General features: G+C 66.9%; 166 protein-coding genes and 4 pseudogenes (1 of these 170 only partly in view). 83 read left to right on the plus strand and 87 right to left on the minus strand.

Annotated features, from left to right (window positions below; translation table 11 throughout):
- Positions 1-1,069 (minus strand): chromosome segregation SMC family protein (locus GQ464_RS05600; RefSeq protein ID WP_228350641.1); only part of this gene is annotated, 1,069 nt, incomplete at its 3' end.
- A gap of 443 nt (positions 1,070-1,512) precedes the next feature.
- Positions 1,513-2,103, minus strand: a complete 591-nt coding sequence (locus GQ464_RS05605) for an NADPH-dependent FMN reductase (RefSeq protein ID WP_166975328.1) — start codon at positions 2,101-2,103, stop codon at positions 1,513-1,515.
- A gap of 286 nt (positions 2,104-2,389) precedes the next feature.
- Between GQ464_RS05605 and GQ464_RS05610 the strand changes: the two genes are divergently transcribed.
- Entirely contained in the window at positions 2,390-5,437 is a 3,048-nt protein-coding gene (locus tag GQ464_RS05610; protein WP_166975331.1) for a PAS domain S-box protein, read from the plus strand.
- 39 nt (positions 5,438-5,476) lie between these two features.
- The gene (locus GQ464_RS05615) at positions 5,477-5,851 is read left to right on the plus strand and encodes a response regulator (protein WP_166975335.1); all 375 of its coding nucleotides are present in this window, start codon (positions 5,477-5,479) and stop codon (positions 5,849-5,851) included.
- Between the two features lie 20 nt (positions 5,852-5,871).
- On the opposite strand, the gene fmt is transcribed toward GQ464_RS05615, so the two are convergent.
- The 18 genes and pseudogenes from fmt to GQ464_RS05705 all read right to left on the minus strand — a co-directional run bounded on the left by fmt (position 5,872) and on the right by GQ464_RS05705 (position 36,584).
- Complete coding sequence (gene fmt / locus GQ464_RS05620; protein WP_166975338.1) at positions 5,872-6,792, minus strand: methionyl-tRNA formyltransferase; 921 nt, start codon at positions 6,790-6,792, stop codon at positions 5,872-5,874.
- Positions 6,793-6,948: 156 nt separating this feature from the next.
- Positions 6,949-8,304 carry a GWxTD domain-containing protein gene (locus tag GQ464_RS05625; protein WP_166975341.1) on the minus strand — a complete coding sequence of 452 codons (1,356 nt, stop codon included), beginning with the start codon at positions 8,302-8,304 and terminating at the stop codon, positions 6,949-6,951.
- A gap of 192 nt (positions 8,305-8,496) precedes the next feature.
- The gene (gene ftsY / locus GQ464_RS05630; RefSeq protein ID WP_166975344.1) at positions 8,497-9,462 is read right to left on the minus strand and encodes a signal recognition particle-docking protein FtsY; all 966 of its coding nucleotides are present in this window, start codon (positions 9,460-9,462) and stop codon (positions 8,497-8,499) included.
- 67 nt (positions 9,463-9,529) lie between these two features.
- Entirely contained in the window at positions 9,530-10,735 is a 1,206-nt protein-coding gene (locus GQ464_RS05635; RefSeq protein WP_166975347.1) for an aspartate/ornithine carbamoyltransferase family protein, read from the minus strand.
- Between the two features lie 49 nt (positions 10,736-10,784).
- Complete coding sequence (locus GQ464_RS05640) at positions 10,785-11,429, minus strand: CDP-alcohol phosphatidyltransferase family protein (RefSeq protein WP_166975350.1); 645 nt, start codon at positions 11,427-11,429, stop codon at positions 10,785-10,787.
- A 250-nt stretch (positions 11,430-11,679) separates the two neighbouring features.
- Complete coding sequence (locus GQ464_RS05645; RefSeq protein ID WP_166975353.1) at positions 11,680-13,188, minus strand: alpha-amylase; 1,509 nt, start codon at positions 13,186-13,188, stop codon at positions 11,680-11,682.
- 61 nt (positions 13,189-13,249) lie between these two features.
- On the minus strand, positions 13,250-14,149 hold the full coding sequence (locus tag GQ464_RS05650; RefSeq protein ID WP_228350642.1) for an IS110 family RNA-guided transposase: 900 nt from the start codon (positions 14,147-14,149) through the stop codon (positions 13,250-13,252).
- 530 nt (positions 14,150-14,679) lie between these two features.
- Positions 14,680-16,218: an MFS transporter gene (locus GQ464_RS05655; RefSeq protein WP_228350643.1), complete on the minus strand. Its 1,539-nt coding sequence runs from the start codon at positions 16,216-16,218 to the stop codon at positions 14,680-14,682.
- 11 nt (positions 16,219-16,229) lie between these two features.
- Entirely contained in the window at positions 16,230-18,113 is a 1,884-nt protein-coding gene (locus GQ464_RS05660; protein WP_166981868.1) for a glycoside hydrolase family 13 protein, read from the minus strand.
- Between the two features lie 33 nt (positions 18,114-18,146).
- Positions 18,147-19,118, minus strand: a pseudogene (locus GQ464_RS05665) (IS110 family RNA-guided transposase).
- A 339-nt stretch (positions 19,119-19,457) separates the two neighbouring features.
- Positions 19,458-20,051 carry a Uma2 family endonuclease gene (locus tag GQ464_RS05670; RefSeq protein WP_166980353.1) on the minus strand — a complete coding sequence of 198 codons (594 nt, stop codon included), beginning with the start codon at positions 20,049-20,051 and terminating at the stop codon, positions 19,458-19,460.
- Between the two features lie 62 nt (positions 20,052-20,113).
- Complete coding sequence (locus GQ464_RS05675; RefSeq protein ID WP_166980351.1) at positions 20,114-23,143, minus strand: alpha-amylase family glycosyl hydrolase; 3,030 nt, start codon at positions 23,141-23,143, stop codon at positions 20,114-20,116.
- Positions 23,144-23,777: 634 nt separating this feature from the next.
- The gene (locus GQ464_RS05680; RefSeq protein WP_166980349.1) at positions 23,778-25,769 is read right to left on the minus strand and encodes a T9SS type A sorting domain-containing protein; all 1,992 of its coding nucleotides are present in this window, start codon (positions 25,767-25,769) and stop codon (positions 23,778-23,780) included.
- A gap of 225 nt (positions 25,770-25,994) precedes the next feature.
- Positions 25,995-27,047 (minus strand): PorV/PorQ family protein, encoded by a 1,053-nt coding sequence (locus GQ464_RS05685; protein ID WP_166980347.1) that lies wholly within the window; start codon positions 27,045-27,047, stop codon positions 25,995-25,997.
- Positions 27,048-27,096: 49 nt separating this feature from the next.
- A complete protein-coding gene (locus GQ464_RS05690; RefSeq protein ID WP_166980345.1) occupies positions 27,097-30,954 on the minus strand; it encodes a hypothetical protein in 3,858 nt (1,285 codons plus the stop codon).
- Between the two features lie 26 nt (positions 30,955-30,980).
- A complete protein-coding gene (locus GQ464_RS05695) occupies positions 30,981-33,839 on the minus strand; it encodes a TonB-dependent receptor (RefSeq protein ID WP_166980343.1) in 2,859 nt (952 codons plus the stop codon).
- Between the two features lie 15 nt (positions 33,840-33,854).
- A complete protein-coding gene (locus GQ464_RS05700; RefSeq protein ID WP_166980341.1) occupies positions 33,855-35,531 on the minus strand; it encodes a peptidylprolyl isomerase in 1,677 nt (558 codons plus the stop codon).
- Between the two features lie 15 nt (positions 35,532-35,546).
- Positions 35,547-36,584 (minus strand): LacI family DNA-binding transcriptional regulator, encoded by a 1,038-nt coding sequence (locus GQ464_RS05705; protein WP_166980339.1) that lies wholly within the window; start codon positions 36,582-36,584, stop codon positions 35,547-35,549.
- A gap of 208 nt (positions 36,585-36,792) precedes the next feature.
- Between GQ464_RS05705 and GQ464_RS05710 the strand changes: the two genes are divergently transcribed.
- Complete coding sequence (locus tag GQ464_RS05710) at positions 36,793-37,920, plus strand: glycosyltransferase family 4 protein (protein ID WP_166980337.1); 1,128 nt, start codon at positions 36,793-36,795, stop codon at positions 37,918-37,920.
- Here the strand turns inward: GQ464_RS05710 and GQ464_RS05715 are convergent.
- Genes GQ464_RS05715 through prmC form a run of 3 tightly spaced genes read right to left on the minus strand, consistent with a single transcriptional unit; the run spans position 37,896 to position 40,203 of the window.
- On the minus strand, positions 37,896-38,777 hold the full coding sequence (locus GQ464_RS05715; RefSeq protein WP_166980335.1) for a nitrilase-related carbon-nitrogen hydrolase: 882 nt from the start codon (positions 38,775-38,777) through the stop codon (positions 37,896-37,898). The two genes, GQ464_RS05710 and GQ464_RS05715, sit on opposite strands and share 25 nt — an antisense overlap.
- 19 nt (positions 38,778-38,796) lie before the next feature.
- Positions 38,797-39,300 (minus strand): type VII toxin-antitoxin system MntA family adenylyltransferase antitoxin, encoded by a 504-nt coding sequence (gene mntA, locus GQ464_RS05720; protein ID WP_166980333.1) that lies wholly within the window; start codon positions 39,298-39,300, stop codon positions 38,797-38,799.
- A 30-nt stretch (positions 39,301-39,330) separates the two neighbouring features.
- Positions 39,331-40,203: a peptide chain release factor N(5)-glutamine methyltransferase gene (gene prmC, locus GQ464_RS05725; protein WP_166980331.1), complete on the minus strand. Its 873-nt coding sequence runs from the start codon at positions 40,201-40,203 to the stop codon at positions 39,331-39,333.
- Between the two features lie 245 nt (positions 40,204-40,448).
- Between prmC and glgP the strand changes: the two genes are divergently transcribed.
- Positions 40,449-42,509, plus strand: coding sequence for an alpha-glucan family phosphorylase (glgP, locus tag GQ464_RS05730; protein WP_166980329.1), 2,061 nt, complete (start codon positions 40,449-40,451; stop codon positions 42,507-42,509).
- Positions 42,510-42,528: 19 nt separating this feature from the next.
- Here glgP and GQ464_RS05735 read toward each other — a convergent pair whose 3' ends face one another.
- A complete protein-coding gene (locus GQ464_RS05735) occupies positions 42,529-42,825 on the minus strand; it encodes an acylphosphatase (protein ID WP_166980327.1) in 297 nt (98 codons plus the stop codon).
- Between the two features lie 164 nt (positions 42,826-42,989).
- Positions 42,990-43,697 (minus strand): hypothetical protein, encoded by a 708-nt coding sequence (locus GQ464_RS05740; protein WP_166980325.1) that lies wholly within the window; start codon positions 43,695-43,697, stop codon positions 42,990-42,992.
- Positions 43,698-43,939: 242 nt separating this feature from the next.
- Here GQ464_RS05740 and GQ464_RS05745 point away from each other — a divergent pair, with 242 nt between their 5' ends.
- The 14 genes from GQ464_RS05745 (at position 43,940) to GQ464_RS05810 (ending at position 59,975) form a co-directional block, all read left to right on the plus strand.
- The gene (locus tag GQ464_RS05745; RefSeq protein WP_228350644.1) at positions 43,940-45,529 is read left to right on the plus strand and encodes an aldehyde dehydrogenase family protein; all 1,590 of its coding nucleotides are present in this window, start codon (positions 43,940-43,942) and stop codon (positions 45,527-45,529) included.
- A 149-nt stretch (positions 45,530-45,678) separates the two neighbouring features.
- Positions 45,679-46,248 carry an elongation factor P gene (gene efp / locus GQ464_RS05750; RefSeq protein WP_166980696.1) on the plus strand — a complete coding sequence of 190 codons (570 nt, stop codon included), beginning with the start codon at positions 45,679-45,681 and terminating at the stop codon, positions 46,246-46,248.
- A gap of 53 nt (positions 46,249-46,301) precedes the next feature.
- Positions 46,302-46,841, plus strand: coding sequence for an acetyl-CoA carboxylase biotin carboxyl carrier protein (accB, locus tag GQ464_RS05755; protein ID WP_166980694.1), 540 nt, complete (start codon positions 46,302-46,304; stop codon positions 46,839-46,841).
- 5 nt (positions 46,842-46,846) lie between these two features.
- Positions 46,847-48,196, plus strand: coding sequence for an acetyl-CoA carboxylase biotin carboxylase subunit (gene accC, locus GQ464_RS05760; protein WP_166980692.1), 1,350 nt, complete (start codon positions 46,847-46,849; stop codon positions 48,194-48,196).
- Between the two features lie 134 nt (positions 48,197-48,330).
- A complete protein-coding gene (gene gcvH, locus GQ464_RS05765) occupies positions 48,331-48,717 on the plus strand; it encodes a glycine cleavage system protein GcvH (protein WP_166980690.1) in 387 nt (128 codons plus the stop codon).
- Between the two features lie 199 nt (positions 48,718-48,916).
- Positions 48,917-50,485 (plus strand): glutamine-hydrolyzing GMP synthase, encoded by a 1,569-nt coding sequence (guaA, locus tag GQ464_RS05770; RefSeq protein WP_166980688.1) that lies wholly within the window; start codon positions 48,917-48,919, stop codon positions 50,483-50,485.
- A gap of 130 nt (positions 50,486-50,615) precedes the next feature.
- A complete protein-coding gene (locus tag GQ464_RS05775) occupies positions 50,616-52,061 on the plus strand; it encodes an ABC transporter substrate-binding protein (protein ID WP_166980686.1) in 1,446 nt (481 codons plus the stop codon).
- 164 nt (positions 52,062-52,225) lie between these two features.
- Entirely contained in the window at positions 52,226-53,038 is an 813-nt protein-coding gene (locus tag GQ464_RS05780; RefSeq protein ID WP_166980684.1) for an outer membrane protein assembly factor BamD, read from the plus strand.
- An 11-nt stretch (positions 53,039-53,049) separates the two neighbouring features.
- On the plus strand, positions 53,050-53,628 hold the full coding sequence (gene nadD, locus GQ464_RS05785) for a nicotinate (nicotinamide) nucleotide adenylyltransferase (RefSeq protein ID WP_166980682.1): 579 nt from the start codon (positions 53,050-53,052) through the stop codon (positions 53,626-53,628).
- A gap of 436 nt (positions 53,629-54,064) precedes the next feature.
- Entirely contained in the window at positions 54,065-55,627 is a 1,563-nt protein-coding gene (locus GQ464_RS05790) for a glycoside hydrolase family 3 protein (RefSeq protein WP_166980680.1), read from the plus strand.
- A gap of 203 nt (positions 55,628-55,830) precedes the next feature.
- The gene (locus tag GQ464_RS05795) at positions 55,831-56,430 is read left to right on the plus strand and encodes a thioredoxin family protein (RefSeq protein ID WP_166980678.1); all 600 of its coding nucleotides are present in this window, start codon (positions 55,831-55,833) and stop codon (positions 56,428-56,430) included.
- 76 nt (positions 56,431-56,506) lie between these two features.
- A complete protein-coding gene (locus tag GQ464_RS05800) occupies positions 56,507-57,928 on the plus strand; it encodes a Na+/H+ antiporter NhaC family protein (protein ID WP_166980676.1) in 1,422 nt (473 codons plus the stop codon).
- Between the two features lie 83 nt (positions 57,929-58,011).
- The gene (locus GQ464_RS05805) at positions 58,012-58,227 is read left to right on the plus strand and encodes a hypothetical protein (protein ID WP_166980674.1); all 216 of its coding nucleotides are present in this window, start codon (positions 58,012-58,014) and stop codon (positions 58,225-58,227) included.
- A gap of 422 nt (positions 58,228-58,649) precedes the next feature.
- Positions 58,650-59,975 carry an RAD55 family ATPase gene (locus tag GQ464_RS05810; protein WP_166980672.1) on the plus strand — a complete coding sequence of 442 codons (1,326 nt, stop codon included), beginning with the start codon at positions 58,650-58,652 and terminating at the stop codon, positions 59,973-59,975.
- 225 nt (positions 59,976-60,200) lie between these two features.
- Here the strand turns inward: GQ464_RS05810 and bshB1 are convergent, their stop codons facing one another.
- Positions 60,201-60,968 carry a bacillithiol biosynthesis deacetylase BshB1 gene (gene bshB1 / locus GQ464_RS05815; protein WP_228350645.1) on the minus strand — a complete coding sequence of 256 codons (768 nt, stop codon included), beginning with the start codon at positions 60,966-60,968 and terminating at the stop codon, positions 60,201-60,203.
- Positions 60,969-61,008: 40 nt separating this feature from the next.
- Positions 61,009-61,293, minus strand: a complete 285-nt coding sequence (locus GQ464_RS05820; protein WP_166980668.1) for a hypothetical protein — start codon at positions 61,291-61,293, stop codon at positions 61,009-61,011.
- A gap of 226 nt (positions 61,294-61,519) precedes the next feature.
- Here GQ464_RS05820 and GQ464_RS05825 point away from each other — a divergent pair, with 226 nt between their 5' ends.
- Complete coding sequence (locus GQ464_RS05825; protein ID WP_228350646.1) at positions 61,520-61,732, plus strand: hypothetical protein; 213 nt, start codon at positions 61,520-61,522, stop codon at positions 61,730-61,732.
- A 142-nt stretch (positions 61,733-61,874) separates the two neighbouring features.
- Here the strand turns inward: GQ464_RS05825 and leuS are convergent, their stop codons facing one another.
- On the minus strand, positions 61,875-64,625 hold the full coding sequence (gene leuS / locus GQ464_RS05830) for a leucine--tRNA ligase (protein ID WP_166980666.1): 2,751 nt from the start codon (positions 64,623-64,625) through the stop codon (positions 61,875-61,877).
- Between the two features lie 322 nt (positions 64,626-64,947).
- On the opposite strand from leuS, the gene GQ464_RS05835 reads away from it, so the two are divergent.
- The 6 genes and pseudogenes from GQ464_RS05835 to GQ464_RS05860 all read left to right on the plus strand — a co-directional run bounded on the left by GQ464_RS05835 (position 64,948) and on the right by GQ464_RS05860 (position 68,455).
- Entirely contained in the window at positions 64,948-65,367 is a 420-nt protein-coding gene (locus GQ464_RS05835) for a CoA-binding protein (RefSeq protein ID WP_166980664.1), read from the plus strand.
- A 248-nt stretch (positions 65,368-65,615) separates the two neighbouring features.
- Positions 65,616-65,909, plus strand: a pseudogene (locus GQ464_RS05840) (PLP-dependent transferase); the annotation flags it as partial.
- Positions 65,910-65,996: 87 nt separating this feature from the next.
- Positions 65,997-66,911 (plus strand): transposase, encoded by a 915-nt coding sequence (locus GQ464_RS05845; RefSeq protein ID WP_228350528.1) that lies wholly within the window; start codon positions 65,997-65,999, stop codon positions 66,909-66,911.
- Positions 66,907-67,749, plus strand: a pseudogene (locus GQ464_RS05850) (trans-sulfuration enzyme family protein); the annotation flags it as partial. The gene GQ464_RS05845 and the pseudogene GQ464_RS05850, both read left to right, overlap by 5 nt.
- 165 nt (positions 67,750-67,914) lie before the next feature.
- Positions 67,915-68,145, plus strand: coding sequence for an addiction module antitoxin (locus GQ464_RS05855; RefSeq protein ID WP_166977930.1), 231 nt, complete (start codon positions 67,915-67,917; stop codon positions 68,143-68,145).
- On the plus strand, positions 68,132-68,455 hold the full coding sequence (locus GQ464_RS05860) for a type II toxin-antitoxin system PemK/MazF family toxin (RefSeq protein WP_166977932.1): 324 nt from the start codon (positions 68,132-68,134) through the stop codon (positions 68,453-68,455). The genes GQ464_RS05855 and GQ464_RS05860 overlap by 14 nt, the downstream gene beginning before the upstream one ends.
- 106 nt (positions 68,456-68,561) lie before the next feature.
- On the opposite strand, the gene GQ464_RS05865 is transcribed toward GQ464_RS05860, so the two are convergent.
- Entirely contained in the window at positions 68,562-68,801 is a 240-nt protein-coding gene (locus GQ464_RS05865) for a phage integrase N-terminal SAM-like domain-containing protein (protein WP_166977934.1), read from the minus strand.
- Between the two features lie 202 nt (positions 68,802-69,003).
- On the opposite strand from GQ464_RS05865, the gene GQ464_RS05870 reads away from it, so the two are divergent.
- Complete coding sequence (locus tag GQ464_RS05870) at positions 69,004-69,609, plus strand: hypothetical protein (protein ID WP_166977936.1); 606 nt, start codon at positions 69,004-69,006, stop codon at positions 69,607-69,609.
- Between the two features lie 1,640 nt (positions 69,610-71,249).
- On the opposite strand, the gene GQ464_RS05875 is transcribed toward GQ464_RS05870, so the two are convergent.
- Positions 71,250-71,540 (minus strand): hypothetical protein, encoded by a 291-nt coding sequence (locus GQ464_RS05875; protein ID WP_228350648.1) that lies wholly within the window; start codon positions 71,538-71,540, stop codon positions 71,250-71,252.
- A gap of 21 nt (positions 71,541-71,561) precedes the next feature.
- On the opposite strand from GQ464_RS05875, the gene GQ464_RS05880 reads away from it, so the two are divergent.
- Both GQ464_RS05880 and GQ464_RS05885 read left to right on the plus strand, forming a co-directional pair.
- Positions 71,562-72,746 carry a T9SS type A sorting domain-containing protein gene (locus GQ464_RS05880; RefSeq protein ID WP_166977940.1) on the plus strand — a complete coding sequence of 395 codons (1,185 nt, stop codon included), beginning with the start codon at positions 71,562-71,564 and terminating at the stop codon, positions 72,744-72,746.
- A gap of 231 nt (positions 72,747-72,977) precedes the next feature.
- On the plus strand, positions 72,978-75,218 hold the full coding sequence (locus tag GQ464_RS05885; protein WP_166977942.1) for a S8 family peptidase: 2,241 nt from the start codon (positions 72,978-72,980) through the stop codon (positions 75,216-75,218).
- A gap of 608 nt (positions 75,219-75,826) precedes the next feature.
- On the opposite strand, the gene GQ464_RS05890 is transcribed toward GQ464_RS05885, so the two are convergent.
- The 4 genes from GQ464_RS05890 to GQ464_RS05905 all read right to left on the minus strand — a co-directional run bounded on the left by GQ464_RS05890 (position 75,827) and on the right by GQ464_RS05905 (position 81,818).
- Positions 75,827-76,885 carry an IS110 family RNA-guided transposase gene (locus tag GQ464_RS05890; RefSeq protein WP_166977944.1) on the minus strand — a complete coding sequence of 353 codons (1,059 nt, stop codon included), beginning with the start codon at positions 76,883-76,885 and terminating at the stop codon, positions 75,827-75,829.
- A 442-nt stretch (positions 76,886-77,327) separates the two neighbouring features.
- Positions 77,328-80,312, minus strand: coding sequence for a TonB-dependent receptor domain-containing protein (locus GQ464_RS05895; RefSeq protein ID WP_228350649.1), 2,985 nt, complete (start codon positions 80,310-80,312; stop codon positions 77,328-77,330).
- A 221-nt stretch (positions 80,313-80,533) separates the two neighbouring features.
- Entirely contained in the window at positions 80,534-81,451 is a 918-nt protein-coding gene (arsM, locus tag GQ464_RS05900; protein ID WP_166977946.1) for an arsenite methyltransferase, read from the minus strand.
- Positions 81,452-81,488: 37 nt separating this feature from the next.
- Positions 81,489-81,818, minus strand: a complete 330-nt coding sequence (locus GQ464_RS05905; RefSeq protein ID WP_166977948.1) for an ArsR/SmtB family transcription factor — start codon at positions 81,816-81,818, stop codon at positions 81,489-81,491.
- 148 nt (positions 81,819-81,966) lie between these two features.
- Between GQ464_RS05905 and GQ464_RS05910 the strand changes: the two genes are divergently transcribed.
- On the plus strand, positions 81,967-83,331 hold the full coding sequence (locus GQ464_RS05910) for an MATE family efflux transporter (RefSeq protein ID WP_228350650.1): 1,365 nt from the start codon (positions 81,967-81,969) through the stop codon (positions 83,329-83,331).
- On the opposite strand, the gene GQ464_RS05915 is transcribed toward GQ464_RS05910, so the two are convergent.
- The 8 genes from GQ464_RS05915 to GQ464_RS05950 all read right to left on the minus strand — a co-directional run bounded on the left by GQ464_RS05915 (position 83,298) and on the right by GQ464_RS05950 (position 93,750).
- Complete coding sequence (locus GQ464_RS05915; RefSeq protein WP_166977952.1) at positions 83,298-83,807, minus strand: HmuY family protein; 510 nt, start codon at positions 83,805-83,807, stop codon at positions 83,298-83,300. The genes GQ464_RS05910 and GQ464_RS05915 overlap by 34 nt on opposite strands.
- Positions 83,808-83,909: 102 nt before the next feature.
- Entirely contained in the window at positions 83,910-86,579 is a 2,670-nt protein-coding gene (locus tag GQ464_RS05920) for a PAS domain S-box protein (RefSeq protein WP_166977954.1), read from the minus strand.
- Between the two features lie 21 nt (positions 86,580-86,600).
- Complete coding sequence (locus tag GQ464_RS05925) at positions 86,601-88,352, minus strand: ABC transporter ATP-binding protein (RefSeq protein ID WP_166978007.1); 1,752 nt, start codon at positions 88,350-88,352, stop codon at positions 86,601-86,603.
- Positions 88,353-88,475: 123 nt separating this feature from the next.
- Positions 88,476-89,480 (minus strand): ribonuclease Z, encoded by a 1,005-nt coding sequence (locus GQ464_RS05930; RefSeq protein ID WP_166977956.1) that lies wholly within the window; start codon positions 89,478-89,480, stop codon positions 88,476-88,478.
- A gap of 270 nt (positions 89,481-89,750) precedes the next feature.
- Positions 89,751-91,553: an ABC transporter ATP-binding protein gene (locus GQ464_RS05935; RefSeq protein ID WP_166977958.1), complete on the minus strand. Its 1,803-nt coding sequence runs from the start codon at positions 91,551-91,553 to the stop codon at positions 89,751-89,753.
- A gap of 124 nt (positions 91,554-91,677) precedes the next feature.
- Positions 91,678-92,778 (minus strand): hypothetical protein, encoded by a 1,101-nt coding sequence (locus GQ464_RS05940; protein ID WP_166977960.1) that lies wholly within the window; start codon positions 92,776-92,778, stop codon positions 91,678-91,680.
- Positions 92,775-93,203: a hypothetical protein gene (locus GQ464_RS05945; RefSeq protein WP_166977962.1), complete on the minus strand. Its 429-nt coding sequence runs from the start codon at positions 93,201-93,203 to the stop codon at positions 92,775-92,777. Before GQ464_RS05945 ends, GQ464_RS05940 begins: the two co-directional genes overlap by 4 nt.
- Positions 93,204-93,252: 49 nt before the next feature.
- Positions 93,253-93,750 carry an NUDIX hydrolase gene (locus tag GQ464_RS05950; RefSeq protein WP_228350652.1) on the minus strand — a complete coding sequence of 166 codons (498 nt, stop codon included), beginning with the start codon at positions 93,748-93,750 and terminating at the stop codon, positions 93,253-93,255.
- 132 nt (positions 93,751-93,882) lie between these two features.
- On the opposite strand from GQ464_RS05950, the gene GQ464_RS05955 reads away from it, so the two are divergent.
- Positions 93,883-95,193 (plus strand): PP2C family protein-serine/threonine phosphatase, encoded by a 1,311-nt coding sequence (locus GQ464_RS05955; protein WP_166977966.1) that lies wholly within the window; start codon positions 93,883-93,885, stop codon positions 95,191-95,193.
- 99 nt (positions 95,194-95,292) lie between these two features.
- The gene (locus GQ464_RS05960; protein ID WP_166977968.1) at positions 95,293-95,661 is read left to right on the plus strand and encodes an STAS domain-containing protein; all 369 of its coding nucleotides are present in this window, start codon (positions 95,293-95,295) and stop codon (positions 95,659-95,661) included.
- Positions 95,662-95,666: 5 nt separating this feature from the next.
- On the opposite strand, the gene GQ464_RS05965 is transcribed toward GQ464_RS05960, so the two are convergent.
- Both GQ464_RS05965 and GQ464_RS05970 read right to left on the minus strand, forming a co-directional pair.
- Positions 95,667-96,284: a GNAT family N-acetyltransferase gene (locus GQ464_RS05965; protein WP_166977970.1), complete on the minus strand. Its 618-nt coding sequence runs from the start codon at positions 96,282-96,284 to the stop codon at positions 95,667-95,669.
- Between the two features lie 153 nt (positions 96,285-96,437).
- The gene (locus GQ464_RS05970; RefSeq protein ID WP_166977972.1) at positions 96,438-100,466 is read right to left on the minus strand and encodes a hybrid sensor histidine kinase/response regulator; all 4,029 of its coding nucleotides are present in this window, start codon (positions 100,464-100,466) and stop codon (positions 96,438-96,440) included.
- A 351-nt stretch (positions 100,467-100,817) separates the two neighbouring features.
- Between GQ464_RS05970 and GQ464_RS05975 the strand changes: the two genes are divergently transcribed.
- On the plus strand, positions 100,818-101,960 hold the full coding sequence (locus GQ464_RS05975; protein WP_166977974.1) for a serine hydrolase domain-containing protein: 1,143 nt from the start codon (positions 100,818-100,820) through the stop codon (positions 101,958-101,960).
- Positions 101,961-101,967: 7 nt separating this feature from the next.
- Here the strand turns inward: GQ464_RS05975 and GQ464_RS05980 are convergent, their stop codons facing one another.
- The 5 genes from GQ464_RS05980 to GQ464_RS06000 form a co-directional block, all read right to left on the minus strand.
- Positions 101,968-102,549, minus strand: a complete 582-nt coding sequence (locus GQ464_RS05980; protein WP_228350653.1) for a hypothetical protein — start codon at positions 102,547-102,549, stop codon at positions 101,968-101,970.
- A 56-nt stretch (positions 102,550-102,605) separates the two neighbouring features.
- Entirely contained in the window at positions 102,606-103,970 is a 1,365-nt protein-coding gene (locus GQ464_RS05985; RefSeq protein WP_166977978.1) for an AI-2E family transporter, read from the minus strand.
- 6 nt (positions 103,971-103,976) lie between these two features.
- Positions 103,977-105,044 carry an MlaD family protein gene (locus GQ464_RS05990; RefSeq protein ID WP_166977980.1) on the minus strand — a complete coding sequence of 356 codons (1,068 nt, stop codon included), beginning with the start codon at positions 105,042-105,044 and terminating at the stop codon, positions 103,977-103,979.
- Positions 105,045-105,247: 203 nt separating this feature from the next.
- Complete coding sequence (locus GQ464_RS05995; RefSeq protein ID WP_166977982.1) at positions 105,248-106,039, minus strand: ABC transporter ATP-binding protein; 792 nt, start codon at positions 106,037-106,039, stop codon at positions 105,248-105,250.
- Between the two features lie 5 nt (positions 106,040-106,044).
- Positions 106,045-106,839 carry an MlaE family ABC transporter permease gene (locus tag GQ464_RS06000; RefSeq protein ID WP_166977984.1) on the minus strand — a complete coding sequence of 265 codons (795 nt, stop codon included), beginning with the start codon at positions 106,837-106,839 and terminating at the stop codon, positions 106,045-106,047.
- 202 nt (positions 106,840-107,041) lie between these two features.
- Here GQ464_RS06000 and GQ464_RS06005 point away from each other — a divergent pair, with 202 nt between their 5' ends.
- Both GQ464_RS06005 and GQ464_RS06010 read left to right on the plus strand, forming a co-directional pair.
- Complete coding sequence (locus GQ464_RS06005) at positions 107,042-107,977, plus strand: calcium/sodium antiporter (RefSeq protein ID WP_228350654.1); 936 nt, start codon at positions 107,042-107,044, stop codon at positions 107,975-107,977.
- A 123-nt stretch (positions 107,978-108,100) separates the two neighbouring features.
- Complete coding sequence (locus GQ464_RS06010; RefSeq protein ID WP_228350655.1) at positions 108,101-108,586, plus strand: hypothetical protein; 486 nt, start codon at positions 108,101-108,103, stop codon at positions 108,584-108,586.
- A 66-nt stretch (positions 108,587-108,652) separates the two neighbouring features.
- Here the strand turns inward: GQ464_RS06010 and GQ464_RS06015 are convergent, their stop codons facing one another.
- Complete coding sequence (locus GQ464_RS06015) at positions 108,653-109,852, minus strand: PP2C family protein-serine/threonine phosphatase (RefSeq protein WP_228350656.1); 1,200 nt, start codon at positions 109,850-109,852, stop codon at positions 108,653-108,655.
- Between the two features lie 98 nt (positions 109,853-109,950).
- A complete protein-coding gene (locus GQ464_RS06020) occupies positions 109,951-115,164 on the minus strand; it encodes a translocation/assembly module TamB (RefSeq protein ID WP_166977988.1) in 5,214 nt (1,737 codons plus the stop codon).
- A 258-nt stretch (positions 115,165-115,422) separates the two neighbouring features.
- Here GQ464_RS06020 and GQ464_RS06025 point away from each other — a divergent pair, with 258 nt between their 5' ends.
- Positions 115,423-116,586, plus strand: a complete 1,164-nt coding sequence (locus GQ464_RS06025; protein ID WP_166977990.1) for a mechanosensitive ion channel family protein — start codon at positions 115,423-115,425, stop codon at positions 116,584-116,586.
- The gene (locus GQ464_RS06030) at positions 116,583-119,981 is read left to right on the plus strand and encodes a hypothetical protein (protein WP_166977992.1); all 3,399 of its coding nucleotides are present in this window, start codon (positions 116,583-116,585) and stop codon (positions 119,979-119,981) included. The genes GQ464_RS06025 and GQ464_RS06030 overlap by 4 nt, the downstream gene beginning before the upstream one ends.
- Before the next feature lie 102 nt (positions 119,982-120,083).
- On the opposite strand, the gene GQ464_RS06035 is transcribed toward GQ464_RS06030, so the two are convergent.
- Positions 120,084-120,923 (minus strand): sigma-70 family RNA polymerase sigma factor, encoded by an 840-nt coding sequence (locus GQ464_RS06035; protein WP_166977993.1) that lies wholly within the window; start codon positions 120,921-120,923, stop codon positions 120,084-120,086.
- Positions 120,924-121,102: 179 nt separating this feature from the next.
- Positions 121,103-122,665, minus strand: a complete 1,563-nt coding sequence (locus tag GQ464_RS06040) for a GH3 family acyl-acid amido synthetase (protein ID WP_166977995.1) — start codon at positions 122,663-122,665, stop codon at positions 121,103-121,105.
- A gap of 207 nt (positions 122,666-122,872) precedes the next feature.
- On the opposite strand from GQ464_RS06040, the gene folP reads away from it, so the two are divergent.
- The 4 genes from folP to GQ464_RS06060 all read left to right on the plus strand — a co-directional run bounded on the left by folP (position 122,873) and on the right by GQ464_RS06060 (position 126,020).
- Positions 122,873-123,829: a dihydropteroate synthase gene (gene folP / locus GQ464_RS06045; RefSeq protein WP_166977997.1), complete on the plus strand. Its 957-nt coding sequence runs from the start codon at positions 122,873-122,875 to the stop codon at positions 123,827-123,829.
- A gap of 126 nt (positions 123,830-123,955) precedes the next feature.
- Positions 123,956-124,750, plus strand: a complete 795-nt coding sequence (gene cdaA, locus GQ464_RS06050; protein ID WP_166978014.1) for a diadenylate cyclase CdaA — start codon at positions 123,956-123,958, stop codon at positions 124,748-124,750.
- Between the two features lie 37 nt (positions 124,751-124,787).
- Positions 124,788-125,462: a protein-L-isoaspartate(D-aspartate) O-methyltransferase gene (locus GQ464_RS06055; protein ID WP_166977999.1), complete on the plus strand. Its 675-nt coding sequence runs from the start codon at positions 124,788-124,790 to the stop codon at positions 125,460-125,462.
- A gap of 54 nt (positions 125,463-125,516) precedes the next feature.
- Positions 125,517-126,020: a DUF1852 domain-containing protein gene (locus GQ464_RS06060; RefSeq protein ID WP_166978001.1), complete on the plus strand. Its 504-nt coding sequence runs from the start codon at positions 125,517-125,519 to the stop codon at positions 126,018-126,020.
- Positions 126,021-126,038: 18 nt separating this feature from the next.
- Here the strand turns inward: GQ464_RS06060 and GQ464_RS06065 are convergent, their stop codons facing one another.
- A complete protein-coding gene (locus GQ464_RS06065; protein WP_166978003.1) occupies positions 126,039-127,400 on the minus strand; it encodes an amylo-alpha-1,6-glucosidase in 1,362 nt (453 codons plus the stop codon).
- 226 nt (positions 127,401-127,626) lie between these two features.
- Here GQ464_RS06065 and GQ464_RS06070 point away from each other — a divergent pair, with 226 nt between their 5' ends.
- The 3 genes from GQ464_RS06070 (at position 127,627) to GQ464_RS06080 (ending at position 132,184) form a co-directional block, all read left to right on the plus strand.
- Positions 127,627-128,745 carry an ISAs1 family transposase gene (locus tag GQ464_RS06070; protein WP_166982023.1) on the plus strand — a complete coding sequence of 373 codons (1,119 nt, stop codon included), beginning with the start codon at positions 127,627-127,629 and terminating at the stop codon, positions 128,743-128,745.
- Between the two features lie 184 nt (positions 128,746-128,929).
- Positions 128,930-130,783, plus strand: a complete 1,854-nt coding sequence (locus GQ464_RS06075; protein ID WP_166980865.1) for a fibronectin type III domain-containing protein — start codon at positions 128,930-128,932, stop codon at positions 130,781-130,783.
- A gap of 30 nt (positions 130,784-130,813) precedes the next feature.
- Positions 130,814-132,184 (plus strand): FG-GAP repeat domain-containing protein, encoded by a 1,371-nt coding sequence (locus tag GQ464_RS06080; protein WP_166980863.1) that lies wholly within the window; start codon positions 130,814-130,816, stop codon positions 132,182-132,184.
- 31 nt (positions 132,185-132,215) lie between these two features.
- Here GQ464_RS06080 and GQ464_RS06085 read toward each other — a convergent pair whose 3' ends face one another.
- The 3 genes from GQ464_RS06085 to GQ464_RS06095 all read right to left on the minus strand — a co-directional run bounded on the left by GQ464_RS06085 (position 132,216) and on the right by GQ464_RS06095 (position 136,590).
- Positions 132,216-133,106: a hypothetical protein gene (locus tag GQ464_RS06085; RefSeq protein ID WP_228350657.1), complete on the minus strand. Its 891-nt coding sequence runs from the start codon at positions 133,104-133,106 to the stop codon at positions 132,216-132,218.
- Entirely contained in the window at positions 133,106-135,385 is a 2,280-nt protein-coding gene (locus GQ464_RS06090; protein WP_166980859.1) for a TonB-dependent receptor, read from the minus strand. The genes GQ464_RS06085 and GQ464_RS06090 overlap by 1 nt, the downstream gene beginning before the upstream one ends.
- A 149-nt stretch (positions 135,386-135,534) precedes the next feature.
- A complete protein-coding gene (locus tag GQ464_RS06095) occupies positions 135,535-136,590 on the minus strand; it encodes a DMT family transporter (protein ID WP_166980856.1) in 1,056 nt (351 codons plus the stop codon).
- A gap of 319 nt (positions 136,591-136,909) precedes the next feature.
- Between GQ464_RS06095 and GQ464_RS06100 the strand changes: the two genes are divergently transcribed.
- From GQ464_RS06100 to GQ464_RS06110, 3 genes are all read left to right on the plus strand, one after another.
- Positions 136,910-137,335: a hypothetical protein gene (locus tag GQ464_RS06100; protein WP_166980854.1), complete on the plus strand. Its 426-nt coding sequence runs from the start codon at positions 136,910-136,912 to the stop codon at positions 137,333-137,335.
- A 117-nt stretch (positions 137,336-137,452) separates the two neighbouring features.
- A complete protein-coding gene (locus GQ464_RS06105) occupies positions 137,453-137,893 on the plus strand; it encodes a hypothetical protein (RefSeq protein WP_228350658.1) in 441 nt (146 codons plus the stop codon).
- A gap of 163 nt (positions 137,894-138,056) precedes the next feature.
- A complete protein-coding gene (locus GQ464_RS06110) occupies positions 138,057-139,187 on the plus strand; it encodes a hypothetical protein (protein WP_166980850.1) in 1,131 nt (376 codons plus the stop codon).
- 144 nt (positions 139,188-139,331) lie between these two features.
- Here GQ464_RS06110 and GQ464_RS06115 read toward each other — a convergent pair whose 3' ends face one another.
- The 3 genes from GQ464_RS06115 to GQ464_RS06125 form a co-directional block, all read right to left on the minus strand.
- Complete coding sequence (locus GQ464_RS06115) at positions 139,332-139,703, minus strand: copper-binding protein (RefSeq protein ID WP_166980848.1); 372 nt, start codon at positions 139,701-139,703, stop codon at positions 139,332-139,334.
- A gap of 149 nt (positions 139,704-139,852) precedes the next feature.
- Positions 139,853-140,788 carry an SH3 domain-containing protein gene (locus tag GQ464_RS06120; protein WP_166980846.1) on the minus strand — a complete coding sequence of 312 codons (936 nt, stop codon included), beginning with the start codon at positions 140,786-140,788 and terminating at the stop codon, positions 139,853-139,855.
- A 265-nt stretch (positions 140,789-141,053) separates the two neighbouring features.
- Positions 141,054-141,866: an SDR family oxidoreductase gene (locus tag GQ464_RS06125; protein WP_166980844.1), complete on the minus strand. Its 813-nt coding sequence runs from the start codon at positions 141,864-141,866 to the stop codon at positions 141,054-141,056.
- Positions 141,867-142,006: 140 nt separating this feature from the next.
- On the opposite strand from GQ464_RS06125, the gene GQ464_RS06130 reads away from it, so the two are divergent.
- Complete coding sequence (locus GQ464_RS06130) at positions 142,007-142,408, plus strand: RidA family protein (protein ID WP_166980842.1); 402 nt, start codon at positions 142,007-142,009, stop codon at positions 142,406-142,408.
- A 16-nt stretch (positions 142,409-142,424) separates the two neighbouring features.
- On the opposite strand, the gene GQ464_RS06135 is transcribed toward GQ464_RS06130, so the two are convergent.
- From GQ464_RS06135 to radA, 8 genes are all read right to left on the minus strand, one after another.
- Positions 142,425-143,000: a hypothetical protein gene (locus GQ464_RS06135; RefSeq protein WP_166980839.1), complete on the minus strand. Its 576-nt coding sequence runs from the start codon at positions 142,998-143,000 to the stop codon at positions 142,425-142,427.
- Positions 143,001-143,039: 39 nt separating this feature from the next.
- Positions 143,040-143,567 (minus strand): adenine phosphoribosyltransferase, encoded by a 528-nt coding sequence (locus GQ464_RS06140; protein ID WP_166980837.1) that lies wholly within the window; start codon positions 143,565-143,567, stop codon positions 143,040-143,042.
- 34 nt (positions 143,568-143,601) lie between these two features.
- Positions 143,602-144,720, minus strand: coding sequence for an N-acetylmuramoyl-L-alanine amidase family protein (locus tag GQ464_RS06145; protein WP_228350659.1), 1,119 nt, complete (start codon positions 144,718-144,720; stop codon positions 143,602-143,604).
- A gap of 316 nt (positions 144,721-145,036) precedes the next feature.
- Positions 145,037-145,804 carry a hypothetical protein gene (locus tag GQ464_RS06150; RefSeq protein ID WP_166980835.1) on the minus strand — a complete coding sequence of 256 codons (768 nt, stop codon included), beginning with the start codon at positions 145,802-145,804 and terminating at the stop codon, positions 145,037-145,039.
- Positions 145,805-145,846: 42 nt separating this feature from the next.
- Positions 145,847-146,716, minus strand: coding sequence for a hypothetical protein (locus GQ464_RS06155; protein WP_166980833.1), 870 nt, complete (start codon positions 146,714-146,716; stop codon positions 145,847-145,849).
- A 43-nt stretch (positions 146,717-146,759) separates the two neighbouring features.
- Positions 146,760-147,518 (minus strand): hypothetical protein, encoded by a 759-nt coding sequence (locus GQ464_RS06160; RefSeq protein WP_228350660.1) that lies wholly within the window; start codon positions 147,516-147,518, stop codon positions 146,760-146,762.
- 24 nt (positions 147,519-147,542) lie between these two features.
- Complete coding sequence (locus GQ464_RS06165) at positions 147,543-148,148, minus strand: RNA polymerase sigma factor (protein WP_166980228.1); 606 nt, start codon at positions 148,146-148,148, stop codon at positions 147,543-147,545.
- 147 nt (positions 148,149-148,295) lie between these two features.
- Positions 148,296-149,660 (minus strand): DNA repair protein RadA, encoded by a 1,365-nt coding sequence (radA, locus tag GQ464_RS06170; protein WP_166980233.1) that lies wholly within the window; start codon positions 149,658-149,660, stop codon positions 148,296-148,298.
- A 340-nt stretch (positions 149,661-150,000) separates the two neighbouring features.
- Between radA and GQ464_RS06175 the strand changes: the two genes are divergently transcribed.
- The 11 genes from GQ464_RS06175 to GQ464_RS06225 all read left to right on the plus strand — a co-directional run bounded on the left by GQ464_RS06175 (position 150,001) and on the right by GQ464_RS06225 (position 165,864).
- Complete coding sequence (locus GQ464_RS06175; protein ID WP_166980226.1) at positions 150,001-150,765, plus strand: MlaE family ABC transporter permease; 765 nt, start codon at positions 150,001-150,003, stop codon at positions 150,763-150,765.
- Between the two features lie 18 nt (positions 150,766-150,783).
- The gene (locus GQ464_RS06180; RefSeq protein WP_166980224.1) at positions 150,784-151,545 is read left to right on the plus strand and encodes an ABC transporter ATP-binding protein; all 762 of its coding nucleotides are present in this window, start codon (positions 150,784-150,786) and stop codon (positions 151,543-151,545) included.
- A gap of 54 nt (positions 151,546-151,599) precedes the next feature.
- On the plus strand, positions 151,600-152,532 hold the full coding sequence (locus GQ464_RS06185) for an MlaD family protein (protein WP_166980222.1): 933 nt from the start codon (positions 151,600-151,602) through the stop codon (positions 152,530-152,532).
- A gap of 54 nt (positions 152,533-152,586) precedes the next feature.
- On the plus strand, positions 152,587-153,141 hold the full coding sequence (locus GQ464_RS06190; protein WP_166980220.1) for an HDIG domain-containing metalloprotein: 555 nt from the start codon (positions 152,587-152,589) through the stop codon (positions 153,139-153,141).
- A 79-nt stretch (positions 153,142-153,220) separates the two neighbouring features.
- Positions 153,221-154,414, plus strand: coding sequence for a DUF445 domain-containing protein (locus GQ464_RS06195; protein WP_166980218.1), 1,194 nt, complete (start codon positions 153,221-153,223; stop codon positions 154,412-154,414).
- A 344-nt stretch (positions 154,415-154,758) separates the two neighbouring features.
- Positions 154,759-157,974 (plus strand): TonB-dependent receptor, encoded by a 3,216-nt coding sequence (locus tag GQ464_RS06200; protein WP_166980216.1) that lies wholly within the window; start codon positions 154,759-154,761, stop codon positions 157,972-157,974.
- 6 nt (positions 157,975-157,980) lie between these two features.
- Positions 157,981-160,122, plus strand: a complete 2,142-nt coding sequence (locus GQ464_RS06205; RefSeq protein WP_166980214.1) for a fibronectin type III domain-containing protein — start codon at positions 157,981-157,983, stop codon at positions 160,120-160,122.
- Positions 160,123-160,141: 19 nt separating this feature from the next.
- Entirely contained in the window at positions 160,142-161,215 is a 1,074-nt protein-coding gene (locus GQ464_RS06210) for a PorV/PorQ family protein (protein WP_228350661.1), read from the plus strand.
- Between the two features lie 5 nt (positions 161,216-161,220).
- Complete coding sequence (locus GQ464_RS06215) at positions 161,221-162,414, plus strand: IPT/TIG domain-containing protein (RefSeq protein ID WP_166980210.1); 1,194 nt, start codon at positions 161,221-161,223, stop codon at positions 162,412-162,414.
- Between the two features lie 66 nt (positions 162,415-162,480).
- On the plus strand, positions 162,481-163,905 hold the full coding sequence (locus tag GQ464_RS06220) for a T9SS type A sorting domain-containing protein (protein ID WP_166980208.1): 1,425 nt from the start codon (positions 162,481-162,483) through the stop codon (positions 163,903-163,905).
- Between the two features lie 87 nt (positions 163,906-163,992).
- Positions 163,993-165,864 (plus strand): glycoside hydrolase family 10-like protein, encoded by a 1,872-nt coding sequence (locus GQ464_RS06225; RefSeq protein ID WP_166980206.1) that lies wholly within the window; start codon positions 163,993-163,995, stop codon positions 165,862-165,864.
- A 63-nt stretch (positions 165,865-165,927) separates the two neighbouring features.
- Here GQ464_RS06225 and GQ464_RS06230 read toward each other — a convergent pair whose 3' ends face one another.
- Together GQ464_RS06230 and GQ464_RS06235 are read right to left on the minus strand one after the other, a co-directional pair.
- On the minus strand, positions 165,928-167,202 hold the full coding sequence (locus GQ464_RS06230; protein ID WP_166980205.1) for an MFS transporter: 1,275 nt from the start codon (positions 167,200-167,202) through the stop codon (positions 165,928-165,930).
- 48 nt (positions 167,203-167,250) lie between these two features.
- Positions 167,251-167,997, minus strand: a complete 747-nt coding sequence (locus GQ464_RS06235) for a sulfite exporter TauE/SafE family protein (protein WP_166980203.1) — start codon at positions 167,995-167,997, stop codon at positions 167,251-167,253.
- 409 nt (positions 167,998-168,406) lie between these two features.
- Here GQ464_RS06235 and GQ464_RS06240 point away from each other — a divergent pair, with 409 nt between their 5' ends.
- Positions 168,407-170,431 carry a bifunctional 3-deoxy-7-phosphoheptulonate synthase/chorismate mutase gene (locus GQ464_RS06240; RefSeq protein ID WP_228350662.1) on the plus strand — a complete coding sequence of 675 codons (2,025 nt, stop codon included), beginning with the start codon at positions 168,407-168,409 and terminating at the stop codon, positions 170,429-170,431.
- Positions 170,432-170,441: 10 nt separating this feature from the next.
- Here the strand turns inward: GQ464_RS06240 and dusB are convergent, their stop codons facing one another.
- A complete protein-coding gene (gene dusB / locus GQ464_RS06245) occupies positions 170,442-171,530 on the minus strand; it encodes a tRNA dihydrouridine synthase DusB (RefSeq protein WP_166980201.1) in 1,089 nt (362 codons plus the stop codon).
- Positions 171,531-171,825: 295 nt separating this feature from the next.
- Between dusB and GQ464_RS06250 the strand changes: the two genes are divergently transcribed.
- On the plus strand, positions 171,826-172,101 hold the full coding sequence (locus GQ464_RS06250; RefSeq protein WP_166980199.1) for a PLD nuclease N-terminal domain-containing protein: 276 nt from the start codon (positions 171,826-171,828) through the stop codon (positions 172,099-172,101).
- A 252-nt stretch (positions 172,102-172,353) separates the two neighbouring features.
- On the opposite strand, the gene GQ464_RS06255 is transcribed toward GQ464_RS06250, so the two are convergent.
- Positions 172,354-172,539 carry a PIN domain-containing protein gene (locus GQ464_RS06255; RefSeq protein WP_166980197.1) on the minus strand — a complete coding sequence of 62 codons (186 nt, stop codon included), beginning with the start codon at positions 172,537-172,539 and terminating at the stop codon, positions 172,354-172,356.
- 309 nt (positions 172,540-172,848) lie between these two features.
- Here GQ464_RS06255 and GQ464_RS06260 point away from each other — a divergent pair, with 309 nt between their 5' ends.
- The 7 genes and pseudogenes from GQ464_RS06260 to GQ464_RS06285 all read left to right on the plus strand — a co-directional run bounded on the left by GQ464_RS06260 (position 172,849) and on the right by GQ464_RS06285 (position 178,971).
- Entirely contained in the window at positions 172,849-174,087 is a 1,239-nt protein-coding gene (locus tag GQ464_RS06260) for an alkaline phosphatase family protein (protein WP_166980195.1), read from the plus strand.
- Positions 174,088-174,097: 10 nt separating this feature from the next.
- Entirely contained in the window at positions 174,098-175,102 is a 1,005-nt protein-coding gene (locus GQ464_RS06265; RefSeq protein WP_228350663.1) for a universal stress protein, read from the plus strand.
- A 113-nt stretch (positions 175,103-175,215) separates the two neighbouring features.
- Positions 175,216-175,287, plus strand: a pseudogene (locus GQ464_RS19165) (hypothetical protein); the annotation flags it as partial.
- Between the two features lie 98 nt (positions 175,288-175,385).
- The gene (locus GQ464_RS06270; RefSeq protein WP_228350664.1) at positions 175,386-176,741 is read left to right on the plus strand and encodes a calcineurin-like phosphoesterase C-terminal domain-containing protein; all 1,356 of its coding nucleotides are present in this window, start codon (positions 175,386-175,388) and stop codon (positions 176,739-176,741) included.
- 39 nt (positions 176,742-176,780) lie between these two features.
- Positions 176,781-177,335 carry a hypothetical protein gene (locus GQ464_RS06275; protein WP_166981613.1) on the plus strand — a complete coding sequence of 185 codons (555 nt, stop codon included), beginning with the start codon at positions 176,781-176,783 and terminating at the stop codon, positions 177,333-177,335.
- A gap of 74 nt (positions 177,336-177,409) precedes the next feature.
- A complete protein-coding gene (locus tag GQ464_RS06280; RefSeq protein WP_166981610.1) occupies positions 177,410-178,399 on the plus strand; it encodes a Vgb family protein in 990 nt (329 codons plus the stop codon).
- A complete protein-coding gene (locus tag GQ464_RS06285; protein WP_228350665.1) occupies positions 178,396-178,971 on the plus strand; it encodes a choice-of-anchor V domain-containing protein in 576 nt (191 codons plus the stop codon). Before GQ464_RS06280 ends, GQ464_RS06285 begins: the two co-directional genes overlap by 4 nt.
- Before the next feature lie 21 nt (positions 178,972-178,992).
- On the opposite strand, the gene pheA is transcribed toward GQ464_RS06285, so the two are convergent.
- The 5 genes from pheA to rodA all read right to left on the minus strand — a co-directional run bounded on the left by pheA (position 178,993) and on the right by rodA (position 186,064).
- Complete coding sequence (pheA, locus tag GQ464_RS06290) at positions 178,993-179,829, minus strand: prephenate dehydratase (RefSeq protein ID WP_166981607.1); 837 nt, start codon at positions 179,827-179,829, stop codon at positions 178,993-178,995.
- Between the two features lie 71 nt (positions 179,830-179,900).
- Positions 179,901-181,592: an arginine--tRNA ligase gene (gene argS / locus GQ464_RS06295; protein WP_166981604.1), complete on the minus strand. Its 1,692-nt coding sequence runs from the start codon at positions 181,590-181,592 to the stop codon at positions 179,901-179,903.
- A gap of 260 nt (positions 181,593-181,852) precedes the next feature.
- Entirely contained in the window at positions 181,853-183,067 is a 1,215-nt protein-coding gene (locus GQ464_RS06300; RefSeq protein WP_228350666.1) for an RNA-guided endonuclease InsQ/TnpB family protein, read from the minus strand.
- A 272-nt stretch (positions 183,068-183,339) separates the two neighbouring features.
- Positions 183,340-184,830 carry a TldD/PmbA family protein gene (locus tag GQ464_RS06305; RefSeq protein WP_228350667.1) on the minus strand — a complete coding sequence of 497 codons (1,491 nt, stop codon included), beginning with the start codon at positions 184,828-184,830 and terminating at the stop codon, positions 183,340-183,342.
- Complete coding sequence (gene rodA / locus GQ464_RS06310) at positions 184,805-186,064, minus strand: rod shape-determining protein RodA (RefSeq protein WP_228350668.1); 1,260 nt, start codon at positions 186,062-186,064, stop codon at positions 184,805-184,807. Before rodA ends, GQ464_RS06305 begins: the two co-directional genes overlap by 26 nt.
- A 364-nt stretch (positions 186,065-186,428) precedes the next feature.
- Between rodA and GQ464_RS06315 the strand changes: the two genes are divergently transcribed.
- Positions 186,429-187,838: a Gfo/Idh/MocA family protein gene (locus tag GQ464_RS06315; RefSeq protein ID WP_166981383.1), complete on the plus strand. Its 1,410-nt coding sequence runs from the start codon at positions 186,429-186,431 to the stop codon at positions 187,836-187,838.
- 63 nt (positions 187,839-187,901) lie between these two features.
- On the opposite strand, the gene GQ464_RS06320 is transcribed toward GQ464_RS06315, so the two are convergent.
- A complete protein-coding gene (locus GQ464_RS06320) occupies positions 187,902-190,037 on the minus strand; it encodes an outer membrane protein assembly factor BamB family protein (protein ID WP_228350669.1) in 2,136 nt (711 codons plus the stop codon).
- Positions 190,038-190,912: 875 nt separating this feature from the next.
- Here GQ464_RS06320 and GQ464_RS06325 point away from each other — a divergent pair.
- From GQ464_RS06325 to GQ464_RS06345, 5 genes are all read left to right on the plus strand, one after another.
- Positions 190,913-194,392 (plus strand): TonB-dependent receptor, encoded by a 3,480-nt coding sequence (locus GQ464_RS06325; protein WP_228350670.1) that lies wholly within the window; start codon positions 190,913-190,915, stop codon positions 194,390-194,392.
- An 87-nt stretch (positions 194,393-194,479) separates the two neighbouring features.
- Positions 194,480-195,034, plus strand: a complete 555-nt coding sequence (locus GQ464_RS06330; protein ID WP_166981377.1) for a hypothetical protein — start codon at positions 194,480-194,482, stop codon at positions 195,032-195,034.
- A gap of 67 nt (positions 195,035-195,101) precedes the next feature.
- A complete protein-coding gene (locus tag GQ464_RS06335) occupies positions 195,102-196,016 on the plus strand; it encodes a transposase (RefSeq protein WP_228350222.1) in 915 nt (304 codons plus the stop codon).
- A gap of 6 nt (positions 196,017-196,022) precedes the next feature.
- Positions 196,023-197,870, plus strand: a complete 1,848-nt coding sequence (locus GQ464_RS06340) for a hypothetical protein (RefSeq protein ID WP_166981541.1) — start codon at positions 196,023-196,025, stop codon at positions 197,868-197,870.
- 137 nt (positions 197,871-198,007) lie between these two features.
- Positions 198,008-199,090: a PorV/PorQ family protein gene (locus tag GQ464_RS06345; protein ID WP_166981544.1), complete on the plus strand. Its 1,083-nt coding sequence runs from the start codon at positions 198,008-198,010 to the stop codon at positions 199,088-199,090.
- Positions 199,091-199,235: 145 nt separating this feature from the next.
- Here the strand turns inward: GQ464_RS06345 and GQ464_RS06350 are convergent, their stop codons facing one another.
- Entirely contained in the window at positions 199,236-202,961 is a 3,726-nt protein-coding gene (locus tag GQ464_RS06350) for a CRTAC1 family protein (protein WP_228350671.1), read from the minus strand.
- Between the two features lie 329 nt (positions 202,962-203,290).
- On the opposite strand from GQ464_RS06350, the gene GQ464_RS06355 reads away from it, so the two are divergent.
- The 3 genes from GQ464_RS06355 (at position 203,291) to GQ464_RS06365 (ending at position 208,161) form a co-directional block, all read left to right on the plus strand.
- The gene (locus GQ464_RS06355) at positions 203,291-205,042 is read left to right on the plus strand and encodes a CRTAC1 family protein (protein WP_228350672.1); all 1,752 of its coding nucleotides are present in this window, start codon (positions 203,291-203,293) and stop codon (positions 205,040-205,042) included.
- A 64-nt stretch (positions 205,043-205,106) separates the two neighbouring features.
- Complete coding sequence (locus GQ464_RS06360) at positions 205,107-206,876, plus strand: CRTAC1 family protein (RefSeq protein ID WP_228350673.1); 1,770 nt, start codon at positions 205,107-205,109, stop codon at positions 206,874-206,876.
- 52 nt (positions 206,877-206,928) lie between these two features.
- Positions 206,929-208,161 carry a tetratricopeptide repeat protein gene (locus GQ464_RS06365; RefSeq protein ID WP_166980811.1) on the plus strand — a complete coding sequence of 411 codons (1,233 nt, stop codon included), beginning with the start codon at positions 206,929-206,931 and terminating at the stop codon, positions 208,159-208,161.
- Positions 208,162-208,209: 48 nt separating this feature from the next.
- Here GQ464_RS06365 and GQ464_RS06370 read toward each other — a convergent pair whose 3' ends face one another.
- Both GQ464_RS06370 and GQ464_RS06375 read right to left on the minus strand, forming a co-directional pair.
- On the minus strand, positions 208,210-209,088 hold the full coding sequence (locus tag GQ464_RS06370) for a DUF4249 family protein (protein ID WP_166980813.1): 879 nt from the start codon (positions 209,086-209,088) through the stop codon (positions 208,210-208,212).
- Between the two features lie 107 nt (positions 209,089-209,195).
- Positions 209,196-211,493: a TonB-dependent receptor gene (locus GQ464_RS06375; RefSeq protein WP_228350674.1), complete on the minus strand. Its 2,298-nt coding sequence runs from the start codon at positions 211,491-211,493 to the stop codon at positions 209,196-209,198.
- A gap of 87 nt (positions 211,494-211,580) precedes the next feature.
- On the opposite strand from GQ464_RS06375, the gene GQ464_RS06380 reads away from it, so the two are divergent.
- Positions 211,581-212,888 (plus strand): alpha/beta fold hydrolase, encoded by a 1,308-nt coding sequence (locus GQ464_RS06380; RefSeq protein WP_166980817.1) that lies wholly within the window; start codon positions 211,581-211,583, stop codon positions 212,886-212,888.
- Positions 212,889-212,949: 61 nt separating this feature from the next.
- On the opposite strand, the gene mrdA is transcribed toward GQ464_RS06380, so the two are convergent.
- A complete protein-coding gene (mrdA, locus tag GQ464_RS06385) occupies positions 212,950-214,767 on the minus strand; it encodes a penicillin-binding protein 2 (RefSeq protein ID WP_166980819.1) in 1,818 nt (605 codons plus the stop codon).
- 428 nt (positions 214,768-215,195) lie between these two features.
- Here mrdA and GQ464_RS06390 point away from each other — a divergent pair, with 428 nt between their 5' ends.
- The 4 genes from GQ464_RS06390 to GQ464_RS06405 all read left to right on the plus strand — a co-directional run bounded on the left by GQ464_RS06390 (position 215,196) and on the right by GQ464_RS06405 (position 222,105).
- Positions 215,196-218,309 (plus strand): BamA/TamA family outer membrane protein, encoded by a 3,114-nt coding sequence (locus GQ464_RS06390; protein WP_166980821.1) that lies wholly within the window; start codon positions 215,196-215,198, stop codon positions 218,307-218,309.
- 192 nt (positions 218,310-218,501) lie between these two features.
- Positions 218,502-219,587: a quinone-dependent dihydroorotate dehydrogenase gene (locus GQ464_RS06395; protein ID WP_166980831.1), complete on the plus strand. Its 1,086-nt coding sequence runs from the start codon at positions 218,502-218,504 to the stop codon at positions 219,585-219,587.
- 273 nt (positions 219,588-219,860) lie between these two features.
- Complete coding sequence (locus tag GQ464_RS06400; RefSeq protein WP_166980823.1) at positions 219,861-221,750, plus strand: AMP-dependent synthetase/ligase; 1,890 nt, start codon at positions 219,861-219,863, stop codon at positions 221,748-221,750.
- Between the two features lie 19 nt (positions 221,751-221,769).
- On the plus strand, positions 221,770-222,105 hold the full coding sequence (locus tag GQ464_RS06405; protein ID WP_166980825.1) for a gamma-butyrobetaine hydroxylase family protein: 336 nt from the start codon (positions 221,770-221,772) through the stop codon (positions 222,103-222,105).
- A gap of 193 nt (positions 222,106-222,298) precedes the next feature.
- On the opposite strand, the gene GQ464_RS06410 is transcribed toward GQ464_RS06405, so the two are convergent.
- Positions 222,299-224,248, minus strand: a complete 1,950-nt coding sequence (locus tag GQ464_RS06410; RefSeq protein ID WP_166980827.1) for a sensor histidine kinase — start codon at positions 224,246-224,248, stop codon at positions 222,299-222,301.
- 251 nt (positions 224,249-224,499) lie between these two features.
- On the opposite strand from GQ464_RS06410, the gene hpf reads away from it, so the two are divergent.
- Positions 224,500-224,874, plus strand: coding sequence for a ribosome hibernation-promoting factor, HPF/YfiA family (gene hpf, locus GQ464_RS06415; protein ID WP_166980829.1), 375 nt, complete (start codon positions 224,500-224,502; stop codon positions 224,872-224,874).
- A gap of 33 nt (positions 224,875-224,907) precedes the next feature.
- Here the strand turns inward: hpf and GQ464_RS06420 are convergent, their stop codons facing one another.
- From GQ464_RS06420 to GQ464_RS06435, 4 genes are all read right to left on the minus strand, one after another.
- On the minus strand, positions 224,908-226,122 hold the full coding sequence (locus tag GQ464_RS06420) for an RNA-guided endonuclease TnpB family protein (RefSeq protein WP_228350675.1): 1,215 nt from the start codon (positions 226,120-226,122) through the stop codon (positions 224,908-224,910).
- Positions 226,123-226,762: 640 nt separating this feature from the next.
- A complete protein-coding gene (locus GQ464_RS06425) occupies positions 226,763-228,202 on the minus strand; it encodes an RtcB family protein (protein WP_166981886.1) in 1,440 nt (479 codons plus the stop codon).
- Between the two features lie 66 nt (positions 228,203-228,268).
- Positions 228,269-228,700, minus strand: a complete 432-nt coding sequence (locus GQ464_RS06430) for an archease (RefSeq protein WP_166981889.1) — start codon at positions 228,698-228,700, stop codon at positions 228,269-228,271.
- Between the two features lie 126 nt (positions 228,701-228,826).
- Positions 228,827-229,744, minus strand: coding sequence for a LysR family transcriptional regulator (locus GQ464_RS06435; protein WP_228350676.1), 918 nt, complete (start codon positions 229,742-229,744; stop codon positions 228,827-228,829).
- Between the two features lie 110 nt (positions 229,745-229,854).
- Between GQ464_RS06435 and GQ464_RS06440 the strand changes: the two genes are divergently transcribed.
- Positions 229,855-230,686: the 5' portion of an EamA family transporter gene (locus GQ464_RS06440; RefSeq protein ID WP_228350677.1), read on the plus strand. It continues 32 nt past the right edge of the window; the window shows 832 of its 864 coding nt (coding positions 1-832); it begins with the start codon at positions 229,855-229,857; the stop codon falls past the right edge of the window.

Below are 230,686 nucleotides of genomic sequence, written 5' to 3' on the forward strand. Positions count from 1 at the left end.
CGGCCGCCTCCCGGGCCGGCCGGGCGGCGGCACAGGCCGCGGCCAGTTCGTCCGCGGTGCGGGTAAGCACGGTGCGCTGTCGTGCCGCCTCGTCCCGCTCCCGCGCGAGGCGGTCGAGGTCGCGCCGGGCGGTTTCCAGTTGCTGGGCCTCCAGGCGACGGTCGGCCTCCAGCCGGCGCACGGCGTCGACGTGCTCCTGTAGCGCCGCCTGCCGCTGCGTGAGCGCCTGCTCCTGCTCGATGTGACGGGTGCGGAGAACCTCCAGCTCGGCCTCGGCACGGGCCAGCCGGGCCTGATGCCCTTCCAGCCGGTCCCGGAGCCCTTGCAGGGCCTCGACCAGCGCCCGCTCCTGCCCGACGAGGCGGTCGTGCTCGGCCTGTGCCAGTGCCAGCTCCAGCGCCTGCAGCCGCGCCTCCAGGTCCCGGTAGCGTTCCGCCTTCGCGGCCTGGCGTTTCAGGCTCCGCACCCGCCGGTCGAGTTCCTCCACCAGATCGCGCAGCCGGGTCAGGTCCACCTGCGTGCCATCGAGCTTGCGGAGGGTCTGCGCACGACGCAGCTTGTACTTGGTGATGCCCGCCGCCTCCTCGAACAGGTGGCGCCGGTCCTGCGCCTGCTCCGAAAGGATCTCGTCGATCATCTTGAGCTCGATGACCGAATAGGCACCGGCCCCCATGCCGGTATCCATGAAGAGGTCGGTGATGTCCCGCAGGCGGCACGGCACGCCGTTGAGCAGGTACTCGGACTCCCCGGAGCGGTAGAGCCGCCGCCCGAGCGTCACCTCGGCGTATTCGGTGGGCAGCACGCCACGCGTGTTCTCGATCGTCAGGAGCACTTCGGCCATCCCCAGCGGCTTGCGCTTCGCCGTGCCGTTGAAGATGACGTTCTCCATCTTGGACGAGCGCAGCACCCGCGCCCGCTGCTCGCCGATCACCCAGCGCACCGCATCCACGATGTTCGACTTACCGCACCCGTTGGGACCGACCACGACCGTGATTCCGGGAGCAAAGTCGATGACCGTTCGCGTGGCGAAACTCTTGAACCCGTGCAGTTCGAGCCGGCTGAGGTACATGCGGAGAAGCGAGATCCTGCGGTGGGTGAAACGCCTCCCGGTTACGAATAAAGGGCGGGGCTGGCAAAAGCGAGCAAGCCCCCCCGGCGGAGGGGTAGACCGGGCGTGCGGTTGTAGCCGTTCTCCCCTCTCCCCGTTTGCCTGACGCGGCCGGGGATAGACCGGTGAGCAGGGCGTGTACGTCCCATTCGAAGGAGTGATGGATAACTGGAGGCGTCTCTAATTAACTCTTTTTAATGCCGTTTTGCAACCGGGCTTTTTTCTCATTTGGGCCCGGCGCCCACAACCCTTCATACGCCTTAAAAACAGGATTTTATTTCCCGAACATCCCGTACAACGACCCGGGGCACCCGTTATTGTCCAAGCGCGGAGCCCTCCCCGTTCCCGCCTTGACGGGTGACGTTCCCCGGCTTCGCCCGGGAGGACACGCAGGGACGGGGCCGTCATCCCCGGGCCATGGCCTCTGCCGGGCGCTGTACCCGCCGGACCCAGCCGGCGAAGGCTTCGAGGTACTGCCGCACGAACTTGCGCGTGGCCTCGTCGACCAGGTTGAGCTCGTCGTCGAACTTGTCGGCGGCCCGGGTGACGGCCACGCCCGGATGGGGAAAGACGTGGGCGATCATGCCGAGCAGGTTGAGCTTGAGCTGTTCCTGCCCGCGCATGGTGCCGCTTGCGCCCGCCGAAGCGCCCATGATGCCCGTCGGTTTGTATGCCATCGGCGAGCGGAAGCCGGGGCGCGAGGCCCAGTCGAGCGCGTTTTTCATCACGCCCGGCACGCCGTAGTTGTATTCGGGGCTGACCAGCAGCACGGCGTCGGCGGCCGTGATGGCTTCCTTGAGCCGGGTCACGGCTTCCGGGCGGCGCTCGTCGGTGTCCAGGTCTGCGTTGTAGAGCGGGATGGGTGCCAGGTCGAACGTCTCGATCTCGACGCCGTCGGGGGCCAGTTCCCGGGCGGCCCGCAGCAGCGCACGGTTGTAGGACCGCGCACGCAGGCTACCGGCGAGGCCCAGAATGTGCAACGATGATGCAGCCATAAACCATGCAAGGTTTCGTTGAACGAATGCTACGCCCCCTCACACGGGCGAGCGGGCCGGGCGTTCCGCCGCACACGCGCGCCGGCCCGGAACGACGTCGAGAAACCATGCGCCCGGCGATGAATTTAACCGAAGCCCAACATCCCCGACCGCAGATCTCACTTAAAAGCGTCACCCGCTGCGCCGATGCCATACCGGGTCCCGGTGCAGGCGTGCAGGGATTGCATGATCCGCCCGGACCTTGCCCCCTCCCTGCCGCACGACGTTTCGCGCAACGCACGTTTCGATGCCCGACACGATCCTCGTCGTTGACGACAACGCGTCGATGGTGCAGCTCCTGAACCGGGTGCTCACCGAAGCCGGCTACGAAGTCCTGGAAGCCCTCAGCGGCGAGGAGGCGCTTCGCATGGTCGCGGCGCACCGGCCCCGGCTGGTCCTGCTGGACGTGGTTCTGCCCGACCTCTCCGGCCACGAGGTGCTCCGGCGGATCAAGGCCGACCCGGCGCTGGGCGGCGTCTCGGTGGTCATGATGACGGCCCAGCACCGGGATGTGGCCCGGCAGGCCGAAGGGCTCGACGCCGGCGCCGAGGACTACCTCATCCGGCCCGTCTCCAACGACGAACTGCTGGCGCGCGTGCGCACCTACCTGCGGCACCGCGAGCTCCTGGACCGGCTGCATGCCAGCGAGACGCGCTTCCGCCGGCTGTTCCAGGACGCCGCCACGGGCATCGCCGTCACCACCCCGGAAGGCCGCTTCCTGGAAGCCAATGCCGCCTATTGCCGGATGATGGGCTACTCCCCGGAAGAGCTGCGCGAGAAAACCTTCGTCGAGCTCACCCATCCGGAGGACCGGGCACACAACCTGGAGCTGATCCGCGAACTGCTCGACGGGAAACGGGAGAGCGTCGTCATCGAGAAGCGTTACCTGACGAAAACCGGCGACACCGTCTGGGGCCGGGTCAGCGTGGCCGCACAGCGGGACGAGCGCGGCCGGCCGGCAACCCTCATCGCCGTGACGGAGGACATCACCCGGCAACGGACCACCGAAGAGGCCCTGCGCGAGAACCGGCGCATGCTCATGACGCTGATGGACAACCTGCCCGGCATGGTCTACCGGTGCCACAACGACCGGGACTGGACGATGACGTTCGTCAGCGAAGGAGCGCACCGGCTGACCGGCTACGCGCCGGCCGACTTCACACGCGGCAAGGTCTCCTTCGGCGCCCTGATCCACCCCGACGACCGCGAACGGGTCTGGGCGCAGGTGCAGGCCGCCCTCCGGAACGACCAACCGTTCGAGTTGATCTACCGGATTCACACCGCCGCCGGCGCGGTACGGTGGGTCCGTGAGCGGGGACAGGCCGTCCGGTCCCCGGACGGGGACGTGCGCGCCCTCGAAGGCTTCATCAGCGACATCACCGAGGAGAAAAAGGCCAACGAGGTGCTGCGCATCAGCGAGGAGCGCTTCCGCCTGCTGTCGAAGGCCACCAACGACGCCGTCTGGGACTGGAACCTGGTCACCGATGAGGTCTGGTGGAACGAAGGCTTCGAAACCCTCTTCGGCTATCGCCGGGACGAAGTCGAGCCGACGAGTGCATCCCGGACCCGCCGCATCCATCCCGAGGACCACGACCGCATCGTCCCGGCCGTCCGGCAGGCCATCGAGCAGGGAGAAACGTACTGGTCGGGCGAGTACCGCTTCCGGCGCAAGGACGGCACCTATGCCTATGTGCTCGACCGCGGCTACATCATGCGGGACCCGGAGGGCAGGCCCGTGCGCATGATCGGCGGGATGACGGACCTGACCGAACGCAGGCAGGCCGAGCAGCGCCTGGCCGAACAGGCCACCCTGATCGACCAGGCCAGCGACGCCATCCTGGTGTGTGACCTCGACTACCGGGTGCGCCTGTGGAACCACGGCGCCGAACGGATCTACGGCTGGCAGGCCGCCGAGGTCGAGGGCACCCCGCTGACCCGGCGGCTCTTCGAGGACCCGGACGAGTTGCACCAGGTGACGGCCATCGTGCTGGAGAAGGGCACCTGGTCCGGCGAGATGAAGCACCGCACCCGAAACGGCACCACCGTGACCGTCTTCGGGCGCTGGACGCTGGTCCGGGACGAGTTCGGCCGGCCCAAATCCATCCTTGCCATCAACACCGACATCACCGAGCGCAAGAAACTCGAACAGCAGGTCCTGCGAGCCCAGCGCATGGAAAGCATCGGCACGCTCGCCGGCGGCATCGCCCACGACCTGAACAACGTGCTCGCCCCGATCCTGCTTTCGATCGAACTGTTGAAGATGGACGAGCCCAGCGAGGAACGCCGGCTCATCCTGGAGGACATCGAGGCCAACGCCCGGCGCGGGGCCGACATGGTCCGGCAGGTGCTCACGTTCGCCCGCGGCGACGAGGGCCGGCGCATCCCCATCGACGTGGCCGGGCTCGTGCGCGACGTGCGCAAGATTGTGCAGGATACCTTTCCCAAGGACATCCGCTTCAACCTGGCGCTCCCGGAGGGGCTCTGGACCGTCCTGGGCGACCCCACCCAGCTGCACCAGGTGCTGATGAACCTGTGCGTCAACGCGCGGGACGCCATGCCCGAAGGCGGCACCCTCACGATCACCCTGGAAAACACCGTGCTGGACGAGGTCTATGCCGGCATCAACCCGCAGGCGCGGCCGGGGCCCTACGTGGTGATCGTCGTGGAGGATACCGGCGTGGGCATCCCATCGAAGCTGCAGGATCGCATCTTCGAGCCCTTTTTCACGACCAAGGAGGTCGGCAAGGGGACGGGCCTGGGCCTGTCCACCTCGCTCTCGATCGTCACGCGGCACGGCGGCTTCATCAACGTCTACAGCGAGCCGGGCCGGGGCAGCCGGTTCAAGGTGTACCTGCCGGCCCGGGTCGAGCCGGCCGTGGCCGACGCCGCCGCCGTCGAACAGTCGCGGCTGCCGCGCGGGCAGGGCGAGACGGTGCTGGTCGTGGACGACGAGGAGAGCATCCGCAGCGCGGTGAAGCGCACGCTGGAACGCTTCGGTTACCGTGTGCTGCTGGCCGGCCACGGTGCCGAGGCCGTCTCGCTCTACGCCCGGCACGGCGATACGATCGACGTGGTCCTGACGGACATGGCCATGCCGGTCATGGACGGCCCGGCGACGATCGTCGCGCTGAAGGCCCTCGACCCGAACGTCCGCATCATCGGGTCCAGCGGGCTCGGCGGCAACGGGCACGTCGCCAAGGCGGCCGAGGCGGGCGTCCGGCACTTCATCCCCAAGCCGTACACGGCCGACGCGCTCCTGACGACGCTTCACGCCGTGCTGTCGGAGACCTCCTGAACCCGCGGCATCCGTTGAACCAACTTTCCCCCTTTACGTATGGCAACCATCCTCGTAGTCGACGACGAACCTTCGATGCGGCTGGCCGTCAGCGAGCACCTGCGGCGCGGCGGGCACGAGGTCGCCAGCGCGGCAAACGGGCAAGAGGCGCTGAAGCTGATGGCCGAGACCTCCTATGACCTGCTCATCACGGACATCCTCATGCCGGAGAAGGAAGGGATCGAAACCATCCGGGACGTGCGCCGCCTGCATCCCGAGACGAAGATCATTGCCATCTCCGGCGGCGGGCGATACGACGCCGGCGACTACTACCTGTCCATCGCGTCACAGTTCGGCACCGATGCCACGCTGGCCAAGCCCTTTTCCGGCCGGGAACTGATGGAGACCGTCGCCCGCGTCCTGAACGCCCCCTGACCCGGCCGGCGGCGCCCCCGTCAGTGCAACCGGTCGCCTTCGCGGAGGGGATAGCCCCGAAGAAAGTCCGGCGCGGGCAGGCGGCGATGCCCTTCCCGCTGCAGTTCGACGACCTCGACGGCGCCCTCGCCGCAGGCCACCACGAGGCGATCCCCGGCTTCGAGCACCGTGCCCGGCGTGCCCGCACCTTCGGTGCGGCGAGACCGGTAGAGTTTCAGCAGCGTGTCGCCGTGCAGGGTCCAGGCACCGGGCTGCGGGGAAAGGCCGCGGATGTGGTTGTGCACCTCGGCGGCCGTCCGGTCCCACGGGATGCGGGCCTCCTCCTTGAAGATCTTCGGCGCGGGGGTGGCGAGGCGGTCGTCCTGGGGGGTGGCGTTCGCCCGCCCGGCTTCGATCAGGCGCACCGTTTCGAGGACCGCATCGGCCCCGAGTTCCATCATCCGGTCGTGCACCTCGCCGGCCGTCTCGTCCGGCCCGATGGACAGGCGCTTTTGCAGGATGATGTTGCCCGTATCGACCTTTTCCTGGAGAAAGAACGTGGTGACGCCCGTTTCGGTCTCCCCGGCCATGACGGCGCGGTGGATGGGCGCCGCCCCGCGATAACGGGGCAGGAGTGAACCGTGGAGGTTGAACGCCCCGAGGCGGGCCGTCTGGTAAACGGCCGGCGGCAGGATCCGGTAGGCCACCACCACGATCAGGTCGGGTTTCAGCGCGGCCACCGCCGCGGCGAAGGCCGGATCCTTCACCGACTCGGGCTGGAGGATCGTCTCGATACCGAGGCGCCGGGCCGCCTCCTTGACGGGCGTGGGCGTGTGCTTCTGCCCGCGCCCGCGCGGCCGGTCCGGCCCCGTCACCACGGCCACGGGCCGGTATCCGTGGGCGACCAGCCGCTCCAGCGAAGGTACGGCGAAGGCCGGCGTCCCCATGAAAACGATGCGCATCGTCGCTCCTGTGGTTACCTGATCAACGCGGAAGAAGGTACGTCACCGCCGCGCAGGCCGCGTTGCGTCCATACGAAATTCGCACGCAACGGGAGCAAAACAAAAGGGACGCCCGTTGCGGAAGCGTCCCGTCCGGCATGCCGGAAGCGGGTTCTCCTACCGGATGCGGGTACGTTCGTCCCAGACCGGCACGAGCAGCTTGTAGTCCCCCAGACCGGTTTCGTCGATGAAGATGAAGCGGCGGCCGATCCGGTAGTAGTACCATACCTCGTAGGGTTTGGCGTTGAAGCTGTAGGGGTGGCGGTCGATGGCGTCCGGCTCACCGAAGCGGATCATCACGTAGCCGCGGTCGGTCTTCCAGCCTTCGTTGATGAGGTGGCGGTAGCGCTCGTTGGCGTAGGCGACACGGTAATAGTATTCCTCCATGCGCTCGTTGCGCCGGGTGCCGGGGGTCGGGTCACGCTTTTCCCAGAACGCCATGAACCGGCGGTAGCGCTCGTCCTCGGTCGGGGCGCTCCGGATGTAGTCCAGCTCTTTCTTTTTGGCGATGTATTCGAGCTGGGCGATGGCCTCGTCCAGGTTACGGATGTGCTCGTGCAGGCCGGTCCACCGCACCGTAAAGACGCGCTCGGCCACGTCGAGCGGCCGGCCCTGCTCGTCCTCGACGCGCACGCGGAGGACGTAGGTGCCGACCTTGCCCTCCTCCATCGGAATGTCGACGATGAACTGGTTCGTGCGCCCGTCGAGCCGGGAGGCTTCGGCTTTCTGGTAGACGACCTCGCCTCCGGCCTCCGTTTCGGTAAAGAGCGCACGCACCGCCGGCAGGCCGCTGTCCTTCTCCAGGCGGGTCACTTCGTGGGCGATGCGGACGCTGCGCCCGGGTTGCTCGGTGTAGACTTCGTAGAAGACCTTGAACCGCATCTCGTCGCTGCCCACCCGGTTCGTGACACGCGGGGTCATGGTCTGCTCCCGGGTGTCGTAGGCATCGAGGAGGCTGATGTCGCTGACGGCGACCGGCCTGTTGAGATCCCGCACGACGAAGGGCACTTCCCGGACAAACACCTGGTTGGAGGCCCGGTCCTCGATCTGCATCTCGAAGACGTACCGTCCGGGGGGCAGGCTGAGCGTCTGCATCGTGAAGTCCGAGAGCTCCTCCTGCTGGGTCGCCGCATAGGTGGGCACGACGACCTTGCCCTCCCACCGGCGCGACAGCACCACGTTGCGCAGCCGCGCCCGCTCGTCCACCTCGACGACCCGCGCGGAGACCTCATACCGCGCCGTAAAGCCGTTCGGCGTGTTGAGAAAGGAGAGGCGGGTGTACGGGATCCGGGTGTAGACGTCCACCTGCATCTCGCGGGTGGGCGCCGGGCCACGCCGGCCGAGCATGTCCACGTCGAACTCGGGCACGGCCTCCTGCGCCTGCACACCCGGCACCAGCATCAGCCACAGCCCGAGGACCAGCCCGAGCCACCTCCTCCCACACCGGCAACGCACGTCGTCACAAGGTACCATAGCATCCTCTACCACGGGACAGGGTACACGCATACATAAAGAGCGCAACGGGCGAATGCAAGGGGGGTTACCGGGTAATATCGGCAAAGTCCTCGCGGCGTTCCAACCGGCCCATCCGCCGACGGTTGAATTCCCCCGGCGAACGGTGCCCTCTTTCCATCGAATGGCGGCCACCGGCCGGTGCGGGCCGGTCTAGCGAAACAGGGCCTCGACGAAGCGCTGCCGGTCGAACACCTGAAGGTCGTCGATGCGTTCACCCACACCGATGTATTTTACGGGAATCTGGAACTCGTTCGAAATGCCAATCACAATGCCCCCCTTGGCGGTGCCGTCGAGCTTGGTGAGCACCAGCCCGGTGACGTCGACGCTGCGGGTGAACTCCTCGGCCTGCCGGAGGGCGTTCTGCCCGGTGGAGGCGTCGAGCACGAGCAGCACCTCGTGCGGGGCGCCGGGGATCTGCCGGTCCATGACGCGCTTGATCTTGGCCAGCTCGTCCATGAGCCCGCCCTTGGTGTGCAGGCGGCCGGCCGTGTCGATGATGACCACGTCGACGCCGCGGCTCCTGGCGGCGGCCAGCGTGTCGAAGGCGACGGCGGCGGGATCGGCCCCCTGCCCCTGCTTGATGACGGGCACGCCGGCCCGTTCGGCCCAGACGTCGAGCTGCTCGACGGCGGCGGCGCGGAACGTGTCGGCCGCGCCGAGCAGCACCGACTTGCCGGCCTGCCGGTAGCGGTAGGCCATCTTGCCGATGGTCGTCGTCTTGCCCACGCCGTTGACGCCCACGACCATGATGACGTGCGGCTTGTGGGGCAACGGGGCCTCGAAGTCGGCCGGATGCCCGGGGGCGTGCGCCAGCATCAGCCGGGCGATCTCGTCCCGGATCAGCGCGTTGAGCTCGCCGGTGGAGACGTACTTGTCGCGCTGTACCCGCGCCTGCACCGCGTCGATGATGTCGAGCGTCGTCTTGACGCCCACGTCGCTCGTGACGAGGACCTCCTCCAGCCGGTCGAGCACCTCGTCGTCGACGGTGTCCTTGCCGCGCACGAGCCGGTTGAGCTTGCCGAAGAAGCTGGTGCGGGTCTTCTCCAGCCCGGCCTCCAGCCGCTCCTGATCGTGCGTCGTCGTTTCCTCTTTCTTGAACCGGTCGAAGATGCCCATCGATGCGTTGCTGAATGCGGAGATTGCAGGTTGCAGGTTGAAGATGGCAACGGGGAGGTTGGCGGGGTCAGGCCTTCAGCACGCCCTCGTTGTAGTCGTGGAAGCTGGAGAAGGTGCTGGTGTGGTAGCTCACGATGCGCCCGTCCATGTCGAACAGGTAGGCGATGAGGGCGGCGCGGACCCACATGCCGTTGCGGGCCTGCCGGAAGTACATCGCGCGCGGGTCCTGGTCGACGAAGGTCGGAATCTCCTGATTCCGGGGGAAGGGATGCAGGATGGCGGTGTATTCGCGCATCTTCTTGAGCATCTCCTCGCTGAGCTGGAAGCGGGTGTAGTCGAGCTGTTTGAAGAAGGCTTCTTCCTCGGGGGAGTTGTGCTCGTTCTGGATGCGGGTCATGTAGAGCAGGTCGAGCTCGCCGATGACCTCGGCCAGGTCGTGGCTCTCGAAGACACGCACGCCCTTGTTCTTGAGCTGGTTCAGGAATTCGGGGGAGGGCCGCAGCGTGGGGTGGTCGGGCGCGATGAAGTACATCGTCACGTTTTCGTAGCGCGTGAGCAGGTTGGCGAGCGAGCGCACGGTGCGCCCCCGGCCGATGTCGCCACAGAAGCCGTAGACCTTGCGGTCCGGTCCCCGTCCTTTCTCGTTCAGATCCGGGTATTTTTTGCGGAGGTCGTCGAACCGGTTCCAGACGGAGGAGTCGCGGGGCGACTTGAACTCGAAGACGCGCTGGATGGTGTAGATGTCGAGCAGGGCCTGCGTGGGGTGCTCGTCGGCGCCGGCCCCGCCGTTGATGACGGGCACGCTGCGCTGGTTGAACTGGTCGAGGTCGTTCATCAGGTAGGCGCAGCACTCGGCCAGGTTGGGCACCTTGCTCCGCATGATGATCAGGTCGAAGTAGCTGCTGAACATCCGCACCGAGTCGATGGGCGACTCGCCCTTGTACTCCGACGAGAGGCTGGGATCACGGATCTCGGCGACCTTCATGCCCAGGAGCTGGCAGGCCCGCATGAACGAGAGGAAGGTGCGCGTAGATGCCTGCGTGAAGTAGAGCATGGCCCCCTTGTGGGGCAACAGGCCCTGGAGAAACTTGTGACCGTCCTTGGAGCGGGCGATCTCCTTGATCATGGTGGCCACCCGGCCCAGGTGATCGAGCAACCCCCGGTCGAACTGTTCCGAAAAGATGACGTGCTTGAGCCGTTCGTTGCGCTCAAACTCGGGGATCTTCATCATGACGGGCCGGTTCAGGCGGGACTCGAACTCGTGCAGTTGCATCACGCATCACCCTGGTTCAAGGTCAAAAAAAAGGCCGGGCCGGCATGGCCTACCCGACCGACTCGGTTTCCTCCCGCGCCGAACCGGCACGGGCAATCTCGGCGTAGAGTTCCAGCTGGGGTCGCGGCATACGCAGCAGGCGTACGTAGTGCACTACGTAGCGGAAGAAGGAGTAGAGCAGCAGCACCGTGGTGGCCCAGATGCAGAACTGCAGGACGGGCGGGTCGGCCCGGAGCAGGGCTGCGAGCGCCGTCAGCGCAACGGCCGTCATGGCCACCTTGCCCCACCACATGCTCATCACCACGAAGCCCGTCCGGCGGCCGAGCACCACCCCGCCGAGCACGAGCAGCGCATCGCGCAGTAGCAGGAGTGCCACGAACCATGCGGGCAGGCTGCCCCGGATCGCCAGCGCCAGCACCACCAGCCCGCCTCCAACCTTGTCGGCGAGCGGGTCGAGCACCTTGCCCCAGTCGGAAACCGTACGCGACCAGCGGGCCACCCGTCCATCGAAATAGTCCGTCGCGATGGCCAGCAAAAACAGGCTGAAAACCCAGAGAAGCGGCCCGTCGACCATCACCAGGTAGGCGATGGGGAAGGTGAGGACCAGCCGAAGCAAGCTCAATACGTTCGGAAACGTCCAGAACTTTCCCAGCTCGGGCCACCCTGGCTGTCGTTTTGCGCTCACGTCGGGCATTGCGCTGCATCCAAACCTTCAAACGGACCACGGTTGACCGGGGCAAGATACGCTTTCGTGCCGCTTTGGTTTTTTCCCCTCGCCCCCCGGCCCGGCGTCTCGACAGGTTCTTCACCGGCACAGGGAAAGATTGCGTCGTGCGCAGGGGCATGCCCCTGCGCACGACGGGGCAGGTCCTCCCGATAAGCCGAACCCGCTTGACGGGAAAGGCGGAAAGAGACCGCGGGGTCCGTTCGGCAACCGGGGCGGCTCACCGCGCCGCTACCCGGGCCTCGGCGTGGAAGGCCAGGGCGGTGCCGGGCGGCAGGTCGAGCACCGCGGTGCCGTCCGCCCGCACGGTGACTTCCGGGCCGGTGCAGCCGGTGCCGTCGGGCAGGGGCTCGCCCGCGATCACGTTACAGTAGGTGCCGGGTGCCATGCCCGTCGGCAGCGTGGCCGCCAGCGGGGTCTCGCCGAGGTTCAGCGCAAAGAAGCCGCGGCCCCCGCGCCCGAAGGCGATCTGCCCGGGCGGGCCCGTCCAGACGTGGTTGAGCGTGCGCGCGCTGGCCGTGGCGTTGTAGAAACCCACCATCCCCGCGATGGCCGGGCGCCGGTGCTCGCACACCCACCGCCCGGCCCCGCAGTCGACCGTGCCGTCGGGCCGGTGCACCCGCAGGATGTTGAAGGCTTCGTCGTGGGGCGGGCCCTGGGCGTCGCCGGTGAAGGCATAGCTGGACATGACGCGCGGGCGACCGTACGGGTAGGCCAGCATGAAGGCCACGGCCAGTTCATAGAGCCGCCCGTCCCGGTGTGTGAGGACGTGCCCCCCGGCCCCGTGCCCGCGCTGGTTGTCGTGGTTGTCGATGAAGACGAGGGCCCGCTCATCCGGGATGAACGGCACCTCTTCCCAGACCGACGCCGTCCCGAAGAACCGATCGGGCCGGCCGGCACGGAACGCCTCGGAAAGCCGCATCCCGAAGCGGAACTCGGTCACGTCGCCGAGGGGAAAGTAGGGCGGGGCCCATCGCAGCGTACCGGCGTCTTCGATGACCTCCTGGTAGACGTAGAGCGGGCCGTCGAGCCGTTCGAGAACGGCATGGAGGTCTTCGGGAGGCATGTGCTTGGCCGCATCGATGCGGATGCCGGCCACGCCCAGGCCGATGAGGTCGTTCAGGTAGGCGGCCAGCCGGTCGCGCACCTCCTCCTTCTCGGTGGCCAGATCGGCCAGGTTGACCAGCTCACAGTTGCGCACCTGCTCCGGGTCGTTGAAGTCCCGGATGTCGTCGTTCTCGGTCAGCCCGCAGTGGTGGAAATCGTCGTAGTCGTAGAGTCCGGGGTAGTCGTACTCGGAGAACGTGGAGCCGGCGGTGCCGCGCCCGCTGTAGACGCCGGTCATGTGGTTGAGCACGGCATCCACGTAGAGGTCGACGCCGGCGGCCTTACAGCGGGCCACCATGCCGGCGAAGGCGGCACGGTCGCCGCTGCGGTTCTCGAGGCGGTAGCTGACGGGCTGATAGCGCTCCCACCAGGGGCGCGGCGGGTCCTCCACGACGGCGTTCTCGGTGGGCGGCGACACCTGCACGGCCCGGTAGCCCGCCGGCCCGAGGAACGTCTCGCACTCGGCGGCCACGTCGTCCCAGCGCCACTCGAACAGGTGGACGATCACCCCCTCGGCGTCGACGACCGTGGGCGGACGGCCCGGTTCGGCCGGCGCTTCCGGCGACGGCGCGTCACAGGCGGCCAGGAGCAGCAGAGCGAGCAAAGTCAGGAGCAGGCGCATGGAGGTTGGGGATTGCAGGTTACAGATTGGGGATTACAGATTACAGCAACGGTCTTGAGAGTCAAGGAGAGAGGGCGTGCAGCGCAGGATTCCACGGCTGGGCGTCCCGCATCATGGCGTTGAGCCACCGAAGCATCTTATGCATACAAGCCACCAGGGCTACCTTGGGTGTCTTACCCCGGCCCAGAAGCCGCTCGTAATGGGCACGCAAGACCGGATTGTGACGCACGCCCACCAGGGCGGCCATGTACAAGACGCACCGTACCGGTGCGCGTCCCCCCCAGATCCTGCGTCGCCCACGGCGTCGCCCGCTGTCGTTGTTCAGCGGGGCCACGCCCACGAGCGCCGCGATCTGCGGCGGGCTCAGGCGACCCAACTCCGGCAACTCGGCCAGCAGCGTGGCACTGACGACCGGGCCGATACCGGGCAGACTCTGCAGCAGGTCGTCGCCCGCCCGCCAGAGCGGGCTCTGCTCGATGGCCGTGCGCAGGGCCGCGTCCGTCTCGTCGAGGCGCTGCCGCAAGAAGGCCAGGTGCGCGGTGATGTCGGGCACGACCACGGCGTTGGCCCGGCGGAGGCGGTGCTGCTCGGCGGTGATCATCTCGGCGAGCTGGCGCCGGCGAGCCACCAGGGCGGCCAGCGTCTGTTGCTGCGCCGGCGAGAGCGGCCGCACCTCGGGACGAATGGCCTGGGCAAAGGCCGCCAGCACCTGGGCATCGATCCGATCGGTCTTGGCCAGGCGCCCGGTGGCGCGGGCGAAGTCGCGCACCTGGCGCGGGTTCACGACGGCGACCGGGAGGCCGGCCGTGCCGAGACGAGCCGCCACGTCGCGCTCGAGCCCTCCGGTGGCTTCGAGCACGATGAGCGTGGCCGGAGCCAGGCGCCGACACAGAGCGTGCAGCCCGTCCTCATCGTAGGCGAAGCGGGCCAGAACGAGTTGCCGAAACGCCCAGAATTCCATTACCGTCCTCATCGTAGGCGAAGCGGGCCAGGTAGCCTTCCGTGTCGGCGACGTCGAGGGCGTCTTTCGAGACGTCGATACCGAAGTAGGCCATGACGAATCAGCATGCAGGGTGAAGAGGGTAGGCGTGACGGACCCAGCCTTAGGGCATGCGAGCTCGGGGGGCAGCGCCCGGACCGGCTCAGTCAACGGTTCGGGTTCTGTCACAGAACGGGGTGCAGCGTTCCTGCTGCAATACGGCCTCGGAGACCTCGATTGACACGAACTGCTGCACCATAGGCAAGATATAAGATTGCACATTGCAGATTGCAGCTTGGAACATGGTGCGCTCGGGGATACCGTCTGGCTATACCCTTTGTGTCTTCGTGCCTTCGTGGCAAAAAAGGCCGTCCTCGAACCGCGCTCAAGCGTGGACTATGATGTAATTGCAGGTTGCAAATTGCAGATTTCGGATTGGGGAGCCGGTCCCGTTTGCATTCCTCCAGGGTTCAATTTGCCATCTTCAATCTTCAATTTGCCATCTTCAAATATCAGTGTCCTCCGGCGACGGGGGGCGGGGTGATGGCGTGCGCGTCGCCGTGCTCGCGGACGAGCGTCCAGGCCAGCGTGGAGACGGCCAGCGTGGCGGCGCAGATGACGAAGATGAGGCCCTTGTCGCCGGCCTGCCCGACGGCCTCGCCCACGCCCAGGCTCGCCACGAGCTGCGGCAGCACCACCGACAGGTTGAACAATCCCATGTAGAGCCCCATCCGGGCCTGGTCCACCTTCTGCGACATGATGGCGAAGGGCAGGCTGACGGTGGCCGCCCAGCCCACCCCGACGACGCCCATCAGCACGTAGATCGCTGCCGGCGTCACGTCGATGAAGGCAAAGCCCGCATAACCGAGCGTCATGACGGCCAGGCAGAGGGCGTGCGTCTTCACCCGGCCGATGCGCTCCGTGATCGGCTCCAGGACGAAAGCCGGAAGGATCGCCCCCACGGCGTTGAGCACCAGGAAGCTCATCGACACCACCCGGCCCATCTCGATGTCCGTCAGCGCCGGCAGCTTGTCCTGCACGTAGGCGAACATGTAGACGAACATCGTCTGCACGCCGATCCAGGTGAAGGCGTGCGCCGCCAGCACCTTCCTGAACCCGATCTGCCCGGCCTCCTCCCGCGTCTTGCCCCGCTCCGACGTCACCAGCGCCTCGACGATCAGCACCGCTGTCAGCGCCGCGCAGGCGTACTCGACGTAGTGGTGCCCTACGTCGATATGTCCCAGGCGCAACGTCATCGCATAGACGGCATAGATCAGGAAACCCCACAACGGCCGGATGCTCTGCAGGACCTCCCGGAGGGACGATGCCTTCGCGACCTCGGGATCGTCCGGCTCGTTGCGAAGCAGGCGCGGTTCCTCGATGAAGAACGTAGGCACGACCGAAAAGAGCAGCACCAGCGCCGCGCCGAAGTAGATGAGGACGTAGTTGTCCCAGAGCGCCCCGATGGCATAGGCCATCACGCCGAAGGAACCGGAGATGGTCTGCATCCACGTGTAGCCCTTGGTGCGGGGCACGCCTTCGGGCGTCACGTCGGCAATGACCGAGCGCGTCGGGTTGAAGCTGACGTTGATGGCCAGGTCCAGCGTCAGCGCCACGGCGATGGCGATGCCCAGGATGCCGTCGAGGCCCATGGCGGCGGAGATCACGTCGATGTTGGGCAGGGCCAGCAGCATCAGCGCCGCCAGCACGCCGCCGATGAGGATGAAGGGCCGCCGGCGCCCGTTCCAGAACCAGACGTTGTCGCTGATGACGCCGATGATGACCTGCCCCAGGATGCCGGCAATCGGCCCGGCCGCCCACACCAGCCCCACCTCTTCGATCTCCAGGCCGTATTTCGTGCTCAGGATCCAGCTCAGTGCCGAGATCTGCACGGACAGCGCGAACCCCATCGCCGTGGCCGGCAGGCTGAGCAACATGTAGAAGGAGTTGGTAAGCTTGCGCTGGATGTCGAGCATGGACGTGGCGCGGTGAGCGTTTCCGGGAAAGAGGCCTTCCTTCGGGGAGCGAGGGTTCAGGACGTCGTGCAGCACGCTCGACGCCGTTACCGATCGCTCCGGCGGAAGACGACGGCGGTGCGGGCGGGGATCTCGAAGCGGGCGACGACCCCGTCGCGGGTCAGGCTGACCTGGCCGGGCGGGCCGGTGGTGGCGAAGACCGGCGCCAGCGAGGCCGTCTCGCCGAGGCGCAGGACCGCTTCGGGCACGTCGATCGTCCCCGGCGCGTCGCTCCGGTTGAGCACCACCACCAGCATCTCGTCCTCCAGCGTCCGGGCGAAAGCCAGCATCTGCGCGGTGTCGTCGGTGGCGAGCACGCGGAAGTCGCCCCGGCGCAGGGAGGGGTGCGCGCGCCGCAGGTGGATGGCAGCGCGGTAGAAGTCGTACAGCCCCGCATCGAAGGCGACGGGGTCGGGCGTGCGCGGGCGGCCCCGCGGGTCGGCGGCCTGCGGCGCGTAGGCCAGCTCGGGCCAGACCATCGGCATGCGGTCGTCGGGGTCGTCGGCGCCCCACATGCCGGCCTCGGTGCCGTAGTAGACCATCGGGGCGCCCACGTAGGTCATCTGGAAGAGCGCGATGAGCCGCTGCAGGTCCCGCTCGCGGGCGTTCGGCTTGCGGACGAGGTAGCCGGCATCGCCGCGCGGCGAGGCCCGCTCGCCCCGGTCGTAGTCGAACCACTCGGGCTTGATGTAGTCGTCGTACCGCCCGGCGTTGACGATCATCGAGGCCACCCGCTCGGTGTCGTGCGAGTCGATCAGGTTCTGCACGGCGTACCGGCGGGCCGGGTCGAAGGCGGCGCGGCGGGCGTCGAGCAGGGCCGCGAACTCCGAGGCGGGCAGCGTCCCGTCGATCAGGAAGCCCTTGACCGGGATGGCGAAGGCGTGGTAGTTCATCGTGGAGGAGAAGCCGCCCTCCCGGAGGAAATCGCCGGCCTCCTCCCACACCTCGCTCACGGTGAAGGCCGCCGGGTTGAGGCGGCGGACGTAAGCGTTCCAGTCGGCCCAGAAGCCCACGGGCACCTCGTTCGCGACGTCGAGGCGCCACCCGTCGATGCCGTCGGACGGGTCGCCGTCGCCGTCGGGGTCCATCCACCGGGCCGTGGCGTCGAAGACGTACTGCTTCGGGCCGGGGGCCAGGTCGGTGCCCTCGGCGTTGTCGGCAAAGACGGGGAGCGTCTTCACCCCCCACCAGCCCTCATAGTCGAACTCATCCTCGGGCGTGGCCGGGTCGTCGAAGGCCTTCACGATGTACCAGTCCCGGTACGGCGAGTTTTGCTGGTTCTTGCGGAGGTCGGCGAAGGCGAAGAAGTCGCGGCCGGTATGGTTGAAGACGCCGTCGATGATGAGGCGCATGCCGCGGGCGTGGACCTCGCGGATGAGGCGGAGGAAGAGGCTGTCGGCGGCCGTCCAGTGCCAGGTGGCGGGGTCGCTCGTCTCCGTGGCGATCAGGGCCAGGTCACCTTCCGGGTCGGGGCCGAAGTAGGGGTCGATGTGGTGGTACGTGTTGCCGTCGTACTTGTGGAGGGAGCGAGCCCAGAAGACGGGATTGAAGTAGAGGGCCGTCACGCCGAGCGAGTCGAGGTAGTCGAGGCGGTCGAGCACGCCCTGCAGGTCGCCGCCGTAGCGCCGGTGGAAGACGCTGTCGTAGAAGTCGTCGCCCATCGCCCGCTCCCAGCCGGCGCGGGCGTACCAGTCGGCCGTCCACGGCATCACGTGCCAGTTCTCCGGCGCCCGCTCGGGGAACTCGATGGAGGCCCGGACCGGGTCGTTCGACGGGTCGCCGTTGGCGAAGCGCTCGGGGAAGATCTGGTACCACACGGCGTCGGCGGCCCAGTCCGGCACGGCGCCGTCGGCAGCCGGCGGCGGCGGCGCCTCCGTCCGGCACGCGGCCAGCCCGAGGATCAGGGCGAGAAGGAGCAGCGAGGGTTTCATCGGGATTGCAGATTGCAGCAACGGTCTTGAGAGTCAAGGAGAGAGGGCGTGCAGCGCAGGATTCCACGGCTGGGCGTCCCGCATCATGGCGTTGAGCCACCGAAGCATCTTATGCATACAAGCCACCAGGGCTACCTTGGGTGTCTTACCCCGGCCCAGAAGCCGCTCGTAATGGGCACGCAAGACCGGATTGTGACGCACGCCCACCAGGGCGGCCATGTACAAGACGCACCGTACCGGTGCGCGTCCCCCCCAGATCCTGCGTCGCCCACGGCGTCGCCCGCTGTCGTTGTTCAGCGGGGCCACGCCCACGAGCGCCGCGATCTGCGGCGGGCTCAGGCGACCCAACTCCGGCAACTCGGCCAGCAGCGTGGCACTGACGACCGGGCCGATACCGGGCAGACTCTGCAGCAGGTCGTCGCCCGCCCGCCAGAGCGGGCTCTGCTCGATGGCCGTGCGCAGGGCCGCGTCCGTCTCGTCGAGGCGCTGCCGCAAGAAGGCCAGGTGCGCGGTGATGTCGGGCACGACCACGGCGTTGGCCCGGCGGAGGCGGTGCTGCTCGGCGGTGATCATCTCGGCGAGCTGGCGCCGGCGAGCCACCAGGGCGGCCAGCGTCTGTTGCTGCGCCGGCGAGAGCGGCCGCACCTCGGGACGAATGGCCTGGGCAAAGGCCGCCAGCACCTGGGCATCGATCCGATCGGTCTTGGCCAGGCGCCCGGTGGCGCGGGCGAAGTCGCGCACCTGGCGCGGGTTCACGACGGCGACCGGGAGGCCGGCCGTGCCGAGACGAGCCGCCACGTCGCGCTCGAGCCCTCCGGTGGCTTCGAGCACGATGAGCGTGGCCGGAGCCAGGCGCCGACACAGAGCGTGCAGCCCGTCCTCATCGTAGGCGRWGAAGAGCMGYKRMYSSMGMCCGTCCTCATCGTAGGCGAAGCGGGCCAGGTAGCCTTCCGTGTCGGCGACGTCGAGGGCGTCTTTCGAGACGTCGATACCGAAGTAGGCCATGACGAATCAGCATGCAGGGTGAAGAGGGTAGGCGTGACGGACCCAGCCTTAGGGCATGCGAGCTCGGGGGGCAGCGCCCGGACCGGCTCAGTCAACGGTTCGGGTTCTGTCACAGAACGGGGTGCAGCGTTCCTGCTGCAATACGGCCTCGGAGACCTCGATTGACACGAACTGCTGCACCATAGGCAAGATATAAGATTGAAAATTGCAGATTGCGACGGCAGCGCCGGCCCCTCTCCCCCTGCCTTCTTTTTTTCGTGGCGAGAAACGAAAGCCCCACAGTGTCTCCGGCAACCCGGAACCCACAACGCGCCATGCGGCACACTTCAGAACGCGCACTTACCGGTCGGATGGCAGGACCTCGTCGACGAGCACCGTGAACCCGGGCAACAGGACGGAAGCCGCCTCCTCGCCCGGCCCGAACCGCTTTCCGGTACCATACCGGCCCTCATTCAGGGAAAACACATCGATGCACCGTTCCTGCGGATCGACGATCCAGTATTCACGCACTCCGATCTCCTCATACAGATCAAATTTCGTCACCCGGTCGTAGTCCACGCTGGAGGGGGAGACGACTTCCATGATAAGATCGGGGGCTCCGTCCACATAGGCATCGACGATGTGCATCCGTTCGGCGGTGATAAAAAACACGTCGGGCTGCACGACCCGCTCGGGCGACACCACCACGTCGGCCGGCGCAGTGAAAACCTCGCCGAGATTTCGAGCAGACACCCAGCTTTTCAACACGAACAGGAGATGCGTCACCACCTGCTGATGGCGACGCACATGCGCCGAAGGAGACATGTACAGTACGCCGTCGATGATTTCGTAGCGCTCCATCGTCTCACCCATGGCCTGGAGATCGGCATAGGTCCAGCGATGACGACTGAGCCTGAGGATCGGGCCTTCCGCCCCGGGAATGGTTTTGATCATACCCCCTCGCCTGAAACCTGTGAGGTTCGTTTCGTAGTGTACGCCCGGTAGCGGCCTGACGTTCAACGCACCAGCACCAGCGTGCGTGTGGCGACGCGGCCGCCGGCCTGGAGGCGGTAGAGGTAGGTCCCGCTGGGCAGGCCCCCGGCGTCGAAGCGGACGGCGTGGGTGCCGGCGGGACGGAAACCGTCGGCCAGGGTGGCCACGCGGCGGCCGAGCACGTCGTAGACCTCCAGGCGCACGGGCGCGGGCTCGGGCAGCGCGTACCGGATCGTCGTCGTGCGGGCAAACGGGTTGGGGTAGGCCGGCTCGAGGCGGAAGGCATCCGGCACCGGGCCGGCTTCCGCCTCGGTACCCACGTACACCGCGCCGAAGGGCAGCGGCGGCAAATCCGGCACCGTGAAGCCGGGGTCCTCCGAGGTGATATAGACGACCGTCTCGTAGGGCGGGATCGTCGCCGTGAAGGCGCCCGTGGTGGCGGCCATCGTGTCGGCAAAGATGTCGTAGTACGGCACCGGCCCGTCGTGGCTCATGCGGACGGCCTGCGAGGGGTCGAGCGTGATCGTGCGCGGCGTGCCGAAGAAGTTGATCGCCACGACGGCGTTGGCGTCCTCGTAGGGGCGGACGTAGGCGTAGACGCTGTTCGTCGTGTTAAGCGTGACGAGCTCCTGCGTGCCGAAGGCGGCAAACTGCCGGCGGGCGTGGATGAGCCGCTGGTAGTACCGCCCGAAGCGGCCGTTCTCGGGCGTCTCCCACGAGACCGGCGCACGCCGCTCGTCCCCGCTGACGTTGCCGAAGCCGACCTCCTGCCCGTGGTAGACCATCGGCACGCCGGTGGTGGTGAGCAGGAAGCCTGTCAGCGGGAGGATGCGATCGGGGGCGCCGGCGAACAGCTTGGCGATGCGCGGCTCGTCGTGGTTCTCCAGGAAGCGGAAGAAGCGGGCGTTGGGGCCCGGATAGAAGTCGCCGTTGTGGGCCAGGGCGTCGTAGGTCGAGAGCACGCCGTAGGTGCCCCGGATGCCGTTGAAGTAGAAGTTCCAGTCGTACCCGGCGTCGATGCCGCCCACGACGGGCGTGCCGTGGTCGTCGTCGGCGTAGTAGACCTCGGTGCCGAAGCCGGTGCCGGCGATCTCGCCCAGAAGCCAGGCGTCGGGGCGGAGGCGCTTCATCAGCTCGCGGATGGGCCGGCCGAAGCGCTCGGGGCCGTACCGCCGCCACGGCCCCCAGTAGACGTCGAAACGCCAGCCGTCGATGCCGAACGCCCGCACCCAGTAGGCGATGACGTCGAGCAGGGCGGCCTGCAGGTCGTCGTCGTCCCAGTTCAGGTTGGCCAGGTCACCGAAGCCGTCGTACTTGCGGTAGAGGTTGCGCCCGCCCTCCACGTGCCAGATCTCGGGCAGGTTGGGCCCGCGCCCGTCGAGGCCGCGGTCGTGGTTGCTCGGGGTGGTCTGGATGAAGCTGGAGAAGGCCCCGTTCTTCCGCAGGCTCTCCACCCAGGGATGGGCCGGCGAGACGTGGTTCGGCGTCAGGTCCAGGATGATGCGGATGCCCAGCTCGTGCGCCCGCTCGACGAGCGCCCGGAAGTCGTCGTTCGTGCCGAGCTTCGGATCGACGTTGTAGAAGTCGATGATGTTGTACCCGCCCGAGAGACCGTTCATGATCTGGTTGTGCATGATGGGCATGAACCAGATGGCGTTGAAGCCCATCGCGGCGATGTAGTCGAGTTCGTCGCGGATCTCGTTGAACTTGTTGCCCGGGTTCGTCACCGTCCCGGAGCCCTCCGGCCCGAACATCAGCGGGAAGATCTCGTAGACGACGGCATTTTTGATCCAGGCCGCATTCTCCTCGTAGCGCATGGCCCGCGCCGTGCCGTCGGCCTCGACGAGGACGGCCATGCGGAGCGCGTCCTCGCCCGCGTCGGGGTCGCTCAGCGCGACGTCCACGTACAGCTCGCCCGGCCCGGCGACGGTGCCGGTGGCGGTGAGGCCGTCACCGGAGACGTTCAGCGGGCCTTCGAGGCCGGTTGTGCTGAGTTGCTCGTCGACCTGCCACGTAGCCGTCAGGCCGGCCGAGGCGAGGGCCGTCGGCGTCAGGTCGATCTGGAAGGTACGGTCCGCGCCGGAGACGGTAGCCGTCGCCAGGGCGGCGTCGAGCGGGTGGATCCGCCGCGTGAGCACAAGCGGTGCGGATTCGTGCACCTGCCCGTCGATCTCCGCCCGGAGCACGAACACGTTCTCCCCCATCTCCAGATCGACCTCCACTTCAACCAGACCGTCCGTCACCTCCACGACGCCCCGCTCGACGCCGTCCACCAGGAGCGTCGCCTCGGTCAGGTTCGGATCGACCGTGCCGTCGAGGCGGGTGAGGAAGGCACGGACGGGAAAGCGCTCCTTCACGGTGGTGAACGGCTCCGTCTCCCACTCGATGGGGGAGAACAGCTCCCCGATCTCGGCCGAGACGGTCCGCCCCGCGATGTCGGTGGCGGTGATCTTGAACCGCGAGCCGGCCCGCACGGGCACGTCGAGCACGAAGCGGAAGACGCCGGTAGCCGGGTCGTAGAAGTCGAGGCCGTCGGTGCGCTCGACGCCGCCCGCGGCGAAGGTGATCTGCGCCAGCGCCTGCGAGCCGAACACCCCGGCGGAGACGGCGGCCATGAGGCCGTCGGCATTCACCTCCCCGGCGGGCTGAAACACCATCGGGTCGGCGATGACCACTTCGGAATCGTTGTTCGGTCCCACCGTCACCGGGTTGAGGGGGTCGGAGAGCCAGGTGCAACTGGTACCGGCCTCGTTGTGATGTACCTGGATCTTGTACTGGTAGGCCTGCCCCGCCTGCAGCGTGACCGTGTGGTACCAGAAGCCCCCGCCGGCGTCGTACGTCATGGCCGAGGCGTGCCCCGTGCCGATGCACGACGACGTGCCGGGCGTGTACGGCTGCCCCCAGCCGTTGAACGACCCGGGCACGAAGGCCCGGACGGCCGTCTTCCCGGGGTCCAGATAGCGGAACGTGACGTCAATCGATTGCCCGGCCGCCGGGCCGGCGAAAAGCAGGCCAAGCAGCAGAGCCACGAGACGAAGGGAAGGGCGGAACATGGGCAGATGGGATTGTGGATTTCAGATTGCAAATGGAAGATGGCAGACCGGGTTTCTGCTATGGCGTGAGGCCATGTTATTGAGGCGCCCGTGCCAAGAGCGATGTAGCCGCACCCTTCAGGGGTGCGCTCCGTGGCTTGCCGGTACGCCCGGGCTGAAGCCCGCGGCTACACGGTGAAAACAGGCCACATCCTTCTTACCAGCCCTGGCATCAACACCATGGCCTCTTCTATATGTTTTCTGGTTTTTGTACATGAAAAATTGATTGCCGAACTGATGCTATGCGGTAAACGGCGAAGCCGCCACGTTGCTCTCCTTACGCGTCGTAACACCCCCCGGCCAGGGAGCGGGCGACCCCCATCCCCCCTTCGGGGTACGTCCCCCTGTGCGGCTTTCGGCCAGGGGGAAGGGTTCGTGCCGGCACGACGCGGCCTATAAAGCCCCTCACCATGCGAAGGGGAGGTGTCGCGAAGCGACGGAGGGGTAGCCCCCGGCGCTGGCGGCTACGCGGCGGAGGGGGCATCCTGCTGCCGCACCGGTCTGCACGACGTAATTCCTGGTATCCAAACGCCGCGGGGCCGGCGGCCACGGAAAGAAGCCGCCGGCCCCGGGCGTCATCGGCGCGGGTGCCGCCTCACTTGAGCAGCACCATCCGGCGCGTGATCACCTGGTTCGGCGTCTCGAGCCGGTAGAGGTAGAGACCGCTGGCCAGGTCGCCCGCATCGAAGGTGACGCGGTACGTCGCCGCCGGCTGCACGCCGTCGACGAGCGTCGCCACCACGCGGCCGAGCACGTCATAGACCCGCACCTTCACGTCCATCGTCCGGTCGATCGTGTACTCGAACGTCGTCCGCGGGTTGAAGGGGTTCGGGAAGTTCTGGCCCAGGCTGATGCGCGTGGGCACCTCGCCCTCGACCGTCTCGATGCCGGTCACGAGCGCCGGGTTCCGCTCGAATGGCAGCGCCGTCTGCGCCGGCTCGAACGTCTCCTGCGGGAAGGCCCACGCCGAAGGCCAGGTGCCGTCGCCGTTGGGCACGATGAAGCGCGTGCGACGGCGCCCCGGCTCCGAACCCAGCCCCTGTCCAGGCTCGGTGAACAGCTCGTTCCCCTGACCGTAGGTGTACTGGTACTGGATGCCGCTGTAGGTCGGCCCGCTGATCGTGATCGTGCCGGTATAGATACCGTCACCGTCGGCGTCCGTCAGCAGCGTACGGCGGTCCGTATCCGCCAGATCCTGCGTGAAGCGCCAGATCGGGTCGCCGAAGGTGACGAAGACCGAGTCGCCGCCGGCCGGGTCGAACGGATCGGCATTGTTGCTCAGCGCCGGCGTCATGTCCACCGAGAAGGTGAGGGCGATGTCGTTGCCCTCCGGAATGATGTTGCCCTCGAAGATGTCGTTGAAGCGCTGGTCCCCGAGGAACTGGTCAGCGGTACCGGAAGCAAAGACAAAGACCCGGTCGGAGCCGGTCGTGGTGATGGGTTCTTCCCACCCGTCCGGCGGCTCTTTACCGAACTCCTGGATGAACGGCTCGTTGTTGAAGTCGATGAAGTACTTGTATGACACTTCGGTGCCCGGCACCAGCGTCAGCGGCATGATGCCTTCGAAGAAGTTTTCCTCGATGCGCTGGAGCAGGCACAGGTCAGGGTTGCTGCATCCCCAGCCGTTGAAGTCCCCGCGCACCTGGAGCGTATCCCCGCGGGCACGGCTGAAAATGCCGATCTCCTCGAGCGGCGTCAGGTCCACCGAGAAGATGACGTTGTGGGTCACCACCTCTCCGACTACCGGCTTCGAGTTGTCGAAGTAGACCCAGTGGAGCGTGGTGTCGCTGGTGGGTACGGTGAAGGTGCGGTTATCGATGCCGGACTCCCAGCCGTCGGCGCCGACGATGAATTTATAGGGCTGCGTCATGCCGGCGGCCGCCGTCGGGTAGTAGGCCACGCCCGAGAAGAGGTGATACCCCGGCTTCGTGTCGTCGGTGCTCTCCTGGGTCAGCACAACGTTGTTGGTGCCCCAGTCGAGCTGTGAGAGACCGCCCAGACCATCGCCCCGCACGGCGATCTCGGAGGTGGCGGGGTCGTAGCCGACCGCGATGGCGCTCTCGGTGTTCATGTAGACGCGGAACCAGACGGCGATGGAGTCCTCCTTCATCTCGTAGGGCCGCCAGTCATAGGGCTGCCGTTCACCCTTCACGAAGAAGTGCAATGGCAGTTCAACGTCGCCGGTGCCAGCTTCGATGATATGATTCCCGTCACTATCCGTGTTTGAACTCCCATCCTCCCAGCCGCCGATGAGGTGATCCTCGGCCAACTGGCTGTAGAATTTGAACTTCAGCTCCGAATTGTCCGGGATCTGGAACGAGATCTGCCAGTAGTCGCCGCCGATGTTGGCCGGCTTGAGCGTGGTGTTGTCGTTCCAGTCGATGACGTTGCCGTCGGGCAGGGTGACGCCGCCCGTGCCGTCGATGGCACCACGGACCTGGATCTCGTCCATGGCGTCGACGGTGTCCGGCAACGTGGCGGTGTTGAGTTGCAGCGTCACGGTGCGCTGCGCGAGGGCCGGTCCGGCAAAGACGGCGATGACGGCGAGCATCATCAGACCGTGCCGGAGTAGTGTAGCGGTTCGCATGGGTCCCCTCCTGTGGGTTGGTTCAGGTAATCGGTTGTTCCAGGTTACGGGCGCGGCGCAACGCCCCGCTCTCCCTCATGCGCCAGGTGTTCGGGATTGAAGATTGGAGGATTGAAGATTGGAAGATTGAAAATTGCACATTGGAGGAAGGCCAAAGGGGCTGGCTCCCCAATCTGAAATCTGCAATTTGCAACCTGCAATCCGCAATCCCCCTCCCGGGGCGTCTCAGAACCGCATCGCCAGGGTGAAGCGGTTGACGCCGTCGAAAAACTCCTGTTGTTCGTAGGCATAGTCGGCGGCAAAGTCGAGCGGGCCGAAGGCGTATCGCAGGCCGGCGCCGAGGGTGAAGGAGCGGACGTTCTCCGGCAGGAACAGCTCGCTGTAGCCGCCGCGCAGCAGGAGCAGGTCGCCGAGCAGCCCCAGTTCCGCGCCGAGGTTGACGTACTGCTCGCTGTTGTTCGGGTTGATGGCCTCCGCCGAGAGCGTCAACCGGGAGCCGGCGCCCTGAAAGACCTCCCCGGCCAGACCGATGCGCATGACCAGCGGCAGGTCGAAGGCGTCGGTCTTGAGCAGGGCACGGTTGCTCTCGTTGTTGCCGCGGTTGTTGGGGTCGATGTCCACGCGCACGAGCAGGTCGTCCCCGCCGATGCGCATCTTGGTGCCGAAGTTGGTGATGGCGGCGCCCAGGCGGATGCCCCGGAAGGGGGTGACGAAGGTCGTCCCCAGGTCGAAGGCCACGCCGCTAGCGCTCGACTCGGCGATCCGCTCAGTGACCACCTTCACCGAGCCGCCAAGGGCGAACCGGTCGGTGAGGGCCCGGCCATAGGCGAGGGCGAAGGCATACGAGGCAGCGTTGAACGTCTCGCCGGTGCCGTTCTGCGCCTCCACGGTGGTCACCTCCATCTCGGACGTACGCATGGACGTGACGCCCAGGCCGAACGTGCCGAAGGACGTCGGCATCGTGACGGCCACGAAGTTGAAGTCGATGCCGGCCAGCCACTCGGCGTACTCGACGACCAGGTGCCCCTTCTGCATCCCGCCCAGCCCCGCCGGGTTCCAGTAGACGGCCGTGGCGTCGTCGACCAGGGCGGTGACGGCGCTGCCCATGGCGGTGGCCCGCGCCCCCACCGGAATGTTGAGAAATTCGGCCGCCGCCGTGCCGCGCCGGGTCACCTCGCGCGTGACGTTGTCGAACTGGGCGCGTGCCGGCACCGCAGCCAGCAGCCACCCCAGGGCCAGACCTGCCACAATCCGATAGGGAAACGTCGTCGTATACATGATTCAGCTGCAATGAGCCCGGGTGCCGGTCGGCACCGGCCGTTTCTGGCTACTTGATGATGGCGAAGGTACCCGTCGTCTCACCGATCCCCGGTGCTTCGACGTGATAGAGGTAGACGCCGTAGGAAACCGTCAGGCCGTCCTCTGTCTCCAGATCCCATTCGAGGGTACCGTCGAGCAGGGCCGCCGGCGCCAGCGGATCGTTCACCCCTTCCTCCCGGCGCAACGTGCGCAGGTGCTTGCCGCTGACGGTGAAGATGCGCACGGTGGCCTGCGGCGGCAGGTTGATGAACTTGATCGCCCGCGGGCCGCGCCCCGTCGTGAACGGGTTGAGCCGCTCGAACCGGTTCGTGACCACGTACGGGTTGGGCACCACCCGCACGTTCCTGAGCTGCTCGCGGGCCTTCTCCGCATCCACCTTCGGCCCTGCCGTGGTGAACTCGAAGGCGTCGGTCGAGAGGAACGGCTTGCGTGTGACGATCCGCGCCTCGTCGCCCTGCTGCGGGTCGCGGCGGTCCCTGAAGACGAAGTTGAGCGAGATGGCCCACGTGATGACCTCCTGCCCGCTCGGGTCGCCCACCTTGGGTTCCATCAGGATGATGATGTCGCTCTCGCCGATGGAGGGGTCGGCGCTGAAGGTGGCCGGCTCGGTGGACTCGGCGCCGGTGAAATCCGGGCCGCTGCGGTCCCAGAAGGCGAACTTGACGGGCACCTCGGTGCCGTCCGGCTCCAGGCGCACCACCTCCACGTTCGTGGGCCGTGCCGGCAGCGAGGTGCGGCGCGTCACCTGCATCGGCTCGGACATCGTCGTGCCCGGCGCCACGATCCGCACCCGGTAGTCCGCCGGGTTGCGCAGCCCCTTGATCCCCAGCGCCGCCGACTGGAACGGGTCGAGCGCGATCGGATAGATCGACGGGTCGTTCCACCCGGACTCGGTCGTGTTCAGCGTGATGAACTTCTCCAGGAAGAACAGCAGGCGGAAGCCGATGGGGCGGCCCTGGTCGTCGAGCACGGGGAACTCCTCCGTATCCTTGAAGGCCGTCGAGCGGTTCAGGATGACCTCGCCCGTCTCGGCATCGGTGAGCGTGAAGTTCTTCGTCGTGAGCGTGTCCGGCGTGTTGCTCCGCCCGGCGATGAGGGTGTCCTCGAACGTGATGCGATAGCGCCGGCCGTCCTGGATCACCGTCGGGTCGATGATCTCGTAGCCGATGCGGCTGCTGGTGGAGCCCCGCACGCGCTGCAGGTCCACGATGTCGGCCCCCTGAAAACCGGCCACGGGCGCCGTCGGCCTGACACGCACCACGTTCGGGCCGGTACGGATGGAGCCGTCGGCCAGGCGCTGGATACGGATGGGCGACTCGGTCGGCGAGATGTTGGCGTTGGGCGCGCCGAAGTCGTAGGCCGTCACGGCATAGAAGTATTCGATGCCGTTCGTGACGGTCGTGTCCACGAAGACGTGGGTGAGGCCGTTGGCGTCCTCGCCGGGGTCGCGGCGGTTGTCGCCCAGGTAGAACTTGACGCCGTTGACGTCGACCGGGTGGAAGCCTGCGTGTTCGTTGATGAGATCGAACTGGGCGATGGGCTTGCGGAAGATCAGGTTGCCGCGCCCGTCGGTGATCTGGAGGGCGTCGAGGAAGGCCGGGTCGGTGGACCGGTAGACGCGGTAGCCCTCGAAGTCGCGGGCCTCCAGGCCGAGCCCGGCCAGGAACTGGTCGAAGGACTCCTCGGCGGCGCTGTCCCAGTAGAGCGTCACGCGGCCGTCGCCCGGCACAGCGCGGACCGTCGGCGTGATGGGGGCCTGGGCGAACTGGTAGTCCTCCAGGTAGGCGTTGAGGGCATTGTCCCGCACGGCCAGCACCGACTCCCGGTCCGAGTTGATCTGAATCGAAAGGGAGAAGCGTTCGGTCTGCCCGGCCCTCAGGGGAAAGAGGCCGCTGGAGACGGCCAGGTCGTTCTCACCGGGCGGAGGTCTCTGGGTGGTGATCGATCCCGGCACCATATAGGTGAAGAAGAGGAAACGGTCCGACCGGGTGTTGAAGTTGAGCGAGCCGGCGGGGAAGATCTGGGCGTTGGTGATGCCGATCTGGTCGGACTCGGCGACGTCGGTCACGTCGATGTTGCGCTCGCCGGGGAAGCCGGTGCCGGCGCCGCTGGTGGGCACCCCGTCCTGGTCGCCGGGGTCGCCGGTGAAGGGGACGCCGTCGAGGCCGCTGTCGTCCTGCAGCGGGTTCCAGTCGCCGTCGTTGTCGATGCCGTCGGCGCGGCTCTCGTCGATCATCTCGTCGATGCCCTCGTCGATGCCCTCGTCCACGGCGCCGTCCCCGTCGTTGTCGAGGCCGTCGGCGTAGCACTTGCCCAGGTCCTCGGGGCCGACGTCGTAGAGGACGATGTCCGTGCCGGGCACGCGGTAGCGGCGGTACGGGTCGGCGGCAGCCGCATCGACGATCTCCTGTGTGATGACGGGCGAGCCGGGTTCACTCAGGTAGGGATAGTTCGCCGTCGGGGTCACACACGAGTCGTCGTTATCGATCCCGTCCTTGAAAGGCAGGCCCAGGTCCTCCTCCCCCACCATGACCAGGTGTACGATGGGCGAGCCGTCGGCCCGCCGCGAGATCGCGTCGTTGCCGGGGTTCGGCGGCCAGCGGCGCCAGACGTCCGGCGTGGCCGCAGCGATCATCTCCTGCGTGACGACCGGCCCGCCCTGCTCGCCGTCGGCGTCGTTGTCGATGAAGTCCGCATAGCCGACGCCGGCGCTGGAGCCCAGTTCGCCCGAGAACGGGATGTGGCTGGCGTTCTCGTCGATGAGGCCGTTGCCGTTGTCATCGATGCCGTTGGTGGGATCCTCCCCGGCGAGCATGTCCTGCGAGATGACGGGGCTGTTGCACTCGCCCACGGCCGGCGTGCAATCGTCCGCCGTCGAGCCGTCGCCGTCGTTGTCGATGCGGTCGACGGCGTTGCCGGGCGTCTCCAGGAACGCGATGGCGGCCTCCCCGACGCGGTCGGAGCCGAAGGGCTCGGTGCCGATGCCGTCGGCGTCGGTCATGAAGGCCACGTCTTCGAGGACGTCGAAGAAGGGGATGTCGTCCTGGCTGTCCCCGCCGACGAGGTCGGCCAGCCACATCGTCATGCCCACCTTCTTCAGGTCCTCGGTGCCGTCGTTCTTGACGGCATAGAGCAGGAAGATGGCGTCGTCGATGAGGATCTGCGTCCAGGCCATCACGCGCGTCTCGACGATGAGGCCGAGGCCCTTGCGCGTCAGGTCGGTCGAGTCGGGGAAGTAATTCGGATAGCGGTTGTAGTTGTCATCGCCCGCCTTGTAGAAGAATTCCTGATCGGCGTTGAAGACATCCTTTCCAAAGAAGCCGTTCCAGGAGCCGCGCCAGCCGGGATCCTGCGTGTCGGAGAGCTTGTCGGGCCAGAAGTCGGGCCAGGAGGAGGGTTCGTCGGACTGGGCGATGCCGAGCTCGCGGCCGCCGGGCTGCACGTACCCCTTGATGGGCTCGAACGTCCAGGATTCGCTCGTGACGGGATCGGAGCGGAAGTCGGAGACGTCCACGATCCAGATCGTCTGGCCGTTGCGATCGGTCACCTCGGCGCCGACCCAGAGCTGGGAGAGGGCCACGTAGATGCGGTTGGTGTTCTTGGGCCACTCGTAGAAGACGTTGTCGGGCAGGTCGGGCCCGCCGCCCTCACACTGGGCCGTCTGGTTCCAGTTGGTGATGGCGGCGGCCAGGTTGTTGCCGTCGACGATGTCGCAGCGGCGCTCGTTCGGGTCGACGCGCTCCTTGCTGGGCACGTGGTTGCGGTCGATGACGCCCTGGGCATGGGCCGTGGCCGGCAGCGCCAGCAGCAGGAGCAGCGCCGGCCACCACCGGATCATCGTGGGTCGCGCGGATGGATACGTCATGGAAGTCTATCGCACTCGTCGGATGCTCAGAAGTCGAAGCCGATGCCGGCCTGGATGCGGCGCGGCTCGCGGTAGAAGTCGGGCCGGACGAAGTAGCCCGGGTCGAACGAACCCGTCTGGAACTGGGTGACGGTCACGTCCGGCTTGCCGGTGTCGGCGAAGACGGCCTGCACGTTGCGGGTGTCGAGCAGGTTGAAGACTTCGACGAAGAGCCGGGGCCGGACGACGCCCAGGTCGAACGTCTTCTGGAAGTTGAGATCGAGTTCGAACGTCCACGGCATGCGGCGCGAGTTGGTCGGAAACTCGGGCGGCACGTCGTTGCCGAAGAGGGCCGCCTCGGGGAAGAAGGGGGTGTAGGGGAAGCCCGACTCGAGCCGGAAGCGCAGCGCCCCGCCCCAGTTCTCCCGCCCGTAGTAGATGGCCCCGGCCACCTTGTGCCGCTGGTCCCAGTTCAGCGGCAGCAATTGCAGCGACGGCTCCTGGTTGTTGCGCAGCGCGATCAGCTCGTCAGCCGGGTTCGAGTTCGACCCTTCGACCACCTGAAACGTGTAGTTGATGTCGAAGCCGTAGTGATCCCGGAAGTGGCGCTTGAACGTCAGCGTCACGCCGCGCGTGTTGGCATAGTCGCGGTTGGTGAAGATGGTGTAGTTGACGCCGGGCCGGGCCGTCTGCAGGATGACCGATGTGGAGACCCAGTTGCGGATGTCGCGGTTGTAGGCCGTCACGTCCACGACGAAGTCGCCCAGGCCCTGCCGGAAGCCCAGCTCGTACATGGTCGTCTTCTGCGGCTCCAGGTCCGGGTTGCCGAACGGCCCGTACGTCCCCGTCGTGCCGCCGACCTTGTAGCCGAACTGGTCGAACAGGTTGACGAAAGAAGGGATCTGGAAGAAGATGCCGTAGGAGAAGTGCACCACGCCCTGCTCGGTGATCGGGTAGGCGATGCCCAGGCGCGGCGAGAGCTGCGTCTTGGGCGAGGTGCTCGTCCACCAGTACGCCTGTCGCTCTTCGAGGCTGACGCGGTTGTCGTCCCGCTCCTCGTCCTTGGTGATCTTGCCGTCGCCGTTGAGGTCGTGGAACCGGTTCTCCAGCTTGAGCGGGTTGAAGATGTTCGGGTCGGAGGGGTCGGCCGGGATGCGGGAGCGGGCATCGAAGTAGTCGAAGCGCAGGCCGGCGTTCACGATGAAGCTTTCCAGTTCGATCTTGTCCTGCACGTAGGCGCTGAGGGTGATCGGGCTGGCGCCTTCGAAGCTGTTGAACGCGGGGGAATCCTGTGGCGGGATGGCCGGTTCGAAGGGTTCTTTGCGGCTGCCGTCCTCGTTCGTGGCGGGGATCAGGCCGAAGCCCGTGGCCCGCATGTCGTCCACTTTGACCTGGAAGCCGGTCTTGACCAGGTGGTGGCTGCCGAGCTGGGTGGAGAGGTCGCCCTTGAGCAGGTAGGTGCGCGTGGCGCGCTCGAAGCGCCCCAGGTCGGTGCCGCCCCGGGCAAAGCGGTTGGCGCCGGTGACGACCGGCACGTAGTCGCCCGAGCCGGGGACGAGTTCCAGCGAGTCGGGCGGGCTGATGAGGAAGTCGTTGTAGCGCGGGTCGAAGGGATCTTCGAACGTCCAGCGCTGCACCTTGCGGTAGAAGGTGGCAACGTCGAGCGTGTAGAAGGCGGTGGCGCTGAGCAGGTGGGTCAGCTTCAGCTTGAGATCGTAGCCGCGGTCGGTGGTGGTGGCGCGGCCGTCGGGCGCCCAGCGCCAGAAGTGGCCCCCGTCGCGTCCCTCGGAGAAGGAACCCAGGCCGATGACGTTGAGGATCAGGCTGTTGGTCAGGCGCAGGCGCAGGTTCCCCTGCACGCTCGTCTTCTCGAAGGTGTTCAGCGGCACGAGGGCCGAGTCGCCGGCCGTGCCGTCCATGTTGAACAGGCGCGCCCCGTAGAGCCAGCCGTCGTTTTTGAAGTAGCGGCCGAGGAGGAACAGCGTGGCGCGGTCCGAGGCGATCGGCCCTTCGAGCGAGAGACGGGCGTTGTAGAAATGGGCCGGATCGACGGGCAGGTAGGAGTACGGATCGACGTCGCGGTACTGCACACCGGCCGACGTGAACCGTTCGATGTCGGTGCCGCGCAGGAACGCCTCACCGCCCTCGCCCGAGACCAGGTAACTGCCCGTGAAGACCTCGGCCGAACCGCCGAAACGGTCGCTGCGCCCTTCCTTCGTCACCACGTTGATGACGCCGGACATGGCGTTGCCGTACTCGGCGTTGAAGGTGCCGGAGATGACCTGCAGCTCCTGGATGCCGTCGTTCTCCACCTGGATGGCGGCCGAGCCGTCGTAGCTGTCGGTTACGGGCACACCATCGACCATGTACGTGATCTCGCTGGAACGGCCGCCGCGGATGTGGATGCCCTCGCGCATGGTGACGCCGGCCTGCACGTCGAGCAGCTGGCTCAGCTCGTTGACGGGCAACCGCTCGATCGTCTCACTCGTGACGCGGGCCTCGGAGCTGGTCACATCCTTCCGCACCGTCACCGCCTCGGCCGTCACGACGATCTCCTCACCCTGGATGATCTCCTGCGGCAGGGCAAAATCCACCGTTGTGGTCAGGTCCAGGTTGACCGTCACGCCGGTCTTGCGCTGGGTGGTATAGCCGATGAAGGAAGCCACGACGGTGTAGGTACCGGGCCGCACCCCGATGATGATGTACTCGCCGTCGATGTTGGTGGCCGTGCCCTGTGTGGTGCCCTCGATCACCACGTTCACCCCGGGCAACGGCTCGCCGGTGGTGGCGTCGGTGACGCGCCCGGCAATCTTGCCGGTCTGGGCGAAGGCGCCGGTGGCCGTCAGGCTCACGAGGCCCATCCACAACAGGGTCGGGAAGCTGCGCATGAAGGTGCCGGATTTCATCTTTCCAGGAGAAGGTCAGGAAGTCTTCTTTGCATCGAGCGCTGCCGCCAGCCGGGCCGCCGCCTCGCGATGCACCTGCACGTCGTACCGGGTCCGGAGGCGGTCGGCATGCTCCCGAAAGCGTTTCATCTCGAAATGCTCGCGGAGTTGCCGCTCGATCTCGGCGCGCGCTTCCTCGAACGGGGCGGGGCGAGCTGGCTGCCGGTCACCGATCTCCAGCAAAACGTACCGTCCTTTCACCTCGATCGGGCCGAGGACGGCACCGGGAGCGGCCTCGAACACCTTCGGGCCGAGCACGCCGAGCTGGTCCCGGGTCACATAGCCCAGGTCCCCCCCGGTGGCGTCGGCGCCGGGCCGGAGGGAATACCGCCGGGCCAGGTCCTCGAAGCGCGTCCTCCCGAGCCGGACCCGGAGCGACTCGGCCTCGGCCTTCGTCGCCACGAGGATCTCCCGGACCCGGACCCGCTCGGGAACCACGAAGGCGTCGCGGTAGGCTTCGTAATGTGCCCGGAGCGTGTCCTCGGGCACCACGGTGCCGGCCACGATGCGGGTGAAGGCCTGCTCCCAGATCCACTCGTCGAGGGCCCGGCGAAGCGCTTCCCTGAATTCGGGCAGGTCGTCGAGCCCGGCCGCCTCTGCCTGCTCGATCATCGCCTCCTGCACGGCCAGTCCCCGGACGAAGTCTTCCATCTCGGCCCGTGTGTCGATCGCGGCGCGGCGGGCCGCCCCGGTAAAGCGGGCCCGCTCGCGGAAGTCCGCCACGGTCCAGGTCCGGCGGCTGTCCAACGGGCCGAAGGAGACCAGAGGAGCCTCCAGGAAGGCCGCCGCGGTCTCGTCGTCGGTGATCCCGGCCCGGCCCGCCGCCTGATCCACGAGGTGCGAGAAAGCCGGTTCATGGAACGTGACCGCCAGCGCTGCGGCCGCATGGCGCACGTAGGCCGAGCGTGCCTGCGCCCGCTTCCGGCGGAGCACATAGGCCTCCAGCCGGTCCTTCTTCGCCGCGAACTCGGTCTCGGTCAGGATCGGCTTCGTGAAACGATCCTCCACCCGGATGATGGAATAGCCGTAGGCCGTCCGGACGGGTGCAGAGATTTCGCCGGGCCGGAGGGCGAAAGCGGCCTCCTCGAAGGCCGGATCCATCTCGTCGAAGGAGAAGTAGCCGAGGTCGCCGCCGCTTCGGGCCAGTGTGGTGTCGGCGAAGACCTCGCGGGCCAGCGTCTCGAACGATTCGCCGGCCTGCAGGCGGGCATAGAGGGCTTCGGCCGTTTCACGGGTCGGTGCATACAGATGCCGGGCCCGGAGCTGCGTGTTCATGCGGACGAACACCTCGGCCAGCTCCGCCTCCGTGACGCGGATCGTATCGAAGAGCACCCGGTCGGCAAAGGCTTCGACGAGCAGCTTGCGACGGGCTTTCTCACGGAAGAAGCGGAAGCCCTCCTCCTGCTCGATGCCCGCGTCGCGGGCCTCCCGTACGACGAGCTTCGTGGTGATGAGGCGCTGCAGAAACCCGTCGCGCAGGCGGGCATCGTCTTTCAGCCCGGTCTGGAGCAGGTAGTCGACGTATGCCGTCCGGAACGTTTCGGCGGACACCGGCTCGCCGGCCACGGTGAGCAGCGGCGTTTGCCGGGCTTCTCCACAGCCGGGCAGCCACGGAAAAAGCAGAACGAACAGCAACAGAGACGTGCGGTACATGACGGATCTCCGCATTCACCGGTCCGACATCCCGGATACCTCACGGACCGCCCGGCTACGGCAGGTGCGCCGTACCACCAGGCGGGGCGAAAACACGGTATGCGACACCGAGCGCTCGGGATGCTTCAGGCGGGAAAGCAGCTTCTCGATGGCAATACGGCCCATTTCGTACATGGGCTGGCGCAGCGTGGTCAGCCCCACGTATTTGCTGACCACGATATCGTCGAAACCGACGAGACCCATGTCCCTCGGAACCTGCAACCCGGCTTCCTGCAGGGCTTTCAGGGCACCGAGCGCCTGGATGTCGGAGGCCACGAAGACGGCATCCGGTCGTTCGTCTCGTTCCAGGAGTTGCCTCATCGCCTCGTAGCCGGCCTCTTCCACGAACCCGTAGGGCTTCCGGCCACTGGCCGCGATGAGGGCCGGATCGACGGACCGCCCCGCCTCTCGCAGGGCCTGTTCGTAGCCCTGGCGGCGTTGCACCGCCGGCGGGGGCTCCGGCGCGACGGTGATGTGGGCAATGCGTTCATAGCCCAGGTCGATCAGATACCGCGTGGCCATGTAGCCGCCCTTGACGTTGTCCACCGAGACCGAGTCGAAGTCCGGGTCGGCCGCGTCGACGAGGACGATGCTGCCCCGGGCGCTTTTGAGGCGGTTGCGGTACGCCTCCGTCAGCGGTGTCGAAAGCAGGAGCAGGCCATCGGCCCGGCCTTTCTGCAGGGCCCGCTCGAGCTGGCTGTCGATCTCCTGGGGCGAGGGAGCCGCATAGAGCAGCAGGTCGAAGTCACTCTCGGCCACGGCGTCCTGCATCCCCCGGATCACTTCCATGTAGAAGAAGTTCGACAGGACCGGGATGACGGCGGCAATGAGGTGGGTTTTGCGCCGGGCCAGGCTCTGTGCCGAGACGTGGGGCTGATAGCCCAGCTCCGCCGCCACACGAAGCACCCGGCGGCGGGTGGCCTCCGAAACCCGCGTGTGGTTGTTGAACACCCGCGACACCGTCGCAATGGAAACCCCGGCCTGCTCGGCGATATCGTAGATGGTGACGCCCAAATCGTCCCTCCGTATGTAAGCGCTTACCAAAATACTAAGAAAAGAACGGCTCCACGTCAAGCCTTTCTGGCAGGTAATAATTCGTTCTCCCGTTTTTTAGTCTCTCGCCGTGAAAGCGCTACAATTCCCTTTCAACCCGATGAGGAAAAAAAGTGCGACCCGGGCGTACTGGTACCCCCGTTCTCGCGCAACGAAGGCACGCATTCCGATGGCCCGGGACCTCCTTTTCGCCCTCACCGGCGACGTGCGGCGCAACAGCCGCGCCCTGAAACAACTGCGCCTGCTCGCCGGGCTCGGGGCGGTGGTCGAAGTCCTGTGCCTGGGTCCGGAAGACGAGACGACCCGCCTCGACGAAGGCATTCTGCTCCACACCTTTCGCCCGCCTCCGGGGAGCGGCCCCCGCTTCTTCCGGCACGTCCACCGGCGCCTGCGTGCGGCGGCGCTGGCCCGACCGGCAAAGATCTACCATGCCAGCGACCTCTACGTGCTGCCGGCGCTGGCGGTAGCGGCGCGGCGTCACGGCGGGCGCCTCGTCTACGACGCCCGCGAGTGCTACCCGCACGTGGCCGCCACGGCCGGCCGCCCGTGGGTACGGGCGTTCTGGCACCTCGTCGAAGGCCACTACGTCCGCCGCGCCGATGCCGTCTTCACCGTCAGTCCCGGCATCGCGGCCCACATGGCCCGAACCTATGGTATCCCGGCGCCGGACGTGCTGTACAATGCGCCCGTCACCCGGCCGGTATGCCCGGCCGGGCAACTGCGGCGGCTGGCCGGGCTCCCGCCGTCGATGCCGCTGCTCCTGCACCAGGGCCAGCTGCGGCCGGATCGCGGCTGCGACCGCCTCCTCGACGCCCTGCCGGACGTGCCCGGGATTGCCCTGGTCTTCCTGGGTGACGGCCCCCACCGCCCGGCGCTCCAGGCCCACACCGAACGCCTCGGCCTCTCCGACCGCGTGCGCTTCCTCGACCCGGTCCCACCCGACGCCCTGCTCCCCCTGACCGCCGACGCCGACGTCGGCGTGACGCTCCTCGAAGACACCTGCCTCAACCACCGCCTGGCCCTGCCCAACAAGCTCTTCGAATACCTCATGGCCGGGCTGCCCGTCCTCGCCAGCGACCTGCCGGAAATCCGCCGCGTCGTCGTCCCGCACGACGTCGGCTGCGTGGTCGACCCTACCGACCGGCCCGCGCTCGTCGCAACGCTTCGCCGGATGACCGCCGACGCGGACACCCGCGCCCGCTGGGCCGCCAACACCCGCCGCGTCTTCGAAACGTTCAGCTGGGAGAAAACGGCACAGCCTCTGATCGAACGCTACCGCGCCTGGCTATCCGCCTGACGGTACGGAACGTCTCCGCCCTGTCCCTCCGGTGCCGCCCGTACGGCCCCCCCGGTGTACCGGTCCGGGCGCCGGTGACGAAGAAAAAGTTGCCGCGCCGGGGACGCCGCACACTGCCGCAGGTCGACGTCGGCGTAGAGGATGGCTTCTTCGCCGAAGGGCGCACGGGCGAGGACCCGTCCCGCCGGATCGACGACGAACGAGCCGCCCGCGAACGTGAGGACGTCTTCGGCGCCGACGCGGTTGGCCAGCGCCATGAAAAAGCCGTTCTGGAAGGCCGCCACCTGCAGTTCGGCCTCATAGATGCCCTCCGGCCACTCGCCCACGGCTCCGGCCTGCGGCACCACCACCAGATCCGCTCCGCCCAGCGCCAGCGCCCGCAGGTATTCGGGATAGTGCCGGTCGTAGCAGATCGCCACGCCGATCCGCCCGGCGGCCGTTTCATAGACCGGTGCACCGGTGTCGCCGGGCGTGTAGTAGTCCTGTTCGTAGAACCCTTCGTACTGGGTGATGTGCATCATGCGCGTCCGCCCGAGCAGGCGGCCGTCCGCGTCGATGACGGGCGAGGTATCGTAGGCGTGGTCGCCGTCGCGCTCGTACAGGTTGAGCACCACCACGACGCCGAGCCGCCGGGCCGCCTCCTGAAACGCCCCGGTCGTCGGGCCCGGTACCGGCTCGGCCCACGCCCGCGCCGCCGGGCCGCCCCGGTGCTGCGGGAAGAACGGGGTGAAGGCCAGTTCGGGATAGACCACCAGGTCGGCGCCGGCCGCCGCGGCTTCTTCGAGCGCCGCCAGCCCGCGCCGCACGTTCGCCGCCCGGTCCGCGGTCGCCCGGTGCTGGATGAGTGCGATTTTCATGGTTTTATCGGTCCATCGTTCACGGGTCTTCAACGAATCGCATCATCGCCCCGGCAAAAGCCGCCAAATCGTCCAGGCGTTCGAGGGCGGCAAAGACGAGCGCATCGTCCACGTCGAGGTATTCATGCACGAGGAGATTACACAGGCCGACGGCCCGGATGCGCTCGTGGATCGGCTGAAAGTCGAGGTACTCGCGCATGACGCGGTACGTTTCCGCCTCCAGGAAGGAGGGGTCCCGGACGAGCACCGGCACGCCGGACGCCAGCACCTCATAATAGACCAGCGCCGGTTTGTCTTTCAGGTTCATCACGTCGACGCGGTGCCCGGAGAAGGCTTCCTCCAGCGCCACCACGACGTCCAGCAGTTCCTCCGGGCGGTCCGCATAGACGGCCACGTCGATATCGCTCACCGGCGTCGGCCTCCCGGCCGCATACGAGCCGTAGAGCAGGCCGAAGCGAACCGGGTGCCGTTCGAGCACGGACCGAAGGCGTTCCAGGACGGTATGTCGGTCGAGCGTTGGCATGGAACGCAAACGCGGAGACGGACGGAAAGATCAGGGGCGTCGGGCCGAGACGATGCGAGGCTGCCCGGCCAGGTCGGCCTGGAGGCGTGCCTGCTCGAACCCGCCGGCCTCGAGCAGGTCGCGTACGGCCGCGCCATACCCGGCGTGTGTCTCGAAGACGACGTGGCCGCCGGGCCGGACGAGCACCGGCGCGACCCGTACGAGCACGCGGTAGAATCCGAGTGGGTCGGGTCCGGTGAACAGGGCCCGGTGCGGCTCGTGGGCCGCCACCTCGGGCGCGAGCGACGGGGCCTCTTCCGGCGGTACGTACGGCGGGTTGGAAACGAGCAGGTCCAGGTTGCCCGGCACGCGTCCGGGAAAGTCCGGGGCGAGGAGGTCGGCTTCGAGCCAGGCCACCTCCAGGCCCAGGCGTGCGGCGTTCTCGCGGGCCACGGCGAGGGCGGCGCGGCTGACGTCACAAGCGGCGACCGAGGCATCCGGGCGGGTGTGCTTCAGGGCCAGCGCGATGCACCCGCTGCCGGTGCCCACGTCGAGGACCCGGGGGGCCGGGCGCCCGGCGAGCAGGGCCAGCGCCGCCTCGACGACCTGCTCCGTCTCGGGCCGGGGGATGAGCACCGCCGGCGTCACACGCAGGCGTAGCCCGAAAAAGTGCGCCTCTTCCAGGATGTACTGGAGCGGCTCGCGACGGGCCCGGCGGACGAGCATCTCATCGAAACGACGCACGGCCTCTGGCGGCACGGAGCGTTCGGGATAGGCATAGAGCCGGGCGCGGTCACAGCCGAGCACGGCCCCGAGCAGCCACTCCACGTTGCGCCGCGCCTCGGGCACCCCGGCTTCCGACAGCCCCGCGACGGCAGCCTTCATCAGCGCCTGCTGCGTCCAGGCCCGTTCGACGTCCAGCATACCGGTTTCCCAATTAAGGATTTTAGATGATAATCGGCCCGTCATCGGCATCGGATCTGGCGACTTGCACCGGAAATGGTCATATTTTTGCCGCAGGTTACCGGTCTCCCGTACGACGTGATCCGAGCGCCGGAACGTTTCTGCCTGCCGCCGACCCGTTTTGCCGACGGGTTTTTACATGGGGTGATGTGTAAGCGTTTACAACCGGGCACGCTTCGCCAACCTATCAAGCAAACGCTGAAACGATGACCACACGCGAGAAGCTGACGGAGATAGCCACCAACCTCTGGTGGAGCTGGAACCCCGAGGCCCTCGACCTCTTCCGCCGTCTCAACCCGGGTGCCTTCGACGCGTCCGACCACAATCCGGTTGCCGCCCTGCGGCACGCGGATCCGGCCGTGCTCGAAGACACGGATTTTCAGCAAGCCGTCGACGTGGTCTACGACACCTTCGCGCGGTACCTGAACGCCCCGCCACACGTCACCGACGCCCCCCGGGTCGCCTACTTTTGTATGGAGTACGGGCTCCACGAGAGCCTGCCTTTCTATTCCGGTGGCCTGGGCATCCTGGCCGGCGACCACACCAAAGCGGCCAGCGACCTGGGCCTGCCGCTGACGGCCGTCGGGCTCTTCCTGCGCGACGGCTACTTCAAGCAGTTCTTCGACGTGCAGGGCCGGCAGCGGGCCGAGTTCCCGGGCGTCGACACCACCGAGTTGCCGCTGCAGCTCGTCACCGACGCGCACGGCAACCCGGTCACGGTCACCGTGCCCACCGGCTGGCAGGTGCTGCACCTGCGGGCCTGGCGACTGGCGCTCGGGCGGATCAACCTGTACCTGCTCGACACCGACTTCAGCGCCAACCCCTTCACCCTGCGTTTCCTCACGCGGCGGCTCTACCAGGGCGACCGCACCACCCGCATCCAGCAGGAGATCATCCTCGGCATCGGCGGCATCCGGATGCTGCGCGCGCTCGGCGTGGAGGTCGACGTCTACCACCTCAACGAGGGACACTGTGCCTTCCTCACCCTCGAACTGCTGCGCGAGGCGCTCGCCGAGGGCCGGCCCCGCCACGACGCCGAGACCGCCGTCCGGGAACGCTGCGTCTTTACCACCCATACCCCCGTCAAAGCCGGGCACGATCGCTTCGACCCCGGCCTCTTCCTCGAACAGATGCGCGGCTTCCAGCAGCAGATCGGCCTCTCGGATCACGACCTGCTGGCCTACGGGCGCATCAACCCGAACGACACCACCGAAGCCTTCACCATGACCGTCCTGGGCCTGAAGCTCTCGCGCAAGGCCAACGGCGTCTCGAAGCTCAACGGGGAAGTGGCCCGCCGGCAATGGCATGCCCTCTACCCCGACCGGCCCGTCGACGAGGTCCCCATCAGCCACGTCACCAACGGCGTGCACCTGCCCACCTGGACGGCGCCCCATGCCCGGCCGTTTCTCCGCATCCACCTCGGCGACGACTGGCTCGAACGACGGGACGACCCGGCCGTCTGGAAAAAGATACAGGACATTCCGGACGAAGCGCTCTGGGCCTACCGGCGGATGCTCCGCGAGCGGCTCATCCATTACATCCAGGAACGCATCCGGTACCAGACGCTGCCCCAGACCGCCGTGCTGGATCCCGACGTGCTCACCATCGGCTTTGCCCGGCGCTTTGCCACGTACAAACGCGCCACGCTGTTCTTCCTCGACCGGGAACGCGCCCTCGATTTCTTCCGGAACACCGACCGCCCCATCCAGATGATCTATGCGGGCAAGGCCCACCCGGACGACGAGGGGGGCAAGGCCCTCATCCGGGAAATCTATGAGATGACGAAGCACCCGGAGGTCAGGGGCAAGCTGGTCTTCGTCGAGGGCTACGACATGGCCGTCGGGCGCATGCTGACCTCCGGCTGCGACGTCTGGCTCAACAACCCGCGCCGTCCCTACGAGGCCAGCGGCACGAGCGGCCAGAAGGTGGCCGTTCACGGCGGGCTCAACCTCTCCATCCTCGACGGCTGGTGGCCCGAAGGCTACGACGGCACGAACGGCTGGGCCATCGGCAGGGAAGCCTCCCACCTGTACAAGGACCCGCAGGTCCAGGACCCCGAGGACGCCCACTTCCTCTACCAGACGCTGGAACAGGAGGTGCTTCCCGCCTTCTATGAGCGCGACGAGCGGGGCCTGCCGCCCGCCTGGATCGCGCGCATGCGCCGTGCCATGGAACGCCTGCCCTATGCCTTCAGCGCCCACCGGATGGTCATCGACTACGTCGAACAGATTTACCGGACCCCGGCGACGCAGGACGTTCCACGCTGACAGACCGCGCGGCCCCGTCTCAGAGACGTACCTCGAACCGGTCGAAGCCGTTCTGGGCGGGCTCCCAGTCCGTCACGACCAGGTCGACCCGCGCCATGGGCGGCCCCTCACGCACCGCCTCGAGCAGGGCATCGAGCGCGGCATGATCCCCCTCGGCCACGAGCCGGACGGACCCGTCCCACTCGTTCTTCACCCAGCCGGTCAGGCCGAGCTGGCGGGCCCGCGTCGACACAAAGTAGCGAAAGCCGACGCCCTGCACCCGCCCCTCGATACGTGCCGACAAGCGCTCCCGCTGCGGGGCCTGTACATCCGCCATGGTCTCCTCTGTTTCGTTCCCTGAATCGACGTGCCACACCGGCACAACCCAAGGTTAAAAAACCGGCCGTGGCGCGTCAAGGGCCGCAGCCACGCAAAAAAAAAGCCTCCGTACCGGTGGGTAGTACGGAGGCTGGCGCCGGACGGGCCCAACGTGCACGTGGTCTACTCGGCCCGTACCGACCGAGACTGCAGAACAAACTCGACCATGCCCGAACTCATCATCAGGCGGTTCTCCACGTCGAAGACATCGACCCGAACGGCGTAGGGGTGGCCGGCTTTGAGGAGCGGTTGCAGGGCGCGGGCAACCGCATCGCCGGCCTCGATACGATGGGTTTCGACCCGGTGCCGGGCCACGGGGACGGCCTCCTCCAGATCCCAGACCACCAGGAGGTAATGATCCGCCCCGGGCACGGCCGGCCAGGAAAAAGCAAGTTCGTCGAGGGTGGCCGGCACGCTCAGGCGCAGGGCCTCGTCGGCCTCGCCGCGCAGCAGCGGACCGGCGTCGGGGGGCGCAGAGGGAATGAACGCCTGCCACACACCCAGCCCGAGCGCCACCACCACGACCGCGGCCGCCACGTAGCGCCCCAGGCGATAGAGGCGAGCCGGCCGCTTCCGTGCCGGCCGCTCCGGCACCACCACCCGCAGCGGGGACCCGGTCTCCGGCCCTGTAAGCGGCCGGACCGAGGCGGCCGGCAACGCTTCGGCCTGCCGGGCCGCCTCCAGGGCTTCACAAGCCATCTGCAACAGCTCTCGCAGCTCCGGATCCCTGGCCAGCTGCGCCACCACCTCCCGGCGCCGGTGAACCGGCAACGTACCGGCCATGAACGCGGCCAACGTCTGGTCGTCGATCGGCTGTTTTGCAGGATCCATGATGATAACACCCGAGAAAGGCAGGTTGACGGGACAAAGGCCCTCCCGCTACCCTGTGTATAACGAGAGAAAATGCGAAATTCGCGGGCGGGCCGAAAAAAAAAATTACCCGGCACCGGCTTCCCCGCGCGGTGTCTCTCTTTCCTGCTCTGTGCCCTCGCGTCGGTTGAATCCGTCGTCGTGAAGGTGCATATTGCACCGGCGGGGTGTCCGTCGCGCCCTGAAACAACCCGGACAACGCCATGGATCAAGACCTCCGTTCTATACAGCAGGCCCGCGACCTGATCCGCGCCGCCCGCGAGGCCCTGCACCGCTACCAGACGTTCACGCAGGAACAGGTGGACCGCATCGTGGCGGCGATGGCGGCCGCCGGCGAGCGCGAGGCCCAGCGCCTCGGCCAGATGGCCCATGAGGAAACGGGCTTCGGCCGGCCCGAGAGCAAGACGCTGAAGAACCTCTTTGCCACGAAGGTGCTGCACGAGCGCATGCGCGGCATGAAGACGTGCGGCATCATCCGCAAGCTGGAGAACGACACGATCTGGGAGATCGCCACGCCGATGGGGCTGGTGGCCGCCCTGATCCCGTCGACCAACCCCACCTCGACGGCCATGTACAAGGCCATCATTGCGGCGAAAGCCCGGTGTGCCCTCGTCATGAGCCCCCACCCGCGCGCCGTGCGCTGCACGGCCGAGGCCCTGCGCGTGGTGGCCGAGGCCGCCTACCAGGCCGGCGCACCGCCGGGGCTCTTCGGCTGCATGACCGAGGTCTCCCTGCCCGGCACCAACGCCCTGCTGGAAGACCCGGCCACCGACCTCATCCTGGCCACCGGCGGCACCGCCATGGTGCGCGCCGCCTACTCGAAGGGCAAACCCGCCTACGGCGTCGGCTCCGGCAACGTGCCGGTCTACGTGGACCGCTCGGCGAACCTCGCCAAGGCCGCCGCCGACATCGTCTACGGCGCCTCGTTCGACTGGGGCACCCTCTGCTCCACGGAGCGCAGCGTCATCGCCGATGCACCCATCCGCTCGAAACTGATCGAGGCCATGAAACAGCAGGGCGCCTACTTCCTGAGCGAGGCGGAAAAGGACGCCCTGCGCGGCATCCTCCTCCACAAGGGCCGGTTGAACGTGGAGCAGGTCGGCAAGAGCCCGGCCTACATCGCCCGCCTGGCCGGCTTCTCGGTGCCCGAAGGAACCCGCGCGCTCGTGGCCGAGGTGGAGAAGGTGGGGCGCGAGGAGCCCCTCTCGATGGAAACCCTCTCCCCCATCCTGGCCTTCTACACCGAGGACGGCTGGCAGACGGGCTGTGCCCGCTGCGTCGAGGTGCTCAACTTCGGCGGGATGGGCCACACGCTGGGCCTGCACGCCACGAACGAGCGCGTCATCGAAGCCTTCGCCCTGCAGAAACCCGCCATGCGCATCGTGGTCAACACCGTGGCGGCCCTCGGCTCGGTCGGCTACACGAACCGCCTCTTCCCGGCCATGACGCTCGGCCCCGGCACGCTCGGCGGCTCCATCACCAGCGACAACATCTCGCCGATGCACCTGCTCAACGTCAAGCGGCTGGCCTTCGAGACGGACCCGATCAACCCGGCCGGCGGCGCCGGCACCTCGCCGGTCGCCCACACTCCCGCCGGCCGGTCCGCCGCCGCACCGGCCGGCACCAGCTGGATCGACGCCATCGAGGCCCGGCTGCGGGCCCGCGCCGGCAACCCGGCCTCCGCCGAAACGGCCCCGCCCCCCCGCGAAACACCGAACCCGACCCCGACGCCGTCCCCCCTCCCGCTCCCGGACGAACAGATCGAAAACCTGATTCAACGGTTCAAAAAATAACCGCCCGCCGCCTCGGCGAAAATGATTCGAAATCACCGCCGGAGAAGCACCCACCCCCCGCAATCCCCCGCGGCGAAATTGACTCCGAAGAACGCCGGAAGGTATATTGGCTGGTCTTGTATTGCGTCAATCAAACGACTTGCCTGTACATGGCAGACACGACCGATTTTCGAAACGGCTTTACGATGATATGGAACGGCGACGTCTGGCAGATCGTCGAGTTCATGCACGTCAAGCCGGGCAAGGGCGGGGCTTTCGTCCGCACGAAGCTGAAGAACGTGCGCACCGGCAAGGTGGTGGACAACACCTTCCGCGCCGGGGAGCGGGTCGAGGAGGCGCGCGTCGAGCGGCGGACGTACCAGTTTCTCTATGAGGACGATCTCGGCCTGCACCTGATGGACACCGACACCTACGAGCAGACGACGGTGCCGGTCGACCTGGTGCCGGCCCGCAAGTTCCTGAAGGAAGGCGGCACGGTGGACGTGCTGGTGCACGCCGAGACGGAACAACCCCTGACGGCCGAGTTGCCCAACAGCGTCGAGTTGCAGGTGGTGCAGACCGACCCCGGCGTCCGGGGGGATACGGCCACCGGCGCCACGAAGCCGGCCACGCTCGAGAGCGGTGCCGTCGTCCAGGTACCGTTGTTCATCAACGAGGGCGACGTCATCCGGGTCAACACCGAGACGGGGGAATACGTCACGCGCGTCTCCACCGCCTGAGGCCGCATCCGGCCTGCGACGTCGCATTCCGTTCTCCGAACCGAGGGCCCAACATGGATCTGAAGCAAATACAGCAGGTGCTCAAGCTGGTCGCCGAGAGCGGCGTCACGGAGGTGGAGATCGAGGAAGGGGATTTCAAGCTGGTGGTGCGCAACCGGGTGCCGACCGTGACGGTGCAGGCCCCGCCGATGCCCTACCCCTACCCACCGCCCGCCTACGCGCCTCCGGCCTATGCACCGCCCCCGCCGGCGTCTCCTCCGCCCCCGCCTCCATCCGAAAACAAGGCGCCGCCCCCCCCGGAAGCTCCTCCGGCCGCTGAAGCCCCGGCCGCCGAGGCGAAACCGGCCGCCAACGAAGTCATCGTTCGCGCTCCGATCGTGGGCACCTTCTACCGGCGGCCGGGCCCCGACCAGGCCCCCTACGTCGAGGTCGGCGATCAGGTCAAACCCGGCGACGTGCTGTGCATCATCGAGGCGATGAAGCTCATGAACGAGATCGAGTGCGAGGTGGCCGGCACCATCCGCGAAATCCTCGTCGAAGATGCCCAGCCCGTCGAATATGACCAGCCCCTCTTCCGCATCGAAAAAGCCTGAGGAGCGTGTTCAAGAAAGTCCTCATTGCCAACCGGGGCGAAATCGCCCTGCGGGTCATCCGGACGTGCCACGAGATGGGCATTCAGACGGTGGCCGTCTATTCGACCGCCGACCGGGATTCGCTGCACGTGCGGTTCGCCAACGAGGCCGTCTGCATCGGGCCGCCGCCTTCGCGTGAGAGCTACCTGCGCTTCGACCGCATCATCGCCGCCGCCGAGGTCACCGGCGCCGACGCCATCCACCCGGGCTACGGCTTCCTGGCCGAGAACGCCGACTTCAGCGCCATCTGCGCCGACCACCGGATCAAGTTCATCGGGCCTTCCCCCGAGACGATCCGCCTCATGGGCGACAAGAGCCTGGCGAAAGACACGATGCGCAAGGCCGGCGTGCCGGTCATCCCCGGCTCCGACGGGGTCGTCGAGACCGCGGCCGAGGGCAAGCGCATCGCCGCCGAGATGGGCTATCCGGTCATCATCAAGGCCCGGGCCGGCGGCGGCGGCAAGGGCATGCGCCTGGTGACCGAAGAAAGCGCCTTCACGAAGCAGTTCGACATGGCCCGCAACGAGGCCGAGGCGGCCTTCGGCGACGGCGGCGTCTACATCGAGAAGTTCGTCACCAGCCCGCGTCACGTCGAGATCCAGGTGCTGGGCGACGGGCAGGGCACCGTCATCCACTTCGGCGAGCGCGAGTGCTCCATCCAGCGCCGCCACCAGAAGCTCGTCGAGGAATCTCCTTCGCCCATCGTGGACGAGGACCTGCGGCGGCGCATGGGCGAGGCCGCCGTCCGCGGCGCCGAGGCCGTCGGCTACGAGGGCGCCGGCACCATCGAGTTCCTCGTCGACGCCGAGCGCAACTTCTACTTCATGGAAATGAACACGCGCATCCAGGTGGAACACCCCGTCACCGAAGAGGTGGCCGACTGCGACCTGGTCGAATACCAGCTGCGCGTGGCCATGGGCGAGCGCGTGCGCCGGCGCGAGGTGACCCTCGAAGGACACGCCATCGAATGCCGTATCAACGCCGAAGACCCCTTCCGCAACTTCGCCCCCTCGCCCGGGCTCATCCGGACGTTCCACCCGCCCGGCGGCCACGGCGTCCGCGTCGACACGCACGCCTACGCGGGGTACGTCATCCCTCCCCACTACGACTCCATGATCGCCAAGCTCATCGTCCGCGCCCGCACGCGCGAGCTGGCCATCAACAAAATGCTCCGGGCCCTCGACGAGTTCGTCATCGAGGGCGTCAAGACCACCATCCCCTTCCACCGGCAGCTCCTGCGCAACGAGGCCTTCCGCGCCGGCCACTTCGACACCCGCTTCCTCGAAACCTTCCAGCTCCAGCCGGAAGACGTGTGATTTTGTCTTGAGGTTTGTGCCTTTCCGGCGGCCCGCATTCGGGTTTATGGCTGCTGGTTTTTATACTCCGGCAGTTCTCGGCGGCGGGTCCCGCCGCCCGGTCACGCCATCCCAACGAGCCAGCCGAAGCTGCCATGGATTTCCCGAGCGACCTCCGCTACTCCAAAGACCACGAATGGCTCCGCGTGAACGCCGACGGCAAGACGGCCCGCGTCGGCATCACCGACTTCGCCCAGCAAGAACTCGGGGACATCGTCTACGTCGAACTCCCCGCTCCCGGCGACACCTTCGAGGCCGGCGAGGAGTTCGGCACGGTGGAAGCGGTCAAGACGGTCTCCGAGCTGTACATGCCCGTCTCCGGCACCGTCGTCGCCGTGAACGAAGCGCTCGCCGATGCGCCCGAGCACGTCAACGAGGACCCCTACGGCAAAGGCTGGATGATCGAGATCGAACTGCGCGACCCGTCCGAGGCCGACGCCCTCATGAACGCCGACACCTACCGCGACATGGTCGGGGGATGAGGGTCCACGTTTCACGTTCCAGGTTTCACGTTCCAGGTTTTACGTTTCGGGTTGACCGTTTTGCGCCGGGGCCCTATCGGGGCTCCGCACCCTGCACGGTGCACCCAACGCCCGGGCTAAAGCCCGCGACGACGTCTTTGCCCACATACCAAACGTTGCACGGGCCACGTTGAACGTGCAACGCAGCGCATAACCGAGCATGCACGAGCGTATCGTTATCCTGGACTTCGGGTCGCAGTACACACAGCTCATCGCCCGGCGTATCCGCGAGGCGGGGGTGTACTCGGAAATCTACCCGTGCACCGTGGAGCCGGCGGAGGTGGTGGCGCTTTCCCCGAAGGGGTTGATCCTTTCCGGGGGTCCGTCCTCCGTTTACGACCCGGACGCCCCGCAGCTCTCGCCCAGCTGGCTGTCCCTGCGCCGGGACGACGGCAGCCCGATGCCGATCCTGGGCATCTGCTACGGGTTGCAGGCGATGGCGCACACGCTCGGCGGCGAGGTGGCCCGGGCCGACCGCCGCGAGTTCGGGCGCGCCCACCTGGTCGTGGACGACGACGCCGACCTGCTCGCGGGCGTGCCCTCCGGCTCGACGGTCTGGATGAGCCACGGCGATCACCTGACGCGTCTGCCCGAGGGCTACCGCGTCATCGCCCACACGGACAACGCCCCCATCGCCGCGGTCAAGGCCCTGCACCGCCCCCACTTCGGCGTGCAATTCCACCCCGAGGTGGTGCACACCGAGCACGGCCGCACCATCCTGCAGAACTTCGCCTACCGCGTCTGCGGCTGTGCGGGCGACTGGTCCGCCGCCTCGTTCATCGAGGAGAAGACCCGCGAGATCCGGGCGCAGGCCGGCGACGAGCACGTCATCCTGGGCCTCTCCGGCGGCGTCGACTCGTCCGTGGCAGCGGTGCTGCTGCACCGGGCCGTGGGCGACCGGCTCACCTGCATCTTCGTCAACAACGGCGTCCTCCGCAAGGGCGAGTGGGAGCAGGTGCAGGACACCTTCCGCGACCACTTCCGGATCCGCCTCAAGGCCGTCGACGCCGCCGGCCTGTTCCTCGACCGCCTCGCCGGCGTGGCCGACCCCGAGCGCAAGCGCAAGATCATCGGCAACACGTTCATCGAGGTCTTCGAACGCGCCACCGAGGAGATCGTGGCGGAGCTGGGGCGGAAGCCGAAGTACCTGGCGCAGGGCACCCTCTACCCGGACGTCATCGAGAGCGTCTCGTTCAAAGGCCCCTCGGCCACGATCAAGACGCACCACAACGTGGGCGGGCTGCCGGAGAAGATGGACTTCGAGATCCTCGAACCCTTCCGCGAGCTGTTCAAGGACGAAGTCCGCGAGATCGGGCGGCTGCTCGGCGTGCCCGAGACGATCATCGGGCGCCACCCCTTCCCCGGTCCGGGCCTGGCCATCCGGGTGCTCGGGCCCGTCACGCGCGAGGCGCTGGCCCTGCTACGCGAGGCCGACGCCATCTTCATCGACGAGCTCAAGAGCCACGGCCTCTACGACGACGTGTGGCAGGCCTTCGCCGTCTTGCTGCCCGTGCAGAGCGTGGGCGTCATGGGCGATGCCCGCACCTACGAGAACGTCTGCGCCCTGCGGGCCGTCACCAGCGTCGACGGCATGACGGCGGACTGGGCCCCGCTCCCCTACGACTTCCTGGCCCACGTCTCGAACCGCATCGTGAACGAGGTACGCGGGATCAACCGCGTCGTCTACGACATTAGCTCGAAACCCCCGGCCACCATCGAGTGGGAATGAGCCCACCGTGCCATGATCCGAAACCGTACGGACCTCCAGCCGGCCGGCAAGCTCCATGCCGCAAGCCGCCCCCCTGCTCCATAGACACGCCCGTGCGCCCGGTCGAACGCTGGAATAACCTGAACGCCGCATGGTTACGCACCCGACCGCTCCACACCCGATCCTGCACCGCCTCCTCGCCCTCCTGCTGATCGCCGGTGGGCTGGGCGGGGCGCACGTGCAGGCCCAGGACCTGCGCGCCCCGGTGCCCCGCATCGAGGCGGCCGAGGAGGTTTTCGCCGAGGGACTCGAAGCCTTCGAAGCCGGCGACTACGGGCTGGCCTTCCGGCGCTTCCAGATCGTCATCGACCAGTACCCGCTCAACCGCAAGACGACGGCGGCCTGGCTGATGTCCGGCAAGGCCCTCTACCGCAACGGGGCCCATGCGCGGGCGGCGGCCCTGCTCGAGACTTTCATCGCGTCGTATCCGTCCAGCCGCTACGTGGACGAGGCCCGGCGCACGCGGGAACTGGCGCTGGCGGCCGGGACGCGACGGGAACGCCCCATCCTCAACCTGGGCATCGCCCTGCCGATGGATGGGCCGGACCTGGCCCGCACCCAGTCGATGTTCAACGGCATCCGCATGGCCGTGGACGAGCACAACCGGACGGCGGGCGATCAGCCGCTCATCCGCATGATCTTCCGAAACACCCACAACAGCCGGCGCGAAGCGGCCGCGCAGGTTCGGGCGCTGGCCGAGGCCGGGGCCGACGTCATCCTCGGGCCGCTCTACAGCATCGAGGCCGAAGCCGCCGCCGAGGCCGCCGAGCAGGCCGGGGTGGTGCTGGTGGCTCCCCTGGCCACCGACGAATCCGTCTCGGCGGGACGGCGTTACGTCTTCCAGAGCAACCCGACCATCACGATGCGCGGGCGCCTCATGGCCCGGTTCGCCATCCGGGGCCTGCGCCTGCACCGGTTCGGTCTCATCGCCGAGCTCGGCGACAGCGTCGGCGAGCGCATGGCCGAAGGCTTTCAGGACGAGGCCCTCCACCTCGGCGCCGAAGTCCCGTATTTCGTCCTGCTGGAAAAGACCGGCGACTGGTACCGGCTGCCCGAAACCATCGGAGCCGACTCCCTGAAGGCCGTCGAGGCGCTCTACCTGCCCATCCCCGACGGTGGCACCGCCCTGGCCGAAGGCGTGCTCGGCAGCCTGGCGCGCAGCGGCACCACCGCCCGCCTCCTCGGCGGCAAAACCTGGCACAACCTTCCCATCGCCGCCCGTGCCAGCCCCTTCCAGCTCACCTATACGAACGATTTCTTCCCGGACCCGGCCAACCCGGAGGTGCAGCGCTTCGAAGAACGCTACCGGGAGCTGACCGGCACCTCCCCCGACCGCCTCGCCTACACCGGCTACGACGTGGCCCGCTACCTCATCGCCCACCGCACCGAGCGGCCGGACCGCCCCTTCGACGAGGTGCTGCGCGAAGCCCCCGCCTACGAAGGCCTGAGCATACGCATCCATTTCAACGGCGAAAACGTGAACCAGGCCCTTTTCTATCATCGCTACCGGGACGGCCGGCTCCAGCTGCTGCGTTGAGTCCCCGCCGTATCCCCGGACACCGCGGAACCGCCCGGCCCACGCCCTCGTACCAGAGGCCCGTTCCGCCGGCCGCCTCCCGAGGCCCGGCGTTTTCCATTTTCAGATTGCGAGTTCGAGTTCCTTCCCGGGCACCCCGCCCAACCCTTTCGCCTCGTCCCGTCATGTTCTTCCGTCTCAGGTTGCCCCTGCTCGTTCTGACGACGGCCGTCGTGCTGGCCGGCTGTTCCGGCACGGGACGGCTGCGCTACGAAACCCCGCAAGAAGCCCTGGAAAAGGGGATGGCGCTCTACGAGGAGGGCAAATACGACCGGGCCATCCTGTACCTGCAGGGGGTCTTCGACTTCGGGCGCACGCACGAATACGCCGCCGACGCCCAGCTCTACCTGGCACGTGCCTATTACGCCAACGAGGATTACCTGCTGGCCGCCAGCGAGTACAACCGGTTCGTCCAGATCTACCGGAGCGACCCGCGCGTGCCCGATGCCGAGTTCGAACTGGCGATGACCTACTACAAACGCTCCCCCCCCTACCCGCTCGACCAGACCGACACAGAGGCGGCCATCGAACGGTTCCAGCTTTTCCTCAACCGCTATCCCAACCACCCGAAGGTAGCGGAGGCCGAAGCCTACATCCGGGAACTGCGGGAAAAGCTGGCCCGCAAGCAGTACGAGGCCGGCCGGCTCTATGAACGACGGGAACTCTTCGAAGCCGCCGCCCGCTCCTACGAGGCCGCCTTCGACCGCTATCCAGACACCTCCTGGGCGGATGACGCCCTCGTCGGGGCGATGCGCGCCTACATCGCCTTCAGCGATCAGAGCATCCGGGCCCGCCAGCGGGAACGCCTCCAGCCCGCGCTCGAACACTACGAACGCCTGATCCAGCTTTTCCCCGAGAGCCCGCTGCTCAAGGAGGCCGAAGCCCTCTACGAAGAGATCACGGAACGGTTGAAACGCCTCGACGAGGAGACGTCCTGAGCCTGCCTTCCATGCACGTCGGTATCTTCGGCGGTTCGTTCAACCCGCCGCACACGGCCCACCTGATCGTTGCCGAGCACATACGGGAGGCGGGCGCCCTGGACCGGATCCTGTGGATCCCCGCGGCCCGTCCGCCGCACAAGCCGGCGACCGGCCTCGTCGCGCCGCACCACCGCCTGGCCATGACGCGCCTGGCCGTCGCCGGCAACCCGGCCTTCGACGTCTCCGACCTCGAACTGCATCGCGACGGCCCCTCCTACACCGTCGACACGGTGCGAATCCTCCAGGACGAACAGCCCGGCACCACCTTCACCCTGATCCTCGGCGGCGACAGCTTCCGCGACTTCGCCACGTGGCACCGGCCCGACGAAATCATCCGGCGGGTGCCGTTGCTCGTCTATGACCGGCCCGGCACCCGCTACGACGACGTCCCCGAACGCTTCCGAACACGTGCCTGCTTCGTAGACGCCCCCCTGCTCGAAATCTCCGGCTCGGACATCCGGACCCGCATCCGCGAAGGGCGTTCCATCCGCTACCTCGTCCCCGAGCCCGTGCGCCGCTACATCGAAACGCACGGGCTGTACCGCTGAGCGGCTTCAAAGCATCGAGAGGCCGGCCCTACGACCACCTGCGCCCCCTGCATGGTTAAACGACGGCAGCCTCTCGAACGCGCGACGCATCCCGGACCGGCCGGTCGACGCGACGGGCAGGGCCCGACGAACACAAGACCCTTTCACTGAAACGGCTGATGTTACGCAGTGGAGACCGGTGCGACGGCAGGACGACCCCTCCGTCGCTGCGCGACACCTCCCCTTCGCATGGGGAGGATCTGGTCGTAGCCTCCACGCCTGACACCAAGCCCTTCCCCCTGGCCGCACCATGCGGCCCTGCAGGGGGAAGGTCCCCGAAGGGGGGATGGGGGTCGCCCTTTCCCTGGTCGGGGGGCCTGTCACGAAGCGAAAGGAGAGCAACGTGGCGGCTTCAACGCTTATTGCGTAACATCACTGAAACGATATTCCTGCTCTGATGCCTACCCTGTTCGAAAAGGCGGCCCGGCTCGTGATGGTGCGGCTGGGGTCGAACCTGCCGCCGCCGGTGACGGTGGCCGAAGACGCGGAGCGGGTGGCGCGGCTCCTCGAACGGTGCCCCCTCGGCGGCCTTGTGCTCTTCAACGGGACATTGCGCGATACGCCCGGGGTCCTGGCCGGTCTTCAGGCCCGCAGCCGCACCCCGCTGCTGGTGGCGACCGACATGGAACGGGGCGTCGGGCAGCAGGTGCGGGGGGCCACGGTCTTCCCGCACGCGATGGCCTTCTCCCGCCTGGGCGAGGAGGCCGAGGAAGCCGTCGAGGAAACGGCCCGGGTGGCGGCGCGGGAGGCGCTGGCCTGCGGCATCCATATCACGTTCGCTCCGGTGGCCGACGTCAACCTCGACCCGCGCAACCCGATCATCGCCACGCGGGCTTTCGGGTCGGACCCCGAGACGGCCGCCCGTCTGGCGGCGGCCTACGTGCGGGGTGCCCGCGCCGAAGGACTGCTCACGACTGCCAAGCACTTCCCCGGCCACGGCAACACCGCCGCCGACTCCCACGCCGAACTGCCGGTGGTCCGCAGTGACCGCGCCACGTGGGCCCGCACCGACGCCGTCCCGTTTCGCGCCGTGCTGGCGGCAGGCGTCGACCTGGTGATGACGGCGCACGTTGCCTATCCGGCCCTGGATCCGAGCGGCGCCCCGGCCACCGCGTCGCCCCGCATCCTCTGTGACCTCCTCCGCCGCGAGATGGGCTTCACGGGCGTCGTCGTCACGGACAGCCTGCTCATGGGTGCCATCCGCGCCCGGCCGGACGCCGTGGGCGCGCAGGCCGCCGCCCTGGTCCGTGCCGGCGTCGACCTCCTGCTCGATGTGCCCGACGCCGAGGCCGCCGTTGCCGGGCTGGTGCGCGCCGTGGAGGAGAGCACGCTGCCCGAGGCCCGCCTCGACGAAGCCTGCGGCCGGGTGGAGCGGCTCCGCCAACAACTCGTGAACCGCTTCGGCCCGGACGTCTTCACCCACCCCCCCGCCGCCCCCGTCGGCTCTCCCGACCACCGCGCCCTGGCCGACGACGTGGCCCGCCGGGCCCTCACCGTCCTCAAGGCCTCCGGCCCGCTGCCTCCGGAAACCGGCGGGGACGGGTTGCTCGTCGTGCTCCTTCGTCCCCACACCTCGCACCTGGACCCGCCGGAAGCACCGCTCGGCACGATGGTACGCACCGCCCTGCCCCGCGCCGTCTACGCCGAGCTCGGTCCCGATGCCCGCCCGGCGGTCTTCGACCGGGTCATGACGGAGGCCCTCGCCGCCCGGCGCGTCGTGGCGGCGCTCGTCGTCAAGCCGGCCGCCTGGCATGCCTTCGGGCTGCGACCCGAGCAGCAACGCTTCGTCGAACGCCTGGTGGCCCGGCGGCCCGTCGACCTGGTCGCGCTCGGCAGTCCCCTCCCGCTCGAATCGTTCCCCACCGCTCCCGTGCACGCCTGCACCTACAGCGACGTCGAACCGTCGCAACGGGCTCTCGTCCACTTCCTCCGGGAAGGATTCTCGAGCGTTCCGCGTTAAACGTTACGCGTTGTGCGTTCAGGCCCGGCACGGTGATCCTTCTAAAAAATGTAGCCGCACCTTTCACGGGTGTGCTCGCTGCCGCTGGAGGACCCAGGCTAAAGCCCGCGGCTACAGGACGATCGCCCTCTTGTGCGTTGAACACCGGGACCGGACCCACGTGCAACGCCGAACGCGAAACCTGGAACAAACCGAAAGGAGCCATGGCTGTGACGTATTCACAGACGATAGACCTCGGGACGAAGGCACCGGCGTTCGATCTGCCGGCGGCCAACCCGCCGAAGGATGCGCCGAACCGCACGCGCTATCGCCTGAGCGACTTCGACGACGCCCGGGCGCTGGTGGTGGTGTTCATGTGCAATCACTGCCCGTACGTCCTCCACATCGAAGACGAGCTGCTGCGTGTGGCGCGGGCATACCAGCCGAAGGGTGTGGCGTTCGTCGGCATCAACGCGAACGATCCGGAGCAGTATCCGGACGATTCGTTCGAGAAGATGGCCGAGCGGGCCGCCGCGAAGGACTACCCCTTCCCCTACCTGTTCGATGCGACACAGGAGGTGGCGAAAGCCTACGGTGCCACCTGCACGCCGGACCTCTACGTCTTCGACCGCGAGCGGCGGCTCGTCTACCACGGCCGCTTCGATGCCACGCGCCCGCGTTCGGGCCAGAAACCCGACGGGCGTGACCTGCGCCGGGTCCTCGACGAGCTCCTCACCACCGGCAAGGTCACCACGGAGCAGTATCCCTCGATGGGGTGCAACATCAAGTGGAAACCCGGCAACGAACCGGCCTATTTCGGCTGACATTCTTCGCGGATTTCTCGTAGATTCGGGGCGCACCGCCGGGTGCGCCCTTTTTTTATCTCATCCGCACAGGCCTATGGACTGGATCATCCTGCTTCCCCCCATCGTCGCGATCGTGCTGGCCCTCTGGACGAAAGAGGTCTTTCTCTCCCTTTTCGCCGGGCTCTGGCTGGGCACGACCATCCTGGCGGGAGGCAACCCGATCCTGGGGCTGCGCGGCCTGGCGGACGAGATGGTGGCCGTCTTCACCGATGCGGGCAACACCCGGATCATCCTGTTCAGCCTGCTGGTGGGCGGGCTGATGGCGCTGGTACAGGCTTCCGGGGGCGTGGCCGGCTTCATCCGGTGGGCCCAGCGGCGGGGCTGGGGCACGACACGGCGCGGCGCCGAGGTGCTGGCGTGGGTCGTGGGCATGCTCATCTTCATCGAATCGAGCATCACCTGCCTGGTCGTCGGCGCCGTGAGCCGTCCGTTCTTCGACCGGCTGCGGCTGCCGCGCGAGAAACTGGCCTTTTACTGCGACACCACGAGCGCCCCGGTGTGCATGTCGATCCCGCTCAACGGATGGGGGGCCTACGTGCTGGGCCTGCTGGCGGCCCAGGGTATCACGGCCGGGGCGGTGAGCCTGCTGGCCACCTCGCTCCTGTTCAACTTCTACGCCCTCTTTGCCATCGCCTTCACGCTGGTGCTGGCGCTCACGGGCTGGAGCTTCGGACCAATGCGCCGTGCCGAGGAGCGGGCCGCCGCCACCGGGGCCCTCCTGCGGGAGGGCGCCATCCCCATGATCGCCGAGGAGGTGGTCGAGCTCAAGCCCGTACCCGGCTCCCGGGAACAGGCACGGGACCTGCTGATCCCGCTCGCCGTGATGATCGGCATGATCTTCTTCGGCCTGTACGTCACCGGCGAGGGGGATCCGATGCGGGGCAGCGGCTCCACGTCCGTGCTGTGGGCCGTCGGCGCGGCGACCGGGGTGGCCATGGTGCTGTATGCGCTGCCGCTGGGCCGCCCGCCGTTGCTGTCGCTGCGGGCCTCGATGGGGCTGGTCATCAAGGGCTCCTCGGGCATGGTGGGCGTGGTGCTGCTGGTCGTCCTCGCCTTTGCCCTGGGGCAGGTGTCCCGGGCGCTGGAGATGGGCCCCTACGTCGTCGGGCTCGTCGGCGCCCACACCCCGTCGTGGTGGCTGCCGGGGCTGGTGTTCCTGGTGGGCTGCTTCGTCTCCTTCACCCTCGGCTCGTCGTGGACGGCCTTCGCCATCCTCATGCCGATTGCCCTGCCCCTGGCCGAAGGGCTCGGGGTCCCGCAGCCCCTCATGCTCGGCGCGGTGCTCTCGGGCGGCGTCTTCGGAGACCACGCCTCGCCCTTGTCGGACACGTCCATCATCTCGTCGATGGCCGCCGCCAGCGACCACGTCGACCACATCAACACGCAGCTCCCCTATGCCCTGCTCGTGGCCGGCCTCGCCTTCATCGCCTTCGTCGTGGCCGGCGTGGTACTTTAACCCCCTTCGTGCGTTCAACCTCCGTCCCCCTCCGCCAGGGAACGATGCCCTGCCGTCCTTCCACCGCGCAACCCCCCCTGCCCATGTTTGACGACCGGGCGTTCCGAACCTGGCCCCGGGTGATCACCGTCGCGCTCACCTTCGCCTTCCTCTTCGGTCTGATCGCCGTGCTCTCGGACCTGCTCTTCGACGGTGTGCTTCGCCTGTCGCCGCGTGCTCTCGGCTTCGGCCTCCTGGCCTTCATCGGCTACCTGGGCGTGGCCGGCCTGATCCGCAGCCGGATGGAGGACACGGACTGAAACCCGGGGCGATGCTTCCGGTGTCAGGGGGAACAAAACAGGCCGCGTGATCGCAACAACGAGACATTTTTACATTCTGAAAGCAGGATCCCGGCGGGAAAGACGCCTATATTGCGTTATCCTTCGGGGCGTGTTTCCAACAGCGCCGGGATGAAGGCGGGGCCGGCCTCGCATCCCGGCCGGGGACGTGCCCGCCCCGACACGGTTCGAATCTCAAAAAGGGATCACCCGCCCGTCTCGATTTGAGCACGACAGGGCTGATTCCCGCGGTAACCGGCCGGGATTCCGCGGCCGTCGTCCCCGGTACCCTATCCGGATCAGCCGAGTAGCAAAGGCGGCATACTGTTTGTTCGAGCCGAACCCGCCTGCTGATTCGCCCCCGGTCCCCGTTTGTCCGTTTCTCCATGGAAAGTCCAACGTCCGTGTCCACCCTCGCCCCCAAGCTGCTATCCGGGATCGACGTCATCGACGAGCAGTGGGGCGGCCTCTACCGGGGCGGCTCCTACCTCGTCTACGGGAGTGCCGTCAGCGGGCGCACGCTCTTGCCCCTGATGTTCATCCAGACCGGCGTGCTGCTCGACGACTCCTGCCTGCTCATCTCGCCGGAGCGCCCGAAGGACCTGACCATCCAGGCCGCTTCGATCGGCTTCGACCTGCGGGCCGCGCACACGGCCGGCAAGGTGCGGTTGATGCGGATTCCGCCGCTGTTCAACCTGCAGAACGTCGGGGACGACGGGGTCGCCCGGGCCCTGCACGACCTGGTCGCCATCATCCGCCAGCACCAGCCCGACCGCCTGGCGATCACGGACTTCACGCCGTTCGTGCACTTCCGCTCGTTCGACCGGATGAAGAGCGAGTTCATTCACCTGCTCGAACAGATCGACCCGGTCGAAACCACGTTGATGCTGGCCCTGAACGAACCGGCCAGCCGGCAGGAGGAGGAGGCCGTCTCCTTCATCCAGAACCAGATGACGGGGTCGATCCACATCACCCTGGTCGAAGGCGACACCTCGACCCGTCGCCGCCTGACGCTGATCCCCCACATCGGGCACCTGCGCCGGGTGGTCATCGACGACTGGGACCTGACCGCGATGATCGCCACCGGCGAAGAGATCGCCGCGTCCGTGCGGATGCTGCCGGGCCAGCGAGCCGCGGAACGAAAGGCCGCCGAGACGACACTCCCGCCGCCCGAAGCCGCCCCTCCGCCCCTCGAGCCGCCGGCCTTCACCATCGAGCCGCCGAGCTTCATCCCGGTTCCCCCGCCCGAAGCACCCGCACCGGAGCCGCCGCCTTCGGAAGGCGAAACGACCGGGCCGGAAGCGTTCCCGCCCGCGGAGGAGATCACCTACGAGGACCGCGAAGCCTTCCGCGACCGGCTCCAGCAACACTTCGACCAGCGGGACCGGGACGCCACGCCGTTCCTGCTGCTGGCCCTCCGCATGGACCGCTCCCGGGGCAAGACACGCCCGTTCGACTTCGAGTTCATCCTGGACCTGGTGAGCGAATCCCTCCGGGAGCAGGACGCCATGCTGGCCGACACCGAGAAAGAGCGCCTCGTGGTGCTGCTGGGCGACAGCCGGCCCGAAGAGGCCCAGCGCTTCTTCTCCCGGCTCAAGGACCGCCTCCGCCAGGAAGCACCCCAGCAGGCCGACCACCTCCTGCACGCGGTCTCGGCCATCGTGGTACCGGACGGGCGCCCCTTCCAGAACGCCGACGAATTCCTCACCTATGCCCTAGACGAAGACTGACCGCCAAAAATCTTCCGCCACCTCTTATCAAATCCGGTGGCCGGCCGATACAGTCCCCAGGTGCGAGCATGCCTTCCCCGCGCACACCGCCATACGTGCCCATGCATAAATGATCCTGCCATCCGGGCGACGTCGCCCACAGGAAACACAGCCCGAGCAATCGGGTTGTGTGCGTCGGGGAAAGCGCCCTGCGGGCTTCGGCCTGCGGGGCGCTTATTTTTTTCCTTATCGAAACGGCTTCTCGCGCCGAAGCACCCCGACGAGGTCCGTCACGCCGACCGGCCCGCCGTGATACAGAAAGGGTTCCCCGTAGGTGGCACCGATCTGATAACCGTAGGTGCGTGCCCGTGCCTCGATCCACCGGAAGAACTCGGGATTGGAGACGAACGTCTCCGGCTCGTCCCCGGCCGGCTCATAGTCGGGGTTGAAGAACTGCGAGCGAAAGGCCTGCAGGGCGCGGGTGCGCTGCTCCCACACGTCGCTCACGTCCACGACGAACGTCGGCTCGAACGGGACGGCCTGCATGTAGTGCAGGATGTGATGCGGCCGCCAGGGTTCCTGCGCGGTGCCGTCGTCCTCACGGGTGACGATCTTGCGCAGCCCGGCGTAGAACGCTGCCTCGATGGCCAGGCGGGCAGCGGCCCCGTGATCGGGATGCCGGCAGACGGGCGGGTTGACCAGCAGGATGTGCGGGCGGTACCGGCGGAGGACGCGGATCACGCGCTCCCGGTTCTCCGGCGTCGGGGCGATGTTTCCGTCGGGCAGGCCCAGGTTCTCCCGGACGGCCAGTCCCAGAATCCCGGCGGCCGCACGCGCTTCCTCCAGCCGCCCCTCCGGCGTGCCGCGCGAGCCGAGCTCGCCCCGCGTGAAGTCGACGATGCCGACCCGGTATCCCTGGCGGGTCAGCCGGCAGATGGTGCCGCCCGCACACAGTTCGACGTCGTCCGGGTGGGCGGCCAGGGCCAGCACGTCGAGCCGTTGCGGATCAGGCATGGTCATGTAGCAGCCTCAACAGGGGCATGGAGGTCCGGCTTCACACCACGGCCGGCGTCTTCGTCGTCTCCCAGACGCCTTCGGCCACCAGCCGGGCCAGCTCGCGCTTGGGCCAGAACTTGTACCGGATCTCGGGCGGGTAGGTCACGGGCCGGCCGTCTTCCGCCAGCCATTCGAAATAGACGTTGACCGAATCCTCGAACAGGATGCCGAGCACACACCCCTTGCCGCAGGCGAAGTACTTGTAGGAGGCCGGGGTGCGCTCCCGGGTATGCAGGCAGAGGTGCACCGGGCAGGCTTTTCTGAATTCGTCGAACGTGTTCATCCGGGTCGCCGGGGGGCGCAGGCTATTTAGACCGGGTCCAGATTATCTCGCCCAACGCACAGCCGGCCCGAAGGTTTGTGAAGACCCGTTCAAATTTAGACCGGTTACAAATCTCCGCGCCGGCGAATCCTTCGGCGCCTTGCCCGGTAGGAAGTTCAGAGTGAAAGGCCGCAAAGGCCGTTTTTCCAGGACACCGGCTTCCTTTCATCATACAGGAGGTAGCACCATGAACATGTCCGTGCAACCCATGTGCCTGGCCTGCCAGCATCTGGACCGCATGCAGGCCGACAAGCGCGTGTGCAAGGCGTTTCCGGAGGGTATCCCGGAAGACATCTGGATGAACCGCCACGACCACCACCAGCCCTATCCCGGTGACCAGGGCATCCGGTTCATGCTGGCTCCGATCCCGGAGAAGGAACCCGCCCGGCAACACGCCTGACCCGTTTCGCCCCGCCGCACCCCGTTCCCGCGCGCCGGCCTCCGTCCCCGGAACCGGCGCGCTGCTTTTATGAGGGCGCCGGCGCAATGCCGTGCCGGCCGCTTTCGAAAGTCATCTCGGACACGGTACGCCTTTCGTCGCCCTAGCCGACGACGAAGTTGACGATCCGGCCGGGCACGTAGATCTCGCGGCGGATGGTTTTGCCGTCGAGGTGGCGGGCGACGTTCTGATGGGCCCGGGCGGTTGCGAGCACGGCGGCTTTGTCCGCGTCGGCCGGCACGGCGATGGTCGCCCGCACCTTGCCGTTGACCTGCACCGCGACCTCGACGGTCTCCTCGCGGAGGTAGCGTGCATCGGCCTCGGGCCAGGGCGCGTAGGCCAGCGTTTCGGTGTGACCCAGCCGCTGCCAGAGCTCCTCGGCCAGGTGGGGTGCCATGGGCGCCAGCAACAGCACGAACGGCTCGGCCACGGCCCGCGGCACGGCCTCCAGGGACACGAGCGCGTTGTTGAGCTCGATCAGCGCGGCGATGGCCGTGTTGAAGCTCATCCGCTCCATGTCGTCGGTGACGCGGGCGATGGTACGGTGCAGGGCCCGCAGGAGGTCCTCCGACGGCGCCGCGTCGGTGACGCGCAGCGCCCCGGTGCGCTCGTCGACGAAGTTGCGCCAGACGCGCTTGAGGAAGCGGTGCACCCCCACGATGTCGCGCGTGTTCCACGGCTTCGACGCCTCCAGCGGCCCCAGGTACATCTCATAGAGCCGGAGCGTATCGCACCCGTACTGCTCGTTGATCTCGTCCGGGCTGACGGCGTTCTTGAGGCTCTTGCCCATCTTGCCGTACTCCTGCGTGACGGGCTCGCCCTGGTAGAAGAACCGGCGGCCGGGCTGGTCCTGCACTTCGGTGGCCGGGCGGCCGTCCTGGTCGACGACCTCGTCGGCGGGCACGGCCACGCCCCGCGCATCGCGGTAGGCGTAGGCCTGGATGTAGCCCTGGTTGAAGAGCTTGCCGAAGGGCTCGGGGGTGGAGACATGCCCCAGATCGTAGAGCACCTTGTGCCAGAAACGGGCGTAGAGCAGGTGCAGCACGGCGTGCTCGGCCCCGCCCACGTAGAGGTCCACCCCCATCGGGTGCATCCAGTACCGCTCCAGCTCGGGATCGACGAAACGCTCGTCGTTCTTGTTGTCGATGAAGCGGAGGTAGTACCAGCACGAGCCCGCCCACTGCGGCATGGTGTTGTACTCGCGCTCGTAGCGGACGCCGTCGATCTCGACGAAGCGCCAGGATTCGGGCGCGCGGCTGAGCGGGGGGCGCGGCGGCGCGTCGGGGTCGTCGCTGGCGGCCGGGCGGAAGTCGTCCATCTCGGGGAGCGTCACCGGCAGGTCCTTCTCGTCGACGGGCACCACGCGGCCGTCCGGGGCATAGAGGATGGGGAACGGCTCGCCCCAGTAGCGCTGCCGGGAGAAGAGCCAGTCGCGCAGCTTGTAGGTGACGGTGGCCCGGCCGTAGCCCGTCTCTTCGAGCCACGCGATGATCTTCCGCTTGGCCTCGGCCACGGACAGGCCGTCGAGGAAGCCGCTGTTGACGGCCGGGCCGTCGCCCGTATAGGCTTTGCCTTCGAAGCCCTCGGGCGGCTGTACGGTGCGGATGATGGGCAGGTCGAAGACCTCGGCGAACTCCCAGTCGCGCTCGTCCTGGCCGGGCACGGCCATGATGGCGCCGGTGCCGTAGCCCATCAGCACGTAGTCGGCGATGAAGACGGGGATGCGCCGGCCCGTGGCCGGGTTGACGGCCCAGGCGCCGGTGAACACGCCCGTCTTCTCCCGCGACTCGATCTGGCGCTCCACGTCGGACTTGGCCTCGGCCTGGCGGCGGTACGCCTCCACGGCTTCCTTCGGCGTGGCGGCACCGCCCGTCCACGCCGGCTTCGTCCCCTCGGGCCAGGCCCCGGGCACCAGCGCATCGACGAGCGGGTGCTCGGGCGCCAGCACCATGTACGTGGCGCCGAAGATGGTGTCCGGGCGCGTGGTGAAGACGCGGATCCGCTCCTCCCGCCCGTCGACGGGGAAGTCGATCTCGGCCCCCTCGCTACGACCGATCCAGTTGCGCTGCATGAGCTTGATGGGCTCGGGCCAGTCGACCAGGTCGAGGTCCTTCTCCAGCCGGTCGGCGTAGGCGGTGATGCGCATCATCCACTGGCGCAGGGGGCGCTTGTAGACGGGGTAGTTGCCGCGCTCGCTCCGCCCCTCGTTCGTCACCTCCTCGTTGGCCAGCACCGTGCCGAGCGCCGGGCACCAGTTCACCGGCACCTCGGCGATGTAGGCCAGGCGATACTGTTGCAGGATGTCTTCCTGCTCCTTCGGCGTGCGCCGGTCCCATTCGGGATCCTCCTTGCGCAGCTTCTCGATCAGGTGGCTGATGGGCCGGGCCTTCTGCGCCTCCTCGTCGAAGTAGCTGTTGAAGATCTGGAGGAAGATCCACTGGGTCCACTTGTAGTAGCCGGGGTCGGTGGTGGCCAGCACGCGGTCCCAGTCGTAGCTCAGGCCGATGGACTTGAGCTGCCGCAGCATGTTGGCGATGTTGCGCTCGGTGGTGATGCGCGGGTGCACGCCGTGTTCGACGGCGTACTGCTCGGCAGGCAGCCCGAAGGCGTCGAAACCCATCGGGTGGAGGACGTTGAAGCCGCGCATCCGCCTGTAACGGGCCACGATGTCCGTGGCGATGTAGCCGAGCGGGTGCCCCACGTGCAGCCCCACCCCGCTCGGGTAGGGGAACATGTCGAGCACGTAGAACTTGCGCTTCGCGGGGTCCACCTCGCGCGGCGTGCGGAAGGTCCTGTTGTCCTCCCAGTACCGCTGCCACTTCTTCTCGATGGCGCGAAAATCGTATCCAGCCATGGCGGTCTTCTTTCCGGAACGGCGGGAACCGTCCCGCTTCCTCAACGGAACGTAACCCGTACTGCGTACGTCGCAGGGCGTATTTCGTGCCGCGTGCGGCTCAGGCCCCACGCCCTACGCACCCTGTCAACGCAAACGGTTGTACGAGCCGGTCAAGATAGGGATTTGCCCTGTTCTGCTCACACCCGGCGCCGTGCAGATTCTATAAAACGCACCGGGTTGCGTCCATACGCCGCCGCCGGTTTGCAGGTTCGCGCAACCCGAAAGGCCGGCGAGGGTTCAAGCCCCCGCCCCTTTCGCTTGCCTCTGGCCGGTCCTTCCCATGATCGATCTGCAACAGACGCTCGCCACGGCCCGCACCATCGCGGTCGTGGGCTGCTCCGCCGACCCGCGCCGCACCAGCCACCGCATCGCCCGCTACCTCCAGCGCGCCGGGTACCGCATCCTTCCCGTCAACCCGAATTACGAGGAAGTCCTCGGCGAGCCCTGCTACCCCGACCTCCAGCACATCCCGAAGGAGACGCAGCTCGACATCGTCAACATCTTCCGCCGTTCCGCCCACACGGCGGACATGGTGCGGCAGGTCGTACAATGGCAGGCCGAGACGGGCCAGACACCGGTGGTGTGGACCCAGCTCGGCGTCTCCAGCCCCGAGGCCGAGCGCCTGGCCGCCGGGGCCGGCCTGCCCTACGTCCGCAACCGCTGCATCGCCGTAGAGCACCGGCGCCTGGTGGACGGCTGAACGGCGATGCAGGCGCGGTCGTCCCCAGCAGAGGCCACCAGCCGCACCTCGGCCAGAAAACGCAGGTTTTTGCGCACGTTCACCGAGAAGCAAGTGCTTGACTGTACGATGTTTTGCCGATAGATTAGACCGGTGATACAAGGCCATGGGGCGCGTTGTAACATGGCTCCTGGCAGGTTAATAACAGATTAGCCTGTTATGTAAGTTCAATCACACCACCCGCACGTAGAGAGGGATGAAACAGCATAATGGAGAGGTCTTCATTTAGAATCAAAGTGGAATCGTGGCTTGTCTCAGCAGGTCGTTCGTCCGAATCCGGTGCTCCCCTGAACGTACCACTCATTCCTGCTTCTAACTTCATCCTGGGCAGCGGACGTGAATACGCCCGTGATGACGGCACGCCGACATGGGAAGCGTTGGAAGAAATCATCGGTGGGCTTGAAGGTGGCAAAGCCGTGGCCTTCGCCTCCGGCATGGCTGCGATTGCCGCCGTGTTTGATCAGCTTCCGGTCGGTGCTGTTGTGGTAATACCGGATGATTGTTAATGCGAATTAAGAGTTGACACCATGGTGTCCTGAGCGTTTAGAAGGAGATGACCCCTCACCTCCAACCAAACGCCCGAGGACCCCATGGACTGGCAATATACGCTCATTCATCTGTTCCTCCACGTCTGTGAGCAGTATCAGCGCCGCCTCTGCGTCGTTGCCCAGCGCCTGAGCAACAACCACGCGCCGGCCTTCTCCGATGAAGAAGTCCTCACCGTCTACCTCTTCGGGCTCATGCAGCAGCGCCGCACGCTGACCGACATCTACGCCTACACCCGCGACCACCTGATGGCCTTCTTCCCCAAACTGCCCTCCTACGTCGCCTTCGTGCAGCGCCTCAACCGGCTGGCCGATGCCTTCCCCCTGCTGGTCGAAGCAGCCCTGGAGGCATGTCCGCGCCAGTCCTCTGGTGAGCGACCTGCAGAGCGCTCTGGTGAACCAACCGATTACATCATCGACTCTTTTCCGGTCGTGATGGCCCAGCAGAAGCGCTCGGCCTGGGCCAGGGTCGCTCCGCACATCGCCGGCAAAGGCTTCTGCGCCTCGAAGAACCTGTATTTCTACGGCGTCAAGGTACATGTCGTCGCACGGCGGCGTCCCGGCACGATGCCGCTGCCGCTCTACATCGGACTGGCTCCCGGCCCGGCCAATGACCTGACCGTGGCCCGACAGATCCTACCGCGCCTGCACGAGGGGCGTCTCTTTGCCGATAAGATCTACGCCGACCGTGAGCTAGGCGAGCGCCTGGCAGCCGAGCAGAACCTGCACCTGTGCACGCCGGTGAAGAAGCGCAAGGGGCAGACCGATGTGCTGCTGACCGAGAAGGTGTACTCGCGGCGGGTCAGTCAGCGCCGGCAGCCGATCGAGTCGCTGTTCAATTGGATCGAGCAGAAGACGGGCATCGAGGTGGCCTCGAAGGTGCGTTCGTTCGAGGGCCTCTTGGTGCACGTCTTCGGGCGGCTAGCCGCGGCGATGTGGATCCTCGCGTTCTACCCTTAATTCGCATTGTTATCAAGGGGTTGCCGGTCTGGTGGCCAGGGGTGCAGAACGTGGGCGTTGGCATGTGCAGCGCGTGGCCGTGGACGACACAGCTGGATGGATACAGGCGTGTGCCGTTGCGGATCTGATCTGGCTCGAATCGCCCTCAAACCCCCTGTTAACCGTCGCAGATCTGGAAGCCATCTGCGCAGCACCGCGCAAGCGTGGGGCCATCGTGGCCGTTGACAATACCTTTGCCACGCCTTTGAATCAGCAGCCGCTCGACCTGGGTGCTACCCTGTCAGTCCAATCAGCGACCAAGTTTATAGGGGGGCACTCCGACCTATTGGCAGGGGTTGTCACGACGAGATCGGATGCGCTCTGGCACGCGCTTAGGAAGTCTCGCGAGTTGAACGGCGCAACGCCAGGAACCCTCGAGGCCTTTCTCGCCATTCGTGGGGCGAGGACACTTGCGCTTCGCTTACAGCGGGCTCAGGAAACAGCCATGATACTTGCGGAACGCCTAGAGAAACACGCCCTCGTCGCTCGTGTCCGCTATCCGGGCTTACCGTCCCATCCGACACATGCGATTGCCAGGCGTGTGCTCAAGGGCTTTGGGACCATCATTTCATTCGATTTGCGGGGAGGAGCAGAAATGGCGGATGCTGTCTGCAAGAACCTCAGGCTCATTCGCCACGCCACCAGTCTGGGAGCCGTGGAATCGACAATCGAACGAAGAGCGGCCATCCCGGGACAGGAACACTTGCCCCCTTCACTCTTGCGCCTCAGCGTTGGTATTGAAGACCCGGACGACCTGTGGACTGATCTCGACTCGGCCATACGCGCTGCTGCACGTTGACTCTGGCGACAGTTATACGGCGACAGTTATACAATATCTAGAAGGCGATGTTGGATCCGGCCTAACGTCGCGTGCGGCTGACACTTACCATTAGGCCTCCTGTGGAACGCTTCTACCGTGTGCACATACGAAGCACGTGTACACTACGTGTAGTGGAGGTGCGACATGCAGAAGAAGCTGACCATTACTATTGACGAGCAGGTTTACGAGGGACTCTACCGCGTCGTCGGCTCCGGGCGCATCAGCCAATTCATTGAGAAACTGGTTCGCCCCCATGTGCTTCCTCATGAACTTGAAAACGCCTATGCTCAAATGGCGCAGGATGGTGAGCGCGAAGCAGAGGCGCTTGACTGGTCGGAAGCCCTGATTTCGGATACGGACGATGAGACGCGGTGAGATCTGGTGGGTTAACTTCGATCCGTCGGTTGGCGGCGGGATTCGAAAGAAGCGGCCGGCCATCATTGTGAGCAATGATGCCGCAAACAAGTTCTTGAATCGCGTTCAGGTTGTGCCGCTGACGTCGAATACGGGGCGACTCTATCCAAGTGAGGCGTATGTGACGGTTGGAAGTCGAACCAGCAAAGCGATGGCGGACCAACTGACGACAGCAAGCAAGCAACGTCTGCTGAGCAAGGTGGGGGAGGTCGCGCCTTCAGAGCTTGAAGCGGTGGAGCGTGCTATACGGATCCAACTCGATCTACACTAGGCGCGTGCGGGAAGGAGTCCTAACAACGCGTTCCGTCGGACGTCATGCGGGGCGACGTTTTCGCTCGCGAACGCATCGCCTGCGGCCCGCATGCCGCCGCTGACCGTTATTCGGCCCGGTTCCGCTCAGCAGCGTCCCCCGCGGAGGCCAGCAGCCGCAGTTCAGTCAGAAAACTCAGGTATTCGCGCACATGTGAAGCCCCGAGCTGTGCCGGATGACGCTTGCCGTGAAAGTAGATAAACCGTTTGATCCACTGGATACAGGCTCGTTCCGTGCTTATACTGTAGTGCCGGGTCCGGCAGACGGACCGAACCTGATCGAGCAACCGGGGCGAAGACGGGTTCATGGTGCTTCATGGCAATATGTGTAATATATATTGGTATTATATAGCCCGTGGCGGTATATTGTCAAGCAGGACCGAGAGGTAAGTGCTTGATTGTAGGATGCTTTGTCGATAGATTAGACCGGTGATACAAGGCCACGGGGCGCGTTGTAACACGGCCCATGGCGGGTTAATAATAGGTTAAGCATCAATAGAGACTGTCTAAGTGCCTGAACTCATCAAAGATATTCTCGCGCTAATAGTGACGCCGGCGGTGCTAGTTGCCCTAGGAGCCTACATGCTGCGGCAATTCTTTGAGCAAGCACTCAAACGCGATATCGAATCATATAAAGCAAACTTGAGCAAAGAGAACGATCTTGCAAAGGCCCGGCTAGAGACTGAACTAAAGGCGCAACTCTTCGAGCATCAGTCTCGATTCAGTCATCTTTCTCAGAAACAAGCCGAAGTAATTGGAGAGACGTTTAGCCTATTGGTAGATGCCGAAGAAGCCCTGAAGGTAATTGCCGAGGAGGAGGTGTATTCGGAGGGTTATAATGAAGCTGTTGAACGAGTTAAGGCGTTCACCACTTTCTCTTGCAAAAACGAGATCTACTTTTCGGATCCCATTATCGAGGGCGTTAAAAACATCCGAAAAGCGTTTTTTGGTAGTGTCAACCGGATGAACATTGGGAAGCAGGCCGGGGGGGAATGGGAGTTAGAGTGCATGCAAAAAGCTTTAGAAATTGCGTTTATTGAAATCCCGAAACTAAAAGCTGAATTGAGAGGTCTTTTTAGAACATATATTTCCGCCTCGAGGCCAGGGGATGCTTAGCCCCAGTTTGCAAGCGACAAAGGGCGTTTCGACATTTTCTGCGGTATTGCCCCGCGCCCAGGTTTTGCTTACCCTTACTGGAGAGCCAAGCAGCCTTTGCGCTTGAAACCTGACCGTTGGGCGGCCTCGATTGTCGCAACGACGCGACGGTAGGAATTGACACCAACCATCAAGCAAGAAAGGGGACCCAGTATGGCTGTAGCGATTAGTGCAGATGTTCCGGGTCAGACCAAGGAAGGATATGAGGAAACAATCCGGCTTCTTGGGGATGCCCTTAAGGGGGCTCCGGGCTTCATTATGCACTTCGGCCACCCGATTGAAGGCGGTTGGCGTGTCGTAGAAGTCTGGGAGTCGTCGAAAGATGCCGCGGACTGGTTCGCGAAGCATGTTCGCCCCAACCTGCCTCCTGACGTCAAGCCACAGCGCCACACCCATGAGCTCCACACACTCATCCGTAGGTGATTGAGCGAAAGCGAATTGGCGTGCCATCATCACAACGCCATCTTGGAGTGACGTCCGCCCAACAACCGGTTGCAGCGGACGGCGCGAAGCGCGCCGCCGCTGAACCGAAGCGTTATGCGCCTTTAAAAATCCTGAAGGCCATGAGCGTAGTTTCAACAGACAGGGATAGGCCTATGCGAATCGTTGGGTATGAGCCCCATAATGTGCGTACCTCACAAAGGTTTTCACCTTTAGTGACCCGGTTCTTGGTTATATTTTTCCTGGGGTCACTTTGCCTGGTCCCTTGTGCGGCCTCTCAAATACAACCCCTCCGCGGCGCGGAGCAAAAAGTCTTCTCTACTACTTCAGGCTGGAGTGACCAGTTCGCGCTGCCCGGCCCGAACTTTGACGTTACCGCGCTTACTTCCAATGAAGATGCCGTCTTTGTCGCTGGGGCGTTCTCTCATATCGGGAAACATCCTGTCCAGAGCCTGGCCCGCTGGGATCGTGCAACCCAGACCTGGGAAGAAATGGGCGGAGGGCTCAGCCTGGCAAACGGCGAGGGGCTCATCCAGGCACTTGCTGTCGGAGAAGCCGGGGAACTCTATGTCGCCGGGACCTTTGCTGAACCTGGGGGAGATTTTTTCTCAAAAGTGGCTGTTTGGAACGGCGAGTCCTGGCACGTACTCGGGGGATCGCTGGATCCCGGCTCCGTGTCTGACTTGCTCTTCCACAACGGCGTTTTGTACGCCAGTGGGGCTATCCCGGGCGCAAACGGGACGTTCGAGGGGGTAGTACAGTGGGACGGCAATGCCTGGCTTCCCCTGGGCGAAGGAACGAGCGGTACGGCGGCAAGCCTAGCCGTCGACGCGGAAGGGAGCATCTATGCGGGAGGCGCTTTCTTACCCGAGGAAAATGTTGTCTATGGGGTGGGACGCTGGGATGGAAGCGCCTGGTCTTTTCTCGATAGCCGGATCGAGGGCGGCATCCAACCCGGTCCACTCGTTTCCTCTTTGTCCATCTGGGGTGATCAACTCTATGTCGCCGGCCACTTTGACACCATAGGAGGTATCAACAGTAATAGCGTAGCCCGGTGGGATGGACAGGAATGGCATGCGCTAGAGATGTCTCAGTTCGTCTTTCTCCCTGAGATTGCTGTGCTCTCTTCGGGGCAGATCTACCTCGGAAGCGGATTTACATTATATGCATGGGATGGGCAGGCCTGGTCTGATCCCGGTCTCTCTCTTCCGTTTGAGATCCAGCTTCTGGAGCAAGACGGCGATGAGCTTTTCATCGGGGGCGTGAGTGTCTTCGGTGACCTTGTTCCTCCTGCCTCCGTGCACCTCTACCGGTATGACGGTAGCGAACTTAATGTTTTTCATACGGAAGGAGCCTACGGCATCACCGGTCAGATCCATGTTCTGGCTGCGGATGACGAATATGTCTATGCAGGCGGGGAATTCAATTTTGCCGGTCTGGTGCCCGGTCAAAACATAGCCCGCTGGGATGGGATGCAGTGGACCGCGCTGGGCGCCGGGCTCGACGATGCGGTGCTTGCCCTGACTCTCGATGCCACAGGCTCCCTTTACGCAGGCGGGCGCTTTACACGGTCCGGCGCCACGGAGGTCCACCATGTAGCCGTCTGGGATGGGGCACAGTGGCAACCCCTGGGCGGCGGCGTAGACGGACCCGTCAATGCGTTGCTCGTCGCCGGCGATGACCTCTACGTCGGCGGGTATTTCGACACCGCCACCGATGCCAATGGAACCGTACCCGTCCAAAACCTGGCCCGCTGGGATGGCACGCAGTGGCACGAAGTCGGGGGCGGGGTGGAAGGCAAAGTCAACAGCCTTACGCTCGGCGATGACGGCATCCTCTACGCCGGCGGCAGCTTCGAAGAACAGGGAGGGCTCCTCACGCGACATGGCGTCCGGGCCTGGGATGGGGTGCAGTGGACCCCGCTGGGGAACGATTTTGGGGGACCGGTCTGGACCGTCGCCTGGCATGGAGGCACGCTTTACGCCGGCGGCAACTTCATCGAATCGCTGGGGGATCCGGGCAACGGCATCGTGCGCTGGGATGGCCAGCGCTGGCAGGGGATGGGAGCAGGCACACAAGGTCCCAACGTCGATGTCGAAGCCATCGCCTTCAGCGATCGCGGTGATCTCTACGCCACCGGCTGGTTCGCCGGGGCCGGCGAAAGCTCCGCCCCCCTTGTGGCCCGCTGGGATGGCACGCAGTGGCACCCGCTCGACGGTGGACTTTATGGCACCTACGGGCTGGCTCTGGCCATCGAAGGGCGGGAGGTGTACGTAGGGGGCGCCTTTCTCTCAGCCGCAGCCCCGCTCTTCTCCGGCGGCATTCCGGCGGGAAACTTCGCCCGGTGGACGATGCCCATCGACCTTCCCATCGAAGAAGAGGGGCAGCCTCCCACTTCACTCGAACTACACCAGAACTACCCCAACCCCTTTAGCGGACGAACAACGATTTCCTACGTCTTGTCCCGTCCGTCCCGCGTCGAGCTGGTGGTCTACGACGTGTTAGGACGGGGGGTGGCGACGCTGGTGGATGCATGGCAGGCGGCGGGTAAGCACACCGTGGTCTTCGACGTGCGGCAGTTGCCCGGTGGGGTGTACTTCTGCCGGCTCTCGACGGACCATGGGGTCGAGACGCGTAGCATGACGGTGCTTCGCTAGCCGATGCTGGCCGGCGGGAGACGCGTACGGCGATTTCACATCGCCGATCATTTCGCTAACGAAACCGAAATGGAGCCTATGTAGCATCACGAGACCATGAAGAAGCCTCTGCGGCGTAATTCTTCGCAGGCAAGACCTCCGGCCAAGAGTCTCTTGCCAGGGAAAGACTGCCGGCAGAGGCTTCAAATACCCCCAAGGCACGATTCCATCAAACACCCAGGAGGCCAAACTATGACGCTGCAACGATCTCAAATGTTCACCTGCGCGCTGGCGCTTTGCGCCGGCTTCACCCTGGCGAGCCCCGATTTCTTGCTGGCTCAACTTCGAAAACTGGAAGAACCCAACCGGGTAACCCAGGCGGCCATCTACGTGGATGAAGCTGGTATCGAACACGCCACCGTCATCAATGTCCGCTTCACCGATCAAGTCTTCTTTTCAGACCAGAAAGCCAGTTTAACCAGAGCAGAACTGAACCCGCTTCACACCTCAGTCATCAATGCATTGTTCGACAGATTGGAACAGCGCTATGGTTCATTCGGCATCGAAAAGTTGTACCCCTGGGCGCGTTGGGGGGACAACCAGCGCATCAATAAACGTACCGGCAAGGTCGTTACGATTCCGGACTTCTCGCAAGTATATGTTCTCCGCTTTGCATCGCCGGTCCCCATCGACGAGGTGGCCGAGACACTCTCCAGGCACGATCTTGTATCCTATGCGGAAGGTCCCGAAGTGGGATATATGCTCGACCAATCATCCCTTGAGATACCGGATCTTTTTCAAGAAGCAGCCTTCGAAGCCGCGATGATTCCCTTCGTGGTTTCGCCAAACGATTATCAATACAATCGATTCTTGCAAACGGGCCTTGCCTCTGAGGGCCAATGGGGTCTCAGTCAGGTGAACGCGGAGGCAGCATGGGATATCTCGAAAGGGGACGGGATTACTATCGCGGTCACAGAAGACTGGAAGACCTCAAACTGTTTCACGACACCCCATCCTGACCTGAGCGGACGGCTCGACAACAGCGCCGTCAATAATTGCTTTCAAAATAGCTCCTCGACCTGGCACGGGACAGCCAGTGCCGGTATCGCCGGAGCGATTACGAACAATACCAATTGGAACGCCAGTCTGGGATGGAATGTCAGCTTGAAGGGATATACGTGGGGGTCAACAGGCATAACTGCTGCTGCCAATGACCCATCAGTAGACATCATTAATGCCAGTTGGAGAAGTGGCAATACCTGTAATTTAAAGATAGCAGTCCACACAGCCCTCTCTTCAGGCAAGCTCATCGTAGCCGGGAATGGAAACGGCCCTTCCACCGGCTTTAATCCGCCAGTTGTTACCTATCCTTCCGGATTTGACTTCCGCTCAGACCAATATTGTGGATCCACATTCCTACCGAGCCTGGGTGATACACAGGTGATGGCTGTTGCTGCTTCTGATACGCTCGATCTCCACCTGGACTACTGCGTTAATAATTACCCTGACTCCTGCCCGTATAACTACAGCCCTGGCACGGATCCGGTAAATAATCCGACACAAGCCTTCATGGATGTGGCGGCACCGGGTATTCTAACCTGGGTGCTTTATGTTAATGCCGATGGTAGCCCCAACGGGGTTAGACGTACAGGCACCTCCTTCGCCGCACCGATGGTCAGTGCCCTCGCCGCACTCATCCTGGCTACCGACAACACGCTGACGCCCCAACAACTCTACGAGGTGATCATCCGGGCCACTGATAAAGTCGGCCAACATACCTACTCCTATATCGGATTACTCGAACAATCGTGGAACCAGTACTTCGGCTACGGGCGCATCGATGCCTATCACGCGCTCCTGGTGGCCACGCAGAACCCGCTCCCGCTGATCGCCGGACCGTCCACGCTCGGGGTCTGGGAATACGGCACGTGGACCGCCGACCCGCAGTACGGCATCACCCCCTTCCAGTACGACTGGTACTACCGCTACTGTGGCGAGACGCCGTATGGGCCCACGCAGGGACCCGAGCCGGACTGCGAACCCTGGGTCTATGCCGGCAGCGGGGCGTCCCTGACGCGCAGAGACCTCGTAGACTTCGAGTTGAAGGTCGTCGTAACCGATGACAAGGGCAAGACGGGCGAGTCCACCAAATATGTATATGTGGGGGGAAGCGCTCCGTCAAAGCAAGCCACAGCCGAGGCGGCACCCCGGACCGCAGCGGCGATGCCGGTGGCGTACGCGCTGTTGCCGAATTACCCGAACCCGTTCAATCCCCAGACCGAGATTCGCTTTGCCCTACCGGAGGAAAGCGCCGTGGAGCTGGTGGTCTACGATGTGATGGGGCGGGAGGTGGCCCGCCTGGTGGATGGGGTGATGCCATCGGGTTATCACCGTGTCGGCTTCGACGCCGGGGATCTGCCTTCGGGGTTGTACGTGTATCGTCTGCGAGCAGGGGGCTTTGCAGAGGCGCGGCATATGGTGCTGGTGCGGTGAAGCGGCACATAACGCCTTTATGGCCTCCCTTTGTCAAGGGCAAAATCGTCCGTAGCCGAAAAAGGCAGCTGCTTCGGTTACCCTCTGGCTCTCAGGCACCCATCTACTCGTCGCTGCGTGTGTCTTGTCTGTGTGGTTTCGCACCCGTCTGGGGCGCCGTACCCAACACCTTTCGAGGGTCAATGAAGCAAGGGCTGAGGAACTGCCGCAGCCTCGTCCAGCTCGGCTCCCGCCAAGCGCCGCTAGAAGACATCACGTTCGCTGATACGGTCGGCATCTTGTCGTGCGTGCTCACCGAGCGACCGGACGGCAAATCCCGGCCGGTCACCCCGTCTCCCGTTATTCGGCCCGTTTCCGCTCAGCAGCGTCGCCGCCGATGGCTGTCGGAGCAGCCACAGTCATACTCCCTGGGGGGAGTGAATAGGACGGGCCGGTCGTGCTGTCCAATCAAGCGCAGGAGGGTCAGCCCTGGCGAGCCGGATCGCTTGCCTAGCAGCACCGTGCGCTTCCCATGAGGCTTCAGATCCCTACGGCTCAGGTCCGCCACTCGTTATACGCCGAGCTCAGCACGCGGCCCGGTGGCTATCGGTCGTTCATGATGCTGTCTGTCAGGCCGTTTGTAGGAACGTCTGTTCGTCGAAGTACTGACCGCGCCGCAGCATGTAGTAGAGACTGCGGCCGAGCTTGTGACTGAGGATGCCCAGCGCCTTGCCCTTGCCGTGCTTCTGCGTCATGCGCTCGACGTAGCCCTTGACGGCCTTCGACTCGCGCATCAGGACGAGGGCCGCCTCGCTGAAAGCCCACTTCAGGTGGCCGTTACCGATCTGCTTGAACGAGGGCAAACCGGCCGCCTTCCCGGCCGAGGTCTTTGTCGGACGAATGAGCCGGGCATAGGAGCAGAACTGCTGATGCGAGTCGAAGCGCGTCACGTCGTCAATCTCGTAGAGGAAGATGAGCGCCAGCACCTGGCCGACGCCGGGAATCGAACGCAACAGGTCGTAGGTGCGGCGGTCGTCGATGCGGGCCTGCTGCTCGAGTTGGCGCTCCAGTTTCCGGATAAGCCGGTCATAGTGCGCGATCAGGTCGAGGTCGGCCTCGACCGAGGCGCGGACCTGCGGATCGTCGAAGGCGGCTACCACCTCGTCGCGGCAGGTTGTCACTGAGCGGTTGGCCAGGCGGCGCCCGAAGGATTCGAGGCGGTACTGCCAAGAGGTGTTCTGTACGTGCGCCAGCCGTTCGGCGCGTTTGCGGACGAAGTGGGTGCGACGGCGAAGCAGGTCCCGCGTAGCCCGCTTCTCTTTGGGATAGACGTGCGCCAGCGGGAAGGTGCCCCCGCGCAAGAGCCGGGCGATGGTGTGCGCATCCTGACGGTCGTTCTTGGTCTTACCGCCGTGGACAGCCTTCATGTAGAGGGCGTGCCCGAGGACAAAGGCGATGCCCTCGCGCTCGCAGAGATCGGCTAACCAATACCAGGTGAAGATGCACTCGCAGCCGACGACGAGTTCCTCACGGAAGGGCGTGATGGCCTTGAGGAAGCTCTTGGGGTTGGCCAGCGTGTTGCGCTCGAGGAGAACGGTGCCCGTGGCGTCGAGCACGCAGACGAACATGGTCTTGGTGTGTAGATCGACGCCGGCGTAGTGCGTATGTTGGCCGTCGTAGAATCTCATGGCAGATCCTCCTGGGGTCTGGTTTTGTGGAAGTGAAGCGCTACAAAGTAGGCTTCAGGAGGAGGCCATGATTAATATCCAGCGCATCAACGCGGTCGCAGGGGCGCTCGGCGTTTTCCGGTGCGTAGTTGCATCGCTTCACCGGCACCGATAGGCTTCACCGTTGAACCATGAGGCCCTTTGCCGCTGACCGGCGGGCCGTTATGCAGCAGAATTTCATTTAAAAAGTAATGATATATCGGTTCCTTGAAATTGCTGCTCTTGGAGCAACTGTATTGGCCGGGATATGGTTTTGGAAAGAACCAGGCTTTGAACCTGCGATTACCTTTCTCAGCGGCCTTGCTACATTTATTGGATTAAAGCCCGTAACCGCCGTCGCCGCCCCCTTGCCCGCGCAGCCATCGTGCAGGGATGAGACCGTTGTGCAGTCGCCGCCGATAGGCTAGAACACGTACCGCAGGCCGAACTGGAACTGGCGCGGGGGGCTGGCATTGCGGCGCACGAGCACGCCCGAGTCGGCCGGACCGACCTGGATCTGGTTGCTCTGCGTGGCATTGTTCGAGTACCCGCTCAGGTTCTCCGCGTTGAAGACATTGAACACGTCGGCGCGGAACTCGAGGTGACCGCCACGGACGGGCAGGCGGTACTGGAGGCCCACGTCGAACGTGTTCGACCACGGCAGGCGGTCGCTGTTACGGCCCTCGCCGGGCTGGCGGTCGCTGTTGCCCACGTAGGCATCGCCAAAGGAGCGGCCGTCGCCGTTGAGGTCGGTGGTGCCGAAGCGCGTGGCATCCGGGATGCGGTTGATGGGCTGGCCGCTCTGCAGCAGCGCCGCCACGCTGAGCCCCAGGTTGCGGACGGGGTAGTAGTAGAAGATGGCGTTGATGACGTGCGTCCGGTCGTTGATGGACGGCCCCCACTCGGCCTCGAAGTCGTTGGCGTCCATCGCCCGGAAGTTGATGTCCTCGGTGTTGTTGCGCAGGCGGGAGAGCGTGTACGAGAGGCGGTAGGCGTAGTCGTCGCCGCTCCGATCCTTGAGCAGGTTGAAGCTCGCCGCCCAGTAGCGGGCCTCGCCGGCCGTCTCGGTCATGACGATGTTGCGGGCGCCGCCGGGCACGGGGCCGACGGGCCGGGTGGCGTCGGCCTCGGCGGGCGTGCGCACGAGCGCCCGGAGTTCGTCCGGCGTCTTGCCCTCGATGTCGGCCCGGGTGAGGCGGTAGGGCGCCGGTGCATTCAGGTTACGCAGGCGAAACAGGTTGTACGACCGCGTGTGCATCAGGTCCACGTAAAAGAGGCGGTCCGGGCCGAGCTGGAGCTGGTAGCCCAGCGAGAACTGATGCGTGTACGGGTTGTCGTAGCCGTCCGGGTTGAGGATCCGGCGCTCGTTGCTGAAAACGTCCTCGCGACGGGCCCGCACCTCCTCCGGCGTCGGGCCGCCCAGGTAGGGCACGCCCTGGAAATCGGCCGTCAGGTTGCCCTCGAAGGTGACGCGGTCGAGGTCGGTGTGCGAAGGCAACAGACCCAGGTCGATGAGCCGGCGTAGCTGCTGCTTGAAACCCTCGGCCGTGGAGTTCTGCTGGAGCGCATCGCTGTAGATAGCATAGACGATCTTGTCATAGAAGATGCCGTAGCCGCCGCGCAGCGCGCTCCGCTCGTCGAGCTTGTAGTTGAAGCTGAAGCGCGGGGCCAGGTTGTTCCAGTCGCCGGTGGTGCCGCCGCCCTTCGAGAGGTTGTCGTAGTCGTAGCGCAGGCCGAAGGTCAGGTTGAGCCGGTCGCTGGCCGAGACGAGGTCCTCGACGTAGAAGCTCCAGATGTTCTGCCGCGCCCCGAACGCCTTCGGGCGTAGCTCGACGCTGTAGTTGAGCACCTCGGGGTTGAGCGGGGCCAGGTCCTCCGGACGCAGGCCCGCCCCCGGATTCATCGCCCGGAGCTGGTCGAGCTGGGCCTGCGTCAGCTTGACGGTGTAGTTGCCGTTCGGGTTGCCGCCGCCGGTGAGGGAAAAGTCGGACGAGACGAGCTCGGCGCCGAGTTTGAAGGTGTGGTTGCCGCGTGTGGCCGTGAGCTTCTGCTGGAGCTGGAACGTGTTCTCGAGGTCGTCGAACAGGAAGCCGGGATGTCCGAGGACGGCCACGGACAGTTCCTGCGGGTCGAGGACGGACACCTGCGGCCCGTCGCTCGCGCGGGCGTAGTTCCACCGAAAGCGGCTGTACTGGAGGTTCGTCTCGGCCACGAAGCCATCGCCCGTGTACGTGTTCATCAGCGCCACGAGGACGCTGTTGCGGTCCTGCGTGTTGGCGGCCGAGGGGAACGTGGTGCCACCTTCGAGGCCACCGCCCTGCCGCTCGATCTGCACCAGCCCCACGTTGGCCCGCACGGTCGAGCGAAGACGGTCGCTCCAGCGGTGATCGACCCGCGCCGACGCGTACGTGAAGTGGTTCTGTCCCTCGACCGTCTCGGTGAGGCCGAGCTGGGGCACCCGCAGCAGGTTGTCCTTGAAGTCGGTCGTGTGCTCGACGTTGACGAAGAAGAACGTCCGGTCGCGGCGGATCGGCCCCCCGAAGGCCACACCTCCCTGCTGGCGCATGAAGCCGTCCTTGACCGGGTTGCCCGAGAGGTCGCGCTGGGCGAAGCGGTAGGCCCCGTCGAGGGCCGGCCCCGGGCGCATCAGGTAGAAGGCTTCGCCGGAGAAGCGGTTGCTGCCCGACTTCGTGGTGATGTTGAACACCCCGTTGCCCGTCCGGCCGAACTCGGTCGAATAGTTGTTCGTGAGCACGGTGATGTCCTGCACGAACCCCGTCGGGACGGCGAATTTCTGCCCGCCGAGGAAGTTCTCGTTGTTGTCCATCCCGTCGACCATGTAGTTGACGTAGAGCGAGTTGGCGCCGTTGACGCTCACGTTGGGCGCCTCGGGGAAGAAACCGGTCGCCTGCGTCACGTTCGGGAGGCGGTAGAGCACGCGCGTCACGTCGCGCCCTTCGACGGGGAGCAGTTCCACCTCCTGCTCGCGCAGCGTGGCCCCCACCTCGGCGTTGACGGTGTTGATCTCGGCAAAGCTCGTCTGCGCCGTGACGGTCACCTCGCCGAGTTCGACGGTGCGCACGGGCACCAGTAGCAGGATGATGCTCCGCGTATAGTTGGCACGGAGGCGGAGGTCGTCGGCGCGGGCCTCGTGGTAGGCCTCCGTCTCGGGCACGAACACGTCGTACAGGCCGGCGGTGGTCACGGCGGGAAAGCGCACCTTGCCCTGGGCGTTCGTGACGGCCGTCTCGCCATACCCGATGACTTCGTTCTCCAGGTACACCGTCACGCCCGGCACCGGCGCCCGGGTGTCGAAATGGAGGACGGTCACTTCGAGCCCGGCCTGCGCATACGCACCGCCGGCCAGCATCAGACCCAGCAACAGGGAAAAGAAGCGTACGGAAAGCATCGTGCGAGATCGGGGGGACGGAGCAGCATACGAAGGCAGGCGGTGTCCGGTCGCGGGCACCGCCGCAGTCGGGGGTTGGTTGCGCCAGGCAAACCGGTGTTACGCCCCATCAAACTACCGAAGGCACCACCCCCGTGGCAACGTCTCCGACGATCTCGCCAAAAAAGAACGGGGGAAGGCGACCGGCACCCTCCCCCGTCGAAGCCGAAACCCGTACGGTCTCAGGGTTTCCTGCCGTAGACTGTCACGCTCACGATGGCCCCGCCCCGACGGCGATAGGCGGCCAGTTCGTCCGCGTCGACGTATTCGAGGATCACTTCGTCCGGCACAGGGATGACCTTCTCCTCCAGCACCCGCACCTCCTCGAAACCGGCCTCGCGCAGCCAGTCCAGGTAGGTCGTCTCCTCGACAGCGCCGGCGACGCAGCCGGCGTAGAGCTCGGCCGAGCGCCGGACGGCTCCGGGCAGCCCGCCCCGCACGACGATGTCCGAGACGGTGAAATGCCCGCCCGGGCGGAGCACGCGAAACATCTCGGCGAAGGCCCGGCGCTTGTCCGGCACCAGGTTGAGCACGCAGTTGCTGATGACCACGTCGACCCGCCCGTCCTCGAGCGGCAGCGCCTCGATGTCGCCTTCGACGAAGCGGACGTTCTCGTAGCCGAGCTTCGCGGCGTTCTGGCGGGCACGGGCCACCATTTCGGGCGTCATGTCCACACCGAGCACCTCGCCCCCGGCCCCGACGAGCGTGCGGGCGATGAAGGCGTCGAGGCCGGCGCCGGAGCCCAGGTCGAGGACGGTGTCGCCCGGACGGATGGCGGCCAGCTTCGTGGGCAGGCCGCAGCCCAGGCGCAGGTCGGCCTCGGCCACGTAGCCTTCCACGTCGTCATAGGCCTCGCCGACCATCGAGACCTCGTCGCCGCAACAGGCACTGCCGCAGCCACACCCCGCCTCGCCGGATGCGGCGAGCGCACCGTACTTCGCCCGCACCAGCGCCTTGACGGCCCCGGCCTCCTCCGGCGTCGTGGTCGTCTCCTCCGTCGTTCCGCCGCAGCAGTCGGTGTCGCAGCAGGGCTTCGTCTCGGCGGTGATGACGACTTCCCGCGTGTGCCCGGTCCGCCGGGCCTGTACGTCGATGGTCATGGTGCTCTCCGTTGATGATGAAAAAAAGGCCGGGTGGTCAGCAGCCATCCTCCGGCAGGGACAACGCCTCGAAAAACGCCTCGAAGGCGGCCCGGGCACGACGGAGTGCCCTCACGTCCAGGCAGTAACAGACACGCGGCCCCTCCACGTCCCCGAGGATGAGGCCCGCCTCCCGGAGCACTTTCAGGTGTTGCGAGACTGTGGCCTGTGCCAGCGGCAGGATCTCCACCAGATCGCCGCAGATGCACGTCTGCCGGGATGCCAGCGCCCGCAGGATGGCCAGCCGCGCCGGATGGGCCAGCGCCTTCGCCAATTCGGCCAGCTCGACATCCGTTTTCGCGAAGGCTTCCGTCTTGGTCGTTGCCATGGGAGCACCCGCCGTTTTATCGTTTATCGCAAATATACGATTAAACATTCCGGAGTTGCAACGGAGACGAAAAAAACTTCTCCGGCGGAACTTCCCCCGTCGATCCGGCAACAAGCAGCCGACCGTACGAACCCGGCCCCTGGAGCCCTTGAACACGCCGCCCCATCCGTTCACCCGCCGCCCCCACCGGACGCTCATCGGGCTCTCCGTGCCCGTGCTCTTTTCCCTGGTGGCCGAGCCGGTGACGGGGCTGGTGGACACGGCGTTCGTGGCCCGGCTGGGGGCGACCCCGCTGGCCGCCCTCGGCGTGGGCACGATGGTGCTCTCGAGCGTCTTCTGGATCTTCAACTTCCTCGGCGTCGGCACGCAGACCGAGGTGGCGCAGGCCCACGGACGGGGCGACGCCGCGCACGCCCGCCGGATGAACGGCCTGGCCCTGGCGATGGCCGCCGGCTTCGGGGTGCTACTCCTGCTCGCCGGCTACCCGCTCTCCGGCGCCGCCGCTACGGTCATGGGCGCCGCAGGCGATCTGCACGAAGCCGCCGCCACCTACATCCGCCTCCGCTGGTTCGGCGCGCCGGCCGTCCTCCTGACCCTGGCCGCCTTCGGGACGCTTCGCGGGCTGCAGGACATGCGGACGCCGCTCTACGTGGCCGTGACGGTCAACGCGCTGAACATCGCCCTGGACGCCCTGCTCATCTTCGGCGCCGGGCCGGTGCCTCCGCTGGGCATCGCCGGCGCGGCGGCGGCCAGCGTCGTGAGCCAGTGGATCGGCGCGGCGTGGGCCGTGGGCACCGTGCTGCGGCGCCTCGGCCGCCCGGCCCGCCTCCCCGTCGGCGAGGCCCTGCGCCTCCTCCGCGTCGGCGGCGACCTGTTCGTGCGGACGGGCCTGCTGACGCTCTTCCTCGTGCTGACGACGCGGACGGCCACGCGCATCGGGGCCGAGGGCGGCGCGGCCCATCAGGCCATCCGGCAGGTGTGGATGTTCACCGCCCTGTTCCTCGATGCCTTCGCCGTCACGGGGCAGAGCCTCGTCGGCTTTTTCATCGGCGCGGGCGACCGGGCGCAGGCGCGGCGCGTGGCCCGGGTGGTCTGCGGCTGGAGCCTGGGCACGGGCGTCGCGCTCGGCCTGGCGATGTGGCTCGCCGAGGGGCCGGTGATCCATCTGCTGGTGCCCGCCGGGGCTGCGGCGGTGTTCGTCCCCGCCTGGCATCTGGCGGCCCTCTCGCAGCCGCTCAACGCGCTCTCGTTCGCCACCGACGGCCTCCACTGGGGCACGGCCGATTTCCGCTACCTCCGCAACGCCATGATCGCGGCGACGACGCTCGGCACGGCCGGGCTGCTCCTCATCGACGTGCGGCACCCGCAGGCGCTGGCGCTCGTGTGGGCCGTCACCCTCGGCTGGATCGCCGTCCGGGCCGCTTTCGGCGTGGCGCGCATCTGGCCCGGCGTGGGCCGGAGCGTCTGGGCCGGCCCCGCTCAGCGCGTGAACGAGCGCGTGCCGTCCGGCTGAAACACGTAGCGGAACGTGTAGTAGCGCGGCGGGCCAGAAGGCGTGCCGTCCGGGCTGTCCCTGTAGAAGCTGAGGAACTGCACCTTGGCGTACTTGCCGTCGCGGGTGCGGAGGACGAGCACGCGGTCCGGGATCGGGATGACGGTGTGGGTATCGAACTGGTACAGGTACCACCCCTGGCCGCTGCCGGTGGGCAACTCGGCTTCGTACCCCCCGGCGGGTGCCTCGTCGAGGGCGTCGAAGGCCTCGTCGACGTACTGGCCCGTCCCGTTGACCCGGACCTCGACGCTGTTGAAGGCCAGATCCCAGTCATCGTCCGCCTCGTCTATGACCACGACGGGCCCGTTCTCGCGCAGGCTGAAATAGACCCAGCCGGCGGGGGTCGCGTCCAGGTTTTCGACCCGGTGTGCGACGGGCTGCGCCATCAGGGAGGGGAGGCCAAGGAGGAAGGTCGAAAGGCAGGCAAGCAGGCGCATGGTGTGTCCGTATCGATGGTGGATGCTCCGTTCCCTGCCTGATAACGCCCGCGCCTGCCGTGCGTGCCGCCCCGGGCATGAAGCCGGGATGAACACCCCGGCTCATGCCTTCAGATCGGCCCGCAGGGTGAAGAAAAAGGTGCTGCCCCGTCCGTCCCCCTCGGATTCGACCCAGGCCCGCCCGCCGTGGGCCTCGGCGATGCGCCGCACGAGCGCCAGCCCGACGCCGGTGCCGTCGATGCCGGTTTCCAGGCGTTCGAACAGTTCGAAAACCTTCTCATGATACGCCGGCGCGATACCGATTCCGTTGTCGCGCACCCAGCACCGTGCCATGCCATCCTCCAGCCGCCCGCCGATCTCGATCCGCGGATGCGGCTGATCCCCCATGAAGCGCACCGCGTTGTCGATCAGGTTCTGAAAAACCTCCCCGAGGCGGACGGGGTCACACGAGAGGACCGGCATGTCCGGCGCGATGATGAGTTCGACGTCTTCCTGTTGCCGGTTGCCGAGGACGGCTTCGGCCGCTTCGGCGGCAATCGCCGAGAGGGCAACGCCTTCCTCCGGCTTCACCATCCGCCCGGCCCGGGAGAGTTGCAACAGCTCGTCGAGCAGGCGGGCCATGCGTTCGGCGGCGCCGTCGATGAAGTCCACGTCCTGCCGCACCCGCCCGGCATCGCCGGCCGCGAGGTCTTCCTGCAGCAAGCCGATGAAGTTCTTGATGGTCACCAGCGGGGTACGCAGGTCGTGCGAGACGGTATAGGTGAAGCGTTCGAGTTCGGCGTTGCGGGCCTCGAGTTCGGTGATGAGGCGCTCGCGCTCGCGAGTGGCCCGGACCCGCTCGGTGACGTCGGTGGCAACCCCGATCAGGCCCACGATCTCGCCGCGTTCGTCGTACAGGGGCGTCGTGGTGGTCTCGAACACCAGATCGTCCAGATGCGCCATCCACACATGCGCCTCCCCGTCGAGGCTTCGCCGGAGGTGCGCCACGATATCCGGATAATCGCCGTACAGTTCGAAGGCGGACCGGCCGACGACCTCGCCCGGCGCCAGTCCCAGCGTGGCCAGGCCCTTCCCCTCCGAGAGGGTGAAACGTCCTTCCCGGTCCAGGGTGAAAAGCACGACGGGGACGTTCGTGACGAGGGTGCGGAGCCGGGCCTCGTGGGTCTTCAGGGCTTCTTCGGCCCGTTTCTGCTCCGTCACGTCCCGGGAGATGGCCACCAGGCAGGGTTCGCCTTCGAGTTCGAACACCTCCGCCGAGACGAGGAAGTCGCGTTCCTCACCCGAATGGATCTTGAAGCGAAACGGCATGTTGCGGAGGTGCCCGTCTCGCTGCAGGATCTCGACCATACGTTCCCGGTCGTCCGCCTCCCAGATGCCGAGTTCCGACGCCGTCTTCCCGATGGCCTCTTCACGCCGGTAGCCGTTGATCTGCTCGAATCCCTCGTTGACGTCGAGGAAAAGCCCATCGCGCAGCCGGCTGATGGTGATGGAGTCGGGGCTGGAACGAAAGGCACGGGCGAACTTTTCCTCCGAGAGACGCAGCGTCCGTTCGGCTTCCTTCTGCTCCGTCACGTCGCGCACCACGGTGATCAGCCCGGAGTCCTCTCCCAGTTCGATGCGTTCGGCCGAAACCAGGCAGGTGCGCCGGCGCCCGTCCCGGACGCGGAGGTCCACCTCCATGTCGCGGACGCGCCCGTGCCGCCGGACCGCATCGACGAAGCGGAGGCGGTCTTCCTCGCGCCAGAGCCCCAGTTCGAGCGATTTTCTGCCGACGGCTTCGGCACGGCTGTAGCCGGTCAGGCGTTCGAAGCCGGCGTTCACGTCGAAGAGGTAGCCGTCGCGGAGGCGGGAGATGATCACGGCGTCCGGGCTGACGAGAAAGGCCTTGGCAAACTTGATTTCCGACTCCCGCAGGGCGCGTTCGGCCATCTCCCGCAGCGTCACGTCCCGGAAGCTCCAGACACGCCCCACGACATCCTGCCCGAGGCGTTGCGGGCGTGAATAGCGTTCGACGATGCGCCCGTCCCGGAAGTGCAGCACATCGAAGCTCTCCCGTTCGGGCCGCGCATAGATGGCCTCCGTTTCGCGGGCGAAGACGCCCGGATCGTTGACCTGATCCCGCACGTTCTCGACGAGGGCACGGCTGTCGCGGTGTTCCAGTTCTGCCGGGTCGAGTTGCCACAGCTCGCAGAAGCGGGTGTTGTAGGCGACGATCCGGCGGTTCTGGTCTACCACCAGGAGGCCGTCGGCCGTGGCTTCGATCGTCGAGCGCAGCAGCGAAAGAGAATGTTCGGCGTCATGCAAGGCTTTTTCCTGTTCGGTGACATCCGCGATCACGGACTGAATGACACGCTCGCCCTCATAAAAGACCACCCGTGAGTCGATGAGCACCTGCCGGCGCTGCCCGTCGGCCCGGACGAGTGTGCGCCGGACCTTGCCGGCATGGCCTTTTTCGAGTTCCGGCAGGCGGGCCCGTGCGGCGGCATGGTCTTCCTCGGCCAGGTAGTCCAGGGCATGGGTTCCCACGACGCCGGCCGGCCCGGGGGCGGCAACGAGTTCCGCAAAGGCTTCGTTGGCATAGATGAGGGTCCCGTCGAAACGCAGGAGGGTGATGGCCACGGGGGCCGTATCGAGCAGGCTGCGGAAGCGCCGGTCCTGCGGGCCGGTCGTTTCCGGGCCTTGCCGTGCCTGCCCGTGGTGCCGCCACCGGTCGCGGGCATAGCGGCCGAGCATCGCCGCCAGGGCACCGGCGACGAACCACAGGACAGCCATAAGAAGCGTTCCGCTCATCGTTCAAGCCGCATCGACCTGGTCGCGGCGAGGGGCTGGAGCTTCCTGTTCCCGGTACTGCAACTCGTACAGCTTGCGGTAGAGGCCGCCGAGGGCCAGCAGTTCCTGGTGCGTTCCCTGCTCGCGGATCTGCCCCCGGTGCATCACGAGGATGCGGTCGGCGTGCTGGATGGTGGAAAGGCGGTGGGCGATGACCAGGGAGGTGCGTCCTTTCAGCAATTGTTCGAGCGCTTTCTGGATGACGTGCTCGGTCTCGGTATCCACGCTGGAGGTCGCCTCGTCGAGCACGAGGATCTCGGGATCATAGACGAGCGCCCGGACGAACGAGAGGAGCTGCCGTTGTCCGTGTGAGAGCGAGAGGCCGCGCTCGCGCACGTCATGGTCGTAGCGGGCCGGGAGGCGCTCGATGAACGCGTCGGCCCCGATGAGGCGGACGGCCTCTTCGACCCGCTCCCGGGGGATGCGCGGGTCGTCCAGCGTGATGTTGCGCAGGACGGAACCGGAGAAGAGGAAGACGTCCTGCAGCACCAGCCCGATGTGCCGCCGCAGGTCGGCCAGGCGCATCTGCCGGACGTCCACGCCGTCGACCAGCACCTGGCCGCGTTGCACCTCATAGAAGCGCAGGAGCAGGTTGATGATGGTTGTCTTGCCGGCCCCCGTTGCCCCCACGATGGCGACCGTCTGGCCCGGTTCGGCCACGAACGAGACGTCGCGCAGGACCCAGTTCGGCTCCTGCCCGTCGGCGGGCATCGGGTCGTAGGAGAACCACACGTTGCGGAATTCGATGCGGCCCCGCACCTTTTCGAGGCGGGCCGGTCGCGCGGGTTCGGGCAACGCCTCGTCGCGGTCGAGCAGGTCGAAGATGCGCTCGGCGCCGGCCATGGCGCTCTGCAGGGTGTTGAACTGGTCGGAGAGGTTGCGGATGGGCTCGAAGAACTGGCGGGCGTACTGGATGAAGGCGATGAGCACCCCGAGCGTGAGCGTTCCGGTCATGGCCTGCACCCCGCCGAACCAGATCACGAGCCCGAGCGCCGTGGAGGCGATCAGGTCGATGGCGGGCCAGAAGAGGGCGAAATAAAAGATCGTCTTGAGGTGGGCCTGCCGGTGGTCGTCGTTGATCCGGCGAAAGCGCCGCAGTTCTTCGGCCTCGCGGTTGAAGAGTTGCACGATGCGCATCCCGGTGATGTGCTCTTGCAGGAAGGCGTTGAGGCGGGCCACCTGGACGCGCGTCTCCCGGTACTGCTCGCGCACCTTGCGCTTGAACCACAGGGTCGCCCACAGCATGACGGGCATCACGACCAGGGTGACCAGGGCCAGCCGCCAGTTGAGGGCGAACATGAAGTAGCCGATAAAGACGAGCCGGAACAGATCGCCCAGGATGGTGACGACGCCGGCCGAGAGCACCTGGCTGAGCGACTCGACGTCGCTCGTGACGCGCGTGATGAGCTTGCCCAGGGGGGTCCGGTCGAAGAAGCGGAGCGGCTGCCGCTGGATGTGGCGATAGACCTTCGTGCGCAGGTCGTAGATGGCATGCTGCCCGATCCACTGGGTCAGGTAGCTGTTGACGAAGGCCAGCCCCCCTTCGGCGAGCAGGACGAGCACGAGCCACAGCACCATGCGCTGGAGTCCTTCGAGGTCGCCGACGACGATGTGACGGTCGATGGCGAGCTGGACGAGTTTGGGCCGGAGTGGCCCGAGAAAGGCGACCGTCATCACGGAGACGAAGGCCAGCGCGACCCAGCCCTTGTAGGGCATCAGGTAGGTAATGATACGACGCAGCAGCTTGCCGTCGAGGCGGGCTGCTTCCTGTTCGTCGGTTGGGTGCTGTGCCTGCTGGTCGTCCGCCACGATGTTTCTCGCAACCGCCCCGGGGAGGGATCACCCTCCGGTGCGGCCCCTGCCGGTCGCGTCGTGCGTACCCGTGGCCGGGGCGTGCGTCCGGGGCTCCGGGGTCGGATCTGGCCTTTTCAAAGGGTACCGCCTTAACTCCTCAGCGGCCTCGGTGTTCTCGAAGACGGCCCGGGCTTCCGCCACGAGCGGGGCCGGGTCGGCATACCGGGCGCTGAAGTGGCCCAGCAGCAGCCGGCGGGCCCCGGCGTCGCGGGCGATGGCCGCGGCTTCGCGCGCGGTGGCATGCATCGTCTCCAGGGCGCGGTCCCGGTGGGCTTCCCCGAAGGTGGCCTCGTGGTAGAGCACGTCCACGTCGCGGGCCAGCAGCCGGGCCGCCTCGCAGGGCCGGGTGTCCGTCACGTAGGCAAAGGCCGGTCCGGGCCGGGGCGGCCCGACGACCTCGCCGGCCCGGACCACCTCGCCGCCGGGCAGCGTGACGTCGTGCCCGGCCTTGAGGCGACGGTAATGCACGTAGTCCGTCACCCCGCGGGCCCGGGCCGCCTCGACGTCGAGCCTTCCGGGCCGCGGCTTCGCCTCGAACCGGTACCCGATCGTGAAGACGTTGTGCACCAGCGGCCGCGCCGTCACCACATACGTCTCCGTCTCGAACACCGTGGCCTGCCCGAAGTCCTCGCGCAGTTCGACGAAGTCGACGTCGAACGAGAGCCAGTCGCGGTCGAGGCCCGGGGTGGCATCCAGGGCGGCGGCGAGGCCCTTCGGCCCCACCACGGTCACACCGTCCTGGTAGCGAAGCATGCTCATGGTCGCCAGCAGGCCGGGCAGGCCGTAGAAGTGATCGCCATGGAAGTGGGTGATGAAGATAGCGTCGAGGCGGGGGCTGATCAGCCCGGCCCGCACCATCTGCAGCTGGGTGCCCTCGCCACAGTCGAACAGCAGCGCGTGGCCGCCGTGCCGTAGCACCAGCGCCGAAAAGTGCCGGCCACGCACGGGCATGGCGGAAGCGGTGCCCAGCGGGATGATTTCCGTCTGCATACGCGTTCTGAAACGGTTGCGTGGTGCGTGGTGCGTAAAGATCGCGTGCTACGCTCTACGAAATACGCACTATAGCGTTGGTCCATGCTATTGAAGGCGTCGTTGTGCAGCGCGATGTAGCCGCACCCTTCACGGGTGCGCCCCCTGGCCCACCGGAGAGCCCGGGCCGACGGGACGCGCAACGCGTCCCGGGACGCGACTACACGTGGGCCGTTCGCTAAGGGCAGCCATGCCCTCCATAACCATGACCTCCGCTATACGAAATACGCACTACGATAACGCCGCAATCTCCTGTTCGAGCAGTTGCTTGCGGTAGAGGCCGGCGTAGAAGCCGTCCCGTTCGAGCAGCTCGGCGTGCGTGCCGCGCTCGACCACGCGCCCGTCTTCCAGCACGAGGATGAGGTCGGCGTCCTGCACGGCTGAGATCCGATGGCTGACGATCACGATGGTACGGCGGCCGTAGTGGCGGCGCAGGTGTCCCAGGATGTTACGCTCGGTGTTCACGTCTACGGCCGAGAGGGCATCGTCGAGGATGAGCAGGCGCGGATCGCGGACGAGGGCACGGGCAATGGACGTCCGCTGCTTCTGCCCCCCGGAAAGGGTGATGCCGCGCTCGCCCACGAACGTCTCGAAGCCCTTCGGGAAGTCGCGCACGTTCTCGAGCAGTTCGGCTTCGCGGGCCGCCTCCTCGATGGCCTCGGCCGGGGCGTCCATGTTGCCGAAGGCGATGTTGCCGGCCACCGTGTCGCTGAAGAGGAAGACCTCCTGTGGCACGTAGCCGATGTGCCGCCGCAACACCTCCAGCGGGATCGTCCGCACGTCGTGCCCGTCGATCTCGACGTACCCCTCGGTGGGATCGAGCAGGCGCGGGATCAGCTCGACCAGCGTGCTCTTGCCCGACCCCGTCCGCCCGACGACGGCCAGCGTGGCCCCCGCCGGCACCTCGAAGTCCACGTTCCGGAGCACCCAGGGACCGTCCGGTGTGTAGCGAAACGAGACGTTCCGGAAGGCGAGCGCCCCCTCGATGGATGTGATGCGAGGGTCCGTGCGCTCGTCGTCGGCCACCTCCGGGAGGGTGTCGAAGATGCGGTTGAGCCGGCTCATCGACGCCGAAGCCCGCTGCACCATCGTCGTCACGAACCCCACCGAGGCGACGGGCCAGGTCATCAGCGCCACGTAGATGATGTACTCGGCAATGTTGCCCAGGGTGATGGCCCCGTCGACGACCAGCCGCCCGCCGGTCCACACGACGATGATGGTCGAAAGGCCGACGAGGATGAGAAAGACCGGCTCCCAGGCGGCCTCGACCCGGGTCAGGTCGAGCGTGCGGGCGCGGTAGCGGGCACTCTCCTCCTCGAAGGCCCGGGCCTCGTCTTCCTCACGCGTGTACGCCTTGAGCACCCGGATGCCGGAGAGGGCCTCCTGCACCCGGCTCGTGAGCACGGAATACTGCTGCTGCAGGGCGTCGCTGCGGCTGTGCACCATGCGGGCCACCAGAAAGACCGAAAGCGCCAGGAAGGGCATCGGGATGAGGGCAAAGAGCGTCAGGCGCGGCGAGATAATGAACATGGTGGTCATGGCCATCACCACCACCACGACAGCCCGCGTCACGTACATGATCGCCGGACCGATGTACCGGCGGACCTGCTCGATGTCGCTCGTGGCCCGGGTGATGAGGTCGCCCGTCGGATGACGCAGGTAAAAGCCGAAGGAGAGCGCCTGCAAATGCGCGTAGAGCTTGTTCCGCAGGTCGTACTCGATATGACGCGACGCCACGACGATGGTCTGCCGCATCAGAAACGAGAAAACGCCGCTGCACAGGCTCAGCAGCACGATCAGCACGCCGAAGAGCAGCAGGATCGCGAAGAAGACGGCATACAGATACCCCTGCACGGGTGAACCCCCGTAGACGTTGTAGAGGGCCACCATACGTGGGATGCCGTCGACCGCCTGCCGGACGACGATGGGCACGACGATGGCGAAAGCCGCCGAGGCCATCGCACAGAGCAGGCCCGGGATGAAAAGATGCCGGTACTTCCAGTAGTAGTGATTGAGGCGAGCGAGCGGCCGCATGCAGGGGCGGAACAGGGTTGGACAGATGGCACCACGCAAACGCGACAGGCACGGGGCGGATCCGGTCCGCGCCGATTTCACGGCATCGTCGCCCGTAGGGGGATACGAAGCCCGCCACTGCACCTCACGGGGCCGGCAGCCCGAGCTTGACGGCGAAGGCGCTGACCACCTGCCAGTTGCGGGTCAGGGCGTCGTAGGCCACCCCACCGCCGAACTCGATCCAGGCCCCGCCCATCAGCCGGGCCTCGCCGCCCCCGTTGAAAAGCACCTCCTCCACATGGTCCTGCGCTCCGCCCTGGCGCGTCTCGGCCTGCACCTCCAGGAACACCTTGTAGGCGTTCACCCCGGCGTAGAAGCGGGTGGACAGCGTGGCGGCCACCACGTCCAGGCCGCCTTCGATCGGGTCTCGGGTGAGGCCGCCCCGCCCGCCCACGAGCCATTGGCCCCAGCTCCCCAGCCCCCGGGCATAGGTGAGCCACACGGCGGCTTCGTCGGTCCGCAGGTTCTTCGCCAGCGAGTCCGGGGAAGCCAGGCGCACGGCCACGGCCACGTCCAGGGCCTCCCGGTTCCACCGACGGTCCGCCTGCGCCGCCAGCACGGCACGCACCTGCTCGTTCAGGGCCTTCACCTGCGCCACCTGGTCCGCCGAGAGCACGGTAAGCGGCACCACCCCCGGCTGGTCGTCCTCTCCGGGCGGCCCGATGGCGGCGGCATAGATGGCATTGATCTGTGTGGTGAGGGCAGTGACCCGCTGGATGAGGTCATCGTCCGTCCGGGGATCCGCCTCATCGATCAGGCTGGCGCGCACCCCGAAGGCCATCGCCGAGGGGCCGGCCTCCCCCTCCCCGCGCCGCGTGGCGGCCGAGAGGCGCAGGCGGTACAGCCAGGGCCGTGCCCGGTAGGCCGAGAGGGTCAGATCCTTCCCCCCCACGAGCATGCCCGGGGAGAACTCCACGGCAAAAACCTCCGGGACGGTGACCCCCCCGCCCGCCCCCGTCAGGTCGGCCACGGAGCTGGTGAGCTGGCGCACGGTGGTGGGCCGGAGGATGGCACTCGGATCCACGGCCACCAGGTTGAACGCCGGCGCATCGGGCACGGAGAAGTCGAGCTGGTACAGTGCGGCGGCGTTCGGATCGGGCTGCTCGCTCAGAGAGAAGAGCTGGGCCGGGGCCGGCCGGGGGCCTACGAGCAGGGCCGCCACCGCAAGGAGAAGCAGGCGGATCATGCGGGCACCTCCGGGTCTTCGGCGTCGGCCCGTACGAGCCGGGCGAACAGGTTGAGCGTGACGGTAGGTTCGGTGGTGGTGCCACCTTCCGGATCGGCGGGCACCGACACCTCCCCCAGGACCCGGCCGTCCTGCAGGATCCGCAGCGTCCCACGGTACCGGCGCTCCGGCGGCAGGGGGGCCAGCGTCACGATGGCCTGCACGATCCGCCGGTGGTTGCGCGCGCTGGGCGTAGGGAGGGCGTAGGCGTCGTCGTCGGCGTTGATGAAATTGCCGTGCCGGCGCATCACCAGCACGTTCTGGCCGCGTAACACGGCCGTATCGGCCTCCCACAGGCGGAACTCATAGGAGCCCGGCTGGGCAAAGCCGGAGAGCACCTCGGCAAAGAGCACCCCGCCGTCCGGATCGAAAGGGATATGGTCCATGGTTCGGGTGGATCTGCAGGTTCCGGGGCCGGCGATGGACCCTGGCAGGTCACGGCACGCGCCGCCCGGACGTCCCCACCGTGCGGAGGGCTTCGTCCGGAATTTCCAGTTCGGGGGCGACCCCTTCGCGGAGGAGCCGGCCGGCGAGCAGAAGGAGCCGGCGCTGTTCGGGCCAGGCCAGCAGCGACGCCGCTTTCACCGCCGGCAGCCACCGGAATGCCGCGTGCTCTCCGTCCAGCACCGGGTCTGCCGCGATCTCGGCGGCGAAGGCCGGGATGAGGTTCACCCGGTCGTGACGCCATTCGTAGAACGCATTCATCGAAGGCAGGCACCAGAGGCGACGCGGCCACTGCCCGGTTTCTTCGAGCAGCTCGCGCACGGCGGCCTGCCAGGCCGTCTCACCCGGCGCGATCTTTCCCCCCACCATCCGCCACTGCCCGCCATAGATCCGCCCGGCGGATCGCCGGAGGACGAGAAACACCGGTTCCGGGTTCTTTCCGAGCCGGTACGGGTACACATCCACGACGCGCGAAACGATTTCTGGCATGGTTTTGAGCATGCGGTGCAACCCGTGCCGGCGGCTCACCCCGAAAATGGAGAGGCGCCACGGGGTGTCAAGTTATGAAAAAATCGATACATTGACCGGGACTACCTTCCCCTCTTTACCTGGTGCCGGACCATGGACGACGCCGATCCGAACGGGGCACGGTTGAAAGCCCTCCAGCACGAGAACGCCCGGCTCCGGCGGGCTGTCGAGGAGCTGTCGCTGCTGAACGACCTGGCCCGTGAGATCGGCAGTGCGCACGGCATCCAGGCCATCATGCACACGATCATCCGGCGCTCGTTGAAGGCGGTGCGGGCCGAGCAGGGCGTCATCACGCTCGTCGGGGCCGAGACGGACGACCCCAGCCGCACCCTCATCCGCACGTCCGCCTCTTCGGGCGAGCACCCTTCCTACCGGGCCGAGGGCCAGTTGCTCGGGTGGATGCACCTGCATCGCAAACCCCTGCTGATCAACGACCCGGCCGGCGACCCGCGGTTCCGGGGCACGGCCTGGCCGCCCGGCATCCGGTCGATCCTCTGCGTGCCGTTGCTGGCCCAGTCCCACCTCGTCGGCGTGCTCACGGTCTACAACAAGAAGGGCGGGGCCCGCTTCGACGCCGAGGACCAGCGGCTGCTGACCATCCTGGCCGCCCAGTCCGCCCAGATCATCGAGAACGCCCGCCTCTATGAAGAGGAGCAGCACCTCCAGCGGCTGCGCGAGGAATACCGCCTCGCCCACGAGATCCAGCAGTACCTGCTCCCGGACGAACCGCCGGAGTTGCCCGGCTACGACCTCGCCGGGCTGACGCGCCCGGCCACCGAGGTCGGCGGCGACTACTACGACACCATTCCCATGGACGCGCACCGCGTGGCCCTCTGCGTCGCCGACGTCTCGGGCAAGGGCCTGCCGGCCGCCATGCTGATGGCCAACGTGCAGGCCACGTTGCGCTCACAGAGCCTCCAGCGCCGGGCCCCGCCCCGCGAGATCATCCGGAACGCCAACCGGCTCCTGTGCCGCAGCATCCGGAAGGGCACCTTCGTGACGCTCTTCTTCGCCGTGCTCGACCTCCGCACGCACCGCCTCACCTACGTCAACGCCGGCCACAACCGCCCCCTGCTCCGCACCGCCGGCGGGCGCCTGACCGAACTCGGCACCGGGGGCATCGTGCTCGGCTTCATGCCCGAGTTCGACTTCGAGGAAGACACCATCCCTTTCGGTCCCGGCGACACGCTCCTGGCCTACTCGGACGGCATCACCGAGGCCATGAATGCGGACCGGGAACCCTTCGAGACGGAAGCCCTGGCCGCGCTCCTGCACCGCCACGCCGGCGAACCCGCCCGGTGCCAGATCGAACAGTACCTCGCCGCCGCCGACCATCACGCCGGGCATGCCGCCCAGTCCGACGACATGACCCTGCTCGTCCTCCGCCGCCGGCCCCATACATGAACCCGAACGCACTTTCCCGTTACGGTGTCTTGACTCCGGCCCGTCTTTCCCGTACCGTACAAAAGTTTGATTTTCCGAAACCTGACTTACGGGGCTCCCATGTCCTTCTCCATCGATGAATCCTATCACGCCGTCGTGATCCACATCAAAGGTAAGTTCCTCGGCGCGCTCGAAGAGACCGCTTTCCGCCAGGCGATCGACGACTTGAAGAAAAAGGGCAAGACCCGCCTGGTCATCGACCTCTCCAGGGCCGACCTGCTCGACTCGACGGCCATCGGGTTGCTCATCGGAACCCTGACCACCATGCGACGGGCCGGCGGCGACGTCCGCCTGGCCGGCCTCCAGAACCGGGTCAAGAACCTATTCCTCATGACGCGCCTCCTCGGCCCGGTCTTCGACGACTACGAGACGGTCGAAGATGCCCTGCGAAGCTTCGAGAGACAACCGGAGGCGCCGGCCGAGACCTGAGGCGTTCAGGCTTCCCCGTCCCGGTCCTCCCCCGGATTCTCCGGCAGCTTCGGTGCATTCGGGTCGAAGAGCATCCCGGTGCACAGGCAGTACTGCCGCTTCGTCCGCGTCAGGATGTCGTAATTGGGACAGCTCTGGCAGCCCTGCCAGAAGACCTCGTCCTGGGTCAACTCCGAGAAGGTGACGGGGCGGTAGCCCAGTTCCGTGTTGATCTTCATGACGGCCAGGCTCGTGGTGATGCCGAAGAGCTTGGCCTCGGGATACTTTTTCCGGGAGAGCTGGAAGGCCCGCCGTTTGATGCGCTTGGCCAGGCCCATCTTGCGGAATGCCGGGGCCACGATGAGGCCGGAGTTGGCCACGTACTTGCCGTGCTCCCACGTCTCGATGTAGCAGAAGCCGGCCAGTTCCTCCCCGCACAGGGCGATGATGGCCTTCCCCTCTTCCATCTTGGCCCGGATGTATTCCGGTGCGCGCTTGGCGATGCCGGTGCCCCGCACCCGGGCGGCTTCCTCGATGAGCTGCGAGATGGCCTCGGCGTAACGAAAGTCCTGCGGGCCGGCCTCGCGCACGACAATGTCCAGGGTCTTCGGGGAAGAAGCGGCGGTCTCCGTCTCGGGCGTCATGGAATCGGGGTGGTGGAGGGTGGTAGGAGCACGGGTACGTGATGCGCTTCAACACGGAAGCCGGAAGGGCGGTTTCGAACCGGAAGCGCTTCTGAAAAAAAAGGAGGGGCGGGGTGGTTTCGGGTTCCCCGCTTCCGGTGCGTCTCCGCCGCCTCATGCCTCCGGCGTGCCGGCGTCGCGGCGGGGCGCACCGGCAGGGTTCCGGCCCGTGCCGTCCGGCGGCACGACCCCGGCCGGCTGCCCGATCCAGTGTGCGAGCACCTGGGCCAGCTCCTTCTGTTTGAACGGCTTGGCGATGTAGTCATCCATCCCGCTTTCGAGGCAGCGCTGGCGTTCGCCTTCCATGGCGTTGGCCGTCATGGCGACGATGGGGATCCGGGTCCCGGCGGGTTCGCGCTCGCGAATATGGGCCGTTGCCTCGAAGCCGTCCATCTCCGGCATCTGGATATCCATCAGGATGAGGTCGTAGTCGGCACGGGCGAGTGCGGTGAGGGCTTCCCGGCCATGGGAGGCCACGTCGGCCCGGTAGCCGAGGCGGTTCAGGTGGTGGACGGCCACTTTCTGATTGACCACGTTGTCTTCGACCACCAGGATGCGCCCTTTTTCCGCCCGGGAGGGGGTGGGTGCCTTGTCGGTCGCCGGCACCTGTCCCCGGGGCGCCATTTCCTCCGGGTCCGGTCCCTCCACCAGAGCCACGAGCTTTTTGAACAGGTAGGACTGCCGGGCCGGCTTGTTCATCGTGGCCTCGATGCCGATGCGGCGGGCGGTAGCCTGGTGTTCGGTATCCAGGTACGAGGTCAGGAGCAGGATCCGCGTGGCCGCCAGGCGCGGATCCTCCTTGATGCGTGCCGCCACTTCGAGCCCGTTCATCTCGGGCATCATGTGGTCGAGGATGACGAGGTCGAAGGGGTGTTGCTCCACCGCCTCGGCCCGCAGGATCGCCAGGGCCTCCGGGCCGCTCGCAGCCAGCGTGGGCGCCATGCCCCAGGCTTTCGTCTGCAGCTCCAGGATGCGGCGGTTGGTGGCATTGTCGTCCACGATCAGGACGCGCCGGCCGGTGAGCCGGCCCGCCGTGCGCCCGTCTTCCGTCGCCTCGGACTGTCGGCGCAACCGCACGGTGAAGGCAAAGGTGGATCCTTTCCCCACCTCGCTCTCGACCCCGATCTCGCCGCCCATCATCTCGACGAGTTGCCTGGAGATGGCCAGCCCCAGGCCCGTACCGCCGTAGCGGCGGGTGGTCGAGCCGTCCACCTGCGAGAACGACTGGAAGAGGCGGGCACGGCCTTCCGGCGAGATGCCGATCCCGGTATCCTTCACGGCAATGCGCCAGCACACGGTGCGCCGGTTCATCGACAGCACCTCGGCCCGGACCACCACCTCTCCCCGCTCCGTAAACTTGATGGCATTGCCGAGCAGGTTGGTCAGCACCTGGCGGAGACGGTGCGGATCGCCCAGGACGGCCGTGCCCTCCTCCTGCACGTAGCAGGCCAGTTCGAGCCCCTTGGCCATCGCCCGGGGCGCCAGGAACTCGACGCTGTCTTCGATGACCTCCTGGAGGTCGAAGGCGACCCGCTCCAGCTCCAGCTTGCCCGCCTCGATCTTGGACAGGTCCAGGATGTCGTTGATGATCGTCAGCAGCGCCTCGCCGCAGCGGTTGATCGAGGCCACGTACTCCTGCTGATCCGGCGTGAGCGGCGTCTGCAGGAGCAGTTCCGCCATGCCGATGACGCCGTTCATGGGGGTGCGGATCTCGTGGCTCATGTTGGCCAAGAACTCGCTCTTGAGCCGGCTGGCTTCGACGAGTTCCCGGTTGGCCCGCTCCAGGTCTTCCTTGACGCGGGTGAGCTCGTCGAGCGTGGTCTCCAGGTGGGCCTTCTGGGCCTGCAGGGCGGCGGTGCGTTCCTCGACGAGCCGGGCCAGCATCCGGTTGTTCGCCTCCACCTGGTAGACCCGGTACTTGTAGAACCCCCATCCCACCAGCCCCAGCACCAGCGCAGCGAGCGACGTGAACCACCACGTCTGCCAGTAGGGGCGGGCGATCTCGAACGAGGCCGTCGCCGGGACGGACCAGGCCGAGCCATCCTTGCGTCCCTGCACCTCCAGCGTGTAACGGCCCGGCGGCAGGTTCGTGAACCGGATGTCCCGGCCGGCCAGCGGCCGCCAGGTGTCGTCGTAGCCGGCCAGGCGATAGCGCAGGTGCAACTTTTTCTCGTTGACGAATGACAGCGCCGCCACCCGGGCCTGGAGATCCCGCCGGTGGTAGGGAACGTGCACCGCCTCCTCCGGCGAGAACCGCTCCTCGCCCAGCGTCAGCCAGCGGATCAGGATGCGCGGTGGGTCCCCGTAGCCCAGGTCGTACCGGGGGAAATAGTGGCTGAGTCCGTTGGCCGTTCCGAACCAGAGCGTGCCGTCGGTGTCGGCCAGGAAACCGCCGGCGTTCGATTCGTTGCTGGCGTACCCTTCACGTGGGCCGTAGTTGACGAACGTCTTGCCGTCGAAGCGATCTACGCCGCGGGCCGTGCCGATCCAGACGTTGCCCTCGGCATCGACGCCGACGGAATAGACGGCGTCGTGAAAGAGCCCGTCGTCGGTCGTGTAGGTCCGGAAGGTGTTACGGGCGGGATCGTAGACCGTGATGCCGTAGGAGGCGTGATAGCCGAACCAGAGGCGTCCCCGCGGGTCTTCGGCCATGAAGTAGGGTTCGTTGGCGGCGAGCCCGTCGGCCACGGTGAACGTCCGCCAGGCCTGCCCGTCCCAGCGGGAGAGGCCGTGGTCCCCGGAGATCCAGACGTTGCCCGCGCGGTCGACCAGGATACGGGCGTCGGAGAAGGACTGCCCGGGCACCTCGACGCGGGTGAAGCCACCCGGGTCGCGGCGGTAGACCCCGTCCCGCTGCACCCCCACCCAGAGCCGCCGTTGCTGGTCTTCGGCAAGCGCCATCACACTGCCGGTGGACGGGAAGTCTTCGGCGACATGGAAGCCGGTCCGATCCCGGTAGCTCAACCCGCGCAGGGTCCCGATCCAGAGCGTGCCCCGGTGATCGACGAGGAGGGAACGCACGAAGGCGCTGCTGAGCCCGTCGGCCTCGGTGTAGGTGTGCCAGCGCCGGCCGTCGAAGCGGTTGAGCCCCCGCTGCGTGCCGACCCACAGGTCGCCCTCGGGCCCCCGGACGATGGGCCGGACGTTGTCGGCCGCCAGGCCGTCCTCCTGCCGGTAGTTGACGAAAGCGCGCCCGACGAACTTGGCGAAGCCGCCGTATCCGCCCACCCAGAGGCGGCCCTCGTGGTCTTCCAGGAGCGCGCTGACCCCGCCGAACGGCAGCCCGTTCTCCGGCCCGATAAACCGCACCCGGCCCGCCTCGATGGCGGCCAGGCCGCGGATCGTCCCGATCCACATCGTGCCGTCCCGGCCCGGCTGCAGTGCCCGCACCGGCAGCCCGACCAGCCCGTCCGCCTCGGTATAGACACTCACCGGCTCGCCCGCCTCGAGCACCACCACCTGCTCACCGATCCCGACCCAGAGCCGCCCGTGTGCGTCCTCGGCCAGCCGGTGCACCGGCGCCCGGGCCAGGCGCCGGTGCCGGTGAAAACGCCCGCCCTCCCGGTAGAACAGTCCCTCGGGCGTGCCGACCCAGAGCCGGCCCCGCGCATCGAGCTGCAGGGCCGTGATGCGCCCGCCGGGCACCTCCCGGACGTGCTCAAACGCGCCCTCCACCATGCGGGCCAGCCCGTCGCCCGTGCCGATCCAGAGGACCTGCCCGGCGTCGAAGGCCAGCGCGTGCACCTGCTTGTCCGGCAGACCGGCCGCCTCCGCATAGGTGTGAAACGTATCCGGCGGCACGAAAACGCTCAGCCCGTTGTTCGTACCGATCCACAACCGCCCGGATGCATCCTCCAGCAGGGCATTGATCCAGTCGCTGGCCAGCCCCTGCCGGATGCCGAAAACCTCAAAGGCATACCCGTCGAAGCGGTTCAGCCCCGCCTGCGTGCCGATCCAGAGATACCCCGCCCTGTCCTGCAGGGCCACCTGCACGCCCAGCTGGGACAGCCCGTCGTCCCCCGTATAATTCCGGAAATACTGCTGCTGCGCTGCCACCGGACCGGCAGCCAGCCCCCAGAGCATGATCCCCACCAGCCAGCTTCCCCACCCGCTCCGATGGATCCATGCGAATCGCGCGTTCATGGTTTCGTCTCCGTTGCAGACCAGACGACCGCCCCGTTGCGCTGCGCAACACGAAGGGGAAGCCAGGCCGCGGACCTGACAAAATACATACCCCTCTTGCGCTTCCCTCCTCCGGGCAACGGGCCCGTCCCCGCCCCCACGATGCGACGGCCCGCCTGAAGCCCCGAAAACGCGGTTTTACGCGCCGTATCCCACACCTTGCATGCAGCGCCGTCGGTGCTCGCCCCCTTCCCGGGCACCGTGTTATATTGTTTTTCTACGCGAAAAAAAGACCGGAAAATTTTACCGGAACAACGGGGAACGGGCCACTGGCGCCCCTGCTCCGAAGACGACACAACCCCCACGATTTCAATGACCCGGACAACCCTTTCTCCCGAGGCCGGGACCCTGCCGCCCGGCTTTGCGGCAGCCTGGCGGCAGCTTGCCGGCGAGCACGCCCGGGCACTCCGTGCCGCCGGGATCGTAGGCGGCGGCCTTGCACTGGTGCGAGGAGAAACGATCCTGGCCGCGACGCACTACGGCCTGGCCGACCGCGCCACCCGCCGCCCGACGGACCTCCACACGATCTACCACTGGGCTTCCGTCACCAAGACGTTCACCGGCATGGCCGTCATGCAACTCCGGGACCGCGGGCGGCTGCACCTCGACGACCCCGTCGTCCGCTATCTCCCCGAACTCCGCGCCGTGCACGACCCCTTCGGCAGCCTGGAAACCGTCACGCTGCGGCACCTCATGACCCACAGCGCCGGCTTCCGCGGCCCCACCTGGCCCTGGGGCGGCGACCAGCCCTGGCACCCGCATGAACCGGCCACGTGGTCCCAGCTCGTAGCCATGTTTCCCTACACCACGCTGCACTTCGCCCCGGGCACGAAAACATCCTACTCCAACCTCGGGATTGTCTTCCTCGGCCGCATCATCGAAATCCTGACGGGCGACGACTACGAAGTGTACATCGACAAAAACCTCCTCAGGCCGCTGGGCATGTACGCGAGCTACTTCGACCACACGCCCTACCACCTGCTTCCCCACCGCTCGAACAACTACGAATACATCGACGGCACTCTCCGCGAAAACGGGCTCGACTTCGACACGGGCATCACGGTTTCCAACGGCGGGCTGAACGCGTCGCTGGCGGACATGGCCCGGTACGTGGGGTTCCTCCTGGGGGCCACCGCACGGCAGGACGTCTACGAGGGGGTGCTCCGGCGAAGCTCTCTCGAAGAGATGTGGCGGCCCCACTACGAACACGGCCGGTTCGGCCCGTACCGCGAGTCCGTGGGGCTCACCTTCTTCCTCATGGAAAAGGAGGGGATGCGGGTGATCGGGCACACCGGCGACCAGAAGGGGTTCCGCGCCCTGCTCTACGTGGACCCGGCCCGGCAGGTGGGCGTCCTGGGCACGTTCAACACGGAGACGCCGCGCACCAAAGCCGTGCTGTTCGCGCTGCGGGAAGCCCTCTTCGACCGCATCCTGCCGCTGTTCGAGCCCGGTTGACGCCGTTTCAGGCGACCCGCATCGTCTCGCCGGCCGGCACGCGTACCCGCACCGCCAGGTGATCTCGCAGGTGCAGGGTGTCGGCGGGCCGCAACCCCAGCACCACGGGTCCTTCGGCCGTCCGGATCAGCAGCAGCGGGTCCTCGAGGCGGTTGACGAAGGCCCGCGTGGCCGCATAGCGCCGCTCGTGCCGGTGAAAACGCAGGGCGGAGATCGTCTCGACGCCCCGGATCTCCGCGTAGGCGAGGCGGCAGACCTCGCCGCCCTGCTCGACGCACAGCCCGCCGGCCCCGGCGGTGATCCGGATGGCAGGCCGAAAGCCCAGCACACAGGTACCCAGGCACACGAGCAGCAGCCCCGGCTGCGCAAGCCAGAAGATCGTGCCGGCCGTGCCGCCGGCCCGGATCGTCTCATGCAGCAGGGCCCAGGCCAGGTACTGAGCCAGGATCAACGCAAGCAACACCCCCGCAAGCCCGACGATAAAGCACGCCTCGGCACGGCGCGCATCGCGCACCCTGCGGCGAATCGCGCACCCCAGCAGCGATCGGGTGGGGTCAAACCGGCGTGGAACGACGTACGACAGTGACAAGGCAGGCAAAAGATGGTGGCGGAACGTTTCGCCGGCGGGCCGTGCATCGCCGCGGTTCAGGTCTCCGGCGGCGTCTCCGGTGTGCCGGCTTCGGTGGGTTGCACGGGCGGGGCGGACGTTTCAATCCCATCCTCCGCCGGCAAGCCGCCTTTCGACCGGGCGCCCCGCACATAATCCCCGTAGGCTGCCAGGTCGATGGTCAATTCTTCCCGGTAGGCCTGATAGGCCGCCACGATCAGGGCTGTGGCGGGCACGGCGATGAGCAGGCCGAGGATTCCCATGAAGAAGCCGAAGACGAACAGCGCCAGCAGGATAAGCACCGGATGCAGGCCCACCCGCTGCCCCAGGATGTTGGGCGTAAGCACACTCTGCTCCAGAAACGACTCGCCCAGCAGCACCGCCACTACGATCACCAGATCGACGACCCCCCCGAAGGCCAGTGCAATGAGGCCGCCGATGAAGTAAGTGATGATGATCCCCAGGTTGGGAATCATGTTCAGCAGCCCGGCCAGTAGTCCGATCAGCAACGCGAACGGCACACCGAAGAGCAGCAGGGCCAGCGACACCATGGTGGCGACGATGGCGCTGATGGTAATCTGCCCCCGCAGGTAGTTCCCCACCACGCTGCCCGCCTTCAGCAGGTAGTCCCGTCGCCCGCCGAAAGTGGGAAACAGCTCGATCAGCCGGGCCGTGATGAGGGGATAATCCTTGAGGGTATAGAAGAACAGCACGGGGATGAGGGCGATGATGGTCACGAGCCCGATCACCGAGCTGAGCGACTGCACGACCTCCTTGGCCGCGTTGGGGATCCCGCTCGCCAGCGCCGTGGCCTGTTCCTGAATGACCTGCGTGAACTGGCGGATCAACTCGCCTTTGTCGACCAGGCCGGCGGCCTCCAGCTGATCGAGCAGGGCCAGGTTGAGCAACCACGCACGCAGGTTGCCCACATTGCCGAGGATGCGCGTGGCCAGCACTTCGAGCTGGCCGACGATGCTGGGCACGAGCATGAGCACAAAGAGCGCCACGACCCCCACCACCAGCGCCGTCATCACCAGCGCCGATACCCACCGGGGAGTCCGCAGCCGCGCGTGCATGAAGTCGACGGCCGGGTTGCACAGATAGGCCAGCAGGTAGGCCACGGCGAACGGCAACAGGATGACGCTCAGCTCATCCACGAGCCAGAACACCAGCAGGAAACCACCGGTGAGCAGGAGCGCCCGGGCCGCGCGATGCGCCCGCAGGGGCCAGAGCAGGATCCCGAACGCCGCGGCGACGATCAGCGGGTTGAGGAAGTCCCGCATCAGATAGAGCAGCACCAGGAAAAGCGCCAGCCCCCCGGCCAGCAGCGCAACCTCCGAAGCGGACAGCGGGGAGGCACCGGCAGAGGAACGGGCCGGCTTTTGAGCGGAAGCGTCGTCCATGGCGCGCTATTCGTTCGACGTGGACTTTCCGTTCGTTCCGGCGGCTGCTTCCAGCTCGGCGGCGAGGGCCCGCAGGCGCTGTTCCCATTCGAAGAGCGCACGCTCTTTCTCCTGCAACTTCTTGTACGTCTCGGCCAGGGCCCGCTCGCGCACTTCGAAGGGGGCCAGTTCCATGTGTCCCCGTTCCTCGAAATACCGTTTGAAGAGCCAGTTGTGCTTGCCGGCCTCCATCAGCTCGGCGAACCGGAACGCGCCCAGCGCACCCCAGTTGGTCATGTTTTCCGCGTTGTGCATGACCACCCGCAGGTCGCCGGCGATGGCCTGCAGCGAGTCGGCCGTGGCCAGCAGGCTGTTGTAGACGGCCGGGTCGTTGAGCATGCGGGCCAGGGTGCCCTCGCCCCGGTCCACCTTGTCGAGGATCTCCTGCACCCCCCGGGTGGCCTCGCCGGCCAGTCCCACGAGGGCCTCGGCGTTGTCCGCCAGGTTGTTCAGCACCCGGCGCGTCTCGTCGGTGGTGGCGACGAAGGCATCATAGAGGGAAGGGTCGTAGATGAACTTGCCCAGCGATCCTTCGCCGGCCTGCACGTCCCGCATGATCTGCTCGAAGGCGAGCGCCGCCTGTTCGAAGCGCTGCACCGAGGCCAGGGCCTTGTCTGTGATTTCGAACAGGTCGAACGGATCGACGCCGGGAATATAGTCGCCCTCGCCGGCCGGCTCGCCCACCACGGGCGACGGCACCAGCACCACGATCTGATTGCCCACGAGCCCGTCGCTCTTGATCTGCGCCTGGGTGTTCTTCCGCACCAGGTGCCGCGCCTTTTCCGAGATGGCCATCGTGACGACGATCTTCTCCCCGGGCGCTTCCGGCAACTGCACGCTTTCGACACGCCCGACGTTGACCCCCTGGTACTGCACCGAGGCCCCCGCCACCAGCCCGGCCACGCGCGTAAACTGGGCCCGCACGTAGAAGGTATCGCTGAAGAGAAACGTGCGGTTGGCCAGCGCAAAGAGCGCGAGCATGAACAGCAGGGCACCTGCCAGCACCAGCAACCCCACCCGTGCCTGACGTGACATGTCTTGAGCCTCGCTTCTGGATGATACCGGTTTCGCCCGGCCATGCCGGGCAGGCCCGTCGACTGACGTGTTTCGCGCCCCGCCGGGAGGCCCGGTTCACGTCATACGCGACCGGCGCGCCCCCCTCGATCAACGTTCCACCCTCCGTATACCGCCGCCCCGAACGATTTGTTTTCCGGGCGGGCGCTCCGGGACCGGGGCGTTCAGCCTCCGAAGAAGTTGCGCAGCTCCGGGTGGTCGCTCCGGCGCAACTCTTCCAGCGTGCCGCTGGCGATGAAGGTTCCGTCGAAGAGGAAGTGGGCCCGGTCGGTGATGATCTCGGCACACAGCAGGTCGTGCGTGATGGCCACGCCGGTGATCCCGCGTTCGTCGCGCAGGCGCACGATCAGTTCCGAAACGGTGCGCACGGAGACGGGGTCGAGCCCGGTGGTGGGTTCGTCGTAGAGCAGGATGCGGGGTTCGAGGATGATGGCCCGTGCCAGCCCGATCCGCTTCTTCTGCCCGCCGGAGAGCTCGGCCGGATAGCTGGCAGCCTTCTCGCGCAGGTTCACCCAGTCGAGCGTTTCCTCGATGCGCTCGCGTCGCTCGGCACGACTGAGGCGGGTATGCCGTTCGAGGATGAAGTCCATGTTTTCGTAGACCGTCATCGAGTCGAAAAGGGCCCCGCTCTGAAAGAGGTAGCCGATCGAGAGGCGCAGCGCATCGAGCGCGTCGCCGGTGAGCCGGTCGACGCGCCGGCCATCGACCCACACCTCTCCCCGGTCGGGCCTGAGCAGTTGTACGATGTGCTTGATCAGCACACTCTTGCCCGAACCCGAGCCCCCCATGACGACGGCGTTCGTTCCCCGCTCGACCGCCAGCGAAACCCCCTTGAGTACCTCGTTCTTCCCGAACGACTTGTGGAGGTCCCGCAGTTCGATGACCACGTGCGGCGGCGGCGCTCCGTCCTCCGGCACGGCCGCCCCGGTCGCGGTATGTTCCGACGGGTCGTACATGGGCTTCAGACCGTACCGAAGAGGGTGATCGAAATCCGGACGATGACGACATCGGCCAGAAAAATCAGCAGCGACGAGGCCACGACGGCCTGCATCGTGGCCTGCCCCACCTCGCGCGTTCCGCCGCGCACGTGGTATCCGAGGAAGCAGCTCACGATCCCCACGATGAACCCGAAGACGCTCGTCTTCAGGGTGTCGACGACCAGATCGGAGAAGCGCAGCGCGGAGAAGGCCGTGTTGAAGAAGATGCGGTAGTCCATGTCGGCGGCCAGCACCGATTCCAGATAACCGCCCAGCAGCGCGACCGTATCCGTCCACACGGTCAGCACCGGAAACATGAGCACGCAGGCCAGCACGCGCGTGATGACCAGGTAGTGAAACGGCTTCAGGGCCGCCACCTCCAGGGCATCGATCTGTTCGGTAACGCGCATCGAGCCGATCTCGGCGCCGATGCCCGCGCCGAGGCGCCCGGCCAGCACGAGCGAGGTGATCACCGGACCGATCTCTTTGACCACCGAGAGCGCCAGCATGCTCGGCAGCATGGCTTCGGCCCCGAAGCGGGCCATCGTACCCCGGCTCTGCATCGAGAGCACGATGCCGATGGCCAGCCCCGTCACCGCCGTCAGCAAGAAGCTCTTCGTCCCCACCTCGTCCATCTGGTTGAGCAACTCGCGCCATTCGTAGGGCGGGCGCCAGAAGCGCTTGAAAAACTCGACCGTGAAGAGCACCAGCGCACCCGCTCGCTCGGCAAATTCGGTGAGCAGCCCGTTCTCGGCGGAGGCAAGGTCTCGCAAAGCCATAGGCCCGAACGCAGATGGATGAATTTTTCCCGATCCCACAGGCCCCGGAAAAAGAGACGGAACGCCGGCCGCCCCCCTTCGATTGAAGGGTTTCCGCGTCCACGAGGCTCGCATGAGACGCAACCCTTTTCCCTCCTGCTAAAATAGCACCCGCTTCCTTGCAATCAAACCCCGGGGCCGGTGCGCCCCGGCCGTGGCCTCCATGCTGCTGACCCTGCTTACCCTCCTGGGCGGCCTGATCCTGCTCGTGCTCGGTGCCGAAGGGCTGGTGCGCGGCAGCGTCGGCCTGGCGCTGCGCCTGGGGCTTTCCGCCCTGGTCATCGGCCTGACGGTGGTGGCTTTCGGGACCAGCAGCCCGGAACTCGTCGTCAGCGTGCGGGCCGCCATGGCGGGCGAAAGCGCCCTGGCCCTGGGCAACATCGTCGGTTCCAACATTGCCAACATCGCCCTGATCCTGGGGCTCTCGGCCCTCATTCGCCCGATCCAGGTTCAGCTGCAGGTGATCCGGCGCGAGATCCCCGTCATGATCGCCGTGACGCTGCTGCTGGGCGCCCTCCTGCTCGACGGGGTCATCGGGCGGCTCGACGGCCTGGTGCTGGTGCTGGGCATCGTCGCCTACACCGGCGTGGCCTACCGGCTGGCCCGGCGTGAAGCAGCCGCAACGGCCTTCGACGAGGCCATCGCGCCGGCGGCCCGGCCTCTCTGGGCGAGCGTGACGCTGGTCCTGGCCGGACTGGGCGGCCTGCTCCTCGGGGCGCAGCTCCTCGTCCGGGGCGCCGTCACGCTTGCCGAGGCCCTGGGCATCAGCCGGGCCGTCATCGGGCTGACGGTGGTGGCCGTCGGCACGAGCCTGCCGGAGCTGGCCACCTCGGTCGTAGCCGCCTTCAAAAGAGAAGGAGACGTGTCGATCGGCAACGTCGTCGGGTCGAACATCTTCAACATCCTGTGCATCCTCGGCGTGGCGGCGCTCGTCCACCCCGTCGAGGCCGGTGCGTTGCGTACGACCGACTTCCTCGTGATGCTGGCGCTCAGCGTGCTCGTGCTCCCGCTGATGCATACCGGCTTCCGCCTCAACCGCTGGGAAGGCGCGCTCCTGCTCGCCGGCTACGTCGCCTATCTGACCACGATGTGGCCCTGACCCGCCGGGGGACAAAAAATTTTTTCGCGCCCCGGCGCGGCGGGAACCCGTTCATTTTTCGCGGGTTGCCCGGACACTTTTCTCTTTTCTCCCCTCCCCTTCACCCTCATCTCGAACGCAGCCATGTACGAACAAGAAGAACGCACCGGCGGAAACGAGTTCTGGGACCTGAATCTCCGCACGGCACCGACGGTCTCCCGGGACAAATGGGTGCACCACGCACGGACGAAGATGCTGCGGGGCTATGCGCTCATCGTGAGCGAGAACCGGCACACGGCCAACTTTTTCATGCCGGGCAAGGGCTATGAGGCCTGCCCCTACCACGTGGCCCGCAAGATGATCCGCGAGGGCCTCGTCGTCGAGGGGGGGCGGCACACGCTGGGCACGCTCTATCTGCTGGCACCGCACGCGGCCGAGGTGCTGGCACCGCCCCGGCCGGACGAAGACGAGATCGAAGAAACGTCCGCCTCGGCCGGTGAGTTCGACATGCTGCTCGACGAGGCCCTGCGCACGACCGACCTCACCGACGAGGACGAAGACGAGGACGAGCCGCTCGACGAGCTGGACGAGGAACCCCTCGACGACGAAACGGAGACGGACACGTTCTGAGAGAAGGCCCGGCGTCACCCCGCATCTTCCTGTCTTCCGGTCCGGGTTGCTCTCGCCGGGTCGTCCTCAGCCGGCGGCCTCCCGGCGCTTGACCACCACCACGGTGGCGTCGTCCGCCCAGGCCCCGTGATGCCCGTAGGCGAAGACCTCCTCGAAGATGGCGTCGACGAGTTCCTGCGCGCTCAGGTGCTGATGTTGCAGGACGAAGGACCGGAGCCCGCGAATCTCATACATCTCGTGCCGCCGGTTACGTCGTTCGATGATGCCGTCCGAGTAGAGCACCAGGGTTGCGCCGGGTTCGAGGTAGGCATAGGCCCGGTAGATCGTCGGGTCCCGCAGGGGGCCGATGACGGTGCCGGTGGCTTCCAGCTGTCGCACCTGGTCGCCGTGCACCAGCAGGGGCGGCGGATGCCCGCAGTTGACGTAGAGCAGGTTGCCGTTCCGCTCGACCTCGCCGTAGAACAGGGAGATGAAGCGCGTCGAGAAGGTGCTCCGGTGGATGACCTGGTTCAGCTTTTTGATGGTGTAGACGATCTTGCGCTGGTCTTCGAGCCCCATGCGCAGGCCCGTCACCACGTCGCGCACGAGCAGGGCGGCCGGCAGCCCGTGCCCGCTGGCGTCGCCGATGCTGACGCCCACCATCTCGTCGCTGAGCCGGATGAAGTCGTAGAGGTCGCCTCCGACGCGCTCGGCCGGCTGGGAGCGCCCGGCAAAGGCATACCCCTCCATCTCGGGGGCCGAGAGCGGGAGCAGGCTCTGCTGGATCTGGGCCGCCTTCTCAAGGTCGCTTTGCATGGCACCGGAGGCCAGCTTGAAGTTCAGCGCCGCGCGCACGGCGTTCATGCACAGCTGGATCTCCTCGTGTGTCCACGCCGGCAACAGGTCGTAGACGAAGAGCCACCGTTTGCCCGAACGCGACGGCCCGGCCGTCACCACGAACGCCACCGGAACGGCGGCACGGCCTTCAGGCACCAGCTTGCCGGGCGCCGAGGTGTCGAAAAGGTAGCTCCCATGGCGCAGGACCAGCTCGACGGCCGGATCGTCCAGGGCCAGCTCGCGGGTAAACGATCCGCCGTTGTTGGATGCCCGCAGCAGGAAGACCCCGTCGTGCTCCTCGTAGAGTCGTCCGTTGTGGAAGTGCAACATCTGCCCGAGACTGGCCTCCAGTGCACCGAGCACGGAGGGCAAGAGCTCCGCGTCGTGCGCCGCATCCCCGATGTGCGCCAGCAGGGCATCCATCCTGCGATAAAAGCTTTTCGGATCCATGTGATGGGGTGATGGTGTGTGGGTGGGTGGTCCCGCCTCCGGTATTCCGGCCCGGAAGCCGCCCCCGGGCCGGGAACGGAGCGCCGTCCGGCTGCCCCCTAATAGGCATACTCCCATTTGAGGTTGACGCGTATGACGGCGCCGCGCCGCAGCAGCCGGATCAGGAGCCGGTCGATCACTTCGTATTCCAGCGTCACCTGGGTGGGCACTTCTTCGCCGAAGGCAGTACCACTCTGCCGGAAGGCGATGGGCTGGCTGATGGCGACGTAGAGGCGGGGAGAGACGTACTTGCCGGCCGTCAGGGTGGCCCCTTCGAGCCCGTTCTGTTCGATCTCGATCACGTCGAGCCCGAGGCCGGTGCCGGCCAGGTTCTCGATCAGGCCGGCGATCTGGCCGAGTGCCAGCCCGGCCGCCGGGTCCAGCAGCGATGAGCCGCCGCCGCCGGACCGCCCCAGTTGCAGGGCCTCCCCGGCCGGCCGCCCGAAAGCCAGATAGGAGACGATGTCGGCGAACTCCATCTGGGGATCCGAGCCCAGCGTCACGTCCAGCTCGTCGAGCCGTCCTTCCACCGACAACGTGATCGTGACCTCATTGGCGCTGCTGCCCCGGGCCCGCACCACGTACTGCGCCTCGATGTCCATGATCGGGTCGGTGGCCGGCCCGTTGAAGGTGAGCGTGCCCTGCTGGATGTCGAACCGCTTGCCGAACTGGATGATGCGGCTGCGCTCGGGGATGACGGCAATCGTCCCGAAGACGAGCGGATCGCCGTAGGGCTGTTTCTGCACCTCCAGGTTGCCCGTGAACTGCACGTCCATCGTGGGGTTCTTCTTGGACCGCAGCCACGTGTCGCGTTCCATACGCACGCGCAGGTTGGTGATCGTGAGCGCCTCGTAGAAGTCGAACGTGGTGGTGTCGGCTTCGGTGAGCCGCAGGCCGAAGCGCCGTTCGAGGGTCTGCAGGTCCTCTTCGGCCAGGCGAACCGTTTCGAAGTCCTCGCTGGTGACCTCCTCGGTCAGGAAGATGTCGGCGCTGACGAGTTCGACGTCGCCGCTGAGGACGGGGCTGCGCGTGGTGCCCTGCAGGACCAGGTCGGCGGCGGCGCGGGCGCGATAGGCCCGCGAGTCGATGGCGAGGAAGTTTTCGGCGCTGAGGCTGAGGTCGAACGCCCCGAGGGTCAGCTGGGAAAAGTCGATCGTGCCGTGCCCGATCAGGGTGCCGCCGCCGGAGTGGGCTTCCACATGATGGACGAGGATCTGGTTTCCCTGCAGTTCCGCCTCCAGGGCGATGCCGGAATAGACGAGGCTGCTGCGGGGTCGTCCCAGCAGGGGCAGCCCGAGGCGCCCGTCGCGGACGAAGGCGGTGCCGGCGAAGACGGGTTCCTCGAAGGTGCCTTCGACCCGGACGTCGGCGGTGAGGCGCCCCTCCAGCACATCGACCAGCTCGCGGTCCATGAAGGGCATGAGCCAGTTGAGGGCGAAGTCGTCCGTCACCAGGGTCAGGTCGACGCGGCGGTCCGCGGCGGTCTCGCCGGTCCGGCCGGCGGCCAGGCGCAGGTCCATCGGCAGGGAGCCGCCCAGGGTGAGGGCGCTGCCGTGCTCGTCGGTCAGGCGGGCTTCGAGGGCCAGGCGCAGTTGTTCGTAATGCAGGGTGGCGGTCATGTCGCCGACGGCCTCGCCGGAGAGGGTCAGGTCGAAGTCGAGCGAGCCGTCGGCCACCGGGTCTGCGGGTGTTCCTTCGAGCACGAGCCATCCGTCGAGGCGGCCGCCGAGCCCCTGGTAGCCCAGCAGGTCTGCCACGGCGCCGAGCCGGAAGCGCTCGATCGTCAGGATGAGGCTCTGCGTCCCGTTCAGGTCGATCTCGCCATCGAGTGCGATCTGCTGCGTAATGTCGCCGTCACCGGCTTCGCGGGCATACAGGAGCAGGTTGCGGATGCGGTAGCGTCCCTCGCCGTAGTCGAGTGTGGCGGGCTGCTGGAGCCGCCACCGGTCCCGGTCGAACCGGAAGTAGAGGGTGTCGAGGGTGAGGCGGCTCTGCCCCGGCACCAGGTCGATCGAGCCCCCGATGAAGCCGTCCCGTCGCCGGTCGAGCCGCGTGTTGACCTCGAAGTCGAGGGCCTCGGGCCGGTACGTCGCCTGGATCCGGGTCTGCTCGACGGCCAGGGTGGGCAGGGAGAAAAAGTCGATGCCGGAGCGCAATTCGGCCCGGGCCAGACGCCGGTTGCGGTCGAACTCGCCCAGCAGGCGTGCCTCCAGCCCGGCGACCCGCACGTCGTTGTAGACGAAGCCGCTGAGTGTGAGCCGGGTATCGAAGCGCAGCGTGCCGGGCCGCCCCGCCAGGCGTCCTTCGAGGCGCCCGCTGCCCAGCAGCAGCCGCTGCACCCCGACGAGCGGCTGGAGCGGGTAGGCCGCCACGAGGTCGGCGGCGAAGACAAAGTCGGAGGCGTGCACGCCGGCCGTATCGAAGAGGGCCACGGGGCCGTAGCCGTGCAGCGTGCCGACGTTGGACTGGAGCACGAGCGTGTCGACCCGGGCGAGGCCCTCGTGGAGGGTGAAGCGGGTATAGGCCGAGTCCAGCACCACCTCGTGATACCGGCTCGGGCCGAGGGCGAGCCGGCCGTCGAGGCGCATCGTGGCCGGGTCGAGCCCTTCCCCTTCGACCTCGAAGGCGAGGTTGAGCCCGGCCCGGAGCGTGTCGAGGCCAGCGAGGCGCCCGAGGTCGAGGCGTTGCGCCCGGCCCCGCGCCGTGAAGGTGGGGCGCTCGCCGGAAAAGCGCCCGGCGGCGTCGAGCCGGACGTCCCCGCCGGCCACCTCGAAGCGGGCCGTGAGACGGGCCTGCCCGCCGTCGACTTCCGCTTCCAGGGTTCCGCCCGGCAGGTCAGCCGCATTGATGCGCGAGGCGTCCAGGTCGAGCCGGGCTGCGAGGTGCATCGTGGCCGGGTCGAGCCCCCGCCCTTCGAGGGTGAAGCGGCCATTGAGGTCGGTGCGGGCGCCTTCCCGGCCCAGAAAGGCGCCGGCGTCGAGCCCGGCGAAGGCGCCCGTTCGAACGACGTAGACGGGCGTGCCGGTGAGGTCGCGGGCCGTGCCGGCAACCTCGGCATAGCCTTCCGGAAGGTCGAGTGCCAGGCGATAGGCGAGGGTGTCGGCGGACCAGACCGCCTGCAGGGTAGCGCTGCGGAGGTGCTGTGCGTTGATGCGCGAGGCGTCCAGGTCGAGCCGGGCTGCGAGGTGCATCGTGGCCGGGTCGAGCCCGCGCCCTTCGAGGGTGAGGCGGCCGTTGAGGTCCGTCTCGAAGTCCGGCCTCCGGGCCAGCGCACGAAGATCGACGTGCCGGAAGGCGACCTCGTCGAGGGTGAAGGTCGGGGTGGCGGCGAAGGGCCGCATGTGGCCGTCGAGTGTCACCGTGCCGCCCCGCAGGCGGGCCTCCGCCGCGAGGCGCAGCACCCCCTGCCGGAGGGAGGCACGCGCCTCCCCTTCTTCCAGCGCATAGACGCCGTAGGAGGTGTTCCGGAGGCGGGCCTCGGCCTGGAGATCGAGCGTGGCGGGGCTGGCGCCGCGTCCTGCCAGGGTGAACGTCCCGCTGAGGGTGCTGCGGGTGGTGTCGCCGTCCTGCGTAACGACCGGGTATCCGTCCGGCCCGGCAAGGAAGGCCAGGTAGTCGAGGTTCTCGACGCGACCCCGCTGTACCTCGTAGGCCGGCGTGTCGCCCAGGCGGAGCCGCCCGGCGACGTCGAGGGAGCCCTCGGCCGTAGCAAGGTGGGTTTCGAAGGTGGCCGTGCCGGCGAGGAGCCGGGCCGTGAGGCGCCCCTGTTCGATCCGGGCGGCGCCCACGGTGGAGGGATCGAGTACGAGCCGGGCGGTCAGGTCGGCGGTCCGGGGGTCGAGCCCGCGCCCGGTGAGCCGGAGCGTGCCGCCGAGGGTGCCCGTGCGGGTCGAGTCGCCGGTGAAGCGCCGGAGGTCGAGCCCGTGCACGGCGGCCGTGAGGTCGTAGGCTGGCACGTCGTCGAACGGGCGCAGGGTGCCGCGCACGGTGAAGCCCGTGCCGCGCACCCCGGAATCCAGCACGAGGCGGGCCTGACCGTCGTCGAACGTGGTTTCGAGCGTGGCGCGGTCGATCCGCTCGCCCGCCAGGCGGGTGTCGGAGACCGTGGCGCGGAGCATACCGGCCAGCCGGTCGAGGGCCGGGCCGTGCAGGTCTGCGTGCACCTCGCCCTGCAGGAGGGCTTCGACGTCCGGTCCGGCATACCGGCTGAGGTCGAGCCCGCGTACCTGCGCGTTCACCTGGTAGCGCAGCGAGTCGGCCAGGCGGGGGGTGAGCCGCCCGTCGAGCCGGATCGTCCCGCCGTCGGAAGTCTGCACGGCAACGCTGAGGGTCGTCAGGTCGAAGGTTCCCCCCGCCCGCACCGCGCCGGTCATGGTGAGCCGGGGGTCCAGGGTGGGGACGAAAAGGGCAACGTCGCCCAGATGCAGGGGGTCGGCGGCCAGCGTGAAGTCGAGGCTGTCGGGTCCGGGGGGGGCGCCGAACCGGGGCAACACCCCGCGGGCCGTGAGGCGGCTCCGGTCCGAGACAAGTTCGAGCCCCCGGAGCTCCAGGCGATGCAGGCCAAGCTGTGCGCCAAGCCGCAGCGTAACGGGGGTGTTCAGGCCTGGCGGGACGAACACGCCCGAGAGGGTGTCCAGGCTACCCATGATGGCACCGGCCACCCGGAGGCTGTCCATCCGCACGTCCAGCCCGCCGAGCACGAAGAGCGAATCCCGTCCGGGTGCGTAGAACCGTGCCCGTGCCTGCCCGCCCCGCAGGTGAAGCCGATCGATGATCACCGAGAACGCCGGGGTCGCCGTATCCGGCGCCGTCGTGTCAGCCGGCAACACGTTGAGGAGGTTCCAGGACGCATCCTCCTGCTGTGCCATCGACACGGCCGGGTTCACCACCTCGATCCGCTCGAAATGGAGCGTCTTGCGGAAAACAGGCCAGAGCCTGTAGTGCGCCGTCACGGTGTCGACGTGGACCAGCCGGAGCGTGTCGCCCTGAACCAGTTCGACGTCGTAGAGCGTCAGGCGGGAGATCAGGTTGCCCTGCACACGCCCGACCTCGACGTGCGCCCCTTCGAACAGGCTGAGGCGGTCCAGCACGAAACGCACCATCCGGGTGGCGCCCCACTCCGTCTGAAAGAGAAGCAGCACAAGCGCGAGCAGACCGAGCACCCCGCCCAGCCCCCATCCCACCCCGCGCACCAGCCACCGGACCACACCCGGGCGGGGAGGCGGGCCGGGGTCGGGCACCTCGGGCGAAGGCAGGGAGCGGGAACGATTCATGCGACGGGGACCGGGCCGGTTATACGCCATCGTGGATGCTTCAAAGCTACAGCAGCCGGTTCAGTTTCCACCGGGCATGACCGGCACAACCGGCCCGGCCGGATCGCGTTCCCCCGCCGAACGCGGCGGGGGCCTTCATCCGCCCCGGCCCGAAGCGCGAGACGATCCCTGCGGCCTGCATACCTGCCCCCGCCGTGCGTATCTTATGCACGTTGAACCCGCTCCCCCTCACATCCGGCGCCCGGGCGCCCCTTCCCCATGTCTCGCCTGTTCCCCGGTCTGGCCGTGGCCCTGCTGGTGCTGGCTGCCTGCCAGCGGCCGGAGCCGGCCGCTCCGGAGACCCGCACCGACACGACCACCGTTTCTCCGGACACGACCCGCACCGCCCGGGTCGACACGGCCACGGTGGCCCCGGCCGACACGCTGGTCACCCGGCTCCCCGGGCCGATCTCCCCGGAAACGCTCGACAGCCTCCGCCGGGAGATCGAAGCCCTGCGCACCCTCCTGGCCGACCGGGAACGCCCGGCCCGGCCGGACACCACCCCCCGGGCCGCCACCGCCGACACCCTCTCGGTCGGGACCCGCCTGCGCACGACCGCCGAAGGACTCGAATACATCGGCCTGCGCGTCACCTTCGCCCTGCTCGTGCTCGTGGTGACCTTCTTCGCCATCAAGGGGCTCGTATGGCTCTTCGACACGCTGGCCGAGCGGAGTGCCACCCGCCGCCTCCTCTTCAAGAAGCTCATCCCGATCACCCGGCTCCTCATCTGGACCCTCACCCTCTACTACATCATCGCCGTCGTTTTCTCCATCAGCGAGAGCCAGCTCTTCGCGGCTTCGGCCGCCTTCGGCGTGGCCGTCGGTTTTGCCGCCCAGGACGTGCTCAAAAACATTTTCGGAGGCCTCATCATCGTGCTCGACCAGCCCTTCCAGGTCGGGGACAAGATCAGCGTCGGCGGCACCTACGGCGAGGTCGTCTCCATCGGCCTGCGCTCGACGCGCATCGTCACGCTCGACGACAACCTGGTCTCCGTGCCCAACTCGCAGGTCGTCGACGGGCAGGTGGCCAACGCCAACGCCGGCGCGCTCGACTGCCAGGTGGTGACGCACCTGTACCTGCCCGGCTGGGTCGATGTGAAGAAGGCCAAAGAGATCGCTTACCGCGCCGCCGCCACCTCGAAATACGTCTATCTGGACAAGCCCATCGTGGTGATCGTCCGGGACGAGTTCAAGGAGACGTTCCTGACCCACCTCGTCGTCAAGGCCTACGTGATCGACACGCGGTACGAGTCCGCCTTTTCGAGCGACGTGACGGAGCAGGCCAAGACCGAGTTCCTGCGCCACGGCATGCTCGTACCCTTTTACCGCCCGGCCCCGATAGGCGACGGCGGTCCCACCGGCAAAGCCTCCGAAACCCCATGAACGAGCACAGCCCTCCCGTACCCGGGGAGGTCGCCGGCACGGCCGCCTCCGACCGCCTGCTGCCGGTAGCCCCCGCCGACCCGTCCCGGCTCGCAGCCGCCGAGACGGCACGGCGCCACCTCGAGGCGCTCGAACGGGCTGCGCGGCAACAGCGGCAAGAAGCATACGACGCCATCGAGCGGGACCTGCTGGCACCGCTTCGGAAGAGCGTTCGCCGGGTGGCCAACCGGCATGCCCGCCTGACGGCAGAAGCCGGCCTCAACGACGGAGCAGACGCCCCGCCGGGCGACGTCTGGGACCGGTTGCTGGCCTACCGGGCGGCGACGGGACGGGAGGTGCTGCAGGCGCTCCAGCACAGCCTCACGACGCTGGCCCCCGGCGAGCGGATCGGCGCGGCGTTCCTGAACCTGCTCGAAGCGCTGCCCGGCCTGGCCGCCGACGTACCCGCCCTGGTGACCCTGCCCGAACCGCCCGACCTGCACGCGCCCGATCCCCGGGACACGCCGGCCGTCCGGCTCAAGAAGAGGATCCTGCGCGGGCGGGACGCCCTGCGACGGCTCGGGCTCCGGGCCGGCAACGGGATCCGGCGGCTGCTGCGACGTCCCCTGCACCCGCTACCCGCCCGGGACCGGCAGGTACCGCTGGCGGCCCTGTGCGAATACCACCTGCGGGTTCGCCTCGCCGGGCTGTACCTGCCCGCGCACGAACACCTGCAACAGCACGTCGCCCGGCAGGTGGCCCGGCTGGAGGCGGCCGTCGCGGCATGGACCGATACCCTCCTGGAGATCGAGGCGCTGCGGGGCGCGTCCCTGCCGGGGGATCCCTCCGGCCATCCGGCCCGCCCCCGATGGCCCGACTGGGCCCTTCCCGCTCCCCCGCCCGCACCGGACCGGCACCCGGACGAAGCGGCCCACCACCGGGCGCTGCGGCTCGCCCGTGAGGCGGCCGCCACCCTGCAGGATGGCCTGCAGGCCCTGGCCGGGGCCGAACCCCCGGCATCGCCGTTCGACGAGGCGGAACTCCAGGCGGCCGGCTCGCTGCTGGCCCGGGACGTCCGCTACGCCGGCACGATGCTGCTCGACCCCGGGCAACGCCGCCTGCCGGAACCCGCCGGCCGCCCGGACGCCCGGCTCCGGGACCGGCAACGACGGTGGGCCGCCTGGCACACGCAGGCCCGCAACCGAATCGAGGCCGGGCAGCACCTGGTCGCCCTGTACCACGTGCTGCTGCACGCGGAAACCGGCCTCCTACAGGAGACGGCACAGGCCACCCTGGTTCCGGTCTTCGAACGGTTCACCTCCATGTTCGAGCGCCTACGCGCGGCGATCGCCCAGGTCGAAGCGCTGCCTGCCGGGGCCGGTGGCGAGCCGGCCCGCCTGGCCGAGGCGCTGCGCACCCTGCAGGAAGCAACGCTGGCCGACCTGCAGGCGTCGCTGGCCGACCTGCCCGGCGTCGTCGCTTCCGACCAGGCGCTTCTGGAGCCGGGAGCCCGCATATGGAAAGAGCTCCTGGCCCATCTCGACACGCTTCCCGAGGAGCTGGAGGTGCACCCGCTGCCGGCGCCCGACCACCGGGAAGACCCGCCGGTTCAGCCCGGGCAACGCACCTTCCGGATCAACCTGCGCGAGCTCGCCGGCCAGGCGCTTCCGGCACCTTATCCGGAACGCCTGCACGCGGCCGCCGAGCCGCTGCGGCAGAAGCTCGTCCGGACCTGGCGTGACGTCGAGGGGGTGCTGCACATCGTGCAGTACAACCTGGAGGCCGCCCTGGATGAACTCGACGCGCAGCCCGGAGAGAAGACCGACGCCGACGACCGGCCGCATGACCCGGTGGCGACCGCATGCGACCTGGCCGCCGGAGGACTCCGCCGTGCCGCCAACACCCTCGCCGCCCTGGTTTCCGACCTGAGAGAACCGTGGCAGGCCTACGAACAAGAGGTCTTCCGCACCTTTGCCCGGGACCGGGACCTCCTGCTGCGCCAGGTGCGTGCCGCCGGGGCTCCGGAAGCACCGTGGGTCGAACTGCTGGCCCGGCTACGGCGTGGCGGGGGCTACCTGTACCGGCGGACGCGAACGGCCGCCGGGCAGCTTGCCGAACGTACCCGGCTGCTGTTCCGGCTGGGCCGGCGGCACGCCCGGGAACTCCGGCAACAGGCCCAGACGGTCGTGGGCATCGCCACGGCCGACGCCGAAGCCCAGGCCCGCACGCTGGACGCCCTCACCCACCTGGCCCCCCTCCAGGAACGCCTCCCGCTCATCTACCGCAAGCTCTTCGCCCTCGCCCCGCTGGCGGAACCCTTCCTGCTCGAAAACCGCACACACGACCTCGAAGCCGCCCGTCGCCACTTCGAGCGCTGGCGACAGGGCCGCCAGGGCGAACCGCTGATCGTCGTGGCGCCGCCAGGGGCCGGCCGCACCAGCTTCCTGAACGTCCTGCCACACACGGTCCTGCAACCGGCCGACGTCCGGCCGCTTGCGCTCGAGCGGCGCCTGACGGATCCCGCAGCGCTGGCGCAGTGCCTGGCCGGCGTCCTCGAACTCGACCTCGACGCGCCCCCCTCACTCGAGGCCCTGGAAGCCGCCCTGCTGGCCCGCACCCGCACCGACCCGCCGGTGGCCTGTCTGATCGACAACCTCGAGCACCTGATGCTCCGCACCCTCAACGGCACCGACCTGCTCGAACGCCTGCTCATCCTGTTCGCACGTACCGACGGCCGGATCTACTGGGTCGCCACCATCAACGCCCATGCATGGCACTACCTGGGCAAGGTAATCCCTTCCACCACCGGCCTGGCCTCGGTGCGCGCGCTGACCCCGTTCGACCGGGACACCCTCGAAACCCTCATCCTGAGCCGGCATCGCCGCAGCGGCATGCCCCTGCGCTTCATCGCCCCGGAGGCCCACCCCAGGCGCACGCTCCCGCGTCTCCTGCGCCGTTCCCGAACGGACGAGGAACAGCAGGCCGCGCTGCGCCGCCAGTACTTCGACCGGCTCCACCGCTCCAGCGGGCAGAACCTCCGGCTGGCACTCTTCTACTGGCTCCGCTCCGCCGACTTTGAGGCCGACGGCGACACCCTCACGATCCGCCCCCTCGAACCCCTCGACTTCGGCTTCCTGAACACCTATGACCTGGGCCGGGCCTTCAGCCTGAACGCTTTCCTGCTGCACGGCACCCTCACCCTCGACGAGCACAACCGCATCTTCCGCCTGTCGGAAGAAGAGGGCATCCTCATCCTGGAGTCCCTGCTCAACCAGCGGGTCATCGAACCGGTGCCCGCCGGCCGGCAGGACGGCGTCGATGCCAGTCGTATCCACCCCGCCCTCCGGTATCGCCTCCACCCCCTCCTGCTCCACCCCGTCACCGAATCCCTGCGGGCCCGGCGCATCGTGTACTGAAGGGGCGGAACGAAAAAGGACGCCCCGGATGTGGGGCGTCCTTCGCGGCCCCTGCCGGCCGCAGGATGTTTCCGAAAGGTACACAAAAACGAGCCGCGAGGGTCAACCGATGTGCATCTGGAGTTCCTCGCGGCGGTGCTTCTGGCGGAGCTTGCGCAGGGCTTTCTCTTTGATCTGCCGCACGCGCTCGCGCGTGAGGCCGAAACGCTGGCCGATCTCCTCGAGCGTGAGCGGGTGCTCGCGGCCGATGCCGAAGTAGAGGCGGGTGATTTCGGCCTCGCGCGGGTGGAGCATGCTCAGGGCGCGCTCGATGTCGATCTTGAGCGATTCGTCCATGAGCGTCTCGTCGGGCGAAGCGTCCTCGTCGTCCGGCAGCACGTCGAGCAGGCTGTTGTCGTCCTCCTCGTTGAAGGGCGCGTCCATCGAGAGATGGCGGCCGGTGTGCTGCATGGCCTCCCGGATCTTCTCCACGTCCACATCGAGTTCCTCGGCCAGCTCCTCGATGTTGGGCTGGCGCTCGTGGACCTGGGCCAGCTTGGCGCTGGTCTTGCGGATCTTGGAGATCGTGCCGATGCGGTTCAGCGGCAGGCGGACGACGCGGCTCTGCTCGGCCAGGGCCTGCAGGATGGCCTGCCGGATCCACCAGACGGCGTAGGAGATGAACTTGAAGCCACGCGTCTCGTCGAAGCGCTGGGCCGCTTTGATCAGGCCGTAGTTGCCCTCATTGATCAGGTCGGCGAGGGTCAACCCCTGGCCCTGATACTTCTTTGCGACGGAAACCACGAAGCGCAGGTTGGCCCGGGTCAGCTTGTGCAGGGCCTCCTGGTCGCCCTGCTTGATCCGACGCGCCAGTTCTACTTCCTCATCAGGGGTCAGCAGGGGTATCTGACCGATCTCCTGGAGATACTGATCCAGCATGCGTTGCTGGCGGGGGACGTACATAGACCTTCAGCGGTTTGGTTGTTTGTAGCAGTCCTGTCTCGAGGCGCTCCTCGCTGGTTTCAACTCCTGACGCAGCCGGCGGATGAGCCTCGCGCTAAGCCCCGGCGTGCCGGCAAGCGGCGTCGATGCACGCCTTTTTTCAGCGCGTTGTTCCCGCCAATTCGATATTTCAAGCAAGCTTATGTGGATCCCGGGGGTTTGTTTCCGACGAGTGCAAGAACGCCGTCGGCCACGGTGCGTTCCTCGCTCATGCGCGGCACCTTCGTCTGTGCCCCCACGCGGGGCCGGCTTGCCTTCAGCCAGGCATGGAACGTACCCGGTGGGACGGGGACGACCTCGGGCGGGTCGAAGGCGTTCGGTTCACGACGGATCTGGTAGTGCCGGTTGACCCGTTGCAGGTAGGCATCCAGGGTTCCGGCGAAGCGGGTCAGGTCGTCGGGCGGCACATCGAACTCGACGAGCCACTGATGGGCCGGCAGCCGGTCGACGGTCGCCGGGCGGGGGGCCACGTGAAACTCGCGCACCCGGGCCCCGGTGCGGGCACAGGCGGCTTCGAGAGCGGCACGGGCCTCCTCCCCGAAGACGGCCTCGCCGTAGGTGTCCAGCATTTCGCTGGTGCGACCCGCCACCACGATCCGGGGCGGGTCGGTGGCGGTGAAGCGAACCACGTCGCCGACGCCATAGGCCCACAGCCCGCTGCACGTGGTCACGTACATGCGGTAGCGAACGCCCGGCTCCACGCCGGCGACGGTGTACCGGCGCGGCGCCTCCGGCGACGGGTCGTCCATCCGGACGAACTCGTAGAAGACGCCGTTGTCCAGGTGCAGGAGCAGGTCGTCGCCGTGCAGGTCGTACTGAAAGGCGAAGAAGCCCTCGGAGGCCCCGTAGTGTTCCCAGAAGTGCACCTGCGGCCGGCCGATCCGGGCTTCGAGCAGGCTGCGGTAGGAGCGCAGGGCCACCCCGCCGGAGAAGTACACCTGGAGGTTCGGCCACACTTCGCCGACGGTCGTCGCCTGCCGGCCGTGCAGGGCGTTGTACCGGGCCAGGAGGCGGCTGAACAGCACCGGCGCCCACGAGGGCACCATCGCAATGGCCCGCACGTCCATCCGCACGGTACGTTCGACGATGGCGTCGAGCTTCTTCTCCCACGCCGGCAGAAAGAGGACCTCGTTCGGCACGGCCTGATAGCGGTAGCGAACGAAGGCGGGGGCGAACTCGGCCTGCAGGCCGCTGACCTCGCCCACGAGGGTGCCGGGATACTCCGGATCGGCCTCGATGCGCCCCGGCACGCTCAGCAGCCGCCCGCCGAGCAGCCGGGCGTTACCGCTCTCGGCCAGGTAGCGGAACGCGGAGGCCAGGCTGAAGCGCCGGTTCAGCCGGAGCATTTCCTCGCTGACGGGGATGATCTTACCCGAGGAAGCCGTACCGCTGGAGACGGCAAAGTGCCGGAAGGTGCCGGGCCAGAGCACGTCCGGAACGCCGCGCCGCACCCGTTCGACGTCGTCCCGGATGGCCTCGTAGCCGTGAAGCGGCACGCGCTGCTGATAGGCCGCCACCACATCCGGTGCCCGGGCCAGCTCCTCGAAGCCGAAGCGTCGCCCCCATTCGGTCCGGGCCGCCCGCCGGAGCAGCCGCCGCAGGAGCGCTTCCTGCACCGCCATCGGCGCCGCGACGAACCGCTCCACCGTACGGAGCGGCCCGACCGGCAAAGCCCGCAGCACAGCGGCCAGCACCCTGCTCATACCCGCCTGGAACAAGTTGAAACGAGAGACCGGAGGCGCCCCACCGGCGCGGCGCCCCGGCGTTGAAAACGTGCGCTGGTCGCGCCGGGGACGGCAAACCCGGTCTCTTATCGCCGCGGTGGGGCGGCGGGTTCCCTGCCCGCCGGTGTGTGAACCGGAACGTTCCGGCCGGAGAACGTTCAAACGAACGAAAAAGACGTTCTTCCCATGCTCTCCACTCCGGTCGTTCCGCCACACCTTACCCCGGAGGCGTTTCCTGCGGAGCGTTTCGTGCTCGACTGCCGGGGGCACCGGCTCGACTGCCGCCCCGGCCTGCCGCAGGGCGCCCACGTAATGGGCATCCTCAACGTGACCCCCGACTCCTTCTACGACGGCGGCCGGTACACGACCGTCGAGGCGGCCGTGCGCCGGGCCACGGAGATGGTTTCGGAAGGCGCCGCCGTCATCGACGTGGGCGGCGCGTCCTCGCGGCCGCGGGGCACCGTCTACGGCGAAGGCGCCCGCCCGCTCTCGCCGGAAGAGGAGATCGACCGGGTTCGCCCCGTGATCGAAGCCCTCGCGGAACATCTGCCCGGCGTGCCGATCTCGATCGACACGTATCATCCCGAAGTCGCACGGGCCGCGCTCGAGGCCGGAGCCAGCCTGGTGAACGACATCACGGGACTGCGCCTGTTTCCCGAGACGGCCGCGGTGGCGGCGGCCTTTGGCGCCCCGCTCATCGTGATGCACTCGCTGGGCCGGCCCGGTGCGATGCCGCACGCCCACACCTATACCGACGTCGTGGCCGACGTCGCCGGCGTGCTGCGCGCCGCCGTCGAACGGGCCGAGGCCGCCGGCGTGCGGCACGTGGTCGTCGACCCCGGCTTCGGGTTCGGCAAGACGCCCGAGGAAAACCTCCGGCTCCTGGAAGCCACGGACCGGCTGCTGGCGCTGGAACGTCCCGTGCTCGTGGGCGTCTCGCGCAAGAGCACCATCGGGGCGGTGCTGGGCACGAAGACGGATCCGGTGCCGCCTTCGGAACGCCTCTTCGGCTCCCTCGGAGCGACGGCCGTGGCCGTGCTGCGCGGTGCCACCCTCGTCCGCACCCACGACGTCCGCCCCACGGTCGAGTTGCTCCGGGGGCTGGCGGCGGCCGCCGGCTGGCGGGCGGTGGCGGACGGCTGAGCGGGACACCGCCACGGCCGTGCGCCCCCCCGACGTGAGGAGGCCGCTCAAAATCCGCATGCGGCCGTCCCAAATCGGGCACAGGTGCCTTATCTTGCGCCGGACTGCCGCCCTACCCGCATCGCCGTGACGATCATCCCCTGGGTCATACCGATACGGCTTGTCGACCTGCTGGAGATCGGCCTGGTGGCCTATCTCCTGTACAAGCTGTACCTGCTGATGCGCGGCACGATTGCCGTGCAGATCTTCTTCGGGATCCTGGCGCTCTACCTGATCCAGGTGCTGGTGACGGCGGCGAACATGACCATCCTGCGGGCCCTTTTCAACTCGATCAGCGATGTCTTCGTACTGGCCCTCATCATCCTGTTCCAGCCCGAGATCCGGCGGGTGTTGCTGCTGCTCGGCCAGAACCCGCTCATTCGGCGCTTCGTGCGCTCGCCGGCCCAGGAGGCGATGATCGGGGAGGTGGTGGCCGCCGTGGCCGAGATGAGCAAGCGCCGCATCGGGGCCCTCATTGCGTTCGAGCGAACGACGGGCCTGCGCAATTACATCGAGACCGGGGCGGAACTGCAGGCCAAGGTGACCAAGGACCTGCTGATCACCCTCTTCTTCAACCAGAACCCGCTGCACGACGGGGCTGTCATCATCCGCAGCCAGCGCATCGAGGCCGCCCGGTGCATCCTGCCGGTTTCGACGAGCATGTCCCTGAGCCCCCACCTGGGCCTGCGGCACCGTGCCGCTGTGGGACTGACCGAGCAAACGGATGCGTTCGTGGTGGTCGTCTCCGAGGAGACGGGACACATCTCGGTCGCCCGGAACGGTGAGCTGATCCAGAACATCACGGTTAACGAGTTGCGTTCGTATCTTACCGAGGCGCTCTCACCGCAGTCGGCGGCCGAGACCGAACCGGCCGAGGTCTGAGGTCGCCCGTTTTCCTCCGTGCCTGCCCGAAATGCCGATGGACCCTTCTTCCTCCCGCACCGACGACTGGCAGTTCCGGCGCCGCCGCAGCCGGCTCGTCGAATCGCTGCGCCGCAAGGGGATCGTCGACGAGCGCGTCCTGGCGGCCATCGAGCGGGTGCCGCGTCATGTGTTCGTCGACCCGGCCCTGCTCAGCCGCGCCTACCACGACGAGGCGCTCCCCATCGGCCTGAACCAGACCATCTCGCAGCCTTTCACCGTCGCCTACCAGACGATGCTGCTGGACGTGCGCCCGGGCGACCGGGTCCTCGAGATCGGCACGGGCAGCGGCTACCAGGCCGCCATCCTGTGCGAGCTCGGCGCGGAGGTCTACTCTGTCGAGCGGCTCAAGCCGCTGCTCGAGCGGGCCCGGCACCTGCTCAAACGCCTCGGCTACCGCGTCACGACCCGGCACGGAGACGGCTCCTGCGGCTGGGCCGCCTTTGCCCCTTACGACGGCATCATCGTCACCGCCGGGGCCCGCGAAGTGCCCGAGGTGCTGCTCCAGCAACTCCGCCTGCCGGACGAACACCACCGCGGCGGTCGCCTCGTCATCCCCATCGGCGATGCCGAAAGCCAGACGATGAACCTCATCATCCGGCGCGGCGAAGACGATTTCGAACGGCATGAGATGGACGGCTTCCGCTTCGTCCCCCTCATCCGCGAAGAATAGAGACCGCACAAACCGATCCTGCCCGATCCTTCAACCAACACGAACAGCAAGACCATGCCGCCCTCCCCCGGACACCTGGCAGCCCAGTACGCCCGGGACTGCGCCACCAACCGGAACAGCACCGGCTACCTGAACCTGTCCGCGCAAATGTGCTGGGACGCCGTCGTGCTGTGTGCCCACGCCTCCGGTGCCATCGACCGGAAAACCTACCAGCGTCTCCAGAACATCACGGCCACGAACTTCTCCAGCTTCGTTCGGATGATCGACCCGATCGTCGGCGATGCCGCGGCCATGCGTCGCATCCCCCAGGGCAGCTTCCTGGGCTTCATCGAGCACAAAAACAACATACCCACCCTGATCCACGCCATGATCGCCGTCGGGCACGGGCTTGCGGCCGGCAACAAGAACGCGTGCATCGGGATCGGCAACCCGGTGGGGTGGGAAATCCTCGATCTGGCCGGCCGGTTGAACTGGGTGCCCGGAACCAACTGTTTCAACGCGGCCCCGCCGGGCCAGCCGGGGCAGCGGCTGGTGCAGATCCGTTATCGAACCCTCTGACGGGGCTCCGGACTTCGACTATCCCTGTTCCTCCTGGAGCATTACCAGCGCGAGCGCCGCGCTCCAGGAGAAACCCGTGGCGCCGCAGCCGGTGCCGTCGCGCGGGTCGTAGTACTCGACGAAGCCGGACCGTTGCATCAGCTCCAGGCTATGCTGCCGGATGGTCTCGGCCAGCTCGTCGTACCCGTAGCGCCGGAGCCCTTCCATCACCATCCAGTTGACGATGATCCATACCGGCCCGCGCCAGTAGCGACGGGGTTCGTAGAAGAAATTGTTCTTGGCCTGGGTCGGCACGAAGTAGCGCGTGGGACCCGGCTCGCCCGGGGCGTATTCCTCCGGGTTCAGCAGGTGTTCCTCGACGAGGCGGCGGGCCTGTCGTTCGTTGGAAAGGCCGGCAAAGAGCGGGATGAAGGTGGCACAGCCGTTCTCCTTCAGCAGCCGCCGGCCGCGCACGTCGTAGGCAAAGTAGAGCCCGTGCTCGTCGTCCCAGAGCCGGTGGTTGAAGGCATAGCGGAGCGCGCTCATCCAGTCCTCGATCATGCCGGTGGGCTCGCCGAGCGCCCGCGCCAGGGCCACGAGATCCTGGTGGGCCCGGTAGACGAGCGCATTGAAAAAGGTGTCCTGCACGAGGAACGGAGACCGGGCGTAGATGGTCTCGGGGTCATATCCCCATTGACGGAAACAGTCGATCAGGTAGATGAAGCGCTCGTACTCGGCCCGGATGGGGCGTTCGTCCTCCTTGACGTGCACGAAGTCCCGGCGTTCGTAGGGAGGCACCCGGGTGGGAATGACCCGGATCATCGGCTCGACCCACCGGGCCGCGTTGTCGTTGCCGGACTCCCAGGGATGGATGATGCAGACCAGCCCGGTGTTCTCCGGGTCGCGGGCGGCGTGCAGCCAGCGATGCCACCGCAGCAGGGCCGGGTAGACCTCGCGCACGAAGGCCAGCGAGGCTTCGCAGTCGGCGGCCGTGCCCTGCCGGCACGCGGCCTCATGCATCAGGCGCACACAGGTTGCCAGCAACGGCGGCTGCACGATCCCCGACGTGCTGACCGGCGGCGCGTGCGGGCTCCGCTCGATCTGCCAGAAGTCGGGCGTCGGAAAATAATCCGATTTGCCGTTGTGATACACCACGTGAGGCAGCATGCCGTCCTTCCACTGGCCTTTCAGGAGCGAACGTACCTCCTTCTCCGCACGTGCCCGGTCGAAGGTGCTCAGCCCGAGGGCCACCAGCGCCGCGTCCCAGTTCCACTGATGCGGGTACTGGTACGTACCCGGCTTGACAAACAACCCGACGTCGTTGGTGCGCAGCACGGCGCGGGCGCGCTCGACCAGTTCGGTTACCTTGATCGTCTCATCGGAAGCGGCGCGAGAAGACATGGTTCCGGAAATGCGGCTTTCTTGGTGCTTCGGTGTGTTGGAAGAAAGTACAGCAAAACGCCGTGTTTTTCTAAAAGAACAGGACCCCGCGAGATCCGTGCCATACCGGCCGGAGCCTGATGCGTGCAACAGGGCGAGCGCATTCTAAAATAGGCTAGTGTTAATGGCCTGGGATGTCGTAAGCTGTGCCGGTTCGTCAGCCGTTCCAGTTTGCTCCCCTCCGTTCATGTCTGAGACCTGCTTTATTCGCTATTTTGACCACCTTGAGGACCCCCGACGCGATCAGGGCAAACGCCACCGGCTCGAGCACGTGCTCGTGATCGCCCTCTGTGCCGTTGTTGCCGGTGCTGAGGGCTGGGATGACATCGCCACGTTCGCCCAGGCCAAAGTCTCCTGGCTGACCCAACGGCTCGACCTCAAACATGGCACGCCCTCGGGCGACACCTTCCGCCGCGTCCTGGCCGCCATCTGCCCGGAGGCCTTCGCCCGCGGCTTCGTACGCTGGGTGGAGGCGCTGGCCCAACAGACGGCCGGCGAGGTCATTGCCATCGATGGCAAGACGCTGCGCCGCAGTTACGACAAAGACGACCCGAAGGCCGCCCTGCACATGATCTCGGCCTGGGCGTGTGAGCAGCATCTGGTGCTGGCGCAAGAGAAGGTCTCGGCCAAGAGCAATGAGATTACCGCGATTCCGGCGCTTCTGGAGGTGTTGGACCTCGAAGGCTGCATTGTGACGCTCGATGCGATGGGCACGCAGACCGAGATTGCCGAAGCGATCTGCGCGCAGGGGGCGGACTACGTGTTGGCCCTGAAGGGCAACCAGGGCCTGCTCCACCGTGAGGTGCGGGCCTACTTCGAGCAGGGGCGCACGCGGCACTGGCGGGCGATGCCGGTCGCCTACGCGGAGCGCTGTGACCTGGGGCACGGGCGCAAGGAAGTGCGTCGGCTGTGGATCTCGACCGATGTGGCCTGGGTGCCCAAGGCCGAGGCGTGGCGTGACCTGAACAGCCTCGTGATGGTCGAACACGAGCGCCACACGCAGCAGGGCGTGAGTCTGGAGCGCCGCTTCTACATCAGCAGCCTCGCGACCACAGCGGAGCAGATGCTGGATATCATCCGGAGTCACTGGGGCATTGAGAATCAGCTGCACTGGGTGCTCGATGTGGTGTTTCGGGAGGATGAGAGCCGTATTCGGCGCGATCACGGGGGGCAGAACATGGCGGTGGTGCGGCAGCTAGCGCTCAACCTGTTGCGCAAGGACGAAACGAAGCGGTTGAGTCTGCGCATGAAGCGAAAACGGGCCGGTTGGGACGATGCCTTCCTGGCGCAGATCGTCGGAATTTAGAATGCGCTCGCCCTGATGCGTGCAATCCGAGGCCTGTTTCTTTCAGAAAATTCCTTTCTTTTTGCCTTTCGACAAAGCGAACCGGTTTCTATCTAGCACCTTCAGATCGTGACCGGAGGCGGTCGCCCGTTCCCCGGGTGCCCCGTCCGGCCCTTCCTGCCTCCATCCTGCACCGGCCTCCTCCGTGAAAGCACCGCGTCACGACCGGTACACCGGTTTTCTGCTGCTCCTGGCCCTGGGCACCGGCCTTGCCACGGCACAGCCCGTCATCCAGCCGTTCACCTTCGACCTCGTCCGCCACACCCTTCCCCACGTCGAGCAGGGCTTTCTCAGCTGGGGCGACTACGACAACGACGGCGACCTCGACGTGGTCGTCACGGGCCGGGGGGCGGCCGGGCTGCACGCGGCGCTCTACCGCAACGACGGCAAGTCGGACGACGAGACGGTGCGCTTTACCGACGCCGGAGCCGGCCTGCCGCCGGTGCTCTACAGCCGCTCGGCCTGGTTCGACCTCGACGGCGACGGCGACCTCGACCTGGTGCTTTCCGGGAGCCGAACCGAAACCCCGCCGTTCATTCCCGTCACCCTCCTGTACCGAAACGACGACGGCCGCCTCGTCCCCCTCGAGGCCGGCCTGGAACCCCTGCACAGCGGCGCGGTGGCCCCGGCCGACTATGACAACGACGGGGACACCGACCTGCTCCTGGCCGGGATCGATGCGGCGGGCCGCTACCGGGGCCTCCTCTACCGCAACGACGGCGGCACCCTGACCCTGGCCCGGGACGACCTGCGCGGCGGAACGTTCGGAGCCGCCGCCTGGGGGGACTACGACGACGACGGCGACCTCGACCTGGCCCTCTCCGGCGCCTCGGAAACCGACGGCTTTGCCACCCTGCTCTACCGCAACGACGCAGGAACGCTCACACCACAGGCCACGGCCCTCGAACCCGTGGCCTTCGGTTCCCTTGCCTGGGGGGACTACGACGACGACGGCGACCTCGACCTGGCCCTCTCCGGCGGCCGGCTCTCCCTCCGCTTCTTCGAAGGCACCACCCGGCTCTACCGCAACGACGGCGGCACGCTGCAGGCCACCGACGACGACCTCCCGGGGATCCTCGCCGGTCACCTCGCCTGGGGGGACTACGACGACGACGGCGACCTCGACCTGGCCCTCTCCGGCGCCTTCGAAGCCGGCGGCCGGCGTACCGCCCGGCTGCTCCGCAACGATGGAGCCGGCGGCTTCGTGACCGCCACCTTCTTCATCGGCGCCATCTTCGCCGCCACCGACTGGGGGGACTACGACGGCGACGGCGACCTCGACCTGCTCGCCTCCGGGCTGAGCACCGCCGGCCTCCCCTTCACCAACCTGTACGAAAACCAGCGGCAGGTCATCCCGCCTCCGCCCCCGCCCCCGGCCGCCCTGCAGGCTACGGTCGAGGGCCACACCGTCCACCTGCAATGGGATCCACCGGCTTCAGGCCGCAACCTCACCTACAACCTGCGCGTCGGGCGGGCACCCGGCGGCCACGACGTCCTGCCGGTCCCGGCCGACCCCGCCACCGGCCACCTGCGCCTGCCCCGTCCCGGCAACGTCGCGCACCACACCACCTGGACGCTCCGCAACCTGCCCGGCGGCACCTATTACTGGAGCGTTCAGGCCCTGGACCCGGCCCTGCGCGCCTCGGCCTTCGCCACGGAGGGCACCTTCACCGTCGAAGCCGCCACCGGAGTGACCACCGCCCCCTCCGACCGGCTTCCGGACCGCCCCCGCCTTCATCCGGCCCATCCCAACCCGTTCCGCACGACCACCACCTTCCGCTTGGAGCTGCCGCACCCGCAGCCGGTCACCCTGCACGTGTACAACGTGCTCGGCGCCCGCGTGGCGACCCTGCACGACGGCCCGGCCGAGGCCGGCACCCATACCCTCCGATGGGACGGGCGCGACGCAACCGGCCGGCCGCTCGGCGCCGGGCTGTACGTCTACGAACTGCACACCGGCGACCGGCTCTTCACCGGTAAGGTCATCCTGCTACCCTGAGCCCGCCCCCTCCCGGCCACCGCTTTGCCCATGATACCGTTCCGTCCCTTTCCCTCCCGCCTCGTCCCCGCTGCCCTGGGAATCGTGGCCGCGCTGGCGCTGCTGGCCACGGCCCCCGGCCACCGCGCCGCCCCCCCACGCCCCTGGCTCATCCCCTATCCCGTCAAGGCCGTCAGCCTCGGCTCCCTCGACTGGGGCGACCTCGACGGCGACGGCGACCTGGACCTGCTCCTGACCGGTCAGACCGTCTTCGGCACCGGCGCCACCGCCACGCTCGGAGCCACCACCCGCGTCTACCGAACCGACGACTCCACCTTCAACATCCAGCGCGGCGAGGCCATCTTCACCGTCTCGACCAAGGTGCTGCGCGACGTCAACCTCAACAACACCCTCGTCCCACCGGTGCGCCAGGGCAGCGCCCGCTGGTGCGACTACGACCAGGACGGCAAGCTCGACATCCTCCTGACCGGCATCAGCGAACGCATCACCGCCTCCGGCAAGGAAAACATCCCCATCGCCCACCTCTACCGGAACGTCGACGGTCGCTTCGGCACGCAGGTCCAGATCCTGGAACCGGGCGTCTACGACGGCGAGGCCACCTGCGCCGACGTCGACGGCGACGGCGACCCCGACCTGCTCCTCAGCGGCGCCACCCGCCTCGAACCGCCCCTGGAACCCGTCACCCTCCTGTTCCGGAACGAGGGAGGAGCGTTCACACGCATCGAAACGGGCCTGCCCGGCCTCCGGCACAGCGCCGCCGCCTGGGGCGACCTCGACGGCGACGGCGACCTGGACCTGGCCCTCTCCGGCGCACGCGCAAACGGGCAATTCATGGCCGCCGTCTACCGTAACGACGCGGGCACCTTCACGCGGCTACCGGCCGACCTGCCTCCCGTCGCCTTCGGCTCCCTCGAATGGGGGGACTACGACAACGACGGCGACCCCGACCTGCTCCTCAGCGGCGGCATGCTGGACCCGGAGCTGCTCCGCGGCGTCACCCGCGTCTACCGCAACGACGGCCCGGGCCTCCTCACGGACATCCAGGCCGGCCTGAAAGGCTGGCTGGCCGGCAAAGCCCGCTGGGGCGACATCGACAACGACGGCGACCTCGACCTGCTCGCCATCGGCCTCGACCGGGCACTCGGCATCCCGGCCCTCCACCTCTTCGAAAACACCGGCAACCGCTTCACCGAGGCCGAGATCCTGCGCGGCTTCAGCGGCCTCGCCTTCGGTGACGCCCGCCTCGCCGACTACAACGGCGACGGCGACCTGGACCTGCTCCTGACCGGCCGGCAAAGCAGCGACATGGACCTCACCCTGCGCTTCTTCATGAACCGGCTCATCCCGGAATGCACCGACCCGGCCTGGGTCCCCACCGGGGAAGCCCTGACCTGCCTCTGACGCGCCTCCCGGAGGATGAGCCCCCGTCCCCTCAGAAACGCTTGCCCGGATAGGCATACCCCAGCGCCGTCACGACCGGTTCCGGCAACGTCCACTCGGCCGTGAACTGGTTGACCGCCCCCAGAAAACCGAACCCGTTCTCGACGTTGGAGAACGTACCGGGCTGCACGAGCAGTTCGGGATCGAAGACGCCGCCGGGTGGACGCCAGCGATCATCCGACATCGTCAGGCGCATCCCCACCCCCAGCAGCGTCAGCGGTTCGCCCAGCTGCGCCAGAACGGCCCTGCGGTCTTCGGCCAGGGCCACGTTCACCTGCCAGCCCCCCTCCACCCTCCGGCCATAACGCTCCTCGCCATAGACCACCACCACCTCGCGAAAGGGCTCGGTCGGCGGAAAGCTGGCAAACCGGTACCACACCTCGACGCGAAACGGCGGAAAGTCGATCCCTTCCCAGAGGACCGTCTGCTCCGGCCTCGACAGCCCGGCCGGCGGTGCGACGCGCACGTTCGTCGCCGGCGGCACGGTGGTCTCCGCCGTCGTCGTGGCCCCGTCGGCGCGCCGCACCTCGAAGCGATAGGTCCAGGACGGAAAGACCTGCATCGGCGCGTAGAAGACATGACCGAAGGAGCCGTCGGCATACTGGATGACCGAATCCCGCCATACCTGCACCCGCCCGTCCGGCAGGGCCGTGGTGGTCACGTGCACGTCGAGCGGCTCGGGGCCTTCCGGCAGCAGGGTCGTACGCAGGGGAATCACCCGCACGAACTGGGTGTCGGCGGCCGTGTCGAGGAAGCCGAAGAGGGTGAAATACCGGTCCTCTTCCTCGAACGGGTTGACGGTGTCGTCACAGCCCGCCGGCAGCAGCACCAGCAGGAGGAGCGGCCCGAGAAACCGGCGTTGGAAGCACACAGGGCTGTTCATCAATGCACTTCGAGCTTGAGACCGAAGGTGGGCAGCAGGGGCAGCTGATCGACACGGCGCAGCGTGAACAGGTCGAAGTAGAACAGGTTACGCCGGTCGTAGAGGTTGATGACGCCGGCCTGCACGGTCAGGAAGACGTGTGGCTGCAGGCGGAAGGCGCGGTCCAGCGACACGTCGAGCCGGTGGTAAGCCGGCAGGCGTCCCGTGTAGGGGCGCTGGTAGAGAACCCGCTCGGTGCCCGGCACCTCGGTGACGTTGACGAGGCTGTCCAGCAACACGAAACGATCGAAGCCGATGGAGCGGTTGAAGGGCAGGCCGGAGCCGAACTGCCAGCGGGTGTTGAGGGTGAAGCCGGCCAGGGTGAGGCTTGCCGTCAGGTTGACCTGATGCCGGCGGTCATGCGGCGGGTCATAGGAGACGGACGGCTCGCCGGTGAGGAGCTGCAGGGCCGGGATCCGGGTCTCGTAGGTCACTTTCGAATAGCCGTAGCTCGCCATCCCGTAGAAGGGCCCGGTGCCGACTTCGAGGCGCACGTCCCCGCCCAGCGCCGTTCCGCCGGCCTGCTGCAGGTTCGTCGTGAAGCGCGGGAAGGCCGTCCACTCGGGGACCACCAGGTTCGAGAGCCGCTTGTAGAACCCTTCGAGGGAAAAGCCCAGCCACGGGGCGGGCCGGACGTTCCACCCGGCGATGAAGTGCCAGGCTTCCGGCACCAGGCCCAGCGGCGAGGCGGTCCAGACGGTGAACACGTCGCCGGCGTCCCGGCGGTCGGCCAGGCCGGCGATCTCCTGATGGTACAGCCCCACGGCACCGCTGAAGCGGTGCAGGCCCCGGTTCCACACCACCCGCAGGCGCGGTTCGAGGAAGGTGCGGCTCTTGCTCGGAAAAGCGTGCACCCGCAGGGCCGGTTGCACCCGCAGCCCGCTGCCGACCCGGTACTCCGGTTCGAAGTAAAGGCCGGCCTCCGTCACGGACTCGTCCTTCAGGTTCAGGTTCTGAAACTGCCCGTCCAGCCGGCTGCTGAGCGAGAGCGTGCTCAGAAACAGGCCCCAGTTCACATCGAGGTTGCCCGCATAGTGCGTGACGTTCGCCTGAAAGTTGAACCGTCCTACCGAGGTGGTGCGGACCGGGCGGGCTTCGGGGCCGAAATCATTCTCCAGCCGGGAATACGAGGTGACGAACTCGGCAAAGATGGGCAGGTTGGCCGGGAGGAAGATCAGGCGTGCGCCGACGGCATCGTTCGTCCACCCCACCTGATCCTCATCGGCCACGCCGGCCACCGGATCGATCCCGAGGCGTCCCTCGTCGTCCGTATGCAGGCCGGTGACGGACAGCTGGGCCCCCTCGCTCAGGTTCGCGTGGATCTTGGCGAAGAAGTCTCCGAAGCGGAAAGGCAGGGGCCGGTCCACCAGCCGTTCGGCCCCCTGTTCGATGACCGACTGCCTGGCCGAGGCCAGCAGCGAGACACGCCCGGGCCAGAGCGGCCCCTCGAGCCGGGCCGAGCTGACGAACGGCGCCGCCGAGACGGCCGTGGCCCACCGCTGCTTGTTCCCCGTTCTGGCCGAGACGTCGATCACTGACGAGAGCCGCCCCCCGTAGCGCCCGCCATAGCCGCCGGCGTAGACATCCGCCGAGCCGACGATTTCCGAGGGAAAAGCCGAAAAGAAGCCCAGCACGTGAAAGGGCTGGTAGATGAGCATGCCGTCGAGCAGCACCAGGTTCTGGGTGGGCTCTCCCCCCCGGATGAAGAGTTGCCCGCCCTGATCGCCCTGGGAAACGATGCCGGGCAGGGCCGTCAGGTAGTTGACCAGGTCGGCGGAGACGTCGGGGGCCGGGATCACCTCGATGTCCGCCGGTCGGATCGTCTGCAGGCCTGCCGTCACGTTGGCGGCACCCGCCGTCTCGCGCTCGCTCTCGACGACGACCTCGTCGAGCCGGGTCCGGGTTTCCGACATCGCAAAGTTCCGGGTTTGCACCTCGCCGGCCGCCAGCGTGATCGTCTCTTCATAGGGATCGAACCCGATGAAGGTGGCCCGGAGGGTGTACGTGCCCGGCGCCAGGCGCGAGAGGACGTAGAAGCCGTCGTTATCGGTAGCCGTGCCATAACGCGCGTCGCCCGTGCCCGCCAGCACCACGTTGACGCCCGGCAGCGGCTGGCCGTCGGAGGCGTCGGTCACGAACCCGCGCAGGGTGGCGGTCTGGGCCTGCGCCGGAGGCGTTCCCAGCACCCCGAACCCCATGAAGCCGAGGCAGAGGCATACGGCCCTGAAAGGACATCCCATGCGTTCTCCGACCGGATGAAAGACCCCGTGAAAAACCGGCAGGGAGGTTACGACTTTGACCCGACGGATGAAAGGGAAGATTGAGGCAATTCCACGTCCCTTCTCGCCGGCCCGGATGCACCGCCGCGCGTCCGCCGAAGCGGTCCGGGCTAGAGGCCCGAGGTGCCGGCCGGCTCCGCCTCGACGGTGCGCGAGAGGTCCTGCGGGGCGTCGACGACCTGGACCAGGATGGCTCCCCCGACGATCAGCAACCCGGCGACGACCTCGAGCACCGTGGGCACGGTACCGATGGTGAGCCAGGCCAGCAGCAGGGCGGCCAGCGGCACCAGGTTGCCGTAGAGCACCACGCGGGTCGGCCCGAGGCTGTGCAGGGCACGCACCTTCACCCACTGCCCGACGCCCACCCCGATGCCGCCGCCGAGCACGATGGCCACCCACGTCCACGCGCCGAGCGAGAGCCAGGCCTGCCCGGCCAGCGAAGGCGAGGCCACCAGCAGGTAAACCCCCCCTCCGATGGCCGTGCGGGCCGCCACCATGGGCGTGGCCCCGTAGCAGACGGCCAGCGGCTTGATCAGGTGGAGCTCGGCCGCGGCCAGGGTGATGGCGGCCAGCAGCAGGAGGTCGCCGAGCCAGTAGCTGCGCTCCGGCGCCAGCCCGTCGAGCGCCAGCCCCAGCGTGCCGACACCGGCCAGCACCAGCCCCGTCATCCCTGCCCGCCCGATCCGCTCCGTGTTCAGGAAATAGCCCAGGGCAGCGCTCACGGCCGGTCCCAGGGCCAGCCACAACGAAGCACGGGCGCCATGCGTCAACCCCAGTCCTTCGATGCCCAGCCAGGGTGCCAGCGTCGCCCCCAGCACGGACACCCAGAAAAGCCGCGGCCAGTCCTTCCGGGCGACCCGGGGAAAAAGCCGCATCCCGGTACCGTTGCGCCGCGCCCGCACGTAGCCCTGCCCGTAGAGCAGCAGCAACAAGGCCACGGCCCCCATCACGAAACGTGAGACGCTGAACGAGATCGGCGCCATCTCGCGCAGGGCCACCTCCGCCAGCACAAAGTTGCCGCCCCAGATGAAGATGAACAGCAGCAACAGCCCGTGGTGTGAATACACCGTCGAAGCCGCTTCCACGCCCTCCCGCTCCACCTCCGTTCCGATAGCCGGGCTCATCTCCAGCGAATCGGTCTTCCTCTCCCGGGCTTTCTGGGGCATAATGGCTTCGAACGCATCGAACAGGACGGGGCAAGAGAACCCTTCACCGCGCCGGCTTCCACGAAGGCTCGACGCAGTCATTCAGGGCGGGATGCAAAAAGAAAAAGGCTTTTCCATGGATTTGCGATACCCTTGTGCCGCCAAACGGCCTCCGCAGGCCACCAGAACTATGAAGTTTTTGCAAAGGGAAATACCCGCGCGTAATGCAGATGCCCCCCGGGGCACGCAAGAATGAATCCACGTGAGTCCTTCCACCCCGCTCACGTGCTCTTACCCCATGGAAGCTTTTCCCCGCTCAACCATCTTCAAGGAGGTACCCATGAAAAAGCTGTTTCCCCTGCTGGTAGCGGTCGTCTTCGTCGTCGCTGCCACCTTCGAGCCGGCTCCCCGGCCTGTCACGGTCGAGGGAACGCTGGTCGACACGAAGTGTTACGGCATGGCCGTCGCGATGGGCAAGGCGGACATGAACGTCTCCAACACCCACAAGGTACAGAAAGACGGCAAGACGATGGACATGCCGAACTGCGCCACCGCCTGCGCCGGCATGGGCATCCCCGCCGGGGTTCTCACCAAAGACGGCAAAACCTATGTCCTCATCACGCCGGCCAACGCCCTGAAGGACCACATGGCCAAGGAGGCCCGCGTCACCGGCGACCTGGTCTTCGACGGCGGCATCATCGCCAGCAAGGTCGAGGTCAAGGAGAACGGCAAGTGGAAAGACGTGACCCCCGGCACGATGATGTAACCACCGCCCCGTGCCCGACTCAAAAAGGGGGATCCCTGGCGGATCACCCCTTTTTGTATTTTTCTCCCCTCCCTCACCGCGTTCCACCGGCCTGGATCTCCCGGCCTGATTGACGTTATGCGACGGTTTTGCTTTATTGCCCTCGTCACGGCGTTGTTCGCTGCCGTGGTTGCCTGTGATCCGCAACCTTCCCCGGAGCAAAAAACCGAGCCCGTTTACCAGCCCGGGGATTCCCTTGAAGTCGTCGGGTTGCTGGTGGATACCAACTGTTTCGCCGGCGATCCGCAGAACATCGGTCCAGACCACCCTTCGCCCGTGCCCGAGGGGCAAGCGGGACCCGGCTGTGCCCGCTTCTGTGCCCGCATGGGATTCCCGGTGGCCGTGCTCACCGGCGGCGATCCGGGAGGCAAGGTCTGGATCCTGCTCACCAACGGCCAGGTCCTGGCCGACTACATGTCCCGCACCGTCCGTGCCCGCGGGCGGGTGCGTTCGGACGGTGTCCTGGTGCCCGAACGCATCGAGCTGCGGACCGGCGACGGCTGGACGTTCATCCTCTGAACCGACTCCCGGAACCCGTGCCGCCCCGCTACCCTCATGCCGTGTGTATCTCGGATGCCATACGCCCGGCAGATCCGGCGCGGCGGTATCCGGTCATCCCAGGCGTGCCGTATGGCGCTTGGGGAAGGATCTCCCGCCTTCTTCACCTAAGCTTGCCCCGATCATGGCCACGCTACAACCATCCATCGCCCTCTCGCCCACCATACCGCGCCTCGACCGGCGCGACATCTGGCTGGTGAGCCCCTTCTACGACCTGACCTTCATCATCTTCTCGTCCGTCCTGCTGGTGTTTCCCCACATCAGCCACGCCTTTCTGCAGAGCAACATCTACGTCGACCTGATCGTGACGATGCTCATCGGCGGGCCGCACCTGTTCGCAACCTACACGATGACGCTCATGGAACCGGACTTCCGCCGGCGCTATCCGGTCTATGCCCGGGGCGCCTACCTGCTGCCGGTCCTCATCGTCACGCTGGCCGTCCTCAACCTGACGTTGCTCGTAACGATCTTCTTCTTCTGGGCCTCGGTGCACGTCATCCACCAGGCCGCCTACGTGGCCGACGCCTACCGGATGAAGGACCCGCGCGGCTGGCGATGGACCTCCCGCATCATCGACTACGGCCTGCTCTTCACCTCCCTCTACCCCATCGCCACCAGCAAGCTGATCCACAGCCAGTTCGAAACCGGCGGGCGCACCCTCCTCTTCCCCGACTTTCTCCGGATGGAGTGGCTCCCTTACGTCGTCTGGGTGCTGTTCCTCGGCTTCCTGGCGGCCTTCCTCGTCAAGACCGTGTGGGAATACCGGCACGGGCTCTTTCACGGCCCGAAAACGCTCCACATGGCGGTGGCGACCGGGCTCTTCCTGATCACACCCACGCTCGAAAACCTGGATGTGGCCTTTCAGGGCCTCAACGTCTGGCACTCGTTCCAGTACCTGGCCGTCGTGCTCTACCTGAACCGGCTGCGGGCCCGGCGCGGGCTGATGAGCTCGCGCATGGTGCAGAAGATCTCCGGCAGCGGGTTCAAGCTCTACGGCATGTGCCTGGCCTTCACCCTCGGCGCCGGTGTCCTCTTCCTGGCCACGCTGGGCCTCGTCGTCCACTTCGGCTGGTTCGAAACCGGCCAGATGATGGGCTCCCTCCTGCACGACCAGGTCTACAGCGACCAGCATTACTTCGCCTTCTACAGCGTCGTCCTCTCGTTCCTGCTGATCCACTACTACTTCGACCACTTCATCTTCCTCGGCATCGACGAGAAGATCACCCCGGCGTTTGCCCCGCTCGACCCGCGCTGACAGGGACAAAAAAAGGGACCTGACCGGCGAACGGCCCGTAGCGCTCCCCCACATCCCTTGGCAACTACGAAGGCAGCCGGTATGGACGCGTCACGCGTCCAGATCGCCGGTCAGGTCTTTTCAAGGACAACGGAGAAGGCCGCATTATTCCCGCACCTTCTCGATACGGCGAACATAGACCCGGTCGTTTTCGACGATGAGGTCGAAGCGCACCCGGTCCCCCCGCGCGATGCCCGCGACGAGGGTCGTGTCGTGCAGGGCGAAGGGCATGGTCATGGCATCCATGAAGCCGGGGATGGCCTCGTGTTCGATGACGATGAAGTCCCGGCTCGGGGTGATGTTTCGGACTACGCCGGTGGCCTCGTAGGTTTGCCCGACGGCTTCGGCCACGGCGGTATCGGCGGAGACCGCCGCGCCCCGGTCTGACGAAGGCGTTCCGGCCGGCTCCCGCGCACACCCGGCGAGCACCAGGCCGGCCAGGAGCCAGTACCACCTGCTTTTCGTCCGGCACCTCATGGATGATCCGTGATCCGGGCAGCGAGAGCACACACAGGGTTGGGTTGCCCCGTCCCCGCCCGGCGTTACACGAGGGGGTCGGCGGCCGCGTCCCGGACGGGCAGGGTGATGTCCCATCGCCCGGCAGCCCATCAAGCTGGGTGGCCGCGTCACGCGGCCACCCAGAACCCGAAGGCACGGAACCGGGTGGAGGTCCACCAGACGGGGGTGCCGTAACGAAAGTTGGTGCGGCCTGCCTGGCTCTGCAGCGGTGCACGCACGATGGGCGTGGTGCCATCGCCTTCTCGGACGCGTGACGCGTCCGGTTCCCGCCGTGCCCGGTGACCGTTACGCTCGGGCACGACCACGCAGATGTGCCCCGAAAAGTTGAGGTTCCTGCGCTGGGCACAGATGAGCCCGATGCCCCCCGCATTGGCAGCCTCCTGCAACGTCGTCAGGTCAAAGACCCGTTTCCATCCGAACTGCGGGCCGAAGTCGTCCAGCCAGTCGTAGAGGCTGTTCGCGTTGAGTTCGTGGATCGTCTCGCCGTAGCGCGGGATGACCTCCCGGCCCGCCGCCAGCGCCGCGATGGCTCCCGGGCGCCACCACACCCGGGGCAGATAGACCCCGGCCAGGTAGCAGTAGTCGCAGGCATAGATGTTGCAAAACGTGGTGGCCGCCTTCGGCAGGTAGCGCACCCGGCGCTCGACGTCGAGCCACGCCACGATGCCCCCCAGGTCGGCGGCCTGCTCGGCGGGGGTGGCACGGGGGCGGCGGGAGGGACGGGGCGTCTCACCCAGCGGAAAGGCCCGCCCGCCGTCACGGTCGCGTGTGATGTCCGGGCGGTTCTCGGCCAGGTGCACCGCCGAGATGGCCTGCCGGGGCGGCGGCACGGTGAAATCCGCGAGCGGCGTGAGGAAACGATGCGCGACGAACCCTTCGAGCCGGCTTCCCCGGAAGTTCGTTGCCACCTTCCACCAGCCGCCGCCGGCATCTTCCAGCCGGGTCACTTCGTGCCCGTGCGGCAGCACCGCAAGACGCGTCGCCGCACGGACGACCGGCTCCGAGCGCAGGTTCAGGGCACTGGCTTCCACTTTGAATTGCATGGGCGGGAGAGCTATGGACCGCGTGACACGGCCTGCGTGAGCGGATGAGGTGAATCCTCCCAGCACAGCATGGATTACGGCCGGTATGCCCGCCACGACTCGATGGCGCTCCGGTTGTCGAAATCCAGATCAGGGATGCTCCATGATACGCAATTGCCTGCTCCCGAACACAAAAAAAACCAGCGTGATGCGTATGGCGCCGAATATTTCACGCCCTGGAGTTCGGGGCGAGCGTGCGTGCCCCGGGCATGCCCCGCGGCCGGCCTCAGAGCAGGTGCTTCACCCGCCCGCCGTCGACGACGAGCGCCGTGCCGGTGATGTAGCCGGCGCGCGCGCTGACCAGAAAAGCCGCGGCGGCGGCAAACTCCGCCTCCGTGCCGATGCGCCGGAGCGCGTTGGCCTCGGCCCATCCCCGCTCGATCTCCTCGACCGAGCTGCCCGTCCGTGCCCGGATGGCCTCGGCCAGCTCGACCAGCCGGTCCGTGCGCGTATAGCCCGGCAAGATGGTGTTGACCGTGATGCCCTCCGGTCCCAGCTCCAGCGCCAGGCTCTTGGCAAACCCCTGCACCCCCGCCCGCGCCACGTTGGACAGGTAGAGGTTCGGGATGGGCTCTTTGGCCGAGACGGAGGTGATCATGAGAATGCGGGCCAGCCCGTCCCCGGCGGCAGCCTTGCGCAGATGCGGCAGGGCGTGACGGCACAGGTTGATCGTGCTCATCAGGTTGAGCTCGAGCGCGGCCCGCCACTGCGCCGCGTCGAAGTCGTCCACGAAGCCGGCCGGCGGCCCGCCCGCGTTCGTGACGAGGATGTGCAAACCGCCGAAGTGCCCGACGGTCCGCAGCATGGCTTCCTCGATCTGCGCCTCGTCGGTCACGTCGCAGGCGACCGGGAGGACGTGCTCCCACGAGATGCCGGCGGCCTCCCGGATGTAGGTGGCCGCCTCTTCGATGCGCCCGGGGTCGCGTGAACAGACCGCCACGCGGCAGCCCTCGCGCGCCAGTTCCAGGGCGACGGCCCGGCCGAGGCCACGGCTGGCCCCCGCCACGAAAGCGATACGGTCCCTGATACCTAGATCCATGAAAAAACGATTTCAGAGCGTGGAAGGACAGGCTCACACCGGCAAGCCGGCACCGGATATTAAAACAATATTCGTTTGTTTTCATACCGGGCACAGCGGAAGTTACGTCCGTCGTAACGTAATGGACCCCCTGAACGTCTATGCCTCGCCAAGCTGCCCCGAGCACCCGTTCCCGCATCAAGACCCCGCTGGCCCCGGCGGCCATCGGGCCCTACAGCCAGGCGGTGCTGATCGGTAACACGCTGTACTGCAGCGGCCAGATCGCCATCGATCCCAAGACCGGGCACCTCATCGATGAAGGCATCGAAGCCGAGACCGAGCGGGTCCTCGAAAACCTGGGCGCGGTACTGAAAGCCGCCGGCATGGACTACCGGCATGTGGTGCGCTGCACGGTCTATCTGACCGACATCAACGACTACGCCCAGGTGAATGAGATCTACGCCCGGTACTTCAGCGAGGCCCCGCCGGCGCGCGAAGCCGTTCAGGTGGCGGCCCTGCCCCGGGGCGCACGCGTCGAGATCTCGTGCGTGGCCGTCCGCTGAAGGGCCGAACGCTGTCTCAGAGTCCCTCCACTTCGAGCCGGAACGTCATCACGAGGGCCATCTCATACTCTTCCGACGGCACCAGTTCCCGGGCGTTGATCTGCAGGATCACCTCGAAATCGTTGCGGGTCAGGAAGGCCGTCACATCCCGGTTCGGCAGCACGTTCAGCGTGGCTTCCCGGGCCGCCGGAAAGCCGCTCCGGTTCGCCACCTCGGTGGCCGAAAGCCCGTCCGCCTCGAACTTGAGGATCGCCTGATCGAGGAAATCGAACTGCTCGTCGATCGGGAAGAGCATCACCAGCCGGGCCGATTCCAGCCGCGCCGAGACGAGGTCGGCTTTCGAAAAACCCTGGTCCTGCAAGAACGGGCCGAGATCGACCTCGCAGTCGCAGCTCACGTCGCGCAGTTGTCCGACCGGGAAACCGTCCGACACGAAGCGGAAGCCGATGTCGCGGCCTTCGGCATCTTCGGACACCTCCGGGCGCAGGACGATGGTTCCGCCCTCCTCACCGACCGAGTCGCAGCCGGTAAGGAGAAGGAGCGCCAGCACGGCAAGGACCGGAAAGCGAAGAACCGAACACGTCGTTTGCATCGGGGTCACGGGGCAGGGTTGGGTCCGGGTGGGTGAAGCTCAGAAGCGCAGCACGGCATGAACGGGCACGTTGCCATCGAGGCGGGTACGTCCTTCGAGGAAGCCGAGTTCGATCAGGAAGGCACAGCCGACGACGCCGGCGCCGGCGCGTTGCACGAGCCGGGTGGTCGCTGCCGCCGTGCCGCCCGTGGCGATGACGTCGTCGTGGATCAGCACCCGGTCGCCGGGCCCGAGCGCGTCGACGTGCATCTCGATGGTATCGGTGCCGTACTCCAGCGCATACGTTTCCTGTACGGTCCGATACGGCAGTTTGCCGGCCTTGCGCACCGGCACGAAGCCCGCGCCGAGGTGCTGGGCCAGCATGCTCCCGAGGATGAAGCCCCGCGCCTCGATGGCCACGACGCGGGTGACGCCCGTCTCCTCGAAGGGAGCGGCCAGCAACCGCACCGCCTCACGCAGCAGGTCCGGCCGGGCCAGGAGCGGCGTGATGTCCTTGAACTGGATGCCGGGCCGGGGAAAGTCGGGAATGGTACGCACTGCTTCACGCAGTGCCTCGGGCACGTTCATGGGGATTCTGGAACGGGCTGCCCCGCCCCGTCGATCACTGGGCCGAGACGAGGTGCAGTCCCTTTTCGTAGTCATGCTTGAAGGCGCGGACGGCTCTGAAGATAGCACTTGCCATGTAAGCCTGCCCGTCTTCGCTACGCAAAAAAGCGGCTTCTTCCGGATTTGAGATAAAGCCGAGTTCAACGAGCAGGGCCGGCATCGAGGCGCTCCAGAGCACGTAGAACCCGGCCTGTTTGACCCCCCGGCTTTTGCGCCCCACCCGTTCGGCAAACTGCTGTTCGACCAGCCCGGCCAGGTACTCGCTCTGGCGCATGTAGGCACTCTGTATGAGCTGCATCCGAATCAGGTCGCGCTCGTCGAAGTTTTTGTAGTGCTCCTGATCTTCCTCGAAGCGGATCACGCTGTTTTCCCGCTCCATCACGGCACGGGCGGCGGCGGTCTTGTGCATCCCCAGAAAATAGGTTTCCGTGCCACGGGCGCTCCGGTTGCGGGAAGCGTTGGCGTGGAGCGAGATGAAGAGCTTGCCCCCGGCCTCATTGGCCATGTGGCCGCGTTCCTTCAGGGGGATGAAGCGATCGTCCTCGCGGGTGTAGACCACCCGGACGCCGAGCCGCTCTTCCAGGTATTGCCCGAGCTTGCGTGCCACGGCGAGCACGAGGTCCTTCTCCCGCAGCCCACCGGCCCCGATGGCGCCGGTATCCCGCCCCCCGTGCCCGGGGTCGATGACGATGGTATCGAGGCGCCATCGCTCGCGTGCATCGGAGGCCGGCTCCACGTGGCGCGCCACCGGCCCGGAAACCTCCGGCGTGGTCAGGCCAAGCAGCAGGTCGGTCGTTTCACGATCCCGGTAAACCCTCGGGACGACCTGCGGGTCGGCAAGCGAGAAGCGCAGGTGCAGGTGCTGCCCCTTCTGCACCAGTTCATAGGCCCGAACGGGCCCCTGCGGGGGATCTTTCCGGCAAGCGGCTGCAAGCCCGGTGTTGAACAGGATCAGTTCGAGGACATCGTCGCCGGACCGCAGCGGCTCGCTGTAGGCGACGATGGTCTCGCTCGTATGGATACGAACGACGTAGCCCTGCCCGTCGGCGCGGGGCGTGAACGACACCCGCTCGACGGCCGGCGATGCCCACGATACCGGGACCAACAGCGCCAACAACGCCGTAAGGCCCCACCGCCGCAACCGGCTTTCTCTGTCACGTGCTCCCATCATGCGATCGTCCTATCCGGTCCATCTCCTCATCCTGCCTCAAAGAAAGTGCCCGACATCCGGCCCTTCACATTCCCGCGCATGAACGGCCGAAAAATAGGGATTTTTCCGCACAATCGCGCCATACCGCGCGGGCACGCCCGCCTCGAGGGGGAATGCCCCGAAAAAAGGGCCTCCGTCCGGTTCAGGACGAAGACCCTTCCGTCACCCCGGCCTGGAAGATCTTGCCGGATCCGTTGCACGGCGCCCCGGCCTTCCACGCCTACCAGGCATAGAGGTCCCGCTCGCCGAGCAGTTCCTTCAGGCGCCGTTCGATGATCTCGCTGCGCGCACGGCGACGGGCTTCGAGCCGTTCACGGGCTTCTTCCAGCTCTTCCTGCAGGGCGTCCAGGCGCTCCTGGCTGAGTTGCATCTTACGCTCGAAGATCGCCTCCAGCTTCTTGCGGAGCTCGTCCTCGCGCCGTTTGCGTTCCGCCCCTTCGGCGCGGCGCAGCTCGCGGGCCAGTTGCCGTGCTTCCCGTTCGAGGCGCATCACTTCTTCATCCCGGATGCGCCCCGGGGCTTCGAGCACGGCGTCGAAATCATCCTCATCCGGCACCCCGTAGAAGAACCGGTATTCATACTCTCCGGGCCCATCGAACCACCGCATGGGCCTTCCCTCGTCCCGGTGGAAGAAGAAGGCGCGTTCCTCGGGCGTGCGGCGCTCGATCCGGTCCCGAAGCACCTCGACGTCCACCTCAGGCGCGCTTCGCCTCCACACTTCGACCAGATCCGGAAGGTCACCGGAGCCCCTGAGCCGCACGATCCGGCGAGCTCCGTCGTCTTCCATGACAATGATGGTGGTTCCCTCGTCGACTTCCGCCCCGTTGAGATACACCTTGCCGTCCTCCACGCGGAGGGTGAGGGGACCTCGTTTGAGGCGGAGGGTGTCCGTATCGGCTTCCGTGTCTTGCGCGACGGCGGGCAGGGTCAGGCTGCCGGCCAGAAAGAGCAGCCCGAGCAGACGGGGATAGTATGCTGACGGTGCCATGGCGGTACGGTCGATTGTTCGCGGGAATTGCGGCGGGTTTGCTTACCAGTCGAAGGGACTCGGCCGGCCGAGCAGTTCATGCAGGCGCTGTTCGATAATGCGCTCGCGCAGGCGTTCGCGCTCGTTCATGCGCTCGCGCAGGGTCTGAAGCTGGGCTTCGAGCTGTGCGATTTCGCGGCGGCGGTTCTCCTGCTTGAGTTCGAAGATCTCGGCGAGCCGGGCCCGCAGCTGTTCGACCAGGGTCGTGCGGCGCCTGCCTTCCGGAAGGGACCGGATCTCCGCGGCCAGGCGCTGGGTCTCGCCCTCCATCTGCTGCTCGCGCATGAGGCGCTCGAAGAGGTGGTGGTCGTACCGGCGGACGTCGTCGAGATAGCTCTGCAACTCGATGCGCGGCAGTGCATCGGCGGCGCGGGCGGCGGCTTCGGCGTCGTCGCGAGCCTGCCGGAGCACCCGGTCGAGCTCCCGGGCCTGCCGCTGTTCCATCTCGTTGCTGAGCGCCTGCAGGGACCGCGCCCGGCTGCTCAGGGCCTCCACGTACTGCCGGTGCATGACGCCGAACGGCGCGTCGGCGGGTGCGATGAACTCGAACTGGCCGGACGGTTTGAAAAACACAGCCACGCCCCGTTCTTCCGCCTCCTCGTCCCTTACCTCACGCAGGCCGCCGGCGTCGATCAGGTAGAGGATGCCGTTGATCTCCATGACGGCCTGGCTGTTGCCGGAGAAGGTCAGGTTGGCCTGCAGCCCTTCGAGGTTGAGCGAGGCCGGCAACCGGTCTTCGGGCAGCGGGCGACCGTCCAGGTACACCTTGCCGTCCCGTATGGCGAAGGTGTGGGTTTCCTGCGCCCGCACCGCCGGCGCGATGCCGGTCAGCGCGAGCACCACCAGCAGGGCGATATGGATGTGTCGTTTCATGGTCTCCGTCTCGTCCAAGTCTGCGGATTGTCGGCCCGGGATGTCACGGATGTTGATCGGGGATGCGCAGCGGCGTGTACCCGCCGCGTTCCCCGGCCTGCCGCAGGCCGGGCGTCGTTCCGGCGAAACCGGAGAGCATCTCGAGCGGCACGGCCGGTTCTCCCCATTGCAGATCGGCGTTGCGGGCGCGGAGCGAGGCGATGCGGCGATGGAGGCGCCGCACGTCGTCGGCTTCGTCCCAGGCCAGGGCAGGCCCGGCGACCTGTGCGGCGGCGGCCAGCGTTCCGGCCGGCTGCGCGGCCGCCACGGGAGCGCCCGCCTCCCCGACGGCCACGGACTCCGGCACGGGCGGCACACGGGTTGTTCGATCCGCCGCGAGGGGCACGCCGGCCGTCGGTGTGCGCGCGGCGGCGTTCGCCTCGCCCGCCGGCGGCGCGGGTTTCGGGTCTGTGGGCCCGTGCACAGGGGCAACCAGGTAGGCCAGCCCGACGCCGAGGAGCACGGCCAGCGTCGCCGCGGCTCCGATCCATCGTCCGGCTCGCCGGGGGGCGCGTCGCGGCCCCCGGTCCGGGCGCGGCCCTCCGGGTGCGGCGCGTCGTTCCGGATGTGCTGCCGCGGCTACGACCCGCTCCAGCACCGCTGCATCCGGACGCGCCGGGGGCCACCGATCGAGGCGGGACTTGACCTCGCGCAGGGCTTCATACTCGGCCCGCAACGTCGCGTCTTCGAGCAGGCGACGCAGTTCCTCCGCGTCTTCGACCTCCCCGTAGAGGTGGCGCACGATATGTAGCCGCTCATCCATGGATCCCATCCTGCGAAGAACCGGTCACGATGTCGCGGTCTCGGCCAGGCTCTTTTTTTTTGACGCCGTCATGATCTTGCGAAGGTTCAGCAGCGCATAGCGCATCCGCCCCAGGGCGGTGTTGATCGAGCAACCGGTCAACTCGGCGATTTCCCGGAAGGTCAGTTCCGCATGGTGGCGGAGCAGGAGCACCTCGCGTTGCTCGGGCGGCAGGCGGTCGATGCAGGCGGCCAGGAAGTCGCCCTGCTCGCGACGGTGCAGGAGCTCGTCGGCGACCGGGGCTTCGTCCGGGAGGCGCTCCCAGAACGAGGCGCCGTCTTCGCCGCCGGGCGCGACGTCCTGCCACTTTTTGCGGCTGCGCAGGTGGTCGAGCGCCGCGTTGCGGGCGATCCGCATCACCCAGCCGAGCCACCGGCCCTGCTGCGTGTAGGAGCCGCGCCGGTTCTGCAGCGCCGCAATCACCCGGAGGAACGTCTCCTGAAACAGGTCGTCGGCCACGTCGGGATCGCGCACCATCCCCCGCAGGTAGCTGTAGACCCGTTCCTGGTGCCGCTCAACCAGCGCGCGGAAAGCATGCTGGTCCCCGCGTTCGAGGTAAGCCTCGACCAGTTGTTCGTCCGGTGGATGCATCCGCAGGGCTGGCGATCGCTTCGAAAACCCGGCTGACCGGTGCGCTATGTCCGACGTTCGCCCTATAGAACGGCGGGCGCACCGGGATTATTGCATCAGGCTATGGCGATACCGCAAAAAGGTTGCATGCCGGTGCGGACCGGCGGCTCAGAGCACCAGTTCCAGCACGGCATGCAGCCGTTCGGCGCCCGTGACGACCAGCCCTTTCGGGGCGCGAAGCCCTTTGAGGTTGTGCTTCGGCACGACGGCGCGCTCGAAACCGAGGCGGGCGGCCTCCTTCAGGCGCGGTTCGATCCGGCTGACGGTACGCAGTTCGCCCCCGAGCCCCACCTCGCCGATGAGCACCGTGCCCGTGTCGGCCGGGATGTCGCGGAAGGAGGAGGCCACGGCCACGACGACGCCCAGGTCGACGGCCGGCTCGCTCAGGCGCACCCCCCCGGCCACGTTGAGGAAGACGTCGTGCGTGGAGAGACGCAGGCCCTCACGCTTTTCGAGCACGGCCAGGAGCATCTGCAGGCGACGGTTGTCGAAGCCGGTGGCCGTGCGCTGCGGCGAGGGGTACGAGGTCGGCGCCACCAGTGCCTGGATCTCGACGAGGACGGGGCGCGTCCCTTCGAGGGCGCACACGACGGTCGAGCCGCTGACGCCATAGGTGCGCTGGGAGAGGAAGATCTCGCTGGGATTATGCACCTCGGCCAGGCCCGTCTCCCGCATCTCGAAGACCCCGATCTCGTTCGTCGAGCCGAAGCGGTTCTTGACGGCGCGGAGAATGCGGTAGGCATGGTGGCGGTCCCCTTCGAGGTAGAGGACCGTGTCCACCATGTGTTCGAGCACGCGCGGGCCGGCGATGGCCCCCTCCTTCGTCACGTGGCCGACGAGGAAGGCGGGCAGGTCCATCCGTTTGGCCAGCTGGATCAGGGCCGCTGCGCTCTCGCGGACCTGGCTCACCGACCCCGGCGCGCTCTCGATGTCGGGCCGGAAGAGGGTCTGGATCGAGTCGACGACGAGCAGGTCCGGTGCCGTCTCCCGGGCGGCGGCCACGATGGCCTCGACGTTCGTTTCGGCCAGGAGCAGCAGCGCGTCCGTCTCGACGCCGAGCCGCCGGGCACGCAGCTTCACCTGCCGGGGGGATTCTTCCCCGGTAACGTACAGCAGGCGTCGTTGCGGAAGGTACTTGCCCAGCTCGGTCATGAGGGTGCTTTTGCCGATGCCGGGATCTCCGGCCAGGAGCGTGACCGAGCCGTGCATGATGCCCCCGCCCATCACCCGGTCGAACTCCTCCACGCCGGTGCGCAGCCGCGTCTCCTCGCCCAGCGCTACCTCCGAAAGGGGCAGGGGGCGGTCCGGCTCCGTGGCCGGGCCGGGCACCCGTGCCACGCGGGCCTTCACCGGCGAGGGCGCCACTTCTTCCACGAAGGTGTTCCACGCCTCACACGAGGGGCACTTACCGAGCCATCGCGGGGCCGCATGGCCGCACGCCTGGCAAACGTATCGGGTCTGGCTTCGGGGCATGAGGAATCGCTGGACGCGTGACACGTTGAGACGTTGCACGTTCGGGAAGGGCGGCCGGTCCTCCCGGGCAACGGAGGCCCCGCCCTTCCGCACGATCGTTACGTTCTCCGGCATCCGGGCGGCCTACGGAGCGGGCCCCGTAACGAAGCCACATGCCGGCCGTCTCAGGCAAAGATACGCCACAGGCTGACAGCCCGTTGTCATGGCCCGGCACGACCTTTCCGGCAGCGGGGAAATAACATAGTTTTCATCCGTAAAAGCATCCGCCCGGCCCGCCCCGGCGTAGGAAAGGCATTCCGGCGTACCCACCCCGATCACCCGCCAACCACCCGCCGCCCGCATGGCATCGCTTGCGACGTTTTTGCTCGAACCGGTCTCGGCGCTGGGCCGGTATGCCCTGCTCCTGTGGCACGCCTTCGGCTCGTTGCGCGAGTTCAGCATTTACCGCAAGAACCTCGCCGATCAGATGATACGGGTCGGGATCGACTCGATCCCGATCGTGGCGCTGGCGGCGGCCTTCTCGGGTGCGGTGACCACCGTGCAGACGGCCTACCAGCTCGTCTCGCCCTTCATTCCCCGCACCATCATCGGCTCGATCGTCGTCCCGTCGATGATTCTGGAGCTGGGTGCGGTGGTGACGGGTTTCATTCTGGCCGGGCGGGTGGGCGCCCGCATCGCGGCGGAACTGGGTACGATGCGCGTCACCGAGCAGATCGACGCGCTCGAAGCGATGGGCCTCAACTCCGTCGGCTACCTGATCGTCCCGCGCGTGCTGGCCGGTGTCATCATGTTCCCCGTGCTCTACGTAACGGCCTGCTTCGTGGGCATCACCGGCGGCCTGTTCGTCGGCTCCCTCAGCGGCTACGTCACGACGGGCGAGTTCATCGACGGAGCCCGCGAGTTCTTCCAGCCCTTCGATCCGATCTTCGGCACGATCAAGTCGCTGGTCTTCGGTTTTCTGATCACGTCGATCTCCTGCTACAAGGGCTACTTCACCGGCGGCGGAGCCGAGGGGGTCGGGCAAAGCACCACCGAAGCGGCCGTCACGAGCTGCGTCTACATCCTGCTGGCCGACCTCGTACTGGCCGCCACGCTGCTCTCCTGACCGTCCTTCCGCCCCGGCATGATCGAAGTCGACCACATATACAAGAGCTTCAACGGCAAATCCGTGCTCGAGGACGTCTCGCTGACGATCCACGACGGCGAGACGCTGGCGATCATCGGGCGCAGCGGCTCGGGCAAGAGCGTGCTGATGAAACACCTGATCGGCCTGCTCAAACCGGACCGCGGCCGCGTCCTGGTCGACGGCGTGGACATCGACGCGATCTCCTATGACGAGCTCCGGCAAATCCGTCGCCAGTTCGGGGTACTCTTCCAGGGTGGGGCCCTCTTCGACTCGATGAACGCCTTCGAGAACGTGGCCTTCCCGCTGCGTACCTTCACGAACATGAGCGAGTCCGAGATCCGTCGCGAGGTGCAGCAATGCCTGGAGATGGTCCAGCTTCCGGACGTCGGGTCGAAGATGCCGGCCGAGCTTTCCGGCGGGATGCGCAAGCGGGTGGCTCTGGCCCGCGCCGTGGCCCTGCGGCCCCGCTACGTGATTTACGATGAGCCGACGAGCGGCCTCGACCCGGAGACCTCGAACACCATCGACGAACTGATCAAGAGCCTCACCGACCAGTTGCACATGACCAACATCGTCGTCACGCACGACATGCATTCGGTGCTCTCGATTGCCGACCGGGCCGCTTTCATCTACCAGGGCCGGATGCACTGGGTCGGCACGGTCGAGGAGTTGCACGAGAGTGACGACGACGTGCTGCTGCGTTTCGTACGGGCCAACGAGTACCAGATCGGCCGTCCCTCGGCCCTGCGTACCGGTTGAGCCACCGTCGGGCGGATACGTCCCCCTCCCCCGTTCACCCTTACGCGGACATCAATGCGATACGCGAAAGAGCTCAAAGTCGGCCTGTCCATCCTGATCGCCGCGGTGATCTTCATCCTGGGCGTCCGTTTCTTCGAGGATCTGCCGCTGTTCCGGGGCACGATGAGCCTGGAGACGGCCTTCGAGAACGCCGGCGGCCTCATCGCCGGCAACACCGTACGGATCAACGGGGTCGTCGTCGGTTCGGTGGATGAGGTCCGGCTCGACCCGGCTTCGAACCGGGTCCGCGTGCGCTTCCACGTCGACAGCGGCATCAAGGTGCCCGAGGGCTCACGCACCCGGATCTCCGGCTTCGACGCCCTGAACGTCGTCCGGCTGGACCTGCTGCTCGGCCCGCCCGGGAACCCGCCCATCCCGGAGGGCGGCTTCGTCCCGAGCGAGACCGGCACGGACCTGCTCGGCACGCTGACCGACCGCGCCCCGGCCCTCGTCGACCGCGTCGACAGCGTCCTCGTGGGCCTCGATGCCACGCTCACCGGCACACGCGCCCTGCTCAACGATCCCGGAAGCGACCTCCGGCAGACGCTGGCCGCCCTGCGCACCAGCCTCGGCACCCTGAACGCCTTCCTCCGCTCCGAGCAGGGCCGGATGCGCCGGGTCCTCGAGAACACCGAGGCCCTCACGGCCGGCCTCAACGACGTCGTCGCCGAACAGGGCGACTCCCTCGGCGTCGTCGTGCACAACCTCAACGGCGTGCTCGCCCGGCTCGACCGCAACCTGGCCGCCTTCGAGTCCACCACGGCCGCCCTCGACGAGGTCATCGCCCGCCTCAACCGGGGGGAGGGCACCCTGGGCCGCCTCCTGGCCGACGATACCCTCTACTTCAAGCTCGACGCCACCCTCACCAACCTGAACAACCTGGTGACGGAGTTCCAGGCGCACCCGCGTAAATACCTGCGCGAGTTAAAGCTGATCGATATCTTCTGAGTCCCGCCGCTACCCGTACACGAAAACACCCCCGAGGTCAAACGCGACGTGCCGATGCCCTCCTACGACGACGCGCTGACGCTTTTCCACGAATGGACGCAGGGGGAGAGCCTGCGGCGCCATGCCTATGCCGTGGAGGCGGCCATGGGCCACTACGCACGCCTCTTTGGCGAGGACGAGACGCTCTGGCGCATCACCGGGCTGCTGCACGACATGGACTACGAGCGGCACCCGACGCCCGAGGAACACCCGTATGTGGGCACGCGGGTGCTGCGCGCGGCGGGCTACCCGGACGAGGTGATCGAGGCCATCCTGGGACACGCCGAGTACACCGGCACCCCGCGCACGACGCGCCTGGCCAAAACCCTCTTTGCCGTGGACGAGCTGGCCGGCTTCATCACGGCGGTGGCCTACGTCCGCCCGACCGGGCTGGCGGACCTGACGCCGAAATCGGTCAAGAAGAAACTCAAGGACAAGGCCTTCGCCGCCGCGGTCAGCCGGGAGGACATCCGCCGGGGCGCCGAGGAACTGGGCCTCGACCTGGACACCCACATCGCCAACGTCATCGCCGGGATGCAGGCCGACGCCGAACGGCTCGGCTTCGGGTGAGCCCCCCGGCGGAACGCAGGCCGTCGTGCGCTCGTCCGTAGACACGACGTTCCCCGCACGACGTGCAGCACGCCATCGTATGCCCCAGGAGCCTTCATCCCCGCCCCCCGTCCCGGAGCCGGACACCCCGGAACCGGCGGTGCCCGCCGCCTCGGTTCCCGAAGCCCGGGAGATCACCCGGGCGCGGGCACGGGATCTGCGGGACCTCCTGGCCCGGTACGTCCGCCGCCACCTGCCTCCGAGGCCCCCCGCCCACCCCCGCATCGAGGAACCACCCCGGCTCGTGGGCACCCACGCCCGGCTGCTGCCCTTCCTTCGCCTCGTCCCCCTTCTGCTCGCCCTGCTCTTCGGCTTCTCGTTCGTCTGGGACTTCCCCGGCATGACGGCCACCGCCTTCGGCCGCACGCTGGCCCTCGACGGCCTCCTGCGCATCCTCTCGGTGAGCGGCCTCATCGGCTTCGCCACCAACTGGCTGGCCATCACGATGCTGTTCCACCCGCGCCGCAAGCGCCCGGTCTTCGGGCAGGGGCTCATCCCGGCGCAGCGTGAGCGCATCGTCTACCGGCTCGCCCGGGCCGTCTCCGAAGAGCTGATCAACGAGGAGATCATCAAGCAGAAGATCGAGGAGCACGAGATCATCCCGAAATACCGCGAGATGGCCCTCCGGGTGACGCGCGGCGTGATCGAGGACCCCGGCTTCCGGACCGAGCTGAAGGCGCTCACGGCCGACTACGTGGAGCGCGTGCTCGCCTCCGAGGCCGTGCGGCGGCGTCTCAATGAACTCATCGTGCAGAAGATCGAGGAACACGCCGGGGACGGCCTGGGCGGCCTGGCGCTCAAAGCCTACCGGTTCCTGAACGAAGAAGACTTCAAACGCCGCATCGACCGGGCCATCCACAACCTGCCGGCCTCCCTGGATGCCGTCCTCGATGAGTTCGACCACCTGCTCGACCGCGTCCCCGTCCTGATCGAGGCCCGGGCCGAAGACATCGAAGCCTGGGCCACCCGCCTCGTGCTCGGCTTCGTCGAAAACCTGGACGTCCACACGATGATCATGAGCAACATGATGCAGTACGACGAGCGCCGGCTCGAGGACCTGCTCAAAAAGACGACCAACGAGCAACTCAACTACATTAAATACCTGGGCGGGGTGCTGGGCTTTTTCGGCGGGCTCGTCATCTGGGAACCGCTGCTGGCCCTGGCCGCCTTCGGCGCACTTGGCCTCCTGCTCTGGACCGTCGACGCCGCCCTCTTCCGCCTGACCGGGCGGTGAACGCCTCCGGAGACATCTCGAAAGCGGTCCCGGCATTTTGGAAACGTTCCCAAAACAGAAAGGAAGCGCTTCCAAAATCGCGCAACCCTCCCCCTGGGACGGATACCGTTTTATATTTTTTACGCATCACTGCCCCGCCGAGGCGACCCTGCATGCCCCCTGAGGTGCACCCCTCCCCACAGGGGGCCTGCTCACCTGGAACTACCTGCCTGCCGCGCCGGGTGGGGCACCGGATCAAAGCTTGGAAGCAAGTATCCGGCCCGAGTGCCTGACCGGGCCCTTCGCCCGGCCATTCCGGTGGATAAAGGCCTTACCGGGCCGGCTAACCGTCTTCCTGGATACGCATGATGATGTCGATACGTCTCCCTGAACAGAGAAGCCGCTTCATACGTCCGCGTCCGTTGCTGCATCCTTTGCCCGCGGTGCTCCTCAAGGTACTCAGCCGGTGCTTCTCCGCTCTGGTTCTGCTCCTGCTGCCCTTGACCGTCCACGCGCAATCGGGCAAGATTGCAGGGCGCGTGACGGATGCACGCACCGGCGAACCTCTTCCGGGGGTCAACATCGTCATCGAAGGCACGGTCACCGGCACGACCACAAACGTCGACGGCTACTATACCTTACTCAACGTGCCCCCCGGGACTTACCGCCTGCGCGCATCCTTCGTGGGTTTCACACCGCAGGTCGTCGAGGAGGTACGTGTCAACATCGACCTGACGACGACCGTTAACTTCGCTCTGCGGGAGGAAATAGTGCAGGGGGAAGAGATCGTCGTCACCGCCGAGCGACCGGTGGTGCAACCCGACCTTTCGGCCAGCATGGCGACCGTGGAGTCGGAAACCATCGAACGGCTACCCGTGGCAAGCATCAGCGGGGTCGTCGGGCTACAAGCCGGTATCCAGGGACTTTCGATTCGCGGAAGCGGTAGCGACGAACTGGCTTTCAACCTCAACGGCCTCACCCTGCGTGACGAACGCAACAATGCCCCCTACACGTCGCTCAGCCTGGCCGCCGTGCAGGAGGTGCAGGTGCAAACGGGCGGCTTCAATGCCGAGTACGGCAATGTGCGATCCGGCGTCATCAACGTGATCACCAAAGAGGGACACGCGAACCGCTATGAAGCCGACCTGATCCTGCGCTACAGCCCTCCGGCTCAAAAGCACTTCGGCCCGCCAGCCAACGACCCCGATTCTTACTGGATCCGGCCCTATCTCGACCCGGAAGTAGCCTGGACCGGCACCAAGAACGGAGCCTGGGACCGCGCAACCCAGGCGCAGTATCCCGAGTTCGACGGCTGGATCGCCGAGTCCGAAAAACGCCTCAACGACGACGATCCATCGAACGACATGTCGCCCCAGGCACTGCAGGAAGCCTTCCGGTGGCAGTTCAGGAAAAAGATGGAGATCGTCAAACCGGACTACGTGGTCGACCTCGGAGTAGGCGGTCCCCTGCCGATCCTCTCTCGCCCGCTCGGCAATGCACGTTTTTACGCCTCGTACCGGGAAGACCGGGAGATGTACCTGATCCCGCTCTCGCGCGACAGCTTCCGGGACCGGAGCGGCCACATCAAACTGACCAGCGACCTGGCGCCGGGCATCAAGCTGAGCGTGGAAGCGCTCATGGGCAAAACGACGGGCACAGTCAGCAATTTCTCGGGCCTACCCGGCATTTTCCGGTCTCCGTCCAGCATCGCCTCGGCGATGAGCCAGGTCAGCTTTATCGACACACGAATCTTCGCAAGCGATTACTGGGCTCCGACTTCTATTCGGCGCAACATGCAGGGGCTCAAGCTGACCCACGCCCTCGACGAGGCCAGTTTCTATGAGGTACGCTTTACACGCTTTGCCTCGGCCTATGACACCCGGCCCGGCCGCCCCCGGGACAACACCCCGGTCGTCTTCTTCGGAGGCGTCGGCTTCGACGAGGCTCCCTTCGGCTTTGAAGATGAACCCACCAATGCCGTAACCGGCATGCGAACAGGCGTCGGTATGAGCACAGCCCGCGACACGAGCCGGGTCGTCGTCTGGAACCTGAAGGGAGATTACACCCGGCAGGTCAACCGCTTCCTGCAACTCAAATCGGGAATCGAACTGAACCTGACGGAGAGCAAGGTACGCTACGGCCGCTTCGATGCCTTTTTACCCAGTTCCAACGTGATCTCCCGCTGGGATCGCAAGCCCTTCCGCGGATCGGCCTACATACAGGGCAAACTGGAATTCCAGGGCATGATTGCCAACGCAGGATTGCGTCTGGATGCGTTCCGGGCTGGAGGCGATTGGTACGATCTGCACGAAAATCCCTTCTCGATCGGGTTCCGCTCCGTAGTCGCCCTAGACACCGCGCTGACGCGCATACCAACCCGGACCATCACCGCCCTGAGCCCGCGCCTGGGCGTCTCCTTCCCGGTCACCTCCTTCAGTAAGCTGTTCTTCAACTACGGGCACTTCCGCTCCCTGCCCGACCCCAACAACCTGTTCCTCGTCGAATACTTTCCTCAGACGGGGCAAATCAGCGAGCTGGCCAATCCGAACATGCCTCTGCCGAAGACCATTGCCTATGAGATCGGCTATGAGCATGCGCTACTCGACCAGTTCCTCATTCGCATGGCCGGCTACTACAAGGACGTTTCACTGCTTCCGCGCACCGTCAACTACATCAGCCGGGATGGCCAGGTCGACTATTTTGCACGCGAACCGCTTGCCTACCAGGACATTCGAGGCTTCGAACTGACCTTCGCACGCAACCGGGGACGATGGATCCAGGGCTTCATCAACTACACCTATATGGTGTTCTCGAGCGGATACTTTGGCTTCCGCCAGGTTAATCAGAATCCGACCGTACAACGCCAGTTTGAAGAAAGCGACGCCGAACGACGCAATGCCTCGTTCCGTCCGGTACCCCAGCCGTATGGGCGCATCAACTTGGATATTCTCTTTCCCGACGAGTTCGGTCCAGGCCTGGGGTCGCTGCGGCCCTTGGGCGGCCTGCGTATGAGCTTCATCGGACGCTGGCAACGCGGCAGCGCGCTCACCTGGACGGGCGGAGGGTCCGTACCCGGTGTGGTCAATAACCTGCGTTTCCGGGACTCTTATGCCCTGGATCTACGCATCACCAAGGCCTTTGAGGTGGCCGGAGCACGTGCTCAGCTCTTCATCGACGTGTTCAACGTGCTGAACCGCAAAGAGCTTTCCTTCAGCGGCATGGTCGATGGCAACGATTTCCTTGCCTACATGCGCTCGCTGCACCTGCCTCCGTCGGACGCTTATGACAATATCCCCGGTAACGACAGACCGGGAGACTACCGCGACTACGACGTCCCCTTTGTCCCCATCGACCCGATCACGACCCGGGAACAGGTCGGCACCCCTGAAGCGGGTCGTATCTACTATGAGCGCAACACGGCCCAGTACCTGGAATACGTCGACGGAAACTGGCAACCCGTACCCGAAGACCGGATGAACCGCATTCTCAAGGAAAAAGCCTATATCGACATGCCCAACATGCAGTTTCTGACATTTCTGAACCCCCGAGACATCTACTTTGGCCTCAGGCTTAGTCTTTAAATCCCCATGAGACGATTCATCCTCCGTCACGGTACGTTACTGCTTCTGTTGTGGCTCCTGGGTGCCACTCCGGCGCACAGCCAGTTCGATAAGAAATGGCTCTCGGCCGGATCCCTGCACAACTGGTTTTCATCCGTCGGATCCGAGGTCGAGTCCCAGGGCTTTGTGGGCACCCAGCAAGACGGTATGCGCTGGCCCGGTATCTACCGGTTTACGGACATGCAGGCGGCCAAAGGTCTCTGGATCGGCGCACGCAACGTATCCGATGGTGCCGGCACGCGATACGACGTGCGCGTCGTTCATGCCGGTCCCCGTGTCACCGGCGCCAACGAGTTCTTTCCCGTGCACTTCGAGCTCGTGACTCGTTTCCCGTTGACCGAGGTGTACGTGGACGGCTTTCTCTCTGAAGGCCTTGCTCCGATGGCTGTAGACCGCGTCGACCCCGACCTGGAGGCCGATGCGATCCTGATCAACGAAGTCAACACGCTGCTGGGACTTACCATGCGGCGGCGCGTGTTACAGTTCAGCCAAGAATACCACGACAACTACCATATCTACGAATACACGTTTACCAACACGGGCAACACCGACGGCGACGAAGAAATCGAATTGCCGGACCAGACCCTGGAGGACGTGTTCGTTTTCTGGCAATGGCGCTGGTCGGTCGCCAAAGAAACACGCTACATCATCGGCAACGCTTCGGGCTGGGGCATTAACACCATGATCGACAGCTGGGGAGACGGGGTGGACGACGTCATGCCGGACGGCGGGCCCGTGCTGCGAGCACAATACGCCTGGCATGGATACTGGCCGGACAAGGCCGTGGCCTACAACAATATCGGCGGCCCCATTTTGCCAGAAGCCTTGCCTGACCCCGGCGGTCAGATCGCATCGACGGACACACTGGGACGCCTGGGAGCCTCCCAATTCGTGGGGGTAGCTACGCTTTTTGCGGAATCCGAACCGGGAAGCAATACCGACGATCCCGGGCAACCGTCCGTCGTGGCCTGGCTCGGTTCAGACGACACCTACCAGTCGAACAACGATGCCTTTAACCCGATCAAGATGGAACAGGAATACACCATCATGTCGGGCCAGGGAGGTCTCCAAAGCGGAGGCTTCAGCGGCAAGTCGCATGCCTACATCGTAGCCCCGGGCGGTCTGTCGGAGTGGTCGGCAACCCATGCTGCGCCGAATCTGGGAACGTCGGGGGGATTCTCGGCAGCCTATGGTTTTGGTCCTTATACCCTGGCACCCGGGGAGAGCTTCCGCATCGTCCTGGTCGAGGCCGCAGCGGGCCTGAGCCGGGAAGCCAACGTGGCCATCGGCCGTGCCTATAAGGCGCTTGGAGCCAACGATGACGCCCTCATCGAGTACAAAGGGCATCAGATGACCAAAAACGCCTGGGTCTTCACCGGGCGCGACTCGCTCGTGCAAACGTTCCGGCGTGCCGAAGCAAACTTTGCCACCGGCTATGCGGCTCCTCGCCCGCCGGCTCCGCCCTCCACGTTCCTGGTCGAATCGGGGGGAGACCGTATCGCCCTGCGCTGGGAATACCCGGCCGGGGAACCCCTGCCGGATCACTTCGAAATCTACCGGGCCTCCGGACGCTTCGACAGCACCTATACCCTGATTGCCCGGGTACCGGGTACCGAAACCCGATATGACGACGTGAGCGATGACGACGGCGAACCGATCCGCGGTCTCGACTACTACTACTACCTGGTAGCCGTGCGCGAAGATGCCAGCGACGGACGCGCCGGCACCCCCCCCGGTGCCTTGCGGAGCAGCCGATATTTTACCCAGACCTATACGCCGGCCCGGCTCAAACGCCCGCCGGGGGAAAGCCTGGCCGACATCGTCATCGTACCCAATCCCTTCAATATCGGCGCCTCGCCCGACGTGCGCTGGCCCGACCAGACGGATAAGCTCGGCTTTCTCAACATCCCGGGTCGCTGCCGCATCGACATCTACACCGAGATCGGGGAACTCGTCGACACCATCCTCCATGAGGACGGCAGCGGCGATGCCTACTGGGATCATACCACAGCCTCACGTCAGGTCGTAGCCAGCGGTCTCTACATCGCGGTTATCACGAACCTGGAAACGGGCGAGCGCGCCTTCGAAAAGTTCATCATCATCCGTTAGCAACCGGAGCGGAAGCACCATGAATCCTTTCTCTTCTCGGCGACAACATCCCCACGGGCTTGGGAGCGTAGTCGGGTTTCTGCTCGCGTTGCTTCTCCCCTTTTCGGAACCAGCCCATGCCCAGGAAAACCTTCAAAAGCTGGCCCAGACGGGCATGAAGTTTCTCAGCGTTTCGGTGGACCCCCGGGCGGCCGCGCTGGGCGATGCCGTCACCGCCATGGAAGGCGACGTGACCTCGCTCTACTATAACCCCTCGGGCATGGCTCTGCAGCAACATGCCCTCACGTTCATGGCGGCCCAGGTCACCTGGATCGCTGATATCCGCTACAACAACCTCGGCTTTTCCCTCCGCCCCTTCGGTGGACGGCTGGGAGTCTTCGGGTTCACCCTGACCGCCGTCGACTACGGCCATATCAAAACCACGGTGCGTGCCAATAACGAGCAGGGTTTCGAACGCCTGCCCGACATCCGCCCAACGGCCCTAGCCCTGGGAATAGGGTACGCACGTGCACTTACCGACCGGTTTGCCATCGGAGGGCACATCAAATGGGTGCACCAGGATCTCGGCAACAGTGTCACACAACGCACCGGCAATGGCTACCTCCTGCAGGAAAATACCCTGGGCGTCCTGGCATTCGACTTCGGCATGCGGTATCAGACCGGCTTTCGCAGCCTCACCTTCGCCGTGGCCGCCCGCAATTTCGCCGAAGAGGTGGTCTATGAAGAAGAAAGCTTCCAGTTACCGCTGGCGCTGCGTCTCGGCCTTGCCATGAACGTGCTGGATCTCACAAACACGCCTTCCAGCACCCACACCCTGCTCCTCACCATAGACGCCGAAACCCCGCGCGATTATGACGAGCTCATCAAAGTGGGGGCAGAATACACTTTCCTGAACGCATTGTCCCTGCGGGCAGGATACATGTTCCCCACCGACGAACAGGGCATCAACTTGGGGCTGGGGATCCGCCAGCAGGTCGGGGGACTGCTGCTCGGGCTGGACTATGCCTACACCGACTTCGGCGTCTTTAACGAATCTGCCAGCCTCTACGGTCTCTCGGGTGTTCACCGTGTGGCCATGCGCCTTTCCCTCTGAAAGCCATGTTGCGTTCTTTCCCGATGCGTCTCGTACTGCTTGTTTACGGGCTTCCCCTACTGGCACTCTCCGGCTGCGACTTCGGGCCGGCCGAGAGCCTCTATGACCCCGACCGCCAACTGGACCCCGACCCCGTCGTACACAGCCTCCTGCCCCCCGAACGGGCACTGGCCGGGGTCGACGAGATCACCATCATCGGGGAACACTTTGCCGCCGAGACCGACCGGAACGTCGTGTTCGTAGGTGAACAACGTGCCCAGATCCTGGCGGCCTCGCCCGAACAGATCGTCATCAAAGCTCCCCAGCTCCCCTTCACACCCACGTTGTCCCGCCCGCGAGCCACCTACGACCTGCGCGTGGCCGTAATCGGCGCCGAGAACTTCAGTACGCCCCTCCCCTACACGCTGGAAGCCGTCTCCGTAGACTTTGCCGACCTGAAAGACTTCGAAAATGCCTACGGCATGACCTCCGATCCCGAAGGCAACCTGTACGTCTCCCTCTTCGTGAACAACGTCTCGGATGGAATCAAAAAAATAGCCCCGGACGGCACGCGGTCCGACTACATCACCACGCCCTTCAAATGGGATGACCTTGCCCTGGATGACACCGGGCAACTCTATGCCGTCCGCAGTGTCCGTGCCGTCTTCCGCTTTCCAGCGGGAGGAGGAACCCAGGAAACTTGGGCTGTGATTGATGACCGGACCGTCCGCCTGACCGCCCTGACACTCGACGAATACGGATACGTATGGACCGGCGGCCCCAATCCGAACCTGTACCGGATTGCACCAACCGGCACCGTCGAGGCCATTCCCTTCGAGGCCACCATATCCGACCTGGTCTATCATGACGGATGGCTTTACATAGCAGCCATAACCGAAGGACACAGTGTCCTCTACCGCATGGAAGTCAACCAGGCACAATGGGGCGAACCACAGTTGTTTTTTGCCTTCGAGGACACCTTCAGCGCACGCGCCCATGCCCTGGCCATCACGGCAGACGGCGCGCTCCTGGTCGGATCCAATGCACCGGATCCGCTCGTGCTGATTTCGCCTGAAGGGCAGGCCGCCCCCCTTTTCCCTGGCGTCGTGCCCCCGGTGCTGGGCGCACTCGCCTGGGCCCAAGGTACGAGCATCTACGCCCGCCTGGACGCCGCCAACACCGAAATCCTGTTGATCAACACCCTGCACGAACGTCCCTGATCTCTAACCCCGGATGCCTTCGCATCACATAGATCGTCCCCCTAAACCATCCAGAGGTGTGTTACCATGCAAAGAACCCTGCTACCACTTATCGGCCTGATCCTCCTGTTGCCGGCCCACGTTTTCGGGCAGTGGCGGTTCGAAGGCGTCTTCCCCCCTGATCCGGACTTGCAATTCAGCTCGACCCACGGTGTCGCCGTCGATCCGGACGGTAAGATCTGGATTCAGCCCTTCGGTGCCACCGACAGCGTGCAGGTCCCCTTCTTCCAAGCCGACGATCCGGAAGGCCGTGACGGATACCGTGACGTGCAAGTCATCTATGTATTCAACCCGGACGGCACACCGGCCGACTTCTCCCCCGTAAAATTTCTCGACTTTCCGGGAGGAGAACGTGACACGCTGGGAGGATTCCTCGGTGTGGATTCCAACGGAAACAAAGCCTGGCAGAACCGCACCGGGCGCGGGTTGACGACCGACGCCGACGGCAACGTCATCGCCTCTCAGTTCACCATGCTCTACAAGATAGATTACACCAATGGAGCCGGCCTCGCCAAGGTGAACACCAACACCGTGCTGGATCCACGAGGCATCACGGAGGCAGCCGTTGACGAAAACAACAACGTCTACGTTTCAGGCGTCTTTCCTGGCGACCCGATCGCCATCTACGACAGCGACCTCAACTACCTGGGGAACGCCATTGACGTCACGCACGGCTTCTCGCGCGGCTTCGAGGTCTCACCCGACGGCAACCGGATCTTCTGGGCTGGCTATACCAACAACGCCGTGATCGAATACGCTCGTCCGGACGAGTTCTCCCCGTATGATTCCATCGGTGTCGTCATCCCCGGGGTCGATGCCGAATCCATGCGCCGCGATCCGCTCACGGGCTACCTGTGGGTGGCGGCCGGCTCGCCCAACGACCCCCCCAACGACTACGAGGGCTTCAATACCCGCTGGCTCCCCCAGACGTGGTATTCCTTCGATATCAACGACCTGACGCCGAACACGGTACCGACTCCGCAGGGAAGCATCACCTGGTCGAACGACGAAACCATCTACGCAGGCTTCGTCGACGGCCGGCCGCGCGGCCTGGCGTTTTCTCCAGACGGTAATATGGCGTACGTAGCCCAGTTCAGCCAGATCGCACCGTCGGTACAGGTCTTCTCGCGGGCCGATGGCGTGTCACTGGGTGAACCGACCCGGCTGGAACAACTCGATGACGTCCCGTCGACCTTCTCCCTGTCGCCGAACTTTCCGAATCCCTTCCGGGACAGGACGCGCATCACCTTCTCGCTCGAACAACCCGCACACGTCCGGTTGAAAATCTATGACCTGCTGGGCCGTGAAAAGGCGGTGCTGGTGGATCGTCTCCTCGGAAGCGGAACGTACGAAGAGGTGCTCGACGCCACAAACTGGCATAGCGGCACCTATCTGTACGTGCTCGAAGCCAACGAACAACGTCGTTATGGAACCATGATCCTGATCCGCTGAGATGCTCTTCCACGTTGTTCATCCAGGTTTTTCAGGGCATCCGGGTACCCGGATGCCCTGAAAAACCTTATCCGAACCCGATACCCGATGGCCCGTTATCTGCTCCCCTTCACCTGCTTCCTGGCCGGCCTGCTGCTTCAGTCCATCCCCGCGCCGGGACAAACCCTTTCGACGGAGCACTCCCACACCGTCTATCCCAAAGAAGAATTCAGGGGTACCTGGATCGCCACGGTCCATAACCTCGACTGGCCCCGGAGCACCTCCCCCACGGCGCAGCAGAGCGAGCTTATCGCCCTGCTGGACGAACTGAAGACAGCAGGCATCAATGCCGTCTTCTTTCAGGTGCGTTCCGCCGCCGATGCGTTCTATGCCTCCTCCTACGAACCCTGGTCGGCCTGGCTCACCGGCGAACAGGGCCGCCCCCCCGAACCCTTCTACGATCCCCTGGCCTTCGCCATCGAAGAAGCCCACAAACGGGGCATGGAACTGCATGCCTGGATCAACCCCTTCCGCGCCGTGACCGGCGACACGCCCCTCGCCCCGAACCACATTGCGGTCACGCACCCGGAATGGCTCCTGAGCTTCGACGGCGGTAACCTGAAAATCCTCAACCCCGGCATCCCCGACGTCCGCTCCTACATTGCCGACGTGATCATGGACATCGTCACGCGCTACGACGTCGACGGCATCCATTATGACGACTATTTCTACCCTTATCCCCCCAACGAGATCACGACGGAAGACCAGGACACCTACGCCACGTACGGCACCGGCTTTACGAGCATCGCCACCTGGCGCCGGTACAACATCAACATGTTCGTCCGGACCGTGCACGAACGCCTCACGGCCTTCGAACAGGAAACCGGACGGATCATCAAACACGGCGTGAGCCCCTTCGGCATCTGGCGCAGCGGCGTTCCGGCCGGCATCGTGGGCCTTTCAGCCTACGACGTGATTTATGCGGATGCCCCGAACTGGCTCGCACAGGGTTGGATCGACTACCTCGTCCCCCAGCTCTACTGGCCTTTCGGAGGCGGGCAGGACTATGCCAAACTGGCCCCCTGGTGGGCCTCGCAGATGAACGGGCGCCACCTCTACACCGGCCACGGCCTCTACCGCAGCGACCCCAACACGTACGCCGGCACCCTCTTTTCCCCCGGCGAAATCCCCGCCCAGGTGCGCTTCAACCGCGCCCGGGACGACATCCACGGCAGCGTGTTCTTCCGGGCCCGCAACCTCACCACCTATCCCTCCCAGGGCTTCTCCGACTCGCTCAAAACGGACCTCTTCGCCGTACCGGCCCTCACGCCGATGATGACGTGGAAAGACCTGATCCCCCCGCCGGCCCCCGTCGCCTTCTCCTATACCTGGCTCGATGACGAGACGATAGCGCTCTCGTGGTCGCTGCCGGAAGTCAACGAAACCAACACGGAAGCGCGGCGATTCGCCGTCTACCGCGTCCAGGCCGACAGCCCGCCGGACCCGGAAACCGTCCTGGCCGACAGCCGCAACCTGCTGGGTGTGACGGGCACCCTCTCCTGGCACGACCGCCCGCCCGCATCCCCTGTCCCCTACCACTACTACGTCACCGCCGTGAGCGCCAACTCCGTGGAAAGCACGGCCACCGCACCGGTCAGCGTCTTCGGCCGGGCGGTGGCCGTAGAACCGGACGTTCCGCCCCTCACCCTGCACCTTCAGGCAAACTACCCCAACCCCTTCCGAGAGGCGACGACGATCAGGTTCGGCCTCCGGGCCTCCGCCCACGTCACGCTCACGGTCTACAACGTGCTGGGCCAGGAGGTGCGGCGCCTCGTCGACGCCGTGCTGGCACCGGGCACCCACGAGGTACGATGGGACGGACGGAGCCGTGCCGGTGACCCCCTGCCCAGCGGCACCTATTTCCTCCTCCTCTCCGACGGGCGACAACGCCAAAGCCTCGCCGCCACGCGGGTGCGATAGGCACGACGTGCCCGGGGCCGCCTCTCCCGGGCACGTCGCATAGGCCGGACGCGGGAGACCGGCTCAGGTGGAACCGGCTTCCCGCCGGGCACCGGGTCGCGCCGGCAGGTACCGGAGGGCGACCGTGCCGGAGAGGGCGGTCAGCACCGCCACGAACGCGATGGCGACGCGGTAGCCGAGCAGGTCGGCCAGCACCCCGGCCAGCAGGCCACCGGCGACGTAGCCGAGGTCCCGCCAGAGCCGGTAGATCCCCACGCCGCCGGCACGGTCGCGGGGCGCCACGAGGTCGCTCACCTGGGCGATCAACGTCGGGTAGACCGCCGCCGTGCCGAGCCCGAGGATCACCGCCGCCGTGGCCCACCCGTAAAAGCCCGTCGCCCACGCAAAGAGCCCGAGCCCCAGGGCCTGCAGCATCATGCCCGAGACGATGAGCAGGCGCCGCCCGGTGCGGTCGGAGAGTGCCCCCGTGCCCACCTGGGCGATCCCCCATACGGCCGGATAGAGCGCCGCCAGCCAGCCGATCTCGCGGAAAGACAGCCCTTCGAGGGCGAAAAAGAGCGGGAAGAGACCCCAGGCAAGCCCGTCGTTGAGGTTGTTGACGAAGCCGGCCTGGTTCGTGGCGAAAAGGGACCGGTGCCTCCAGCTCGCATACCACAGCCTCGCCCGGAAGCCCGAAGGCAGCTCCTCCGGCCCGCCTCCCGCCGCCGGGGCGACCATCGCGTGCTCGAGTTCGACGTGCGCCCCGGTGTCGCGCACGAAGAACAGGGTGAACCCCAGCCCGAGCAGCGCCGCCGCCCCGCCGATCCACACGGGACCGCTGCGGGGCCCGTAGGCCGCAGCCAGGTAGCCGGCCCCCAGCGCGGCGAGGGCAACCGCCAGGTAACCGGCGAACTCGTTGAGGCCCATGGCGAGACCACGCTGCCGGGGTCCCACCAGGTCGATCTTCATGATCACGGTGGCGGACCAGGCGAGCCCCTGGTTCACCCCCAGCAGCAGATTCGCGGCGACCACCCAGTTCCAGGAGGGCGCCCATCCGAGCAGGAGCGGAACGGGCAGGGCAAAAAGCCAGCCGATGAGCAGAAGGCGGCGGCGGCCGACACGCTGTGCCAGGTCGCCCGCCACGTAGTTGGCAACGGCCTTCGTCAGCCCGAAGGCGATCAGGAACGAGAGGGCCGCCGTCGCCGAAGCCACCCCGAACACCGTCTCGGCCAGCAGCGAAAGCACCGAGCGCTCCACCCCCACCATGACGCCGACGAAACCGTTCACCAGCAGCAGGAGCACGAACTGTTGCCAGTTCTCCCGCAGTCCCAGCCGAATGCCTGTCCCGGTCTCGCGCATGCCGTAGCCTCTCACCGTTCACCCTGTTTGACGAAACACCCCTCCGCATCAGATCACCCCCAGGAGCCTGGCGGCCATGAGCAGAAGGGCCAGGATCATCACTAGGCGGATCACCCCCTCGCCACGCCGCACGGCCAGGCGGGCAGCCCACCAGGAACCGAGTGCATTGCCCGCGGACAGGCTCACCCCCAGCACCCAGTCCACGTTGCCGTTCCACGCAAAGACGGCCAGGGCGGGCAGCGTGTAGAGCAGCACCACCGTCACCTTGTGCAGGTTCACATAGACCAGGTTCATCCGCAGCAGATGATAGAACGCCGCCATGAGCAGGAAGCCGACGCCCACCTGGATGAACCCGCCGTAGAAACCGATGCCCAGCAGCGCCGGGTAGATCCACCACGACGACGTCCCCTCGGTCGTGGTGGAGGCATCCTCGTGCCGGGGCAACAGCATCGAGACGACGACGCCCACCATGACGAGCCCCAGGATGCGTTGAAACCAGGCATCGCTGATACGCACGGCCGCCACGGCACCGGCCACCGCACCGGGCAACGTCCACAGGCCGAACGCCAGGCTCCGGCGCAGGCGGCTCACCTTCTCCCGGCGAAAAGCGGCGGCGGCAAAAAGGCTTCCGGTGAGAATGGCGACGCGGTTCGTACCGTTGGCCGTGGCCCCGTCAAGTCCCAGAAAAATCAGGGCGGGCAGCGTGAAGGCCGACCCTCCGCCCGCCATCACGTTGAGCACGCCGGCCAGCAATCCGACCCCGAAAAGCAGCGCGGCGGTGAATGGCTCGGACATGGACGACGGCAACAGCGTGCAGGAGTGGACGGACGGAGCGGCGGGTCATCGTAGACACCGGCGGCTCGTTCGGGCCCCGAATTTAGCACTTTAAATTTTCCCCTTCACACCGCCGGCGACAAAATCGGGGTTGACGGAAACGCGCCGGCATCGTACCTTGGGCCGCGTGAAACAGCCTTCGCTCCATACCGCTCCCTCCGCTCCGCTGAGCGAAGCCGGTGCCGAGACGCGCCGGTTCTCCTTCTATTTTTACTTTTACTTCGGCTATCGCGGAAGCGGCACCGGCGGACCGGGAGCGGCCACAGGCTGAGACGCATACCCGAAGTGAACACGAACCCGTCGGTGCCGCATCGACGGGTTTTTTTGTTTCCCACCCGTCCCGGCAGCCCGGCGCCAGCCCGAAGCAACCATGCACGAGGACCTGCAGACCTACCGCCATCAACTCGACGAGGTCGATCGTCGCCTGCTCGAAGCCCTGGCGGCCCGCCAGGCCATCATCGACGAGATTGCCGCCCTGAAGGCCATGAGCCGGGGCGAGCTTCGCGACTTTCAGCGGGAGGAGGAAATCCTCACCCGCATGAGCGACCAGGCCCGTAAGGCCGGGCTGAACGACTACTTCGTCCGCTCGCTCTTTCACCAGATCCTCGACTATTCCGTCCGGTACCAGATCGATCACCTGGCCGGTCACGACCATCCGGAGCGGGTGGTGGTCGCCTACCAGGGCTCGGAGGGCGCCTACGGCCATCTGGCCGCGCTGCATCACTTCAGCGCGCGCCCGGTGAAGCCGGTCTGCCACGGCTACCCGACCCTGCGCGAGGCCGCCCGGGCCGTCGAGGCCGGCGACGCCGGCTATGCCGTGCTGCCGGTCGAGAACACGACCGCCGGTTCGATCAACGAGACCTACGACCTGCTGGCACAGACGTCGCTGCACCTCGTCGCCGAAGAGGTGCTGAAAGTGGAGCATTGCCTGGCGGCCATCGAGCCCGTCCCGCTCCGCCTCATCCGCCGTATCTCGGCCGATCCCCAGGACATCGCCCAGTGCAGCACCTTCCTGGCCACGCTCAGCGACTGCCACGTCGAGAGCTGCCCGGACACCGCCCGGGCCGCCCGGCAGGTGCGCGACGAGAAAGACCTCTCCCATGCCGCCATCACGACCGAGGAAGTGGCCCGCCGCTACGGCCTGCACGTGCTCAAAAGGCACATCGCCAACCAGAAGGAGGTCTACACCCGCTTCTTCATCGTCGCCGGGGCACCGGTCGCCTACGACACGCGGATTCCCTGCAAGACGTCGCTCGTCTTCGCCACGGCGCACGAGAAGGGCGCCCTGTTGCGCTGCCTGAACGTGCTGGCCGAACACGGCCTCAACCTGACCAAGCTGGAGTCGCGGCCCCGCACGAACACCCCGTGGGAATACCTGTTCTACGTTGACTTCGAGGGCAACGTCGCCGAGGCGCAGGTGGAGGCGGCGCTCCGGGTGCTGGAAGCCGAAACGCCCTACCTGAAGGTGCTGGGCTCCTACCCGATCCGGGCCGTCCCGCAACAGCACCTCCCGCCGCGTGCTCTCCCGAACGGACGGCCGGCGAAGCCGGTGCCGCCCCCTGCTCCGAAGCCGGCCCCCCGCACGGTCGTGCACGAAAAGAAGCCGTACCGGCTCGCCTCACGGGCCCACCGGCCGCATGACACCCTGATCCAGGTGGGACCGGTCACCATCGGCGGCGACGTGCCGGTGCTGATCGCCGGCCCCTGCAGTGTCGAGTCGAAGGAGCAGATCATGGCGTGCGCCGAGGCGGTCCACACCCTAGGCGGGCACATCCTGCGGGGCGGCTGCTTCAAGCCTCGCACCTCGCCGTATGCCTTCCAGGGGCTGGGCTACGAGGGACTGGCCCTGCTGGCCGAGGCCGGACGCGCCTACGGGCTGCCCGTCGTCACCGAGGTGCTGCATCCGGCCGACGTCGCCGCCGTGGCCCGCGAGGCCGACATCCTGCAGATCGGCGCACGCAACATGCAGAACTTTGCGCTGCTCAAAGAGGTCGGGCAGGCCGGGCGTCCCGTCCTGCTCAAGCGCGGCATGATGGCTTCGATCGACGAATGGCTCTCCGCCGCGGAGTACATCCTGGCCCACGGCAACCCGAATGTCATCCTCTGCGAGCGGGGCATCCGCACCTTCGAGACGGCCACCCGCAACACGCTCGACCTCTCGGCCGTGCCCGTCGTCCGCGAACGCACGCACCTGCCGGTGATCGTCGACCCCTCGCACGCCTGCGGCACGTGGCGCTGGGTGGTGCCGATGGCCCGGGCCGCGCTGGCCGCCGGTGCCCACGGCGTGATGGTGGAGATCCACCCGGAGCCAGAGCGGGCCCTCAGCGACGGCCCCCAGTCCCTGACGTTCGAGACGTTCCGCGAACTGGCCGCGACCTTCTACCAGACCACCTGACGCCCGGCCCTCATGCCTCCGTCGTGGCGGGGCGCAGGTCGTGGGCGGGCTTCGGGAGCTTCGCCAGCAGGGCCGCGGACAGCCGGGCGGCCTTCGCCGGTCGCGACGGGACCGCCACCTGCACGTCCGGCTCGTGCTCGCGGACGTTCATCAGCTTCTCGATGATGCGCTCGCGCGAAGTCTCGTCGATGATGAGCTGGCGCACCTTGCTCGCGCCCCGGAAACCTTTGAAGTAGCCGCCGTACATGCGCCGCATCTCCAGCACGCCCTTGCGCTCGCCGAGCCACTCGCACTTGAGCGTCAGGTGCTCGCAGACGACGGCCAGGCGCTCCTCCCACGAGGGCGGGGGCGGCACCTCCCCCGTGGCCATGTAGCGCTTGGCGTCACGGAAGATCCAGGGGTTGCCGATGGCGCCGCGCCCGATCATGACGGCATCCACGCCGGTCTCGTCGAACATCGCCTTGATCTTCTCCGGCGTGGTAGCATCACCGTTGCCGATGAGCGGGATGCGCAGGCCGCTCTCCTCCTTGATCCGGCGCAGCCACTCCCAGCGGGCCTGTCCCCTGTACATCTGCGCCCGCGTGCGGGCGTGGACCGCCAGCGCCTGCACGCCACAGTCCTCCAGCATCCGGGCCACCTCCAGGATGCGGATCGACTGGTCGTTCCAGCCCAGGCGCGTCTTGACCGTCACCGGCCGTGTGGCACCTTCGATGACGGCTTCCGTGATGGCCCGCATCTTGGGCAGGTTGCGCAGGATGCCGGCCCCGCCATCCTTGCAGACCACCTTCTTGACCGGGCAACCGAAGTTGATGTCGATCACGTCCGGCCCGGCCGCATCGACGATCTTCGTCGCCTCGCGCACCTGCGCGACGTCCCCGCCGAAGATCTGGATACCGACGGGGCGCTCCTCGTCGTAGATGTCGAGCTTCTGGTAGGAGCCCTCGGCGTCGTGGACGAGCCCGCCCGACGAGATGAACTCGGTGTAGAGCATGTCCGCCCCGTACCGCTTGCACAGGATGCGGAACGGCGGGTCGCTCACGTCCTCCATGGGCGCGAGAAACAGCGGGCGGTCGCCGAAGTCGATGGTGCCGATCTTCATGCCGGAAACGGTTCGGGTTGCGGGTTAAAGAGGATTGCGGATTTCAGGCCCGGGCCTTCCGGCCGTTCCCATGCGATGGTCCCGGCAGCAGCCGGCGTGAAGGGGGAACGCGTCCACGAATACGTGCCGAAGAGACGATCCCCGGCCCCTGAAAATCGCGATTCCAACGAGACGGCCGAAACGGCTGTTCCTCTCCCCTTCCCTATCACGCCCGACCCGGCCCCAACTTTTTTGTGAACTTGCGTATACGGTGCCGTAACTTGACCGTGCACCGTTTCAACGATCCGGAGGGACCATGCACACGAAAACACCCGTGTTCCTGCCGGCCCTGCTGCTGGGCCTCTCGACCGTCTTGCTGGCCGGCTGCGGCGGCCCGAACCTGCTCGAACGCATCAACAACCCGTGGGGCTACGGCCTCTGCAGCCTGATCATCCTGGTGCTGGACATCATCGCGTTGCTCGAAGTGGCCGGCAGCGACCGCAGCTTCGGCGACAAGGTGCTCTGGGGCTTGCTGATCTTCTTCTTCCCCGTCGGCGGGCTGATCCTCTATTACCTCTTCGGCCGAAAATAGTCCTGCCAACCGCCTCCCGAAGCCGGGTCTCCACGGCGAGGCCCGGCTTTTTCTTCTTCTCCTGCGTCCCGCCCTATCCAGAAAACGGATCGATCACCTGCAACCCATCGATCGACTGAAAATCCCGGCGATTTCGCGTAATCAGCGATGCGCCCTACACCAGCGCCGTAGCAGCAATCACGGCATCCGGCAAACGAATACGGTGCCGGCGACGTACATCGATCGTTCGCTCAACCACCGGCCCTTGAAGGGCTACGACAGCAGCCTGCTCGCCTGCCTTAGTTGCGTCTCAGCCTGTGGGTAACCCATGACTTCAATGCGCGTTATCACGGAGATCAATGCCCCTTCCGTGATCCAGCGCTCTACCTTGCCAAGTACGACCGGAGGCAAGGCATCGTTGAGGTGATAGATGAGGATATTGCTGTCGAAGAGGTGCATGGGCAACGTAGGCGAATCGTTCGTTCCCTACAGCGTACGTTCCCACTCTGAACGCATCTGCTCCAGTTCCGCGTCCAGTTCTTCCAGACTCTTGCCGCCTCCACAGGCTCCTCGGGTTGCTTCAAGCACCCGGTGCACCTCTTCTCGATTACGAGCACGACCGGCCCGATCCACGATACCCCGCGCCGGCCGCACCGCTCTTTCTTTCCCGAAACCACGATCTCTTAAACACCGTCGCCTTTCCTGCATCCCCGCGGCCGCCTATCTTGAGGGCTCGCTCTAGCCGAACCTACCGTTTCCGCTTCGTCCATGCGTCGCCTTGCCTTGCTGCCGGCTCTCCTGTTCACCGGCCTGCTGCTTACCGGTTGCCGTGCCGAACGGCCTCAGCCGCCGGCGCTGCTGCTCATCTCGCTCGACGGCTTCCGGTACGACTACCTGGAGCGCTACGACGCCCCGACGCTCCGGCGGCTGGCCCGGGAGGGCGTCCATGCCGCCGACGGGATGCAGGTCGCCTTTCCGACCAAGACGTTTCCCAACCATTACACCACCGTCACCGGCCTCTATCCGGAGCACCACGGCATCGTGGCCAACAACATGTACGACCCGGCGATGGATGCCTGGTTCAGCCTGAGCAACCGCGAGGCGGTGGAGGATGCCCGCTGGTGGGGCGGCGAACCCCTCTGGGTGACGGCCGAGAAACAGGGCCTCCGCAGCGCCACGTATTTCTGGCCCGGCTCCGAAGCGGCGATCCGGGGGGTGCGCCCCACCTACTGGAAACGCTACGACAGCCGCGTTCCCGGCCCCGAACGCGTCGACACGGTGCTGGCCTGGCTGGACCTCCCCGCCGGTCGCCGCCCTGCCTTTATCACCCTCTATTTCAGCGACGTGGACGGGGCCGGCCACCGCTACGGCCCCGACGCCCCCGAGACGGCCGAGGCCGTCGCCCGGGTGGACGGCTACCTGGCCCGCCTGGTCGCCGGGCTCGAAGCACGGGACCTCTACGACCGTGTCAACCTGATCGTCCTCTCGGACCACGGCATGACGGCCACCGGCCCCGAACGCGTCATCGCCCTCGACGACTACATCGACCCGGACGACCTGACGATCGTCGATCGTGACCCGGTGCTCATGGCCCGGCCGAAAGCGGGACGGTTCGAGGCCGTCTATGCCGCCCTCAAAGATGCCCACCCGCACCTGCACGTCTACCGCCGCGAGGAGACGCCCGCACGGTGGCACTTCCGCGCGCACCCCCGCATCCCGGACCTGATCGCCGTGGCCGACGAGGGCTGGCGCATCGTCACCGAACGCGCCCGGGCCGAGGCCGACCCGGACCGCCTCCGCGGCGGCTCGCACGGCTACGACAACGCCCTGCCGTCGATGCACGCCCTCTTCGTGGCCCACGGGCCCGCTTTCCGGCAGGGCCTCACCGTGGCCCCGTTCGAGAACGTGCACCTCTACGCCCTGATGGCCCACGTGCTCGGCCTCCGGCCCGCCCCGAACGACGGCACACTGGACGCCGTCCGCCACCTGCTGCGCGACACCGGCTGACGATGGTTGCATGCCTGCTGCCGAATTCGCAACTTCCGGGCACACGTTTCCTCCCACCCAGCCCGGCACACCGGTCATGCTCAACATCCGCAAGATCCTCTTCCCGACCGACTTCTCCGAGACTTCGGCGCAGGCCCTCGCCTATGCGCTCCGGCTGGCGCACGAGTACGACGCGGAGCTGCACCTGCTGCACGTGGAGGTGCTCTATGAAGAAGACCCGCACAACCCGACCCATCGCCTGCCGGACCGGGAGGCCATCCTGGCGCGGCTTCGCACCCTGATCGACGATCACGACGCTGCCGAACACCTCCCCGACGGGGCGGTCGAGGACCTCACGATCCGCCACGTACACCGCCGCAACGTCTCGGCCGCCCCGGCCATCGTCGAGTATGCGGCCGAGGAAGGGATCAACCTGATCGTCCTCGGCACGCACGGGCGGCGCGGGTTGCGGCGGCTGCTGCTCGGCAGCGTGGCCGAGGAGGTGGTGCGCACGGCCCCCTGTCCGGTCTTCACCGTACGCCGGCACAAAGAAGACCGGAAGCCGGAGCCGGTCCGGCACATCCTCGTGCCCGTCGACTTCTCCGAGCATGCCCGCGAAGCCCTCACCGTCGCCCGCGAACTCGCAGCCCGCTACGGCGCCGCCCTCCAGCTGCTGCACGTACTCGAAGAGGTCCTCCATCCGGCCTTCTACAACTTCGGCGCCACCTCCATCAAAGACCTCCAGCCGGACATCGAGGAGAAGGCCACCGAGGCCCTGATGAAGTTTTTCCGGGAAACGGCGGGCGCCGATGCCGAGGTGACGTACCACGTCATCGAAGGCCATGCCGGTCGCGACATCGCAACGTTCGCCGAGGAGCACGACAGCGACCTGATCGTCATCTCGACGCACGGCCTCGGCGGGCTGGAGCACCTGCTCATGGGCAGCGTCACCGAGAAGGTGATCCGGCGCGCCCCCTGTCCGGTGCTCGTGCTGAAGGCCTTCCAGCGCTCGATCGTCGCCTCCGGGGAAGGCTGACAAAAGGAGCGCCCGGCAACCCTTAACGACCGGTTTAAGCACGAAACCGGCGGATGCCGGATCTTGCCGGTCGCCCTGCCGCTTTCCTCTCGACCCGCACCCTCGACCCTGTCATGCCGGACTCCGACCCGCTCCCCCTTTCGTCGCCGCTGAGCCGCCGGCGCTTCCTGAAGACCACCGCCCTGGCCGGGGCGGCGCTGTTCCTCCCGGCCCCGCTGCGGGCGGACCCGTACCGCCCCTGGCCGGCCGTGCCCTCCGGGCCGCCGGTGCGAGTCCGGGGSSGGTGGCCGCCCGCGGGCGCGGCCTCGCCGGCGTGGCCGTCACCGACGGGCGCACGGTCGTCGCCACGGGCGCAGACGGCACCTTCACCCTGGTGGCCGACGGCCACCGGCCGTTCGTCTACTGCTCCGTCCCCGCCGGCTACCGCATCCCGCAAAACCCCACCGGCACGGCGCGCTTCTACGCCCCCCTGCGCCCGGACGCACGCGGCGAGATGACCGCGCACTTCGACCTCGAACCCCTCGACGTGCCGGACGAGCACCACGCCTTCCTCGTCCTGGCCGACCCGCAGACCCAGGACGCCTACGAGATGGCCCGCCTCCACGACGAGACCGTCCCCGACGTGCGAAACACCGTCGCCGCCCTGGGAGACGTACCCTGTTTCGGCGTGGCCTGCGGGGACATCATGTTCGACAACCTCGACCTCTATCCGGACTACGAACGGGCCGTCGCCGCCATGGGCGTGCCCTTCTTCCAGGTCGTCGGCAACCACGACCTCGACTTCGAGGTACCGACCGACGAAGCCTCCACGCAGACCTTTCGCCGCCACTTCGGCCCCACCTATTATTCGTTCGACCGGGGCGAGGTGCACTACGTGGTGCTGGACGACGTCTTCTGGCACAGCGCCGGCTACTTCGGCTACCTCGACGCCGTCCAGCTCGGCTGGCTCGAACAGGACCTCGCCCGTGTGGAGCCGGGACGGACCGTCGTCGTCTTCGTCCACATCCCGGCCCTCTCGACCCGCTTCCGGCGCAACGGGGAAAGCCGCCCCTCCCTTGCCGGATCGATCACCAACCGCGAATACCTCTACCGCCTGCTCGAACCCTTCGAGGCCCACATCGTCTCGGGCCACACGCACGAGCACGAGCACGTCTTCGAGGGCGGCGTCCACGAACACGTCTGCGGCACCACCTGCGGGGCCTGGTGGAGCGGCGATCTCTGTTATGACGGCACCCCGAACGGCTATGCCGTCTTCGAGGCCCGAGGCGGCACGCTGCGCTGGCGCTACAAGGCCACCGGCCACGACCCGGCCCACCGGCTGCGCGTCTACGCCCGGGGGGCGGACCCGAAGGCCCCCGACGAGATCGTCGCCAACGTATGGGACTGGGACCCGGCCTGGACGGTCGTCTGGTACGAGAACGGCCAGCGCAGGGGCCTCATGGCACGACGCACCGGCACCGACCCGCGTTCCGAACGGCTCCACCGGGGACCGGACCGGCCCGAGCGCCGGCCATGGGTCGACCCCGTCCCCACCGACCACCTGTTCTACGCTCCCGCCGCGCCGGAGGCCGTGGACGTCCGCGTGGAAGCAACCGACCGGTGGGGGCGCACGTACACGGCCACACCCGAGGCCGCCTGACGCCTCCTCCCCATCCCCTTCTCCTTCCCCAACGGCTCCATGCACCGACTCCTGCTCACAGCCGGCCTGCTGATGATCCTTGCCCGGCCGGCCGCCACCCACGCCCAGGACAGCACGGCCACGGCCTGGCCCGAAGCCAGTCCCGGAGACGTGGTCTCCATCGACGCGATCCTTGCGGCCGTGTACGACGTCATCTCCGGCCCCGCCGGCGAGGCCCGCGACTGGGACCGCTTCCGCTCCCTGTTCCATCCGGAGGCCCGCCTGATCCCCGTCGCCGTCTCACCCGAAGGAGCGGCACGCCCCATCGTGCTTTCCCCGAACGACTACGCTCAAAACGCCCGGCGCTACTTCGACGAAAACAGCTTCTACGAGACGGAACTCTTCCGCGTGACCGAGCAGTACGGTCATATCGCCCAGGTCTTCTCGACGTACGCCTCGTGGCACCACCCCGACGACCCGGAGCCGTTCGCCCGCGGTATCAACAGCTTCCAGCTCCTCCACGACGGGAACCGCTGGTGGATCCTCAACATTTTCTGGGACAGCGAACGCACGGGCGGCCCCATCCCGGCCAAGTACCTGCCGGCGAACCGCTGAGACGCCGGAGCCCCGCGCCCGTGCCGCGCGCGTCGCTTCGTCCTTTCTCTTGCCAGAACCACCGGAGGAACCCCATGCGATACGCCTTTACCCTGCTCGCCTTGCTGCTGGGCTGGCCCCAGCCCGCCTCCCACCAGGCCGTAGACGACGTGGAGATCACCGAATGGCCGGTGCCCTGGGAAAACTCGCGCCCGCGTGACCCGTACGTGGGACCCGACGGGCGCGTCTGGTTCGTCGGCCAGCGGGCCGACTATGCCGCCTACCTCGATCCCGAAACCGGCGAATTCAAGCGCTACGACCTCGAAGCCGGTGCCGGCCCGCACAACCTGATCGTCGATGACGCAGGGTTCGTGTGGTATGCCGGCAACCAGGCCGCACACATCGGCAAGCTCGACCCCCGCGACGGCAGCATCGTCAAGTATCCCATGCCGGACCCCGCCGCCCGCGACCCGCACACGCTCGTCTTCGACCAACAGGGCGACATCTGGTTCACCGTGCAGGGTGGCAACTTCGTCGGGAAGTTCACGCGGGCGGACGAGCAGGTGCACCTCATCCCGGTTCCCACGCCCCGGGCGCGGCCCTACGGCATCGTCATCGACGGGCAGAACCGGCCCTGGATCGCGCTCTTCGGCACGAACAAGCTGGCCACCGTGGACCCCGCGACGATGACGCTCGAAGAGATCGTGCTGCCGCGTGAGGAAGCGCGCCCCCGCCGTATCGGCGTGACCTCGGACGGCGCCGTGTGGTACGTCGACTATGCCGCAGGACGGCTCGGCCGGTACGATCCGCAGGCGAAAGCGTTCAAAGAGTGGCTCCTGCCCGGCGGCGAAGATGCCCGCCCCTACGGCATGGCCGTCGATGACCGGGACCGCCTGTGGTTCGTCGAGTCGGGGCCGGACCCGAACCGCTTCGTCGGCTTCGACCCGGCCACGGAGGAATTTTTCGCGTCGGCCGAGATCCCGAGCGGCGGCGGCACCGTGCGCCACATGTATTTCCACGCCCCGACCCGCACCGTCTGGTTCGGTGCCGATACCAACACCATCGGCCGGGCCCGCCTGCCATGAGCCCTTCTTCCCGGCGCCGCCCCGGCACGGCCTGGCCGGCGCTCCTTGTGCTGTCCCTGCTCGGGGCCGGGCTGTACGGGTATGCCGATGGTCCACCGCCCGCCCACACCGGCGGCTTCGGCGAGCCGACGTGCTACGCCTGCCACTTCGACGGCCCCGAGACCCCCTCGGCCGGAAGCCTCACCCTCGACGGCCTGCCGGCAGCCTACGAGCCCGGCGCCGGCTACCTGCTGACGGTGACCCTGGCGCACCCCGGCCTGGGCGCGGCCGGCTTCCAGCTCTCGGCCCGCCTGGCCGACGGGCAACCGGCCGGCACCCTCACCCCCGGCAACGCCCGCGTACAAGTCCAGCACGTGGAGGCGACGGGCATGGTCTATGCCGCCCATACGAAAGCAGGCACCGGTCTCACGGCTCCGGACACGGCCCGCTGGACCCTCCGGTGGACGGCTCCCACCGCCGGCGGACCCGTCGTCTTCCACCTGGCCGCCAACGCCGCCAACGGCGACGACTCCGCCTTCGGCGACGTCATCCACACCCGTGCCGACACCACCGCCCCGGCTCCGGGACGGTGAGGGGAACGCCGTCCCCCGGTGCTACGCCGTCGTCTCACCGACCGGGTAGGAGCCGAGCACCTTCACCTCGGCAGCGATCTCGCCGAGGTGGTCGAGGGCGCGGCGCACGCGTTCCTGCGCCAGGGACCCGGCCAGGTCCAGGTAGAAGAGGTACTTGCCCGGATGCCCCACGAGCGGGCGACTCTCGATCTTGAGCAGGTCGATGTCCCGCAGGGCGAAGACGGCCAGGCTTTTGAACAGCCCGCCCGGCACGTTTTCGCGCTGGGCGTAGACGATGGAGGTCTTGCAGGGCACGCCTTCGGGAACGGGCGCATCGGCCTCGCGCGCCAGCGCCAGGAAGCGGGTATAGTTGCGCCGGTTGCTTTCGATGCCCTCGGCCAGCAGGTGCAGGCCATACTCGGCGGCCGCCTGCCGGCTGGCGATGGCCGCCGCATCCCGCCGCCCCTGCGTCGCCACCATCTTTGCCGCTCCGGCGGTGTCGTAGACCGGCACGGCCTCGGCATGAGCCAGGTGGCGGCGCAGGTAGTCGCGGCACTGCCCCAGCGCCTGGGGGTGCGAGAGTACCTGCCGGACGTCGGCAAGCGTGACGCCCGGCAGCGCCATCAGGTTGTGCCGCACCCGCAGGTTGAGCTCGGCCACGATCCGCACGTTGTGTGCCCGCAGGAGGTCGTAGTTGACGTGCACGCTGCCAAAGAGCGAGTTCTCGATGGGGACGACGCCCCGCTCCACACGCCCCGCTTCCACCGCCTCAAAGACATCCTCAAACGCCAGGCACGGCACGACCTCGGCCTCCGGAAACAGCACACACGCCGCCTCCTCACTGAATGCGCCGATCTCTCCCTGAAAGGCAACTTTCATGACCGTCGGGTTCTTGCGTTGCACGTTTCGCGTCGTACGTTCAACGTTTACGTTCAACGTGCAACGCATCCTTACATCCGCTCCGGGGCGGAGATGCCGAGGACGGCCAGGCCGTTGTGGAGGACCAGGCGGGTGGCCCGGGCCAGGTGCATGCGGGCCGTCGCCAGCGCCCGTTCCTCACCGATGATCCGGCAGTGACCGTAGAACTGGGTAAAGGCCACGGCCACGTCGCGGAGGTAGTTGGCCAGGCGGTGCGGCTCCTTCGTCTCGGCCGCACGGCGAATCGCCTCGGGCAGGTCGAACAGCACCTTCATCAGCGCCACCTCGGCCTCGTGCGTGAGCAGGCTCAGGTCGGGCGTGTCGCCAAAGGTGAAGCCCACCTCCTCCGCCTTCCGGAGAATCGAGCAGATACGGGCGTGCGCATACTGGAGGTAGAAGACCGGGTTCTTCTCGCTGGCCTCCCTGGCCAGGTCCAGGTCGAACTCCAGGTGGGTGTTCGGCGAGCGCATCAGGAAGAAGAAGCGGGTCACGTCCTCGCCCACCTCGTCCATCAGCTCATCGAGGGTGACGTAGGTGGCCCGGCGCGTGGACATCTTCACCGGCTCGCCGCCGCGCACGAGCGTGACGAACTGGTAGATGACGACCTCGATGCGGTCGGCGTCGTAGCCGAGCAGGCGCACGGCCGCCACCACGTCCGGGTACGTGGCGATGTGGTCGGCGCCGAAGACGTCGACGATCCGGTCGAAGCCGCGTTCGAGCTTGTTGATGTGGTAGGCGATGTCGGGCAGGCGGTAGGTCGGCTCGCCGGAGGACTTGACCAGGACGGTATCCTGGTCCTTGCCGAGGGCCGTCGTCTTGAACCAGATCGCCCCGTCCTTCTCGTAGACGTAGCCTTTCTCGCGCAGGCGTTCGACCACTTCCCAGACGGCTTCGTTCTCGTAGAGGCTGTGCTCGTTGAAGAACGTGTCCATCCGGATCTTGAGGCGCCGCAGGGTCTGCTCGATGTCGGCGAAGATGGCTTCCTCGGCGGCACGTTTGAACGGCGTGACGTCTTCCGCCTGTGCCAGGGCGGCCCCGTGCTCCTCGTAGAGTTGCCGGGCGATGTCGACGATGTAGTCGCCCAGATACCCGTCCTCGGGAAACGGCGCGGGCACCTCCACGAAGTCGCCCTCGGCCCGTTTCACCTTTTTGGTGGGCAGGCCGGGATCGACCAGGGCCAGGTAGCGGGCCCGCACGCTCTCGCCGAGGATCCGCATCTGCCGCCCGGCATCGTTGAAGTAGTACTCGCGCGTGACGTCGTAGCCCGTCCATTCGAGCAGGTTGGCGAGGGTATCCCCGAGGACGGCGTTGCGCCCGTGCCCGACGGTCAGGGGGCCGGTGGGGTTGGCGCTGACGAACTCGACGAGTGCCCGCCGGCCCCTGCCGTCGTCGGTGCGGCCATAGGCTTCGCCGGCCTCGAGCAGCGCGGCGAGGCGGTCGGTCAGGTAGGTCGGGGCAAAGCGGAAGTTGAGAAAGCCGGGGCCGGCCACCTCGACGGCGGCGATCCGCCGCGGGTCGAGCCGACCGCGCAGGGCCCCGGCGAGGTCCTCGGCGATCTGGCGGGGCGCCCGGCGGAACGAGCGGGCCAGTTTCAGGGCGACGTTGGTCGCCAGGTCGCCGTGCTCCGGGTTGTTCGGCTTCTCGAATTCGAGCGTGAAGTCTTCCGGGACCTCACCCATCGCGCCGAGCGCGGACCGGATCTCCTGTTCGAGGTAGGATTCCATGTAAAAGGTGAAAGATGTGGAACGTGCGGCACGTGGTACGTGGAACGTTCACCCGTTCAGGGGGAAAGGCGAAAGATAACGGTTCCGTCCCACCCCGAAACGCCCGCCACGAACGTCTCCGGCGAATTCAGCGAAAATATGCTTCCTTCCCCTGGTTCAATGTTCCACGTTGGAACGTTCGAGCCATGGTTTTGACATACTCCCACGGCTAAAGCACGTGGGATTCTGGGATCCCGGCTATTTGGACGCGGAACGCGTCCTCACGAGATAGCCTTCAGCGGCAGCCGTCCCACCCCACCGAGGGGGGTGGTAGACGGTCTTACGTCGCCTACCCCAAGGGAAGATGCCCCTTCCCTGCAAATGTTTACCGCCGCGTTTACATCGCGATCATGCAGACTGCCGCACGAAGCACATACCCATTCCCGATCCGAGAGGCTGAGGGTCTGATTCAAGGCCCCGCAGTCCGAGCAGGTCTTGCTACTGGCGAAGAAGCGGTCCACCTGCAACACGGTCTTGCCACGCTTCTGTGCGACATGCCGAAGAATCGATACGAACTGCCCATAGCCGAGATCACCAACCTTCCTGCCCCACATGGCCTGCATCCCTTTCAGGCAGAGGTCTTCGAGGCAGATCACATCGGCGCCGTCGCAGATCTTGTGGGCCAACTTGAAATGCCAGTCCCGCCGCTGATCTGCGATGCGGCGATGCAGCCTGGCCACGCGGATACGGGCCTTGCGGCGGTTGTTCGAGCCTCGGAGCTTACGGGAGAGACTGCGCTGACGCTTTGCCATCTCCTTAAGGCTCTGCTTGAGAGGCTGTGGGGCTTCGTACCTGTCTCCATCCGAGGTCGTCAGGAACGTCTTGAGTCCGAAATCGAGTCCAACGGCGTGGCCGTCACAGCCTACTGCCGAAGGCGTGACATCGGCAACGACGACGGAGAAGCAAACCCACAGATCCCCGCAGCGGTCACGCTTGATCGTCAGCGTCTTGATCTCGCCCTCAAGCGGACGAGAGAGGACAAACTTGAAATTGTGGCGGCCTACGCGGAGCCGGTTACCTCCGAGGTACTTCCACCCAGCCTGTTTCAAGGTGAACGAGGAGTACCGGTGTCGGCTCTTGAAACCGGGCCGCCCGGCTTTGCGCCCGCGCGTGGACGCGGCGCGATCGGAGCGGCGCCGGACGTGCACACGTCCGGTACGCGCCGCGAAGAAGCGCTGGTAGGCCCTGTCGAGTCGCTGGATTACGTCCTGTACGGCCTGCGATCCGAGCTTCTGCCAGTACGGATTGCGACGGCGAAGTTTAGCGATGTGCTTCATCAGTCGGTTCGCGCCGAGAGGCTTTCCGTACATTCGGTAGTATCGGCGGGTCAGCGCCACGGAGTGATTCCAGATCGAAGCAGCAACCTCAATCTGCTCGATCAGGTGCTTATCCTTCTTGGACGTGTAGAGGCGGTATTTGAGCGTCTTCCTGCACATCGCTTAGCGAGTATCTACATACCTATGCGGCGCGTACACGCCGCTATGTATCTAAAGCTAACACAAGCCAACGACATTGGACGCGTTCCGCGTCCTAGTGTGTCATACTCTGCTGGCGATTTCATCCCACATGGGCTATCTCATGGGGCCGTCCGGCCGCAAGGGCCGTGTAACACGGCCAACGCGGCCCTACACGGCCAACATAGCCCTAAAGCCGTGGGCTTTCATCGCTCCCCACCTCACCCTTAAATCGTAAGCTGAAACAGAGCAACCTACAACCTGGAACGTGAAACGACGGTCATCCCCTCCACGAGCACGGTCGGCATACCGACGGAGACGGGCACCGTCTGCCCGGCCTTTTCGCAGATACCGCGGGCCGTCTCCAGGCGTCCATCCCGGGCGACGCCCCGGATGCCGGTGAGGGCGCCGGCGAGGCGACCTTCGAGACGCACCCCGGCGACCGGATGCGTCAGCCGTCCGGCTTCGATGCGGGTGCCCTCGACGACCTCGAGCGTGTACGTCCCCGTGCCGGGTTGCAGCGTCCCGTGCCCGGCGGTGCGGACGTAGAGCCCGTCCCGCACGCCGGCGATCAGGTCGGCAGGTGTGGCCGCGCCGGGAGCCAGGACGAGGTTGGTCATGCGCGGCAGGGGGGCGTGGCGGTAATCCTGCCGGCGGGCGTGCCCGGTCACGGGCAGGCCGAGCGTTTCGGCGCAGGCCCGGTCGGTCAGCAGGGCACACAGAACGCCGTCCTCGACGAGCACCGTGGGCCGGGTGGGGGTGGCCTCATCGTCGAAGGGGGCCGTGCCGCGCCCGTCCGGCAGCGTAGGATCGTCCAGCAGGGTGAGGCCGGCGCCGGCAACGCGCGCCCCGACCCGGCAGCCGGCTTCCGAAGCCACGTCGGCCTCGAACGCATGCCCGGCGACCTCGTGCAGCCACGCCCCGCCCCAGCCGGCGGCCAGCACCACCGGCACCGGGCCGGGCGGCAGCGGACGGGCTTCCAGCAACACGGCGGCCCGCTCGACCGCCTCGCGGGCCACGGCCTCCGGAGCACGGGTAAAAAAATGGCCGAGCCCGCAGGCACCGCCGGTCATCGCACAGGCCGTCACGGATCGCGTGCCCGTCCCACGGCGACCTGCCGCCAGCGTCACCTCGACGCGCAGCCCCAGCAGCATCGTGGCCGTCGCCGCGGCACGGCCCCACGAGGTATGGACGGCCACACGCCGGGTGCGGTCGTAGTAGGTTGCCCGGGCCCGCACCACCCGCTCGTCGAAGGCGAAGGCGGCCTCGATCGCGGTTTCGAGCAGGATCCGTTTCTCCGGGATGCCGGCCGTCTCCGGGGCATCGGGCGGCAGGCGCGGTGGGAGGACGGCCCGGCCCGTATGGACGGTGGCCCGCGCCTCCCCCCGGGTCCGGCCCGTTCCGAACGTGGCCGCCGCCCGCCCGGCAGCGGCGTGCCACCCCGTCCCGTCCAGGCCCTCCGCCGCCGCATAGCCCATCGCCCGGCCGCGGCGCACACGCACCCCCAGTCCCGCGACGTCGTGCCGTTCGACGCGGGGCGCTCCCAGCCGCAGCGAGCGCCCGCGCAGGCTCCCGTCGAGCGTGATCCGGTGGTACAGGCTCGCCTCGAGGAAAAGATCCGCCTCCGCGCCCCCGGAGCCCAGTGCCGTGCGAAGCAGCACCGGAGCCTGTTCGGCCAGCCGTTCGGCCGCCGCGTGAAAGGCCGTGAGCCGCTCGGTATCAGTATCCGTAGATGGAGAAGTCATCGCGGCGCATGTGCAACGTCAGGGCGATGGCAAACATGGCCGTGTTGGCCAGCAGCGCCGAGCCGCCATAGGAGAGGAACGGCAGCGGGATCCCGATCACCGGCAACAGCCCCGTCGCCATCCCGATGTTGATGAAGATGTGGATCAGATAGACCCCGACGGCCCCGGCCGCCACCATCACCCCGAACGGATGCTTGACCTGCGTGCCGAGCATCACGAGGCGGACCAGGAAGAGGGCGAACAGCGTCAGCACGAGCATGGTGCCGAGGAACCCCCATTCCTCCCCGATGACGCTGAAGATGAAGTCGGTCGACTGTTCCGGGACGTACGCGCCCTGCGTCTGCGTGCCTTCCATGAAGCCCTTGCCCGTCAGCCCGCCCGAGCCGATGGCGGCCTTCGACTGCACCAGGTGAAAGCCCACATTGTCCCGGAATTCCTCCGCCTCCGGGTTCGTGAAGGAGAGGATACGCGCCACCTGATACGGCTGCAGGATCCTCGTCAGGGCCACCGATACCAGGAACAGCGTGCCGCCGGTGAACAGCCCGGCCAGCACCGTGACGTACCGCTCCCGCGTGTGCCAGTACATCCCCAGCGTAAAGAGCACGGCAAAAGCCAGCGCGGCGGGCCAGTACACGACGGCCAGGTAGCCGGCCACCGCCGGCGAGACCATCAGCAGCAGCGTGTGCAGGGGCAGGCCGCTCCAGTAGAGCATCACCGGCACCAGCCCGAAAAAGACGAGCGCCGTGCCCATATCGTTCTGCAGCACGATCAGCAGCGCCGGCAGCACGATCAGGGCCACCGCCAGCATGGCGTAGCGGACGTTGCGCGCGTGCGGGCGCCGGGAGGAAAGCAGTTGTGCCACGGCCAGCACCGTCCCCACCTTCGCCAGCTCGGACACCTGCAACCCGACGGAACCGATGTACAGCCACGACTTCGCCCCGTTGATCTCCCGCCCGAACGCCAGGGCGGCCACCAGCAAAAGCAGGGTGAACGCATAAATGAAATAGGCCGTCTTCTGGAAGAAGCGCACCGGCAACAGCAGGGCGATGCCGATGCCCACCAGGCAGATCGCCGCCCAGAAGAGTTGCCGCTCGAAGTTGCGCCGCACACTCTCGAGCAAAAACTCGGAGGCCGGGCCATGCGTGGTGCTGTAGATCGCCGTCAGCCCCACCGCCACCAGCGCCATCCAGAGCAGGAGCGCCAGATAGTCCAGGTTTCGATACCAGGTGCGCACGGAAAAAGGGTGCGGATTGGGTGATTAAGACAAGCCCCGACGCCGCTTCAAAACGCCGGCGCCGGGGCTTGTTCCTGCCAGCAGCGATCCCGAACCGGCCGCCGCCGAAACGCTCCGGGATTCCGCTCCCCGACCTCGACGGGCGAGGGATTGCCCGGCCGGAGACTGCGCACCACGACCCGCCCGCCCTTCCACCGACAACAGAGGGACCAAAACCACCCCCTGTTTTCGACTTCGTGGAGAAAAAACATTAGATTAATCCATACTTTGGATGGCCCTTCGGAGTCATCCCACCACGCCTGCGCCCGTGTCAACGACCCCACGCGGCGCTTCAGCTTTCCCCCTCATCCATACCCTCAACGTCATGGCCGGCAAACCAACCTCTCGTCGCGATTTCCTGCGCCTGGCCGCCGCCTCCACGGCCGCAGGCGGCCTCGCCCTTCCGTTCCTCAAAGAGGATGCGGATGCCCGGAGCGAACGGCTCCGTCCCCGGGCGGCCCGCCCCGTCCCCCCGAGCGACCGCGTCCGGATCGCCACCATCGGCATGGGCATCATCGGCTTCATCGACACGGACACGGCGCTGGCCGTGCCCGGCGTCGAGTTCGTGGCGGCGGCCGACTGCTACACGGGACGGCTCGACCGGGTCCGGGAAGTCTACGGCCCCTCGGTGACGACCACGCGCGACTACCGGGAGATCCTCGCCCGGGACGACGTCGATGCCGTGCTCATCTGCACACCGGACCACTGGCACGCCCAGATGGCCATCGACGCCCTGGAGGCCGGCAAGGCCGTCTATCTCGAAAAGCCGATGGTGCACAGCCTGGAGGAGGGCCCCCGCGTGATCGAAGCCCAGCGGCGAACCGGCAAGCCGCTCCAGGTCGGCAGCCAGTATGCCAGCTCCCTGCTCTTCGACAAGGCCCGGGAACTGGTGCGCGAAGGGGTCATCGGCGCGGTCAACATGGTCGAAGCCGCCACGAACCGGAACTCGGCCATCGGGGCCTGGCAGTACTCGATCCCGCCCGACGCCTCGCCCGAAACCATCGACTGGGACCGCTTCCTGGGCAAGGCCCCCCGCCACCCCTTCGACCCGAAACGCTTCTTCTGGTGGCGCGGCTACTCGGACTACGGCACGGGCGTGGCCGGCGACCTCTTCGTCCACCTCTTCACCGGCATCCACAAGACGCTCGACAGCCTCGGACCGACCCGCGTGGCCGCCATGGGCGGCCTGCGCTTCTGGAAGGACGGCCGCGACATGCCGGACGTAACGCTCGGCCTGTTCGACTATCCCGAAACCGACACCCATCCCTCTTTCACGGTGGCGCTGCAGTCCAACTTCGCGCACGGGGGCGGCGGTGACTCCTTCTTCCGCTTCATCGGAGACGAAGGCATGATCGCCGTCGAAGACAACCGCCTCGTCGTCTCGAAACGCCCCCGCCGCGAACCCTCGCTCGACGCCATCGTGCGCGGGTACAACTCGGTCCGGACGTTCTCCGAGGCCGTGCAGCAGGCCTTCATCGAACAGTACAGGGCCGAGCACACCACCCGCGAGCGCCCCGAACCTGCGGCCAGCTACGAGTTCCGCGTGCCCGACGGCTACGATAGCCGCTACGACCACTTCGTGTTCTTCTTCGAGTCCGTCCGCGAAGGCCGCCCGGTATACGAGGACGCCGCCTTCGGTTACCGGGCCGCCGCCCCGTCGCTGCTCTCGAACCACAGCTACTGGGAGGAGCGCATCTACCGGTGGGACCCGGTGGCCATGAAGCTGGCAACGTGACACGCCCACGGCTTCGGACACGTGGTGCGTCCGATTGCCCCCTTCAGGCCGCACAGCGGGCCGTCAGTCCGGCAGGGCGAAGGCCACGTAGGCATCGCCGGACTTCGTGCCCATTTTGCCCCCTCCGGCCGCAACGACGACGTACTGCCGGCCTCCGGCCATGTAGGTGGCGGGGGTGGCGTAGCCCCCGGCGGGCAGGTCCGCTTCCCAGAGCAGCGTGCCGGTCCGCTTGTCGAAGGCGCGGATCTTTTCGTCCTTCGTCGCCGCGATGAACACGAGACCGCCGGCGGTGACGACGGGGCCACCATAGTTCTCCGTGCCGGTGGGCGGCAGGCCCCGGGCCGCGAGCGCGGGCACCGCGCCCAGGGGCACCTGCCAGACGATCTCTCCCCGGTTCAGGTCGATGGCGCTCAGCGTGCCCCACGGGGGTTTCACGGCGGGATATCCTTCCGGGGTAAGCCAGCGGTGCCAGCCCGTATGCGCGTAGGGCAGCAGGCCCGCCTCCCGGTGGATGGCGGCCGGGTCGAGGCCGGGCGTCCCGGTCTCGCGGTCGAAGAGGAAGGCCATGAGCGCCGCCATCTGCGCCTCGGACAGATGACGGAATGACGGCATGAAGCCGCTTCCCCGTTCGAGGATACGCCGCACGTCGGCCTCGGAGCGGCGCCGTGCCAGGTCACGTAGCGGCGGAAAGCCGGCATGCCCCTCGCGATCGGCGCCGTGGCAGCCGGCACAGGAGACCGTGTAGAGGTACTTGCCCGCCGAGGTCAGCTCCTGCCCGGCGCGGGGTTCCACGTCCACCATCGTCAGGATCCACGGCATCTCACTCGCATTGACGTAGAGCCATCCCGTTTCCGGGTCGTAGGCGGCACCGCCCCATTCCCCGCCCCCGTCGAAGCCCGGAAAGATCAGCGTCCCCTCGGTACTCGGGGGGGTGAAGAGATGGCCGCGACGGAGCGTGCGAAACCGCTCGCGCAGGGCGGCCCGCCCTTCCGGCGTCGTGAGGTCGTTCAGGTCGTCCTCGGCCAGCGTCTGGCGGACGAAGGGCGGCGGCCTGAGCGGGACCGGCTGCGTCGGCCAGGCCGCCTCACCGCGCAGATCGGACGGAGGGGCCGGGCGCTCCTCGACGGGAAAGAGGGGGGCGCCTGTCTCCCGGTCCAGCACGAAGACGAAGCCCGTCTTCGTGATCTGAGCCACCGCGTCGATGCGCCGCCCGTCCCGCTCGACGGTGACCAGGTTGGGCGGAGCCGGCAGGTCGCGGTCCCAGAGGTCGTGGTGGACCGTCTGGAAGTGCCAGCGGCGTGTGCCGGTGCGGGCGTCGAGGGCGAGGAGGGTGTTGGCGAAGAGGTTCTCACCGTGGCGGTTGCCGCCGTAGAAGTCGTAGGCGGCCGATCCGGTGGGGACGAAGACGAGGCCACGCCGGACGTCCAGGCTCATCCCGGCCCAGGCGTTGGCCCCGCCGACCGTCTTCCAGGCCTCGGGCGGCCACGTCTCATAACCGTACTCGCCGGGGTGCGGGATGGTGTGGAAGATCCAGACCTGCTCGCCGGTCCGCACGTCGTAGGCGCGGATGTGGCCGGGCGCGGTGGCGGGTCCCTCGGAAAGCGACGAGCCGAGAATGAGCAGGTCTTCGAAGACGATGCCCGGCGTACGGGCAGTCACATAGAGGTCCGAGACGTCCCGGCCCAGGCCGGCTTTCAGGTCCACCCGGCCGCCCCGGCCGAAGGTCGTGATCGGGCGCCCGGTGGCGGCGTCGAGGGCATAGAGGGTGGCGCCGGCCACGAACAGGATGCGCCGGTCGTCGCCCGCGGCCCAGTAGGCGACCCCCCGGTTGATGCCCGGTCCTTCCGGCCGGTCACCGCCGGCGAAGGGGTCGAAGGTCCAGAGTTCCGCTCCGGTGGCGGCGTGAAGGGCCAGCACCTTGAGCCTCGGCGAGGTGGCATAGAGCACCGTGTCCACGACGATCGGGTTACACTGCATCTGCGTGCCGTCGTCCGGGCCGGCATCGCCGGTGTGATAGACCCAGGCCACCCGGAGCCGGTCCACGTTGTCCGTGTTGATCTGGTCGAGGGCGGCATACTGGCTGCTCGTGGGATCCCCCAGGTAGGTTTGCCAGGTCGTAAGGGTCTCATCGGGCGGTGCCGTGCAGGCCGGCAACAGGACCAGGATCACCGGGAGCACGATGGCGAAACGCATGGGCATGGCGGTCCCCGTGTGTTGTGTTGCGATGCCGGAGGTCGAACGGATCAAGATAAGCCGGCGGCGAAGAGGAAACGAACGGGACCGGAGACGGCCCCGGCCTGCCCCGCTGACGAGGAGCGCCCCGTGCAACCCCGTTCCACACCGCCCGGCGCAGGGCATGGGGGATCATTTTTTACCCTTGACGCACCCCCATACAAGTCGTTAGCGTACAAAAGCATAAACCCCAAAAAAAGCTCCCGTCGAAGCGCTCGCCTGCCGTTGCGAAGGGCAGGCGCCCCACTCCGGACGGGTGCCGTCCTCACAGTCGCCGGTGTTGTGGTCACGTCCTGCCGGGACGGAACGCCGGCGGAATGTAGGTCGCAGGCACCGCCATCCTTTCGGGCGAGACCAAAGAAAAACAGGGGGTACTTTTTTTTTAAATCATTTTTACTTTATCTTAACCGTAGCGCGTGAGCGTACCCCACGGTTCTGATTTTCCTTGTTGTGCCCAGGCGGCTTGCTGCGGCGTGCAGATGTGCCGCGTTGAACCCCGCCTGTTGATATACACGACCGAGACCAACCAACCCCGACATCGCCACAGGCGGCAGCACGGTATCCCTTGCCGGGGCCGGAGGTCGCCTCGAGGAACCGATTCGGCAAAGAGGATCCGGGAGCACGTCCTTCCTGGAGAAGCGGAAAGGGGCAAAAGCGGCTTTTCCCGGGTGTGTCGCCCGCCGCTATGGCCTGGTTTGTGGGGGTGCAGCGAAAGGACGCCCTTTCCCCTTTGCACCAGAGCGCTTCGGCGGGTGCCGGTTTGCCGGGCCCCGTAGGGAGCGCGGCGAGCCCGCATGTGGCAGCGGGATCCCATCAACCCACCGTTCAACAAGGAGCAGGCTATGAGACTGGCACGGCTACTACACATCCTCGTCTTCTTCGTTGCAGGCTCAGCGGTGACGGCCCAGGCCCAGACGGGCAAGATCACCGGCCGGGTCACCGACGTCAACGGCGCTCCGCTCCCCGGTGTCAACGTGGTCATCGACGGCACAACGCAGGGCAGCACGACGGACGTGGACGGGTACTACACGATCATCAACGTGCGTCCCGGCTCCTACACGTTACGGGCCTCGTTCGTGGGCTTCACCACCGCGCTCGTCGAGGACGTACACGTCAGCGCGGGCCTGACCACGGAGATCAACTTCCAGCTCCGGGAGGAAGCCGTCGGCCTGGAAGAGGTAACCATCACGGCACAGCGGCCCATCGTGCAGCTCGACGTGTCGGCGAACGTGGCGAACCTGACGCCGGAGGAGTTCGTCGACCTGCCGGTGGCCGGGGTGAGCGAGGTGCTGGACCTGCAGGCCGGCATCGAACCCGGGTTGCAGGTCCGCGGGGGCGGGTTGAGCGAGCTCGCCTTCGTGATGGACGGGCTGAACCTGCGAACCGGGCGTGACCAGGACCCCTTCACCAACATCAGTTACACGGCGCTGGAGGAGGTGCAGATCCAGACGGGCGGCTTCAACGCCGAGTACGGCAACGTCCGGGCCGGTGTCGTCAACGTCACGACCAAAGAGCCGCCCCGCAACCGCTACATGTTCGACGGCCTCTTCCGCTTCACACCGCCCCAGGACAAGGCCTTCAACGCCCTGGGACGGCTGCCGGAGAACTGCGACTACAGCGACCCGAACAACATCGACCCGAACTGCGACGCCTACTGGATCCGCCCGCTCTTCGACCCGGCGGTTGCCAGGACGGGAACGGAGAACGGATCGTGGGACATCTACACGCAGCGCCAGTACAACGCCTTCGACGGCTGGGAACAGGCGGCGGCCGGCCTGCAGGCCGCCGGCTTCGACGTGGCCCCGGAAGACATGGCCGAGTACTACCGCTACACCCACCGGAAAGACAACTCGATCGACATTCCGGACTACCAGGCGGACTTCACGCTCGGCGGCCCCCTGATCCCGGGCCTCAGCGAGAAGCTCGGTGACCTGCGTTTCCTGTTCTCTTACCGGGGCACGCAGACGGCCTACAGCATCCCCCAGACCCGCAAGTCCTACGACGCCAACACCTTCCAGGGCAAGCTCATCTCGAACATCCAGTCGAACATGAAGCTGACCCTGCACGCCATGCGGGCCACCGAGCGCGGCATGACCCCGCACGGCGACGCCCCGCGGGTCACGCTCTGGAAAGGCAACCTGCCAAGTTATCCCTGGCAAACCCTGATCAACGGCTTCAACGCCGACGGCGCCCTGGAGGTGCAGCCCGTCACGGCCATCTCGGCCGAGCGGGCCGACGCCGTCTACTCGGACGCCCTGATGAGCCGGGGCAACATCGACCACACCATGTTCGGCGTCACGTTCACCCACACGCTCAACGCCAGCACCTTCTACGAGGTGACACTGCAGAACCTCTCCTCGAAGTACCGGCACCAGTTCGCCAACCTGCGGGACGGGGCGTTCGTGTGCCCGCCCTCCGGGCAGGGACCCGACGGCATCTCGTGCACGCCCGGCGCCGTCGTCGCCCGGCCCTTCGCCACCGGCGGCCTCAACAGCGAAAGCGGGTTCCCGACCGGCCTCGGAGAACCCTTCTGCTTCGGAGGCCGGAGCGACCTCACCGGCGACGGCGAAGCCGTGCCCTACTGCGTCGGTGAGGCCCCGCTGGGCTACTCGGGCCTGGGTGGCAACCTGATCGGCACCAGCGAATCCACCGGCGGCCACTGGAACAAGACACGCGACACGACCGACGTGAGCCTCTTCACCGGCCGCTTCGACCTGACGAGCCAGATCAACCGCGTGCTCCAGATCAAGACGGGGGCCGAACTGATCGTGGGCAACTACGACGTGTTCTCCCAGCGCCTCAGCCAGGAACTCGGTTTCTTCTACGAACACCACGAGTGGAACCGCTCCCCCATCCAGGGAGCCGCCTACGTGCAGGGCAAACTCGAATTCCAGGGCATGATCGCCAACCTGGGCCTGCGCCTGGACTACTTCGACCCCAACACGGAATGGTGGGTGCTGGATAACCCCTACCACGAAGCGCTTCGCGGGCAGGAAGACGTCCTCGACGAACTGCTGCCCAAGGAAAACCCGGGGGCGCAGGCCTTCCTGAGCCCGCGCCTGGGGGTCTCCTTCCCCATCACGGCCAACAGCAAGCTCTACTTCAACTACGGCCACTTCCGGCAGATGCTGGATCCGTTCTCCACTTTCACGGTCACCTCCTCACCTCAGGGCGGCATCGACATCCTCGGCAACCCCGAGCACCCCATGCCCCAGACCGTGGCCTATGAACTGGGCTTCGACCAGAACCTGTTCGACCAGTTCCTGCTGCGCGTCTCCGGCTTCTACCGGGACATCCGCAACCAGCCCCGGGAGGTGACCTTCCACGGCCTGGGCGACTTCGTCAACTACCGGATGCGCCGGCCCTGGAACTACGAGGACGTGCGCGGGGCCGAGTTCACCCTCTCGAAGAACCGGGGCGAGTGGCTGCGCGGCTTCATCAACTACACCTACCTGCAGACCAAGACCGGCAACTTCGGCTTCGCCCAGTTCTTCGAAAACTCGTTCGACCAGCTGCAGTACCTGCAAACCTCCACCGACTACCGCATCGATGCCCCGCTGGCCCAGCCCTTCGCCCGGATGAACCTCATCCTCATGACTCCCGAAGGCTTCGGGCCGGAGCTGGCCGGCGGCCATCCGCTCTCCGACTGGCGCGTCAGCTTCCTGGGCGAATGGCGCTCCGGCGAAAAGTGGACCTGGCACGGCGGCGGCGGGTCGTTCTTCCCCGAACTGCAGAACAACATCGCCTGGAAAAGCTTCCTGAACTTCGACCTGCGGTTCACGAAACACATCGATACCCCATTCGCCGACCTGCAGTTGTTCCTGGACATCGACAACGTCTTCAACCAGAAACACCTCTACTCGCAGGCAGCCTTTGCCGACGTCAACCAGGACTTCGACCGGTACATGTGGTCCCTCCACCTGCCCGGCGACATCTTCGACGGCCTCAACCAGGTCACCTGTGCCCAGGAGGAGGTCAGGGCCAGGGACTGTGCCTTCAAGGACAAGCAGAACCTGCCCTACATCTGGGTACCGGGCAACGACAAGCCGGGCGACTTCCGGAAGGAAGGCGTGCCGTTCCAGCCCATCGAGCCGCGCAACACGTTGCCGGCCCAGCCCGATGCCGGCACCGAACGGGCCTGGTACTGGGCCCGTGACACAGGGACCTACTCGCGCTGGAACGGCAACGCCTGGGAGCCGGTCCCCGAAGACGAGTTGCAACAGGCCCTGGAAGACAAGGCCTACATCGACATGCCCAACTTCCGGTTCAACACGTTCCTGAACCCGCGCCGGTTCACCCTGGGGCTCCGGCTCACGTTCTGACGGCCCGGCCATGCGGGGCAGGGCCTTTCACCTCCCCGCATGGCGTGCCTCCCTCTGTTCCTCGCGCAACCACAACCGACGAACGCGATGAAACGATCGTTTACCATTGTCGCAACGCTGGCCGTGCTCCTGGGCGCAGGTGAAGCCCGGGCGCAGTTCAGGGGCTTCTGGCTGGACATCGGCGAGTTCCACAACATCTACTCCGAAGGCGGCGCCAACCAGGAGTGCTTCGTCGACTGCGGCGCCTCGCCCGGCTACGAATACCCCGCCATCCTGGACGGCTCCGGCCACGGCTGGGCCCGGGCCTTCTGGATCGGCGTCAAGGACTGGACGGACGAACGCGGCGAGCGCTTCCCGCACTACGTCGCCCGCATCGGTCCCCGCGAGCCGGGAATCGAGTTCACCTCCCCCGTCGACACCCGGATCATCTCCCGGTATGAGGATACGGAGGTGTTCGTCGACGGCGCACTCACGTTCCAGAAGCTGGCCGTCGTCGACGAGGTGGACCCCGACCTCCCGGCCGACCGGATGCTCATCAACCAGTTCAACGTGGACGTGGGCGTGACGGTCACGCGCAAGATCTACGCCTACGTCAACCAGTTCCACGACGATTATCACCTGATCATGCGAATTAAGAGTTGACACCATGGTGTCCTGAGCGTTTAGAAGGAGATGACCCCTCACCTCCAACCAAACGCCCGAGGACCCCATGGACTGGCAATATACGCTCATTCATCTGTTCCTCCACGTCTGTGAGCAGTATCAGCGCCGCCTCTGCGTCGTTGCCCAGCGCCTGAGCAACAACCACTCGCCGGCCTTCTCCGATGAAGAAGTCCTCACCGTCTACCTCTTCGGCCTCATGCAGCAGCGCCGCACGCTGACCGACATCTACGCCTACACCCGCGACCACCTGATGGCCTTCTTCCCCAAACTGCCCTCCTACGTCGCCTTCGTGCAGCGCCTCAACCGGCTGGCCGATGCCTTCCCCCTGCTGGTCGAAGCAGCCCTGGAGGCATGTCCGCGCCAGTCCTCTGGTGAGCGACCTGCAGAGCGCTCTGGTGAACCAACCGATTACATCATCGACTCTTTTCCGGTCGTGATGGCCCAGCAGAAGCGCTCGGCCTGGGCCAGGGTCGCTCCGCACATCGCCGGCAAAGGCTTCTGCGCCTCGAAGAACCTGTATTTCTACGGCGTCAAGGTACATGTCGTCGCACGGCGGCGTCCCGGCACGATGCCGCTGCCGCTCTACATCGGACTGGCTCCCGGCCCGGCCAATGACCTGACCGTGGCCCGACAGATCCTACCGCGCCTGCACGAGGGGCGTCTCTTTGCCGATAAGATCTACGCCGACCGTGAGCTAGGCGAGCGCCTGGCAGCCGAGCAGAACCTGCACCTGTGCACGCCGGTGAAGAAGCGCAAGGGGCAGACCGATGTGCTGCTGACCGAGAAGGTGTACTCGCGGCGGGTCAGTCAGCGCCGGCAGCCGATCGAGTCGCTGTTCAATTGGATCGAGCAGAAGACGGGCATCGAGGTGGCCTCGAAGGTGCGTTCGTTCGAGGGCCTCTTGGTGCACGTCTTCGGGCGGCTAGCCGCGGCGATGTGGATCCTCGCGTTCTACCCTTAATTCGCATTGATCGAGTACGAATACTGCAACACAGGCAACACCGACGCCGATGAGGAGATCGAGTTGCCGAACCAGACCCTGAACGACGTCTACTTCTTCAGCATGCGCCGCTGGCGCAGCGCCGGGCAGGCCGCCTGGCAGGGCAGCAACGGCCAGGCCTGGGGCAAGTTCAACATGATCGACGTCGTCGGCGACGGCCACATGGACTACCCGGTCGACTTCACAGCCTTCTACGTCTGGCAGGGCTACGACCCGAGCGTCACCCAGTACAATAATCTGGGAAGCCCGCTCTGGATCGACCAGTCGCAGGACTGGGGCGTGGCGCCGGGGGACTCGGTGGGCCGCCTCTCCGGGGCCACGTTCATCGGCCGGGCCACCCTGCACGTCGACAGCAGCCCCACCGACGAGACGTACGTCCGGTGCACACCGGAGACGGTGGCCACGTGCCAGCCGGCCGTCATCGGATGGATGGACCAGGACGAACCCCTGGCCGGTACCGGCGAGAGCCACCAGAACTACTACGAGCTGGGCATCCTGACCCGCGAAAACCCGAACCGGCTGCCGTATGCCCGGATGTTCCCCCACTACGCGGACCGTGTCGAGCCCAGCGGCAAGTTCTGGGAGCCGACGAAGGACGCCAGCACCGGCCACGGCCCTGCCGCCCAGGGTGGGTTTGCCCCCTTCGAGGCGATCGGGCCGTATGACCTGGCCTTCGGCGAGTGTATCTATCACGCAGTGGTCGAAGGCGTCTCCGGCCTCAGCTACGACGCCAGCGTTCAGGTCGGACGTGCCTACAAGCGCTCCGGCGGAGACGACGCGCGGCCGATCAACTACGATGCCAACGGCGACGGCCAGATCGACGAGAAACCCTTCGACTACAACCTCATCGGCCTTCCGGCCTATCAGGGCAACGGGTGCACCGCCTGCCCGGAACGAGGCAGCGAACGCCTGACCAAGAACCAATGGGTCATGACGGCCCGGGACTCGCTGTTCCAGACCTTCTTCCGGGCCCGGGATCTCTACGCAGCCAGCAACCGCATGAGCCGCTACCCGATCCCCGAGGCTCCGCTTGCCCCCATCCGCTTCAACGTCAACGGCCTGCCGGACGCCATCGAACTGACGTGGGAACCCCATCCCGCCGGCGGCCCTCCCATCGACCACTGGGAGATCTATCGCTCCAGCGGCTTCCATGACAACCTGCTGGACCCCGACGGCAACGGCATCTACCAGCTCCAGGACAGCCCCTGGGCCTCGACCCCGGACAAGAAGGTCCTGGTCACCGGGTACCAGTGCATCGCCGGCTGCCCGGGGACCCCGGAACTGCCGGCAAGTGCAACCTCATTCGAGGACCGCACGGCCAACCGGGGTACCAACTACTTCTACTACATCATCGCCGTCGGGCAACCGCAACCGGACGACCCGCGCGCCATCACCGGCACCCCGGGCGGCGTCCCGCTGACGAGCAGCCGGTACCTGACGCAGACGTACCTGCCCGTCAACCTCAAACGCCCGCCCTACGGGGTCGGTCCGGGCGCCACGGGGACGGTGGCCGATGCACGCGTGGTGCCCAACCCGGTGAACCTGGGCTCCGACACCGGCGTCCGCTTCGCCGAAGAAGATCGCGTGGCCTTCTTCAACCTGCCGCCCGAGTGCACGATCAAGATCTTCACCGAAGTCGGTGAACTCGTCCACACCATCGAGCACACAGACGGCAGCGGCGACGAGTTCTGGAACCTGACCACGGCGGCGCGCCAGCTCCTCGTCAGCGGCATCTACATCGCCGTCATCGAGGACCACAACCCGCCACCGGGCGGGCCGGCCCGCGCCTTCCTGAAGTTCACCGTGATTCGCTAAACGGGACGGGCCCCGCCCTTGCACGGGGCGGGGCCCGCATCCCCCTTCGATCGTTCTTCGCTCAAAGCGGGATGACCTGCCCAGCCCCCTCCCCGACACCGGCAGCCGCAGGCATCCCCCAATCCATCGGCGACATCATGAAACGTTGCTTCCACGCCCCCACGCTGACCTTCGTCTTTGCCCTGCTGCTGGTCGCCCCGGCCTTTGCGCAGCGCATCGTGACGCCGGACACGGAGGTCGAGACCAAGAAGCGCGCCCAGACCGGCATGAAGTTCCTGACCGTCTCGGTCGATGCCCGGGCCACCGCCCTCGGCGGGGCGGTCATGTCGGACATGGCAGGCTCCTCGACCTCGCTCTTCTACAACCCGGCCAGCATGGCCGGCATGCCGGGGTCGTTCCACGCCAGCGCCGGCATGCTCTCCTTTATCACCGACATCAACTATAACATCCTGAGCCTGGCCTATCGCCCCGGCGGCGGCAACTACGGCGTCTTCGGCCTCTCGGTCGTCAACGTCGACTACGGCGACTTCATCGGCACGATCCGCGCCAACAACGAGGCGGGCTTCGTCGAAACGGGCAACTACAGCCCGACCGCCCTGGCCGTCGGCCTCGGCTATGCCCGCGCCTTCAGCGACCGCTTCGCCGCCGGCATCCATATCAAATACGCCTACCAGAACATCGGCGACGACTTCGTCACGGCCCAGGACTTCGACTCCCAGACCGGCTCCTCCTTCAACCCGGGCCTGGTCACCGCCACGGAAAGCTACGCCAAAGGCACCCTGGCCTTCGACTTCGGCGTGGTCTACATGACCGGCTTCCGCAGCCTCGTCATCGCCATGACGGTGCGCAACTTCGCCCAGGAGCAGACCTACGTGCGCGAGCGCTTCGAGCTGCCCCTGACGTTCCAGATCGGCACCTCCATCAACCTGCTGGACTTCACGGCCGCCAACCCGGACGTGCATCGCCTCCGCCTCCACGTGGACGCCCAGCGGCCACGTGACTTCGACGAGCACATCAAGTTCGGGCTGGAATACACCTTCATGGACATCTTCTCGCTCCGCGGCGGCTTCGAACAGACCATCAGCGAGGAGGAAGGCATCAGCCTGGGCGCCGGCGTCCACCACGCAATCTCGAACATCCGCTTCGGCGCCGACTATGCCTACACCGACTGGGGCCTCTTCGGCGACGTGCATCGCGTCGGCGTGCAGATCGGATTCTGATGTTCTGATCTCGCTCCCGACCTCCCGAACACCCCTTCCCCCGCCGCCTCGGCCAACCGCGCAGAGGCGGCGGTTTTTTCTGCGTGCAGTCGAACCCTGCGAAACATGCACGACCTTCTCGCAGAAACGGCATCCAGGCCTTCCCTTACGGACGAGGCGGCTGATCGGCCGGGCCCACCCGGACCTCCGTCGCCCCGGGCGGCACCGCGTGTTCGGTCCGGCGGCCGTCCGGCCAGCGCACCCGGACGGCGACGACGACGGCTTCAGCAGGAGCCCCCATCACCTGCACCGGCGAGGATTGCGACCAGTAGCCGGCCCCCGCCGTCACCACACGGGCCGGACCGAGGGTTCCATCCGCGTACGCGAGGCGCACGACGGCACCGAGGCCGGCGGCGTTTCCGGGCGGGCCTTCCAGTCGCACCCGCAGGCCGGCGGTCGCCCCTGTGTTGCGATAGAGCTTCGTCTCGGCCCCGTTCTGGGTGACCACCAGGTCCGTACGCCCGTCGCCGTCGAAGTCGGCGGCAGCGGCGGCGCGCCCTTCGCCGTAGATGCGCAGCCCCGACACGTGCCCCGGTACGGCTTCGAAGCCTCCGGTGCCGTCGCCCCGGAGCCACAGTCCCCGCCCGGCATCCTGCCGGGGCACCTCGAACGGCAGGGCGAAAAAGTTCTGGCTGAGAAAGACGTCCTCGCGACCGTCGGCGTCGAAGTCGCCCACGACGACCGCGAAGGCGGGGGCCACCTGGGCTTCCACCGGGAGGGGCACGGCCTCGAAGCGCACCTGGCCGTCGCCGGTCGCCCGGTTCAGGAAGAGCATGTGGGCGAGGGTCGTCGCCTCCAGGTAGGCGGCCCGGTCCAGCCGGGGGCCGACGAGCTCGCGCAGCGTGGCGGCGGCGAACTGCTCGAAGGAAGCCACCCGGCTGCCGACGTAGGGCAGGGCCTGCATGAGCACGTTCAGCCCGCGGTCCGGCACGTAGTCGTTCATCGACGGCTCGTAATGGGCCTCCAGCACGTCCGGGATGCCGTTGGCATCGAAGTCACCGTAGTAGAGGCGCAGGGGCGGGTTGCCGGGGCCGTGGCGGCCGTGCAGCCCGTTCCAGCCCCAGTTGGTGGCGACGAGGTCGAGCCGGCCGTCGCCGTCGAAGTCGCCCGGCGCCACGGCGTTCCACCAGCCGGTGAACCGGCTCAGGCCGGCCGCTTCGGTCCGGTCGGCGAAGCGGCCGTCTCCCTCGTTCCGGAAGTAGCGGAGCGCCCCCCATTCGGTGGCGAGCACGAGGTCGAGCCGGCCGTCGCCGTCGAGGTCGGCGGCGGTGGCGCCGGACACGAGCCCCACCGCGTCGAAGGGGGCACTCCGGCCGGAGTCATGCCGGAAGCGTCCTTCGTCGTTTCGGAAAAGACGGGACGAGGCGGGTTCCGGATACCGCCCCGGGACGAGGCGTCCACCGGCGAAGAGGTCCAGGTCGCCGTCGCCGTCGAAGTCGCCCGGTACCAGGGGGCCGATGGCGTCCCGGCCGAAGGGGAGGCGGTCGTGCGGCACCAGGCGCCCGGCCGCGTCCGCGGCATAGACGTCGATGCGGGAGACCCCGGCGAGACCGCTCTCGTAGTTCGAGACGCCGGCCAGCACGAGCGCCCCGCCTTCGGGACGGGGTATCGCCACGAGGCCGGTCAGGTCGTCCGGGGCTTCCTCCCCGGCGGGGGAGCGTCGCAGGCGGCCGTGGCCGTCGTTGAGGAAAACGGCGAGGCGGCCGCCGCGCCCGGCACCGATGAGCAGGTCGTCGTCGCCGTCGCCGTCGAGGTCGGCCCAGGCCACGCCGGGCCCCAGCCGGCTCAGGCGACGCGGCAGGAGGGGCTGGCGGTCGTAGTCGCGGTAGGGGGCTTCGGGGTGGGTGTGCCCGAGCCGGTCGCTCACGTCGGCAAAGACCGGGGCGGCAGCCGTGTCCGCCGCCGGCGCCGCCGGGGCGGGCGTCGACGGTTCGTAGATCTCGTAGAGGCGGTTGCCGGCGACCCCTTCGATGCGGGTGCGGCGGCCGCTGCGCCAGCGCACCTCGATCGTCATGTTCGCAGCCACCCCGCCCCGGCCGTCTCCGGCAGCGAAGCTGAGAAGCGCCTCGCTGCCCGAGAGGTATTGCCCGCCGGCCGTCACTTCCTGCTCCTGGACCGGCACCGGCCCGCCATAGACCCGGACCCTTGCGCCGATGCCCTGCGTGTTGCCCGCCCGGCCGTGCAGGCGCACGGCCAGGCGTGGCGCCGTGGCCTCGTTGCGGAAGACCCCCGCCGCCTCATGAAGGCGGTTGACGACCACGTCCAGGTCGCCGTCGCCGTCGAAGTCGCCCAGCGCCATGCCGTGCGAGACGTCGGGGCGAGAACCGAGGCCCCAGCCGTCCGGCACCTCCTCGAAGGTCAGGTCTCCCCGGTTGCGGAACGCGATGTTCTTCAGGTAGAGGCCGGGAAAATCGAGCAGCAGCCGGCGGAACCCCTGCGGGTCGGTGAGGGCGGCGGTGCGCTGCATCTCGCGGCGCTGCGCGTCGGCGTGCTGCACATCGAACGTGTGGCCGGTGGTCAGGAGCAGATCCTCATACCCGTCGAGGTCCACGTCCAGGAACGTGCTGGACCAGGTCCATTCGGAGGCCGCCACCCCGCTCATCCGGGCGACTTCGGCGTAGGTGCCGTCGCCCCGGTTCCATTGCAGCGTGTTCTGCACCACCTGGGGGCGGTCGTCGATCTCGCCGATGCCGGTGGTCATGGGGATCGTGAGCCCCACCTGGGTCTGGCGACGGCGATAGTCGCGGCTGAGCATGTCCGCCAGGAAGAAGTCCAGGTGGCCGTCCCGGTCGACGTCGGAGAATGCGACGGACATCGTCGAGAGGCTCGTTTTGCGGAGCGCCAGGCGGGGCACGAGCCGGAAGCCGCCCCGGCCGTCGCCGAGCCAGAAGCGGTCCGGGCTTTCGAAGTCGTTGCACACGTAGAGGTCGGGTACGAGGTCGCCGTTGACGTCCTGAAAGCGGGCCGCCAGCCCCCAGTCGAGGGGCGGCTCGGGCAGGGGACGGCCGTCCTCATCCCGGAAGGCGCCGTCCGTCCAGGGAACGGCCCGGAAGCGTCCCCCGCCGGTGTTTTCGTAGAAGACGTCGGCCTCGCCCTTCTCGATGCGCAGCAGGCCTTCTTCGCGCACGATCAGCGCATAGTGTTCCTCGAAACCCGGCGCGATTTTATAGGTGCCCTCTTCCCGGATCACGGTTCGTTCGAGGGAGCGGACGTGCGGCGGGAAGATGTCTCCGGCGGAGCGGGTCTTGTAGGCGGCGACGTAAAGGTCGAGGTCCCCGTCGCCGTCGACGTCGGCAAGAGCCATCGAGGTGCTGCCCGAGGGGGTCGCCCGCAGCCCCGCCGTTTCCGAGGCATCGGTGAAACGGCCCGTGCCATCGTTCAGGAAGAGGGCATGGGGCCCCCCCATGGCCGTCAGCAGCAGGTCGAGGTCCCCGTCGCCGTCGACGTCGGCGAAGACGGCACCGGTGGAAAAGCGGTCGGGCGCCGCCACGCCGGCTGCCTCCGTGACGTCCTCGAAGCGCCAGCCCCCCCGGTTGCGGTAGAGCGCGTTGGGCCCGCGCAGCCGCGCCAGGTAGAGGTCCGGCAGGCCGTCGCCGTCCACATCACCGACGGCCACCCCGGCCCCGTTGAGGTAGTGACGGTTCTGGAGAAAGTCCGCTTCGGGCAGCGTGTTGACGAAGGCGATGCCCGTCTTCGAGGCCGGCAGTTCCTCGAAGCCCGCACCGCTCCCCGAAGGAGGCGGCAGTTCGATCCAACGGTAACCGTCCTCCTCGTGCCAGACGCGCGGCGCATCGACCGGGGTACCACAGGCGGCCCCGAGCCACACCAGCACCGCCACGGCACACCCCCGCCCGGCGGACCAAAGCCCCGACCGGTAACGAACCCGTGCGAAGAAGCCGGCGCGTTCAGGCACTTCGAAACGAAACGAGAGGGGAAAACAGCGACAGGGCTGCAAATTACGCGAGATCGGGGGAAAGGTTTGCGGAAACCCCGGCCCGATTCCCTATATTGATAAAAGCTATGGAGGAAAAGATACGAGGCGGTTTGCCGCACCGTATGCAGGCACCGGAAACCCGGCCACGTCCCCGGCACACGGATCCGGGACGGCGCCCGCAACGCGCAATCCGCAACCGGCCCGCACGGGCAACGCAGAGGGTTCTCATGCGAACGACGTGCAGCACATACGCCCCGGCGTATACGCGCCGGGCCGGGATCGCGGTGCTGGTCCTGCTGGGGCTGGCGCTCAGCCGGCTCGCCTGCTCCGCCGCCTCCTCCGGCGAAGTGCCCCCGGCCGGCGTGCCGGTACCCTTCACCGACGTCACCGAGACGGCCGGCCTCGCCGGCTTCCGCCACGAAAACGGCGCCGTCGGCAACAAGTGGTACCCGGAGATGATGGGCTCCGGCGGCGGCTTCCTCGACTACGACGGGGATGACTGGCCCGACATCCTCCTGCTCGGCGGCGGCACCTGGGACAACCGCCCCGTGAAAGCCATCTGGCTCTTCCGCAACAACGGCGACGGCACCTTCACCGACGTCACCGAGGCGGCCGGCCTCGCCGGCATCCGCGCCTACACCCTCGGCCTGGCCGTGGCCGACTACGACAACGACGGCGACCAGGACTTCCTCGTCACCAATCTCGACGAGAACATGCTCTTCCGCAACAACGGTGACGGCACCTTCACCGAGGTCGGCCGCGAAGCAGGCATCGCCAACAACGCCGACTGGAGCAGCTCCGCCCTCTTCTTCGACGCCGACCGGGACGGCCACCTCGACCTCTACGTCGGCGGCTACGTCCCCTGGACCCCGGAAACCGACAAGTTTTGCCCCGAGGGCGGCGCGGTCAAGCTCTATTGCGTCCCCGCCGACTACGACGGCGTTCCCAGCCGTTTCTACCGCAACAACGGCGACGGCACCTTCACCGAACGCACCGCCGAGGCCGGCTTCCTGCCCGCCCCCGGCAAGTCGCTCGGCGTGGTGGAGCTCGACTACAACGACGACGGCTGGCCCGACCTCGCCGTCGCCAACGACGGCGAAGGCGACCTGCTCTACGAAAACAACGGCGACGGCACCTTCACCGAGAAGGGGGTCGTCAGTGGCTTCGCCTTCAGCGAGCATGGTGAAGCCCGGGCGGGCATGGGCATCGACGCGGGCGTCGTCGACCCCTCCGGACATCCCACCCTCTTCGTCGGCAACTTCTCCGAAGAAATGGTCGGCGTCTACCGCTACACCGGCGACGGCTTCTTCCTCAACCGCGACGCCGCCTCCCGCATCGGATACCCCTCCCTGCTCACCCTCACCTTCGGCCTCTTCCTCGCCGACCTCGACCTCGACGCCGACCTCGACCTCCTCCTCGCCAACGGCCATGTCTACCCGGACCGGCTTGCCGGCCAGGACAAGATCACGTTCCGCCAGCGGCCGCAGGTGTTTTTGAACCGCGGGGACGGGGTCTTCGACGAGTTCGTGGCCGAGGCGGGCCCGCTGACCCGTCCCCTGGTGGCCCGCGGGGCCGCCTACGCCGACATCGACCGCGACGGCGACCTGGACGTGCTCCTGACCGAGAACGACGGGCCGGCCCACCTCTGGCGCAACGACCTGCCCGGCGGGCACGTCCTGCGCGTGCACGTCGAGGGGCGGCAGAGCAACCGTTCCGGGCTGGGCACGCGCCTGCGTGTGCGYGCGGGCGGGCAGTGGCAGGAGCGGCGCCTGCAGGGRGGTTCGAGCTACCTGTCGCAGTCGGAGCGSGTGGCCACGTTCGGGCTGGCGGGGGCGGTGGAGGCGCTGTGGGTGCGCTGGCCGAGCGGGCTGGAGGAGGAGGTTTCGGGGGTGGAGGGCTACGACGTGGAGGTGTGGCTGGTGGAGGGGGAGGGGGTGGTGCGGCGGCGCGTGATCGGGCGGGCGGGCAGCCTGCCGTGATCCGGGACGACGCCCGCAACGTGCAATCCGCAACCGGCCCGCACGGGCAACGCAGAGGGTTCTCATGCGAACGACGTGCAGCACATACGCCCCGGCGTATACGCGCCGGGCCGGGATCACGGTGCTGGTCCTGCTGGGGCTGGCGCTCAGCCGGCTCGCCTGCTCCGCCGCCTCCTCCGGCGAAGTGCCCCCGGCCGGCGTGCCGGTACCCTTCACCGACGTCACCGAGACGGCCGGCCTCGCCGGCTTCCGCCACGAAAACGGCGGTTTCGGCCACGTCTGGATGCCCGAGACGGTCGGTGCCGGCGGCGGCTTCCTCGACTACGACGGGGATGACTGGCCCGACATCCTCCTCGTGGCCGGCGGTGCCTTTCGCGGTCACGGCCCTGCCGGAACTCCCTCGCTCCGCCTCTTCCGCAACAACGGCGACGGCACCTTCACCGACGTCACCGAGGCGGCCGGCCTCACCGGCGTCGCAACCTACGCCTTCGGCCTGGCCGTGGCCGACTACGACAACGACGGCGACCAGGACTTCTTCCTGACGACCCTCTACGAGAACATGCTCTTCCGCAACAACGGCGACGGCACCTTCACCGAGGTCGGCCGCGAAGCAGGCATCGCCAACAACGCCGACTGGAGCAGCTCCGCCCTCTTCTTCGACGCCGACCGGGACGGCCACCTCGACCTGTTCGTGGCCAACTACGTCGACTGGTCCCCCGAAAAGGATCTGGTGTGCCTGCACAACGGCGAAAAAGCGTACTGCACCCCCCAGGAATACACGGGCGTTCCCAGCCGTTTCTACCGCAACAACGGCGACGGCACCTTCACCGAACGCACCGCAGAGGCCGGCTTCCTTGGCGGCATCGAACCGGCACGGGACAAAGCCCTCGGCGTGGTGGAGCTCGACTACAACGACGACGGCTGGCCCGACCTCGCCGTCGCCAACGACACCGAACGCGACCTGCTCTACGAAAACAACGGCGACGGCACCTTCACTGAAGTAGGGGTACCCCGCGGCATCGCCTTCGACGACAACGGCAAGGCCCGGGCGGGCATGGGCATCGACGCGGGCGTCGTCGACCCCTCCGGACATCCCACCCTCTTCGTCGGCAACTTCTCCGAAGAAATGGTCGGCGTCTACCGCTACACCGGCGACGGCTTCTTCCTCAACCGCGACGCCGCCTCCCGCATCGGATACCCCTCCCTGCTCACCCTCACCTTCGGCCTCTTCCTCGCCGACCTCGACCTCGACGCCGACCTCGACCTCCTCCTCGCCAACGGGCACGTCCAGACCCACATCGCCGAGGTGATCGAAGGCGTGACCTTCCGCCAGCGGCCGCAGGTGTTTTTGAACCGCGGGGACGGGGTCTTCGACGAGTTCGTGGCCGAGGCGGGCCCGCTGACCCGTCCCCTGGTGGCCCGCGGGGCCGCCTACGCCGACATCGACCGCGACGGCGACCTGGACGTGCTCCTGACCGAGAACGACGGGCCGGCCCACCTCTGGCGCAACGACCTGCCCGGCGGGCACGTCCTGCGCGTGCACGTCGAGGGGCGGCAGAGCAACCGTTCCGGGCTGGGCACGCGCCTGCGTGTGCGYGCGGGCGGGCAGTGGCAGGAGCGGCGCCTGCAGGGGGGTTCGAGCTACCTGTCGCAGTCGGAGCGGGTGGCCACGTTCGGGCTGGCGGGGGCGGTGGAGGCGCTGTGGGTGCGCTGGCCGAGCGGGCTGGAGGAGGAGGTTTCGGGGGTGGAGGGCTACGACGTGGAGGTGTGGCTGGTGGAGGGGGAGGGGGTGGTGCGGCGGCGCGTGATCGGGCGGGCGGGCAGCCTGCCGTGATCCGGGACGACGCCCGCAACGTGCAATCCGCAACCCCAAATCTTTTAACCCGATGAAAGCATTCACGATCATCTTTGCAGTCCTGCTGTTCCTTGCCGGTTGTCGCTCCGGGCCGGACTCGGAAGCCCTCACCATCACCGAGCGGAAACGGATGACGGTGGATCCCCGGGTTGGGGCCTTCCTGATCGAGGGACAGCGGGCCTACGAGCGCGGGGCCTATGCCCTGGCCCTGGCCCTGACCGACAGCGCCGAGCATTACGCACCCGACCTGGCCGACCTCCATTTCCTGCGCGGGCTGGTCTACTCGCAGTTGAACCAGCTCGAGCTGGCCCAGGCCGCCTATCAGGAGGTGCTGCGCCTGGACCCGGCCTACCGGGGGGCGCGCTACAACATCGGGCTGAACGCCTTCCGGGCCGGCAAGCTGCGCGACGCCATCGACTGGTTCAAGGAAGAGCGGAAACTCGAGCCCACCTCCGGCCTGATGCTGGAACTGGGGCGCGCCTATGCCCGGCTGGGCGAGCCGGACAGCGCCCGCATGGCCTACGAAGCCGCCCTCGCCCTCGACAGTACCAACGCCACCGCCCACATGTGGCTCGGCCAGCTCTATGAGGAGATGGGCGAGCTCGACCAGGCCCTGACCGCCTCGCGCCACGGTTTACGCCTCAAGCCGGACAACCTCAACTACCGGTACATCGTCGGCTCGCTGCTGCACCGGATGGGCCGGAACGAGGAGGCCCGGGCCTACCTCCAGCCCGTGGCCGAATCGCTGCGGTGGCACCAGGGCGCACAGTTCAACTACGCCCAGGTGCTCATGCGGCTCGGCCGGGCCGACGAAGCCCGGCGCTACTTCGCCCGCGCCGACAGCGCCCAGCAACTCCAGCAACAGATCAACGAGGCGCAGGACGCCATCAACCGTGAACCGGAGGTGCTGGCCAACTGGGTCCGGCTGGGTGAGTTGCTGCGCCGGGCCGAGCAGTACGGCCGGGCCGTGGAAGCCTACAAAGTGGCCGTATCCCTGCAGCCGGAGAACCTCTACCTCCAGAGCAACCTGGCGCTGCTGATGGCCGAGAACGGCGACACGGCCGGCGCCATCCGGCGCTACCGGGCCATCCTCGGCATCGATTCCACGCTCGCCGACGTCTGGTTCAACCTCGGGGTCGTCTATGCCAACGCCGGACGCCCGGCAGAGGCCCGGCAAGCCTGGGAGCAAACGCTAAAGTACAAGCCGAACCACCCCGTCGTGCGGGCCTACCTCCGCCAACTCGCCGAAAAAGAACGGGGGTGACGTCGCCCCCGGGCCCGGGAAGAAACGGGCCCGCGAACGGGCGGCGGCTCATTCGCCGACTCGCCGGAATCCCGCGTGCCGGAGCAGTTCGTCCGGAGGACGCCATTTGATCGTCTCCACGTAGCCGGCCCCGACAAAGCCGAACCCGTTCTCCACGTTGTCGAACACCCCCGGTTCCACCAGGAAGTCGGGATCGAAGCGCCCGCCGGGTGCCGGCGACACCCAGTTCTCATCGCCGACGTGGATGTGGGCCTCCACCTCGAGCAGCTCGATGATGTCGACGGGCCGGTCCTGCAAATCCAGCAGGCCCAGGATGAAGAAGAAGCTGTTTGAAAAGTCGACCTCCAGCGTCCAGCCGCTATCCCGGCGGACGGCCTGGCCGTCATGTGAGAGCACGACCTCGCTCTGTACGGCCTGGCTGCCACCGCTGTGGGCGCTGATGACGAAGTACGTCAGATCGACGCGGGGCAGGCTGGGCGCCGCGCCCTGCACGGCCAGGGTCTGCCGGGCCTGCCGGACCTGCTGCGCATCCGGTTCCAGCACCTCCAGCGTCACCAGCGGCGGCACCTTCACCTGGGCGCTACTCCGCGCACCGTCCGAACGCGCCACCTCCAGACGATAGGTATGCCCCGGTACGGCCCGGAAGGCGGACCAGAACACGTGCCGGTAGTCGCCGTCGGCGAGGCGGATGAGCGAGTCCTGCCAGACGCGCTGCTCCCCCAGCGTCAGGTCGGTCGACGTCACGACGGCGTCGATGGGTTCGGGGCGGACCAGCATCAGGTTCTCCTCGATCTCGAACACGCGGACGGCCTGCGTGTCCGCCTTCGGGTTGAAGATACCCCAGAGCGTGTAGGGCAGGTCGATGCCCAGGTTGGGCTGCACGGCTTCCTCGCAGCCCGTCGTCCACGCCAGCATCATCACCACCATCAAGGCCCGTATCGGGCCGGAAGGGATGGTCGTAGCCCGTTGTCCCGGCCGGGGTCGCCCGGACCGGGAAGCACACGGGGGATGTGCGTTCGAGGCAGGGTAGGTCATCAGTTGAACTCCAGCTTGAGCCCCACGGTGGGCAGGACGGGTAACTGGTCGGTACGGCGCTGCGTGAAAACGTCCAGTGCCAGCAGGTTGCGCCGGTCATACACGTTGAGCACCCCGGCCTGGGCCGTCAGCACCGGCCCGCCCAGGTCGAAACGACGTTCGGCGGAGACGTCGAGGCGGTGGTAGGTCGGCAGGACCCCCTGGAAGGGGCGCTCGTAGATGACCCGCTGCTCGTCGGGCACCTCGAAGAGGTCCTGCACACCGTGCATGAAGACGAAACCGTCGAAACCGTAGACCCGGCTGAAGGGGCGGCCGGACCCGAAGCTCCAGCGGAGGCTCAGGTCGACGCCGGCCAGCCGGGTGGCGGCCACGATGTTGATCTGGTGTCGCTGGTCGTGGGGGGGATGGAAGCGGAGCGTTTCCACGCCGTACCAGAGCTGCAGCGCCGCCTGCTCGGCTTCATAGAGCACCGACGAGAGGCTATAGGTCACGTAGCCGTGGAAGCGCGGGCGGCGCACTTCCAGGCGCAGGTCGAGCCCCGCCACACGTCCGGAGGCTTCCTGAAGCCGGCTCGAAAGTCGCGGAAAGGCGGTCCACTCGGCGATGTACAGGTTGGTGATCCGTTTCAAGTATCCTTCCGCGGCCACCTCCAGCCAGGGTACGGGCTGGACGCGGTATCCCAGCAGCAGGTGCAACGCCCGGGACAGGTCGCCCATCGGGGCGCTGCGCCAGGCCGTGAACAGGTTGGTCGCATCCCGGCGGTCGTTGAGGCCGAACACCTCCTGGTGGTAGAGTCCCATCCCGAAGTTCACCTCGTGGATACCGTGATGCCAGGCGATACGTGCCCGGGGCTCGAAGATCGAGGGCTGGCGCTGGCCGGGGAAAAGCTGGGCGATCAGCCCGAGCCGCACCCGCACGTGCCTGCCGATGAGCAGATCCGGCTCCACATAGGCCCCCGCCTTGTGCCGGCGGCTGAAGCCGAACTCCACGTTCTGAAAGAGCCCCCCCAGCACGGAGGTGATCTCGGGCGCACGCCAGAACAGGCCCCACTTCCACTGGGCACTGCCCATGTGATGGGTCATGTTGATGGCATAGTTAAACCCGTCGAACTCCGTATACCGCTCCGGCGCCGCCAGGTCACCCCACTCCGATCGCAGGCTCGAATACGACAGCAAAATCTCACCGACGAACGGAACGCGTTTCGGCAGGAAAAGATAGCGCACCCCCACGGCCCGGTTGCGCCAGCGGATCTCTTCCAGGTCACGGTCCGGTGCCGGTTCCTCCAGCGAGCCCTGGTCGTAGGTGCTCAGGGCACTGATCGAGAGCTGGTGGTTCTCGTTGACGACGAAATGCAGCTTGCCGAAGGCGTCACCGAACTGGAAGGGCAGCGGCTGGCGGATGTAGTGCTGCGCCCCGTGCTCGATGACCGACCGGCGCACCGAGGCCAGGAAGGAGAGCCGGTCGGTGAGCAGGGGACCTTCCAGCAGCAGGCTGCTCATGAACGGCGCCACCGAGACGGCCCCCGCATATTGCCGCTTGTTGCCGTTGCGCGAATAGACGTCGAGCACGGAGGAGATGCGACCCGAGAACGGGCTGCCATAACCGGCCGCATAGAAGTCGGCCCGGTTGATGATGTCAGCCGGAAAGGCGGAGTAGAAGTTGAGCAGGTGGAAGGGCTGATGGACGTACATGCCATCGAGCAGCACCAGGTTGTGGGCCGGCTCACCCCCGCGCACGTAGAACTGTCCCCCCCGGTCTCCCAGCGTGACGACCCCCGGCAACGTCGTCAGGAAGACCGCGAGGTCGCCGGAGACGTCCGGCATGGGCACGACGTCGACTTCCTTCGGCCGGATCGACTGCATGCCGGCCCGCAGCCCCGCCGCCCCCGTCTCCTCCTCCGACTCGACCACCACCTCCTCCAGTTGGGTTTCACCCGGCACCAGCGCTATATTGATGATCTCGATGGCGCCGGCCGGCAGGTCGAGCGTGTCGAGGTGGGTCACATAGCCGATGAAGGAGACCCGCAGCCGGTAGCGGCCGGGCGGAATCGATCCGATCCCGTAGACCCCGTCCCCGTCGGTTACCGTGCCCCGCAGCGCCCCCGATGCTTCCTCGAGCACGACGTTGACCCCCTGAAGCGGCTCCCCGTTCTCGGCATCCGTGACGAATCCCCGGACCGTGGCGGTCTGCGCACAGACCGCACCGGCACACAGGCAACCGACCAGATAGATCAGGGCCGCGCCCGACATCCACTTCGAGCAAACCGCCTTCATGCCGCCGGCCTTGTAAATTGACAAGATGATGGATAAAATGGTGCAGAAGCAAAAGGGATCCCGAATTTCCGCGGAATGCTTCGTCCGCTGAAACAGCCCGTTGTAAATCTCATGCCCCGTTTCCCTTTTCCCGGCCCGTCTGCCCCCGTCAACCCGGCCGTGCCGTGCCGGCGGGTCCTCCTGCTCTTACTCCTGGCCGGCCTCTCTGCCTTCGCCTCCCGGGCCCAGCCGGCCGAAGCGGAACGCTGGCAGGCCCATGCCGTCTCGCCGGGGGGCGAGATCGTCGAGATGCTTTTCGACGTGAAGGCCGTGGCCGACTCGTTCCAGGTCACCACCTACGGCGCCATCGGCCGGGTGCCCGTGCAGGCGTTCCGGCTGGAGGAAAACACCCTCTCCTTCTCCTGGAACCCCGGGTTCGAGATCCGGTGCCGGCTGTTGCGCCAGGCGAAGGGCCCGTACAAAGGAAGTTGCAGGGACGGCCGGGGGTACGTCGGTCCCATCGTCATGGCCCCTCCCGGCATCGCAGTCTCCCCGGACGATTTTGATCTGGACCTGGCTTTCAGCATCTGGGGACTCACGCGATCGGCCTACGAGGCCGTCCGCTATCCGGGCCCGGCGGAGCGGGTGCGGAACGCCACGGCGCCCACGTCCCGGCGGGTCGAGCTGGAGGACGGCACCATGCTATACACGGTCGAGCAGGGTGCCGGCGACGTCACCGTGGTGCTGGAGGCAGGGCCGGGCGACGGCCACGAGGTCTGGCGCCGGGTGCAGCCGGTGATCGCCACCCGGGCGCGGGTGATCGCCTACGACCGGGCCGGCCTCGGGCAGTCGGGCCCGGCCGTTACGCCGCGCTCGCCCGAGCAGATGGCCCGGGAACTGCACGCGCTGCTGCAGGCGACCGGTGCTGCGCCGCCCTACGTGCTCGTCGCCCACGACGCCGGGGCCTTCATCGTGCGCCGCTTCGCCGCGCTTTACCCGGACGAGGTGGGCGGCCTCGTGCTCATCGACCCGGCCCACGAGCAGCTGGCCGCCGCCTGGAAGGCGCTGGACGCCGAAAGCTGGGAGGAATACCTCCGCCGGAAGCGGGCCTTTCACGAGGCGATGCCGGCATTCAGGGCCGAGTTCGAGGCCTTCGCCCGGGTGCTGGACCGCGGCGTGTTGCCGGGCGCCGCAGAACCGCCGCCGGTGCCCGTCGTGGTGATCTCCACGCTGCGCCCCGTACCGTCGCCGCGCTGGGTCCACGAGCGGCCCGAAGGCCTGAAGGCCCGCGAAGCCCTGCACCGCGCCTGGCTTGCCGGCGCCCGGGAAGGCACCCACCGGGTGACCACCTCGAGCGGCAGCTACGTCCATGTGGAGGAACCCGAGCTGGTGCTCAGCGCCATCGAGCAGGTGATCACCGCCGTGCGTTCCCGGCCCTGACCGCCTCCCGATGCCACAGCCGGGGCGCTGCGTGCGACAACCCGTCACACACGCCTCACGCTCAATCCGGCAGTGGCTCGCTCTGCAGCGACATGAGGCGCTGGATGAGCCACGTCCGCTGCGGGCTGATCTGGCCGGTGAGGTACTGCTCGGCCATCAGGCTGGCGATGGGAGCGGCCTGGCTGGCACCGAAGCCGCCGTTCTCGACGAGCACCGCCAGGGCAATCCGCGGGTCTTCGACGGGCGCAAACATGATGAAGAGCGAGTGATCCTTGCGCCCGCCCGGGGCCTGGGCCGTACCCGTCTTGCCCCCGCTGGGGATGCCCGGGATCTGCACACCCCGGCCGGTACCGGCCTCCATGACGCGGCGCATGCCCTCGCGCACCACCTCGAAATACTTCGGATCGATCGGGATGCGCTCCGGCTCCGGCAGGTCGGGTCGCCGCACCTCGCCCGTCTCCGGGTGTTCGAGGCGGTCGACGAGGTGGGGCGTCACGAGGGTGCCCCCGTTGGCCACGGCGGCGACGTAGCGCGCCAGTTGCATGGGCGTAACGACCATGTCCCCCTGCCCGATGCCCAGGTTGATGGTGTAGCCGGCCGTCCAGCCGCGCGGATAGGTGCGGTTGTAGTAGGAGGAATCCGGGATGAGGCCAGGGTCCTGCTCGGCGATGTCCATCGGGATGCGGCGGCCGAAGCCGAAGCGTTTGGCCCACCGGCTCCAGGTATTGACATCCGTGCGCATCATCACCGTGAAGAAGAAGGTGTTGCACGAGTGCTGGATCGCCTGCCGCACGTTGATCGGCCCGTGGGCGTGCCCGGCATGATCCCGGAAGACGCGACCGCCGAGCCGGTACCCGCCCGGGCAGGTGATGATCGTGTTCTCGGTGATGATCCCTTCCTGCAGGGCCATCAGCGCCATGAAGGGCTTCCACGTGGAGCCGGGTGGCATGCCGCTCATGGTGGCCCGGTTGAACATGGGTTTGTCCGGGCTCTGGGTCAGGTACTGCCACGTCTCGCGGGGCACGGCGCGGGAGAAGAGATCCGGGTCGAAGTCGGGCTTGCTCACGAAGGCGATGACGCCGCCGGTCTTCGGATCGAGGGCGACGGCCGCCCCGCGCTTACCCACGAAGAGGGACTCGGCCAGGGCCTGCACCCGGTGGTCGAGCGTCAGGTGCAGATCGAAGCCGTTGACGGGCGGGCGGTCTTCGCGACCGTCGCGGTAGGGGCGCACCACCAGCCCGTGCACGTTGACCTGCTTGTATTCGATGCCGAGTTGCCCGCGCAGGGCCGCCTCGTAGTGCTTCTCCAGCCCGGCCTGCCCGATCAGGTCGCCCTGCCGGTAGCCGTCGGCCCGGCGCCTCTCCAGTTCGGACCGTGCGATCTCGCGGACATAGCCGAGGGCGTGGGCCGCCCGGGCCTTTGTCAGGTAGCGCCGCTTGGGCACCACCTCGTATTCGACCCCCGGCAGCTCGTCCCGGTGCTCCAGGATGCGGCTGAGCACGTCGAAGGGCACCTCGCGAAACGACGGGCTGGGCTTGAAAGCGCTCCAGGCCCGGGCCTCATCCAGCTTCCGGGCCACCACCGAGTCCGGCACCCCGAGCAGGCCGGCCAGCAGCCCGATCCGGGACCGGTCGAAGTAGCGGGGGGTGAGCGTGATGGTATAGGTCGGCTCATTGTCCACCATCAGCACACCGTTGCGGTCATACATGACGCCGCGCGCGGGCAGCACCCGCACCTCCCGGATGGCGTTGCTCCGCGACTCGCCCGTGTAGGCCGAGGCATCGAGCACCTGAAGCTGAAACAGCCGCAGCCCCAGGATCGAGAGCACGACCAGGATCAGGCCGATGAAGATGCGAATCCGAATGCGGTAGTCTTCCATGGATACCGTGGGTCTCCGGCCGGATAAGACGTATACTGGAAGCCGGTAAACCCGTTCGAGGTTCCGGCAGGTAACACCACGCCCCACCAAGCAACTACAACGGTAGCCGGGTTTTGTGCAGGGGCCTCGAAAAAGGACTTGCACCACACGAAACGCATCGCTTCCTTGACAATGTGACCGCTCCGGCAAACGATGGGAGGTCAGGCAATGGGTACCGTGGCCAGCACCATCGTGAGCGATGCGGCCGTTCAGCCCCTCGACGCGACGAACCAGCCGCAACCGGGCGCCGCCGGTACGATTGCACCGCCTCCAATCATGACACCGGCCTGTTTCTTGCAGCGAACAACGCATCCGACGCCTTTTCCAGGCAACCCGGGCGTGATACGACCGTTAGACATGGAGTGATTATCCACTTTTTTCCTCTGGCCATGTGCACTTCCGCTCGTCTTGCCGGCCTCACCGTGGTGGTGGCCGCCCTGCTTCTGGCCGTCACCCCGGCCGCGGCCCAGTACTTCGGGCGCAACAAGGTTCAGTACGACCAGTTCGACTGGCGCGTCTTCAAGACGGAGCACTTCGAGTTCTATTTCTACCCGGAGGAGGAGCTGGCCGTCAAGGATGCGGCGCGCATGGCCGAGCGCTGGTACCGCCGGCACAGCCGCACCTTCCTGCGCGAGTTCCGCAGCCGCAAGCCCATTCTCCTTTACGCCAACGACGCCGACTTCCAGCAGACCAACGCCATCAGCGGGCAACTCGGGCAGGGCACGGGGGGCGTCACCGAGTCGCTCAAGGAGCGGGTCATCATGCCGCTGACGGGCATCTACCGGGAGACGGACCACGTCCTCGGGCATGAGCTCGTCCACTCGTTCCAGTACGACATCGCCCTCAACAGCACCGACAGCTCGCGCTTCGCGCTCCAGCTGGTACCGCTCTGGCTCGTCGAAGGCATGGCCGAGTACCTCTCCCTCGGCCGGGACGACCCGCACACGGCCATGTGGATGCGCGATGCCGCCCTGCGGGACGACCTGCCGACGATCGCCCAGCTCGGCCGCGACTTCCGCTACTTCCCCTACCGCTACGGCCAGGCCTACCTGGCCTACGTCGGCGGCAAGTACGGCGACGCCGCCGTCGCCAACCTGTACAAGCTCAGCGGGCTCGTCGGGCTGGACTCGGCCTTCGTCTACACCCTGGGCATCACCGCCGACTCGCTCTCGAAGGAATGGGCCCAGGCCATCAAAGAAGCCTACCTCCCGCTGACCGAAGGACGCACCCCCGCCACCGAAGCCGGCCGCCTGGTCATCGCCAAAGAGATCGACGGGGGTGAAATCAACGTCGCGCCCGTCGTCAGCCCCGACGGCCAGTACGTCGCCTTCCTCTCCGAACGCGACATCTTCAACATCAACCTCTTCATCGCCGACGCCAACACCGGCAAGGTGGTCAAACGGCTCAAGGGCACCAACTCCAACCCCCACTTCGACGCCATCCGGTTCATCGCCTCGGCCGGCTCCTGGTCGCCCGACGGCAAGAAGTTCGCCTTCATCACCTTCGTCGAAGGCGACAACGAGATCGCCATCCTCGACTGGAACTCGGGCGACATCGAGCGCCGCATCGCCGTCGACGGCGTCTCGGCGATCATGAACCTGGCCTGGAGCCCCGACGGCCGCACCCTCGCCTTCTCGGGCATGGACGGCGGCATCAGCGACCTCTACCTGCTCGACCTCAGGAGCAACGTCGTCCGCCAGCTCACCAACGACCGCTATGCCGACCTGCAACCCGCCTGGAGCCCCGACGGCCGCACCCTCGCCTTCGTGACCGACCGCGGCCCCGGCGGCACCGACTTCGAAACGCTCGCCTACGGCAAGGAGCGCCTCGCCCTGATCGACATCGAGACGGGCGAGATCCGGGTCCTGAAGCCCTTCGGGGACGACGTCATGCACACCAACCCCCAGTTCTCCCCGGACGGCCGCAGCCTCTTCTTCCTCTCCACCTACGAAGGGTTCAAAGACGTCTACCGCCTCGCGCTCGACCCGGCGGGCGACGAGGCCGCACCACGGGTCTTCCGCGTGACGCGCCTGCAAACCGGTGTCAGCGGCATCACGGCCCTCTCGCCGGCCATGAGCGTGGCCCTGCAGAGCGGGCGCATGATGTTCAGCGTCTTCTCGGGCAACCACTACAACGTGTTCTCGCTGGAACCCGAGCAGCTCCGGGGGGAACCGGTCGCCCTTCCCGAGGAAGCAACCCCGGCCCTGGCCGGCATCCTGCCCCCGTTCCGCGCCCTGCATGAGGGGCTGGTGGGCAACTACCTGCATGACCCGCTCACCGGCCTGCCCGACGATGTGGACTACGAGATCGACAAGTACGGCGCCCGGCTCAAGCTCGACTACGTGGCCCCGCCGACGCTCGGCGTGGCCGCCGGTGGCCCCTTCGGCACGGCCCTCGTCGGCGGCATCGCCCTCTTCTTCAGCGACATGCTCGGGGACCACAACCTGATGGTGGTGGCCCAGGCCAACGGCACCTTCAAAGACATCGGCGCCCAGGTGGCCTACCTGAACCGCGGGCACCGCATCAACTACGGCGCCTCGGCTGCCCACATCCCCTACCTCATCGGCGGCACCCGGGTGGGCCTCGGCGTCGACCCGGAGACGGGCCAGACCGCCCAGATCGTCGAACAGCTCCGCCAGCGTATCTTCATCGACATGGTGGAAGGGCTGGCCTCCTACCCGCTCTCGACCACCCGGCGCATCGAACTCTCGGGCGGCTTCACCCGCTACGGCTTCGACATCGAGGTCGACCGCTACTACATCACCAGCTTCCAGATCCGTCGCGAACGCGACGAGTTCCCGGCCCCCGACCCGATCTACTTCGGCACGGCCGGCCTGGCACTGGTGACCGACTACTCGTCCTTCGGCTTCACCTCGCCGGTGCGCGGCGGGCGCTCCCGCTTCGACGTCTCCCCCTTCGTCGGCACCGAACGCTTCGTACGGGTGCTGGCCGACTACCGGCGCTATTTCTTCATCAACCCCGTCACGCTGGCCTTCCGCGGCCTGCACCTGGGCAACTACGGCGCCTCCGAGTCGGACGACCTGGCCAACAGCCTGTTCACGCAGGAATACCTGGGCTATGCCAACAGCCTGACCTTCGTCCGCGGCTACAGCTTCAGCTCGTTCGAAGGCATCGAATGCACGCCGACCGACCAGAGCACCTGCGCCGAGTTCGACCGGCTGCTCGGCTCGCGCATCGCCCTGGCCAGCCTCGAACTGCGCATCCCGCTGCTGGGCACCGAACAGTTCGGCCTGCTCAACTTTCCCTACCTGCCCACCGAGATCGCCTTCTTCGCCGACGGGGGCCTCGCCTGGACGAAGGACGAGGCCCCGGTGCTCAAGTTCGAACGCGACACCACCGAGCGCGTCCCGGTCTTCAGCGTCGGGGTCACCGGCCGGTTCAACCTCTTCGGCTATACCGTGATCGAGATCTTCTACGCCAAGCCGTTCCAGCGCCCGATCAAAGGCGCGCACTTCGGCTTCCAGATCATCCCGGGATGGTAGCCCTGCGGGCCTGACGACGGCAACGGTCGTGCGTTCCGGGTTTCAGCGGCAGGAAGCCGGCATGCCCCTCCTCACATCCACCCGCCGGGCAGAGACGGTGGGATCCGAAGGCATGTTAACGGGTACGTGTAGCGCGCAACGTGCAACGCCTCAACCCTGCAAGCCGCGATCTTCAAGCTGCGATACGAAACGATCCGCCCCCTGCTTTTCCGGCTTGAGGCCGAGCGGGCCCATCACCTCGCCACGTGGGCGGCACGCCTGGCCCAGTCCGGCGCACCCGGCCTCGTGGGCCGGATGTTTGCCTTCGAGCACGAAGCGTTGCGGCAGACGCTCTGGGGATACGACTTCGCCAACCCGGTCGGGCTGGCCGCGGGCTTCGACAAGAACGCCCGCCTGGTGCGGTTCTGGCAGCGCCTGGGGTTCGGTTTTGCCGAGGTCGGGTCGGTCAGCGCCCGCCGTTCGAAGGGTAATCCGCGTCCCCGTGCCTTTCGCCTGCCGGCGGACGAGGCCCTCATCAACCGCATGGGGCTGAACAACGACGGGGCCCGCAGGGTCGCACGCCGCCTGCGCCGGGCACGCCGCCGCGGCTTCCCCCTGGGTGTGAACCTCGCCAAGACTCACGACCCCACCCTCACGGGTGAGGCGGCCGTCGAGGACTTTCGGACGAGCTTCCGCCTGCTGGCCCCCCTGGCCGACTACGTGGCCCTCAACATTTCCTGTCCGAACACGGCCGAGGGCAAAACCTTCGAGGACCCGAACGCCCTCGACGACCTGCTCCATGCCGTCTTCGCCGAGCGCGCGGCGCTGGCCCTGACCGTACCCGTCCTCGTCAAGCTCTCCCCCCCGCTCTCGGAGCGCTTCGTCTTCGACAGCCTCTTCGACGAACTGCTTGCGGTGGCCGGGGCGCACGGGGTCCACGGGTTCATCGCCGCGAACACGGCACCGGACCGCGACGGCCTCTCCACCCCGGCGGAGCACCTGAACGCCATCGGCCCCGGCGGGCTCAGCGGAGCCCCGCTCGAACGGCGGGCCACCCGGCTCGTGCGCTATCTGTTCCGGAAGACGGGTGGGGCCTGTCCCATCATCGGCACCGGGGGCGTGCGCTCGGCCGAAACGGCCTATGCGAAGATACGTGCGGGGGCCTCGCTCGTCCAGCTCTATACCGGGCTCGTCTATGAAGGCCCCGGCCTCGTCCGGCGCATCAAGGAGGGGCTCGTCGCCCTGCTCGAACGAGACGGCTTCACACACGTCGGGGAGGCCGTCGGCGTCGATGCCTGAGCCTGCAATTGCCTTTGCCCGGAGGAGCGGTTAGATTTTACCGGGTCGTTACCTTGCAGTCCGGCTCGACGGGATGCTCCCCGTTGCCACGGGAGCGACGGCCGGCCCGTCCCGCCGTCGCGGTGCGGCCCTGCCGGAGCCAGGCACTGCAGGGGCGAAAACAGACCGCTCGCCGTGTCGTCCTCGCCGGCGAGACAGGTAGCCCCCCTCGCAGCCATCGGTCCGGCCGGGGTCGTTTGCCCACGGTCGTCCCTCGAACCAGCACACGCCACCATGCCTGCCCTTGTCGCCTTCGAAACCATCCCGCAGCTCTTCCGGGGCCTGGCGGATCATTACGCGGGGCAGAACCGGGCTGCCCTCCGCTACCGGGACCGCCGGAGCAAAACCTGGGTGGACATCCCCTGGGATGCCCTCCGCGACCAGGTTCACGCCATGGCCGGCTACTTCCACCGGCGCGGCATCCGCCCCGGCGACCGGATCGCCATCCTCTCTGAAAACCGCCCCGAGTGGGCCATCACGGACCTGGCCACCCAGCTCCTGGGCGGCATCAACGTCTCGCTCTACACCTCACTCCCGCCCGACCAGGTGCAGTACATCGTCCGGGACGCCGGCGCCCGCCTCTTCGTGGTCTCCACCAGCATCCAGCTCAAGAAGGCCGAGAAGATCTTCGACGACTGCCCCGACCTCGAAGAGGTCATCACGATGAGCGAGCTTCGCAAAGAGCATCCGGCTTTCGTGCGCCCCTGGGAGGAGGTCCTGGCTGAAGGCGCGGCGTACTGGGCCGAACACGAGGCCGAGGTGGCCCCGCTGGCCGAAGCCGTCACCCCGGACGACCTGTCGGCGCTCATCTACACGAGCGGCACCACGGGCGTCCCCAAAGGCGTCATGCTCACCCACCGCAACTTCTGCTCGAACGTCACGAGCGCGCTCCGAACGGTCCCCTTCGGCCCGGAAGACCACCACCTCTCGTTCCTCCCGCTGTGCCACTCCTTCGAGCGTACGGCCGGCTACCTCGCCGTGCTCGCCTGCGGCGCGACGATCTCCTACGCCGAAAGCATCGACACGGTCAGCCGCGACCTGATGGAGGTGCATCCCACGGTGCTGATCTCCGTCCCCCGCCTCTTCGAGCGGGTCTACAACACCCTCCAGAAGTCGATCGCCGAGGGGCCGGAGGTGAGACGGCGGCTCTTCGCCTGGGCGGTGCAGGCAGGCAAACAGGTCGCCGCACGGCGCCAGGCCGGCAAAGCGCCCGGGCCGCTGCTGCAGATGAAGTATCACCTGGCCCACCGCCTCGTCTTCTCGAAGCTGCACGAGCGGCTCGGCGGCAACCTGCGCTTTGCCGTCTCGGGGGGTGCCGCCCTGCCCCGCGAGGTGGGCGAGTTCTTCCAGGCTGCCGGCCTCACCATCATCGAAGGCTACGGCCTCACCGAAACCGCACCGGTGCTCACCGTCAACCCCGTGGACCGGCCCCGCTTCGGCACCGTGGGCCACGTCCTGCCGGGCGTGACCATCGCCATCCAGCGCCTGAGCGACGGGCAGATCGTCGGCCAGCTCTCCGGCGACGACTACCCCTCCGACCTGACCACCGAAGAAGGCGAGATCCTGGCCAAAGGCCCCAACATCATGAAGGGCTACTGGAACAATGAGGAAGCCACCCGCGAAGCCATCGACGCCGACGGCTGGTACCACACCGGCGACGTGGGCCGCTTCGACCGGGGCTACCTGATGATCACCGATCGCATCAAGCACATGATCGTCTCGAAGGGCGGCAAGAACATCTACCCCGGCCCCATCGAAGAACGACTCAAAACCGATGCCTGGATCGACCAGATCGTGATCATCGGGGAAGGACGGGAGTTCCTCACGGCCCTCGTCGTGCCGGACTTCGACGCGCTCGAGGCATACGCCCGCGAAAACAACCTGGCCTACGACAACATCGAGGCGCTGCTGGCGCAGGAGGCCATTCAGAAACATTTTTCGGAGCTCTTCCGACGCTATTCCCGCGAGGCGGCCGCCCACGAAAAGATCCGCAACTTCCGCCTGCTTTCCGAACCGTTCACGGTCGAGAACGGGTTGATGACGCCGACGCTCAAGCCCCGGCGCCGCGCCATCGAACAGGCCTACGCCCCCCTGATCGAAGAAATGTACGCCGCCTTCATTTAAACGCGGAGCGCCTCCGCCCATGGATCCCCGCTACACGGCCCGCCGCGTGACGGTCGACCGGGAAGCCCAGACGCTGACGATCGTCTGGCAGGACGGGCACCGGAGCGTCTTCCCGCTCGACGGGCTGCGACGGGCCTGCCCCTGCGCCGCCTGCCGGGGCCATGAAGGGACGGACGAACTGCCCGACCCGGCCCTCTTCCGTGTGCCTGCCCTGATGCGCTGGGAACACCTCCGCCTCGAACCGGTGGGCCACTACGCCCTGCGCTTCATCTGGGACGACGGGCACGACACCGGCATCTACACATGGCGCCGCCTGCGTGCCATGTGCCCCTGCGATGCCTGCACCCAAACCTGAACCTCAACCCAGGATCCGGCTCAGGATCACCATCAGCACAACGAAACCGACCAGGATGGCCAGCGCCGTCAGAATCTGCCTGCGTAGCCTGCGGTTCATCATCCAACCGGTTGTAGAAACGAGTCCGGAACTATTATAGGTGTTTGGCCGGACCCTGTCCACACCGCCCGGCATCACGGCCGGGTGGGGCCCCTCAGGACCAGCGGGGCAGTTCGGCCCGAATGCGGGTGCCCCGGCCGGGTGCCGCCTCCAGGTACAGACGCCCCCCTACCAGCGCGGCCCGCTCCTGCATACCCGAAAGCCCGGCGGAGGGACGTGCCTGCGCCATCTGACGCGGATCGAACCCTTTCCCTTCGTCCCGAACCTCCAGCAGCAGCCCGTCCGCCCCGGTCCAGACCCGCACCTCCACCGTGTCGGTTTCGGCATGGCGTGCGGCGTTGTTCAGGGCTTCCTGGATGATCCGGTAAGCCGCCGTCTCCACCTCGGGACGGAACCGCTCGCCGTGCAGGTTGCCCGGGTCGAAACAGACCCGGAGGCCGGTCTGCTGCTGGTAACGTTCGAAGTACCAGACGAGCGCGGGCAACAACCCCAGGTCGTCGAGCATGGGGGGGCGCAGGTTGAGTGAGAGGTTGCGCACCCGTGCGGTCAGCAGGTGAACCAGCTCGCGGGCCCGGTGCAGCTTCGCCTCGTCCTCGGGTGCCAGCGGCGTATCGGCAAAATCCAGGGTATAGTTGAGCGCGGTGAGCACCTGCCCGATCTCGTCGTGCAGTTCGAGGGCGATGTGGCGTCGCTCCTGCTCCTGCACCTCGACGAGGCGATGCGAGAGCCGTTCCAGCCGCACGTGTGCAGCGCTGACCGCTTCGAAAAGGCGCATGCTGTGCACCGCCACGGACAGTTGCTCGGCAACTTCCCGGGCGATATCGAGGTGGTCCGGGGTGAAGGCCTGCGACGCCCGCGCCCCCAGCGCGATGAGGCCCAGCCAGGTCGCCTGCATGCGGAGCGGCACCCGGAGCACCGACCGGATACCGGCCTCGCGCAGCGGACGCCATGCCGGCGCCGGACCGGCCACCTGGAGCGGAACCCGGCTCAGATCGAGAAGCAGGTCCATGCTTTCCGGTTCCGGGGTGCCGGTCAGCCCCAGTTCCGCCAGGCTGAAAGCCGCCTCCGGTAACCGGACGGCCGCCTCCCCCTCCTGAGCGGCGACGACCATCCGGACGCACGGCGTCTCCATGCCGGCATCCTCGCCCCCGCCCAGCAACACCCCGGCCCAGGCACACGGGATCAGCTTGCGGATGTGCCGGACCGCCGCCTCGGCGATCGTGGCGGACGAGGGTGCGCTCAGCAACGCCCGGTCGATCCCCCGCAGCACTTCGAGGCGTTCGGCATACCGGCGCAGGGCCGCCTCGGACCGCTTGCGCTCGGTCACGTTGCGGGCCACGCCCTGGATGGCGGGCCGCCCCTTCCAGAGAATGTCCGCCTCGCTGACCTCGAGGTCGAGCAGGCAACCGTCGCAACGCAACCCCTGGATCTCGAAGACCGGCGACACACGCCGGCCCAGGGCCTGCAGGCGCCGGCGCCGCACCATCCACGCCCGGCCCGACGGCGCCACCAGCCCCATGGCGTCGAACGACGGGGCCAGGGCCTCGGCCCGCGTGTACCCGAAGAGCTGCTCCCAGGCCCTGTTGACCAGCACAAAGCTCCCCTCCTGCAACACGTAGATGGCATCGGCCGACTGTTCGATCAGGGCCCGGTATTGCTGTTCGCTCTCGCGAAGTGCCTCCTCGGCCCACCGCCGCTCGGTGACGTCGCGCGCGCTGAGGATCCGCTCACCGTGCCCCTCCCCCCATCGCCATACGACCTCCAGCACCCGCCACATGCCGTCACGGTGCCGGAAACGTAGAACCTGACCGGCCTCCTGCCCGACCGGATAAACCGCATCACGGTGCAGCAGGCGCTCGTCGTCCGGATGCACGAAATCGGAAAAGACGGCGCCGAGCAACTCCTCCGGATCATACCCGAGCGTTCGCGCCACCGAAGCACTGGCATAGACGATCGTGCCGTCCCCTGCCAGCACGAGGATGACATCCAGCGCATGCTCGAGCAACACCCGTAGCTGCGCCTCCCTGAGCGGTAGTGCCTTCATGGATCTCGAAGCCTTCATGCTCCGGCGGCCCCGGCCCCATCCAGAACCATCCGCCAATATATCAAACGAACAGGCAAGCTCGCCCCTCGATCCCGGTTTTCCCGGCACGGCCGCGCCGGAATTCCCTGACAAAACACGGAACCCCGTTTCTTATCCTGCCGTCAACGATCGCGGGAGCCGGGTGGACTATCCCGGCCCGAACCACATCACACGTACCTCGCCCTGCTCATCAACGATTACCACGGACGACGATGAACATCACCATCCAGGGAACCAACCTCGAGCTGACGCCCGAACTCCGCACCTACGTGGAGGAAAAGCTGCAAGACTGCCGGCCGGCGTTCGGCAATATGAAGCTGGACCCGGTGCGGGTCGACGTAGAACTCGAACGCACCACGAACCACCATCGCAAGGATGAGACGCTCTACCGGGCCGAGGCCAACGTGTCGGTGCCGGGCCGCCTGATCCGCGTCGAGGAGACGTCGCCCGATCTCCAGCAGGCCATCGTGAAGATGAAGGAGACGCTCTTCCGCGAGGTGCGGACCTGGCGCGAAAAACAGATCGACCGGAAGCGGCAGGGCGCCCGCGAGGCCAAAGCCCTGTTCAACAACCGGGAAGAAGATTGAGCCTCCCCCGCTTGAAAGCGGGAGATTCCTGCTTCATCGACCGATGCCATGCAACTGAATAGCTGCGCTGGTCTTACTCAGATCTCCACAGGCTGCCACGGTCGCTCCGACCGCCAGAATGTTCTTCGCCGCGTTGGGCCGCGTTACGCGGCCTTTGTCGCGGTCGTGTTCGGTACTGCATTCCTCGCAGGTCCAGCGGCGCACGGCGAGCGGCATTTCGGCCCGGAGGTGCCCGCACGCGCTACAGCGTTTACTGCTTGGAAACCAGCGATCTACCTTGATGAGCGTACGCCCGTACCACGCGCACTTGTATTCGAGCTGACGTACGATCTCGCCCCAACTCGCCCCCGATATGGAGCGAGCAAGGGTGCGATTCTTCAGCATATTCTTCACCGCAAGGCTCTCGACAGCGATCACGTCGTGGTTCTTGACAAGATCGGTCGTGAGCTTGTGGATGAAGTCGCTGCGCCGGTCAGCAATGCGGGTGTGGAGCTTCGCCACTTTTCGGCGCTGCTTCTCCCAGTTGTTGCTCCCTTTCTGCTTCCGGCTGAGAGCTTTCTGCGCCCGACGCAGACGGCGATACGCTCTGCGGAGGTGCTTTGGCCGTGTTACACGGCCCTTGTTGCCGCTGCGGAAACCGTCAGAGGTCACAACCACGTCATTGAGCCCGAGATCGACGCCGACGCTCTTGCCTGTCTTTCCGCCCGGATCGGCGGGCGGCAGCGGCTCTACCTTGCACCGGCAGTGCAGGCAGACGTGGTAGCGACCCGACGGATCGAGCGTCACCGTCACCTTGACGACCTCGCCCTCTGGCTTTCGGCTCCACCGGATCTTGAGCGGCGTCTTCTGCTTCGCCAGCGTGAGCGTCATCGCTTCGGGGTCGAAGCGGAAGGCGCTGCTGGCGTAGGTCGCCGACTGCGTTCCACGTTTGCGCTTGAAGGAGGGGTAGCCGCTCCGACCCTCGAAGAAGTTCGTGAAGGCACGTTCGAGGTTGCGAAGCGATTGCTGAAGTACGACGCTGGATACCTCCCCGAGCCACCGCGTCTCCTCCCGTTTCTTGATCTGCGTGAGTTCGACGGCGAGGCTGTTGTAGGTGAGGCTTTTGCCCTCGCCGTGGTAAGCGTTGGTTCTACGCTCCAGCCCCCAGTTGTACACCCAGCGGGCACAGCCGAACGTTCGGGCAAGGTTGTCCCTTTGCTCGGCATTGGGGTAGGCGCGGTAACGATATGTTCGTATCACCTCGGGCATAGTTACACGCACCCCTATTATGTGCGTAAGGTTCCCCTTCGGTCGTGCCGCCGTCTACAGACGGCGGAGAACTCCCTCACGGGAAGCGGAGGGGCTCCAGGGGCGATGTACCATCGCCTTATCCCCGGCTTGAAAGCGCGGGGTTTTGTCCACCCCTCCACACCTCCCCAATCTCTATAAAGGGCCGGTCGATATGATCGATCTGGTTACGGGTGCTTCCCCGCCGGAGGCACCCCTTTTTTTGGCGTTACGCAGTAGACGACGAAGCCACCAGGTTTCTCCCCCCTGTGCGGCCTGCGGCCAGGGGGAAGGGTTCTGGCTTCGCACGACGCGACCACCCAGCCCCTCCCCATGCGAAGCGACGGAGGGGTAGAATCTGGACGAAGGAGGTGTCGCGGCGGGTATGACCCCCATCCCCCCTTCGGGGTACTTCCCCCTGTGCGGCCTGCGGCCAGGGGGAAGGGTTCTGGCTTCGCACGACGCGACCACCCAGCCCCTCCCCATGCGAAGCGACGGAGGGGTAGAGCCTGCCACGGCACAGATATTCGCCACAAAGGCACGAAGCCGTTTCCCGTTGCGCGTTGAACGTTGAGCCTATCAACCTGGAACGAGCAACGTGAAACGGGAAACCCGAACGCCCTCAGCCTTTGATGCATCCGATCGGGCGGAGCTGGGCCACCTTCTTCGAGATGCCGGCCAGGGCGCAGGTGTCCACCACGTCGGCCACGTCTTTGTAGGCCTCGGGGATCTCCTCGTCGATGGTACGGAGGCTGGCGCCGCGGACGAAGATCCCCTCGCGTTCGAGCTCGAGGGCCACGTTGCGCCCGCGGGCGGCCTTCTTGGCCTGGCGGCGGCTCATGCGGCGGCCCGCCCCGTGGCAGGTGCTGCCGAACGTCTCGTGCATGGCCGTCTCGGTGCCGATGAGCACGTATGAGTACCGCCCCATGTCGCCGGGGATGAGCACGGGCTGGCCGACGGCCCGGTAGCGCGCCGGCACCTCGGTCATCCCCGGTCCGAAGGCCCGCGTGGCCCCCTTGCGGTGCACGCACACCCGCAGCCGCTGCCCGTCGACCTCGTGCTCCTCGATCTTGGCGATGTTGTGCGCCACCTCGTAGACGGTCCGCAGCCCCGCCGCCCCGGGCTTCAGCCCCAGCGCCTCGGCAAACGCCAGACGGGTGTTGTGGGCGATGATCTGCCGGTTGGCGAAGGCGAAGTTGACGGCACACCGCATCGCGCCCAGATAGGCTTTCCCTTCGGAGGAGCGCAGCGGGGCACAGGCCAGCTGCCGGTCCGGCAACGTGATGTTGTACCGCTGCATGGCCCGGTCCATGACGGCCAGGTAGTCGTCGCACGTCTGGTAGCCGAAGCCGCGCGAGCCGGTGTGGATGATGACGACCACCTGCCCGGGGAAGAGGCCGAGCACCCGGGCCGCCTCCTCGTCGTAGACCTCGGCCACGTAGTCGACTTCGAGGAAGTGGTTGCCGGAGCCCAGCGTGCCGAGCTGGGTGCGGCCGCGCTCCCAGGCCCGGTCCGAGATGGCGCCGGGATCGGCCCCCTCGATGCGCCCGCCCTCCTCGATGAAGCCGAGGTCCTCCTCCGTGCCGTAGCCGGCCTTCACGGCCCAGTGCGCCCCCTCGACGGCCACCTTGCGGAGCGTCTTCTCGTCCACCTTGACGGCCCCCCCCACGCCCACGCCGGTGGGCACGCGGCGAAACAGCTCCTCGATGAGTGCCTTCGCCCGGGGTGCCACGTCCTCCCGTCGCAGCTCCGAAGCCATCAACCGGACGCCGCAGTTCACGTCGTACCCAACGCCGCCAGGCGAGATGACCCCTTCATCGAGGTCGAAAGCCGCCACCCCGCCGATGGGGAAGCCGTAGCCCCAGTGGATGTCCGGCATGGCCAGCGACGCCTTCACGATGCCGGGCAGATGGGCCACGTTGGCGGCCTGTTGCGGGGCGTTGTCGGAGCGGATGTCGTCCATCATCCGCTTCGTGGCGTAGATCCGGGCCGGCACCCGCATCCCGCCCTCCTTCGGGATCTCCCACAGATACTCGTTCAACTGGCGAATCTTCAGGGCCATGACGATAGCGGTCGGGGGTTACGTGGAACGTTGAACGTGGAACGTTGAACGTCAAACGTTGGCGGATCACATATCGAAGATAACGCGGGCGATCCACCGATCGTTCTCCCGGCGGATCGTCAGGCCGTGGAAGGTGACGGCCTTGATCTCCGTGTAGATCGTATGACGGGCCGGATCGAACGTTTCGCCGTGAACGGTGGCCGTCAGGTGCCGGTCCGTGCGCTCCTCGACGTCGAAGCGGCAGAAGAGCCAGCCCTCGGTCAGGTGCAGGTAGTTCAGCTCGGAGAGCCAGCGAACCATCAGGGCATCCCGGTCGGGGGCCTCCACCTGCACGCGGCGGCTGCGCCCGGGTCGCACGCACGCCAGATCCGTGAGCATGGCGAACATCCCCCGGGCGGCGCGGGCGAAGAGGGTGTCCAGGTCGGGCGCCTCCACCTCGATGCCGATGTCGCCCGTGTGGTCGATCTCGCGAAACCAGTTCGGTGATGCCGTTTCCATCGATAACGCAGCCTGTGAATGTCGGAGCAGGTCCTTGCTGGTGCGTCGTGCGTAGTGCGTCGTGCGTAGTGCGTAGTGCGTAAAGGAAACAAACCATACGCAATACGAAATACGCACGACGCAGCGTCAGCCGCCTATGGTCAGGCTCCGGAAGGGGGTATCCAGCGGGGTGGTGCCGGGGGCGGCGCACAGGTGGGTCAGGAGGAACTCGGCCAGGCGCTCGCAGGCCGGCGAGGTGGCGTTGGCGGCCCGATAGAGGGCGATCTCGGCGGTCGGGGCGGCGGGCAGGCCGGCCTCCGGCGGGAGCACGCGCACGTCCGGCGTGAGGGCGCTGCGGGCCAGCAGCCCCAGCCCGAGGCCGGCGCGGACGGCCGCCTGCTGGGCACTCAGGCTCAGGCTGCTGAAGACGATCCGCCAGGCCCGGCCCTGGGCGTCGAGCGCGGCCAGCACCCGGTCCCGCACGTTCCACGGGCAGTCGAGCGGGTCCAGGATGAGCGGAAGCGGGTCCTCGTCGAGGAAGTCGTAGTCGGGGTGGGTGGCCCAGACGTACTCCTCCTGCCAGAGCGGCTGCACGTCCGTCTCGTCGGTGGCATAGGCGCGGTTGGCCACGGCCAGCCCGAGGCGGTTCTCCCGGATGGCACGGGCCAGGTCCCAGCTCGTAGCCACCACCAGTTCGATCTGGATCTTCGTACAGAGCCGCCCGAACTTGGTCAGCAGGTCCACCAGCGGGCCGAGGGCCACCTCTTCGAGCACCCCCACCCGGACGGCCCCCTCGGTGTCGACGGCCGAGAGGCGGGCCAGCGCCTCTTCGTGCAGGTCCAGGATGCGGCGGGCATAGGTGAGGAGCACCTGCCCGGCCTCGGTCACCCGCACCTGGCGCCCGCTCCGTTCCAGCAGCCTCACCCCCGCCATCTCTTCGAGCCGCTTGATCTGGAGGCTCAGCGCCGGCTGGGTCCGGTACAGCTGCTCGGCCGCCCGGGAAAAGCTTCCCACCTCGGCGATGGTGACAAAGCTCCGCAACAGGTCGACGGGCAGGTCGTTCATGACTCCTCCTATCATCAGGATAACTTATACAAAGCATTAAGATAATAAATGAATCTTATAATCAGAAGCCTCGTGAGAGAGCAAGGGAATACCATTTTTCGGAGGATGCGATGCCCGACACCACACGGGCCGGAATCCGCTGGGATCTGCTACTGGCATTTCTGGCCGTCTACTTCGTCTGGGGTTCGACGTACCTGGCGATCCACGTCGCCATCGACACGATGCCGCCGCTCCTGATGCTGGGGGCGCGGTTCGGGCTGGCGGGGCTGTTGCTCTACGGCTGGCTGGCCCTGCGGGGCCGGGCGCGGGCCACGGCCCGGCAGTGGGGCGCGGCGGCGCTGCTGGGCGGGCTGATGCTGTCGGTGGGCACGGGCACGGTGGCCTGGGCCGAGCTGTACGTGCCCACGGGCGTGGCGGCGCTGGTCATCACCACGACGCCGCTGTGGATGGTGCTGCTGGGATGGCTCTGGCAGGGCGAGGAACGTCCCGGCGGGCGCACCCTCCTCGGGCTGGTCGTGGGCCTTGCGGGCGTGCTCCTGCTCCTCGACCCCGCTTCGCTCCGGAGCGCGGGCGGGCTCTACCTGCCGGCCGTCTTCGCCATCCTGGGGGGAACGCTCTCCTGGGCCGCCGGCTCCCTCCTCTCGAAGCGGGCCGACCTGCCCCGTGATCCGTTCCTGGGCACGGCCCTGCAGATGCTCGCCGGGGGCGGATGGCTCGTGCTGGCGGGACTGCTGGCCGGCGAGGGACGCCACGTGAACGTGGCCGCTTTCACGTGGGCCTCCGTCGGCGCCTGGGCCTACCTGGTCGTGTTCGGCTCCATCGTGGCCTTCAGCGCCTACGTGTGGCTGCTGCGCCACGTCTCTACGGCAGCCGTCTCCACGCACGCCTACGTCAACCCGCTGGTGGCGGTGCTGCTGGGATGGCTGCTCCTGGGCGAGCCGC

Origin of the sequence: Rhodocaloribacter litoris (genome assembly GCF_011682235.2) — a bacterium.
GTDB lineage: Bacteria > Bacteroidota > Rhodothermia > Rhodothermales > ISCAR-4553 > Rhodocaloribacter > Rhodocaloribacter litoris.

Coding starts and splice junctions, on each gene's coding strand:
- GQ464_RS05605 (WP_166975328.1), bottom strand. CDS start 2,103: ATGGCTGCATCATCGTTGCACATTCTGGGCCTCGCCGGTAGCCTGCGT.
- GQ464_RS05610 (WP_166975331.1), top strand. CDS start 2,390: ATGCCCGACACGATCCTCGTCGTTGACGACAACGCGTCGATGGTGCAG.
- GQ464_RS05615 (WP_166975335.1), top strand. CDS start 5,477: ATGGCAACCATCCTCGTAGTCGACGACGAACCTTCGATGCGGCTGGCC.
- fmt (WP_166975338.1), bottom strand. CDS start 6,792: ATGCGCATCGTTTTCATGGGGACGCCGGCCTTCGCCGTACCTTCGCTG.
- GQ464_RS05625 (WP_166975341.1), bottom strand. CDS start 8,304: ATGGTACCTTGTGACGACGTGCGTTGCCGGTGTGGGAGGAGGTGGCTC.
- ftsY (WP_166975344.1), bottom strand. CDS start 9,462: ATGGGCATCTTCGACCGGTTCAAGAAAGAGGAAACGACGACGCACGAT.
- GQ464_RS05635 (WP_166975347.1), bottom strand. CDS start 10,735: ATGCAACTGCACGAGTTCGAGTCCCGCCTGAACCGGCCCGTCATGATG.
- GQ464_RS05640 (WP_166975350.1), bottom strand. CDS start 11,429: ATGCCCGACGTGAGCGCAAAACGACAGCCAGGGTGGCCCGAGCTGGGA.
- GQ464_RS05645 (WP_166975353.1), bottom strand. CDS start 13,188: ATGCGCCTGCTCCTGACTTTGCTCGCTCTGCTGCTCCTGGCCGCCTGT.
- GQ464_RS05650 (WP_228350642.1), bottom strand. CDS start 14,149: ATGGAATTCTGGGCGTTTCGGCAACTCGTTCTGGCCCGCTTCGCCTAC.
- GQ464_RS05660 (WP_166981868.1), bottom strand. CDS start 18,113: ATGAAACCCTCGCTGCTCCTTCTCGCCCTGATCCTCGGGCTGGCCGCG.
- GQ464_RS05670 (WP_166980353.1), bottom strand. CDS start 20,051: ATGATCAAAACCATTCCCGGGGCGGAAGGCCCGATCCTCAGGCTCAGT.
- GQ464_RS05675 (WP_166980351.1), bottom strand. CDS start 23,143: ATGTTCCGCCCTTCCCTTCGTCTCGTGGCTCTGCTGCTTGGCCTGCTT.
- GQ464_RS05680 (WP_166980349.1), bottom strand. CDS start 25,769: ATGCGAACCGCTACACTACTCCGGCACGGTCTGATGATGCTCGCCGTC.
- GQ464_RS05685 (WP_166980347.1), bottom strand. CDS start 27,047: ATGTATACGACGACGTTTCCCTATCGGATTGTGGCAGGTCTGGCCCTG.
- GQ464_RS05690 (WP_166980345.1), bottom strand. CDS start 30,954: ATGACGTATCCATCCGCGCGACCCACGATGATCCGGTGGTGGCCGGCG.
- GQ464_RS05695 (WP_166980343.1), bottom strand. CDS start 33,839: ATGAAATCCGGCACCTTCATGCGCAGCTTCCCGACCCTGTTGTGGATG.
- GQ464_RS05700 (WP_166980341.1), bottom strand. CDS start 35,531: ATGTACCGCACGTCTCTGTTGCTGTTCGTTCTGCTTTTTCCGTGGCTG.
- GQ464_RS05710 (WP_166980337.1), top strand. CDS start 36,793: ATGGCCCGGGACCTCCTTTTCGCCCTCACCGGCGACGTGCGGCGCAAC.
- GQ464_RS05715 (WP_166980335.1), bottom strand. CDS start 38,777: ATGAAAATCGCACTCATCCAGCACCGGGCGACCGCGGACCGGGCGGCG.
- mntA (WP_166980333.1), bottom strand. CDS start 39,300: ATGCCAACGCTCGACCGACATACCGTCCTGGAACGCCTTCGGTCCGTG.
- prmC (WP_166980331.1), bottom strand. CDS start 40,203: ATGCTGGACGTCGAACGGGCCTGGACGCAGCAGGCGCTGATGAAGGCT.
- glgP (WP_166980329.1), top strand. CDS start 40,449: ATGACCACACGCGAGAAGCTGACGGAGATAGCCACCAACCTCTGGTGG.
- GQ464_RS05735 (WP_166980327.1), bottom strand. CDS start 42,825: ATGGCGGATGTACAGGCCCCGCAGCGGGAGCGCTTGTCGGCACGTATC.
- GQ464_RS05740 (WP_166980325.1), bottom strand. CDS start 43,697: ATGGATCCTGCAAAACAGCCGATCGACGACCAGACGTTGGCCGCGTTC.
- GQ464_RS05745 (WP_228350644.1), top strand. CDS start 43,940: ATGGATCAAGACCTCCGTTCTATACAGCAGGCCCGCGACCTGATCCGC.
- efp (WP_166980696.1), top strand. CDS start 45,679: ATGGCAGACACGACCGATTTTCGAAACGGCTTTACGATGATATGGAAC.
- accB (WP_166980694.1), top strand. CDS start 46,302: ATGGATCTGAAGCAAATACAGCAGGTGCTCAAGCTGGTCGCCGAGAGC.
- gcvH (WP_166980690.1), top strand. CDS start 48,331: ATGGATTTCCCGAGCGACCTCCGCTACTCCAAAGACCACGAATGGCTC.
- guaA (WP_166980688.1), top strand. CDS start 48,917: ATGCACGAGCGTATCGTTATCCTGGACTTCGGGTCGCAGTACACACAG.
- GQ464_RS05775 (WP_166980686.1), top strand. CDS start 50,616: ATGGTTACGCACCCGACCGCTCCACACCCGATCCTGCACCGCCTCCTC.
- GQ464_RS05780 (WP_166980684.1), top strand. CDS start 52,226: ATGTTCTTCCGTCTCAGGTTGCCCCTGCTCGTTCTGACGACGGCCGTC.
- nadD (WP_166980682.1), top strand. CDS start 53,050: ATGCACGTCGGTATCTTCGGCGGTTCGTTCAACCCGCCGCACACGGCC.
- GQ464_RS05790 (WP_166980680.1), top strand. CDS start 54,065: ATGCCTACCCTGTTCGAAAAGGCGGCCCGGCTCGTGATGGTGCGGCTG.
- GQ464_RS05795 (WP_166980678.1), top strand. CDS start 55,831: ATGGCTGTGACGTATTCACAGACGATAGACCTCGGGACGAAGGCACCG.
- GQ464_RS05800 (WP_166980676.1), top strand. CDS start 56,507: ATGGACTGGATCATCCTGCTTCCCCCCATCGTCGCGATCGTGCTGGCC.
- GQ464_RS05805 (WP_166980674.1), top strand. CDS start 58,012: ATGTTTGACGACCGGGCGTTCCGAACCTGGCCCCGGGTGATCACCGTC.
- bshB1 (WP_228350645.1), bottom strand. CDS start 60,968: ATGCCTGATCCGCAACGGCTCGACGTGCTGGCCCTGGCCGCCCACCCG.
- GQ464_RS05820 (WP_166980668.1), bottom strand. CDS start 61,293: ATGAACACGTTCGACGAATTCAGAAAAGCCTGCCCGGTGCACCTCTGC.
- GQ464_RS05825 (WP_228350646.1), top strand. CDS start 61,520: ATGAACATGTCCGTGCAACCCATGTGCCTGGCCTGCCAGCATCTGGAC.
- leuS (WP_166980666.1), bottom strand. CDS start 64,625: ATGGCTGGATACGATTTTCGCGCCATCGAGAAGAAGTGGCAGCGGTAC.
- GQ464_RS05835 (WP_166980664.1), top strand. CDS start 64,948: ATGATCGATCTGCAACAGACGCTCGCCACGGCCCGCACCATCGCGGTC.
- GQ464_RS05845 (WP_228350528.1), top strand. CDS start 65,997: ATGGACTGGCAATATACGCTCATTCATCTGTTCCTCCACGTCTGTGAG.
- GQ464_RS05855 (WP_166977930.1), top strand. CDS start 67,915: ATGCAGAAGAAGCTGACCATTACTATTGACGAGCAGGTTTACGAGGGA.
- GQ464_RS05860 (WP_166977932.1), top strand. CDS start 68,132: ATGAGACGCGGTGAGATCTGGTGGGTTAACTTCGATCCGTCGGTTGGC.
- GQ464_RS05865 (WP_166977934.1), bottom strand. CDS start 68,801: ATGAACCCGTCTTCGCCCCGGTTGCTCGATCAGGTTCGGTCCGTCTGC.
- GQ464_RS05880 (WP_166977940.1), top strand. CDS start 71,562: ATGCAGTGGACCGCGCTGGGCGCCGGGCTCGACGATGCGGTGCTTGCC.
- GQ464_RS05885 (WP_166977942.1), top strand. CDS start 72,978: ATGACGCTGCAACGATCTCAAATGTTCACCTGCGCGCTGGCGCTTTGC.
- GQ464_RS05890 (WP_166977944.1), bottom strand. CDS start 76,885: ATGAGATTCTACGACGGCCAACATACGCACTACGCCGGCGTCGATCTA.
- GQ464_RS05895 (WP_228350649.1), bottom strand. CDS start 80,312: ATGCTTTCCGTACGCTTCTTTTCCCTGTTGCTGGGTCTGATGCTGGCC.
- arsM (WP_166977946.1), bottom strand. CDS start 81,451: ATGACCATCGACGTACAGGCCCGGCGGACCGGGCACACGCGGGAAGTC.
- GQ464_RS05905 (WP_166977948.1), bottom strand. CDS start 81,818: ATGGCAACGACCAAGACGGAAGCCTTCGCGAAAACGGATGTCGAGCTG.
- GQ464_RS05915 (WP_166977952.1), bottom strand. CDS start 83,807: ATGCGCCTGCTTGCCTGCCTTTCGACCTTCCTCCTTGGCCTCCCCTCC.
- GQ464_RS05920 (WP_166977954.1), bottom strand. CDS start 86,579: ATGGCTGTCCTGTGGTTCGTCGCCGGTGCCCTGGCGGCGATGCTCGGC.
- GQ464_RS05925 (WP_166978007.1), bottom strand. CDS start 88,352: ATGCCCTACAAGGGCTGGGTCGCGCTGGCCTTCGTCTCCGTGATGACG.
- GQ464_RS05930 (WP_166977956.1), bottom strand. CDS start 89,480: ATGCAGACGGAAATCATCCCGCTGGGCACCGCTTCCGCCATGCCCGTG.
- GQ464_RS05935 (WP_166977958.1), bottom strand. CDS start 91,553: ATGCGGCCGCTCGCTCGCCTCAATCACTACTACTGGAAGTACCGGCAT.
- GQ464_RS05940 (WP_166977960.1), bottom strand. CDS start 92,778: ATGATCCGCCTGCTTCTCCTTGCGGTGGCGGCCCTGCTCGTAGGCCCC.
- GQ464_RS05945 (WP_166977962.1), bottom strand. CDS start 93,203: ATGGACCATATCCCTTTCGATCCGGACGGCGGGGTGCTCTTTGCCGAG.
- GQ464_RS05950 (WP_228350652.1), bottom strand. CDS start 93,750: ATGCCAGAAATCGTTTCGCGCGTCGTGGATGTGTACCCGTACCGGCTC.
- GQ464_RS05955 (WP_166977966.1), top strand. CDS start 93,883: ATGGACGACGCCGATCCGAACGGGGCACGGTTGAAAGCCCTCCAGCAC.
- GQ464_RS05960 (WP_166977968.1), top strand. CDS start 95,293: ATGTCCTTCTCCATCGATGAATCCTATCACGCCGTCGTGATCCACATC.
- GQ464_RS05965 (WP_166977970.1), bottom strand. CDS start 96,284: ATGACGCCCGAGACGGAGACCGCCGCTTCTTCCCCGAAGACCCTGGAC.
- GQ464_RS05970 (WP_166977972.1), bottom strand. CDS start 100,466: ATGAACGCGCGATTCGCATGGATCCATCGGAGCGGGTGGGGAAGCTGG.
- GQ464_RS05975 (WP_166977974.1), top strand. CDS start 100,818: ATGACCCGGACAACCCTTTCTCCCGAGGCCGGGACCCTGCCGCCCGGC.
- GQ464_RS05985 (WP_166977978.1), bottom strand. CDS start 103,970: ATGGACGACGCTTCCGCTCAAAAGCCGGCCCGTTCCTCTGCCGGTGCC.
- GQ464_RS05990 (WP_166977980.1), bottom strand. CDS start 105,044: ATGTCACGTCAGGCACGGGTGGGGTTGCTGGTGCTGGCAGGTGCCCTG.
- GQ464_RS05995 (WP_166977982.1), bottom strand. CDS start 106,039: ATGTACGACCCGTCGGAACATACCGCGACCGGGGCGGCCGTGCCGGAG.
- GQ464_RS06000 (WP_166977984.1), bottom strand. CDS start 106,839: ATGGCTTTGCGAGACCTTGCCTCCGCCGAGAACGGGCTGCTCACCGAA.
- GQ464_RS06005 (WP_228350654.1), top strand. CDS start 107,042: ATGCTGCTGACCCTGCTTACCCTCCTGGGCGGCCTGATCCTGCTCGTG.
- GQ464_RS06010 (WP_228350655.1), top strand. CDS start 108,101: ATGTACGAACAAGAAGAACGCACCGGCGGAAACGAGTTCTGGGACCTG.
- GQ464_RS06015 (WP_228350656.1), bottom strand. CDS start 109,852: ATGGATCCGAAAAGCTTTTATCGCAGGATGGATGCCCTGCTGGCGCAC.
- GQ464_RS06020 (WP_166977988.1), bottom strand. CDS start 115,164: ATGAATCGTTCCCGCTCCCTGCCTTCGCCCGAGGTGCCCGACCCCGGC.
- GQ464_RS06025 (WP_166977990.1), top strand. CDS start 115,423: ATGTCTCGCCTGTTCCCCGGTCTGGCCGTGGCCCTGCTGGTGCTGGCT.
- GQ464_RS06030 (WP_166977992.1), top strand. CDS start 116,583: ATGAACGAGCACAGCCCTCCCGTACCCGGGGAGGTCGCCGGCACGGCC.
- GQ464_RS06035 (WP_166977993.1), bottom strand. CDS start 120,923: ATGTACGTCCCCCGCCAGCAACGCATGCTGGATCAGTATCTCCAGGAG.
- GQ464_RS06040 (WP_166977995.1), bottom strand. CDS start 122,665: ATGAGCAGGGTGCTGGCCGCTGTGCTGCGGGCTTTGCCGGTCGGGCCG.
- folP (WP_166977997.1), top strand. CDS start 122,873: ATGCTCTCCACTCCGGTCGTTCCGCCACACCTTACCCCGGAGGCGTTT.
- GQ464_RS06055 (WP_166977999.1), top strand. CDS start 124,788: ATGGACCCTTCTTCCTCCCGCACCGACGACTGGCAGTTCCGGCGCCGC.
- GQ464_RS06060 (WP_166978001.1), top strand. CDS start 125,517: ATGCCGCCCTCCCCCGGACACCTGGCAGCCCAGTACGCCCGGGACTGC.
- GQ464_RS06065 (WP_166978003.1), bottom strand. CDS start 127,400: ATGTCTTCTCGCGCCGCTTCCGATGAGACGATCAAGGTAACCGAACTG.
- GQ464_RS06070 (WP_166982023.1), top strand. CDS start 127,627: ATGTCTGAGACCTGCTTTATTCGCTATTTTGACCACCTTGAGGACCCC.
- GQ464_RS06080 (WP_166980863.1), top strand. CDS start 130,814: ATGATACCGTTCCGTCCCTTTCCCTCCCGCCTCGTCCCCGCTGCCCTG.
- GQ464_RS06085 (WP_228350657.1), bottom strand. CDS start 133,106: ATGAACAGCCCTGTGTGCTTCCAACGCCGGTTTCTCGGGCCGCTCCTC.
- GQ464_RS06090 (WP_166980859.1), bottom strand. CDS start 135,385: ATGGGATGTCCTTTCAGGGCCGTATGCCTCTGCCTCGGCTTCATGGGG.
- GQ464_RS06095 (WP_166980856.1), bottom strand. CDS start 136,590: ATGCCCCAGAAAGCCCGGGAGAGGAAGACCGATTCGCTGGAGATGAGC.
- GQ464_RS06100 (WP_166980854.1), top strand. CDS start 136,910: ATGAAAAAGCTGTTTCCCCTGCTGGTAGCGGTCGTCTTCGTCGTCGCT.
- GQ464_RS06105 (WP_228350658.1), top strand. CDS start 137,453: ATGCGACGGTTTTGCTTTATTGCCCTCGTCACGGCGTTGTTCGCTGCC.
- GQ464_RS06110 (WP_166980850.1), top strand. CDS start 138,057: ATGGCCACGCTACAACCATCCATCGCCCTCTCGCCCACCATACCGCGC.
- GQ464_RS06115 (WP_166980848.1), bottom strand. CDS start 139,703: ATGAGGTGCCGGACGAAAAGCAGGTGGTACTGGCTCCTGGCCGGCCTG.
- GQ464_RS06120 (WP_166980846.1), bottom strand. CDS start 140,788: ATGCAATTCAAAGTGGAAGCCAGTGCCCTGAACCTGCGCTCGGAGCCG.
- GQ464_RS06125 (WP_166980844.1), bottom strand. CDS start 141,866: ATGGATCTAGGTATCAGGGACCGTATCGCTTTCGTGGCGGGGGCCAGC.
- GQ464_RS06130 (WP_166980842.1), top strand. CDS start 142,007: ATGCCTCGCCAAGCTGCCCCGAGCACCCGTTCCCGCATCAAGACCCCG.
- GQ464_RS06135 (WP_166980839.1), bottom strand. CDS start 143,000: ATGCAAACGACGTGTTCGGTTCTTCGCTTTCCGGTCCTTGCCGTGCTG.
- GQ464_RS06140 (WP_166980837.1), bottom strand. CDS start 143,567: ATGAACGTGCCCGAGGCACTGCGTGAAGCAGTGCGTACCATTCCCGAC.
- GQ464_RS06150 (WP_166980835.1), bottom strand. CDS start 145,804: ATGGCACCGTCAGCATACTATCCCCGTCTGCTCGGGCTGCTCTTTCTG.
- GQ464_RS06155 (WP_166980833.1), bottom strand. CDS start 146,716: ATGAAACGACACATCCATATCGCCCTGCTGGTGGTGCTCGCGCTGACC.
- GQ464_RS06160 (WP_228350660.1), bottom strand. CDS start 147,518: ATGGATGAGCGGCTACATATCGTGCGCCACCTCTACGGGGAGGTCGAA.
- GQ464_RS06165 (WP_166980228.1), bottom strand. CDS start 148,148: ATGCATCCACCGGACGAACAACTGGTCGAGGCTTACCTCGAACGCGGG.
- radA (WP_166980233.1), bottom strand. CDS start 149,660: ATGCCCCGAAGCCAGACCCGATACGTTTGCCAGGCGTGCGGCCATGCG.
- GQ464_RS06175 (WP_166980226.1), top strand. CDS start 150,001: ATGGCATCGCTTGCGACGTTTTTGCTCGAACCGGTCTCGGCGCTGGGC.
- GQ464_RS06180 (WP_166980224.1), top strand. CDS start 150,784: ATGATCGAAGTCGACCACATATACAAGAGCTTCAACGGCAAATCCGTG.
- GQ464_RS06185 (WP_166980222.1), top strand. CDS start 151,600: ATGCGATACGCGAAAGAGCTCAAAGTCGGCCTGTCCATCCTGATCGCC.
- GQ464_RS06190 (WP_166980220.1), top strand. CDS start 152,587: ATGCCCTCCTACGACGACGCGCTGACGCTTTTCCACGAATGGACGCAG.
- GQ464_RS06195 (WP_166980218.1), top strand. CDS start 153,221: ATGCCCCAGGAGCCTTCATCCCCGCCCCCCGTCCCGGAGCCGGACACC.
- GQ464_RS06200 (WP_166980216.1), top strand. CDS start 154,759: ATGATGATGTCGATACGTCTCCCTGAACAGAGAAGCCGCTTCATACGT.
- GQ464_RS06205 (WP_166980214.1), top strand. CDS start 157,981: ATGAGACGATTCATCCTCCGTCACGGTACGTTACTGCTTCTGTTGTGG.
- GQ464_RS06210 (WP_228350661.1), top strand. CDS start 160,142: ATGAATCCTTTCTCTTCTCGGCGACAACATCCCCACGGGCTTGGGAGC.
- GQ464_RS06215 (WP_166980210.1), top strand. CDS start 161,221: ATGTTGCGTTCTTTCCCGATGCGTCTCGTACTGCTTGTTTACGGGCTT.
- GQ464_RS06220 (WP_166980208.1), top strand. CDS start 162,481: ATGCAAAGAACCCTGCTACCACTTATCGGCCTGATCCTCCTGTTGCCG.
- GQ464_RS06225 (WP_166980206.1), top strand. CDS start 163,993: ATGGCCCGTTATCTGCTCCCCTTCACCTGCTTCCTGGCCGGCCTGCTG.
- GQ464_RS06230 (WP_166980205.1), bottom strand. CDS start 167,202: ATGCGCGAGACCGGGACAGGCATTCGGCTGGGACTGCGGGAGAACTGG.
- GQ464_RS06235 (WP_166980203.1), bottom strand. CDS start 167,997: ATGTCCGAGCCATTCACCGCCGCGCTGCTTTTCGGGGTCGGATTGCTG.
- GQ464_RS06240 (WP_228350662.1), top strand. CDS start 168,407: ATGCACGAGGACCTGCAGACCTACCGCCATCAACTCGACGAGGTCGAT.
- dusB (WP_166980201.1), bottom strand. CDS start 171,530: ATGAAGATCGGCACCATCGACTTCGGCGACCGCCCGCTGTTTCTCGCG.
- GQ464_RS06250 (WP_166980199.1), top strand. CDS start 171,826: ATGCACACGAAAACACCCGTGTTCCTGCCGGCCCTGCTGCTGGGCCTC.
- GQ464_RS06255 (WP_166980197.1), bottom strand. CDS start 172,539: ATGCACCTCTTCGACAGCAATATCCTCATCTATCACCTCAACGATGCC.
- GQ464_RS06260 (WP_166980195.1), top strand. CDS start 172,849: ATGCGTCGCCTTGCCTTGCTGCCGGCTCTCCTGTTCACCGGCCTGCTG.
- GQ464_RS06265 (WP_228350663.1), top strand. CDS start 174,098: ATGCCTGCTGCCGAATTCGCAACTTCCGGGCACACGTTTCCTCCCACC.
- GQ464_RS06275 (WP_166981613.1), top strand. CDS start 176,781: ATGCACCGACTCCTGCTCACAGCCGGCCTGCTGATGATCCTTGCCCGG.
- GQ464_RS06280 (WP_166981610.1), top strand. CDS start 177,410: ATGCGATACGCCTTTACCCTGCTCGCCTTGCTGCTGGGCTGGCCCCAG.
- GQ464_RS06285 (WP_228350665.1), top strand. CDS start 178,396: ATGAGCCCTTCTTCCCGGCGCCGCCCCGGCACGGCCTGGCCGGCGCTC.
- pheA (WP_166981607.1), bottom strand. CDS start 179,829: ATGAAAGTTGCCTTTCAGGGAGAGATCGGCGCATTCAGTGAGGAGGCG.
- argS (WP_166981604.1), bottom strand. CDS start 181,592: ATGGAATCCTACCTCGAACAGGAGATCCGGTCCGCGCTCGGCGCGATG.
- GQ464_RS06300 (WP_228350666.1), bottom strand. CDS start 183,067: ATGTGCAGGAAGACGCTCAAATACCGCCTCTACACGTCCAAGAAGGAT.
- GQ464_RS06305 (WP_228350667.1), bottom strand. CDS start 184,830: ATGACTTCTCCATCTACGGATACTGATACCGAGCGGCTCACGGCCTTT.
- GQ464_RS06315 (WP_166981383.1), top strand. CDS start 186,429: ATGGCCGGCAAACCAACCTCTCGTCGCGATTTCCTGCGCCTGGCCGCC.
- GQ464_RS06320 (WP_228350669.1), bottom strand. CDS start 190,037: ATGCCCATGCGTTTCGCCATCGTGCTCCCGGTGATCCTGGTCCTGTTG.
- GQ464_RS06325 (WP_228350670.1), top strand. CDS start 190,913: ATGAGACTGGCACGGCTACTACACATCCTCGTCTTCTTCGTTGCAGGC.
- GQ464_RS06330 (WP_166981377.1), top strand. CDS start 194,480: ATGAAACGATCGTTTACCATTGTCGCAACGCTGGCCGTGCTCCTGGGC.
- GQ464_RS06335 (WP_228350222.1), top strand. CDS start 195,102: ATGGACTGGCAATATACGCTCATTCATCTGTTCCTCCACGTCTGTGAG.
- GQ464_RS06345 (WP_166981544.1), top strand. CDS start 198,008: ATGAAACGTTGCTTCCACGCCCCCACGCTGACCTTCGTCTTTGCCCTG.
- GQ464_RS06365 (WP_166980811.1), top strand. CDS start 206,929: ATGAAAGCATTCACGATCATCTTTGCAGTCCTGCTGTTCCTTGCCGGT.
- GQ464_RS06370 (WP_166980813.1), bottom strand. CDS start 209,088: ATGGTGGTGATGATGCTGGCGTGGACGACGGGCTGCGAGGAAGCCGTG.
- GQ464_RS06380 (WP_166980817.1), top strand. CDS start 211,581: ATGCCCCGTTTCCCTTTTCCCGGCCCGTCTGCCCCCGTCAACCCGGCC.
- mrdA (WP_166980819.1), bottom strand. CDS start 214,767: ATGGAAGACTACCGCATTCGGATTCGCATCTTCATCGGCCTGATCCTG.
- GQ464_RS06390 (WP_166980821.1), top strand. CDS start 215,196: ATGTGCACTTCCGCTCGTCTTGCCGGCCTCACCGTGGTGGTGGCCGCC.
- GQ464_RS06400 (WP_166980823.1), top strand. CDS start 219,861: ATGCCTGCCCTTGTCGCCTTCGAAACCATCCCGCAGCTCTTCCGGGGC.
- GQ464_RS06405 (WP_166980825.1), top strand. CDS start 221,770: ATGGATCCCCGCTACACGGCCCGCCGCGTGACGGTCGACCGGGAAGCC.
- GQ464_RS06410 (WP_166980827.1), bottom strand. CDS start 224,248: ATGAAGGCACTACCGCTCAGGGAGGCGCAGCTACGGGTGTTGCTCGAG.
- hpf (WP_166980829.1), top strand. CDS start 224,500: ATGAACATCACCATCCAGGGAACCAACCTCGAGCTGACGCCCGAACTC.
- GQ464_RS06420 (WP_228350675.1), bottom strand. CDS start 226,122: ATGCCCGAGGTGATACGAACATATCGTTACCGCGCCTACCCCAATGCC.
- GQ464_RS06425 (WP_166981886.1), bottom strand. CDS start 228,202: ATGGCCCTGAAGATTCGCCAGTTGAACGAGTATCTGTGGGAGATCCCG.
- GQ464_RS06430 (WP_166981889.1), bottom strand. CDS start 228,700: ATGGAAACGGCATCACCGAACTGGTTTCGCGAGATCGACCACACGGGC.
- GQ464_RS06435 (WP_228350676.1), bottom strand. CDS start 229,744: ATGAACGACCTGCCCGTCGACCTGTTGCGGAGCTTTGTCACCATCGCC.